A 225,980-nucleotide genomic window follows, 5' to 3' on the forward strand; every position below is an offset into this window, starting at 1 on the left:
GCCGGTGCCATGCCATGGGCGCGCAATGACAATTGCGCATTGGATGGAAACACCACCAGCCCACTCGTCTCACTCAGTTCATTGTGCGGATAGAACGTCAAAAGCGCGTTCAGCACCACCAGCGCCCGGTCGGAAATCCCGATCAGCGCCCTTGCCTCGCACAATGCACGAAACAGTTTCCATTTGTCGACCGAAGCCTCTGGATCGACCTCCATCGCGCCGGCCTGCGTTGCCAGCATGCCAAGCGACAGCGATCGCCGCCCAAAGGGCGTCGTGAATGCATTCCCCGACTGCATCGTCCTCTACCTTTCAATAGGCAAAAGATCTCCGCTCGCCCAAACGACGCCAATTACTCTTGACACTGATTCCCGGAAATGCGATTCTCAAGCTACCACACTGTGAGAAGGGCTTCCGCGACGGCAACGTTCGGGAGCTTTTTTCTTTTGCGGTGTCTAGTCTCCTGTTTCCTTCTGGAATTCTTCAAACAAAGTCAGCAGCTTGCGCTCAACGAAAGCGCCAAATTGCGAACCAATCCGTTTGTCGAATGCTATACTAAGTGCCGCATCGGTTTCCTTGATCTTCGCCGGAGATGTCCCATCTGGCGCAGTCCAAGCCGTTACCCGCGGCTTATCTTTGGTAATTTTCATGAGATCGAAGATGATTTGGAAGCGTGCATCGCTTTTCGCAGCAAGAAAATCCGCATCATCGATGTGTTTCAGCGCTCGCGCGCGCTTCGATTTATCTTCGAGCATGTCGGCGATCTCAGCCCAGCGCTGTCGCCCGAACGCAGGTGCTGGGCCAATCGCTTCAATCAAGGGCGATGGGATACGCTTAACAAGAGCGATCATGCGCGACAATGCCGCCTTATCAACGCCGAGCGATGACATGATCGTCTCACGGTTAAAGCCCTTGGTCTCCAGCTTTGCAGCGAAATAGCAGCGCTCGACAAACGACAGATCAGTGCGTGAGTTGTTCTCTTGGCCTTGCGAAACAATCAGCTGCTCGTCGGTAAGGTCACGTACAACTGCCTTGACCTTGCCGCCGATCTCTTTAACGGCCGCCAAGCGCCTATGCCCATAGGCAACCTGAAACCGCCCTTCCCTTTCAGGATGCGGACGCACCAGAATGGGAACCTGTTGTCCATGTTCGCGGATCTGTACAATCAGGCCTGATTGATCATCGGCATCAACACCGAGACGATCAACAACGAAAGAAGCGTCCACAAGGGAAGGGTCAAGCTCAATGATCGCCTGCCCTTCTGCAAGGCGCTTTTCAATTTCGTCAGCCCGCTGTGCCTTGGCGGAAATACCATCGAGCGACTGCGATATGGCCCCTACAGGGCTTGCAGGCCGCAAAGGGCGGTCAAGACCAAGCAGCGGCCGTCCCAGCGTTGTCCTCACGGGCGCTGCAGATTCTGCTTCGTCGCTTTCAGGCGTCATTTCAAACAGGTTTTTACGTGCCATGGGTTATTTCCTTCCCCACGTTCTACGGAGCAATTCTTCAATTTCACCATTAACGAGCGTCAGGCTTTCCAAAGCCCGGTCATAGGTACCGCGCGTAAACAGCGAACGGTCCACCTCATACAGAGTTTGCTTGGTCAAACCGGCATCGGAAATCGCCGTGGACTTCAACATCTCACTTTCAAGAACACGATTACCGAAAATTGACCGCATAAAGCCGGCCATCTGATTTTGCGGGCCATCATTAGGCTCGAAACGCGTAATCAAATAGCGCATCCAGTCATATTCGGTTTTGCCGCCTGCGTTTTCGACCACAGCAAGGAGATCGCTGGTCATGTGCAGGAACTGCGACATGGACATGACGTCAAGCATCTGCGGATGAACGGTGATCAGAATTGCTGTGGCCGCACAAAGCGCTGAAAGCGAAAGAAACCCCAACTGCGGTGGGCAATCCAAAATGACCACATCATAGGCAGATTCAATATCCGCAAGACATTCGCCGATACGGGAGAAAAACATCGTATCAGGTCGCTTGTCAGCAAGAACCTTTGGGGTTTCGTGCTCAAACTCCATCAATTCCAGATTGCCCGGAATGATGTGCAGGTTTGGCGTGTACGTTGCCCGAACGATTTCAGTGATATGGCGGCGCTCAGCACCATAGCGAATTGCACCGTACAACGTCTCGTTCTGATCGACATCAAGTTCCGGCTGGTGGCCAAACATGGCCGAGAGCGACGCCTGAGGATCGAGATCAATGGCAAGCACGCGATAACCGCGCAGTGCCAGATACTGGGCCAGATGCGCTGAGGTCGTGGTCTTCGCGCTACCACCCTTGAAATTCATGATCGAAATGATTTGCAGCTTTTCGCCATCCCGGCGATGCCGCACATATTTCGCAGCACTCTTGCCATTGGCGTCAAGCAGACGGCGCAGCTCCTCCAGATCATTGACAGAATAAAGCCTGCGTCCGTTCGACTGCGGTGCCGGGCCATGACCATCGGCCACGATCTGGCGCAGATACCCTTCGTGAATACCGATAAAATCGGCAGCCTCCGCGGGCGTGAACATCCGGATTGTTTTCTGCGCTGTCGGCGGAAAAATGCGCGATTGATGAGCTTGCAGCTGACGCGCCAAATCTTCAGCGTCAGATGCAATCAACGACCGCAACGTCGTTGCGGGCGCACCTGCCGAGTTCTGATCAAGCATCTCCAACCTCTCATCTGCGCATTTTCGTCCAAACTTTAAAAATATGCGCTGATTATAATATGGAGAGATTCTCTTTTAGTGGCAAACTGTTTTAGGTTAACCAACAGTTAAGTGCAATTTCGCGAAACGAGGCAGACAACAGTTGTACGCGTACAACTTAGCTGCAGTTTAGTTTAAGCGACCTTGCCCTCCTGCCTCCAATCCCAACCGCCGTGCTGAGCTTCGCGTAAGTTGTACGCGTACAACACCGAAATTTGGCAATCCACGCATTCACAAATCACATTCGTCGAACCGAATCGCCCTCTAGTGATAATATATCGACTTCCATACCATTTCACCTCCGTTACGAATGCAACGGAGGTGATGCCAGATTGACGTCGGAGGTGATGGCGCTTTACGCGGCCCGCTTAGACTGCATTGTCCCAGACCGGAGCAAGACCGTTGGGGCTGACGATGCGGCCATCGGTTCGGGCCAGAGCGTGAATTGCTTTCATATCATCCGAACTAAGAACGAAATCGAAGATAGCAAGATTCTCGGCAGCACGGGCTTCACCCACAGTCTTTGACAGGGCAATGACGCCCTCCTGCTGTACCAGCCAGCGCAGAACAATCTGAGCAACGGTCTTGCCGTTACGCACAGCGATATCACGAAGAACCGCGTCTTCAAAGACAGCGCCATCGGCCATGCCGTAATAGCCAGTGACGGACATGCCTGCCTCACGCGCTGCGGCAATCACCGATCTCTGATTGAGATAAGGATGGTACTCCACCTGATTGGTCATCAGTGGCGCATCGCTTAATGCAATGGCTTCGGCCATTAACGCCGTGCTGAAGTTACTCACGCCAATGTGACGGACTTTGCCTGCCGCCTTGACCTCGTTCAGCGCACCAATCTGCTCGGCAAGCGGCACCACGGTGTTGGGCCAATGCAATAGGAGCAGATCGACGTGATCTGTTTTCAGTTTCTTCAAGCTCTCATTGACCGAGGCGAGGAATGTATCCCGTCGATAATTCTCAACCCAGACCTTGGTCGTCAGGAAGACGTCACTGCGTGCAATACCTGACTTGACGATGCCTTCGCCGACCTCAGCTTCATTGCCATAAATCTGGGCCGTATCGACGTGGCGAAAACCAAGTTTCAAAGCGTGCGGCACCATGCGCAACACATCGGCTCCCGGCATACGAAATGTGCCAAAACCCAAAGCGGGAATGGAGGCTCCATTGGTTGTTACAAAATGCATAATATTCTCCTGTGTTATTCGGCCGCTGTCTGAAGGGCGGATGGGGATTGATTGAATTGGGGCAGGACCTCGCGCGCCAATTCGTCGATAACTTCGTTCAAAGGGCGCTGCGACGGCCGCAGCAGCAATGCCAGATGGTCGACGCCAATGGCATTGAGGTTGTGCAAATGCTCAATGAATGCGTTGCGGCCAAGCCGTGCGCCAAACCGGCGAGGTGTGGCGGGTTCGTTGGCATTCTCCGCAAGATCCAGATGGAAAGCGCTGATAAACGCACCGTCATAAATGCTGTTTGCCGCGCGGGCGGTGCGCCAATCACTCGCCTGAGCGGCAAGTCGTTCAATACCGTTCGGATAAACGAAGCGGCCGTCCATCTCATCTGCAATCCACTCCGGTGTCTGGCGTCCTTGTCCAGCAATGATCATTGGAATATTGCCACGCGGTGGCTTCGGCAGCAGATCAAGTGCGGGCTCCAGTTGTCCACGGCCAACCGGCAGGCCATTGGATTGCCACGCCGCACGCAAATAGGCGACTGCATCGCGAAAGGCATCGCCGCGGCTTTCAAAATCAAGCCCGAGCAGGGGATATTCGACCGGCCTGTCGCCAGAAGCAACACCGAGGATCAGGCGTCCGCCGGAAAGCACGTCAACGGAAGCTGCCGCCTTCGCAACCATCATTGGATGGCGCAGGGGCAGAACAACTGCCGCCGTTCCAAGGGCAACATTCCGGGTTATACCGGCGAGAAAGCCCAGATTGACGAACGGATCATAGACTGATCCAGCATCGCCGAAATTATTCGGATCAAATACCGGGACATCACGCATCCACACGGCGGAAAAACCAGAGCGATCAACCTGCTGAACGAGTTCCGGATACAGACGTAAATCGGGAACACCAAAGGGACGACCTTCGGCAATCCTTCTTGTTTCACGTTCCGGCGCCCAGTCATTATCCAGTGGCAATTCTATGCCGAGCGTGATTGTGCCTGGCTTTCGAATAAGATCGAGGGACGAATACTGCTTTGACATGGAGTGCTACTCCCGTACTTGGATCGCGAGCGAACAGCTCTATTGACGGAGGCGCTTCCTGTGCGCCCTGTTGATCGACATATGGCGCAAACCCATTGCTGTTATAATGCAGTAAAATAAACTAAGGTCTGTGAATTGAATTCACATAGTCGATTGAGGTGTTTCGCATGAACAACCGGGCAGGCGAGATGGAGGTCTTCGTGGAGGCCGTAGAGCGCGGCAGTTTCACGGCTGCCGGTGAACGGCTCAACCTGTCACCATCGGCAATCAGCAAGTTGATTACACGGATCGAAGAACGTCTTGGCACACGTTTGCTGGTTCGATCGACGCGGGCGCTGCAATTGACACCGGAAGGCGAGGCGTATCACCAGCGCGCGGTTCGCATCATCGCCGAAATCGACGAAACAGAACGGCTCATGACCTCAGGTGGTGCTGCAGTTCCGCGTGGTCTCCTTCGGGTCAATTCATCGGTTGGTTTCGGCACGCGTTATATCGTCCCGCTTGTCCCGGCGTTCCTCGCACGCTATCCGGATGTGGAGCTTGATCTCTCACTGTCCGATGGCGTTATTGACATTATTGAAGAGCGCGCCGACGTTGCCATCCGCACCGGTCCCATGCGCGATTCGGGTTTGAAGGCGCGCAAACTCGGCGAGAGCCGCCGCGTTGTTGTTGCCGCTCCTGATTATCTTGCCCGGCATGGCACACCGCAGACACCCGACGAACTGGCGTGGCATAACTGCCTGACATTCAACTTTCGCCGCAGCATGGATGAGTGGGCTTTTCGCTATCCGGGCGAGGGACGTATTCGCCCGATAGCGGTAAAGGGTAATTTTAAAGCCAATAATGGTTCGAGCGTGCGGCAACTGGCAATTGCCGGGCTTGGGCTCGCACGTATTGGTCAATTCCACGTGCAAAGAGATCTCGATGCCGGCGCGCTTGTGCCGGTTCTGGAGGATTATAATCCGGAAGATATCGAATTTATCCATGCGGTCTTTGCCGGACACGAACATATGGCTGCGCGTATCCGTGCGTTCATTGACTTCCTAGTGGAAAGTAACCCCGCCGATATGACCGTATGAGATATATTATTATGTAAAATCAAATTGTTAATTGGTTAATACGAAACTAACGCTTACCCATGTGAGAGAATATTCACAACGTTTCCAAAGGGATCACGGACATAGAAGCGGCGGACACCCCACGGTTCATCAGTGATATCGTAGGGAATCTCCAACCTGGCAGCCTTTGCCCGTTGATAAACAGCATCAACATTATCCACCTCAATGGAAAGAGCGGGGAGGGGAGTGCCTGAGCCACCCTCGCTCGCCACACTTATCTCAGGTCGGGACGTGGCATCAGAAGCAAATGTCAGTATCCACCCATGATCCATGACGACCTTGAGATCAAGCAGGTCTTCATAAAACTTTCTGGCAAGCTCCGGATCATTTGCTGCGAGATTTGGCACAATGCGTCGAACAGCCATTATTTCCTCCTGTAGCCGCCAGTCTCATTCTTAGCGCCTAAGCAGGAGTTGATCCATAGCCCCAGAAAGCGGAACCCCCTCAACCTTGGAGGAGGGGAGGGGGTTCGATGATTATTCGGCCGGGGCCGGAGCGGGTTGCGCATCGGGCAGGGATGATTTCTTCTTACCCGGGTCTTTCCAAGCAATGAGCCGGTAAAACATTGGAATGAAGAAAGTCGCAATAAATGTTGCGGCAAGCATACCGCCGATAACGCCCGTACCGATGGCGTGACGGCTTGCCGAACCTGCACCGGAGCTGATCGCAAGAGGTACAACACCAAGGATGAACGCAAGCGAAGTCATGACAATCGGCCGGAAACGTAGCCGCGCCGCCTCAATGGCAGCCTCCGCAGCCGAAAAACCTTCCTGACGTTTCAGTACCGCAAACTCCACGATCAAAATCGCGTTCTTCGCCGCAAGCCCTATCAGTGTCACCATGCCAATCTGGAAGTAGACGTCATTGGTCAGCCCACGCAGCATGGTTGCAGCAAGAGCACCGAAGAGCGCAAAGGGCACCGCCATAATAACCGCGAGCGGCAAGCTCCACTTTTCATACTGTGCAGCAAGGATCAGGAACACCATGATGATGCCGAAAATCATCGCCTGCGAACCGGTGCCGCTCGTCGCCAATTCCTGGAAGGAAGAACCGGTCCACGCAATCTGGAAGCCCTCAGGCAGCGTTTCCTTGGCGACTTGCTGCATAGCCTTGATCGCATCGCCCGAAGTGTAACCCGGAGCCGGATTACCCGTCACCTTGGCAGCACTGAAGGCGTTGAACCGCTCAAGCTGATCCGGGCCGACTATACGCTTTACCGTTACAAGAGCGCTGAGCGGGATCATGCTGCCGGAATCGGCACGCACAAACACCTGCCGGAGGTCATCAGGTGTGCGGCGGAAATCCGCTTCCGACTGCAGATTGACCTGATAATTACGGCCATAGAGTGTGAAGTCATTCACATAAAGGCTACCGAAAGACGCCTGCATCGCATCGAAGACAGAATTGATGGGAACGTTGAGAGCCTTGGCCTTGTCGCGATCGAGGTCCAGCTGATACTGCGGCACGTTCGCATCGAATGTTGTTCTTACACTGGTAAGCTCAGGCCGTTTGGACGCTGCTTCCACGATTTTGTTAGTGGCATCTGTCAGCTTGGCCACATCACTGCCCGCACGGTTCTGCACATATAATTCAAAGCCGCCTGTCGTGCTCAGACCCTGAATAGGTGGTGGATTGAACGCAAGGATCATGGCGTCCTTGATCCCGGCATTCATGCCCATGATGGGACCGGCCATATTGCGGGAATCGAGTTCCGGCGTCTTGCGCTGGCTCCAATCCTTGAGGGTAAGGAAGGTTGTACCTGCATTGGACTTCTGACCACCGGAGAGAAGATCAAAACCAGCAATGGCAAAGACGTTCTCGGCGGCAGGGTGCTTGGCCAAATTCTGTGATGATTGTTCCATCGCAGCTTTGGTTCGCGTCAGCGACGCCGCGGGCGGAAGCACCGCAACGCTCAAGAGCACACCCTGATCTTCATCAGGCACCAGTGAACCCGGTATTTTGTAGAACATGTAAGCCGTGCCGCCGATCAGGAAGGCAAACAAGGTCAGGCCAATGGCCACCCGCTTGATCAGGAACCGCACGCCAGAAGTATAGCCCGATGCTATGCGCTCAAACGCCCGGTTGAACATACGGAAGGGGAGGGCCGGTTCGTGGTGGCCGGGTTTCAGAATGAGGCCGCAGAGTGCGGGTGTCAGTGATAGCGCGACAATGCCGGAGATTGTCACCGACATGGCAATCGTGACAGCAAACTGCTTGTACATTGCACCTGCAAGCCCGCCCATGAAGGAGACAGGCACGAACACGGCGCAGAGCACCAGCACGATGGCAACGACAGGACCGGTCACTTCGCTCATCGCCTTGATCGCTGCCTCACGCGGCGGCAGCTTTTCCGTCGACATGATGCGTTCGACGTTCTCCAGAACCACAATCGCGTCATCGACCACAATACCGATCGCCAGAACGAGACCGAAGAGCGTCAAGAGGTTGATCGAAAAGCCCAGGACATACATGCCTGCAAACGTGCCGATAATAGAGATCGGCACGGCAATAACGGGGATAAGTGTCGCCCGCCAGTTCTGCAGGAAGATAAAGACCACGAGAACGACGAGGATAATCGCTTCGATGAATGTCGTGACAACCTCATCGATGGATGCCTGAATGAATTTGGTCGTGTTGTAAGGGATCGAATAATCCATGCCCGTGGGGAAAGCGGCTTTCAGCTCATCCATACGGGAGCGCACAGCGTCCATGGTGTTGAGCGCATTGGCGCCCGGCTGCAGGTAGACCGCAATTGGTATGGCGGGCGTGCCGTTGAGCTTGCTGTCCACCGCATAGCTTTGCGCGCCCAACTCTACTCTGGCGACATCACCCAGCCGCAAGGTTGCTGCGTTTGGAGAGGAGCGCAGGATAATGTTCTCGAAAGCCTTGGCATCGGGCAGGCGGCCCATCGTTGTGGCGGAATAGGTGAAAGCATTCGACTGCGGATCAGGCTGATCACCGAACTTGCCAGCAGCAAACTGGGAATTCTGTTCGCGAACGGCGGTGGCGACATCCGTCGGGGTCAAATTATATTGCGCCAGCTTGTCCGGGCGCAGCCAGATACGCATGGAATAGTTCGGATTGCCGAGAACCTGCGCATCACCGACACCCGGAATACGCTTCAGATCATCGACCACGTTAAGCAGGGCATAATTGCCGATATAGGTGCGGTCAAACTGGCCACCCTCGGAATACATGGCCACGAGGCCAAGAATGGATGTAGAGCGCTTGGCAACTGTCACACCCTGACGGGTCACGTCCTGCGGCAGGGTCGATGTGGCACGCTGTACGCGGTTGTTAACGTTGATTGTCGCCTGATCGGCATTGGTGCCGAGTGCGAATGTCACCGTCAGCTGCATCTGGCCACTGGCCGAATTCGTTGACTGCATATAGAGCATGTTTTCGACGCCGTTGATCTGCTGTTCAAGCGGCGATGCAACGGTTTGCGCGATTGTTTCGGCACTGGCGCCCGGATAGTTGGCGCTGACAACCACCTGCGGCGGCGTCAACTCCGGATATTGAGCGATCGGAAGGACCCGGATCGCAACAATACCTGCCAGGACGATGATAATCGATATGACGGCCGCGAAAACCGGCCGGTCAATGAAGAAACGGTTCATTGGGTCACCAGAGCCTGTTTGACAGTATCGGTCGCTGCAACGGCCTGACCGGGCTTGACCTTGATGACACCTTCTGTGACCACACGATCACCGGCATTAAGACCGGATAAGACAATCCAGCCTTTGGCGACTTGCTGACCAAGATTGAGGGGGCGAACTTCTGCCTTGCCCTCATTGTTTACCACATAGACAAACTGGCCTTTAGGCCCCTGCATCAGCGCAGCTTCAGGGATGACAATCGTGTCATTGACAGTCACACCAGTGACCGTCGCGCGGACAAACTGCCCCGGCAGGAGACGCCGATCCGGATTGTCGATAATGGCGCGCACGCCCAGCGTACCCGTTTCCAGATCAAGGCTGCTGGAGGTAAAGTCTATTGTACCGAAATGATTATAGACAGTCCCATCGCCAAAGGAGAGCTTGACCGAAAGCTTGTTGGCTTCCAGTCCCTTGGCCTTACGCTCGTCAAGCAGACGGCGGATTTCGGCGGCTTCCGTGTCCGTGAAGGAGAAGTTGATATAAACAGGGTCGGTCTGGGTAATCGAAGTCAGCAGGCTTGAAGAGGCATCCGTGCCAATAAGACTGCCTTCCGAAACCTGCTCGCGGCTTGTCACGCCATTGATGGGCGCAGTGACCTTCGTGTATTGCAGGTTGAGTTCAGCTGTTCTCACCTGCGCTTTAGCCGCCGCAACCGCAGCAGCGTTGAGATCTCGCGTAGACATTGCCGTATCGCGGGCTGCCGTGCTCTGGACTTTCTGATCCACCAGCGTCTGGGCACGATCAGCGTCACGAACGGATTGTGCATATTGTGCCTGCGCCTGTTGCAACTGGGCCTGCACACGGGCGAGTTCTGCCTCGTAAGGAGCAGGATCGATCTCGAAGAGCAGCTCACCTGCCTTGACCTCTGAGCCCTCAACGAAATTGCGCTTCATAAGTATACCGCCGACACGGGCGCGCACCTGTACATCGCGATAGGCTGTGATGCGTGCGGCATATTGGTAGGAAAGGTCCACTTCCTCCGGATGAACGGCAACTGCCGTTACCTGCGGTGGGGGAGGGGCCTTGCCGCCAGCCTGTTGAGCATTAGCCGGCAAACTGAATGCCAGTGTCATGCTTGTAAGAACAATAAGGGGAAGGAAACGGGTGCCGAGCAAAGTCATTGGGAGGATTCGCTTGTCCGAGGAATATCTGGGCGCATGTACAAACATACATCCGTGATTGTAAATATACGAAAGCGTGATATTGTGTCCGAAAATAGACCGGACGCGATCACGTTTGGGTTATCGAACCGGCGGTACGACAAGGGCCGCGGGATCATAACTGACGGACGATGTTCCGGCTTCCCCAGGAGGGATCACCCGAGCGAAGGAGGCGTTATGCGCAGGACCAAAGCCGAGGCCGGAGAAACGCGTGAATCCATTCTGGATTCTGCGGAAGCGGTCTTTTTGGAACATGGTGTCAATCAGTCGACACTCAATCAGATTGCCGCGCATGCAGGTGTTACGCGTGGCGCTATTTATTTCCATTTCAAGGACAAGATCGAACTCTATCAGGAAGTGGTCGAGCGGGTACGGCTCCCGCAGGATGACCTGCTGACCAAGGCATTTCATTGTGAGGTCGGCAATCCTCTCGATATTGCTCTGGATGCCGGTATTTTCTGCCTTGAGAATTTCGCGGGAGATCAGCGCAAGCAGCGTGTTTTCACCATCATCACCCAGCGCTGCGAATATGTAGGCGAGATGGCTCAAGTTCTGGAACGGCTTCGCACGCTCAACGAAGAGGTCCATCAGATGCTCTTGCGTTTGACAACACTTGCCAAGAAGCGCGGAATGCTTTCAAGCGAATGGCGACCCGAAATTGCAGCACGCTCACTACAAAGTGCGATGAGTGGACTGCTGTCCGAATGGATGCGGCTTAATAAATCTTTTGATCTGGTCGCAGCCGGAACAATGACGCTGACAGCCATCGTCGACTCGTTTCGCAAGAAGGACCTTCTGGCTCAGGCACCTATCGCCAAGGCGAAAAAGCTCATGGCCGTATCGTAGTTATTCGCCGATGGTCTTATGCCGCTTCCCCAGATAAATGGGCCTCAAGCCTAGTATCCGTGGTTCATACGGGGTAAACAACGGCTCCCTTCCTGCGCTGACGGCCTGCACTGGCAATCCGTATCGCTCATCAGGGCGAATATGAAAGGATTGAACCATGGCTATCAAATTTACCGCCAAGGACCCTGCGACAAGCGAGCGTCCGGCACCAGCAAAGGCACCCAAGCCTGAGAAGGTCGAACAGAACGTGGCAGGTTCGGCTGTTGATGCCGCGACAGGCGATAGTGATCTGTTCAATGCAACGTCCAAGACGCCTGCACGCAAACGCAAGGGCAAATAAAACGCATGAATGCAGGCGAGATTTATGATTGCCAGACCTGCGGCGCCTGTTGCTGCTACTCATCGCAGTGGCCGAGATTCTCCGTCGAGGATGACGAGCAGCTTGCGCTTATTCCCGCCAAATATGTGGCCAGCGACGAAAGCGGCATGCGCTGCATCGGTGTTCGCTGCTCCGCATTAACGGGCGAGATCGGCAAGACCACAGCTTGCGGCATTTACGATGTACGCCCCGAAGTGTGCCGTTCCTGCATGCCCGGCGATCCGGAATGCCTCATGGCGCGCAAAGCGCACAATCTCCCGGCCTGACCACGAACAAGCACGGCAATTTTGATCCGGGTTCCCAGCCAGAGGGTGGGAAAACCGTTAAAATTTACTCCATTATTCCAATCAATAAGAGTTGATTTTGATGTGTTCGCATCGGTCAAAAACTTGCCTCTATTGCGTCCGTATTTCTGGCGGCCCTTCAAACTGAATAAGCTGCATTCAACGCTTTAAAACTATCCGGAGATTCATCATGCATAGAGGCAATGTCGATCGCGAACCGGAATATGTAACAGAACGGACGGAAGGACCAAAGAATCTCGGGCGGATTTACCTGTTGAGCCTGGCACTGTGCGCAGCGCTGGTTGCGACAACCGCCGTTGGATATGAGTCCGAATGGCCGGATACTTTCACAGTGACAGCGTTCACTGCAAAGGCAGAAATCAACCAGCGGGTTGATGATAAAACCCTGCTGACCTTCTGCAATAATGCTGAACGTTCTCCAGAAACGGCTCAAAAGATGTCGCTCTGGAAGAAGTTTGATATCTGATATCCAGCCCTAAAAGACCATCGCCTGACCAGATCAGGCGGTCCATTGCGGAATGTCGTCGCGTTCTCCAATGAGCGCTAGCCCATGCGCGATCGAAAGCAGCTCGCCGCCACTTTCGATTTTGTCCTGCGGAAAGCGTTCGGTGAATATGCGCCGGACCGCCGGGACAAAGGACGTACCCCCGGTCAGGAAGACCTTGTCGATATCGCCCACCGCTGTGTTGGTCTTCTCAAGAACATCGTCAAGCGCGCCTTCAATACGCGTCAGATCAGCCGCAATCCACTCTTCGAAGTCGCTGCGCTTGATCATCTTTCGACCCCCACGCCCCAATGGTTCAAAGTTGAACTCCGCCTCCTCAGCTGTAGACAGCGCCATCTTGGTTGCCGAAACGGCCTGATAGAGCGGATAGCCTTCATCGTGATCGACGAGATCAACAAAAACCTCGAGCTTCTCCGGCTCAAGGCTTGAGCGGACCAGTTTTTTCAACTCGGAAAACTCTCGTGTTGTCTTGAAGATGGAAAGCTGGTTCCAGCGGCTGAAATTGGCATAGTAGGAGGAGGGCACTTCGAGTGTCTTGTCGAAGCTCTTGAAATAACTTCCCTTGCCGATTTGCGGCGCGACAATGCTGTCGATCATCCGGGAGTCAAAATGATCCCCTGCAATGCCGACACCGGAATGACCGATTGGCGTTGCGCTGAGTTTACCGGTCTTCTTCTCAAAACGGATGAGCGAATAGTCGGTCGTGCCACCACCGAAATCCGCCACAAGAACGGTCGCATCAGCCTTGAGATTCTGGGCGAAATAAAATGCTGCGGCCACTGGTTCATACACATAGTGGATTTCAGGAAAGCCAAAACGGGTGAGCGCCTCATTATAGCGCGCGGTTGCCAGTGCCGGATCGGGATTGGCACCGGCAAAATGCACTGGCCTGCCTGTAACAATACGTTTGACATCGCCTGGCCATTCATCGCCGGCATAGGTCTTTAACCGCCGCACGAAAATTTCCATCAGATCTTCAAACGTATGGCGCTTGGCAAAAATCAAAGTACCTTGAAAGAGCGCACTTGCAGCAAATGTCTTGATGGACTGCAAAAAGCGACTTTCGCCGGGATTATCGATGAACTGGCGGATTGCCGCATGCCCCGCTTCAACCTTCAACGCCGCTGCACCGGCAACAGGGTCTTTCATGAAGGACAGCGCTGTGCGCATGCTGTCGGCCGTGCCGGTCGCATTGGTGAATGACAATGAGCGTGTCGTTGTTCCATCCGCCAATGCCAAAACCGTGTTGGTCGTGCCAAAGTCGAAACCCAGCGCCTGAGCCATTGCCGCGCTCCTTTATGCCATGAATGTCAGAAATCGGGACAGGGCCCGTCGAATGGGCACAGCGCGCCCAAATCAAGGACGCGCGTCATGACATAGCGGCGGTGGAGACGCAAGGGCACCTGCGTCTTTTACGTTGAAAATTAGTCCGGCATATCGCTGTTGGCGAATGGTGCATTATCCCGGCTGTGCGAGAGAATTTCCCGTTTGCCCACATGGTTGGACGGTCCGACCAGCCCTTCCTTTTCCATGCGTTCCACCAGCGATGCAGCTCTGTTATAGCCGATCTGCAAACGGCGCTGGATGTAGGAGGTCGAGCACTTCTTGTCCCGCATAACCACTTTAACCGCCTGGTCATAGAGTTCATTGCCATCTTCAGCCGCAACAGCGCCTTTATCGAAGACGGCTCCGCCGGTTTCGGCTTCAGGTTCTTCCTCTTCACTCTCATCGGCCGTAACCGTATCGAGATAGTCAGGACGGCCCTGTGCTTTCAGGTGCGCCACAACACGCTCGACTTCCTCGTCAGAGACGAAGGGTCCGTGTACACGGGAAATCCGCCCGCCACCTGCCATGTGCAGCATATCGCCCTGACCGAGCAGTTGTTCGGCGCCCTGTTCACCGAGAATGGTGCGGCTGTCGATCTTCGATGTCACCTGAAACGAGATGCGGGTCGGGAAGTTCGCCTTGATCGTACCGGTGATAACATCGACCGACGGGCGCTGTGTTGCCATGATCAGATGGATACCGGCAGCGCGTGCCATCTGTGCCAACCGCTGAATAGCGCCTTCAATGTCCTTGCCCGCCACCATCATCAGGTCGGCCATTTCGTCGACAATGACCACGATATAAGGCATCGGCGTCAGATCGAGAGCTTCCTGCTCATGAATGGCCTCGCCGGTTCCCTTGTCGAAGCCGGTCTGGACAGTACACATCACCGTCTCACCTTTTTCCTTGGCTTGCGCGGCACGGGCATTGAAGCCGTCAATGTTGCGCACGCCAAGTTTCGACATCTTCCGGTAGCGGTCCTCCATCTCCCGCACTGCCCATTTCAACGCCATAACGGCCTTTTTGGGGTCTGTTACGACAGGGGTCAGCAGGTGCGGAATGCCATCATAAATCGACAGTTCCAGCATTTTTGGATCGACCATGATCAAGCGGCATTCTTCCGGTGTCAGCCGGTAGAGCAGCGAGAGGATCATCGTGTTGATGGCGACAGACTTGCCCGAACCGGTTGTACCGGCCACCAGCAGATGAGGCATTTTCGCAAGCTCGGCAATCACAGGTTCACCGCCAATGGTCTTACCAAGGCAAAGCGCCAGCTTGAGTTTGGTGCTCGTGAAATCCGCTGATGCGATCATCTCGCGGAAATATACGGTTTCGCGGATCGCGTTCGGCAATTCGATACCAATGACATTGCGTCCTGGTACTACCGCAACACGAGCCGACAAGGCAGACATGGAACGGGCGATATCGTCAGCAAGGCCAATGACACGCGAAGACTTGATCCCGGGTGCGGGCTCGAATTCATAAAGTGTGACCACTGGGCCGGGGCGCACATGAATAATCTCGCCGCGTATGCCAAAATCCTCCAGCACACTCTCCAGAAGCCCGGCATTCTGTTCCAGCGCTTCCTGCGTTATGACCACTTCCGTACGTTCTGCCGGTTCCTGCAACAGGGACAGCGGCGGGCGTTCATAGGTTTCGCCATAGGACTGGACCGGTAGCGGTGTGAGACGTGCGGGAACGATAGCGGGCTGTTCCTGACGAACCGTTACCTGAAGGCGCGACGGCTTCTCTTCGACCGCTACTGCAAGCTGCGGAGCTGGTGCAGTTTCCACAACAGCCGCAACCACTGGTTCCGGTGCTACGATGATCGGTTCTACAATCACCGCTTTTTCAACAACGGGTTCTGGCTGATGCAATGGCACAGCAGGCTCAACAACCTTCGGCGCGACCGGAACAATGGGGGCGACAGGCAATGGCATGGGCGTTGCAGGCACCGCCATTGCGGCGTCTGGTTGATGCGACTGGCGCAGTTCGACCACGCGGAACAGGGCTGTGATGGCATCTGGCGCAATTTTGCGCACGGCCTGCGATGCGGACGCAGCGGGGATCGGGGCAACACCGCCGGAAAATTCCATCGATTCCCAGAATGCAAAATCCGAGAGATAGTCAAGTGGTCCGGATTTGTGCGGCACGGACTGCGCGCCAGCCACCTGCAGGCTGGGCCGGCTCTCGCGAACGATCGGAGCATGGGTCACTACGGGTGTGGCATAGCTTGCAGGAAATGCCGGCCCGCGAAGCAGGCTAGCCTCAATTGGGGCAGGGGCCTTCTCGACAGCGACATTTGGCGTGACGGTCTTCTTTTCAGGCGAGACATTCGCAGATGCACGCGCTGGCTCCATTGGCGTTTTTGGCGCGGCAATGGATTTGTCTGTCTTAACGGCAGGCATAGGTGCCGCCTTAACAGCAGGCAGCGTGTTTTCTGCTCCGTTGCGATGCTTGTTCAAGACTGCATCCGGTGTGCGCGTGAACCGTACATTGGCAGAGAGCGAGAACATCCGCTTGGAAATAGGTGCAGACGGGTCCGTATCAGGTTCAAGGGTAACGGCCGCCCGCATCGGGGCCCGCGTTACTGCACTTGGCGTGGCCAAAGCAGGCGCTTCAACGGAGCGTCTTGTCGATACCGGCTCGTAAGGTGAAGGCGCCGTAGCGCGCGCGCTGGGAGCAGCTTGGCGTTGAACCGGTGCCGGTGCTGGTTCCGGCACGTAGGGTTTTGCGGCCACAGGTGCTGGTACAGACGCAGGCGATTCGTTCACATCGCCATACTCGTCTACGTAATCATCTGACTTCATTGAGAAATTTGTTCTTGGAATACGCATGATACCTGCAAGCGAAGCGATTGGATGTTGCTCGTAAACTTGCCTTATCGAATAGAAAATGAAGGTTAATAAGTTGCTACTGATGGCTGCAAACACTCTCCCTCTTGCCACATCTTGACAGCGGATTTCTTCAACTCGCTCGACACAGGCTGATTGTTGGAACCATCACTTCAACAAGCCTGCACAATTTCTGCACGAAACTGCTGAAATTCTCCTCCGCCGCAACACAGGCCGTCCTTTGTTCGCAAGCACAAAGTCCGCATGCAAACGCCCTCAGAACCCATTCATCACATCAAATACTCTTTGCCTTCCCGGCTTCTCTCCGATGGGTGGTGGCTTGTCGATCCGCCAACACCACTCACTGGCGCTACAATCCTCCCGTTCAGAGCCCCATCCAATCCGCCGGTTAACCACAGCGATGCCAAGGGTCACAAAACATGATCACATCCAGAACACTCCAACCGAGTTTTCCAACGCGAATGGGACTTGCCCTTTTCCTGACCGCCGCGGCTGATTTTCTGCTTTTTGACCAATATGTCGGGGTGTCGCTGCTGATTCTGGCCGTGCTGCTTGCAACTGCAATCATTATCGCCAACCCAGCGCCAGCAAAGGGCGGGGCGTTGGCAATCAAACTTGCGCTGCTGATCATCGGGCTTGCTCCCCTCCTGGAGGACATCACCGGGCTTTCTATTTCCATCGCCATAATCTCACTCGGCCTTTTTGCACTGGCCACGGCAAAACGCTTGCGTACAGGCGTGGCTTCTATCGCCCGGCAGGTGGCAATATTTCTGCTTGTTGCACCTATCAGGTTCATCAGGGATTTCATTCGCTGGCGAACTGTCATCCGGCGTGTTGGCAAGCGTGCAATCCGCTTTGCCAGTATTGCCGTCTGGTTGATGCCGCTCATTCTGGCAGGGGTTTTCATTACCTTGTTTGGCATTGCCAACCCGGTGATCGAGCACTGGCTATCCCTCATTGATTTCTGGGCAATCTTTGACATCATCGGCATATGGCGCAGCCTGTTCTGGCTGCTGTTCATTGCCGGAGGCTGGGCATTCCTGCGCCCACGCCTACAGATCCGGCGCACGCGAAATGAGCGCAAATCGCTGGTCAATCCCTTGGCGTCCGTACCATCGATGAAGATGGATGGCACGAATATCGAGGACATTGTCTTTGGCAAGGGAGCAATTCTGCGCGCGCTCCTGCTCTTCAACGCATTGTTTGCAATTCAGACAGCGCTCGATGCCACCTATCTGTGGGGCGGCGCTGCTTTGCCCGATGGTGTGACCTATGCCAGCTATGCCCATAGCGGTGCATATCCGCTGATTGCAACGGCATTGCTCGCTGCCGGATTTGTCCTTGTGGCCATGCGACCGGGCAGTGCGACATCGGCGGACCGCCGCATCCGTGCGCTGGTCTATCTGTGGACAGCCCAGAATGTTGTACTTGTCATCTCATCTATCCTGCGTCTTGATCTTTATGTCAGCATCTACTCGCTAACCTATTGGCGTATGGCCGCATTCATCTGGATGCTTCTGGTGGCCGCCGGGCTTGTGTTGATCATGGTTCGCATTGCACTTGGAAAATCGAATGAATGGCTGTTTGCCGCCAATCTTCTGACGCTTTCTGCGACACTTTATGTGTGCTGCTTTATCAATTTCGCGGCTTTAATTGCCGGGTATAACGTAAAACACAGTCGGGCGATGAATGGAGGAGAGTTCAATGTCGATATCACCTACCTCACATTGCTCGGCCCGGACACTATTCCGGCTATGGATAGCATGATCGCGGCAATACCTCCTGCAGAAGTGCAAACGGCGCGTGTGCTGGAAGAGGAACGGCAGGGGCTCGTCAGACAACAACGCCGGTATTTCGAGAACTGGCGTGCCTGGACCTTTCGCGGATGGCGTCTTTCCCGCTATCTAGAGGCGAATCCCACGTCACCCTCACGACCGGATTTCGTGCCGGGTGAACACTGAAAGACGAACCTATGGCGCAACGCATTCTTGTGGCAGATGACGACCCGCATATTCGCGAAGTGATCTGCTTTGCGTTGGAAAAAGCCGGTATGATAACGGATGTCGCGGCAGATGGTATTGCCGCGCTGCGCATGGCCCAGCAGAAGGCTCCTGATCTTCTGGTGCTGGATATTGGTATGCCGGAGATGGACGGGCTCGACGTCTGCCGTGAGCTACGCAAGACATCGAATGTCCCGATCCTGTTTCTCTCGGCCCGTGATGAAGAGATTGATCGCATACTCGGGCTGGAGATGGGCGGCGATGACTATGTGACAAAGCCGTTCAGCCCGCGTGAACTGGTTGCGCGGGTCAATGTCATTCTGCGACGGGCCCGCCCAGCTGCCACCGAAATCGGACCGGACCCAAAACCCTTGATCCATGGTCTTCTGACACTTGATCCTGCCCGGCATTCCGTAAACTTTTCCGGGCATGACCTTGATTTCACCTCGATCGAATTCGCCATGATCAAAAGCTTGCTGAATAAACCGGCCCATGTGTTAAGCCGCGACCAGATCATGGGTGCCAGTCGCGCGGTCAATATTCATGTTTCCGATCGAACGGTGGACAGCCATATCCGCAATATTCGTGCCAAATTTGCCGCTGCAGGCTGCGCGGACGCCATTGAAACGGTTCACGGAGTTGGCTTCCGGCTTGGCCGGTGCGGCCTATGAGTGAGAAATGGCGACCACGACTTGGACTGGTGGTACTCGTCATCCTGATGACAGTCATGGTCCTGCCCTTTGTCGGCCTGTTCTTTTTTCGCCTCTATGAAAACCAGCTCATCCGGCAAACGGAGGCTGAGCTTATCGCGCAGGGAGCCGCTATCGCAGCAATCTATGCCCGTGAAGTACGCGATGCTGATATTCCCCGTGAAAAGCTTGGCGCAATGCCTGCTCCTGCGGCTGGAAGCAGCGTGGACGAACGCTACCACCCCATCGAGCCACGCCTCGACCTTGCTATTGATCCCGTTCTGCCGCGCAGACCGGATTCTGTTCCAGCTGCGGTTGATCCCGTCTTCGTTGCAATCGGCGCGCGCCTTACGGGAATTCTGACCGATACCCAGACAATCACACTTGCCGGTTTCCGGCTGCTTGATCCTTCCGGAGTCGTCATTGCCGGAAGCGGCGAAACCGGCAAGTCACTCGCGGGTATTGAGGAGGTGCGTACAGCACTGACCGGCACCTATGCCAGTGCATTGCGCACGCGTGTTCTGGATTCGCCGGTTCCGCCAATCTACTCGGTCAGCCGGGGCACGCGCGTGCGCGTCTTTGCAGCAATCCCCGTCATTGTTGGGGATCGCGTTGCGGGCGTTGTTTACGCGTCCAGAACTCCCAATAACATTGTCAAACACCTCTACAGCGAACGCGGCAAGGTGATACTGGCCGCTCTTACCATATTGGGCGTCACGCTGAGTATCGCCTTTGTCTTTATCCGAACCATCAGCCGGCCAATCTACGAGTTGATCGACCGGACAGCGCGAATTTCCGCCGGTGACAGAAATGCTATTGGACCACTGCACCATCATGGCACGCGTGAAATGGCCGAGCTTTCAAATGCATTTCTTGATATGGCGCACAAGCTGCAGGCCCGGTCAGACACAATACGAACATTTGCCACCCATGTTTCGCATGAACTCAAATCGCCTCTGACTGCAATCCAAGGTGCAGCTGAACTGCTTCGTGATGCCGGAGATGAGATGGGACAGGAAAAGCGGGTCCGGTTTTACAGCAATATCATTGCCGATACGGACAGGTTGAACCGTCTGGTCCGCCGATTGATCGAACTCGCCCGGGCCGAGAGCATGCATTTAACCGGCGAAACAACCTCGCTTGGTGAAGTGGTTGAAATGCTTGTTCCGGACAGGCGAATACCAGTTGAGATTGATGCTGGCGCAGACATCCGCTTTCGCATGTCTGCCGAGAACGCGGCTATCATCCTTTCCAATCTGGCCGATAATTCCGCGCGCCATGGCGCCACGCGCTTTACGCTCAATGCAGTGGCGGGGCCAGAGGTTGTAACCCTTACGGCGAGTGATGATGGCAAGGGGATTTCACCCGGCAACAAGGGCCGTATCTTCGAACCTTTCTTTACCACACGGCGCGAAAGCGGTGGTACCGGTCTCGGACTTGGTATTGCCGCAGCATTGGTCAGGGGTCATGACGGCACGATCGAGCTGCAGGGCACCACCGCGGGGGCCTGTTTTGCAATCAGGCTCCCCGCAGCATAGTGGTTCTGCCCAAAAGGCTCTAGGCGACCTCTTCAGCAATAAGTTTTCCAAGCCGGGAAATACCCGTTTCAATTGCTTCCTTATTGGGCAGGGAGAAATTGAGCCGGATGGTGTTCTTACCCGTGCCATCGGCAAAGAATGCAAAGCCGGGAACAAACGCCACCCGTACTTTCTGCAACGCCTTGGCGAGGAGGGCTGCACCGTCCATACCTTCAGGCAAAGTTACCCAGACGAACATGCCGCCCTCAGGCTTTGTCCATGTCACACCTTCAGGCATGAAGCGGGCAAGGGCATCCAGCATATAATCCCGGCGTTTGCGGTAACTGTCGCGAACCTTCTCCACCTGTTTGTCGAATGACCGCTCAGCCACATGATGGATCGCCATCTGATTGATGGTCGGACTGTGAAGATCAGCGGCCTGTTTGATCAGGACCAGCTTGGCAACCACCGGCTTTGCGGCGCATATCCAGCCAACACGCAAACCGGGTGTAAGTGTCTTGGAGAAACTGCCGGAATAGATGACCCGAGTGCTGTCAATATTTCCTTCCCGTTCGCAGTCAAGAGCAAGCATTGAAGGGACAGGTTCGCCGTCAAAGCGCAATGCCTGATAGGCAGCATCCTCAATCAGCGGTATGTCGAGTTCGTGCGCCAGTTCAATCAATCGGATGCGGCCATCACGGCTGACCGTTTCGCCTGTCGGGTTGCAGAAATCAGCTGTGAGATAGGCGAGCCTGATATCACCGCCAGCAGCCTTTGCACCGTCGCGATAGGCAGCGGGCGTCATGTTTCCCTGCTCAGGGTGGAGACGGTCATAGCGCGGCTCGTAAGCGTTGAACGCCTGCAGCGCGCCGAGATAGGTGGGCCATGTCGTCAGAACAGTGTCACCGGGCGATATGAACAGCTTGCCGAGATAATCGAGAGCCTGCTGCGAGCCTGTCGTGATGACAATATTGTCGATGCTGCAGGGCACACCGATTGACGCCATATGCGTGACCAGCCATTCGCGCAGCGGGCGATAGCCTTCACTCACCGAGTACTGCAGAGCAATGTCCGCATTCTTGCTGATGATCGCGTCGTAGGCTTCTTTGATCGCTTCCTTGGGGAAGAGGGCAGGGTCCGGAATACCGCCAGCAAAGGATATGATATCGGGCTGATCAAGCAGCTTCAGCAGTTCACGTATCTCGGACGCACGCATGTTTTTTGTACGCGTAGCGTAGAGAGCATCCCAATCGCCCATGTCTTCCTCCCGGCTGTTGTTAAGCCATAGCAACGCAAAACACCCGATATGTCAACAATACTGACATATCGGGTGTTGCTATTTTCAGATGGGTTGATTGCGCCGTCAGATGAACAAACGGAAAATTACATGGGTGGAACCACACCTTTGGTGCCGACCACAACACGGCTTGTGGAAATGGCGCCATCCGCCGCTTTCTCGCCGGGTACAAACACAACAGCGCCGGGGGTCAGATCCGCCGTTGTTGCGGGGGCGAAGGTAACGATTGGCGTGCCATCGGCAATGGAGATTTTCTTATCCTTGCCCTGATATTTGACCGTAACCGTGCGCCCATCAACCGATTTCACGGCGTCAGCCACCGTGGCGTTTGTCATCGAGCTGTTCGGCTTCAGATCCCACGAATAGCTTCCTTCGCCTGTGCCTTTCATGGCCGCAGGGAAGATCAGAACTTCGAGCGCACCATCGCCGCCATCGGCTTTGGGAAGCGACGCAATACCGACGAAGTCGCCGGGCTTGATATCATCAACTGATGCCTTGACGACGCCCGCCACCTGCCAGCCGGATTTAAGCGCGACTCTGGTCGTCGCACCTTCTCTGGTCTTCACGGTCAGTGTTGTCGCATCAATGCTGCTGACCGTTCCGCGCACTCTCACACGTTGATCAGCGGATGTTTGCGCCTGCGCCGGCAGTGTCGCCATCGCGGCACCAAGCGCCAATAGCATCGCTACGGATATCCGATCCAAACCATACTTCAAGTGCATGTTCCTGCTCCTTTGTTGATCCGACGACCAGTGAAATCAATGAGTGAGACACGGCATACCGTCGCGTGCCAACCTCTGTGCTGGAACGCTTTACCGGGGAAAGAATAGTGCTTGAAACTCCACCGTATCGTCAAAACGTCCGCTGGCTGTCGGGCCTTATGACTATCGGATAGGCCAGAGACGCACCAATCAAGTTCAAGTGAGGCGAGAGTGACCTGGCGTCATTCAGCCGGAGCCTTGGCTACGCCCTTCGTATGGCCGCTGATGTCTGATCCTGCTGACCGCGAAAAGCGTAGATTCCAGATTGTCGCCGTCAATGAGATCGCTGTCACAACGAGGAAAGCCGCGGAGAAATCACCAAGTTCGGGCGTTGCGTGGCTTCTGACCAGCATCGACCCGGATAGCGCCAAAGCACCGACACAGATGCCAAGCGACAGCATGAGCTGCTGGAACGTTGTGTAGAAACTGGTCGCCGAACTCATGCGTTCGCGTCCGATTTCGTCATAGGCGACGGTGTTATAGGCTGTGAACTGGAACGACATGAAAAATCCGCAGCACATCAATATGCCGAAGATCAGGGGCAGGGGCCAATCCGGACGGAACGCGGCACAAAGCGCATAGCCGAATGTCGCGACCAGACCATTGACGATGAGGCCCGAGCGAAACCCAACCCGCCTGAGAATCTTCGGCGCAACTACCTTCATCAACATTGAGCCCACCGCTGTTGCCACAACAATACCGCCAGCGCGCGCTGCAGAAAGGCCAAAGCCCAATTGCAGCATGAGTGGCAGCAGGAATGGCTGTGCGCCCTGGGTTATGCGCGTGAGCGAACCTGCAATCACTGATGTATTGAAACTGCTGATACGCATAAGCGAGAAGTCGAGAATGGGGGAGGGATGGCGCTTGGCATGTGCCAGATAACCAACGCCAAATACAACACCGATGACAACAAGCAGCGCGGCCTGTTCACTTTCACCGGGGCGACTGGCCATTTCGAAGCCGAAAAGGAACGATCCAAGTGAAATACCCGACAGCAGGAAGCCGAGGAAATCGAAGCGGCCACCGGATTCGCCTTTCACATTAGCAATGAAACGCGAAACGAGGATAAATCCAATGCAGCCGATTGGCACGTTGATATAGAAAATCCAGCGCCAGTCGAAATAAGTGACGATCAATCCGCCAACCGGCGGCCCGAGAATTGGACCGACGAGCGCGGGTATCAGCAACCAGGATGTCGCCGAGACAAAATCCTTGCGTGCGACGCTGCGCAGAAGCACGAGACGGCCAACTGGCAACATCATGGCACCGCCAAGTCCCTGAACAATGCGCGCACCAACGAGAAAACGCAAATCCGGTGCCTGCGCACAAAGAATCGAACCGAAGACAAAAACGGCTATGGCGGCGCTGAAAACTGTCCGTGATCCGAACCGGTCGGCGATCTTGCCACTCGCCGGAATAAAGATGGCAAGACTAAGCAGATATGAGGTTAGAGCGAGGCTCATCGATTGCGGCTGCACGCCGAAATCGCGGGCCATGGTCGGCAATGCCGTTGCAAGCACCGTTGCATCGAGCTGTTCCATAAACATGGCACTGGCGATAATGAGCGCGATGATGCGGAAATTCGGACCTGTCTTCTGGATTTCAGGCGCTGGGGTCGTAATCGGCAGAGCCTGCGGGCTCTGGCAAGTTTGGTCCGACATGGTCGGGGTCGCTCTCAATAGCGCGTACATATCAGAAAGAGAATGTCGCGGATTTGCAAACGGCAGTCAGCCGTGGGGAAACGACCACCGATATAAACCTGAGATTATACGATATCCATATACAATCTCGTGATTCATTGTACCTGATACAAAATAATTGCCGTGAAGGCCGATGTTACCCTTTGCCAATCCGCTTGGTCATATTGAAACCGGTGAGACGAAATCCGGTGGATTCATAAACATGTTTGGCCCGTTCGTTATCTGCGGCCACGCGCAGACGCAGGTGTTGAATACCCATCTCGTCCAATACGTCCTGAAGCGCGTTCAGGGTAGCCTTGCCATAACCTTTGTTCTGAAAATGGGGAAAGATATAAATATCATTGATGAAGGCCGAGCTTGATACGGGGTCAGCGCGAAACCAGAGATAACCGACAACCTGTTCATCGCCATCTTGAACATCAAGAATACAGACCAGCGTCTGGCCTTCTGTTTCCGGGCCATTTGGCAAGTCTTCTGCAATCTCGCGCTTGGCTTGAGCAATTGCCTCATCGCTCGAAAGACCATAATTCGACGAAATCTCGGCCGCATAGTCAGGGATAAAATAGCCAAGATAGTAAGCTTCAAACTCAGTTTTGAGCATTGGTCTGAATCTGATCATGATTGCTATCACCTATATATCGCGGCCTTCGATTGGCTGCCGCTATGGCTATGCGTGTTATCGCCAAACAAAGGGAATATCCAGTGCAACGCATCGCTTTCATTGCGCAAAGAGTATGCATCCCCCTGAAAACAAAGAGGGTTTAGTATCTGTTGCAGTTGAAAATAGAATGTGCCCCGGCTACACACAAAGATCGCATAAGATAGCTTATGGAACTGCGTGTGATGTCAGCGGATGGCAGTTTATCGCTGCGATGTAACCATCAAACAATTGACATCTGCACGTTCAAGGAGTTGAACTGCGTTGCGCAAGCCGCAATTATCAATAGCCCCTTGCCGCCGCCAGATTTTGATCCCACAGAATATATTGCTCGCCCGATGGTCTTCATCGACCCGTCGACAACTGTCCCAGCGAGTGGAAAGCCAGAACAGATAAAATGTCTCAATCAGTTGAACGTTCAAAGCGTCCGTTGATTATTGCCTCCATCGTGCTGGCAACTTTCATGGTCGCCATCGAAGCCACGATTGTTGCCACAGCCATGCCAAGGATTGTCGGACAGCTTGGCGGCTTTACCTATTACAGCTGGGTTTTCTCGGCGTTCCTTTTGGCGCAATCGACGACAACCGTCATCTACGGCAAACTGTCTGATATTTTTGGCCGCAAACCAATTCTGATCGGCGGTATTGTCATTTTCCTCATCGGCTCTGCGCTGGCAGGTTTCGCCTGGTCCATGACGTCACTGATCGCATTCCGATTGTTGCAGGGTCTTGGCGCGGGAGCGATCCAGCCGGTGACAATGACCATTGTCGGTGATCTCTATAGGCTTGAGGAACGGGCCAAGGTCCAAGGCGTGCTTGCCAGTGTCTGGGCCATCTCCGCCGTGACCGGCCCGCTCGCTGGCGGTCTGATTGTCGATCATGTTTCCTGGGCATGGATTTTCTGGATCAACCTGCCTATCGGCCTGTTTACCATTATCGGCTTTACCCTTTTCCTGCATGAGAAAATCGAACCGCGCAAAGCCAGGATCGACTATCTGGGCACGATCCTGTTTACAATTTCCATTGTCTCGCTTCTGATCATCCTGACCGAAACAGATGCTGATCTGTGGATACTTGCATCCCTCGGTGCCCTGTTTATCGCCTCTGGCGTCCTCTTCTTCATGCAGGAACGCCGGGCACCGGAACCGATCATTTCCATTGCGCTTTGGAGCCGCAGGCTTATTGCAACCAGCAATGTCGCAACGCTTCTGGCCGGTATGGCGCTGATCGGTCTGACGACCATTCTGCCAATTTATGTGCAAGGTGTGCTCGGTCGCTCGCCTCTCGTCGCCGGGTTTACGCTGACCATGCTGATCGTTGGTTGGCCTCTGGCGGTCATGCTGTCTATCCGCCTTTTCCGCGCATTTGGAATCCGCACAACCTTGCGCGCGGGCAGCTTCATGTTCCCGATCGGGGCGTCCTTTCTTCTGTTTCTGACACCGGAAAGCAGCCCTGTTTATGCGGGCTTCGGCGCATTCCTCATGGGGTTCGGCATGGGTCTCGTCAGCGTGACCAGCGTTGTGCTCGTGCAAGAGAGCGTCGAATGGTCCATGCGCGGCAGTGCTACGGCTTCCATCATTTTTGCCCGTAGTCTCGGCAATACGCTGGGGGCTACCACGCTCGGCGCCATATTGAACATCGGCATCGCTCACTTTGGCAGCGGCGATCTTGCTGACCGGTTGCATCAGATAATCAATCAACCGACGGGCCTTTCAAGCCTATCGACCGATCCTGCAATCCGCTTTGTGTTTCACTCCGCTCTGCATTGGAGTTTTTGGGGCGTGTTCATCGTCGCATTGCTCACCTGCATAACGACGTGGCTCATCCCGGTATCGCGCGAGGCCGGAGGCAAACCACCAACTCAGACGGAAATGCAGGAAGCGATGACGTCCTGACGGCACACGGATTGCCCGTTTATTCGGGCAATCCAGCTTTGCGCAAGGCATTGAGATAGCGTTCGAGATGTTCGGGCGTTTTCCAGGGAACGCCGATGCGCGTTGTCGTAATGCTGGTTTCGGGAGCAACGCTTAACAGGCCATCCAAAGCAGCACGCGTTGCATTGGCATCCCCCATCTCTCCCAGTGCCGCCAGAAGAACCCGGTGGCCGGTCGGGAAGTTATAATTCATGTGTAGGGCTTTGCGCGCCCACTCCGCCGCGGCGTCATAATGTCCGTCGGCGAATTCTGCCATGCCGAAAAACGCAAAGGTCCAGTAGTTGGCCGGGTCCCGCGGGCTCAGCCTAATGGCCATTTTCAGGGTTTCCCGCGCGCTCTCAATTTCTCCGGCAAGCGCATAATAACCGCCGCCCCACATCCGCGCGAATGCCAGATTGGGATTGAGATCAATGGCTGTTTCCAGACAGCGGCGTGCATCGTCGAAACGGCGCATGAAGAGCGCTACTGAACCAAGTATGGTGTGGGCCTCGGCATCCCGGTCATCCAGTTCGACGGCCAGCCTTGCCATGTCCTGCGCTTCGGCCATGGCTGCCTGCGGGTTGGGGCTCCAAGCATAAAGCACATCGACAATCTTGCACATGGCGTAGACGACCCGTGCCCTTGCCTGGTTCGGATCAATGGCAATTGCCTTCAGCACAAAGTCCTTGGCAGCGGCGCTGTCTTCCTTTGTCCAGCGCCAGGCGTGCCAGTCGGCCCGCATCATATAATCCCAGGCATTCAGGTTTGCCGGGTCTTTACGCCGCGCACGCTTCATCTCCGCGCCGATGAGTTCCGGTGTAACAACACCCACAATGCTTGCAGTGATATCGTCCTGAACCGCAAAGACATCGTCCATCTGCCGGTCAAATTGCTCGGCCCAGATATGATTGCCGGTTGCCGCATCGATCAGCTGCGCGGTGATGCGTACACGAGAGCCACTGCGCCGGACACTACCCTCCAGCACGTAGCGCACACCGAGTTCCCCGGCGACCTGCTTTATGTCGACGGCCCCGCCCCTATATGTGAACGAAGAATTGCGGGCGATGACGAAGAAGGCCTGATTGCGTGCCAGACCGGTGATAATGTCTTCGGCAATTCCGTCGGCGAAATATTCCTGATCCTTATCCGCGCTCATATCCTGAAACGGCAGCACCGCGATGGCCGGTTTGGCAACATCTTCCACCGGTGGTGCGTTGGAGGCGGCCCGCTTAACACCAGCCATGATCTCAAGCACAACCCGGTAAACGCGGATGCGCTTCTTGATGTTCTTGACCTGCCGTTCGCCGAGGTCTTCAAAGGTAAAGGCCACTTTGCCAGCAACCTGCTCGAACACATTGGCAGTGATCGATATTCCGCCCGGTTCGGCCAAGGCTTCCATTCGAGCGGCGATGTTGACGCCGTCGCCAAAGATATCGTCACCATCAATGACAATATCGCCTATGTTGATGCCCGCCCGGTATTGAATGCGCTGATCTTTTGGAGCACTCACTTCAGCCTCCGCCACCCCGCGCTGAATGAGAACAGCACTCTCGACTGCATCAACGACACTGCCAAATTCAACCAGCAGTCCGTCCCCCGTCGTCTTGACGATACGGCCATTGTGTTCGCGCAAAACAGGATCAATCAATTGCTGGCGATGCAGGCGTAGCCGGGCAATTGTGGCCGCCTCATCCGTCTCCATATGACTGGAATAGCTGACCATATCGATTGCCAGAATAGCAACGAGTTTGCGTGCAACGCGGTCGGTGGCCAACATTATTCCCCGTTTGAATGGCTCTGCACCTGACTTTACGAGTCTATCGGGCTCAAGTCCATTTGAAACCGCTTTCAGTCGTCAGATGCGCGCCATTCGATGCACATCACTTTGCCTTGGCAAGACGCTTCAGCGCACCGCGCCCCATAAAGCCCGCAGTGAAATATGTAATGATAAATGCAAGCACGAGACTACCAGCCAGAATAATCGCCACAAAAGAAGCATCGATCCTCCCCAGCCCAACCCCACTGGTCACAGTGTCAAGATTGAGGGAACCGGTCGCGATGTAACTCATAAGCAGCAATGTTGCGACGTTTATGACAATAGTGATGATTGCCGCGCCGAGTGAAAACCGTAATTTTTCGCCTGATGTCATCACACGGCCTGTTGTTCTTGTGAACAGATCAAAAGCCGGGGCAAGCGCAACCACGAGAGTGATGATTCCCATAGAGCTGGGTATGTCGAACTTCAGCACCGTAGTGACCACCTGAACGAAGATGACGCATAATACAAATGCGATTATGAACCGAACAAAGATCGGGGCAAGACTGGTCTGAACGGGAGAAGAACTCATTTAGCGTGTCTCACATTTGGAGCGGGATAATCGGATCAGGAGCCGAGATTGGCTTTATTTAACCGCCCTTTGTCAAGCGGGCTGTTTTTGCGGCAGTTTCGCAGGCGGGCGCGAATTGCGTGCGGTCGTTCCGATAGAGACATATCAGAAAATAGTCCTTGCCTCCGGCAATCGTTGCAATGATGCGCCTTGTCCTCATTGTTTTCGAAGTACCAAAAACCATTGCCTCGTCAAAGGTCATGTCAACGGCAAGTCGACCAAACATTTGCGTTGGTTTCCTGGAAACAAAATGGGTCTTTCTGTCGGTCAGATCAGACACATATTGCGCGGCATAGGCCTCCATCGTCTGTTCGGTGACAGTTTTGACGGCGCGGATATTCATGGAATACATCTCAATCAGAACGTCGCCATTTTCCGGCGTCGAAGCCGTTACGCCCATGGGATCGCCGGTTCCGTCAGCGAACATGGTGCTTATTCCGAAATTTCCCGGATACTTGTAACTATAGGAGCCATCGCGCGCGTGAAACTCCTTGAGGTTTTCGGCCGATGCGCCTGAAGCGGTCATCATGATGATCAGTCCGGAACAGCCCAAAGCCCGCAAAAATGTCAAACCCGGCATAGAATCCCCCTCAATCTGCGCCTGATATCTATTTCAGCTGTGTTCCGAATTTATGTCAAACCACAATACTGATGTATCAATCAGATCGCCGCAATCGCATCATTTCGTCGAATGCTTGAGTAATCGGGAAAACCTGTTTCCAGCTTGGGATGGCCGCGAACGGCGTCCATCCCTTATGCGCTATCGCTCAGGGCGCCATCAGCCCAGAGTTGAATTGAAAGCACCGCCGTCAAGCAGCAGGTTCTGGCCAACGATGAAGCCTGAATATTGACTGCACAGGAAAGCTGCAGCCGCGCCAAACTCTTCCTTCGTGCCGAAGCGGCCCGTGGGATTGGCGGCATGCGCTTCGGCGCGGGCCTGTTCAATGGAAATGCCCCTGGTTTCCGATGTCTTTTCCAAAAACCCCTTGATCCGGTCGGTCTCGTGCGAACCGGGCAACAGATTGTTGATGATCACGCCATGACGGGCGACCTGCCGGGCGGTTCCGGCCACAAAACCGGTCAGCCCGCTGCGTGCCGCATTGGACAGGCCAAGCTGCGCAATGGGCGCTTTCACTGAACCGGAGGTGATATTAACGACGCGGCCCCATTTGCGCTCGATCATGCCGGGAAGGATGGCGTTCATCAGATAGATTGGCGTCAGCATATTGGCATTGACTGCCTTCAGCCATTCTCCCTCATGCCAGTCAGACCAGAGGCCAGCTGGCGGACCACCCGCATTGTTGACCAGAATATCGGGCTGCGGTTCAGCAGCCAGTAGTTCCTTGCGGCCCTCTTCCGTTGTCACATCAGCAGCAACGATCTGAACCTTGACGCCATAGGTCTCGGCAATCTCTTTCGCCGTCTGGCGCAGCACCGCTTCCGTGCGTGCATTGAGCGTCAGATCAACGCCTGCTTCTGCCAGTTTTTCCGCAACGCCGCGCCCGAGGCCCTTTGAACTCGCACAGATAATTGCCCGCTTGCCTCTGATTCCCAAATCCATTTTGTCCTCACCTGTCCTTCGTTCCGTCAAGCGGTCTGCCGCGCAAGCACGGCAACATTGTCGCAAAGACGGTCTATTTCCTGTCCTGTATTCAGATAGCTGACCGACGCACGCGCAATTTCGTTTAGTCCACGCGCGGTCATATCAAGCGGCGTGTAAGGTATCCCATTTGCCGCAATTGTAATCCGCTTTTCCGCAAGCTTGCTGCGAATAAGCTGTGGTGCCATGCCTTCCAAAGTGAAGGATACAAGACCGGATTTTTCCGTACCAAGGTCCTGAACCGTCACGCCGGGAATGGCGCTGAGCTGATTGCGCAATTGCCCGGAAAGGCTGACAATCCGCTCGCGGATCGCGGATACGCCGAGGCTCCGTGCCTGCTTCAATGCCGCGCCCAACCCGAGAAGCAGGGCAATCGGCTTTTCGCTGGTCTCGAAACGCTGGGCATCCATCCGCACATTTGGCCCGTCTTCGCCCCATAATGAGGAGAGCACATCAAGATAGGCGGGTTCCAGCCTATCCTGAAAATCCTTCCTCACATAGAGAATGGCAGCACCGCGCGGGCCACGCAGATATTTACGGCCCGAGCCCTTGAGCATATCGCAGCCAATGGCGGCCACATCCACCGGAAGCTGGCCGAGCGTCTGTGCAGCATCGATGAAATAAGGGATGCCCGCGGACCGAGTCACCCGTCCGATAGCCGCTGCATCGTTAATGAGCCCGCCATTGGCAGGAAGCCACGTCAAGGCGACAAGCCGCACGCGATCATCGATCATTGTTGCAAGCGCCGCTGCATCAACACTGCCATCTTCATTGGTCGGGATGATCTCGATCCGCGCACCAGCTCTGTTGGCTGCCGCCTGCATGGTCGAAAGATTGCCGCCCCATTCCTGACGGCCAACGAGAATGCGATCTCCTGCTTTTAGTGGCGGCAACGCGGCGAAGGTCACACCCCATGCCGCCGAACCGCTGCTGGAGAAGGCGATTTCCTGGGGCGTTGCGCCAATGAGACCAGCCGCATCCGCCCTCGCTTCGTCAATCAGACCTGCGGCGTTGGCAGCAGCCTCCATCGGCCCGTACAGCGATTCACGCTGCAAGTGCTCTGTTATCGCCGCAAGTGTACTGTTCGACGGCAGTGACGAGCCGGAATGGTTGAAATGTGTGCTGATGGCACAACCCGGCGTTTCCGAGCGCAGCTGTTCAATGTCGAGTGCTTCCGCCATCATCAATCCTCCAGCTCGACAAGCGCATCAACCTCAACGGCAACACCGCGTGGCAAGGAACTGACGCCGACAGCCGCCCGGCTGTGGCGGCCAGCATCGCCAAATACGGCGACCATCAAATCCGATGCGCCATTGGCCACTTGCGGATGCTGTGTAAAATCGGGGGTTGCGGCCATAAAAACGCCGAGCCTGACGATACGGCGTATGGCTGCAATCGTACCGTCAGTCGCAGCAGCGATCTGGGACAGCACGTTGATCGCTGCGATTTCCGCTGCTCTACGCCCTTCTTCCGGGGAAACTGCCGCACCGACAACACCAAGCACGGCGTTGTCATCATTAATCCGGCTGATCTGGCCCGAGATGCTGAGCAGATTGCCCGCGCGGACGACAGATACATAATTTGCAACTGGTGCGGATGCGACCGGCAATTTGTGGCCAAGGCTTGCAAGTTTCTCTGCTATTGTGACTGACATTATCATCTCCGACTGAATTTAGACGCATCATCTGCGGTGCGCACAGGCGGGTCCAATTCAAATCACCGGGATTACCGATCGATCTGGCTAATGTCTTGAAATCTCGATATCGTGGCGATCAACCCAATTTTGTTCTCGAAAGCACGGGACCCCAATGCGTTCTTCCTCAACTTTGCCGCCATTGCAGGCACTCCGGGCCTTTGAAGCTGTCGCCCGGCTGATGAGTTTTCGAAGAGCAGGTGAGGAATTGCTCATCACACAAAGCGCCGTCAGCCATCACATCCGCCAGCTGGAAGAATTTCTCGGCCTGCCACTGTTTATCCGCAAGGCGCGCAGCATCGCCCTGACCCCGGAAGGCACTGATTATCTTGCCCGCACGACCGACGCCTTTCGTCTTATCGCGACGGCCACATCTGATCTGCGCAGCAAGAGCAAGCGCAATGTGATCCGGATCAGCCTGCTGCCTTCGTTCGCGGCAAACTGGCTGGTGTCGCGACTGCATAAATTTCAGTCCCGACACCCCAATATCGACCTTGAACTCGACCCGACCCTACGCACCGCTGATGTCGCGGGCGGCGAGGTTGACATTGCCATTCGTTATGGCGACGGCAACTGGACCGGGGTAAATTCCCGTTTGCTGATGGCTGAACAGCTCAGCCCGGTTGTCAGTCCCGCATTGCTTCAAACGGGTCCCGCAATTGCAGCGCTGCAGGACTTGTTGCGGCACACGCTGCTATTCGCAAAAAAGCCCGTTGACTGGCAGGTGTGGGCTGATGCGGTGGGCCTGGACTTGTCTCACGCACGCACCATCCAATTGACCGATTACAACATCACCCTGCAGGCGGCACTTGATGGTCAGGGCATTGCCATTGGCCGCATGCTGCTTATCCATGATCACTTGCGGACCGGGCGTCTGGTGCAACCATTTCCCCAGACAATCACTTCTATTAGAACCGCCCATTGGCTGGTAACGCCCAAGGACAGCAAAATCGGACCAGCAACGCAAGCGTTCATTGATTGGCTGATCGAAGAAACCAAAGCAGCTTCGGTAGAGAGAAATGGAGAGGTCAGAAATGCCATATGAACTCTATTATTGGGACGGAATACAGGGACGCGGCGAGTATGTCAGGCTGGCGCTGGAAGAAGCCGGTGCTGACTATATCGACATCACCCGCGAGTCCGGTAGCGGACGCGGCACAGCAGCGATGATGACAATGCTCAAAAGCTTTGGTGGTTTGCACACACCATTCGCGCCGCCCTTTCTGAAGGACGGCGATCTGGTTATCTCGCATGTGGCCAATATTCTTTTTTATCTCGGGCCAAAACTCGGACTGGTGCCAGAAGATGACGGGCTGCGCTATGTCGCCAATGGCCTGCAACTGACGATCACGGATTTTGTCTGCGAAGTGCATGATACGCACCATCCCATCGCAACCGAGCTTTACTACGAAGATCAGAAGGAAGCAGCAAAGGCACGCGCCACCAGTTTCATTGACCATCGCATCCCGAAATATCTCGGCTATTTTGAACGTGTCCTGTCCAGCGGAGATCAAAAGCACAGCGTTGGTGACAAGCTGAGCTATGTCGATCTTTCGTTGTTTCAGGTGATCGAGGGACTGCGATATGCTTTTCCGCGCGCAACCCAAACGCTGGGTCGTGATTACCCCTTACTCGTGGCCTTGCATGATCGGGTTCAGCAGCGACCCAATATTGCCCGTTATCTCGCGTCGCCTCGGCGTATTCCATTCAACGAAGACGGCATTTTCCGCCATTATCCTGAGCTTGATCAGGACGCGGCATAAAGCCCGTTGAGAACCACGACGTGTTTGCCCGCGGAACAAAGCTGTTTGGCTTTATTGTTGTCATGAAACGTTTCATGGCCCAAGGCGATCCGTCTGGCCTCACGCCGTGCGAGTTGCAAGACAGCTGGCGACACATTTTTGTCGTGAAAGATGACATCAGCCATTTGCAGCTGACGCATGGCTCGGAGCGTTAAAAACTCCGGGTCATCGCTTTCAACAGGAATGACAGTTAACGTTCCGGTTTTCCCGCTGCTGTCGTTGGCGATCTCCCCTGCCCTTGCCACCAGTCCAATGCTTTCATCAGGCGCCGCATCAGCCTCAAACGTCCGATTGACGAAATGCTCCCAGAACTGCCGTCTCTGGCGACCCGGTTGGAGCACATCGGCGATATGACTGCGCAACTGCTTTGCCAGTTGCGCCCACGCCGCGAGTGACACGGGCAGGATCGTTTCAATACGCCGCCGTATTGCCTGCCCTAGGATAGGCGCTGCACCATCGGTCGATATGCCGATCACAACAGGCGAGCGATTGACGATGGAGCCAAACTGAAACTGGCAGAATGCGGGCTGGTCGATGACATTGCACGGCACACCCGATTTCACCGCCGCATCACGGAATTGATGGGCTTCCTGCTCGGTTGCCGCATCGGCAACAGCTATTGCCGCGCCGCGCAAATCGGTCTTCAACCAGGTGCGCGGGTGATGAATGCAGGTTCCAGCCGCCACCAGCGCCGACATTTCTTCGCTCATTGCACCGGTGTAAACATGCACACTGGCACCTGCAGCGGCCAGTAATTCGGCTTTCCAGGCAGCCGCCGCCGTACCACCGGCAACAACACAGCGCTTGCCCTGAAGGTTGAAAAACACTGGCAGGACTACCAGTTCCCCGATGCTTCCGGGGCTCGGACTATTCTGCGGCCTGGACAAGATTTGCATCAACAATCCCCCTGATCTCGGCGCGGCAGGAGCCGCAATTGGTGCCAGCTTTCAAAGCCTCTCCGATGGCTGCAACGCTGTGGCAGCCACTGCGTGCCGCGCTGGCAATCTCATTCCGCCCAACGGAAAAACACGAGCAGACAATCGCCCCCTTGTCGGGCATATCCTTACCGGGGCGTCCTGCCAGAAGCTGGAAGCGGTTCTGCGCTAGGGCAAAACTTTGCAACAGTTGTTCGCTGGCCCAGCTGCGTGAAACCGCGACGGGTTCGCGCGCTATATAGAGCGCACCGATCAACCCATCATCGGTGAAAACAGCCATACGATGCTGCCCGTTCTTCTCGTCGTGATAGCGCAGCAACGGCATGCCTTCGCCAGCACCGAAAAGCGCCTCGGCGAATGTGGACCAGTCATCCAAATCCTCAAGGCCAGCCAATTCCAGCCGGTAGCCATCAATGGTTTTGGCGAGTGCCCAATAATCCGCAGCAATGGCCGGGGGTTTGTTGCGCAGGACCGCGAAACCATACCACCCGGCAGCAAACGGCTGAACATCAACCCTTGCCATCTTCAGTGCGGGCTGCCCGGAGACGGGATCGGTGCGTGATGTCACCAGCGTATCGACGCGCGCGCTGCCGGAAAACTGGTTGGTCCAATGCATGGGCACGAAAACATTGCCGCGCGCCTGCCGGTCAGTAAGAAGTGCCCGCACGATGATTTCGCCATGGCCATTGTGCAGCTTGACGAGGCTCGCATCGGCAATCCCCTTCTGCGCCGCATCAAGCGGATGAATTTCCGCGAAAGGTTCAGCGAAATGGGCTGACAGACGCGCACTTTTTCCGGTGCGTGTCATCGTGTGCCAGTGATCGCGGACGCGTCCGCTGTTCAACGTAAAAAGCCCATCCTGGTGAAACGTTTCATCCGGATGAACTGCAATGAACCGCGCCCGGCCATCGCCCGTATAGAACCTGCCATCGGCAAAAAAGCGCCCGTCCGAGGCTACACTCCCCCGCCCCTGCGGCCATTGAAAGGCTTTAAGGCTTGCATACTCCTTCACTGATATGGTTGCGTGCGCGGCAATATCGAAATCGCGGCTTCCATTATTGTCTGTGCCCGAAAGAGCAGCATGTTCCGCAAAAATCTGCGCCGGGTTTTGGTAGGGAAAGCCATTGGCAAACCCCATGCGCTTAGCCACTTCCGTGATAATCCACCAATCCGGCCTTGCCTCGCCGGGTGTAGACAGAAACGGTCGCTGCCTGCTGATCCGTCGCTCGGAATTGGTAACCGTTCCGTCCTTCTCGCCCCATCCGGCGGCGGGAAGCAGAACATGCGCGTAAGCCGTTGTGTCCGTTGCAACGTTAATATCGGAGACAACGACAAACGGGCAGGCTTTCAGTGCGTTCGCCACACCATCCGCTTCCGGCATGGAATCAACAGGATTGGTCGCCATGATCCACAGGGCTTTGATCCGGCCATCACCAACTGCCTTGAACAGGTCGACTGCCTTCAGGCCCGGCTTCTTCGCTATATCAGGCGAGGCCCAGAAATTTTGCACCAGTTGCCGGTGTCCGGCATTCTCGATCTGCATGTGGCTGGCCAGCATATTGGCAAGCCCACCCACTTCGCGTCCGCCCATGGCATTGGGTTGGCCCGTTACGGAAAATGGCCCCATGCCCGGGCGGCCAATGCGGCCTGTTGCCAGATGGCAATTGATGATCGCGTTGACCTTATCCGTGCCCGACGCCGACTGGTTGACACCTTGGCTATAGACGGTCACGCATCGCTCGGTTTTTGCAAACAGTTCATAAAAGGCTGACAGAATGTCCTGATCTATTCCCGTTTGTCTGGAGACAATTTCCAGATTGTATGGACTGGCAACCGCCAATGCCGCGTCAAAACCCGCTGTGTGCCTGTGAATATAGCTTTGGTCCAACGCGCCTTGAACAGCCAGAAACCCGAGCAGACCTGTGAATAGCGCCATATCCCCATCCGGCCGTATCTGCAGATGCATATCGGCGATATCCGCGGTCATGGTGCGGCGCGGATCGATAAGAACAATGCGCATTTCCGGGCGCGCAGCCTTGGCTGCCGCAATGCGCTGATAAAGCACCGGATGACACCAGGCGAGGTTTGAGCCCGTCAGAACAATGAGATCGGCCAGTTCCAGATCCTCATAGGTCCCCGGAACCGTATCGGAGCCGAAGGCCCTGATATGCCCAGCCACCGATGACGACATGCAAAGCCGCGAGTTCGTATCGATATTGGCTGAGCCGATGAAACCTTTCATCAGCTTGTTGGCAACGTAATAATCTTCGGTCAGAAGCTGGCCGGAAACATAGAAGGCAACACTGTCAGGGCCATGTTCGGCGATGGCCGCACGAAAACGATCAGCGACGAGATCAAGCGCACTGTCCCAGCTTGCAGGCACGCCTGATATTTTCGGCTCAAGCAACCGGCCATCCAAATGAACCGTTTCACCGAGCGCCGACCCTTTCGAACAAAGCCGTCCGAAATTGGCAGGATGCTCCGGATCGCCAGCAATGCCAACCGTTCCATCTTCCTTGGGCGTTGCGAGCACGCCGCAGCCCACGCCGCAATAGGGACAGGTGGTGCGGACGGTAACCGGAGAAAGCGGCTGATGCTCCATGCCGGTCTATTCTGCCGCCACAGCGGCAAGTTCAAGCAAAGCCATAATCCGCTCGCCATCCAGCCTGACAGCAATGGTTTTCACACTGCCCTCATCCGCTCCAAGGGCTTTACCCGTCTCCAGTGAAATGACCCAATTGTGCAGCGGGCATGTCACCGCCGCGCCATGGACGATGCCCTGACTGAGCGGCCCGCCCTTGTGCGGGCAGTGATCATCAATGGCAAAAATCTGGTCTTCCATAGTCCGGAAAACGGCGATCTTGCCATCGGGCGTATTCACACAGCGGGCACCACGGCGCGGAATGTCGTTGATGGTTCCAATCTCAACCCAGTTCATCATTTCACTCCGCTGCCTGTTGATAGCTGACACTGGCCATGGGCTGGAACTCGTGCTTGTCGACGCCCGAAACCCGTTCGGACCACGGGTCGACCTGCGCAAATTTCTGGCTGAAAACAAAGCGCTCGAAATAGCCGCGGCGTTTGGTGTCGTCCTGCATGATCTGGCGGCGGATTTCGTCAAGACCGACACGCTTGGCCCATTTGTAAATGCGTTCGAGATAACGACCTTGCTCGCGGTACATCTGCGTCAAAGCGACGACATGCTCCAGTGCTTCATCCTCCGTCCTGACCAGACCCAGCACCTCGGTGCCCTTGATGTCGAGACCGGCAGCCCCGGCAAAATGAATCTCATAACCGGAATCCACACAGATAATCCCGACATCCTTGCAGGTGGCTTCGGCGCAATTACGCGGACAGCCGGAAACCGCCATCTTGACCTTGGCCGGGGTCCACGAGCCCCACATGAATTTCTCAATGCGAATGCCAAGGCCGGTCGAATCCTGCGTTCCGAAACGGCACCAGTCGGTTCCGACACAGGTTTTTACGGTGCGCAGACCCTTGGCATAGGCCTGCCCTGAGACAAATCCTGCCTTTCCAAGGTCGGCCCAGACAGCGGGAAGGTCTTCCTTTTTGATCCCGAGCATATCGATGCGCTGGCCGCCGGTGACTTTCACCGCCGGTATTTCAAACTTGTCGACCACATCGGCAATCGCCCGCAATTCCCTAGAGTTGGTCACTCCACCCCACATGCGCGGTACGACAGAATAAGTTCCGTCCTTCTGGATATTGGCGTGAACCCGCTCATTGATGAAGCGGGACTGATAATCATCCGCATATTCATCCGGCCAGTCGGCAACGAGGTAGTAGTTCAATGCCGGGCGGCATTTGGCGCAGCCGCAGGAGGTTTTCCATTCCAGTTCCTGCATGACAGCCGGAATGGATTTGAGCTTCTTCGCCTTGATCAACCGCCTGACATCATCATGGCCGAGGTCCGTGCAACTGCACATGGGCGTGACAGCGGAAGGGTTGTAAGCATCGCCAAGTGTGATCGACAGAAGCTGTTCGACAAGTCCCGTACAGCTGCCGCAGGAAGCGGACGCCTTGGTATGCGCCCGCACGTCATCGAGAGAAGTTAAACCCTTGCCTGAAATGGCACCCGTGATTTTGCCTTTGCATATGCCGTTGCAGCCGCAGATTTCCGCATCATCTGGCAAGGCTGCAACGGCCGCCATAGGGTCCAGCGGGGACCCTCCCTGATAGGACTGGCCGAAGATAAGCGTATCGCGCATTTCAGAAATATCGGTGCGCTTCTTGGTGAGGTCATGAAACCACGCACCATCTGAGGTTTCGCCGTAAAGCACCGTGCCGATGATGCGGTCATCCTTGAGCACAAGCCGCTTATAGACACCTGCCGCCGCATCTCGCAGGACAATTTCCTGTCTATCATCGCCCTCGCCGAGATCACCAACCGAAAACAGGTTTATGCCTGTGACCTTCAGCTTGGTTGGCGTCTCGCTATGAACGAACTTTGCATCGGCATCGCCCGCCAATTGTGCCGACACCACCCGCGCCATTTCATAGAGTGGCGCAACAAGCCCGTAGCATTGCCCGCCAACCTCGGCGCATTCGCCGATGGAAAACACATCAGGGTCGGAGGTGCGCATACCACCGTCAACAATGATGCCGCGATTGGTGTCGAGCCCCGCCTCCTTGGCAAGCATACCGTTGGGGCGAATGCCCGCCGCCATCACCACCAGATCAGCTGGCAGTGTCGTACCATCGGCAAGGAGAACACCTTCCACCTTGTTCTGGCCAATGATCTCCTTGGTGCTGGCTTTGGTCATCACCCGGATACCGCGCTGCTCCACCGCCTGTTCAAGCAGATATCCCGCCGCCGGATCAAGCTGCCGCTCCATCAGCGTTGGCATGATGTGCAGAACCGTTACATCCATGCCGCGCGATTTGAGACCCGCTGCAGCTTCGAGGCCAAGCAGGCCGCCGCCAATCACCACCGCCCTTGCGCGCGACTGGGCGGCAAGCAGCATGGCGTTGACATCATCAAGGTCGCGATAGGTCAAAACACCCGGAAGATTATTGCCGGGAACAGGCAGGACGAACGGCACGGAACCCGTTGCGATCAGCAGCTTGTCATAAGTCTCGGTCGTTCCGGCATCCGATGTTACGGTCTTGGCTGTGAGGTCAATCCCGACAATCTTGTGCCCCTTATAGAGCGTGATGCCGTGCTTGATGTACCAGCCATCGCCGTGGATGATGATTTCCTCAAATTCCTTCTCGCCTGAAAGCACGGGCGAGAGCATGATCCGGTCATAATTGACGCGCGGTTCCGCGTTGAAAATCGTCACATCATAGGCATCGGGTGCCATTTCGAAGAGATGTTCAAGCGCCCTGCCCGGTGCCATGCCGTTGCCGATGACAACGAGTTTCTGCTTTTTCGTTGCTGCTTCCATCTTATGCGGCCTCCACAAGGCGGTGACGTTCGTAAAGGAACTTCAGCACGGAGGAACGGCAGCGGATGTAAGTGGCATCCGAGGCCAGTTCGATACGGCGGCGCGGACGCACCAGCGGCACATCGAGGATTTCGCCTATCTTGGCTGACGGTCCGTTGGTCATCATGACAATACGGTCGGAGAGCAGCACCGCTTCATCCACATCGTGGGTAATCATCAGCACCGTATTGGCAAGTTCCGTGTGGATCTGCATCACCTGATCCTGCAGATGCGCGCGGGTCAGGGCGTCAAGCGCACCGAACGGCTCGTCAAGCAGAAGCACTTTCGGCTCCATGGCCAGCGCCCGGGCAATGCCGACCCGCTGTTTCATGCCGCCGGAAACCTCTGATGGACGCTTATCCTTCGCATGCACCATCTGCACCAGTTCGAGATTGCGCATAGTCCATTCATGACGTTCCGTCCGGCTCTTTGTGGATGAAAAGACCTTGTCGACGGCGAGCTTGACGTTTTCATAGACTGTCAGCCAAGGCAGCAGTGAATGGTTCTGGAACACCACCGCACGGTCGGGTCCGGGCGTGTCGACAACATTGCCTTCGAGAAACACCACGCCGCGTGTTGCCCTGGTGAGCCCGGCAACAATGTTGAGCAGGGTGGATTTTCCACAACCGGAGTGACCGATGATCGAGATGAACTCGCCCTTTTCCACATTAAGGGAAACCTGATTCAAAACTTGCGTGCTGGCACCGCCACGGCTGAACACCATGTCGATCTGTTCCAGTGAGAGATAGGGTTTCGACATTTTTGCTTCCTCAAGCGCTTGCGGTGTTGCGGGTGACAGTCTTGGCGATGAAGGCGATGGCGCGATCGAGCAGGTAGCCGACAATGCCGACATAGATCAGGGCGAGAATGATGTCGCTGATGCGCGACGAGTTCCATGCGTCCCAGATGAAGAAGCCGATCCCGACACCGCCGATCAGCATTTCCGCCGCCACAATGGCGAGCCATGACAGGCCGATACCGATGCGCAGACCGGTGAAAATATAGGGGGCCGCAGCCGGGATCATGATCTTGGTGAAATATTCAAACTGGTTGAGACGCAACACTCGCGCAACATTCTGATAATCCTGCGGAATATTGCGGATGCCGACAGCCGTGTTGATGATGATTGGCCAGATGGCCGTTATGAAAATCACAAAGATGGCCGACGGATTACCGTCCTTGAAAGCTGCCAATGATAGGGGAAGCCAAGCCAGTGGTGGCACCGTGCGCAACACCTGAAAGATAGGGTCAAGCCCGCGCATGGCCCATTCGCTCTGCCCGACAAGTGTTCCAAGCGCGATACCGGCAACTGCTGCAAGGCAATAGCCGAGAGCCACGCGCTTCAGGCTGGCAAGAATGTGCCAGAACAGCCCCTGATCGACACCCTGCCCGACATGGAACGGATGGGCGATCAGTTCCCACGTTTCCGATACCACCTTGGTGGGTGGCGGAACACTTGAGGTCGGCGAGGAGCAGAGGATTTCCCACAGCACCAACAGAAACACCAGTGTGATCAGCGGCGGCAACACATGTGCCACCAGTGAGGAAAGCCATTGCGGAATGCGACGGGTCGCAGCTGTTTTCGGTGGAACAGAGAGTGTCATGATCTTGGCCACCACAGGCTTTTCCTTGGACACGGGCTTTTCATTCGAACGGATGGGGACGGGGCTGGCTGTCATGCCGGTTTCCTCAAGCAAAACGTTTAATGTCTAGGCTGGCGAGATAGGTCTGCGGATTGTCCGGATTGAATACCTTGCCGTCGAAGAAGGTTTCCGGACCGCGCGACGTGGAAGCGGGTATATCGGCGGCGGCAACCCCGAGTTCCTTGGCGGCTTCACGCCAGATATCTTCGCGGTTCACCTTGCCGACGAGCGCAGCAATATCCGTATCCGGGGCAAATTTGCCCCAGCGGATATTCTCGGTCAGGAACCATTTTTCGTGGCTCTGGAACGGATAGGAAGTGTGGTCGCGCCAGAATTTCATCAGATGCGGGCTGGCCGTCTCGACGCGGCCTCCACCGAAATCATAATCGCCCTTCAATCGCCCGGCGATATCGGTTGTCGGTACATTGAACCATGCACGTTTGCCAACGATTGCAGCCAGTTCATCCTTGTTGGCTATATCGTCAGCCCATTGCTGGGCTTCCATCACGGCCATCAGGAGTGCCTTGGTGGCATTGGGGTTTTTCTCCACCCAGTCCGCACGCATGGCGAAAGATTTCTCCGGGTGTTTGGCCCATATCTCAGCGGTATTGGCAGCGGTATAGCCGATGCCCTGATTGACGAGCTGCGCATTCCACGGCTCGCCAACACAGAAACAATCCATGGTGCCAACCTTCATGTTGGCAACCATCTGGGGTGGCGGCACAACGATGGTTTCCACGTCCTTATCAGGATCAATGCCACCGGCGGCGAGCCAATAGCGAATCCACAGATCATGCGTACCGCCGGGGAAAGTCATCGCCGCCTTAGCCGCATTGCCTTCCGCCTTCTTCTTGGCAAATGCTTCCTTCAGCACGCCGGAATTCACCCCGGCCTTCAAACCTGCATAGGCCGAGCCAACCGAGATACCCTGCGCATCGAGATTAAGCCGCGCGAGGATGACCATCGGCAGAGGCTGGTTGTTCTGCGTGACCTTGCCGGTGCTGATCAGGTAAGGCATCGGCGTCAATATATGCGCACCATCAATGCCATTGCCTGCGGAACCAAGCACCAGATTATCGCGCGTCGTGCCCCATGAAGCCTGTTTGACAACCTCGACATCGGGCATGCCATGCTTGGCGAAAAGGCCCTTCTCCTTGGCCACGATCAGCGGGGACGCATCGGTGAGCGCGATAAAGCCCAAAGTTGCCTTGGTTGTCTCGGGTCCGGCGCTGGCCGCATAGGCACCGGAGGGAAGCGCAGCTTTGGCCGCGGCCAGCAGCGCCAGAGTGCCCCCTGCCCGCAAAAGCGTGCGCCTTGGCATGCCTGTCGAGAATGTCACCTTCATCACAAATCCCCTTTGCAGCGCTGCTTTTCCGTGCAGCTTGAGCCATAAAAAAACGCCGCTGGATGAAGTGCATTCTCCCCAGTCTGGTGAATGAACTTGCCCAAGCGACGTCTGTGTCTTTGAAAGCATCCGATGTCGATGCTCGCGGTTCCTGTCCTCGTTGACGGAACACTTTTATAAAAGCAATAAGCGTGCCAATTGTTGAGAAAATTTATAAGCTATTGTTATTATTAATATTTATCCGCAAACAACGGACTTTCATATTTGGATCGCACAAAGATTACCGCAGTTGAAATGTGCAGATGCACTCATGATTGCGCTTATTTATTGTGCAGAGCACAAATTTTGCGCATCAGACTTCATCCTCCCCTGCGACGAGCGTTTCAAGATTATGAACCTGAAAACCCTTGAGATAGTCAGGGATATTTTGCGGATCAAATATCGCCCCGTCGATAAACCCATCAGCGCGATGGCCGCCTTCCACACGCATATCCTCAACGGGAATATCCGAACGAGGTCCGAGTGCATTGCGATAGAGATCGGGGCGGAAAGCGGTCGCCACCTTCACCTGCCTTTCCGGGGTATGCGCTACCTGTCCCCACCGGATCATCTGGCTGAATATCCATTGCGCCTGACTGACCCAAGGAAAGTTCGCCGCATTCCGATGAAACGAGAAATAGTCAGGCACTGTTCGCTCATGCCCGTCGGGGTCGGTTGTGAACTGGCCGAGCAACACCCGGTGCAGAATGTCTTCCGATGTGTCGATATAACGGGGCTCTGACAGAACCTGCGCAAGCTCGCGGCGATTATCAGGCACTTCGCACCATGCCGCCGCACGGTCGAGTGCAACGATCAATCGTGCCAATGTTTCCGGGTTGCTGTCAGCCCATTCCGGACGCACACCGATAACCTTTTCCGGGCTCGACGGCCAGATATCCTCCTTGACGGCGACAATCCGTCCGACTTCGCGGGCAACAGCCACCATATTCCACGGCGCACCAACGCAGAAACCATCGATGGCTCCAGCCGACAGGGCATCCGAAGTCATGGGCGGTGGCACAACCACCAGTTTCACGTCGCGGTCCGGATGAATGCCACCCGCCGCCAGCCAATAGCGCAGCTCGTAATTATGAGACGAAAATGGATAGGTGGTGCCCAGCACCGGCAGCGGCTCGCCCCGCACCCTGATATCGTCAATGACAAGCTTCAGCGCTTCGGCATTGGCAAGCGCGCCCTCATCACCGGCAAGATCAGCCAGCGCCTGCATGCGGCGATAGAGATTGACCGAAAGGGTGATGGCATTGCCACCTCGGCCAAGGGTGAATGGCGTAATGACAGGCGAAGGATTCGACCCCAGACCAAGGGTAGATGCAACGGGCATTGGCGCGAGCATATGCGCGACATCAAACTGCCGGAAGGCCAGCCGATCGCGGATATTGGCCCAGGACACGTCCTTCACCAGTTCGAGCTGGATGCCTTCGCGCGCGGCAAAACCGAATTCGGCAGCGGCAATGAGAACAGAGGCATCGACAAGCGGAATAAAACCGGCCCTGACCACACGGACGCCTTCACTGCGCATCGCCGACGGCGCTGCCAATCCGCCACCCATGCCCTGGCCATTGCTCGTCCCGATAAAACTCACGGCCAACCTCTCTTCCTAGCTTCCAAGCATCGCCGCCGTCATGACGACGCTTTGTGCGATATCGGAAAGCTTCTTCTTCTCGTTCATGGCTGTCTGCCGCAGCAGCGAATAAGCCTCGTCCTCAGATATTTTGCGCGATTTCATCAAAATACCCTTGGCACGCTCGATGATCTTGCGCTCTTCCAGCGCCGTTTTTGCCTCGGCCAACTCCTGCTGCAGACGGCTGAATGCCTTGAAACGGCTCACCGCCATATCGAGAATGGGTTTGACGCGTTCTTTCTTCAGACCATCAACCACGTAAGCGGAAACACCGGCATCGACAGCCGCCTCGATTGAGGAACTGTCGGAACTATCGACAAACATGGCAATAGGTTTGCGCACCGAGCGGCTAAGCTGGAAAAGATGCTCCAGCATATCCCGGTTGGGCGTCTCGATATCAATGACAATCACATCGGGCTGAATCTGCTCGATCTGGCGCGCAAGACCGGCAATATCATGCAGAACCACCACGCGGTCATGGCCTGCCTCCCGCAATCCCTCTTCAATAATTGAAGCGCGGATACGGTTCTCATCAAAGACCATGATCGATAGCGAAGCGGACATGCCTTAATTTTGCGCATGCACTCAAATTGTGCAATGCTACATTAAGACACATAGCCAAAAGTAGTAGGCAAGGCCGTTTCGGTTGCGAAACGGCCTTCTATTATCAGGCTTTAAAAGCGGTTCTTGGCAATTCGGAGAGGACTTCCGCCCTATTGCCACGGATGATTACGATCTCTTCCAATCGGAGGCCAAATTTGCCGCTGAGATAAATGCCCGGTTCAATCGAGAATACGTGCCCATCTTCGAGAATGGCCTCGGAGGTTGCGGTGATGTAGGGCGGCTCGTGGATATCGATGCCCATGCCATGCCCGGTACGGTGCAGGAAGAATTCGCCGTAACCGGCTTCGGTGATGACATCGCGTGCTGCCTTGTCGACTTCCTTGGCAGCCACACCGGGTTTGGCCGCAGCGATGGCCGCTTCAACGGCACGATCGAGCACCGCATGCACCTTGTCGAAATCCTCCGGTGTATCGCCGCAGATGGCAACCCGGGTCATATCACTGGGATAGCCATCGCTGCGCCCGCCAATATCGATCAGCACGGCTTCATTGGCTTTCAACTTGCGCTCACCGGTATGATGATGCGGGAATGCGCCATTCTCACCGAAGCAGACACTGGTGAACTCAGGCCTGGCATTGTTGGCCTTGTAGAAATCCCTGACCACGCCAGCGATTTCCTGCTCGGTAACACCCGGTTTCAATGCCGCAAAAGCCGCGCGCATCGCGCCATCATTGATAAGCGCATTCGCCTTGAGAGCCGCATACTCCGCCTCATCCTTGCGGGCGCGCAGATAACCGACAGTGTCATTGAGAAAGGTCCGCTTGGCACCCGGCAATGCATCGATGACAAGCAGCGCAAAATCCGCACGCATCGTTTCATCAAGGGCAATCTTGATGCCGGGCTTCGTCGCACCCGCATCTTTCAGCAGGGCAGCAAGCGCCGCATCCGGACCTTCACCATCGGTCCATGGATAGAATGGCAGATCCGTATGCTGACGCGAACTATCCGCATTGAGCGCAGGCATTAACAGCCCGGCATGGTCGTTGCTGACAATCAGCAGCACCGGCCGTTCATCACCATGCGGCGAGAGCCCGGCAAGCCAGACCATATGTGAGGAAGGACCGACGACGACAAGATCGGTTCCGGTTTCAGCCATGCGTTCGCGCAGGCGCGTCATCCGAAGTTCAGACATTTTTCTATTCCCGTTGATATGGACATTGGATATGGGCCGCCCGGCAATCCGGGCGACCCTGAAACCGTTTTGCTTAGTTCTTCTTTACGAGGCGGTAGAACACGAAATCCGAGGTTGCGCCATTGACGTAGCCTGACACGTTCTTGGCGAGCGCTACCTGTGTTGCTGCCTGGAACATCACGATAATGGGTGATTTCTCCTGCACTTTTTTCTGCAGATCAACATACATCTGGTTGCGCTTCGACGGGTCTGCCTCCGCACGCGCGGCCTTGGTTTCAGCATTGAGTTCCGCCGGAACCGCCCAGCCATTGCGCCATGTGGTTGTCGACTGGTAATTGCCGTCGGAATTATCCTCGTTGAAGGCAAATGCCTTGGCGTTTGAGTCAGGGTCCATGAAGTCAGGGCCCCAATAGAGCAGCATGGCCTCGTGGGTACGGGCACGGTATTTTGTGATGACCTGACTGCCCGTGCCGGGAATGATGTTGAAGTTGATCCCGGCTTCGGCAAAACCCGCCTGCAGCGACTGCGCCATATCGGTGAACGGTGTTGAATTGATCACATCAAGCGTGACATTAATAGGGGTTTTCACACCGGCATCGGCGAGGATTTTCTTCGCTTTGGCGGGATCATAGGTATAGGGCGTCTCATCGAGCGATCCGGGGAAACCCGCTGGCCAGAACGCCTGATGCACCTGCATCTGTCCTTTAAGGAACGAGTCAGTCATCCCCTTGTAGTTGACAAGGTAACGCGCCGCTTCCCAGACGGCAGGATTGGTCAGCGCCTCATCCTTCTGGTTGAAGCTAAGGAAATGCACGGCAGCCTGTGGATAGGTCTCGACGTTGACTGTGCCCTTGGTCGAAAGGCTGGCGACCTGATCCGGTGTCAGGTTCTTGGCGATGTCTACATCACCAGACTCAAGCAGCAATTGCTGGGTCGCGGCTTCAGCCACATGGCGGATAATGACCGACTTCATTGCCGGTGCGCCGCCATAATAATTGGGATTGCCTGTAAGGTTGATGATCTCCGCCGGACGGAATGCTTTCAAGACAAACGGCCCTGTACCGGCGGAATTCGACTTCAGCCATGTATTGCCCATATCGCCATTGGCTTCATTGGCCTTCACCGTCACTGCATCGATGACAGAGGCGGGACGCGCAGCAAGAACGTTGAGCACGAAGGCGGAAGAGAAATCGCCATCATATTTGACAACGACCGTATTGCCGGATGCGGTGACCATCTTGTCGAAATTATCAGCAGTCCAGCCAAGCTGCGCCAGAATGAAGGCTGGCGCCTTGTTCAGCGTAATGACGCGCTTCCAGGAATAGACCACATCATCAGCCCGCAGCGGATTGCCCGAGGTGAATTTCACCCCGTCCCGCAGGGTAAAGGTGATGGTCTTGGCGGCATCATCCACCTTCCATTCCGTCGCCAGACCCGGTGCCAGCGTCTTCACATCAGGCGCATCATACTGCACCAGACGGTCATAGGTCTGAGTTACATATTCGCCCGAGGTGAACTCATAGGCTTCAGCTGGATCGATACTGACAATATCGTCGATGTTCTGGGCCACAACCAGTGCATTGCCGGGGGTTGCAGCATGGGCGGTAAGAGGCGCCGATGCGGATATAATGGAAGCGGCAAACAGCGCCGCCTTGAACAGTTTCATTCTTCATTCTCCTCTGGATTGTTATTGTTATTGGGTTGTCTTGTGAGAGCGGTCTTTAAAGACGGGTCCGGAATATGGGCAATGTTCCTGTCCACAGAAGCCGCGCCGTTTTGCCTGAATCATTCCACCACGCATGAGGCCGGTTGCCGCGAAAATGCAGGCTGTCACCGGTCGAAAGCACCACTTCTTCATCATCAAGCTGATGGGTAATGACACCTTCAAGCACGTAGAGGATTTCTTCGCCCTCATGGCTGACCGTTTCGGAGCGGTAGCCCGCCGGTATATGCATGATCACAGATGAAAGAATGTTCCCGGCAAAATCCGTAGCGATCTGCTCGTAAACAATGGAGGAACCGTCGACCGAATACTTCTGCCGCTCACCCTGACGTGTCAGCGCGTCTTCCACATTCGGGGTGGCAATAAAATAATCCATCCCGACATTAAGGCTGCGCGAAATCTGTGCGAGCGTTCCCAGCGACGGTGTGGCATGATCGCGTTCAACCTGGCTGAGATATCCAACTGAAATGCCTGCGGCATCGCAGATTTCCTGCAATGTCAGCTGCAATTGACGCCGCCTTGCGCGGATCATAGCCCCGATCTTGGGCTGCTTGTCAGTGTTGCGGACCTCGGATGACATGGGCGATTCCACTCTTAGTAAAATTTCTTTGATCTAAGCAAAAATTTTTGTATGGTCCAAGCAGAATCTTCGGCAGGCTCAGGCAAAGTGCATCCGCACCCCTGAATTTTAGACCGGGATCGACGGGAACAGTCGACACGAATGGGCCAACCCAGGTGTCAAGAATGGGAAGGCGCAGGATTTGGCATTCGAATCCGAAACACTGGCAGATATTGCCACCAAGACGGTCAAGCGACCAGGCTTTCGCAAGAGCCGGAGTGCGCGCCTGATCTTCGGGCTGGGCGGCTTCATCATCTCCGTGCTCATCACGTTCCTCGGATTGTTGGCCATCACCTTCTTCATTGGCCGCGTTGTCCCCATTGATCCCGTCTTGGCTGTGGTCGGCGACCGCGCCCCGCGTGCGGTCTATGAAGCGGCACGGATACAGATGGGGCTCGACCAGCCAGCTCTCGTGCAGTTCATCCACTATGTCGGCTCGGTGCTTTCGGGCGATCTCGGCACATCCGTGTCAACGGGCAAACCCGTTCTTGATGATCTGAAGCGGGTGTTTCCGGCGACGCTTGAAATGGCCACACTGGGCATCATCATCGGCGTGCTGCTCGGCGTTCCCATGGGTGTCTATGCTGCGAGCCGCCGGGGCAGTCTTGTTGATCAGATCATCCGCGTGGTCGGACTGCTGGGCTATGCGGTTCCCGCATTCTGGCTTGGCCTCGTCGGGCTTGCGGTTTTCTATGCCCGCCTGAAATGGGTTGCAGGACCCGGCCGCCTCGATATTTTCTATGATGGGCTGGTCGATCCGGTCACGGGCATCGTGCTGATCGACAGCCTGCTGGCAGGTGAAACCGAGATTTTCTTCAATGCGCTCTGGCATCTGGCCTTGCCAGCTTCTGTGCTTGGCTTTTTCAGCCTTGCCTATATTGCGCGCATGACGCGCTCCTTCATGCTCGACCAGCTGTCGCAGGAATATGTGACCACTGCCCGCGTCAAAGGCGTGTCGGAACGGCTGGTGATCTGGCGCCATGCATTCAGGCCTATTCTGGTTCCGCTGATCACCGTCATCGGCCTTTCCTATGCGGGGCTCCTGGAGGGTTCGGTCATGATCGAGACGATCTTTTCCTGGCCGGGTATTGGCAATTATCTGACCGTGGCGCTGCTCAATGCGGATATGTCCGCCGTGCTTGGTGCAACGCTCGTCATCGGCGCAGTCTTCATCGGCATCAACAAGATTTCCGACGTGCTCTACCGCGTCCTTGATCCCCGCGCGCGTTAGGAGGCATCGATGGCAAATGTACATAGCTGGCTGATCGACGACAGCCCCGCCTCGCGGATGCAGGCCCGTCTTGGCCGCCTTTACCGGATATGCGGTGCGCTCTCGCGCAATCCACTGGCGGCTGTCGGTGCGATCATCATTCTCACGCTGATCCTCACGGCAATATTCGCGCCGCTGATCGCAACCCATGATCCGCTGAAGCAGGATCTGGCGCAACGTCTGCTGCCGCCAGGTGGTATCAACTGGATGGGCACGGACGAACTTGGCCGGGATATCTGGTCCCGTGTGGTCTACGGCTCACGCATCACCCTTGTCATCGTCGTGCTGGTGGCCGTTCTTGCCGCGCCCGCCGGGCTAATCATTGGCGCAGTCGCCGGATATTTCGGCGGCTGGATTGATCGCATCCTGATGGGTATCACCGATATTTTCCTGTCCATGCCCAAACTCATTCTGGCACTGGCCCTTGTGGCGGCGCTTGGACCCGGCATCGAAAACGCCATTATTGCCATCGCCATTACCTCATGGCCCGGCTATGCCCGCATTGCCCGGGCGGAAACGCTGACCTTCAAGAATTCAGAATTTATCGCCGCTATCCGCCTGCAAGGCGCTTCCTCGCTGCGGGTTATTCTCGGCCATGTGCTGCCGCTGTGTACCTCGTCAATGATCGTGCGCGTCACGCTTGATATGGCCGGTATTATTCTGACCGCCGCAGGCCTTGGCTTCATCGGCCTTGGTGCCCAGCCACCCCTGCCCGAATGGGGCGCAATGATTGCGCGTGGCCGCTCCTTCATTCTGGATCAGTGGTGGGTGGCGACCATGCCGGGCTTTGCCATCATCATTGTCAGCCTCGGTTTTTGCTTTCTCGGCGATGGTTTGCGCGATGTCCTTGATCCCAAAAGCGGAGAACAGCATTGAGTACTCCCCTGCTTGAGATCGACAATCTGCGCGTCACCTTTCCAACGCCGAAAGGCCCGATTGATGTGGTGCGCGGTATCTCCTTCACCCTTGGCCGCGAGCGGCTCGGCATTGTCGGCGAAAGCGGATCAGGCAAATCGATGACTGGCCGCGCCATCCTCAAACTCATCCGCGCACCCGGCAGGGTCAGCGCCGACACATTCCGCTTTGACGGTATCGATCTGAACACCCAGTCTGAGAAGGCGATGCGCAGTATCCGCGGCGCGCGCATCTCCATGGTGATGCAGGACCCGAAATTCTCGCTCAACCCTGTTATGACAGTCGGTGAGCAGATTGCCGAAGCCCTGCAAACTCACAAGCGTCTGCCACGCCGGGAAACCCAACAGCGGGTGCTTTCCATGCTGGAGGCGGTCCGCATCGCCGATCCGGAACGTGTCGCCACGCTCTATCCGCATGAAATATCCGGCGGCATGGGCCAGCGCGTTATGATCGCAATGATGCTGATCCCGGAGCCTGATCTGCTGATTGCCGATGAACCGACCTCCGCGCTTGATGTTTCGGTGCAGGCGCAGGTGCTTGATATCATTGATGAACAGGTCAAGCGCAAAGGCATGGGGCTGATCTTCATCAGCCATGACCTCAACCTTGTTTCGAGTTATTGCGACCGTATTCTGGTGATGAATACCGGCAAAATCGTTGAGGAATGCAAGGCGGGTGAGCTACGCAGCGCCACGCATCCTTATACGCGTGGGCTGATTGCGGCCATTCCCAGACTGGACGAAACCCGCGACGAACTGCCCGTTCTCGACCGCAATGCATGGGTGGCCCAATGATCGCACTTGCATTGAATAATCTCGACATTTCCTATGGCGAGACGCAGATCACCCACAATATCAGCCTCGATATCAGGGAGGGCGAAAGCTTTGCTTTGGTCGGTGAAAGCGGCTCGGGTAAATCAACGGTTCTCAAAGCCGTTGCCGGTCTTGCGCCGCAATGGACGGGATCAATCACCGCCTTCGGCCAGCCGCGCAGCCATGGCATTGATCAGCATTTTGCCAGGCATTGCCAGATGGTGTTTCAGGACCCCTATGGTTCCCTGCATCCGCGCAAGACCGTTGATGCCATCTTAAGCGAGCCGCTGGCGATCCATGGTATCGGCAGTCAGAACAGCCGTGTTGAGGATATTCTTATCGCCGTTGGGCTCGACCGGAAATTCCGCTTCCGCTATCCGCATCAGCTGTCAGGCGGCCAGCGTCAGCGCGTTGCCATTGCCCGTGCCCTGATGCTTGAACCCAAGCTATTGCTGCTGGATGAGCCAACGTCGGCGCTTGATGTTTCAGTGCAGGCGGAAATTCTCAATCTGCTCAAACGCCTTCGCCGCGAACAGAACCTCACCTTCCTCATGGTGACGCACAACCTGCCCGTCGTATCGTTTCTCTGCGACCGGTTGGCTGTCATGCGCCATGGGCGGATTGTCGAAATAGCCGACGTGGCTGAACTGAAGCGCGGTGCGCTGAAAGAAACCTACTCGCGTGAACTGATGGAAATCAGTGTCGCACATACGGGTTGAAAAACGATCAAGGATCAGGAAATGACACAGGAAGACATAGCAACGGCTTTGGCCGAATTTGACGCTGATATCGCCAATGACACAAGCGCCGACGGCCCATGGCACGCATTGCAGGTGCTGTCGCAAAAGATCATTGGCGCCAAACTGTTCACCATCATGACCGTCGACATGAAGAATGAACTGGCGCGCCGCGAATACACTTCTGATGCCAAGAGCTACCCGGTATCCGGCACCAAGCCGATCCACTATGACCGCTGGTTCGATACGGTACACAAGGACCGCCAGTCCTTCGTTGCCAATACCATTGCCGATATTGCGACGGTGTTTTCAGATCATGAAACAATCTGGGCGCTCGGTTGCGGTTCTGTGATCAATATTCCCGTGGTCATTGCGGGCGAACTGCTCGGCACCGTCAATTGCCTCGATGTCGAGCATCACTATACACCCGAGCGCGTGGAGCTTTCCAAGCTGCTGGCAATCCCCGCCAAGCTGGCATTCCTTGCTGCCAGCAAGGCAGCGTAAAGCCACATATTCCTGCTCGTTCTATGAGCGGGCAGGAATGACCGCCGTTGCCTCGATCTCAACCAAAGCGCGGTCCTCAAGCAGGGCAACAACCTGCACCAGTGTCATCGCTGGAAAATGTCGTCCGAAAACCCGGCGATAGGCTTCGCCCAGCCGCTTCTGCTCGGCCACATAGGTCTTTTTGTCAGTGATGAACCATGTCAGCCGCACAAGATCGGTCGTCTGCGCACCGGCGCTTGCAAGCACATCGACAATATTGCGCATGGCCTGTTCAGCCTGTTCAACAAAATCATCGGTCTCAAAAATCTGGTCCTTGGTCCAACCGATCTGCCCGCCGACAAAGATAACCTTGCCTTCGGCTGCCATGCCGTTTGCATAACCCTTTGCTGCTGGCCAGCCCTGCGGATGTATGATCTCTGCCATTCCGGTTTCCTACCTGATTTCTTTCTGGAATACGTCCTGTGCCTGACGCTGTTACTGATATGCCTTGCGCAACTGGAAGCGCTGGATTTTCCCGGTGGCCGTCTTGGGCAGCGCATCGAGAAACTTGATTGAGCGTGGATATTTGTAGGGCGCTATGACCTGTTTGACATGATCCTGCAACCGCTTGACCGTTTCATCCGTCGCTGCCACATCGGCCCGCAGAACCACATGCGCCTGAACAATCTGGCCACGGGTTTCATCGGGCGCACCGATAACAGCGCATTCGCTGACATCAGGATGCGCGAGCAATGCCGCTTCCACTTCCGGCCCGGCAATATTGTAGCCAGCCGAGATGATCATATCGTCGGAGCGGGCAGCAAAATGGAAATAGCCATCCTCGTCCTGAAAGAATGAATCGCCGGTGAGGTTCCAGCCATCGCGCACATAATTCTTCTGGCGCTTGTCGGCGAGATAGCGGCAGCCGATCGGCCCGCGCACCGCAAGCCGGCCAATTTCGCCGCACGGCACTTCTTTCATCTCCTCATCGACAATCACAGCCTGATATCCGCTAACAGGTTTGCCGGTTTTACCCGGCCCTGAATCCTCCAGCCGGTTACTGATAAAGATATGCAGCATTTCCGTTGCGCCGATGCCGTCAAGCAGCGGCTTGCCGGTCTTCTGCATCCACGCTTCATAGATGGGCGCTGGCAATGTCTCACCCGCCGAAACCGCGATGCGAAGGGATGAAAGGTCAGCACCCTCATTCATCGCCTGCAACATGACGCGGTAAGCGGTCGGTGCGGTAAAGCTGATCGTTGCCTTATAGGTCTCGATAATATCGATCATTTTGGGCGGCGTTGCCTGTTCGAGCAAAGTGGCTGCAGCACCAAAGCGCAGGGGGAAAATCGCAAGACCACCCAGACCAAAGGTGAAGGCCAGCGGCGGGGAACCGACGAAAATATCATCCGGGCGAACACCCAGCACTTCCTTGGCATAGCCATCGGCAATGATCAGCAGATCGCGGTGAAAATGCATCGTTGCCTTGGGCTCACCCGTGGTGCCTGAGGTAAAGCCCAGCAACGCAACGTCATCGCGGCCGGTTTTAACAGCTTCAAAACGAACGGATTTGTCGAGCGCAATCCGGTCCAGTTCCGCCTCGTGATTGGCGGTTCCGTCAAAACCGACGACTTTTTTCAGAAACTTGCTGGATTTGGCACAGCTTTCCATATCTTCAAGCAGGCGCGTATCGCACAGCGCCAACGAGATTTCGGCCTTATCGACGATCTGGGTAAGTTCCCCCACCCGCAGCATCGGCATTGTGTTGACGACGACAGCGCCGACCTTGGTTGCGGCCAGCCAGCAGGCGACCATAGCCGGGTTGTTGGCGGAGCGGATAAGCACGCGATTACCCGGCTCAACACCATAATTTTCAACGAGCGCATGGGCGATGCGGTTGGTCCAGTCGGTCAGTTCCTTATAGGTCCGGCGGCGGCCATTGCCGATCAGCGCCGTGTTGTCGCCGAAGCCCTTGGCGACCATGGCATCCGTCAGTTCCACGGCGGCATTCAGCCATTCCGGGTACTGGAAATTTTCCATCAGCAGTTCAGGCCATTCCTCAAATGGAGGAAGATTATCGCGGGTAAAGTGATCCGTGTGCGCCGATGGTCCCAACATTCTCTTTATCCCCTTGCAAGTTCATGCCTTGCGATGATTATTTTTTGAACGTCCGACGCACCTTCATAGATGCGCAATGCCCTGATTTCCCGGTAAAGGCGCTCGACAACGCTGCCTTTGCGAACACCATCGCCACCGTGAATCTGAACAGCCTTGTCGATCACGCTTTGCGCGCGGTCGGTGGCATAAAGCTTGGCCATGGCGGCTTCCCGGCTGACCCGTTCGGCGCCGCTGTCCTTGAGCCACGCCGCCCGGTAGACGAGCAGCGCCGCCGCATCGATATCAACGGCCATATCGGCGATATGCCCCTGCACCATTTGCAGGTCGGACATCGGCGCACCGAAGAGATGACGACCATTGGCACGGCTGACCGCTTCATCCAATGCACGGCGGGCAAAGCCAAGAGCTGCCGCAGCAACAGTGGACCGGAAAACATCAAGCACCGACATGGCAATACGGAAGCCCTGACCCGGTGCGCCGATCAAAGCGGAGGCTGGTATCCGGCAATTGTCAAAGACAAGCCGCGCCAGCGGATGCGGTGCGATCACTTCGAGACGCTCGGCAATGATCAGCCCCGGCGTGTCGGCAGGTACGATAAAGGCCGAAATGCCCTTGGCAGCATCCGCCTCGCCGGTACGGGCAAAGACCGTATAGACATCGGCAATCCCGCCATTGGAAATCCATGTCTTCTCGCCATTGAGCACAAAATCGTCACCGTCGCGCACTGCCGACAATTCCAGATTGGCCACATCGGAGCCGGATTGAGGCTCGCTAAGCGCGAAGGCGGAGAGCGCTTTACCAGAGCGGGTTTTCGTTAGCCAGAATTGCTTTTGCTCATCTGTGCCGAACAGGGAGAGCGCGCCGGTGCCAAGCCCCTGCATGGCAAAGGCGAAATCGGCCAGCCCATCATGCCGCGCCAATGTCTCGCGAATGATGCAAAGGCTGCGCACGTCGAGCTTACCCATGGCATCAGGATCAACCGCCGTATGCCAGAGCAGCCCGGCTTCTCCAAGCTTTGCGACAAGACTTCGACAGGCGTCATCGGTGTTCTCGTGATCAATATGGCCCGTATTGGCAACCGCCCATGCTTCCACCACATCGGCGAGCTGGCGATGCACATCCTCGAAAAACGGCCATGACAGAAAGCTGCGATCAATCATCTCAATCGCCCTTGAAGACTGGGGTCTGATGCGCGACGAAGGCGTCATAGGCCCGCTGGAAATCCTGCGTCTGCATGCAAAGCGCCTGAGCCTGCGCTTCCGCCTCGATAGCCTGATCGATGGACATGGACCATTCCTGATTGAGCATGGTCTTGGTCATCATATGGCCAAATGCCGGGCCGTCGGCGAGGCGTTTTGCCAGTTTGAAGGCTTCCTCATCCAGCGTTTGCGCATCAACAATCCGGTTGTAAAAACCCCAGCGCTCGCCTTCTTCGGCGGACATGCTGCGTCCGGTGTAAAGCAGGTCGGCAGCCCGGCCCTGCCCGATAATGCGCGGCAGGATCGCACAGGCACCCATATCGCAGCCAGCAAGGCCAACACGGGTAAACAGAAACGCGGTTTTGGCGACAGGTGTGGCAAGGCGCAGGTCTGATGCCATGGCAATGATCGCCCCCGCACCCACACAGACACCATCGACGGCGGCAATAACAGGCTTGCCGCAATGCATGATCGCCTTGACCAGATCACCGGTCATCCGGGTGAACTCCAAAAGGCTTTTCATGTCCATCTTCAGAAGCGGGCCAATAATGTCATGGACATCGCCGCCGGAGCAGAAATTGCCGCCATTGGAGCCGAAAACCACCGCCTTGATGTCATCCGCATAGACAAGCGCACGAAAACAGTCGCGCAGTTCCGCATAGCTGTCGAAAGTCAGCGGGTTCTTGCGCTCCGGGCGATCAAGCGAAATGACTGCAATACCATCGGTCACGCTCCATTTAAAATGGGTGGCCTTGTAATTTGCCATCTCACGCATCGTGTTCCTCCCCGCTATGCAAGCCCTGCGCATGTTCGATTGTATCCAGCGTAGCGAGAAGTCCGGCTGTCACATCCACCGGAAGGCTGCCGAAAATCTCGTTGATCCAGAGTTCATGCGCTGCCGCCATTTTGGCAAACTCATCCCTGCCCCGCTGCGTTAGCCGCACCAGCATGGCGCGTTTGTCGCCAGCAACGGGCACCCGCAGCACAGCGCCATCCGAGACAAGCCGTTCGATAATGCCCGTGACATTGCCGTTTGAGACTCTCAGCGCCGAAGAAAGCTCGCTCATCTTCAGCCCTTCTTCGAACCGGTAGAGCGCGGCCATAACGTCGAAACGCGGCAAGGTCGTATCGAACTCAACCCGCAAGTTCTCGCGGACAACCGCTTCGACATGCTTGGTGGCTTTCAGCATTTTCAGCCAGACGCGCAGGCTCTGCTTCACCTGTTCAGGTTCTGTTTTGCGGGAGGCGGAAGGATTGTTCTTGCTGCTCATACTTCGCCTCCTGAAATGGATATGGCCTGTCCGGTGATCGAGCCGGAATGCGCACCGCACAGCCAGAGCACCGTCTGCGCAATCTCCTGCGGCTGGATCAGCCGTTTCTGCGGATTGGATGCCACAAGTGCGGCGACTGCCTCATCGCGGCTCTTGCCGGTCTTTTGCATGATGGTCTCGATAGACCGCTCCAGCATGGGCGTTTCGGTGAACCCCGGACAAACAGCGTTGACCGTAATACCGGTTTTCGCCAGTTCCAGCGCCAATGATTGAACAAGCCCGATAACACCATGCTTGGCCGCGGCATAAGCAGCCACATAGGGATAGCCCTTCAAACCAGCCGTCGAGGCTATGGCAATCAGCCGCCCATTATTTTTCGTCAGCATGGCAGAGAGCGCATGCTGGAAGGTCAGGAAAACACCGGTCAGATTGAGATCAATCTGGCTTTGCCATGTTTTCAGATCCAGCTTCTGGAAGGGTGTGCTTGTTGCCGAACCCGCATTGGCAATCGCAATATCGAGTGAACCTGTTTCGCTCTGGATACGCTCAAACAGGAGCCGGGAGGATTTCTCGTCGGTTACATCCACAGCGAAGGGAATGATCTGTTTTGATTGCACGGCTATTTCATTGAGCGCTTCGATGCGACGGCCCGCAATCACAACCCGTGCGCCCTCACCCGCCAGTGCAAGCGCTATGGCTGCTCCGACGCCCGAACCGCCACCCGTGACCAATGCAATCTTACCTGCGAGCGACTGTTCCATTTAAGCGCCCTCAATGGGAGCGATGACTTCAGCGCGCTCCGCCAGACGGTAGATTTGATCACGTCCGGGATAATAGGGTTTTGGCCAGCTCACGCCCTTATCACCCAGCGCCACCGCCGCATGTAAAGTCCAATAGGGATCAGCCAGATGCGGGCGGGCAAGACAGACAAGATCGGCACGTCCGGCGAGCAGGATCGAGTTGGCATGATCGGGTTCGTAAATATTGCCGACAGCCATGGTCGCCATGCCCGTTTCGTTGCGGATGCGGTCCGAAAACGGGGTCTGGAACATGCGGCCATAGACGGGCTTGGCATCGACTGATGTCTGGCCCGCCGAGACATCGCATATATCGACACCGGCCTCTTGCAACATGCGCGCGATCTCAACGGCATCCTGCGGTGTGATGCCTTTATCCCCCATCCAGTCATTGGCGGAAATGCGCATCGAAATGGGCTTTGCCGATGGCCAGACGAGACGAACCGCCCGGAAAATTTCGAGGGGATAGCGCATGCGGTTTTCCAGCGAACCGCCATATTCATCCGTGCGATTGTTCATCACGGGGGTAATGAACGACGAGAGCAAATAACCATGCGCCGCATGGATTTCCAGCATGTCAAAACCGGCTCTCTCAGCCATTTCAGCGGAGGCAACAAACTGGTCACGCACACGATCCATGTCGGCGCGGGTCATTGCCGTGGGTGTCTGATTGTCGGGAGACCAAGCCAGATCAGACGCGGAAAGCACCGGCCAGTTGCCGTCGGGCAAAGGCACATCCGTTCCCTCCCAGCCGACGCGTGTCGATCCCTTCGCGCCGGAATGGCCAAGCTGGCAGCTGATTTTCGCCTCGGTTTCCGCGTGGACAAAATCGACAATCCGCTTCCATGCCTGTTCATGTTCGGGCGCATACATGCCGGTGCAACCGGGGGTGATCCGCCCCTCCGGGCTGACACAGGTCATCTCAATGGTTACGAGGCCAGCGCCGCCCTTGGCGCGCTCGCCATAATGTACGAGGTGCCAGTCGGTGGGCGTGCCATCAACGGCCTTGTACTGCGCCATTGGCGAGACGACGATGCGGTTTGTCAGTGTCATGTCGCGCAGTTTGAACGGCGCAAACATTGGCGCGCGGCGCATTCCCTTTTTTGCGCCGGCCTTTTCCTGAAACCAGCCTTCCGCGCTTCCCAGCCAGTCGCGGTCACGCAGGCGCAAATTCTCGTGACTGATGCGCTGCGAACGGGTGAGCAGTGAATAGTTGAACTGCACCGGATCAAGCTCGAAATAGCGCTCGACCTCCTCGAACCACTCAAGCGAATTGCGCGCGGCCGATTGCAGACGCAGCACCTGCAAGCGCCGCTCATCCTCATATTTGGCGAAGGCGTCCGCAATGGATTTTTCCGCATGGAGATAGTTGGCAAGGGCAATCGCACTTTCCAGCGCCAGTTTTGTGCCCGAACCAATGGAGAAATGCGCCGTGGCTGCCGCATCGCCCAGCAACACCACATTGTCAAAAGACCATTTTTCACACAGAACGCGCGGAAAACTGATCCACGCGGAGCCGCGAATGTGATTGGCATTGGTCATCAACGCATGACCACCAAGATATTTGGCAAAAATCCGCTCGCAGACTACAATCGACTCCTGCTGGTTCATGCTGCCAAAGCCGAACTTGTCCCATGTCTCCTGACTGCACTCGACAATGAACGTCGCCGTATCGCCGTCAAACTGATAGGCATGCGCCCAGACCCAGCCGTGCTCGGTTTCCTCGAAAATAAAGGTGAACGCGTTGTCGAACTTCTGGTGTGTACCAAGCCAGACAAATTTGCATTTGCGCGTATCAACCTCAGGCTTGAAATGTTCAGCGAAAACCGCACGGGTGCGCGAGTTCAGGCCATCGGCAGCAACGACCAGATCATAGGTCTTCGCCAGCGCCGGGATATCTTCAACAGGTGTTTCGAACTGCAGGTTTACACCGAGTTCACGGGCACGATCCTGCAGAAGCATCAGCAGTTTCTTGCGCCCGATACCGCAAAAGCCGTGTCCGGTTGAAACGGTTTCGGTCTGCTTGAAGTGAACCGCGATATCATCCCAATAGGCAAAGTGTGCGCGGATCGCATCAGCACTCACCGGGTCGTTGGCGGCAAGGTTGGCCAATGTCTCGCTTGAAAGCACGACGCCCCAGCCGAATGTGTCATCAGGCTTGTTACGCTCGATCACGGTGATGTCGTGGCTGGGATCGCGCAGCTTCATGCTGATCGCGAAATAGAGACCGGCGGGTCCTCCTCCAAGGCAAGCGATCTTCATCAGGCATACTCCCGTTAAACCCTACTCATCGTGTCACCGCATCAAAATAATTTCAAGCATGAAATTTCAAGCTTGAATAATTTTCAATTTATGGGGATAGTCAGGTCAAGCAGAGCAAACTGCAGGGGGGATGCGATATGGAAAACTATATCCAAACCGAGGTGAAGGATGGTTATGCCATCCTGACACTGACGCGCCCCGATGCACGCAATGCGCTCAACACCAGTATGCTCAAGCAATTGGCCGAGAGCCTCCAGCGCTTTGATCGCGATCCAGAGATTCGCACGATCATTCTGACGGGCGCCGATGGCAATTTCGCTTCCGGCGCCGATATTGGCGAGATTGCCGACAAGACGGCCGTCGACGGCGTACACGATCTGAGGCTGCATTCATGGGAAGCCATCGCAAGGGTGCGCAAACCGCTGATTGCAGCTGTCGAAGGCTATTGTCTTGGTGGCGGCTTTGAACTGGCGCAGCGTTGCGATCTGATCGTAACCGCCGACAATGCAACATTCGGACAACCGGAAATCCGGCTTGGCCTTATTCCGGGAGCGGGTGGGATTCAGCGGCTAACATCTCTCCTGGGGAAATCCCGTGCCATGCGCCTGCTGCTAACCGGCGAAACGATCAACGGCGCGGAGGCTTTCGAATGGGGTATAGCATCCCACAAGACCACGCCGGGAATATGCCTTGCAACCGCCGAAGAGATTGCGGCAAAACTTGCCAAAGGTGCAACGCTTGCCCAGCAATTCGTCAAGCAGGCGGTGTTGACAGCCACCGAAGACCACAACGCTTTGGCATTGGAGCGTCGATCCTTCGAACTCCTGCTTTCCACCGATGACAAGGCCGAGGGCATCGCCGCATTCCGTGCCAAACGCCAAGCTGACTTCAGGGGGCGCTAATGGCTCATCCGGTCAACATCATTGGCATTGTCGGTGCTGGCACCATGGGCCGGGGTATCGCCCATCTGATCGCACGATCCGGCATAAAAACAATTCTGCATGATATGCAGGAGGGCATGGCTGCAAAAGCCAAAGCCACGATCCTTGCCGAGATTGACCAGCGTATTGCGCGCGGTAAATCGACAGAAGGCGAGCGCGATGCGTGCGCCGGGAATATCATCATCGCCGAAACATTGAATGATCTGGCGTCTGCACAATTGGTTGTCGAAGCCATCATCGAGACGCTGGAAGCCAAGGCTGTGCTGTTTCAATCATTGGAAGCGATCTGCACCCCGGATTGTCTGCTCGCCACCAACACATCCTCACTTTCCGTCGAAGCAATCGCGCGCTCCATCCGGCATCCCCAACGGTTTGCCGGACTGCACTTTTTCAATCCCGCTCCGCTGATGAAACTGGTCGAAGTTATAGCCGGTTCACAGACCGAAACAGGCGTCACAACGAAACTATCCGGGCTGGTTGTGGCGCTCGGGAAGACGCCGGTCGAGGTGCGCGACAGTCCGGGGTTTCTGGTCAATCGTTGTGCCCGTCCCTTTTATGGCGAAGCGCTTCAACTGCTTGAAGACGGCGTTGCCGACGCCATAACCATCGATGCCTGTCTTAAATCATCAGGTGGTTTTCCTCTCGGGCCATTCGAGCTGATTGACCTTGTCGGTACTGATATCAACCTTGCCGCAACGAAATCCGTGTGGGAAGGGTTTGAGCGGTCTCCACGCTTCAAGCCTTCGCCGCTTCTCGAAGACATGAAGGCCGAGGGCAGACTAGGCCGCAAAACCGGCAGCGGGTTCTTCACTTATCCCCGGCAGGACAATGTTCATTCTGTTGATAGCCACATATCGACTGTTGAAGCGTTGAAACGGCAGTTGGAGACGCGCACCGGCGTTGCCGTTCATCTGAGCGATGGCCGCACTGCACATGAGCTTGGTGCAGCGAACCACCAACCCACCATGGTGCTGGACCGGCAGATCGGCAATTGGCGCGGTCCCGTGACGCTTGCCTTCGCGCAACATGAGCTGAGAGACGCCGATATTCAGTCCATAGCGCTGCAAGCCAAGGCGCTCGGTGTCGAACTGCATGAAATTGCGGATGCACCGGGGCTCATCTTCCTGCGCGTGGCAGCCATGCTGATCAATGAAGCCGCTTTTGCATTTGATCAGGGGTTGGCCACGACAACGGGAATTGATACCGCACTGAAACTCGGCCTCAATTTTCGGCATGGCCCGCATGAAATGCTGGATACGCTTGGTTTACCCGCTGTTAGCAATACGCTTGAGCGATGCGGTCAAATCCATCCTTCTGGCCGATACGATCCGTGTCCGGCTCTAACCCGTTTTGTGGAGGAAAAGACAATACAGAATTAGAGCACGCAACACTTGCATCGAAGATCAATTTGCAATTGAGATGAACCATAAAAATAAGGGGAACGACGCAATGAAGAGAATAGCAGCAGCGGCATTGGTGGCAGGTCTGGCTTTTTCCGGTCAGGCCATGGCTGAACCCGTAAAGATCGGCATGATCACCACGCTATCGGGCGGTGGCGCGGGACTTGGCATCGATATCCGTGATGGCTTCCTGCTTGCCATCAAGGAGTCTGGCAACAAGGATATCAAGGTCATCGTGGAGGACGATGCGCAGAAGCCGGAGCTTGCCGTGCAGATCGCCGACAAGATGGTCCAGAGCGAAAAGGTTGATATTCTCACAGGTATTGTCTGGTCTAATCTTGCCATGGCTGTCGTGCCCGGTGTTGTCGGTCAGGGCACGTTCTATCTGTCCACCAATGCGGGTCCCTCGGCGCTTGCCGGGGAAAAATGCAACCCCAATTACTTTAACGTTGCCTATCAGAACGACAATCTGCATGAGGCGATGGGCAATTATGCCAATACAGCCAACTACAAAAAAACCTTCATTCTCGCTCCTAACTATCCAGCGGGCACAGATGCACTCACCGGATTCAAGCGCTTTTACAAGGGCGCATTGGCTGGCGAGCTTTACACCAAGGTCGGTCAAACAGACTATGCCACCGAAATCGCGCAAATCCGCGCCTCCGGTGCTGACAGCGTCTATTTCTTCCTGCCCGGCGGCATGGGCATTGCCTTCATGAAGCAGTATTCGCAATCAGGCATTTCTACGCCTGTCATGGGCCCCGGCTTCTCCTTCGATCAGGATGTGCTTGGAGCCATCGGCGATGCAGCGCTCGGCGTAAAAAACTCGTCACATTGGTCAAAAGACCTCGATAATGCAGCCAACAAGAAATATGTCGCAGCCTTCAAAGCTGAATATAAGCGTCTGCCATCGCTCTATGCGACACAGGGCTATGACACCGCCAACCTGATCCTGTCGGCAGTCGCCAAGGCGAGCGTCAAGGACAAGGATGCGTTCCGCGCTGCCCTCAAGGAAGCCAAGTTCGATTCCGTGCGCGGCAAGTTCAAGTTCGGCAACAATAACCATCCGATTCAGGACATCTATGTGCGTGAAGTGATCAAGGAAGACGGCGTTCTGACCAACAAGATCGTCGCCACCAGCTTCACCGATCATCAGGATGCCTATGCAGCCAGCTGCAAGATGTAGGCAATGCAACACCCGTGCGCGGATGAAAAGTCCGCGCACATTTTTGCCTGTTATCTATGGATTGGATGAAACTTGTCGTCGGCTCTCCTCATTGAACAAGCCCTGAACGGCCTGCAGTTCGGCATCATGCTGTTTCTGATGGCCGCCGGATTGACGTTGATTTTCGGCGTCATGGGTGTGATCAACCTCGCCCATGGCTCTCTCTATATGGTCGGTGCTTTCGCCTGCGCTGCCGTGGCGGCCTATACAGGCTCGTTCTGGCTCGGTCTGGTGGCTAGTCTCATTGCCGCGGCCGCGGCCGGTGCCATTGTCGAGGTCACTGTGATCCGACGCCTCTACAACCGCGATCATCTGGATCAGGTGCTGGCCACCTTCGCACTGATCCTGATCTTTTCGGAGGGAACCCGCTGGATTTTCGGCTCCTTTCCGCTCTATCTCGACATACCAAAAGTGTTGCAGGGCGCAATCAGCCTGCCGGGCGGCGCGCAGTATCAACTCTACCGGCTCGCCATCATTGGCGCGGGCCTTGTGGTTGCGGCAGGGCTTTATCTGCTGATTGCAAAAACGCGATTGGGCATGCGCATCCGTGCTGGCGAATCCGACCGCGAAATGATCGGCGCACTGGGCGTTGATATTGCCTCGCTCAACACCATCGTTTTTGCGCTTGGCGCGGCGCTCGCAGGGCTTGCCGGAGCACTCGTCGGCGCGCTGCAATCGGTGCAGGTGGGCATGGGTGAACCGGTGCTCATCCTCGCCTTTGTCGTTATCGTCATCGGCGGTATCGGCTCCATCAAAGGTGCCCTTGCCGGTGCCATTCTTGTTGGCGTCGTCGATACGATGGGCCGCTTTCTCCTGCCGCAACTGTTCACCTTGTTCATGGAGCCCTCGCAGGCGGCAACCGCGGGCGCTGCTGTCGCTTCCATGCTGATCTACATCGTCATGGCCTTCATCCTCGCAGTGAGGCCAAAGGGCCTCTTTGCGGTCAATGCGTGAGGGGTGAAATGGTCAATCGCGAACGTCTTGTGAATATTGTTCTTGCCCTGATTTTACCCGTACTGGCCTTGGTGGCCTCCGGCATGGGCGAGCCCTTCTACATTACCCTTGCCACCCGTATTGCCATTCTCGCCCTTGCCGCTGTGGGATTGAACCTCGCACTTGGTCTGGGCGGCCTTGTCTCGTTCGGCCATGCAGCCTTTTTCGGCATTGGCGGTTATATGGCCGGCATATTCGCCACCCACGCATTCAACCAGACGCCGCTTCTCTCCTCGCCCCTTGTCATCATGGCAACAAATCAGATGCCGGTTATCTGGATTGTCAGTGCCATTATTGCCGGTCTGGTTGCTTTTCTCATCGGCCTGATCAGCCTGCGCACATCGGGCGTCTATTTCATCATGATCACCCTCGCCTTTGCCCAGATGATCTATTATTTCGCCATTTCCTGGCCCGCCTATGGCGGCGAGGATGGGCTGTCGATCACGATACGCAATGGCTTTCCCGGCGTGAACACACTTGCTCCGCTCAACTTTTTCCTGATTGCCTATGCCCTGCTCCTGCTCGCGCTGTTCGCCTTTGCGCGTCTGAGGGATTCCCGCTTCGGTGCAGCCCTGCAGGCAACACGGCAAAACGAGGTGCGCGTCGCGTCTATCGGCATCCGGCCACTGCGCATCCGGCTGGTCGCCTTCATTCTATCGGGGATGATCACTGCCATCGCGGGAGCCCTTTTTGCCGATCTCAACCGCTTCGTCGGCCCATCCATGCTGTCGTGGAGCATGTCCGGTGAATTGATCGTGCTGATCATATTGGGAGGCACTGGCCGTCTCTTGGGCCCCGTTGCCGGAGCCATCCTGTTTGTTCTGTTCGAATTTGCCCTTGGCGGGCTGACCGAGCATTGGCAACTCTTCCTTGGCCTTATTCTTCTTGCCGTTGTCCTGTTCGGGCGCGGCGGTCTTGTTGGTCTTCTCGCCGGGAAGGTGCGTCATGGCTGAACCCATCCTGAGCATCCGCAATCTCTGCAAGTCCTTCGGCGCGCTGAAGGCAACCGATGATGTCAGCCTTGACCTTTACCCCGGCGAAATTCACGCGCTGATCGGGCCGAACGGCGCGGGTAAATCCACGCTCATTCATCAGATCGCCGGGACGTTGAAACACAATAGCGGTGCGATCCATTTCATGGGCCATGATGTCTCGGCGCTGGATGTTTCACAGCGCGCGCAGCGGGGGCTTGGCCGGACATTCCAGATATCGTCACTGACACCGGAGTTCTCGGCACTGCGCAATGTCATGCTGGCGGTTCAGGCCAATCAGGGTTCAAGCTTCCGCTTCTGGAAGCCCGTTATGGTCGATGGACAGCTGAAAGAAAAAGCACACGAAATGCTTAAACGTGTCGGGCTGTCGGACAGGGCGGAGATACCCAGCGCCGAGCTTTCCCATGGGGAACGCCGCCAGCTCGAAATTGCCATTGCGCTGGCGCTCGATCCCAAAGCCTTTCTGCTTGATGAACCCATGGCGGGTATGGGCCCGGAAGGCTCAAAACGGCTGACGGCATTTCTCGATACGCTCCGGCATGAAGCACCGATCCTTCTGATCGAACATGACATGGATGCGGTCTTTGCCCTGGCCGATCGTATTTCGGTGCTTGTCTATGGCCGCATCATCGCAACCGGCTCTGTCGATGAAATCCGCCAGAATCCGCTTGTGCGCGAAGCCTATCTCGGGGAGAGCGTCTGATGCTGCTGGAACTTGCCAAGGTCGAAACATTCTATGGCGCATCGCAGGCGCTCTTCGGTGTTGATCTTGCACTGGCAGAAGGGGAAGTCGTCGCGCTTATGGGCCGCAATGGGATGGGTAAAACCACCACCATTCGCTCGATCTTCGGTCTCTCACCCCTACGCCATGGCACGATACGCTTTGCAGGCGGTAACATCTCGGCGGCAAAGCCCTATCGCATTGCCCGGCTCGGTCTCGGGCTTGTGCCGGAAGGACGCCGCTGCTTTCCCAATCTGACCGTCGCGGAAAATCTGCTGGCTTCGGCGCGCAGCGGCTTCTGGACGATCAAGGAAGTAAATGCGCTCTTCCCCCGCCTTGCGGAACGCTCCAGCCAATATGCCAACTCCCTTTCGGGTGGTGAGCAGCAGATGCTCGCGGTCGGGCGCGCACTGATGACGAACCCCAGACTGATTGTTCTCGATGAGGCAACCGAGGGGCTGGCACCGGTTATCCGGCAGGAAATCTGGAAGGCCATCGCCGCGCTGAAACAACAGGGCCAGTCCATTCTGGTTGTTGATAAAACCCTGTCGGAACTCTTGCCGGTGGCTGACCGCTGCGTGATCCTCGAAAGGGGGCGCAATGTCTGGAACGGCCTGCCGAAAGAATTAACCAGTGAGATTCAGGACCGCTATCTCGGTGTGTGACGGCATCTCAAGCAGCTAGCCGTCACACATCATTTTCTATGAGCGGCCTTTCCAGCCGAGAAGCCGCATGGCATTGGCTGTTACCAGAACGGTTGCGCCCGTATCGGCAAGGATCGCTGGCCACAGACCGGTCAGGCCAATGATGGTCGTCACCAGAAACACCGCCTTCAGCCCAAGCGCGACAGTGATGTTCTGGCGGATATTGCTCATCACCGTCTTCGACAGATCAATCATATTGGCAACATCGATCACCCGGCCATGCAGAATGGCCGCATCGGCGGTTTCAAGCGCCACATCGGTGCCGCCGCCCATAGCGATGCCGATATCGGCTGCGGCAAGCGCCGGTGCATCGTTGATACCGTCGCCAACCTTGGCAACAGTCAGGCCGGAGCGCTGCATCTCGCCAACAATCCGCTGCTTGTCCTGCGGCAGCAATTCGGCTCTTGGCTCGATACCAAGCTTCGAGGCAATGGCTTCGGCGGTGCGGCTATTATCGCCTGTGAGCATCACGGCGCGAATGCCCTGCTCTTTCAGCACAGCAAGTCCGCGCTCCGCATCGGCACGCGGCTCATCGCGCATGGCCAGCAGACCGGCCAGCTTGCCCGCAACAACCACAACAGAAACGGTCTTGCCCTGATCATTCAGCTTTTCAATTGAAGCTGTCTGTTCAGCATTGAGCGGCGTGGCTGCGGCAACGGATTGTGGCGACCCAAGAAATACCGACTTGCCGGAAACCGTGCCTTCAACGCCCTTACCCGATACCGCCTTGGCTGATGTTGCGGGCAGAACTGCAACCCCATCGGCCTTGGCCCGGTCAAGAATGGCCATGGCAAGCGGATGGCTGGAACCGGTTTCGAGCGCAGCGGCCATCGACAGGATTTCCTGCTCGGGCATGCCGAATGAAACGATATCCGTGACCACAGGTTTGCCTTCGGTCAAAGTACCCGTCTTGTCGAAGGCGACAGCCGTGACTTTTCTGAAAGTTTCAAGCACAGCGCCGCCCTTCATCAGCAGGCCGCGCCGAGCACCGGCGGAAAGGCCTGCGGCAATGGCAGCGGGCGTCGAAATAACCAGTGCGCAGGGGCAACCGATCAACAGAATGGCGAGACCCTTATAGACCCACTCACTCCAGATACCGCCCATGAACAATGGCGGGATGACAGCGACAAGCGCCGCAACAACCATGATGGCAGGTGTGTAATAACGCGAAAAACCGTCAATGAACCGCTCGGTTGGAGCCTTGCTTTCCTGTGCCTCTTCAACCAGACGAATGACTCGGGCAATCGTATTGTCGCTCGACGTCGCTGTTACACTGATCCGCAGGACACCATCAGTATTGATCGTACCGGCGAAAACTGCGTCGCCAACATTTTTGCGCTTGGGTGTACTTTCGCCTGTCACCGGCGCTTCATCGATTTCGCTTGTGCCTTCGGTGATCTCGCCATCGGCGGGAATACGATCACCCGGACGGACAAGGATGATGTCGCCGACAGCCAGGCTATCGGCAGGTACTGACGTGGTGTTGCCGCCTCGCTCCACCAGTGCAGTTTTCGGGACAAGATCAGCCAGACCCTGAATGCTTGCACGGGCGCGGCCAGCCGCGACACCTTCAAGCAATTCGCCAATCAGAAACAGGAACACAACGGCAGCAGCTTCTTCACCCGCGCCGATAAACACAGCACCAATCGCCGCGATGGTCATCAGCATTTCGATGGAGAATGGTGTGCCCGATCGAGCGGCCATGATCGCCCGGCGGGCGATGGGAATAAGCCCGACAAACATAGCGACGACAAAAGCCCAGTTGGCAATGTCAGGATAAAGCTTGCCAATGCCATAGGCCGCAACGAGCGCCAATCCGCTGATAATGGTCAAAAAGCCCTTGCGGCTCTGCCACCAGCGGCTTGGTTTTGAACTTTGCGCCGGCGCGGCGGCAGCAGCGACCACAGGAGCATTTGCTTTTGCGTGGTCATGCCCTGAGTGATCGTGTCCGGCATGGTCGTGATCATGATCATCATGATCTGCGTGGTCATGTCCTTCGTGGGAATGGCCTGCGTGATTGTGATTGGCATGATCATGACCGCTGCATGTGGGAGCGGCAGCCGGTGCTGCGCTTTTGGCCGTCAGCGGCGAAACCTTGTAGCCAAGACCACCCACCTTTTTCTGGAGAACGGTCAGATCCGCCGTTTCATCATGTTTGACGGTCATTGTCCCGGCAGTGACCGAGACGGAAATGTCAGATACTCCCGGCAAGCGGCGCACGGCCGTATCGATCTTGGCCGCACAGCTGGCACAGTCCATGCCCTCAACCCGGAAGCGGGTTTGCGTTGGCGCTGCTGTCATGATTCAACCTCTCTTGACTCTGTTGACGGCAACGCTACATGCTCTAGTGACTAGAGGAGCAAGCGAAATGTTGAAAGAAATTTCAATCGGTGAAGCGGCCAAGCGCAGCGGCGTTAAAGTGCCGACAATCCGATACTATGAACAGATCGGCCTGCTGGCCGCCCCGGCCCGCACGGATGGCAACCGCAGACATTATGAAGACACGGATATTCGCAGGCTGGCATTCATTCGCCATGCGCGGGAACTGGGTTTTGAGATCGACTCCATCCGCACCCTGCTGCATTTGCAGGACGACCCCAACCAGCCCTGCGAAACGGCAGACGGTATCGCCAATGCACGGCTCATTGAGGTTGAGCAGCGTATCCGCAGCCTGAATGCACTGAAAGCCGAGCTGGAATTGATGGTTGAAGGATGCAGGCATGGCCGCGTCGGCGAATGCCGCGTGATCGAAATTCTGGCCGATCATGGCAAGTGCGTCCATCCGCACCACTGAGATTGCGGTCTGTTTGACCGCAATCTCGATTGCATCAGGGATTAAATGACCAGCAAGGGCGTCTTGCTGGGAACGCGATCATAGAGATCCATCACATCCTGATTGAACATGCGAACACAGCCCGATGAAGCGGATTTGCCGATGGAGTTCCAGTCGGGTGAGCCGTGAATGCGGTAAAGCGTATCGACGCCGCCCTGGAAGATGTAAAGCGCACGCGAACCAAGCGGGTTGTTGACACCCGGTGGCATGCCCTGCCGCCATTTTTCCAGCTTCGGATCACGGGAGATCATCGCGGATGGCGGTGTCCAGGTCGGCCATTTGCGTTTCCACTGAACGATGGCACGGCCCTTCCAGGAATAACCCTGACGACCAAGCCCAACGCCATAGCGCATGGCCTTGCCATTTTTCAGGACCAGATAAAGAAACTTGTCGACCGTGTTGATAACGATTGTGCCGGGCTTCTCGCCTGTCGGATCATCCACGATCTGCCGCAGGAATTTCTCATTGACTCTGGCAAAGGGAATGGCGGGCAGTTTGTAGCCATCCTCTTCAACCGCACGGTACATGCTGACGTAATCGGGCTTTGCCGGTTCAACGGGCGCTGTCACCGGTGGCTGTTCCGGCACGGGAGGCGTTTGGACGTCGGCGACTTCTAGGGACTGTTTGGGCAATTGGGCACAGGCCGCAACCGCGGAAACGGCAGCAAGCGACAGCCCGGTCAGGAATGACCGGCGCGAAACAAGGGATGACATTCTGTATGCTTTCAAACGTTGGGATAGGCAGGGCGGGACAGGCGGTCGTGACTACCGGTTTGCTGTTCCTTTTAGATCAGATCGCGGCAATCTTGTGTCAAAAACAAGGCAGACCGCAACGCCTGCAACACTGTTGCAATATAATCACAGCATATATCGCACTGTAACCTTACGTGATTCAGTTACATATACGAGCCGCCATCTAGTCCTTGGTGCTGCCTTCCCATGTCCCATGGGAAATACCCTTCTGCTTTTCCATATGGGTGATAACCGCATCGATTTCAGCGGGGTCAATGGCCGTGCTCACCAGCGTGGCGACGATCTCCACTGTCTCCTCGTCGCCCTGATCCAAAATTTCCACATCACTGACGGGATAATCCGCATCCTCCAGTTTTTCGACCAGAAGATCACGCATGGCAGGCATGGCCGCGCGGGTTGATATCAGCTTGACCTCATAGGTCGCCTCCGCCGCCTGCTCGCTGATCGGGATGCGGTTGATAACATTGACAAGCGGGCGCAGCAGGGTGTTTCCGGCCAGCACAAACACGGTCAGCAATGCCGCCTCTGCAAGCATATCCGTACCCGCACAGGCACCCACTGCCGCCGAACACCAAAGTGTCGCCGCCGTGTTGAGGCCGCGCACATTCATGCCCTCTTTCATGATCACGCCGGCACCGAGAAAACCGATGCCTGATACCACATAGGAAATGACCCTCACCGCTTCCGTGGTTCCGGCAATGCGCTGTGCCAGATCAACGAAAGCTGCAGCGCCGATTGCCACAAGCACATTGGTGCGCAGACCGGCGGTGCGCTGCCGGTATTGTCGTTCCGCACCAATCAGTGTGCCGAAGATGAAAGCGGCGACAAAGCTGATCGTCGTGTCGAGAAAGGGATAGAGATCGAATGTCTGTATGAATTTCATTTTAGCACCGTGGCTGGCTGGTTATCCCAAACTACCATTTCTCCGGTTAACAATGATGACAGCCTTACCCCATCTGCAGGGCAGATAAGGTGCTGGCCGTCATGGCAAAGCAGGCCCTTTGGCACAACGTGTCGCCCTCCGGGCTATCAGCACAATAATCGGCATCGCCTTGGGACCGCCGCTCTGTCACACGCGCAGTCACAACCGGTATGTTCTGCGCGCGTGCCTGCTGCACCAGTTCCTGCAAATGCCTGCCACCGGGAAAGGCCAGCAGAGCATCCGGTCTGCTATCCTCAAGCATGAACCGGTTGCGTTTTGCATCGGCCTGTTTGCCCAACAGGGACCAGTTGGCCGGATAGCGAACAATATGAACATCATTCTGCCGGGCCCAATCCTCGGCGGTCGAGCCGAGCGCGGGCAAACCGCCATGGATCAGAACCGTCACGGGATATTCCAAGTGGATGCGATTGAGTTCGCTGAGGATGACGGCAGCATCGTCAAAATGCCGCCCGCCTGAGATCAAAAGGCGCATGATTGTGCTCCTTGCCTGTCTTGTATTGAAAACCAGCTACCAGCGCGCGCGGCGCAAAATGCGGATAGCTGCATGATTGCAGGACGATGACCATTGGATCAGACGCCAGCTGTGCTTGCGGCTGATCAACCCCCAACGGTAGAGCCGTACTGCCACCCAGAATAGTCCCTGAGCTATGATGACCAGCAACCAGCAGACCCAGCGCAGGACCTGATCCTTCAGCCAGGAGCGCCGCGGTTGCGGGCGGCGGGATGCCGGACGGGACCGGCGTTTTGGCAGGCCGTCCCATGGGCCTCGGGGTGTGATTCCGGCGTGAAAATGCAGGGTGGAAACGTTCGTGACCATATCAGATCTCCTCTGACGTCAATTGTCCAAGCCGCGCGTTCAGCGGCATCTGGAATGGGAGGATGCGGGCGGCATGGGCCGCCCGCTGGTTGAGGTTTAGAACCACTGGCCAAAACGGCGGATATAGACAGTCTTCATGGTCTGGGCGACGACGCAGTAGCTGAACAATGTTGCCGCCAGCCATGGGAAGTAGCTCCATGGCAAAGGCTGCAATCCGACCAAGGTGCCGAGTGGGGAGAAGGGAACATAAATTCCAAGCCCCATGACAAGCATCGACATCAGGAGAACCGGCAGGGCAGCCGTGCTCTGGATGAAGGGGATCTTCTGCGTGCGCAGCATGTGTACAACAAGCGTCTGCGACAACAGGCCCTCAATGAACCAGCCGGATTGGAACAGCGACTGATGTTCCGGTGCATTTGCCGCAAAAACATACCACATCAGGGCATAGGTCGTGATGTCGAAGATCGATGAGGTTGGACCGATCCAGAGCATGAAACGGCCGATGTTCTTCGCATCCCACTTGCGTGGCTTGCTCAAGAATTCCTTGTCCATCTTGTCCCATGGCAAGGCCAGTTGCGAGATGTCGTACATCAGGTTCTGGATGAGCAGGTGGATCGCCAGCATTGGCAGGAACGGGATGAACGCACTGGCCACAAGCACCGAGAACACATTGCCGAAATTCGAGCTGGCGGTCATGTTCAGATACTTCATGATGTTGCCGAAGGTCTCACGGCCCTTGATGACGCCTTCTTCCAGAACCATCAGGCTCTTTTCCAGAAGGATGATATCGGCCGATTCCTTGGCGATATCCGCGCCGCTATCCACCGAAATGCCCACATCCGCATCGCGCAAAGCCGGTGCATCATTGATACCATCACCGAGAAAGCCAACCGTATGACCATTGGCCTGCAAGGCTTTGAGCACCCGCGATTTCTGTAGCGGTGTCAGCTTGGCAAAGACGACCCGCTCTTCCACCAGAAGGCGCAGGGCATTGTCGTCAAGCTTTTCAATTTCGCGGCCAAGCACCGGCACACCAGCCTCAAGCCCGACCTCGCGGCAGATCTTGACACTGACAACCTCATTGTCACCGGTCAGAAGTTTGACCGAGACACCATGCTCGGCAAGCGCAGCAATGGCTGGACCTGCGGTTTCCTTCGGCGGATCGAGGAAGGTCAGGAAACCTTCGACAATCAGCTCACTCTCATCGCCGATGCCATATTGAGCCTTGGTATCCCCGGCTGGAATTTCCCGGGTAGCGACCACCAGAACGCGAAAGCCATCTTCATTATAGGAACGGGCGATAGCAGTCAGTGCCTTCCGGCTTGGCTCATCCAGCACACGCACATCCTTGCCGTCACGCATCCGCGTTGCAATGGTCAGCATTTCTTCCACTGCACCCTTGCAGACCAGCAGATGCTCACCGGCGACACCCTCGACCATCACGGACAGGCGGCGACGAATGAAATCGAACGGCAGTTCGTCAACTTTGCGATAGAAGGCTGCGGACCGCATGGCGTCTGACGATGCATCGGTAAAGCGCAGGACAGCCTGATCCATCAGGTTTTTCACACCGCTCTGGTGGTGGCTGTTAAGCCATGCCAGACGCAGGACATTCTCGTCACGCTTGCCATGGATATCAACATGATGCTCCAGAATGATCTTATCCTGGGTCAGTGTTCCCGTCTTGTCTGTGCAAAGAATGTCCATGGCGCCAAAGTTCTGGATGGCATTCAGACGCTTGACCACGACCTTGCGCCGGGCCATGGCAACGGCACCCTTGGCAAGGTTGGACGAGACGATCATCGGCAGCATTTCCGGTGTCAGACCGACAGCGACCGCAAGTGCGAACAGCAGGGCTTCCACCCAGTCACCCTTGGCAACACCGTTGATGAGAAACACCACCGGCACCATCACCATCATGAACCGGATAAGCAGCCAGCTGACGCTGTTGATGCCCCGGTCAAATGCGGTCTGCGCACGCGAGCCGACAATGGATTTAGCGAGTGATCCGAAATAGGTGCGCGACCCGGTTGCCACCACAACCGCCGTAGCGGTACCACTGACCACATTGGTGCCCATGAAGCAGATATTGGGTACATCAAGCATATCAGCCTGATCCGAGACAACGCCCAGCGCCGACTTTTCGGCAATCGCGCCCAGTGTGTCGTACTTTTCGACGGGAATGGCTTCACCCGTCAAAACGGCCTGACTGACATAGAGATCGCGGGATTCAATCAGACGCACATCAGCCGGAATCATGTCACCGGCAGACAGGCGCACGACATCACCCGCCACGAGTTCGCGCATCGGGATTTCAAACACTTCGCCTTCCATCGTCACACGATGACGCCGAAGCACGGTTGCCGTGGTCCGCACCATGGCTTTCAGGGATTCAGCCGCCTTGCCGGAACGGTATTCCTGCACAAAGCGCATGATGCCACTGGCCAGCACCATGACCATGATGATGATAACCTTGGTTGGATCCGGAGCATCGCCGCTCTGCATGGGCAGCCAGCAATCGGTGAAGGCGCTGATGGCTGCCAGCACAATCAGCACCATGATGAAAGGATTGTTGAAAGCAGTCAGAAGCTGGATCAGCGCATGCGGGCGGCGATCATGGGCGACCTCATTTGCACCATCCTTGGTCAGACGCTCCGCTGCGTCGCGGATTGTCAGACCATCACGGTGGCTTCGGACATTGGCAAGGGTGCTATCGATATCATTCTGTGCTTCCCGCACAGCGCGCATCGAAAGCTTGCGGCTATCTTTCTTCTCCGCATTCAACGCGGAATTTTTGAGAATAACGTTCATTTTCTGGTCTCCTGCCGCGACATGCGACAGCGACACCAGCTCCGGATCACCTGAATTTCAGGCGCAGAGAATCGTGCCGAGCCGTCACATTCACGGTCGGTTTTGTTACATTCGATTTTGGGGATAGCCCGCCGCGCTTGCCTGTCATCGGCAGCGCAGCGGGCCTACTAGGATAATCGTCCATGGGATACTCCTTCATTGGCATCAGCCCAAAAATTCGGACACGATGCTTGAGGAAAAAACGCGATCAGATCATGCGACCAGACTGATACACTGCCAGAACCATCCCCAGCTTCTCAACTTGGGATAGAGTCTCTGCGGGCGGTTCATTGTCAGCATGCCAATGCATTTCAAGCCGGCCATTGACCGGATTGACGCGCCAGTCTGCGTGCAGATTGGCAAAAAGGGGCTGTTTTTCAGCAATAGCGGCAACAATATTCCGCTGGATGCCGAGACGCCCACGTGTGCGATTGGTGAAGGCGCGAACGCCCGGAAGAGTTGCGAACGTGATGTTCATGGCTCACCTCATTGACCGGAAGCGATCCGGCCTGGGTGAGCGACGGTGGAGCCTTAAGCCCTAACGTTGCTCATCCGGTGTACCGGATCGAGTCCTGCTCGTTAGTTGTTTCAAGCGCCCGCGCCACCGTATCAACGGCAGTCAGGGCGCAGCTAGATTTGCTGTCCATCGTCTTCTTTGTGATTTTGAAAAATGACTCGGGTAACCCGAGCAAAACCCCGATACGCCTGCCTTGACGGAGTGTCAACCACAAAGGTGATCCGTCCGATCAATTGTACGGGAAACTGATTTACCAATCCCCGGTTGTATCTACTTGCTGGAGAGATTGTCGCTTTCGCGGTAAACTGGACAAATGAGGTTAGCTTATGGGACTGCTCCATGCTAATCCCTCCCAAACACTGTTCCTCAAGCCGAAACGGCTTTTGTCTTCATCCTCGCGTGCCAAAATGATCAAACGTTTTTTTGCCTATTACGCACCCTATAAGGGGCTCTTCGCGCTGGACTTTTCCTGCGCTGTCTTTTCGGGTCTGCTGGAACTTGGTTTTCCCATGGCTGTGCGTGCCTTTATCGATGTGCTGCTGCCCAGTGAAAACTGGACCTACATTCTGCTGGCCGCGATGGGGCTTTTGGCCGTTTATCTGCTCAACACCGGTATTACCGCCATTGTTGTTTATTGGGGCCACAAGCTTGGCATCAACATCGAAACCGAGATGCGCCGCAAGAGCTTTGACCATCTGCAAAAGCTTTCCTTCCGTTTCTATGACAATAACAAGACCGGGCACCTCGTTGCCCGCGTGACCAAGGATCTGGAAGAGATCGGCGAAGTAGCCCATCACGGGCCGGAAGATCTGTTCATCGCTGTCATGACCTTCATCGGCGCTTTCCTGCTGATGTTCTACGTCAACCCGCATCTGGCATTTCTGACATTGGCGATTGTGCCGTTCGTGGCATGGGTTGCCAGCCGTTATGGCGGGCGGATGACCCGCAACTGGCAAAGCCTTTACCGCCGCGTTGGTGATTTCAACGTCCGTATCGAAGAGAACGTCGGTGGCATGCGTGTCGTTCAGGCCTTTGCCAATGAGGATCACGAGCGCGATCTTTTTGCCCATGACAATGCCCGCTACCGGGAAACCAAGCTCAGCGCCTACCGCATCATGGCGGCAAGCACCTCGCTGAACTATATGAGCATGCGCCTGATCCAGCTGATCGTCATGATCGCGGGCAGCTACTTCGTCATTACGGGAAGTCTTTCCAGCGGCGGCTTTGTCAGTTTCCTCCTGTTGGTGACTGTGTTCATTCGCCCCATCGAAAAGATCAACTCCGTCATCGAGACCTATCCGAAGGGTATTGCCGGTTTCAAACGCTATACCGAGCTGTTGGATACCGAGCCGGATATTGCGGACCGGCCAAATGCAACCGATGCGAGCGGGCTTCAGGGCAATATTCGCTACGACAAGGTGAGTTTCGGCTATACGTCAGATCGAACTGCCTTGAGCAATATCGACCTTGAAATCAGGGCTGGTGAGACGGTTGCTTTCGTCGGCTCTTCCGGGGCGGGAAAGACGACGCTGTGCTCATTGCTTCCACGTTTTTACGAGGTGGTATCAGGTGCCATCACCATTGATGGTGTTGATATTCGCGACATGACCCTTGCCTCGTTGCGCAGCCAGATCGGCGTCGTCCAGCAGGATGTTTTTCTGTTCGGCGGCTCTATCCGCGAGAACATCGCCTATGGCCGTCTTGATGCTTCAGACGAAGACATTGTTCTGGCTGCGCGGCGTGCCCGTCTGGACGAGATGATTGCAGGTTTGCCTGCGGGGCTTGAAACCATCGTGGGTGAACGCGGCGTCAAACTCTCGGGCGGTCAGAAACAGCGGCTGGCCATTGCCCGCATGTTCCTGAAGAACCCGCCCATCCTCATACTTGATGAGGCAACTTCGGCTTTGGATACGCAGACCGAGCGGGAAATTCAGGCATCGCTTGCTGAACTTGCCGAAGGCCGCACAACACTGGTCATCGCCCACAGGCTGGCAACCATCCGCAATGCGGATCGTATCGTTGTGGTTGATGACGCCCAAATCCTTGAACAGGGCAGCCATACCGAACTGCTGGCAGCTGGCGGCGCATATAAGCGCCTCTATCAGGTCCAGTTCGGTGACGCCGGTGCTGAAATCATCCTTGACCGGTTTACCAAAAAATCCTGATCCTGATTGTATGGGGCTGTGAGCTTTACAGCGCCGATCAGAAAAGTATGCTCCTATGACAGAGCAATTTCGTTTATCCGGGAACACCCCCGGATAAACGAAATTTGCTCGAGAGCTTTGGGAGGAGCGATTAATGATCAGGGAAAGCTACGTTCACGGTGCCAGCAATCAGCCGTTGATTGGCGAGACGATCGGACGGCACTTTGACCACATTGCCGGGCGGTTTCCCGATCGCCCCGCGCTTGTGGTGCGGCATCAGGACGTGCGCCTCACCTATTCCGAACTGCGCCAACGCGTTGATGCGCTGGCCGCAGGTTTCATTGCGCTTGGGCTTCAACCCGGTGAGCGCATCGGCATCTGGTCGCCGAACAATGTTGAATGGGTCCTGACCCAGTTTGCCACCGCCAAAGCAGGTCTTATCCTCGTCAACATCAATCCTGCCTATCGCTCCCATGAGCTTGAATATGCCGTCAACAAGGTCGGCTGTTCCGCGCTCATTCTGTCTCCCGCACTTAAAACCAGCAATTATCTTGATATATTGCGCGAAATCGCCCCTGAAGTAGCAAGCTGCGCGCCCTGCGCACTCAAGTCGAGGAAATTGCCAACACTGCACACCGTTATCCGTCTTGGCACCGAGAAAACGCCGGGAATGCTGAATTTCGCCGATGTCGAAGAGGCGGCAACCCCTCAAGCCACAGAACAGCTCGCAGCGCTCGCTTCCGTGCTGCAATTTGATGATCCGATCAACATCCAGTTCACCAGCGGCACCACAGGCAGCCCCAAAGGCGCGACGCTGACCCATCACAATATTCTCAACAATGGTTTCTTCATCGGCGAGGCCATGCGCCTTACGGAGATCGACCGTTTGTGCATTCCCGTGCCGTTTTACCACTGCTTTGGCATGGTTCTAGGCAATCTCGCCTGCCTCACCCATGGTTCCTGCATGGTCATCCCCAGCGAGGCGTTTGATCCGCTGGCGGTCCTGCAAACCGTGGAGGCGGAAAAGTGTACCGGACTGCATGGCGTGCCAACCATGTTCATCGCCATATTGGGCCATGCGGATTTCAAGTCATTTGATCTCAGCAGCCTGCGCACCGGCATCATGGCGGGTTCGCCCTGCCCCATCGAAGTCATGCGCAAGGTCATTCAGGAAATGCACCAGAGCGAGATCACCATCGCCTACGGCATGACGGAAACCAGCCCTGTCAGCTTCCAGAGTTCGACAACCGACCCGCTGGAGCGGCGGGTGTCCACGGTTGGGCGCATTCATCCGCATGTTGAGGTGAAAATCATCGATGCCGACGGCGTCATTGTTGCGCCCGGAATTACCGGAGAATTGCTCACACGCGGTTATAGCGTCATGCGGGGCTATTGGGGTGACGAGGTTAATACAGCGGCAACCATTGATGCAGCGCGGTGGATGCATACGGGCGATCTCGCAACCATTGATGCGGAGGGCTATTGCAACATAGTCGGGCGCATCAAGGATCTGGTCATCCGTGGCGGCGAGAACATCTATCCGCGCGAGATCGAGGAATTTCTCTATACCCACCCTGATATTGCCGATGTGCAGGTGTTCGGTATCCCTGATAGCAAATATGGCGAATGCCTCTGCGCCTGGATCAAGGTGCGTCCCGACGCCAATCTCGGCGAACACGAAGTCATCCAGTTTTGTAAAGGCAAAATCGCCCACTACAAGGTCCCGGCACATATCCGTTTTGTCGAGGTCTTTCCGATGACAGTCACCGGCAAGATCCAGAAATTCATCATGCGGCAGGCCATGATTGATGAACTGAACCTGCAGGAAGCGAAAACCGCCTGAGCGGTTTCGCCTTCTATTCCGCCGCGTGCGGTACTGTCGGCGCACGACCTTTATTGAAGAGCTTGCGCCAGAGGTTTACTGAGCCACGCGACATGTCTTCCATATAGAGGAAGATCACGGGCGTGATGAACAGCGTCAGGATTTGCGAGGCAAAGAGGCCGCCGACAACGGCCACGCCAAGCGGCTGACGCAGTTCTGAACTCGCACCCGCGCCGATGGCAATCGGCAGCGTACCCATCAACGCCGCGAGCGTCGTCATCATGATCGGGCGGAACCGGACAAGACAGGCTTCGCGGATCGCATCATGCGGGCTATCGCCTGCCCTTTGCCGGACAAGGGCAAAGTCGACCATCATGATCGCGTTCTTCTTCACGATGCCGATCAGCATCAGCATACCGATAATCGCGATCACGCTGAGATCAAAGCCGAACAGCTCCAACGTCGCGAGCGCACCAGCAGCAGCCGCTGGCAGACCTGTCAGAATGGTCAGCGGATGGATAAAACTCTCATAGAGAATACCGAGCACGATATAGATGGTCAGGATAGCCGCACCGATCAGCAACCCCTGATTGGACAGCGCTTGCTGGAACACTTTTGCCGTGCCGGTGAAGGTTGAGCCAATCGAATCCGGAACATTGAGTTCCGCCTTGATCTTGTTGATCTCTTCCACCGCCCTGCCAAGCGCCACGCCCTGCGGGAGGTTGAAGGAAATCGTCACCGCGGGCAGCTGGCTCAACTGGCTGACCGCAAGCAGCCCGGCGCGCCGCTCCACATGGGCGAAGGCGGAAAGCGGGATAAGCTTGTTCGTCGTGGTCGAGCGTATCTGCATCTGGTCGAGCTTGTCGGTCGTCCACGGAATGGACGGGTCCAACTCCAGAATGACCTCATAGCTGTCACCGGTGGAAAAGATCGTCGAAGCCTGATTGGTGCCAAAGGCGTAATAGAGCGAATTGCGCAACTGCGTCGAGGTGATACCCAACAGCCGCGCCTTGTCGGCATCAATGACCAGATTGGCCTGCAACGCATTGTTCTGCAGGTCGCTGGTCACATCGGCAAAATATTGCCTGTCCTGTTGCAGCGCCAGAAGGAACTTTTGCGACCATGGATAGAGATCGTCGGCATTGATGCCCTGCAGGACGAACTGGTACTGCGCGCGCGACGACGTGCTGCCGATGCGCAGGTTCTGGATGGCGATGGGATAGCTGTTGATACCCGGAACCTTGGCCAGCGACTGGCGCAAATCCGTTAGCAGCGGATCAAGCGCCAGGCGCTGCGATTTCGGTTTCAGCTCAACGAAGAAACTGCCCTGATTGAGGCTGGAAGAATTGAACCCGCCACCAATCGTTGACGCCACATGCGCCACATAAGGCTTGCTCATCAGAACATCGGCAACCTGTTTCTGTAGAGCCACCATGGCGTCAAACGAGATGTCCTGCCGCGCTTCGGTCGAGATGGAAAGCTGGCCGATATCTTCGGTGGGCAAGAAGCCTTTGTCGATGGAGGAGAACAGGTAAAGCGTCGCGACAACAGTCAAAAGGAAGACACCGAGAACAACGACGCGGAAGCGCAGGCAGATATCAAGCATGCGCCTGTAGGCGTCGAGAACCGCATCGAAAACCCGTTCGGTGAAGGGTTTTTTCCCCGCCTTCTCATGTGGAATGGCTGGCATGTGGCTGCACAGCATCGGCGTCAATGTCAGGGATATCAGCGCCGAGGCGACAATCGCCACGGTGACGACAACGGCAAACTCATTGAAGATGCGCCCCACCACGCCGCCCATCAGCAGGACAGGGATAAACACCGCAACAAGCGATGCAGTAATGGAGACGATGGTAAAGCCGATCTCCTCGCTGCCCTTGAGCGCGGCTTCACGTGGCGACATGCCGTCCTCGATATGCCGGGATATGTTTTCCAGCATGACGATGGCGTCGTCCACGACGAGCCCCACCGACAGCGTCAGGCCAAGCAGGGAGATATTGTCGATGGAAAAGCCAAAGACATACATCACACCCAGCGTCGCAATCAGCGACAACGGTACAGCGACCGTCGGAATAAGCGTCGCTGCAATGCGGCGCAGGAACACGAAGATTACCATGACGACAAGTCCGATGATCAGAACGAGCGTAAACTGCACGTCAGACACCGCCTGCCGGATGGAGGTCGAGCGATCATTGAGCACATTGAGTTTGGTGGATGCGCCAAGCTCTTCGGCAAATTTTGGCAGCATGGTGCGGACCCGGTCCACCACGTCAACCGTATTGGCACCGGGCTGGCGGAAAACGGCGAGCACAAGCGCCTTCTTGCCATCGTAACGGCTTTCGGTCTGCGTGTTCGCTACGGAATCCACCACGCGCGCCACATCGCCCAGACGAACCGGCTTGCCATTGGGAGAGGCAATCAGGATCTGCCTGAACGTATCGGCATTCTTCGATTGCGTATCGGCTTCAATGGCCATCTGCTGGGTTGGGCTCGTCAGTGTTCCCACTGGCGCAATCGAATTGTTGTCGGCGACAGCATTGGTCAGTTCATCGATACCAATACCGCGCGCCGTCATGGCATTGGGATCAACCTCGATACGCACGGCAAACTGCTTGGCACCGAACACCTGCACTTCGCCCACCCCATCCACGGTTGAAAGTGATGGCGAGATCACCTGCTCGGCATAGTCATCAAGCTTGGACAGTTGCACCGTGTCGCTCTGCAACGCGATCAACAGGATTGGAGCGTCGGCGGGGTTGGTCTTGCGGTAGCTCGGCGGCGTTGTCATGTTCGCCGGCAATTGCCTCAATGTGCGCGCGATAGCCGCCTCGACGTCGGCTGCCGCCTGATCGATGTTCCGGTCAAGCTCAAATTCAATGGTAACGCGGGTCTGTCCCTGCGTACTCGTCGCGCTGATGGTCGAAACCGAGGGTATCGTGGCAAATTGTTTGATCAGCGGCGTTGCCACCGCATTGGCCATCGTATCGGGCGCCGCGCCCGGCAATTGAGCAGAAACCGATACAACAGGAAAATCCACCTGCGGCAATGCCGCCACGGGCAGAAACTGGTAAGCAAAAAGCCCCGATGCCGCCAGCGCAACGGAAAGAAGGATTGTTGCAATGGGACGGCGAATGAAGATTGCGGATATGTTCATTGAACCGTATCCGTCTTGATCGGGTCAGTCACTTCATTGGCAGAAAGCGCGGGAACGGAACTGTCAGAATCCGCCACGGTTTCAATGACACTCGACCCATCCTGCAGGTGCAATTGACCGTTGATGACCACATGATCGCCTGATTTCAATCCCGCCGTGGTCACGGCGGTATCGCCGACCGTTTCCACCACGGTAACAGCCTGTTTAACGACCTTCTTGTCAGCGCCCACAACAAAGGCAAATGTCCCATCATTGCCCTGTTGGATCGCTATCAGCGGAACAGTCACAGCATCCTTGTGCGTGCCGATTTCCACTGTTGCAGTCACGTATTGACCGGGCCAGAGCGCGCCATTGTCATTGGCCACATCGGCTTTCAGGACGATGGTGCCGGAGGCCGTGTCAACACTGGAATCAACGAAATTAAGCGGCCCCGACGCCACAACATTCTTGCTGCCGGGGACCTTGATAAGGACGTTGAGAGGACGTTCCTTCATCGCATCGCGCAACACAGGCAGATCGCTTTCTGCGACCGTGAACGACACGCGCAGCGGCGCCATGCGGGTGATGGTCAAAAGGCCGCTGCCGGTGTCAGCCATGCGTACAAGATTGCCGACGGATGTATTGACCACGCCGACACGCCCATCAATCGGTGCCTTGATGGTCATATAGGAAAGCTGGACCTGATCCGCCTCGATCTGCGCCTGATCCATGGCGATTGATGCCTTCAACGCATTGACAGCAGCAAGCGCCTGATAGGCCTGCTGCTGTGTATCGATTTTCCGGTTTGACAGGGCTTGAGCGGCAATAAGGTCCTGATTGGCTGAATCAAGATTGGCCTGATCCTTGGCCAAAGCCGCCTTGTCCTTGTCGATCGTCGCTCGGATTGTCCGGTCATCAAGCTGAAAAAGCACGTCACCAGCTTTGACCATCTGGCCGTCCTTGACGCTCGTTACCATCACCACACCATCGGCTTGCGGACGGATAACAACCGTATCAATCGGCTCGATATTGCCGACAACAGTCTTTGAAATGGGCACATCTTCGGTCTTTGCCGTGGCGGCCACAATGGAAGGAACGGCGGCAGACCGCCCCTTGCCCGAGCTTTTGGCTGCCGTTGCCGTGGCAACCGTCGTTGGGCCTTTTCCGGCTGGTGGCGCATTCAGGTGCGGGTAGAGAAACATATAGCCGAGCCCGGCCAACACAACGAACGCGATCAAAAGACCCAGACGTTTCACTGCACACTACCTCCAGGGCATAGCCCTTAGCCAAACAACTTGTTGGCTGTGGAGTTTCTCACCTTCCCGGTGTGTTGTCGAATGACCATTTTGTCATGTTTCTGCGGCGCAACCATGCGGCTTTTGCTGCCATTTCCCGAGCATTGCAGAGAACAGGGGCTGGGCTATCGGACCGGGATTCTGGACGCCGTTTCATGACCCTCCTTTGGGGGCGATCATGAGGCCCATTGTTACCATTCAATCAAATGCAATCAGCACTTGAAGCCGACCAAGTAATGAGCGTACTCCTATCGTGAGAACGAGGGGGATTGCGATGCTGAAATACCTGAACATTCTGTTGGCAATCCGGATCGTCCTTCTTTGCCTGTGGGCGGCGGTCATTGGCGCTTTCAGCACTGGCGCCGACGCGCAAACCGCGGGTGAAACCACAACTGTCGTTCTGCAGCGCGGTCAAAGCGAAGCCGACATAAACAGCATCCTCAAAGCTGCCTATGCGAGCGGACGCAATGTCGTGGTGCGCTGGGAAGACCCTACACCCGCAGCAGCACCGACACCGGCAAAAGCAACGGCTGCCCCTGCCGCCAAACCTCCCATGGCAACCCCGCTTGATCAGGCAGAGGAACTTGCCGGAAACGTGCTGGATTCATTCACCACCGGGCTTTCGGTCGGAGTTGATGGCATCGGCCACATAGCCGAACTGCCCTTCATGATGGATAAGGGCATGCAGACCCAGGGCGATGATTGGGGCCACGTCACGCTCGTTACTCTGGCTGCCCTGCTCGCTGCGGGTATAGCAGGCTGGATCGTGTTCCGGCTTGGCACCGCCCTTATCGTACGCCCAATCAGCGAGGATGCCGATCTTGTTCACCGCGCACGCGGATCATTTGCCCGCACACTTCGCGACATCGCCGCCATCTGCGCCTTTATTGCCGTCGGACACATCATCATCAATATGCCGACTGCCGGTTCTCAAATGGCCTCTCACCTCACCGTGAGCCTGCTGCACGCCGCCGCGCTCACCCTCGTTTATGCCGCCGTTGGCCGGTTGTTCCTGTCACCGGGTGATGATTACGCACGATTGCTGCCCATCAACAACCCGCGATGGCATTTCCGCATGCTTGTCGCCTATGGTTTCATCGGGGCGCTGATCGGTCAGCTCGTCCGTCTGTCGATCGAAAGCGGCGTCAGCCGCAGTGTCACCGAAGGCTGGTTCCTGATCGCCGCAACGGTCGTGACCCTTTTGAAACTCTGGTGGTTCATCGGCGGACGCAAGGATATCTCAGCCGTGTTTGCCGGACCGGCACCGAACATGACCCGGCAGGTGATTGCGACCGCGCTTCCGGCATTTCTGTCTCTTACCGCCATCCTGATCTGGGTGGTTGGCTGTATGGCCGCCAGTTCTCCCCAACGCGCCCATTGGGGCGAGGCAGCGGGCGCGACGCAGGTTATCGTCCTGTTGATCCCGATCTTTGCATTGGGCCTGCATGCGCTGATCGCGGCCATGCACAGGCGGCATCACAATGAAAACCATCTTCCGCCACTGGTGCAGGCCTTTATCGCAGCAATCCAGACATTGGTAACAGGCGGTATCTGGCTGCTTGGCCTCTACATCATCATCCGTTTGTGGACCACTTATCTTGACGACACGGGCTATGGCTTGATTCTGTCGATCATCCGGGGACTGCTCCGGGTCAGTGTCGCCATTGTTGTCGGCTGGGCGATCTGGAGTTTCCTGCGCCACTATTTTAGCGCGCTTTCGCCCTCAGCGCGCCCTCTCCTGCCCGGTCAGGAAGAGACGGACGGCCCCGCACCAACCGCTGCGGGCCGCCTGTCGACAATCCTGCCGCTGGTTCGCGACCTCGCCTTTGGCGCTATTGTTGCAATTACCGCACTGGTGGTGCTGTCCTCGCTCGGCATGGATATCGGGCCGTTGCTCGCTGGTTTCGGTGTGCTTGGCCTTGCCATTTCCTTCGGCTCGCAAACCCTGGTGAAGGATGTCGTATCAGGCATTTTCTTCATTGCCGATGATGCTTTCCGCACCGGCGAATATATTGATACGGGCAAGCTCAAGGGAACGGTGGAACGGATCACGCTGCGTTCGCTGCAACTGCGGCATCAGAATGGGCCGGTTCATACCATCCCCTTCGGACAGATACAGTCCGTGACAAATTACAGCCGTGACTGGAGCACGATCAAATTCGAGCTGCGCTTCGACCGCGATACCGATCCGGAAAAGATCCGCAAGACCGTCAAGAAGGTCGGACAGGAAATGCTTGAGGATGCGGAATTTGGCAGCGAGTTCCTCGTGCCGCTGAAATTTCAGGGCATTCAGGATATCACCGAAAATTCAATGGTCGTGCGGCTGAAATTCACGGCAAAGCCGGGCAATCCGTCATTGATCCAGCGTGAATCCATGAAGCGGCTTCTGGTGGCATTCAGGGAAGCCGGGCTGATGCTTGCATCCAACGCGGTGACGGTTCGCTCGGGTACGAATGATGCAGTGGGTGCAGGTGCAGCAACGCAGATCGCGATTGAAAAAGCTGCCGAGCAGGCCGCAACACAGGCGGCGGCCAAAACAGGTTAATGACCGGGCGTATCATCATCCGTTTCGGTCTCTCCGGCCTCGCGGTCAAATGCCTTTTGCCAGGCGATGATCGTATCGACACGTTCACTATTGCCCTGCGACCGGGCAAAGGCGAGCTGCTGGCGCAAGCCAACTCTTAATGTCGAGCGCTCCAGCCGTGTGGCGGGCTTTTCAAACGAAGCGCACGATGCGTTGTCATTGAGAGCGGCAATCAACCGCTTCTTCAGCTCAACCGCTTCGACGGGAGCATAGGCTGCAAACATGCGCTCGAAATGCATATAGAGCGACCAGTCAAAAGGCTTGTCCTCGCCCAATTGCCCGATCACCGGATTGCCCGGATGCAGAAAGGCGCAGGGCATCAGATGATCGGGAATCGGCGTATTGGCGGAATGCGTGCGCCCTGTTCTGAGCAGTTTCGGCAGAACGTGGGTGTGCGGCCCTTCCGGAGAGACACCGCCCGTATCAGGTCCGCCGATCTTCTGGTAAACCTCGACCCGCCCGATATTGGTCAGGGCAACCCGGTGCGGATGTGCGCGCAGAATGGAGTGCATGACAGGATTATCCGGTTCGAACAGCGAATGGCCCTCATAAGCCCGCAGTTCCGCCAGAAGTTTCGGATCGCTCGTGCGTATGCAGAAATCGCACTGCGGCAGCGATAGGCCCATGTCGAACAGGATACCCATCCGATCAATACCGCGAATAGCATCATCGTCAGGCCCAAGCTCTGTCAACACTGGCCGGGACGTGCGCTGGGCCAGCACTGTGGGCAAACAGAGCGCTACCGCCTGTGTCCAGCGATGCGGGCGCGGGCTTGGAACTTCATAGGCGACGGGAACAAGAGAGCCGATCTGCTTGCGCTCAAGGTGGATGGCCCCGCGCCGCGTTGCCCGGGTGATACCCAGAGCGTCGGCGATGATCGGCTGCTCGCCCTTGTCCTGATGAAATTCCGCGATGGCGCCGAACGTTCCCATGCTCCAACCGGACTGCCAGAGAGCCATATGTTTTGTGAGGAGCACACGCAGCTGTTCCATCACCGTTTCCCTGTTACGCCATGTGATTTGTCGACGAGAACCGTGGGCTGAACGATCAATCCCTGTTCCGTCGATTCAAGATAGGTTTCGACCCCGTAAATGTTGCGCATGTGATCAGCTGTCAGCACATCGGCGGGAAGACCATCAGCAACGATCTTCCCTTCGTGAATAAGGACAAGCCGGGTACACCAGCGCGCGGCAAGACCAAGATCATGCAGTGAGACGACAACGGCGGAGCCCTTGTGCGCAATATCAGCCAATGATTGCATCAGGCCGATCTGATGTGCTGGATCAAGCCCGGCGGTCGGTTCATCCGCAAGCAGCAAGGGTGCGTCCTGAGCCAAAGCACGGGCAATCAGCACCCGTGCCCGCTCGCCGCCTGATAGTTCCAGTGCCGAACGATGACGGAATGCCGTGACTTCCGTGCGTTCCATCGCGCTTTCAACCAGTGCGATATTGTTTGGCACGGGCCTTGAGAACCCGCTGAGGTAAGGCGTGCGACCGAGTGAGACGAGATGTTCCACCGAGATGGCCCAACTGATCTCCCGCTCCTGCGGCAGATAGGCGACGTGTTTTGCCCGTTCCTTCAGGCTCAATTGCCCTGCGGAGGTTCCGGCGATCTGGATTTCGCCCACCGAAGGGACAAGTCCAAGAATGCTTTTGAGCAAGGTCGACTTCCCCGCCCCATTCGGACCGATCAGCCCGATGAATTCGCCCTTGCCGACAGCAAGTGACACATCATGCAAAACAGGTCTGGACCCGAGCGATACCTGGAGATGCGAGAGATTGAGAATATTCATAGCATTGTCCTCCTTGTACGAAAGACAAGCCAGAGGAAGAACGGCGCGCCGATGATGGCGGTGAGTACGCCAAGCTTCAGATCACGGCCCGGCGCGATCAGGCGCACGAGAATATCCGCGGCCAGCAGCATCGACGCGCCTCCAAGCGCACTCGCCGGAAGCAGGCGCGAAGGCCGCGCACCGACCAGAGGGCGCAGGATATGCGGAACGATAAGGCCGACAAAACCGATAGCGCCCGCAACCGCCGTGGCTGCCCCCACGGAAGCAGCTGTGCCAAGAATGGCGAATAGCTGGACCCGTTTGATATTGATGCCCATGCTGGCTGCCGCGTCCGGACCCAGCGTCAACGCGTCGAGCGACCGGCCCAGACTGAACAGAAGCACCCAGCCGACAAGAATGAACGGTGCCGCCAGCTGCACATGCAGCATGGAACGGTCCGTGAGCGACCCCAGCATCCAGTAGACTATCTCCATGGCCGCAAAGGGATTGGGCGAAAGGTTCAGTGCCAGCGTGGTCATGGCCCCGGCAAAACTCGACACGGCAATGCCGGCCAGAATGATGGTCAGCGTACTGCCGCCGCGTCCGGCCAATGCCTGTACGAGCAGCACCGCAAGAACAGCGCCTGCCAGCGCCATCAGCGGCAGGGCAAGCGGAAAGGCGAGCGACAGGCCGGTATAGATGGCAATCACCGCACCCAGCGATGCCGATGCACTCACACCGAGAAGCCCCGGTTCAGCCAGCGGATTGCGCAGATATCCCTGCAGCACCGCGCCTGACAATCCCAGCGTTGCGCCGATCATCAGGCCAAGCAAGGCACGCGGTAGCCTTATTTCCCGCATGACCAGCACAATCGCATCACCCTGCCCCGTCAGCAGTGCGCGGATACTGTCAGCAGTGCCAAGCGCCGCCGGCCCAATGAGCAGTGACAGAACAAACATGAGGCACGTCAACAGTACGAGGCCAGTGATCAGAAGGCGGAAATGATCTTTCATTTGTTACCCGCCCGCCCTGCCGCATCCGACAACAATTTGACTGCCTCCGCCGTGAACGGCGCACCGCAGATCCAGTACTTGTCAGGGATATCGATGAGATTTTTCCCTGACAATGCAGCGCGAAACGCCGGGTGAACCTGCGCCTCATAGGCAAGGGATGGTGCGGCATAGGCATTATGGGCGACAATCAGGTCGGGCTTTGCCATGACAAGCTGCTCCAGCGACAGTTTTTGCGTGCCCTCCAAGCCAAGCTTCTCACCAAGATTGATCAGTCCGGCACGGTTGACCACTTCACCGGCCAAGGTGCCGCGACCCGAAGTGAACTGGTTTGCGTAATAAAGCGCGACTGTCGGCGCACCGGCCTGTCTGCCCGGCACACTTGCCAAGGTTGCGTCCATCTCGCGCACAAGTTCCTCAGCCCTTGCCTCCCGCCCCAGAAGCGCGCCCATCCGCCTGATATTGACGCGAATATCGTCAAAGGAAGATTCCGGCTGAAACTCTTCAACCCGAAATCCAAGCCGCTTGAGAATGTCGACGGTCGCCCTTGTCGTATATGTGCCGCTGAGGATCAGGTCCGGCTTCATCAGGAAAATTTCCTCGGCCTGACCATGGTTGGTTACAAACGACGCCGCCTCTTTGGCCAGCACCGAACCCGTTTCGTCCTTGGCAAGATGCGAGACTGAATAAAGCTGTCCCTCACCCGCCAGAAGCATGGCCAATTGGTCGGTGCAAAGGTTCATGGAGACAACCCGCTTCGGCGCTTCGGCGGCGATTGCAGACGGACAGCCAGACAGTGCGATTGCCGTTGCCAGCCTCGCCACCCCTAGCGCCCATCTGCATTGCCTCAACATAATCAGAAGCTTCCCTTCAACCCGACAAAGGCGGTACGGCCCGGTGTGTTGAAACCAAAAACCTCCTGATAATCTTCATCGACCAGGTTCTCGATCCGCGCATAGGCTTCCATCTTGTCACTGAACTTATAGCTGCCACCAATCGTGACCAGCGTATAGTCCTTGAGCACAACACGCGTGGGGAGAGGCGGTGTAAAAGCCGTATCTTCCATCTTTCCGTTGAAGGTTACTTCGCTGAAGACGCGGGCGCGATCTTCAAGGAATGTGTAGGCGGCATTCAGCGAGCCCGAATGTCTTGGCCGCCTTATTTCGATCTGACCATCGGGGTCTTTTGCATCCGTATAGGTGTAGGTCGCCGTCGTGGTGAAACCACTGGTCAAGTTGAGCGTCGCCGCAACTTCCACACCCTGACGCTTGCTGCGCCCATCCTGATTAACAGGCGTATAGCGGAAATCAGGTGTTGCAATGCTGGTAATCTCATCGGTCAGGTTCTGGCGGAAATAGGTCACGTCAACCACCAGCTGCTCATCGAAAAAGCTCTGCTCGACACCGAAATCCCAGCCAAGGCTCTTTTCCGGTCGCAGGTTTGGATTGCCCTTGTAGGTTGAGGGAATATAGCCGAACTGATCGTAGAATGTCGGATTGGTAACGCCTGTACCAACGGAGCTATGCAGTCTCGTTCCCCAGTCCGGAATTTTCCATGCCGCACCGAAACTATAGGTCGATGCATCCTTGAACCGGTCATTGTCATCGTGGCGCGCGGCGGCGTTCAGATAAAGCTGGTCGAAAAACTCGCCCCTGTATTCCCCGACAAACGAATGCATGGTCCGGTCGTGTTTCTCGAACTGCGACGCGTCAAAATATGGGCTGTTAAAATCCGCCTTGGCAGGCCTCTGCTGGAAAGTCTCGCGCTCACCCTGATACCCCGCCGTAATCTGATGCCTGGCGTCGGCAAAGGCTGGCGTATCGAACTTGTAGGTGGCCTGATAGGAACCATTCAGCCGGTTGCCCTCATTGCCGGAGATATATTCGTCGTGCTTGAGATTGTCGCGCAATGTGTTGGTGTCGCTGATCCGCGCTTTTTGAGTCAGGGCACCATCCAGCGATGTCCAGGTAATGCCGAGCGAGCCCAGCAATTCCTTGGTCGTGGTCTGGTCGTCACCATCAACGACAAGCCCCTGAAACGGTGTGCCATAACCGCCATCGGGATCGAGATCGCTGCGGCGGTTGACGTAACGGAATGTACCATCGACAACCACATCGGGCGTTATATCGACCTTGAACTTGCCATTGATGGAGCCGTTCTTGTCGCCGTCCTTTTCTGAACCGAAATTCGAGATGTTGAAACCCTTGTTCTGGCGATAGGTGCCGGAGAGGGCAAAATCATAATTATCGGCGCCGCCCTGCAGCAGCACATTGCCTAGCCAAGTGCCATCTGTGCCCGCTTCCGAGCGTCCGCTGATCTTGAAACCGTCCCGGGTGCCGCCCTTGGTGATGATGTTGACCACACCGGCCAATGCGTTCGAGCCCCAGAAGGCGCTTTGCGGCCCGCGCAGAATTTCGATGTGATCGACATCTGTAACCGGCAAGCCGCCAAAGTCGAATTCGCCATTGCCGGTTTCGCTGGCTTCAACGCCGTCAATCATGACAAGAAGGTGGTTGGCTTCTGCGCCGCGTACCCTCACCTGTGTCAGGCCGCCATAGGAGCCGCCACGCGAAACGGCAAAGCCCGGCACCTGCCGTAACGCATCGGCAACGTAGCGTGTCTGGTTCTGTACCAGCTGCTCGCCTGTGATAACCGTATAGGCCCGCCCGGATTTTTCCGCATCAATGCGTGACTCGCCAAGATTGATATAAATCGGAGCAAGGACAATCGTCCCGTCTCCGTCGGTTGCCGGTTCCTGCGCAATGGCGACCCCGCTCAACAGACCAATGATTGCCCCTGCAAATCCCGTTTGCCTTAACATGATGCCCCCACAGCATGGGAAACGGCTGGCGTTTCCCCGATTACGTCTGAACCGCGGGCTGGATGGGCAGCAAGGGGATTGTAACAATCAACCTGCAATCGCTCCGGCACACGGCAACACTTTTTCAAATGTCACCGCGACGAGCGACCGCGCCTGAACACACCCCGTGTTCGAGCTGGGTGACCGGAACGGGCAGGTCTCCTGACTTCCGGATCACTGCATGTCCCCCGCCTTCCCAATCACGCAAAAGCGCTTTCAGTGGCACTATGGAGGACCGCTCACCGGTTACAGTTGCGGGGGCAGCCACGGATTAGGCCCCTTCTTGGGTCATCCTCACCGTGTTCCCTTTTCATCCGCTTTTGATCGCGGAACCAATTCCATATTCTGGATAGCAACCTCGTCTTGAACGGTCAACAATCACAGGGGGCCTAAATTGTTGACATTGCCCCTTCCACGAAAGAGAAAAATTTAATCTATAAAAATGCCTGAATCTGTACACACGATCTGCGAACATTTCGGCCTTAGCCAAATTCTTCCAATATATTGCTCACAAAAGGTATTTTCGCCGCGATCGAGGGTTATGCAGCGTCTGCTAATTTGCTGATCTGCCTTGCAAAATCAGCCATTGCATATTAATCGCTGCCGATTACATAAGGTTTGCTGGCATTACCAGGCGCGCATTTTCGCCGATGAACCAGTTGAATGATGCCAGTTGAATAATGAATGGAGCAACGCCCGGCTCGTTCATTTGTTGATATCAGTATCGAACGAGAGAACCCGGGATGACTGCATTTTCGCCAGTAGCTGCAACAGCGGCAACCGTTCTTGAGCCAGACGACGTTTCGGCGCCGGTTGCCTTTCCTATTCCTGATAATGTGTATGCGGAAACAGTGACCGAGGTTCGCCATTATACCGACCGCCTGTTCCGCTTCCGCATCACCCGTCCCGCGAGCTTCCGGTTCCGTTCGGGCGAGTTTGTCATGATCGGCCTGCCCAATGCGGAAAAGCCTGTTTATCGCGCCTATTCCATCGCCAGCCCATCTTGGGATGAGGAAATCGAGTTCTTTTCGATCAAGGTTGAAAATGGCCCGCTGACCGAGCATCTGCAGAAGATCAAACGCGGCGATACGGTCCTTCTGCGCAAGAAGTCGACGGGCACGCTCGTTCTCGATGCACTGCTGCCGGGAAAGCGCCTCTATATGCTGTCGACAGGAACAGGTGTTGCACCCTTCGCCAGCCTGATCCGTGACCCTGAGACCTATGAGAAGTTCGAAGAAGTCATTCTGGTGCAGACCTGCCGCGACGTCGCCGAACTCAAATACATCACCGAAATGGTGGAAGGCATCAAGGATGATCCGCTGATCGGCGAATTTGCCGCCGACAGCCTGCGGCTCTACACCACGACCACGCGCGAAAATTTTACCCATATGGGCCGCGTTACCGATCTGATGACAAGCGGCAAGCTGTTCAGTGATCTCGGCCTGCCGCCGCTCAATCCGGAAACCGATCGCGGCATGATCTGTGGTTCGATGCACATGATCCACGATACGAAGGCTATTCTGGAATCCTTTGGTCTCGAAGAAGGCGCGAACAACAAGCCGTCGACCTATGTCGTGGAGCGGGCCTTCGTCGGCTAAACCGTTCCCCTATATCCAGATTTGAATCATGTGCCCGGTCTTCACAGACCGGGCATTTTTGTTTTGAGCATTTTTGTCACCGATTTGTGACACCGGGCCTCTTCTAAAAGATGAGTCCACATGCTATATGTATCGTTGTTATAAGCATCCTTACGAGTTTTAAAGCCCCACATCATGGATAACATGCCCACTCTTGGCTTTCTGCTGCATGAGGTTGCGCGGTTGTTGCGCAAACGATTTGAACAGCGTGCAAAGCACATTGGCCTGACCCGCTCCCAGTGGCAGACCCTTGCATACCTCGCAAAGAACGAGGGCATCCATCAGGCTGGATTGGCCGAAATTCTCGAGATAGAGCCGATCACGCTGGTGCGTATTCTGGACAAGCTGCAGGAACGCAACCTGATCGAACGGCGCCGGCATCCCACTGACCGCCGGATATGGCTGCTTTATCTGCGTGACGAAGCGCGGCCACATGTCGATGACATGCGCGTTATCGGCGAAATCACCCGTTCCGAGGCGCTGGCCAATGTGCCCGCCGAAGACCGGGAGCATCTGCTTCGAACTCTAACCCTTATGAAGTCCAATTTGATCGATGCCTGTCAGACACCGGTCGATGACAGGAAGAAACACCATGGCTGACGGCTCACCAACCTCCCGCATTCCCGCCAATTCTGACGAGGCTGTTCTCGAAAAGACCGACGCAAACAGCGAGGCGCCTGTTGCAGCGCGCGTCAACGAGCCCGTGCCCTTGCCGGATATCACCCCGCCCAAGACACGCCGCAACCGCACACGGCAGATTCTCTTCACCGCTCTTCCCATCGCCCTTATCGTCGGCGGCTATTTCTACGTCACGGGCGGACAGGTCATGTCCACGGATAATGCCTATGTACAGGCGGATATGGTCGGCGTATCGACCGATATCTCCGGCCTTGTCAGCTCGGTTGACGTGCATGACAACGAAATCGTCAAGCAGGGCCAGATTCTGTTCCGCATCAATCCGGATGTTTACCGCATCGCCCTTGAAGGCGCTCAGGCACAGCTAGGCACGGTGCGCAACCAGATCCTCAACCTGCAGGCAAGCTACAAACAGACCTTGGCCGAGATTGCGCAGGCGGAGTCAGATATTCCTTTTTATCAGAAGACCCTGCAACGGCAGGCGGATTTGACCAACACAGCCGCCGTGTCCAAGGCAACCTATGATCAGGCCAAGCATGATCTGGATGCCGCACAGCAGAAGGTCGATGTCGCCAAGGCGCAGGCCGCAACCACATTGGCCCAATTGGGTAACGACGTTGACCAGCCGGTTGAGCAGAACCCATCCTATCTGGCCGCGAAAGCCACAGTTGATAAAGCCCAGCATGATTTTGATGCAACCACTGTGCGCGCGCCGTTTGATGGTGTCGTGACCAATGTCAGCGCGCTGCAGGTTGGCGCCTATCTTCAGGCATCGCAGGCGGGCTTCAGCCTCGTTTCGACAACCCATATGTGGGTCGCTGCCAGCCCCAAGGAAACTGAACTCACCTATGTGAAGCCCGGCCAGCCAGTGACCGTGACTGTCGATACCTATCCCGGTGTTGAATGGAAAGGCACGGTCGCCAGCATCAGCCCCGCTTCCGGCTCCAGCTTCTCGCTGCTCCCCGCACAGAATACAACTGGCAATTGGGTGAAGGTTGTGCAGCGCATTCCCATGCTTGTCGACATTACGGATTTATCAGGAAAGCCGCCCCTGCGCATGGGCATGAGTGTTACCGCCGAGGTCAATACCGACCATGCGCGCGGCCTGCCGCACTTCCTGCAGTCTCTCTTTGGCAGCAAGGATCATGTCTAACTCCGTCGCACTGCCGGGCGTCGCGCCCGTAGCCAATCGCGGCGCGATAACGGCCTGTGTCATTCTCGCCGTCATCATGCAGGCGCTCGACACAACGATTGCCAATGTGGCGCTGCCCTATATTCAGGGCAGTGTTGCGGCGAGTGCCGATCAGATCAACTGGGTTCTGACCTCCTATATCGTCGCCGCGGCGATCATGACGCCGCCCTCAGGCTTCCTCGCCGCCCGGTTCGGGCGCAAGCGCGTGCTGCTGACGGCCATTGCCGGGTTCGTGGTTGCTTCGGTGCTGTGCGGCATTGCCCAGTCGCTGCCGCAGATCGTGGCGTTCCGCCTTTTGCAGGGCCTGTTCGGCGCTTCGCTCGTGCCCCTGTCGCAGGGTATTCTGCTCGATATCTATTCCGTCGAGGAACGCGGTTCGGCCATGGCGCTGTTCGGTGTTTCCGTCATGGTCGGCCCCGTGCTTGGACCTGTCATTGGCGGCTGGCTGACCGACAATATCAGCTGGCGCTGGGTGTTTTACATCAACGTCCCGATCGGCCTTCTGGCGTTTGTCGGCATTTCAGCCTTTGTCACCGAAACGGGCCGCGAGCTTAAAGCCAAGCTCGACTGGTTCGGCTTCGGCACGCTCAGTCTTTCCATTGCCGCCTTGCAGCTTTTTCTCGACCGCGGCGAGCAACTTGACTGGTTCTCATCGGGCGAAATCCAGCTGGAAGCACTGGTCTGCGTTTGCGCATTCTATCTGTTCCTCAGCCACACATTTACGGCGCAGCGTTCCTTTGTGAACCCGCGCCTGTTCCTCGACAGAAACTTTGCCGTCAGCATGTTCTTCATCTTCATCGTCGGCGTGACTTATCTGGCCTCGCTCGCCCTGATGACCCCTTACCTGCAAACCCTGATGGGTTATCCCGTCACAACAGCCGGTATTGTCATGGGACCGCGCGGCGTCGGCACGATGGTGTGCATGTTCATCGTGGGCCGTCTCATCGGCAAGGTTGATACGCGGCTGCTGCTGGTGCTTGGCCTCGGGCTCACCGCATGGGCCATGTATGACATGACCGGCTGGACCCCTGACGTATCGCAATGGACCATTGTTTCGGTGGGCTTCATTCAGGGTGCAGGGCTCGGCTTCCTGTTCGTACCCTTGACGACGATTGCCTTTGCCACGCTGCCAGCCAGTATGCGCGGCGAAGGCACCGGCCTATACAATCTCTCGCGCAATATCGGCTCCAGCGTCGGCATTTCCATTGTCACGGCGCTCATCACGGAGAATGTGCAGAGCAACCACGCCTCGATTGCCGCCTATGTGACGCCGTTCAACCACGCCTTCAATGCGCCCGTCGTGATGCAGCATCTCGACCCGCTGAAGGCAGCGGGCCGCGCATCGCTTGACGGGATTATCACCCTGCAGGCAACAATCATTGCCTATATGGATGATTTCAAGCTGCTGATGCTGATGTCACTCGCGGCTATCCCGCTTGTGTTCCTGTTGCGCAAACCCGCGCCAAGCGCAGCGCCGCCGGAACACGCGGTGATGGAATAGCAGTCGCAGGCATCAACGACGCGGCCAGCGAGTGCAGGCAGTTCGCCAGCATGAAAATTGGCCGCGACGAACATGAGCAGGGTCAGCATCGGCGCCTAACTCTCGGAGGATCAGGCAATCTCTTCGGTCAAATGAGATACCGTGTTTTGACGCTGCCGCGCATACTCCATCGTGTTCACAGGAGCCTTTCAAGGTCCCTGTTTATTCGATGAACAAAGACGAGGTATGAAGATGAATATTTATCGCAACTATATTGCCTGGCGCAATGCGCGCCGCACCATTGCCGAACTCAACAGCCTGCCAATGGATCAACTGGTTGATCTGGGTATCGACCCGTTGATCCATACCCTCGACATTCCCGTTCGGTCTTATTCGGGTGGTCAAAGGGAGAGAGGCTGATCTGTCCGCAAGGCAGGCACCCAACAGACAAAGCGGTCGGTGGCCGCTTCCATTCGTCTGATTTAAAGTGAAAAGCCGTCTGATTTTAATTGCGTGACGCGATGCAGGCAAAGGAACGGCGCTTCAACTCGGAACAGGCGGCGCTTGCGGCCTGCGCATCGCTGAACCCGCCGAACCGGACACGATAAAGCTGCGCACCGCGCTTTGATGCCGGTTCAATATAGCCCTTGGCACCCGGCAGGATCGCATGGACGAGTTTATCGGCCCTGCCAAGCAGCCGGTTGGCATCGGCACGGGTATCAACTGCGCCAATCTGAATATTCCACTGGGCTGGCGTCTTCAAAGGTTCCAGTCCGCCGTCACCCTGCTCAATCTTCGATTCATCAATCAGTTCGGCAATACCGGGTTTACGCTGTGCAACCACGGCTGATCTGTCTGCAGCGCGCGGAACCGGGATTGCCGACGCAACAACCGGATTTGTTTCAGCGACGGCATTGCCAGCGACAAGATCGCGGCTCCGCTTCGCGCCATCGCTTGCCATCGGCATGTACTGATCCAGAAGCTGTGCCATCCGGTCATCGCGCGAACGGCCAGTTTTGCCGCCAAGAACAACGCCGACAATGTGCCGGTTCCTGTCGGTGAATGACGAGACCAGATTGAAACCAGCCGCATCCGTATAGCCTGTTTTGATACCGTCAACCCCGGCATAGCGGTACATCAGATTATTGTGGCCATTGATCTGCTTGCCGCGAAAAACAAAGGAGCGTTGGGAGAAAAGGCCATATTCTTTCGGAAAATCCCGCATCACAGCCACGCCCAACGTCGCCATGTCCCGTGCCGTTGTCGACTGGCCTTTCTCGGTTAGCCCCGATGCATTGCGGAAAACCGTGTTCCTGAGGCCAAGCTGTCGCCCGCGCATGGTCATCTGCTGGGCAAAGCGCGCTTCCGTTCCGCCAAGGTGTTCGCCCATGGCAGACGCTGCATCATTGGCGGAAAGGATAATCATGCCGTTGACAGCTTCACGCACGCTCAGCGTATCCCCGGCCCGCATCCACAGCTTTGCCGGAACTTTGCGCGCGGCATTCGCCGATACGGCAATCCTGTCATCCCAATGCAGCCTGCCCTTCCTGATCGCCTCGAATGTCAGGTAAAGCGTCATCATCTTTGCCAGCGAGGCAGGCCCATGCGGCGTGTTTGCATTGCCCTCGCCCAGTACTTTTCCGGTGGAAACATCAAGAACAAACCAGGGCTGCTCGGCAGCCTGCGCGACCACTGGAAGCCCGACAGCCAGACAGGCGATGCCTGCAACCAGAAGTCTCAAACGGCTCAACAGGCTTTGATAAGCGAGACCAAGCGGCATTGCGGAATCTCCGGTTCAAAAAGACGGATGAAGGGTGCAGACCAGCTGACCGGGCACGCGCTCAGACTATGGAGACCGAGGTTGATAAGGTGTAAATATTTATGGTGAACAATGCAATTGTTCACCGCTTTTATGGGCTGCAAGCGCGCCCGCCGTTTCTGTCAAATACCTCCCGCAACCGCAGATACGTTCATTGAACTGTCACCAGCCTGAAACGCTGACGTCACAGACCAGGCCTATGAAGGCTCAACGCCAGATCGTTCGAGCGGCTTGGCTTCGCACAGCTATGCACATAACCGACGTCCGATTTTCAGATGCCCCGTATTTGATTTTATGAAAGAGATATCCCGTGAAGATCATCCAGATTACCGACACGCACCTCAGCCCCGGCAAGGAACACTTCAATCCGAATTGGGCGCCACTGGCGCAATGGGTGACAGACCAGAAACCGGATCTGATTATCCATACGGGGGACCTTTCCATCGATGGCGCGGATATTGAGGACGACCTTGCCTTTTCCGTCAGGTTGCTCAACGAGCTTACCGCTCCGGTTCTGAGCCTGCCCGGCAATCACGATATCGGCCACATGCCCGCAAGCCCCCAACCTGTTAACGCGACACGGATTGACCGCTGGCGCGAAATGGTCGGACCCGACCGCTGGTTTCATGATGTGGATGGTTGGCGGCTGGTGGGCCTCAACAGCCTCATTCTGGGCAATGATAGTCTGGAGGAGGCAGCGCAATTTGACTGGCTTGAAGATGTGCTCGACGAAGCAGCGGACCGCCGCATTGCCGTCTTCGCGCACAAGCCGCTTTTTGTTGATACTGCCGATGAAGGCGAGACTGGCTATTGGAGCGTCCGTCCTGCCCCGCGCAAGAAGCTTCTGGCGCTTTTTGCGGAATATGATGTGGCTCTGCATGCCAGCGGACATCTGCATTGCGCATGGCAAGGCGCGCACAATGGCACCAGCCTTGTCTGGGCACCGGCCTCTTCCTTCACCGTCGGGGATATGGTGCCGGATATGCCCGGCAAGCGCATTCTCGGTGCAGCGATCCATACACTGACCGATACGGTTAAAACCGAGATTGTCGAAATTGATACCTTGTCCCGCTTTGTCCTCGATGACGTTATCGAAGAGGTCTATCCGCGTGCGCCTAAAGCACCGGAGAGTGCCGCATGAGCGCGTTTGCCCTGAGAAATATCTCCAAATCCTATGGCTCCAACAGCATTCTTGACGATGTCAGCATTGAAGCCGAGGACGGTGAATTCATAGCACTGGTCGGGCCATCAGGCTGCGGCAAGAGCACCTTGCTGCGCATTGCCGCCGGTCTTGATCACGGCGATACCGGCAGCATCTGGATGGGGGAGCGCGAGATTACGGCGGAGCATCCTGCCGACCGCAACGTGTCGATGGTCTTCCAGTCCTATGCCCTCTACCCGCATTTGACCGCAGAACAGAACATTGCGGTGCCGCTGGCCATGCGCAAGCTTTCCACCCTGCAGCGGATGCCGTTTCTTGGTCGCTTCATGGCGGGCCGCGCGGCAACGCAAGCTGCCATCAAACAACAGGTATTGACCACAGCCACCAGCCTCAAGATTGATCATCTGCTTGATCGGAAGCCCGGACAGATGTCCGGCGGGCAGCGGCAGCGTGTGGCGCTGGCACGGGCGCTTGTGCGCCAGCCCGGCGTCTTCCTGATGGATGAGCCGCTTTCCAATCTTGACGCCAATCTGCGGGTGCATACACGCGCCGAGATCGTCGACCTGCATCGGCGCACCGGCGTTCCAACCATTTACGTTACCCATGATCAGTCCGAAGCGCTCAGCATGGCTGACCGGGTTGCGGTCATGATGGGTGGCAAGGTGCTGCAGTTTGCTTCGCCTGCGCAAATCTATGACGATCCACGCCATATCGAAGTGGCAAAATTCGTTGGCAGTCCGCGTATCAACATCATCAACGCCGTTACATCTGAAAATGGCAGGGTGTTTTTCGGCGGTAAGTCCATGATCGAAGGGGTTACGGGCCCAGTGGGAACTGCGATTCGGCTTGGGATCAGGCCGGAGCGCATCAGGCTCAAACCGCAAAGTGCAGAGGGTATCGCCGCTACGGTTTCGCGGCTGGAGTTCCTTGGCTCGGAAGTGCTGGTCACAACGGATGTATTGGGCACCGAGGATGGTATTGTCGTCAAGGCCGCACCTGCCGATGTCGCGCACCTTGCTGGCGGGTCGCCGGTTATGCTGCAGGTTGACAAGGATGCCTGTCTTGTCTTCGGCGACGATGGCTTGCGCGTTCCGCTGCGCAATCCGGTGAGGGTTGCCGTCGATGCGTGAGATAGCTGTCGACGCCAACCTTCCCCGCCCCACGGCAAGACAGGCCGCCATCCGTGCTGCAAAACGCGAGGAGCGCGTGGCATGGCAGCTGGCGGCTCCGGCAATCATTCTTATCTTCGCCCTGATATTGCTGCCGACACTTGCTGTCTTTGTTTTCAGCCTGACAAATTACGAGCTGGGCTATGATGACTTCCAATTTATCGGGCTCAACAATTACATCGAGCTTTTCAGTGACCGGACGTTTCTGATTTCGCTCAAGAACACCGCTGTCTATACGGCCATTGTCACACCCTTTTCCGTGTTCATCGGCCTTGGCGTGGCCCTGCTGATCGAGAGTGAAACACGCGGGCGGGCCTTTTTCCGTACCGTCTATTTCCTCCCCGTCGCTTCCCTGCTGGTCGCCATGGCCACCGTGTTTCAATATCTGCTGCATCCGACCATCGGCCCCGTGAATGCCATGTTGTCAATGCTCGGTATTGCCGGTCCAAACTGGCTTGGCAGCAGCAGTACGGTACTCATCAGCCTGGCGATCATCGGTATCTGGCAGTCGGTCGGATTCAACATGGTGCTGTTTCTGGCGGGCCTCACGGCAATCCCCCGTGAGCTTTACGCCGCCTCGGAAGTTGATGGCGCCAAGAGCAGCTGGGAGCGCTTTCGCCTTGTCACATGGCCCATGCTCGGACCGACAACCCTGTTCGTCACAACAATCAGTGTGATCAATGCGGTGAAGGTGTTCGAGACCGTCAAGACCTTGACCGAAGGCGGCCCGAACAAAGCGTCGGAAGTCCTCCTCTGGACCATCTATCAGGAGGGATTTGTCTATCTGCGCGTCGGCTATGCCTCCGCCATGACCGTGATCTTCCTCGCCTTCCTCATCGTCCTGATGCTCATCCAGTACCGTGTTCTCGACAAGAAGGTGCATTACACATGAGTAGCACCGCACTCCTTTCCATGCGCAATCTGCGCCTTGGCATCCTGTCGGCGGGAGCACTCGTCTTCCTTGCCCCCTATATCTGGATGATCTCCACCGCCGCCAAATCCCGCGAAGAAATATTCTCTTCGACGCTGACATTGCTGCCGCAGCACTGGGCGCTGTGGGAAAATCTCGCCAAGGCCTTCACCCGGGTTCCGATGGGCCTGCTTCTGTGGAATGGATTGGTCGTGTGTGGCCTGATCTTCTTCTTTCAGGTGGTCATCGCCATTCCCTGCGCCTATGCCATGGCAAAGCTACGGTTCCGTGCTGCGCAAACCATGATGACCCTTGTCATGCTCGGGCTGCTCATCCCCATTCATGCAACCGCCCTGCCTATTTACGTTGCGTTGAACAAGGTCGGCATGCTGAACAGCTATTTTGCCCTGTCGGCGCCGTTCTTCATCTCGGTCTTCGGTATCTTCCTGTTCCTGCAATTCTTCCGCTCCATGCCGGATGATCTGATTGCCGCTGCCCGTCTCGATGGCATGTCGGAACTCGCCATCGTCAACAGGGTAATTGTTCCCAACGCATGGCCCGCAGTCACAGCCTTTGCGATCTTCTCGTTGGTTGCCCACTGGAACGATCTGTTCTGGCCGCTCATCGTCATCACCGGCACCGAACGCGCAACCCCGCCTCTCGGGCTGCTGTTCTTCCGCGCGGCGGAAGCGGGCGACGATTACGGGGCGCTGATGGCCGCAACCCTCATCATCACCCTGCCGCTCGTCGCAGCTTTCCTGCTGGCACAGCGGCGTTTCATCGAAGGCATAACCCTCACCGGCCTCAAAGGCTGACTGTTCCCAAGACCAGGAGATAATAATGAGCTTCTTCCGAAAGACGATTGCGGCAGCCGCAATCGCCACCGCGTTCTGTGCTCCCGCTTTGGCGGAGACGACCCTGAACGTACACTACCCAATGCCGGGTTTCTTCAAGGATGTGATGGACGTCATCTCCAAGAAGTTCATGGAAGAAAACCCTGATATCAAGATCAGCTTCGTCAGCCCATCGGCCACCTATGAAGAGGGCATCCAGACGATCCTGCGCCAGGCCGGTACCGCTGAAATGCCTGACGTCACCTTCATCGGTCTCAATCGTCTGCGCATGATTGCCGAGCGCGGGGTCAATATCGACATGAAGCCGCTGATCGCCAAGGAGGCTGATATGGCCGCTCAGGGTTTCAGCGACAATATCCTGCGCCTTGCCCAGGTTGGCGATCAGCAGGTCGGCCTCGCCTTCGCCACCTCCAATCCGATCATGTATTACAATGCCGATCTTATCCGGCAGGCCGGCGGCAATCCGGACCAGCCACCAAAGACATGGGATGAAGTGATTGCACTCGGCGCCAAGGTCAAAGCACTTGGCAATGGCAATGAGGGTATCGACTTCCGCTGGCAGGGCGACGACTGGATGTTCTCGGCGCTGCTTTTCGGTGCCGGTGGTACGATGCTTTCACCTGACGAGAAGAAGGTCGCATTCAATGGTCCGGAAGGCATTGCCGCCTTCAATCTCGTAAGCCGTCTGGTCAAGGAAGGTGGCATGCCTGTTTTGACCAAGCAGGCGGGCGAACAGGCCTTTGTTGCCGGTAAGGTGGGCTTCGCTTTCCAGACAACGGGCGCACTGCGCAACACCATCAAGAATGTCGGCAGCAAGTTTGATATGCGCACCGGACCATTGCCGCTGCTCAACCCGGAAAAAGGCCATCTGCCAACCGGTGGCAACGCTGTCGTGGTCCTCACCAAGGATGCAGCCAAGCAGCAGGCCGCATGGAAATTTGCCAAGTTTGCCGCCGGACCCTTTGGCGCATCGGTTGTGGTTCCCGGCACCGGTTATGTTCCCAACAATGAGCTTGCCGCAAAGTCACCGGAATATCTTGGCGATTTCTACAAGCAGAACCCGCTGTTTCAGGCTGGCCTCAACCAGATGAACCGGATGATCCCCTGGTATGCGTTCCCCGGTACAAACGGCGTGAAGGTAACGCAGACCATTGTCGACAATCTGTCGCGTGTTGTCGAACAGTCGGCCACACCGGAAGAAGCCCTGAACAACGCCGCTGACGAAGTTCAGAAGCTCCTGCCGCGCCGCTGAGCATTGTACAATTCTTATCCGTTGTCCCGCCAAACCAGCGGGACAACGAATACCCACCCTGCCCAACATGAAATGCCGTATAACGGTTTTGCAATGGTTTGAGACTATGACCATCAAGGACAACCACCGGTTGGAGATATGTGACACAGACATATGCTCGCGCCGATCTATCAATCCTTGCTGGACCGACCATCGATGCCACCAACAGATTCCGGCTACAAGACGGAAAAGCGTATTCAGGAACGCAAGCGCACACGCCTGCGCTCGGGAAAGCTTGCGACGCTTGACGGCCAGTTTCTGACCGAATGCCATTTCCATAATATCGCCGGTGGCGGGGCACGGATCAGAACCGTTGGGCCTTGCACGGTCCCTAACCGGTTCTGGCTGTTTGACGATCAGCATCGCGGCGCACTGATGACTGAAATCGTCTGGCACAAGGACGGGGATTACGGCGTGCGCTTCATCGAGGATACAAATGTGACGCCGCTAAGCGCGGCTGTGCTGAGCGCGCTCGCCGGAAAATACTATTCGCTCTGATTGATCATGGCGCGGGTGGCGTCTGGCGCGGCAGGCCCTTCGTGTTCTGGTCGCGGATTTCCTTGGCCGTTATGTAGTTGAATTGCTCGACAAGCAGGTCGCGCACCAGAGGTTCCGGGAATTTCGCGTTAACGCCGTCAATCACTGATTGCTTGACGCTGGCAAATTCAACCTTCTGCACATTTTTCACATCGGAAAAGTGGCCGTAGAACTGGCGGAACACTTCATCATTGATAAACGGTCCGACCGGCACCGTTACAGAGGCTTTCACGCGGCTGTCCAGCGTATAGCCGAGCTGCACAACGATATAGCCTTCCACCGTGCCGTCGAGAATAATCGGGACGCTGAAGACATCCGTCTTGCCGAAATCGAGCATGTCCTTGCTCTGGGATGAGATGGCCGCCGTCGCCGAATTCTGCCATACGGCAAAATACAGCGATCCCAGCGCAACGCCGCATATCCACAGACCGATCAGGACAATGCGGATCATGCGCCCTGCCCGTTCCTCATTTGCTGGGCCGTATAGGTGCCATCGGCTTCCTGCGTTTCAAGCGCATCGCGGATGAGGCCGGTCAGCTCCGTCACGGCGCGCAGATGCAGCTTGATGGCATCACAATTGCGATCCAGCTTCTGCCGCAGCGCATCAAGCATAGGCTGAAGTGACTTCAACGCCGGTATCCCCGCCGTTTTCGCGGCTTTATTCATCGCCTTGTTGAAGTCGCGCAGGCCACGGCTCTTGTGCGAATTGATCTCGGCAAGATCAATCGTTTCACCATCAAGCAGCAACTGGGTTTCGCGCTCAACCACTTCTTCCAGACGCTTGATCGCAAAGAGAACGGGCTCAAGCGCAGGCTCAATCTGCTCGGCTTCAAGCGGAGCGTGCTCGATCACCGCGCCATGCTCTTCATTGTCGTTGACTACATCCATATTCATTTCCTCCAATCCTGGCGGCCTCAGCCCTGTCTGATATCTTCAACAGGTTTCGTCGTTTTCAATTGCTTGTGAATGAGTTGCCGTTCGATCTGGTACAAAATGACATTTGAGTCCTGTTTTTGAGTGAGACTTTGATTGCCTGATACAGCGGGCGTTTCACTCGCTGCCTCGTTTTTCGCTTTCTTGGCGCTCTGCTGTTCCAGCATCTTCGCCACACCAATACCACCGGCATCGGCCATCTTCTTGGCCACTGCCTCTGACATCATCGATTTCCAGTAATCCCCGGCAATGCCCTGACCGAACACGGCCTGATTGTCGCCTGTAAACATGGACTCGACAAAGGATTGCAGCATGAATGATTCAAACTTCTTGTAGGCGGCATTCTGCTTGTCGGTTGCATGTGTGCTGCCAATGGAAACCGTTGGAGTACCCGCCTGTTGTATCGATGCAAATGTCTCGCGCGAAAGCCGCGTCTGGGCTTCGACACGCGCAGCGGCAAGGCTGCGAAGTTTTTCGACAGAAGCCTGCAAGGTTGCCGGATCTGCTGCATTGGCAACATCCAGCACCAGATCAGAAGGTGGATTAATGGCCATCAGTCATTGTCCCATCGTGTTTCATGCTTTCCACCTTACCTGCCCAAACTTACGGGAGGCTTGTGCCGCCAGCGATTGTATGGATGACATATTCCTGGATTTCGTCAGCCGCAGCGATTCGCTCCATATCCTGTTCCAGCTGACGAAGACGATCGCGCAATATATCCAGCGTGCGTGAAACCATCAGCAGATCGCGCTTTTCAAAGGTCATCCGTTCGGACAGATCAGCCTGTTTTGCCTTGTTGGTTTCAAGCCGCTTCATAATGAGATCGGCGGGAACGATACCCCCGCCATTTTCGAAGCGATCATTCTGCATTTTGAAGAGAGCCACGTTTTCCGCGTCAATCGCCAGAAATTGTGCCGTCAGCCGCGAAAGCTCCATCTCATGCCGGGCCTTGGTCAGGCCCTGCAGTTTGATCATTGCCTGAAGCGAGGTGCGCGATCCTGATCCGCTGGCCATGTCAAAAGTTCCTGAGATAGCTGCCGGTCTCGCTGGTAAAGAACCGGAGCAGATCGGGCATAGTGAAATAGAGAAGCATCAAACCGCCCGCGAGCACGAACGGCATGGAGATGAAATAGACAGGGATTGTCGGGGTCAGCTTGTTGATGAGGCCAACGGCAATGTTCACGACAACCGCAAAGACAATGAAGGGTGCCGCAATGCGAATGGTGCTGAAGAAGGCTTTGGACAGTGTATCGGTCAGATTGACCATGGCGGTTGCTGGCTGGAAAACCCCATCAACAGGGATAGCCGAATAGGATGAGAGCAAGGCACGCAGCACTTCAAGATGCAGGTCCATGACGAAGAACATCAGCAGGGCCGAGAAAGTAACGATGGTGGCAATCGCCGCCTGCGGTTCTTCGGATTCAATACCCGCCCCCGGAGCGCCGGAATAGCCTGTCGCCATGGCAATGGTGTTGGCCATGAACTGCAGAGCCCAGAAATACATGCGTGCCAGTATGCCGATCAGCGCGCCGACAATGGCTTCGATGACGATGATGCGCATCAGCACGAGCGGTGCGGCATTGGCCGCGGGTGTTACCTGCTTGAGCACGAGCGGCACGACCATCAGTGAACAGGCGAGAGCGAGAAAAAGCCTGACCTGCAACGGAATGCGCGGGCTGGAAATACCGGGCATAATCAGCAGGCACGCCCCGACGCGGGCAAAGACCAGAAAGGCGGCGATCACCATGTCGCTGAGCGCCAGATTCTGCAGCATCAATCAAAGCCTCACGAGATCGTTCCGAGCGAACGCACTTCGACGCCGCGGGCAATCTCCACATGGGACAACACGGAAAGCGTGGCAAACAGCCTTTCGATGATCATGCGGATATAGGGCCGCGCTTCCGGCGATGCGACGAGCACGAAACGTTCCCCCGCATCCAGATGTTTGCGGATTGCCGTGCTGGCTTCGGTGCCAAACTGTTCAAGCAGACGCGGGTCAATATCAAATTCGATGATATCACCCTTGGCATCGCGCTTGAGGCTCTGATGGAAAACCATGTCCCAGCGATTGCCAAGACGCAGGACGCTGAGCACGCCATTATCCGCAAGGTCCCCGCAAATCTGCTGTGACATGCGCATGCGGACGTGCTCCACGATCATTTCCGAACGGCGGATATGCGGCGCGACTTCGGCAATGGCTTCAAGAATGAGATTGAGATTGCGGATGGAAACCCGCTCCGACAATAGCAGCTTGAGCACCGCCTGCAGGCCCGAATAGGAAAGATGGGCGGGGCAGATATCGTCAAGCAGCTTGCGATATTCAGGGCCGAGCCTGTCCAGCAGCGCGCGCATATCCTTATAGGACAGAAGCTGCGCCAGATTGTTGCGGACGATCTCGCTGAGGTGCGTGAGCATCACGGAAAGATTGTCGACGGTCATGTAATTGTCGCGCTTAAGGTCAGCGGCAAAGGTTTCCGGCACCGAATAGGCCTTCATGCCAAAGGCGGGCTCCCTCACCTCTTCACCCGGAATTTCGGGGATCGGGCGATCACCGGGAATAACCATGATTTCGCCGACGCGCAGTTCCTGCGAGACAACAACAGTGCCATGGATCTTGATGCGATAGACCTTTGGCGGAATGAGAAAATCATCCGTGACCTTGATCTCCGGCACGACAAAGCCATACTCCGTGGCAAACTTCTTGCGCATCTTGTTGACACGGTGCGCAAGTTCCAGCTGCGAGGCCATCAGGCGTGTCGACAGCTGCTTGCCCAGACAAAGCTCAATCTGTGCCGTTTCGAGTGAAGCGCGGACAGAGTTGCGGTCCTCGTCCTCTGCCGCTTTCTTTTTCTGGGCATCATCGGCCAATGCGGCTGCTGCCACGCGTGCAAGTTTGCGCGGAACCGAAATGCCGATGGCAACAAGGCCGAGCGCGAGAATGAAGAATGGAAAGGCGGGCAGACCGGGCAGGACGCCAAGCACGAACAGCAGCAGCGCCGCCACGAATAACGCCTTTGGATAGGCTCCGAGCTGGCCGAAAACAGCCTTGTCAGTGGAGCCGCGTGTGCCGCCTTTGGAAACAAGCAGGCCCGCGGCAAGCGATACGATCAGCGCCGGAATCTGCGTAACCAGACCATCACCAACCGAAAGTTTGGTGAAGACGTCAGCCGCCTGACCCACTTCCATGCCGTGGCGGGTAACGCCGATGATGATACCGCCGAAAATATTGACGGCGGTGATGATAAGACCGGCAATCGCATCGCCGCGCACGAACTTTGACGCACCATCCATCGATCCGAAGAAGGCGCTTTCTTCCTCCAGTTCGCGGCGGCGATGCTGCGCCTCTTTCTCGTCAATCAAGCCGGATGACAGGTCCGCATCAATCGCCATCTGCTTGCCGGGAATGGCATCAAGCGTAAAACGTGCGCCAACTTCCGCGATACGCGTTGCGCCCTTGGTGATGACGAGAAAGTTGACGATGATCAGGATGGCAAAGACCACAAGACCGATGACGAAATCACCGCCCATGACGAACTGGGAAAAGCCGTGAATAACCTGCCCCGCCGCCGCATAGCCCTCATCACCATGGGTGAGGATGACGCGGGTTGTCGCGATGTTGAGCGACAGGCGCATCATGGTGGCAATCAGCAGAACCGTCGGAAAGGCCGAGAAATCGAGCGGGCGCTGAATCCACAGCGACACCATGAGGATGAGAACTGACAGCGCGATGGAAAATGCGAGGCCAATATCAAGAACAACCGGCGATACGGGCAGGAAGAGCACGGTCAGGATAACGACGATGCCGAGCGCCAGCCCGACATCACTGCCGGTCAGATAACCCTTGTCTCCCAGTTTTTTGACGGCGGCCTGTTGCACGGCATTCTCCTATGATCGTTGGAGCATAGGGAGCGAAGCTTACGCGAAGCCAAAGCGGGGATGTTGTCCGTGCTTTGCAAAACTGGATTTGCGTGGTTCGTGGTTCGACAAGCTCACCATGAGGGAGAGTGTGGATGCAGGGAGTCAAGTTCTGCAGAATTGTCGATGTGCATTGCAATCCTCAGCCTCCCTCATCCTGAGCCTGTCGAAGGGCGCAACAATGGATTTGCAGCCAACCAGATTGTACTTCCCCGTTGCCACACCCGCTTTCGCGTCTGGCCATTGAAAAAGTGGGAAAGACGGGCGGTCCATCGGGAGCGCTGAAGTCTTTGGTTGGTGTTGCGGTGTTTACGATCCCTCGGACCACCCGCCCCGGCGATTTGTGTTCCCGTTCTTCACCGGTTTCCTGGCTGTCAGGCTCAGTACCGGCATAAGAGCGGAACCTCTCCGGTCTGCGGGACTACCACCCGCAAACAGAAGCGCCGGTCCTTTCCTGACTTCGAATAGTTTCCGGAAGCATTCCCGCCGGAAAGGACCCCATCAGAATAAGCGACGTTGGAGAAACGTGGATAAGTTGGCGGTGTTTTTTTGAGAATGGTGGTTTGGGTGGCGCGTGCTCACCCCACTCTGCCCGACAGGGCAGAGGGGGGTAATTCCTTTACCGCAATGCGAAAGCTCAAAAACCCTTTTCAATGCGTGAATAAGTCAGCAGTGTAAGCGTATTGATCTGCGAGCCGACAAAGGGCGCCGTCAGTGCAAGCACAGCGAGGATCACAATGATCTTCGGCACGAAGGTCAATGTTACTTCCTGAATTTGCGTCAGGGCCTGAAACAGCGCGATACAGACGCCTGCCAGCATGGCAGCGCCGACCGCCGGGCCGGAAGCGACAATCACCGTCCAGATCGCCTGGTTGATGATGTCGAGTGCATCGGCCTCATTCATGATTGGCTGCTGGCGATCAACTGATGACGATGCCGGCGGTAACAGGCAATTCGGCACCGCCCTTCAGCTTGGCAATCATGCCATCGCTGTAGATCTTGACCGATTCCACCACGCCGGTGACTTTGCCATCGGCGCTCGTGACGGTTCTGCCGATAATGCCGTCAGCCTGCGACAGCGAAGAGCTTGCCAGAATCTGATCCAGTTTCTTGTTCATCAATGTCGACTGTTCAACATTGGAGAACTGCGCCAGCTGCGCCACATATTGCGTGCCGTCCATGGGCTGGGTCGGGTCCTGATTCTTCATCTGCGCGACGAGCAGTTTGAGAAAGGATTGATAGTCGACACTCGGGCCGCCCGCTTTGGACGTGTCCGGTGTGTTGCCGGTTGATGATCCGACGGGAGGAGTAGTGGTCATGCGATTGCCTCCGGCCTGTTTGGCTGGTCCGAATGGGTGGGATGGATGGTGTCCAGATCGCCGGACAGAATTTGCGCTTCCAGCGGATAGAGCGAACGTATGGCCTTGAGTGCCTCAAACACCCGGTCATTACAGACGATCTCATCGATCAGCTTCAGTTCCTTCAGCATCAGCTGGTTTTCAAACGTTGCCAGCAGATTTCCCAGCATACGCTTGAAGGCGATGTTTGCTTCATGCCTGATCAGCGGATTGATCAGCATGATCTGCGCCGCATAATAGAGCTGACGCAGCGGCGTTGTCGTTTCACTTGCCTGCAGCACATGACTTTCGAGCAGGAAAGTAACGTCATTGAGAAACTCGAGGGAGACTTTTCGGTCCGCACTCAGAATAGCGCCGTTGATATAGACCTTTTCACCGGCACGCAGGGTAATTTTCATGATGTCAGATCCCGTCACGAATGGTTCTGGTGATCTCGATGATGCCATCATAATCGACCGAACTGCCCTGCCGGATAGCTTCAAGCTCCTTCAGAATGTAAATACCGATCGAAATTAACGAGGCACGCAATTGCTGCGGCAGGCCATTTTCGGGACTGCCGAGATCCTCAATCACAATCACCCAGAGCCGGGAGGTAAAATGCACCGCCTCAATGGCTTTGAAGGAATATTCGCCCTCGTCGCGCGCTTCCTCCAGCATCAGGATCGACTGGTCGAACAGCGAGCGTTCGCGCTCCTTGGCGCTCTCTGCGCCGTCGTCCATAATGTCGTTGTATCGGGCCTGGTACATGTGTCTTTCCGGTATCGACGGGAACGGGCGCGCGAGCCGCGCACGTTGCGATTATTTCAGATAGTTGAGCAGGCTCAGGCTCTGCAACTTGACAGTCAGGGCGTAGGACGCCTCGATCTGGGTTGTCAGCGCGGTCACACGGTTGGCCGCCTCGTAAGGGTCAACGGCTTCAAGATCGAGAACCGAACTGTTGAGGACCTTGATCTGCACGGTCAAACGGTCCGTTGCATCCTTGGTCCGGGCCTGCGCATCGCCAAGGAAGGACTGGGCGCTCGTCAGCGATGAGACGCTTTGGCTCGTTGTGGAAATCGCCTTGTCCATGACAGCATCAAAAGCACCCTGACTCAAACCGATATTTCCAAGTTCGGCCACCATGGTGTAACTCATGGCCAATTGCCGGAAGCCGGCATTGTTGGCGCTGACGGACGTCTCGGCCAGTTCCGTCGGTGCAATCCGGCTCTTGACCAGCGTATCGGACGCCGACGACCAATTATTGGACCACGAACCCGCGCTGAACTGTGCCGTCATGGTCGTGTCGAGAAAGCTCTTCATCTGATCGGCGGTGATATTCTTGACCTGCGGATCGGTCATTGGGAAACCGAACTGGGTCTGAAAAGCAGTCTGGATCGCCGCCCGCGCTGGATTACCGGCGGCATAGTAGTCATCCATCGGCTGCACATCGGTATTCACACCGGCAAAAACATACTCGCCATTATAGTTGGTATTGGCGAGGCCTGTTGTTGTCTGCAAGCCGCTCTTCGCCTTATCGGCCGCAACTGAATGACCATCAGCCGAACCGCGCAGGGCTGTGACGGTGCCCAGAAAATCCGTCGCATTCTTGACGAGATTGCCAAGGGCATTCTGCGAGGTCGTCATGCGCTGGCCAATGAGATTGTTGGTCTCGGTAAGGACTGTCAGCCGGTCATATTCCTTGCGCAGTGAAATCGACTGGCCGGTGCGGCTGCCAAGCGCAAGGCCCGTATCGGAGACAAAGCCTGTCGTGGCCTCTTCCTTTGCCTTGATAAGATCCGCCTGTGCTTTCGCCAGAATGTTGCGGGTCGAATTGGCCAGCATGTAGGATGAAATGGACTGGGTCTTCATCGCTATTTCACCGCGTTCAAGAGTTCGTTCAACATGGCATCCACGGCGGACAAAATGCGCGCCGATGCCTGATAGGAATGTTCAAGTTCGAGCATCGATTGCATCTCGACATCGATATTCACGCCGGATGCATTGGAAATGGCGTCCTCTGCACGCGATGCCAGCACGCCATTATAGGTGTTGGTTTCGGTGACAGATTTGCGTTTGGTTTCAAGCGAGCTGATCGAGGCGGCGGAATAATCCAGAAGGCTTTTCTGCCCGCTTATGCCCGCATTGGCGTCGTAAGTGCGCGGCGCGTTGATGGCCCCGATCAATCCCTGCAGACGGGCGGAGTAGCCAGCCGATCCACCGGTGTTCTGCACATAATCCGGGTTGGCGGGATTGGTGCCGCCATCGCGCAGCAGCGTCGGGCTGCCGCCTTCCGACAGGATATAGGCGGAGGAAACCTTGATGGTTCCGGCAATACCTGGTGAAATCGTGCCATCCGCAGGCATCGCCGGCGCACCGGAATAGGTGAAGAGGCCTGGAACATTCGGCAGTGTCGGCGGGTTTTTCTGATCCTTCTCGGCGAACATGCTGACAAGGCTGCGCGCCACTTCATCAAGCTGGTTCTGATAGGCAGGTGCCGTCTGATCGCGCAATTGCAACAGACCGCTCAAACGGCCCGTTCCGAATGGCTGCTGGAATGTATCATGCGATAGCGGCACGCCATCCACATAGACCTGATTGCCCGTTGTACCCGCTGCGAAAGCACTCGTCGGTGTGAAGCTGACCTTGCGCGGCGATCCTTCGAACAGGGTTACACCGGACTCGGCAAAAATGACCAGATCATTGTCGCCGCGCACCATCGTCGTGATGCCGATCTCGCCGGAGATTTCCTTCAGCAAACCATCACGCTGGTCGAGATAATCCGATACGTCAGCGCCGGAGCGGGTTCCGTTGACCACCTTGTTATTGATCGCCTCGAACGTCGCCAGCAACGAATTGATATTCTTGACGGAATCATTGATGTCGCCATCGGCATCCAGCCGCAGCTTCTGGATCTCGTTCGAACCCTTGTTCAGGGCATTGGCGAGATTGACGGCTTTGGAAACAGCCGCTTCACCCACGGAGTTATTGCCGGGCTGCGATGCATATTGCTGCAGCGAGTCTCGCAGGTCGCCCAGCAGAGCGCTTGGGGAACCGGATGCATTGTTGGCGGAATAGATGCCCGACAAGCGGTCGAGGCCGCTCTTCATCGTACTGGACGTTCCCAGCTGGCTGTTGGTCTCGATATATTTGGACAGAAGCGCGTCATCGGCCGAGCGGCGAACCGACAGATAGGTTGATCCATTGGGACCACTGACGACTGAACCAATGCGACGCGTAAAATTAGGGTCGTTGGCACCCGCAATATTGCGGGATACCAACGCTGTCTGTTTCGACGTCGTCGTCAGAGCACTCTGAGCGGTAAGGAGTGCCGAAGTTAATGACATGCCTTAGGTCCAATCACCATTTGGAGTATTACCTTTTCAGATTCACCAGCACGTCCATCAAATCCGCACCGGTCTGGAAGACCTTGGAATTGGCCGTGTAGCTTCTTTGCGCTTCAATCATCTCAGTCAGTTCCTGCGCGATGTCCGCGTTGGATTCCTCCAGCGCGCCCGAAGTCAGCGTGCCGAAGCTGCCCTTGCCGGGCTTGCCAAACTGAACATCACCGGATTCCGCGCTGGTCGAATAAACATTGCCCGACAGAACCAGAAGCTTGTCGGGACTTGGAACATCCGCCAGTGCGATCTGATAGATGGCGCGCTGCGCGCCGTTCTTGTAGCGGGCAACGACTGTGCCGTCGGCAGCAATATCAACATTGTCGATAGGGCTCGGCGTGCTGCCGTCAATCTTCGCTTCGATCGGCGTAAAGTCACCCGCAAGCTGCTTGGTCGCGGACAGATCAATCTCAAGCAACTGACCATTGGGAATCTGAACCGAAAGCGACTTGTCGGTGGATGTCAGCTTTCCGGTCACACCATCGAAATTGTAGGTTTCAGTCTTCATTGCAGGCTTGGAATAAGGAAAGCCTCCACTGGCTGATGCATCGGCCTTGTTGTAAACGGTCGCTTCCCAGGTGGCGTTCTTGGTGGCCGGATCTTCGCCCGTCTTGGTAAAGTAGACGTCGAGAACCACCAGATTGCCGAGATTGTCGAAACTCTGCAGCGACGTCTTGGCTGTGTATTTTGCTGTTCCAGCCGTGTTGGCCGCCGCATTTGACGGCAGGTCTGCCGCCGCAATAACGGCTGAACCGGCAGGAAGATTTGCGGTGAATGTCCCCTTGCGGCTTGGATCGGCAACGAGGTCATTCTGCTTGATATTGATCTTCTCCAGACCCTGATAGCCATTGATAACAGCATTCGTCTGGCCATTCACAATCGGATTGCCCATCAGGTAGTACCCGGCGGCATTGACAAGATTGCCCTGCGCATCGGGAACGAAGGAGCCGGCGCGTGTCAGATACGGTGTGCCATTTCTATCATTAACGACGAAGAAACCGTTGCCCTTGAGCGCAAGGTCGGTCGAAGATGTGGTGAAGCGCAGCGAACCGTCGTCAGAAATATGATGGCGAACGACCGTTTCCACGCCGCCGGAATTATAGGCGCCGCCGGAGCTTGGCAGAACCAGCGAAGCAAACTGCGTGCTTGCCCGCTTGTAGCCTGTGGTGCTGGAATTCGCGATATTGTCGGATACAGTCGACAGACGGTTGGCCTGGGCATTCATGCCCGATACACCCGTCCGCATCATTCCATAGAGGCTCATTTCCGTCTCCTTGCGCCATGATTCCGTTCAGGATCGTAACCCTGCGATGCTTGCGTGAACCTGACGCTTTGAATGCTTTGTGAGATCTTTATCGGGCCCGCCCCGCCAGCAGCGGAGCGGTTCAGCGCGTCAATCGAGATTGATGCAGTAGCCAAGGAAACGCTTGGAATCGATGGGATCGTGACCAAGCTGTTCCCGCAGCTTCTTGCGAAGCTTGCTGATGTGGCTCTCGACAACACTTTCCTCGACTTCGCTGTCGAAAATGCCGTAGATCGCGCTAAAAATTTGCGCCTTGTTCAGACGGCGGCCACGATTGGCAATAAGGTATTCCAGAATGCGGCGCTCGCGGCGCGGCAGCGAGAATTCAACACCATTAACCTGCGGATCGCGGCCATCGGAAAAGACGCGGATGGGACCCACCTGCGTGCCGACATCGCCATTGCCGTAACGGCGGCGGATGGCATTGATACGAGCCAGAATTTCGCGCACATGCATTGGCTTGCGGACCACATCGTCGACACCCGCCTGGAACAGTTCAAGCGTGTGTTCAAGCGACTGCGTGTCGTTGACGGCGATAACCGGTGCCGAGCAGCGCTCACGAATCTTGTGGGGAAACTGGCTGCGGTTGGCACATTCCCCTATGAGAAACGCTTCCACTGCCATAATATCGCTCTGCTGGACGGTAGAAACCCAGTCGCCGAAATCATCGGGAGCGAACCCTGTTGTTGTTATGCCCTCACGGGCGAACCACGCAGAATACCCACTCGTCACCAGACTTCGTTCGTCGACGACTACAATCACGACCCCACCTTCCGAATCAGTAAAAACCCCACTGAACACACACGTAGCGGGGTGAGTGACTCGCCGACAATCCCCAACAAATTGGCCGCAATTTATTGGGAGTCTGAAATAGTGATTTCGGGTGGGGAATGGGCATCGAGCGGAGGTACGACTCGCACGCTCAAATGTTTACCGGCTACATCTTAACCAAAGATGACCAAGCTAACAAATTCACGTTTTATTACTGATCATTAACGCCTTCACTTATCGCAAAACATTCGCGCTTTTTGTGTCCAGTTTCCGAAGCCGGAAGCCACCATATTTTCCATTACCCGGCAAACATATTGCTTCTGTGCCGGGTCGTTGTTGGGGCCTGCATGATAGCGTGCTACGGCCATGGTCCAGTTGCCCTCCCGCGCCCGGAGTTGTTTGAGAAAACGCGCCGCATAATCCACGTTGCTTGCAGGGTCCAGCATTGCGCCCACGGAAGGGAATGCGCTGGCGTGAAAGTAGTGATTGATCTGCATGCACCCGAGATCAATCAGCTTGGCGCCCTGCCCCTGCGCTTCGTTAAATTTTGCTAGAGCAGCCGCCGCTGACGGCATGAAAACCGCCTTGCCTTCGATGTTCATGGCATAGGGTTGCAGCGACTCCTTTCGCCCGGTTTCGGTCAGTCCAACGGCATAGAGAATGCCGATCGGGATGTTATATTTGCTCGATGCACGGTGCATTTCCCGTTCGCAAAGATTGTCGGCGCGAACGGCCTGCGCGGCAAACAGGCCGCTACACAACCAAGCCGCGAGAAAGAGTGCGATCCGGCGTGATTTTTGCAGTCCTGTCATCACGCTCATCGGCTCTGCTGTCTCCAAAATGCTGTTGGCCGGAAGAGCGGTCGCCCTGCATCCCCTGTGAGCCGGAATTGGCTTGGCCACCGGCTCTGCCGCCCGTCTGCTGGTCCTGCCCTGTCGTGCTTTGCTGGCTCGACTGGGTATTGGCTACAAGGCTGCTGCGATCGACAACAGAGATGGTAACTGCCGATGTATCATCAGCAACCCCTGCCCTCTGCAACGCCTTGCCAAGGGCTTCGTGATCCCTCGCAAGATGCTCTGCCGCCGCCTTGCTCTCCGCCATGAGCTGGATATGCATGCCCTCTCCGGTCAGGCGCAGGCGTGCAGTAACCGTGCCGAGTTCGATTGGCTGCAACTGGATCACAAGCGTTCTTGCAGCGCCCGTGCTGTGATCCGAGATGATCTGGACATCGGCAATGGGCTGGCGGTTCTGTGGTACTGGTGCAGCAGTGGCGGGAGCGGCGGTGTTGAGGCGGGTCTCAACAGGTGGCGCAGGTGACGCTGCCGACGGCGTATTATTGATCACTGGCGGCGCGACCTGTTCAGCCGCTTGCTTTGCATTGGTGCGGGACTTGGGCGCACCAGTATCAGTGGATTCAGCCTCGACTGAGGCAGGCTGTGGAATATCTGGTTTGACAGGTTCCGCCTTCGTCTCGGCATTTGCCGCGACCTTTGCATCAGGTTTTTGGAGAGCATCTGTCGACGCCTTCCTGTCGGTCTCTGGCAGGGTGTTGACTGGTTGCTCGTCAATACTTCCCTTGGATTCCTCAAGATCATCTTCAATCAGCTTCGGATCAACATCCAGCACCCGAACGGATTTGGCCTGATGCGGTGCCTGCTCACTGTCTGCCGGTTTCTGTCTGTCCAAAAGCTGTTCAAGAGCGAGAATGGACTGGCCGAACAGTGCCTGTACCGATGGCCCGGCATTTGCCTGTTCCTTATCCTTTTTCGTCTCTGGTCCATCGCTGATTTCAGAAACATCATCATCGGTGATCGCGGCACCAGCCTCCGTTGGCAAGCGCAGCGGTTTTGCCGCCAGCATGGATTTGAAATCAGGCGCATCGTCCTTGCCCTTGGCATTCTTTTTATCAGGAAGGCGATGCCCCTTGCCGGTATCCCCGACAATAGCGTCTTGCAGCGATCTGAGAGGCATATCAGGTCCGATGGTCATTTCTTGGCCTTCCCTAGAAGCGCGTCTATGGCGTCGAGTTTCTTGCGTGTCTCATCGATCATCGGATCAATCGTTACCTCAGACTTCGGCGTATCGACCTTCACCTTTATATCCGTCGTCGCAGCGCCCGCTTTCACGACGCTCTTCTGCGGTGTTTCCCCCGGTACGACGGAAGGCTGCTCCAAAATCCGACCGCCCATGGCCGTTGCTGCTTCCAGGAGCTTCAGATCGCGTTCATGCAGCCGGTCTTTCGGCAATTCGGACAACATTTTGACGGCATCCGTGGTCTTGTCGGTGCCAACATTGCTGATGCCAAGATAAAGCTGAGCCTGTGTATCGTCAGTCTTGATTGACTGCGCCAAGGCCTTGGCTTTCTCCGACATGAAGCGGGCGCGCGGCATATCACCAACAACAATCGCACCGCGCGCGATACGCAGATAAAACGGCAGGCGAGCGCCGGTCCACGCCAACGAAGCTATTTCTTCGATCTCGTCATTGCTGATCTTGCCCTTGAGCACCATGACCGCATCGACCAGTTGCCGGAAGAAATCCTCCGAATAGGGCGACAGGGCAAAACGCTGCAGATAGTTGCGTGCGAGCAGCTTCACCTTTTCCTTGTCACCAAGATTGGCCGCCATCATCAAGCCGCGCCGGAGCGCCGCTTCCTCAAGCAAAGTGCCCGGTGCGGTGAGCCGAATAAAGTCAAGACGCTTCAGGGCTGTCGGTGCATCAATGGCCGCAAGCTGGGCCGCCGTAACAAGCGAGATCGACGCAACGAGTTCGCTCGGTATATCCGGCGGCAACTCGCCGCTGAAGTTATCGACAATGCCAAGAGGATTGCCATCCGCATAAGCAAGCGAACCGGCGACAAGCTTGGGGCTGATACTATCAAGTTTCGTGGTTGTGAGGATATTGCGAACAACCTGCGGATTACCGCCATTGAGGAGATAGATCAGGATGGCATAGGCATTGGCAGGCTTCTGCCACACATCAGGACTGGCCGCTTCAAGCTGCCCGGCAATATGGCCCAGAACCCGGTTGAGCATGGGAAGGGCTTCCGGCTTTCCCGAGGCAACCTGATCCTGCAGCATGCGCATCGAGCGCACCAGCAGATAGGGTTCCGGCGATGGCATATCGGCATGGGCAATGCCAAGCGGCAAGCCCATAAATCCGATCAGCAGCCATCGCAAACGAAAGCCCTTCATCATCTCTTGGCCGTTTTCAGAAAGATATCGATACGCCGGTTCTGCGCCGCATAGGGATCAGCAGGAACTTTGGGATCGCGATCCGCATAACCTTCCACACGCAGGATGCGCTTGGCATCAAGTCCGCCTCGCGTCAGCATGTAATAGGCCATATGGGCGCGTGCCGATGACAGGCGCCAATTGTCATAGCTATCGCTCTTGAAAGGACGCGCATCCGTGTGGCCGCTGATGATGACTTCACCCTTGCGGGTGGCGATGATCTTGCCAATCTGATCCAGCACCTGCACGACGCGCTTGTCGGGCTTTGCCGATCCGATGGCAAACATGCCGTAATCAACCTTGTCAGTCAGCTGGATCATCACGCCCTCGTCAGTGGGAACCACCGTAATGTCAGGCGTCTTTTCATCAGCCGCAGCACCCGTCTTCTGGGAAATCTCTGCCGCAAGTTCGCGCGCTGATGCAACCTGCGCCGCATCTGGTTGTTGATCGCCCTTTGCCGGAGTAACGGCGACGGCGGTTTCAACAGGCTTGGCTGACGCGTTTTCAACCTTCTGCTGTTCCGCCTGCTGCTTGGCATTTGCAGCATCGGGTGTCTTTGACTCAGCGGGTCCCTGTTGTGCCTCGGCCTTGGCTTCAATGCCTGCCACACGCTTTTCCAGCTGCTCCTGTGAAGGCGGCGGGACGGCGGGACTGTCGGTCAGCGGGAAAAGATCGTCTTCCACATGGGTTGACCAATAGTTTGGGTTGAAAGGATCGCGATAGGCATCTCCGCCCTCGGCACCCGTCGATGGGCCTGCTGCACTTGAACCGCCTTCACCCTTGGCAGACCGGTTCTGCAAGACACCGGAATCCGTGGCAATCTCCGCAAGGACGGCATAGGGGTCTTTGAAAATCTGCCGCTCTTCCGTCTCCGGTTTGGATTGCTGATCCTTTTCGTTGCGGGCGCTCTTCGTTTCCGCATCGGTGGAATTGGGCCGCTCGAAACGTACCTTGCCTTCCTGATTGTCGGTGGCTTCGATGCCCTTGGGCCTTGCCTGCCTGTCCATCAGTTTGACCGGATTGAAATAGCTCGCCACCGCCGCCTTTGTTTCTTCGTTGGCCGCATTGATGAGCCACATAACCAGAAAGAAAGCCATCATCGCGGTCATGAAATCCGCATAGGCAATCTTCCAGACACCACCATGGTGGCTGTCTTCACCATCATTGCGGCCACGCCGAACGATAATGATTTCACGGCGGGTTTCCGGATCAATATTCATCGGGTTGTATCCTTCACCGCATCAATCAGACGGCCCAGCCGCGTCTCCACAACCACATCATCGAGCTTCATCGACAGTTCCGATTGGTCGGACTGCGTGACGGAGAACCGCATCAAATCGATACCGGGCCGATTGCGCAGCGGATCGATCAGATGTGCCGGGCCTGATATGTCAATCATCACCCCTTCAAGCCCCTTGGTCAGGCGCTCGATTTCGGTTGTGAAGCCGGTGATCGCACGTTCACGCAAATTCTTTTCAACCAGTGGTGCAAGTACAGTTGCAAGATTGCTGGAGAGCTGCGCCGACACAGCCGTAAGCCCCTCTTCCAGCTGTTCGAACATGCGGTCGCCGATGCGCTGCATGAACTCGGCTTCCGCCGCCGCCAATTGCTCCAGAAAATCGCGCTCCAGCCGCAACTTTTCAGCCTCAAAGAGCACGGAGGCTTCGGACTGACCCTCGGCGCGGCCAAGTTCGAAGGTTTCCTTGATTTTCAGCTCGATATTGATGAGTTCGACAACATCCTCAGGCGCAGCATCGCCATCAAACAGTTCGGCGCGTTCGCGCGTGGCTGCCGCAAAGACGGTAATCCGTTCATCCGGCACATGTTTCGGCGTGAAATCTGTAAGCACGCTGGCGATAGATCGTGCCATATCAAGCTGCCTCGTGAACCCACTGTTTCAGGATCGCCGCGACACGCTCTTCATCCATCTCGATCATCTGTTCCAAACGGTTCTGCGCCGGAACGCGCATGCGCCGCCGAAGCTCGCTCAGATCGTCATAGGGCAAGCTCTGGTCCGAATTGGTTGCCAAGGTCGGCTGCGGGCGTGACGTTGCGGTGAAGTCAGGCACGGCAACATCCGTACCCGCGACCAATTGCAACGCATCCTGAGGCTTGGCCATTTCACGCATCAGCGGGCGCACGCCAAACCACAGGATCAGACCGACAGCAACGATCAGCGCCGCCGCATTGACGAAGCTGCCCGCCTGCCGGAAAATCGTCTCCGATAGCGGCGTGGCGGCTGGTTGCAACTGCTCATCGGTTGCTTCCATGAAGTTCAGCGCGGTCACGGTGATGACATCCCCACGCTTCTGGTCAAGACCAGCGGCGGTTGCCACCAGCTCGGTGATCTTGGCGATCTGCTGTTCGACGAACTTGTCAGGCACGGGCGTTACGCCTGCCGTGGCCAACAGGCGGGCCTGATCGATGACAACGGCAATCGACAGGCGCTTGATCTGGTAACTATCGCTGACGGTCGAAATCGTCTTGGAATTGACCTCGTAATTGGTCAGTTCCTCACGCTTGTCGGTTTTTTCGGTGGAGCTATCACCGTTCTTGCTCTGGATTTCTTCCTGCGGAATATTCTGTTCGACACCCGTGGCATTATCGCTCTTTGAGTTCTTCGAATCGCCACTCTCACGCACAACACGCACAGAACGTTCTACGCGCGATTCCGGATCGAAGACGGTCTCATTTGTCTGGCGCTTATCCGTATCAAGCGCCACCTGAACGCTGGTCTGGAAATGACCAATGCCCAGATAGGGCGCAAGTGCTTTGCGGATATTGTCATCGACGGAAGACGACACATTCTGTTCCAGCGTTGCCGACATGACTGCACCGGCATTGGAGCCATCATCCTTCGATGCGAGCAGGCGGCCATTCGTATCAAGCACGGTAACTTCGGATGGTGTGAGCTGCGGAACGGCAGCGGCGACTAGCTGGCGGATGGACTGTGCCGATTCCATCGAGAACCCGCCTTCGGTGCGGATCACTACGGAAGCGGACGGCGCCTGATCGCCACGGCGGAAACTGCCCTTCTCGGGAAGAACGATATGAACACGCGCTGCCTTGATGCCACGGATTGCCTGAATGGTCCGGGAAATCTCGCCTTCCAAGGCGCGCACCCGGGTGATTTCCTGCATGAACGAGGTCAAACCGAGCGAACCCATATTATCAAAAAGCTCGTAGCCGGCATTGTTGCTGGTGGGCAGACCTTTCTCAGCCAGATACATACGGGCCTGATCCGCCTTGCCGAAAGGCACAAGCACTGACGTTCCGTCAGACTTCACATCAAACGGTATACCTGCTTCACCCAGCGCCATGCCCATGCGGTTCACATCATCGCGGCTGAGGCCGACATAGAGCGTCTCATATTGCGGGCGATTGAGATAAATACTGGAAATAAGAATCGCGCTGAACAGTGTAATGCCGATAATGGCGAGCCCGACGAGCCGCCTTGCACCCAGCTTCTTCATGGCGTCCAGAAACTGCCCGAAAGACTGTCTGATATTCTTTTCCATTAATGCCCACCACGCTTGCGTCATCCGACCATAGAGGTCGAAGCTTGCGCGAAGTTAGCCCCAATGAAAAAGGCCACGCACGAGGCGTGGCCCAAGTCAGAATTGATCCCGAAGGATCGTCACCCTTAGCCGCGGAACAGCTGCTGGATGCTCTGGTTGCTTGCATTGGCAATCGACAGCGCCTGAACGCCGAGCTGCTGCTGAACCTGCAGAGCCGACAGACGAGCCGATTCCTTGTTCATGTCAGCATCGACGAGCGAGCCGATACCGCGATCAACGGCGTCGGACAGGGCACTGATGAAGGACTTCTGTGTGTCGATACGGCTCTTGGCGGCACCGAGCTGCGAAGCACCGGAAGCAAGGCCCTTAACAGCAGCTTCAACACCAGTCAGGATATCGTCGAGCGCCTTGTTGTCGATGGTCGCACCGGAAACGTCGATCGTCAGGATCGAAGTCTGAGTGGTGGTTGCACCGGTTGCAGCTGGCGTTACGGCGAATTCCTTATCGAGAATGCCGGTCTTGCCTGTTGCAAGCGTATCGATCAGGCGGGTGTTCTTCAGAGCAACGTCGATCGATCCGGTTGTAACTGCACCGGTAGTCGCATTGCGGTTGTACGAAGCAACGACGCTGAAGTTTGCAGTTGCAGGAACAGCATCATTGGTTGAGTCAGTGCTGAGAAGGTTGGAGCCGGCGTAAGAAGCGCCTGCATTTTCCTTCAGGGCGCTGATCGCAGCATTGATCGCTTCCTGGTTCTTCTTGCGGTCGTCGACGCTGGCGTTCTTGGAAGACAGGACCAGGTTCTTGATCGTGTTGACCGAGTCAATTGCCTTGTTCAAGGCAGCATAGGCGGTATCAACCTTGCCGCTGCCGAGACCGAGAGCGTCCTGAATAACGGAGTTTGCACCATTGTCTGAGCGCATGGTTGTAGCAATCGACCAATAAGCGGCGTTGTCAGAAGCTTCGGAAATCTTCAGGCCCGTAGCAATACGGTTCTGTGTAGTAGCAAGATTCTTGTTGGTAACAGACAGAGTCTGGAGTGCAGTCATTGCTGACGCATTGGTAAGAATGCTGGACATGGAAAGCCCCTATAAAAAGATACATGTGATGGGGACATGTCGGATTAAAACCGACTTAACAGAGCGGCATGATGCCTGTAACCGAAGCGGTCACCTGTTATGGACGTTAGGACTACGACGTAAGTGTTACAGTTTCAATAACGTTCAGGATTAATTTTTTCTGCATGGTTACGAAAACGAGCGTATCAGGCTGCCAACCAGAATATTCCAGCCATCGATCAGCACGAAAAACAGAATTTTGAACGGCAAGGACAGCACTGTCGGCGGCAACATCATCATACCCATGGACATGGTGAGCGTGGCAACGATCAGATCAATCACCAGAAATGGCAGAACGATCAGAAAGCCGATTTCGAAGCCGCGGCGCAATTCGGAAATCATGAATGCCGGAACGAGGATACGCATATCGACGGCCTCATTGGCCTTGGTGCGGAAAGATTCGTCCGCCAAGTCTTCGAACAGCCGCAAATCCTTGTCACGCACCTGCCGCAGCATGAATTCGCGGAACGGCGTGGTGATCTCGCGAATGGCCACGTCTTGCGTGATCTGGTTGTTGACCAGCGGCTGCACACCATTTTGCCATGCCCGGTCAAACACCGGAGCCATGACGTAGAACGTCATGAACAATGCAAGGCTGATCATGACAAGATTGGCAGGCGTTGTCTGCAAACCGAGGCCCGCGCGTAACATGGAAAAGGCAATGGCAAAGCGGGTAAAGCTTGTCGCCATGATCAGAATGCCGGGCGCAATGGAAAGCACCGTCAGCACTGCCAGCATCTGGATGATCTGGCCACTGGTGGAAGCGCTGCCCTGCGGGATCAACCCATCGAGGAGCGAAGGTGTTTGTGCCATGGCGGTTCCGCCAAGAACAAGCAGCAGCAAGGGCGTCAGCAGACGTCGTTTCATTCCATCACCAATGCCCAGATATAGACTTTCTCGACCTTGCCCTCGGAGCGCATGCGCGCCCTCTCCTGCAGATCCATACGCAGATATTCAAGCCCAGCCGCCCCGCGCAATTGCATGAGGTTTACGGTTCGCAGGAACGCCATGAAATCACCGGCAATCGTGGCTGCAAGTTCGTCGGAGACTTTCTCGCCGGGTTTTGCCACAACGCCTGCTTCCAGCCTGATCCAGACATCCTGCGGGATTTTCACGTTGGTGAGGATCGGCTTGAGCGCAACGACAGTGCCGGATGGCATGTCTGCGGATGCGGGACGGGATTTGTCGCCAGATGCAGCGCTTTGCCCTGTAGGTACGTTCAGCCCCAGCTGTGAGCCAAGAAACCAGCCACCAGCCGCCGCGATCAGGGTCAGCACCACCACCGCAGCAATCAGCGCCATGCTGGACGGTGCTTTTGGTTGGGGTGTTGTGTCTTCGGCGAGCGTGCTCATATCATTCAGATCGGCGACACGGTGTCGAGGACCTGCTGGCCCCAGGCGGGTTGTTGTGTTTCACTCTGACGGCCACGACCGCCATAGGAGATGCGCGCTTCGGCAATCTTCTCGTAAGAAATGACGTTGTCGCCTGAAATGTCGCGCGGGCGCACGACACCAGCGACATTCAGCACACGCAGCTCGTAATTGACGCGCACTTCCTGTGAACCCCGGATCACCAGATTGCCGTTCGGCAGAATATTGGTGACGATAGCCGCGACCTTCAGCACGATCTTCTCGGACCGTTCGATCTTGCCTTCTCCCTTGGTGCGGCTATCGGATTTAAGGTTGAGATCGCCACCAATATTGCCCGCCTCGAACCCGCTGCCGTTGATATCAGCCTTGCCGCCAATATCTGACGAAGCCACGCGGGAGCGGCTGTTCTTATTGTCAAACTTGGCTTCTTCGTTGATCGCGATGCTAACAGTGAGCACGTCACCCGGATTGGTGGCGCGTGGGTCGCGGAAGAAGCCGGCCGCACGATCCTGCCACAGGGAATAGCGTTTTGGCTGCGGCTGGGTTGGGTAGTAGGACGGATCGGCCACGCTGAATGTCTGGCCAACGCCAGCACCCACCGGCGACATTTGTGGTGCGCGGTTCAAATCGCGAAAATTGTCGGCACATCCTGAAAGGATGACAACACTGACGATGGCAAGCAGGGATGCCGCTTTTTTCATTGCGCGGTTCTTTCTTTATTTGTGACCACACGCGATCCAACGATCACACGGGCAAGCCGGGAGGATTTTTCCGGCGGCATTTCATTCAGGATAACGCTGGAGACGCGGGGATTGAGCTTCAACAACAACGCGGCGGCGGCTTCATCGCCCATCATTGCCATTTGCGCGGCAGCAGCATCCGGACGCATTTTGGAAATGATGCCAACAAGTGAATCCTCGGCCTTGTCGATGAATTCATCACGGCGTTTCAGCCAGACCTCATATTCCTTGCGCTTGGCTTCCAGTTCCTGAATACGGCTGTCAATATCTGTCCGCAACTGTTCCAGCTCGCGGGTCTGCATGGCATAGCGCGCATCTGCAGCCTTGTCGGTTATATTGGTGCAATAGCGGTCGATTTCCTGCCCGGTCTCATCCTTGGGCGCTGTATCCTGCGCCCAGCCGAAGGACGGGACCGCAAGAAGTGCCAAGGCAAGGATACCGATTTTCACGCCTGTGCTCATTGGACCACCAGCTCCGCGTGCAATGCGCCCGCTGTCTTGATGCCCTGAAGAATGGCGATGATACCCTGCGGCTTTACGCCGATCTGATTGAGACCTTTGACGAGGCTCTCAAGATCGGTACCGCCAAGCACACCAATCTTCGATGTCTGCTGCACCTGAATATCTGTGTTGGGTTCAACCGCCGTCACACCATCGCTAAAGGGTTCCGGCTGCACAACGGTCGGCGTCTCGGTGACGCGGACGGACAGGCTGCCGTGACTGATGGCAACACGCGATATCCGCACTTTCTCGCCGATGACCACCGTTCCGGTGCGCTCATCGACAACAACGCGGGCAACTTCATCAGTTGGAACAGGCAGACCTTCAATTTCAGCCAGAAAGCGGGCCGCTGTCATGTTCTTCGGCTTGCGCAGGCGGATGGACTTTGCGTCACGCTCCTTGGCAACCGGCTGGTTGTAGCGCCGTTTGGCAAAGGCGTTAATCGTATCGGTAATGCGAACAACAGTTGTAAAATCCGGCTGGCGCAACTCGACGACGAGTTCGCCCTCCTGACCAAAATTGCCGGAAACTTCCTTTTCAACCAGAGCACCATTGGGAATACGCCCGCTGGTTGGAACGCCCTGCGTAACTTTTGCCGCATCACCCGAAGCGGTAAACCCTGAAACAATCATATTGCCCTGCGCCGCCGCATAGACCTGCCCGTCAGCACCAGCCAATGGTGTCATCACGAGCGTGCCACCCGACAGCGATGTCGCATCGCCAAGCGAGGACACTGTCACGTCAATACGCGAACCGCGCCCGGCAAAGGGCGGCAGGTTGGCAGTGACAATAACGGCTGCAATATTCTTGGCGCGCGAAGCACCAGCGGGCGGACTGATGCCGAGATTATCCAGCATGGCACGCATCGATTGCTCGGTGAATGGAGCGTTGCGCAGACTGTCGCCTGAGCCATTCAGCCCGATAACGAGACCGTAACCGACAAGCTGGTTTTCGCGCACGCCCTGAATGGCGGCGATATCCTTGAGCCGGGCGATAGCGCCACCATCACCGAGTGGCGAGGCCGGCCCACCCCAGCGTCCCTCATCCACCTCTTTCTGCCAGGCGGCCTGCGCCTGTCCAACGGTCTTGTAACCCTTGTCTTTGGGAGAGGATTCGCCCGCGTGGAGCGCGGACGTTACAAAGAAGGCAAGCAGGGCTATCGCGAAACGCCTGATCATTGCATGCCCACCTGAATGCGTCCATCGGCAAGGATGGTGCCCGATACGGTGATACCGCTGTCGAGATTGCGCACCTTGATGAAATCGCCAACACGGCCAGCCTCAAGCGGTGTCCCGCGCGCTGTGATCACCAGCGCACCCGTATCATAGACCAGCACCGCAGGAACGCCGCGCTGGACCATATCCGGCTCATTGACCGCGGTCAGAAGGATTGGTTGGCCCGGTAGCAATGTCCGGCGCGATATTTTGCCGACGAGCTGGTCTGACGAAAGGACATATTGAGCTGCCGCACTGGCACGGATGGTAAAATACTTTTCGGTCAAACCGGCATTGCCGATGGTCTGACCCGGATAGATGATCTGCGATGGCACCAGAAACGCGATGCGTTCGGCGCGGGCGGCAACGGAAAAGACCAGCGCGCACAGGCAAAGTGCCAGCACGCGGATGGTCCAGTTTCCAATGATCTTTGCCGCCGTCATCATTATCCTCAGCGCAGGTTCTTCGATACGACAGACGCCATTTCATCGGCCGCCTGAATGACTTTTGAATTCATCTCATAGGCACGCTGGGCCGTGATCAGGTCGGTGATCTCCTTGACCGGATCGACATTGGAGTTTTCCAGATAGGCCTGCTTCAGCGTGGCAAAACCGGGATCACCGGGCACGCCGACAACGGGATCGCCCGACGCATCGGTCTGCTTGTAGAGATTGTCGCCGAGCGGTTCGAGACCAGCCTCATTGGCAAAATTGGCAATAGTCAGCTGACCCAGATTAACAGGTGGCGTCTGGTCGGAAAGTTTTGCGAAAACCTGACCGGACTCGCTGATCGTGACTTGAAGGGCATCGGTTGGCACGACAATATTGGGCTCTACAAGATTGCCGTTCAGCGTCACCAGCTGACCCGTTGCATTGGTATTGAACGCACCGGCGCGGGTATAGAGTATTTCCCCGGCGGTGTTCTGAATCTGGAACCAGCCGCGTCCCTTCAGTGCCACGTCAAACGGATTGCCCGTCTGGTTGAGGCCGCCCTGAAGATGCAGGTTGCGAACAGCCGATGTCTGCACACCAAGCCCGACCATCGCGCCTTCGGGGATAATGTTCTGGTTGGCCATATTGGGCACACCGGCACTGCGCTCGGTCTGATACAGCAAATCCGAGAATTCAGCCTTTGCGCGCTTGAACCCGGTTGTGTTGATATTGGCGATGTTGTTGGCAATCACTTCCAGATTGAGCTGCTGGGCATTCATGCCTGTCGCCGCGATGGTGAGCGCTTTCATTCTGTTTCCTTAAATCGGCATACGGCTGATTTCGAGATAGGCCTGGACGATCTTGTCGCGGATGGCGATGGCCGTCTGGAGCGATTTTTCGGCGTCCATGACCGCATTGACCACATCGCGCGTCGGCACGTCGCCAGTCATGCTCTTCAGCGAAACCGCCTCGGCATTTTGCAGCTTGCCGCTAAGCTGCGACAGGACATTGTCGAAGGAAGGCTGGCCGGTTGCTGCCGCAGGCGAAGATGCGCCCGGCGTGGATGTCTGGTTGACGGTTTCCGACAACTTGGAAAGAGCGTTGCGGGTGGAAACACTGAGAAGCTGGTCTATCATCAGGAATTCCTTAGGAGATCGACGGTCATGGCAATCAGCTCGCGTGCTTGCTTGACGACCTGGAGATTGGCTTCATAGGAGCGGTTGGCTTCACGCATATCAGCCATTTCAACAACCATGTTGACGTTGGGATATTTGACCATGCCCTTGGCATCGGCCGCCGGATGGCTTGGATCATATTCTTCGGTAAAGGCTGATACGTCGTGGCCGACCTCGGCAATGCGCACCGTTTCGACGCCGCTGCTGCGATCAAGCTCGGTGGCAAAGGATACGGTCTTGCGGCGAAAGGGATCGCTGCCAGCCGTTTTACCTGTTGATTGGGCATTGGCCAGATTCTCGGAAACAATGCGCAGACGCGTCGATTGAGCGTTAAGACCGGATGCGGCGACTTTGAGAGCGGCCTGTAATGGATCGGACATCTATTCAGTCCCTCACTTGACCGCCGACAGCATCATGCGGTGAAAAGCTTTCACGATGCTGGTGTTGAGGGCAAATTCTCGGTTGATCTCGCCTGATTTAACCATTTCGCCTTCAAGGCTGACGGTATTCTTCGAATGGTTCTGCTCGGTCACATCATCCTTGCGCAGGGCAGTCGCAGCGATACCGGATGCATTGATTTCGAGGTGTTTGGAGTTGGTCGCTGACATGGTCAGCTGGGTCTGTTCCAGCACATCCTTGAATGGCTCGACATCGCGCGCCTTGAAGCCCGGCGTATTGGCATTGGCGACGTTGCCAGCAACAGCAGCCTGCCGAACGGACAGCCACTCAGCCTGACGTGATGCCAATTCGAACAGATGAATCCCCTGCATGTCCCTGCCTCTCGCGCCCAACCAATCAACTGATGCCAATCTAGGTGGTCAATCTTGCGTGAGACTTGCGGCGTGGTCAGATCGGGAACTTCTGACCGCGCCATGAGCCATTTGCTCAATTCGTGCGGCTGATCACTTCACCGTCGGATGTCTTGATCTGCCACGACCCTGATGACGTGCCCCGTTCAATGGCTACAAGCGTGCTTCCGTCCGGCAGAGGCGATCCTTTTTCAACAAACCAGTACCCGGTATTGTCTTCGATCATCACCAGACCGCCCACCACTTCGCGCACCAGAAACACCGGTTTATCCGGAAAAGGTTGTTTGCTGGCAGCCTTGATCCCGGCAAGCCGGTCGCCTGTCAAAGCGGATGTGGTCGCGGTGATCATCGGATCAAGCGCACCATCTCTTGTCTTGGACAGCGAAGCCTCGGTGCCATTGTTCTTGCGCACGACCTTCTGGTTTGTCCGGTCAAGCGGATCGCGAACAGTTTTGCCGGTTGGTTCAGGCTTCGGACGCGCTTCCAGAATATCGTAATACATGACAAACGGCAGAATGGCGCAGATGGTGGCAAGGACAAAGCCCGCACCCTTGATATAGCCGTCGAAGCGCTTGTCGCGCTGGCGCGGCTGCACTTCCGCCGCGTCATTTGCCGGCGATGCATCTACAGGTTTTTGTTTTGTCATGCCCCCTCCTTTGGCCGTAGCGCTGCGGCGAGATCACTATAGGAATCCATCGAAAGCGGCGTGGCCGGTGTTTGCTGCATAGCGTCGTAAATGCGTGGAACCAGATTGACGGCCTGATCAAGCAGGGGATCGCTTCCCGCCTGATAGGCACCGATCATGCGCAAATCGCGGGTCTCCTCGTAACGGGCAATCAGTCCGCGTAAACTCGTGACGAGCTTTGCCTGTTCGGGCGACCAGTTGTGCTGGGCCAAACGCGAAATGGAGCCGAGAATGTCCATAGCTGGGAATCGCCCCTGCGCAGCAATGGAGCGGTCGAGCACAATGTGCCCGTCCAGCGTGCCGCGAATGGCATCGGATACCGGATCATTGTGATCATCGCCATCAACAAGAACGGCATAGATACCGGTGATTGTCCCGCCATTGGATGATCCGGGACCCGCACGCTCGAGCAGGCGCGGCAACTGACTGAACACGCTGGGTGGATAGCCGCGCGAAACCGGTGGTTCGCCCGCTGCAATGGCGATTTCCCGCGCCGCATGGGCAAAGCGCGTGATGGAATCAACGATAAGAAGAACATTGTCGCCGCGATCGCGGAAATATTCGGCAATTGCCGTTGCGGTGTTGGGTGCGAGCCGCCGCATCATCGGGCTTTCATCGCCTGTCGATACAACGGTGATGGTCTTGCCAAGCTTGCCAGCCATCGTGTCTTCAAGCATGTCGCGCACTTCGCGGCCGCGCTCTCCGGTCAAAGCCAGCACAACGGTGTCAAAATCCGTCGCCTTGGTCATCATGGCAAGCAGCGTGGATTTACCAACGCCTGACCCCGCAAAGACGCCCATGCGCTGGCCAAAACACATGGGCGCAAACACATCAACGACATTCACGCCGGTGCGCAGACCTGTTTCAACGCGGCTGCGGTTCATCGCAAGCGGCGCAGCGCAATCGACGGGTTTGGGGTCGTCGCCTGATGTCAGCAACCCCTTGTCATCAAGTGGAAGGCCAAGCGCGTTGATAACCCTGCCCTTCCAATCGGGCGCGGGGGCAATACGGAATGGACCTTCCGGGAAAACCGGCGTGCCAAGCGACGGCATGATCCGGTCATTGAAAGGCTTGACGAGAACCTGTGCCTGCCCGATCCGCACCACCTCTGCGGGGTACAATTGATTATCGCTGCGGATAGTGACCATATCCCCGAGCTGGGCGCGTTCGGAAATACCGCGCACACCGATGGCCGAACGTGAGACCTCGTTGACATAGCCCCCAATGGCAACCGGAGCCGGAGATGTGACGACCTGCGAAACAAGCCGGGCCAGCGCCTCGAGACTTCCCGTCCCGCTGCTCATTGTCGGCAAGGCTGTTTCAAGGTCCTGCATGTCTATCCGGCCCGCTCAGGCATCAGCTCTTTGATCCGAGCGTCTTGATGGCTTCGGAGAAAGTACCCTCATTGCCACGCAGCAACGCATCCACCCGCTCGAAGGCGCGGGTAACACTCATCAGCCGGGTCATTTCGCCAATTGCATCGACGTTCGACCCCTCAATGGCACCCTGAATGACACCCGCATGGGGATTGTCGAGAACAGGCTGGGCTGCAACACTTGGAATAACTGCGGAATTGTCAAAATAGGTCAGTTTGGCATTGGGGTTGATGGTGAACAGGCCGATCGAACCGAGCTGCCTCTTGTTCTGATAAACTGCGCCATCGGCGGCAATCTCCGGCGGACCGCCATTCGGGTCGATCACCAGCGGCTGCCCACCCGCATCAAGAATGGGATAACCCTTGACGGACAGAAGCTCGCCTGTTGTTGACATCTGCATGCGCCCGTCGCGGGTATAGACCTGTCCGGCTGGCGTTTGCATGGAAAACCAGACATCGCCCTTTGCCGCCATATCAAGCGGATTGCCGGTCTGGGTTATCGGGCCAGCTTCAGTCTTGATGTAACTCTGGCCAGCTGAAACGAAGCTTGAATCCTCGGCGGCCTTCGAGACCATGGTTTCAAATTTCATGCCCGTGGCGCGAAAACCCGGTGTCGACATATTGGCGACATTATGGGCCAGCGCATCAAGGCGGCGTTCCAGCGATATCTGCGATGACAGGCCGACATAGATCGAGTTTTCCATCAGCGGCCGCCAAGCTTGAACGATTGCAGGGTTGTCAGAATGCTCTGCGAGATGCCGACCGTCATATCACCTCCAATAAGCATGGACGGGATACTGGTTGCCGTCGAAGGATTGTTCATTTCATACATGGCGGTAAAACGGGTGAGGAATTTCTCAAGTTTCGCCGGGTCTTTCAGCGATTTCAGATCAAGCTTGTCCTCAACCATCTTGGCCTGCCGGTCGATGTCCATATTGGACGTTTGCGCCGGTATGGAGAACGTTGTCTGGAAAACCTTCAGCAGCGCCTTATCGCCAAGGATTTCATAGGCATTGGTGATACCAGGGGCTTTCCGCGCAAAATACAGTGCAAGCCGCACGCCCTCATTGTCCTGGCCCGCTTCCTTCTCCAAAGTCTGACGCGCATATTTGTCTGTCACCGGCTTGAGCACAGCCGGTTGGCTCGTTGCCTTGTCGCCAAGCTTGGCGAAATTAAAGGTCGTCGCAAACTCGAGATAGCGTTTGTCAGTCAGCTTGCTGGCAAAACTGTCCTTGCCGGTACCTTCAGTCAGAACTTTGCGAATAAAAGCCTTGGCGAAGTTCATGTCCTCAAGGCCCATGGCTTTCATGGCATATTTATACAGACGATCATCCTTCATAAAATCGTCGATGGTTTTCACCTTGCCGATATTCTTCAGATAATAATCCGTATCACGCTGAACCGCCGGCTCCTTGGCCACGCGCGTCAGCGAACGCGTCAAATCTGACGAGATCAATTTGTAGCTGGTCATGGTATTGATCATTGCACCGGCACTCCCAAAGCTTCTCCGTTATCTGTGCCAAATCAAGCTTGCCTGAAGCTGTCCGTCTGTTTCTGATCAATCGTGAACCTGTCACCGCCTGCAAGGTTCACGCAAGCCGGACTTGGTAGTGCTGCATTGCTGGCAATATTTGCAGGAGAGTGCTTTGGGTATCCTTGTTGGACTTGTAGTAACGATGGGGTGTCTCCTTGGCGGTTTCATTGCCATGGGCGGACATGTCAGCGTCCTCATGCAGCCGTGGGAATTCGTCATTATCGGCGGTTCCGCACTCGGTACTTTCCTCGTTGCCAATCCGTTTTCGGCGGTCAAGGACACGGGCCGCGCCTGTATGGAAGCCTTCACCAACAAGGTGCCGAAACAACGCGACTATCTCGATGTGCTCGGTGTTCTCTATGCACTGATGCGTGAGCTGCGCGCCAAATCGCGCAATGAGGTGGAAGTTCACATCGACAATCCCAATGAATCATTGATCTTTCAGGCCTTTCCAAGCGTCCTTAAAAACCACGACCTTACCCAGTTCATTTGCGATTACTGCCGCCTGATCATCATCGGCAATGCGCGCTCGCATGAAATCGAAGCGCTGATGGACGAGGAAATCCACACGATTTCCCGTGACAAGCTCAAGCCCTATCACGCTATGGTCAGCATTTCCGAAGCCCTCCCTGCCCTCGGTATCGTTGCGGCTGTGCTCGGCGTGATCAAGGCCATGGGCGCGCTGAATGAATCCCCCGAAGTGCTGGGCCATCTGATTGGTGCTGCATTGGTTGGCACCTTTGCCGGTATCTTTCTTTCCTATGGCGTGGTCGGGCCGATTGCCACCAAGATCAAGACGACGCGCGAAAAACAGAACCGTCTCTATATGATCGTCAAACAGACGCTGCTCGCTTATATGAATGGTGCATTGCCGCAGATCGCACTTGAATATGGCCGCAAGACAATTTCGGCCTATGATCGCCCATCCATCGATGTGGTCGAGCAGGAAACGATCTCCACCGTCCCGCTACAGCAAGCGGCATAGGCTGAATTATGGACGTCGAAGCAGAACAGAAAAGACCTGATGTGCTGGCGGAAAGCATCCTGCGCGCTGCGGGCATGTCAGTTGACGATCTTAAATCGCTTGAGACTGTCTTCCGCGATCTCGCGACGACCTTTGCCGGCAAAATAGCCAGCCAGACGGATGTGGCCATTTCGGCTGAGTTCGTGCGCATGGAGTCCATTGAGAAGGATGCCATATCAAGCACATTGCTGCGCTCGGGCCTGATCGGAACCGTGCAGGTTGTCAAATGGGGATCGCGGCTGCTGTTTGCCGCAGATCGCGCTTTCGTCGATTGCGGCATCGATGCGTTGTTCGGCTCCGGCGCAAGCCAGGATAACCCGCCGCACCGGCCAATGACATCTGTTGATCTCGGTGTAGCCCGGCAAATCTTCTCCGATGTAACCTCATCGCTGGATCATATGTTTTCAAGCGGCGGTGAAGCGCTGTTCCAGATCGCCGAGTTGACGGAAGCGGCGCATTTTTCGACCGCAACGGTCAACGATACGCGCATGATCTGCTGCACCATGCTGCTCAAGGTGGGCTGCCATAGCGGTCAGATCATCATCATGATGCCACGTTCAAGCTTCCGCCCCATGCAGGATGCGATTGCGCGGATGCTGCAACAACCTGCACACCATTCCGACCCCACATGGGCGAAGAAGCTGCGTCTTGAAGTTAGCCGGGCGCATATCGACATCGAAGCCTTCATCCAGCAGGGCTCAATGACGCTTGAACAGATTGCCCTGTTGAAACCCGGCCAGATCCTGCAACTGCCCAAAGACGCGATCAATCAGGTGCGTCTGCGCAGTGGCAAACAGGCGCTTTACAAATGCCGTCTGGGCAAAACCGGCACTGCATTCACCGTGCGTATTACTGATCCGATCAATGAAGAAGAGGACCTGCTCGATGAGCTTGCTGCTGGCTAATCTCATTTCTGCTGCCCTGATAGCAACGGGGCTTGCGGTCTTCTTCGTGGCTTTGCGCAAGGCCAACCGTTTGACGGCGATGAGCCACGCCATGGCGCAGCAGGTGGCGGGCTCGGCCAGGAGCCTCGAGCAGGCGCTGCTCTTCCTGCAGAATGAGCGCGAAACCTGCCGTGACGAAAGCGTTCGTCTTGAAGCCAAGCTCAAGGATTCTGATCGTGCCCGTTCGGAGATGACCCGCGCCATTCATCTGGTCGAGCGGGTCAAGAACGACTTCAAGAACAATGTGCATCCTTTTCCAACTCCGGAAGCCATCCAGCGGACAGCTACTCCTGCATCTGTTGCTCAGCCAGCACCAGCGGCTCCCGCCGAAGCGCGCAGCGAACCGGCCGCACCAGCAAAAACCCTGCCTGTTTTCGTCAATCGCATTGTTCGCAGTGCTGATGTGGCAAATGCCGTCCTTTAACCCCGTTTGAACCGGATTCACCCATGACCATTTCCGACAAGAATTCCATTGAAGACGAGCTTAACGAGGCAATTGAAGATCTCAAGCGCGATGAACCGCAGCCGAACCGCAAGCCTGCAGGATCAAAGCCCAATATCGATCTCATCATGGGCATCCCCGTTGATGTACAGGTTGTTCTCGGCAGCACATCCATGCCTGTGGCCAATCTGATGAAACTCGGCCGGGGTGCAGTCGTCACGCTCGACAAGCAGATCGGCGATCCGGTTGATATCGTCGTCAACGGACGGGTGATTGCCCGCGGTGAAGTGATCGTGCTTGAAGATGACTCGTCACGCTTCGGTGTCAGCCTGACCGAAGTGATCGGCAGCGGCAGCTGAAACACATAATTTTCGCCTTCCCTTTTAAAGCATGAGAAGCCAGACCGCATGAGCGATCAAGATACACCACAGAGCGAAAGCGCCATTCAGGACCTCTCCGGCCCGGAAAAGGTGGCAGCATTGCTTGTGGCAATCGGGCGGCCTTCCGCATCGCGGCTTCTCAAGCATTTCAATGCAGATGATCTGCGCTCGCTTGCCGGTCATGCACGCAAGCTCGAGCCGATTACACCGGGTGATTTTGAAGAACTGGTCAAGGAATTCGAAAACGCCTTTGCCGATGGTGCCCCCGTCTCCGAAGCCGGAATGCGCTTCGAAGGGCTGTTGCGCGAGACACTTTCAGCCGAAGAGGCCAGCGCCGTCATCGAGAACCGCCGTCCCGAATTGCTGACACAGGAATCAGTTTGGGACGTTCTCCCCCGCGTTTCTCTCGATGTCCTGCAGACTTACCTGTCAACGCAGCACCCGCAGGTCACAGCCTATGTCATTTCACGGCTTCCCTCCGACATTGCCGCACGGCTGCTGATCAGTTTTGGCCCGCAGGAACGCGGGGCAATCATCCAGCGTACCCTGCATATCCGCAAGGTTGGCCCGTCGACAATCGCCATGCTCGAAGCTGTCCTGCAGCGCGAAATCACTGGCAAGGAAAATGCAGGCTCGGAAAAGAGCCATCACGGCACCATTGCCAATATCATCAACCAGCTCGAAAAGTCGGAGATCGACGAATTGCTGGCGGGCCTCACCGAACTTGGCGCGGAGGACCTTGCCAAGATCAAGGCCAAGCTCTTTACGTTCGAAGATATCATCCGCATCTCGCAGCGCGCGCGTCTCATCCTGTTTGATGAAATCCAGACGGATGTCGTCACCTCTGCATTGCATGGCTGTGAACCGCGTCTACAGGAACTGATCCTCCAGTCGCTCTCGACGCGTGGTCGCCGCATGGTTGAGACCGAATTGTCCAGCCAGACGAATATCAATGCCAATACAGTCACCGAAGCGCGCCGCTCCATCGCCCGCACGGCCATTGCCCTTGCTGAACGCGGCGATATCAAGCTTGAACCGCAAGAACCCGAAACATGATCCAAGGGTTCTGCTAGACCATGTCAGACGATACTGACAAAGAGAGCAAAACCGAGGAAGCAACTGAGAAGAAAATCAGTGATGCGGTCGAGAAGGGCAATCTTCCCGTATCGCGCGAGGCGCCGATCCTTGCTTCCATCGTCGCCTTCATCGTCATCATGGTCTTCGTTGCCGTTCCAAGCGGCTCTAAACTGGTTTCGTTCCTCTCGGCACTTCTCGACAAACCGGAAGAATGGCGGCTGAACAGCGCGCAGGATGCCCGGCAGTTGTTCAGCATTGTCGGCATGGCTGTTGGCGCTGCCCTGCTTCCCGTCTTCATCATCATTCCCACAGCTGGCATTCTCGCATCGGTTTTGCAGAATGCACCGCGACTGGTCTTTGACCGTATCCAGCCGCAGTTCTCCCGCGTTTCCATTGTAAAGGGCTGGTCACGCATTTTCGGTGCTGCCGGGCGGGTGGAGTTTCTGAAATCAGTCTTCAAATTTGCGGCAGCCAGCATCATCGTTTTCATGATGTTCTTTCGCAGCAGCCATTTCTTTGTCGATACCATCATCACCGAACCAAGCCAGTTGCCGGAACTTATCCGCTCCAATATCACCCACCTTCTGGCTTCGGTGACTATTGCCGTCACCGCGCTTGCAGCCTTCGACCTTGCCTGGTCGCGCATTCACTGGCGTAGCGAGCTGCGCATGACCAAGCAGGAAATCAAGGACGAGCACAAACAGGCCGAAGGTGATCCGCTGCTCAAAGCGCGGCTGCGGTCACTCGGTCGCGACCGGGCGCGCCAGCGTATGATTGCATCGGTTCCAACAGCCACGCTGATCGTCGCAAATCCGACACACTTCTCCATTGCTCTGCGCTACAGTCCGGCGAAAGATCCAGCCCCTATTGTTGTCGCCAAGGGGCAGGATCTGATTGCTTTGAAGATCAGGGAGATTGCCGAAGCCAATGACATACCGGTTTTCGAGAATGTGCAACTAGCGCGTGCATTGTACAAGCAAGTACAAGTCAACAATGCAATTGCGCCAGAATTTTACAAAGCGGTGGCAGAATTGATCCAGTTTGTTAATGTACGACGTAAATAAAAATTCGTTTCCAATCGGATAAGCAGCAGATGAAGAGAACGCAATATTCGGTTGCCCGGGTCGAAATTATTACAAGACATCTGACTGAGGTCATTGATGACCTTCGTCTTGTCGATGTTGCTGACTATATTGCCTTCATACGATGCGAGCTGTTCGGCAACATTGCTGACATTGTCAATTCGGCGACGGAGCTGACATTCTATCCGGATACGCTGACATTCGGTCTTGGCGGAGAATATGCGCTGGACTGGGATGCGCCACCGCGCGTGATGCTCGACCTTGAATTCAGCAATATGGGGGTCAATGCCTACTTCCGGCTGACACTGTCTTCCGAAAGTGCTGATATCGACCTGCACCATGTGCGATTTGCCGAAACGGGCCATACCCCTGCACAGAACACGGCATTGCTGGCCCAAGCATTTGAAAACGCGCGCCTGCCGCAGCTATCGGCGTCTGCACAGGCCTAGAACACGCTTTACAGATAGGCTTTGGCAACAGTCGGTATGTCAATGACACCCAAAGCGAGTGCCGTTGCCACGGTCGATGTCCTGTTGGAACAACCAAGCTTGTTCTTGGCGTTCTGCAGATAGGTTACCACCGTCCAACGCGCGATATTAAGGATCTCACCGATCTCTCCATCGGTTTTGCCGTTTGCCGCCCAGAACAGACAGTCAATCTCGCGCTTGGTCAAAAGATTGGAGATGATCGCCGCCAGCGAGGGATTGCGTGTGCCGTGCAGCGCATTGTGAATGCGCGCCGATGCGGCAGCCAACTGCTTGCGCTTTCGGTCGATGAATGAGGCCTGCTCTGCCTCTTCCACGTCAAAGGTCAGGAGCGTGATCCCGCGAAACCCGAAAGCATTTGTTGAACAGATGGCCAGATGGAGATTGCCCAGCCCGCGCCGCTCGGCATCCTTGAAATAGCGCCTTACAGGCAGTGGCAAGGTTGTATCGGCAGTCAGGTTGCGGATTGTACCCGGTGCATCGGCGCGCGGCTGAAACAGGCTCATACCCTGCATGATAGGATCGATCTTGAGAAAGTCCTTGGCAAAATAGCGCAGCAGCCAGCTGATCGGATAGGTCATGAGAAGCGGTACATTCTCATCAACCACATCACTGCCGGGCCGTGACTCGGGATGACCGACATGGGTAATATAGCGGCAGCCTATCTGCTGCTTGACCTCAAGAAGCATCGCAAGCGTGTCCGTCGCGACTGCGTCCTTGAACAAACCTTTTTGGAAATCGGGAAAATGAGCCAGTTCGAGCGACATCGGATACAAGTCATTCCTCTTTGCCTGCAGATCGCTGGCTTCCGCAACGGTATTTTTCTGGTTTTCAGATAGCTTATAATTACAGCGAATTAAACAGCGTGTTCATGCTCGCACGAGACTGACGGACAGACAAGACGATGAACAATTGTATTTGCACTTTTTCACATATTTGCTGAAAAAAACAATTTTTAGTTGTCCAATGGAGACGCAATCCTACCTGCAATCTGTGATTGTTGACGTTAACAGCAACAAATTGCGCCCTAAACACCTGTGTTCAAGTAAATTAATTCAAATTTCGGTCATTTTACCTCAGAAACCGGTCACACCCGTGAGTCGCGGAAATGGCTCGGCATGCGAACACAACCTGCACGCGCATGACCTGTAATGTGCGCATTCCTGTGAGGCTTGCTCACTCTCCCGTCGCCTCAATCAGGGCAATGTGCTAATTCCATTGCATGGGCGCCATTTCAAACGACAGCTTCTTCGACACACTTCCGGTCTTCATTGAATTCGAAGGCGTCGCGGATGCGAATAATTATAAGCCGCTTCCGGATGACTGGCTGCTGGCCGTGGCAGATATTGTCGGCTCGACCAAGGCCATTGAAGAAGGGCGCTACAAGGCGGTGAACATGGCGGGCGCCAGTGTCATCTCTGCCCTGCTCAATGCGCTGGGCAAAAGGGATTACCCCTTTGTTTTCGGGGGCGATGGCGCGCTGGTGGCAATTCCCGCTTCCGCCGCCGGGCAGGCACGTCAGGCCCTCGCTTCTGTTCAGGCCTGGGTGAAGGATGATCTGCAGCTGAGTTTGCGCACGGCGCTCGTACCCATGACCGACATCAAAGCACAGGGGCTTGAGGTGCGCGTCGCGCGCTTCAGCGCCAGTGCGGATGTCTTCTATGCCATGTTTACAGGGGGTGGCAGCAGCTGGGCGGAAGCGCAAATGAAAGCCGGCAAATATGCGGTTGAAGCGGCCCCATCCGGCGCTCGTCCTGATCTGACTGGCCTCTCCTGCCGCTGGAACCCCATTCAGGCGCGCAATGGCGAAATCCTGTCGATCATTGCCATTCCGGGTGATGCGGGCGCAACCGCGCCATTCCAGCGTCTTGTGGCAGAAATCATCGCCATTGCTGCGGAACAAAGCCGTGGTTCCCATCCGTTGCCGGAAGAAGGACCACCCATTGCGTTCAATACAAGCGGTCTTGAAACCGAAGCACGCGCCACGGCGCCTAAGGGAAAGCGTTTCCTGCGCAAGATTGCGATCCTCGCCCAGATTGCCCTGACCGTAAGCCTTGACCGGCTTGGCCTGACATTCGGGAATTTTGATCCAAGACAATATAAGCGCGACGTGGCGCAGAATTCGGATTTCCGTAAATTCGACGATGGCCTGAAAATGACCATCGATATTGATGCTGCAAGATTGCAGCGCATTGAAACGCTTCTGGAGCGCGCCGCGCAATCGGGCATTGCACGTTTTGGCCTGCACAAGCAGGATTCCGCATTGATGACCTGTTTTGTGCCGACGCCCATGTCACGCAACCATGTGCATTTCATCGACGGCGCATCGGGCGGCTATGCCATGGCCGCAAGCAACCTCAAGGCAAAGCTCTCCTGACGTTCAACGACGTTATTTGGCTCAGGACTTCACAATATGCTCGGCGCTTAGTCCGAGCTTGGCAAAAATATTGCGGGTGTCGACAATCAGCTGTGACCATTTGGCCAGCGCCGCATAGTCGACGCCGTCATGATCAGTTGAAACCAGAATGGCATCGTAGGATTTCACCGTCTTCTCATCCAGCGGCACGGAGGCAAGGCCCTTAAGCGCCATATATTCGCGGGTTGAGGGTATCTCGGCAACGAAGGGATCATGATAATCCGCATGGCCGCCGCGTTCCTCGATGATCTCGATCAGCCGCAGCGACGGGCTTTCGCGGATATCAGGCACATTCTTCTTATAGGCAAGCCCAAGCACCAGCACGCGTGAGCGGCTGAGCGCCTTGCCAAGCCGGATATCCAGCGCCTCGGCAAGCTTGCCCACCACATAGCGCGGCATGGCCGAATTGATCTCGCCCGCAAGCTCGATAAAGCGGGTCGGCAGCTCATATTCCCGTGATTTCCATGTGAGATAAAACGGGTCAATCGGGATACAGTGGCCGCCAAGGCCGGGTCCCGGATAAAATGGCATATAGCCAAACGGTTTTGTCTTTGCCGCTTCGATCACTTCCCAGATATCAATGCCCATCGCCGCGTAAACGGTCTTCAACTCGTTCACCAGCGCGATATTGACGGCGCGGAAAATGTTCTCCGTCAGCTTCACCGCTTCCGCGGTTGCATTGGAGGAAACGGGCACAACGGTTTTAACCGCAGCGCCGTAGAATGCCTGCATCAACAGACTGGCTTCCTCACCATCACCGGCGACGATTTTCGGGATGGTCGAGGTCTGAAAATCGCGATTGCCGGGGTCTTCCCGCTCAGGCGAAAAGCCCAGAAAGAAATCCACACCTGACTTGAGACCGGTCTTTTCCAGAATGGTTTTGACCACATCATCGGTCGTGCCGGGATAGGTTGTCGATTCAAGCACAATCAACTGGCCCGGCCGCAATGTCCTGGCGATGGCGTGTGACGTTGTCTCAACGAAAGACAAATCAGGATCGCGATGCTTGGTCAGCGGTGTCGGCACGCAGATGATGATCACATCACAACCGGCAAGCTGCGAAAAATCGGTTGTCGAGCGAAACCTGTTCTTTGATGTTTCCGCGCCAAGAGCCGCATCCGAAACCGCTTCAATATAGGAACGGCCCGCATCCAGAGCGGTGATTTTATTCGGATCAATGTCAAAGCCCGTCACGGAAAACCCGCTATGGGCAAGGGTGATTGCCAAGGGCAGCCCGACATAGCCAAGCCCGATCACACCCGCATGGGCGCCGCGCGCATTGATCTTGCTGGAAAGGTCGGTGAACGGAGAGGAGGAAACGGCCAAGGCGATCTCTTCTTTGCGGGAGTTGTGGGCACATGGGAGGCCCGGAATTCTTGCCGTTTAGATGGCGGCTATGCACGCGGCTGTCAAGCAAGGGGCGGCGCGCCTTGCCTGTCACAAACAGTTGATGGCGCTGAAATCCGTGCCACACCACTGCTGACAGGAGGTTGTCAGGAGAGCCCCCTTTATCCGTGAATTATCCCGTCCTTCTCTATTGTTTCAGATACGTGACATGCCCATTTCTATGGGAGAACGAGAATCAATATTGATAAAGGACCACCCGCCAGTCACCGTTTGAGCCGCACCGGACAGGCAATTGGGGCTGGAGCCTCTGCTGTCGGCGTTGACACCAATGCCCGGTTCGCTCATCCTGTTCCCGTATCTGCTTGTTTTGGGTATGATTTTCCTACCCGGTCGATTGCGGAACAGTGTCTGGAAGCTGGGCGTGGTCCGCAAGGACAGGGACGAGTGATGAGCACGCAAACTGACGTATCCGCCATACTTCTCGAAAAAGTCGCTGACTGGCTCACACGTTCTTCTCTTGCCGGCGAGAATCTTGAGACAATTGTACGAGGGTTTTGTGAACGCATCGCCGCAGCTGGTCTGCCGATCGCACGCGTCCATCTGACATTCTCGATGCTGCATCCGCTCTATGATGCGCTCGGCTTTACCTGGCAGCGTTCAAGCGGCCTTGTGGTGGAAGGTTACAGGCACACGCCGGGCGAAAAGCCGGAGCGCTTCTTGCTGAGCCCCTATTACTATCTTCTGTGCAATAATCTTGAGCATGTGCGCCGCCGCCTCGATGCCGATAGCCCCAATGAGTTTCCGATATTTGAAGAGCTGAAGAAGGAAGGCATAACTGACTATCTCGCCTTTGTGCAGCCGTTCAGCGGCGAGTCGGCACAGGGCATGATGGGCTCGTGGTCGACGGATAGCAGCGCCGGTTTCAGCGAAAGCATGATTGGCGCTCTACTGAAACTGCAAAATCATTTGGCTGTTGCGGCCAAAATGGCGGTTCTCGGCAAGCTTGCCGATAATATGCTGTCGACCTATCTGGGCGGCAATGCGGGCAAGCGCGTCCTCAACGGGCAGATTCGTCGCGGTGATGGCGAAACAATCCGTGCTGCCCTGGTGATGGGTGATATGCGCCAGTCGACCATGCTGGCCGAAAAAGAAGGCCGTCAGGCCTATATCGACACCCTCAACCATTTCTTTGACGCGATTGCCGCGCCATTCAACCGTGGCGGCGGTGAAATCCTTAGTTTCATGGGCGATGGTTTCCTTGCCGTTTATCCCTGCGGGCGGCACAAGGACCCATCCAAGGTTGCCTGTCAGGCCGCGCTGTCAGCTGTCTTCAAGGCACAGACCCGTGTGGCAGAGCTTAACCGCGAACGGCGCAAGGATGGTCTTAGCGATATTCGCTATGGCATTGGCCTGCATGTGGGCAATGTCATGTTCGGCAATGTTGGCCTGAAAGACCGCCTGACCTTTTCCGCCTTCGGATCTGCGGTCAACGAAGTCCAGCGGCTGCAGGGCCTGACCAAGAAATATTCGCGTGAAGTTGTCGCCAGCCAGGCATTTGCCACCTATTGCGGCGGTGAATGGACGACATTGGGTGAAGAAAAACTGCGCGGCGTCGGGCAAAAAGTCACTGTTCTTCTACCGAAACAATCGGCTACAGTCGTTCCCGAGGATGCATTCGACGAAGTAGCCTATGATGGGCTGTCAGAGGCAGAACAGGTCATGCTGTTGCATCGCGACGCGAAGATTCAGGATCAGAGGCCCCTTCTGGAGAAGTTCATGCAATGAAGCGAAAGACCGTCCTGATGGCTGCCCTGGTTGCGAGTGTGAACCTATCATCCCATGCCAGCGCAGAGCCAAAGAGCGATGTGCTCGTGGACGGCTTTGACGGCAAGGATTTTTCGCCGACAGGCGGGCTCTATTATCGCAAGAATTTTGAGCAGAGTGCAGGGACGGTCGAATTTCAATCGGAAGTGACACGAAATGGCGGCGGCGCGCTGAAGCTCAGCGTCAAACCCTTATGCCCGGGTACAAAGCACAATTGCAGCGAGCGCGCGGAAATCTGGGAAAAGACCGACAAGCGCGTGCCTTACAATCAGGGTGTCTGGTACGGTTTTGCGGTCAAATTTGCCGATCCCATACCGACAGATGATCACCGCTATCTCATTGCCCAATGGAAGCGTGAAATCGGCCCGAAGGCCGTTGGGGATTTCAGCCCTTTTCTGGCCCTGCGCCTCAACAAGGGCAAATTGTTTGCCACCATCGAGACCAATTATATTGCACCGGCAAAGGCACAGGGCACGACACCTGTCAAAGCCTGCGGCGACGGGCAGACGCCGGTCTGGTTGCGCCCTGACACCAATCAGATGCGCGCACTGGTGGCCGCAGATTCAAACTGGACCCCGCAGGATGGCAAGCAGTTCAACACCTGCACCAATGCCATCACGCTGACGGATCGCGGCAATAAACTGCCTACACCCGATTCAGGCTGGATCGATTTTGCCATCTATACCAAGCCCGGGCCTGATGGGTCCGGCCATGTCGAGATATTTGCCAACAACAAATGGATTGTGACGATCAAGGGCCATATTGGCCATGCCGACAAGGGACTCGGCAAGAATCAGTATTTCAAGTTCGGCCCCTATCGCGCCGCAGACGACAAGGAATGGGCACTCTATTACGATGATTTCCGCCGCTCGCCCCGGTGTGAAGATGTGATGGATGCGCAGTTCTGCCCGGTTTTGTAAGCCACGGGCGACGCAAAAATATCCCTGAAATATTAGTGCGATGTCATCTATGTGTGACCTGGAGCCTTTCAAGGTCTCTTGGGCAGAATGATTCTATTTAAGCAGGAAAGGCTCTAACTAGACTCACTGTTTGTCGTGCGATAGTCTGGCCTGAATGGGCGACAATAAAAACGCTTTGGGGAATAAAAAACTGGCATGACGTCGGGGTCTGATCTTTTACGAATCGAGAATCTCGGCATATCGTTTTCGATGCTGGGTGGGCGTATGCATGTCGTGAAGGGCGCAAATCTGCGCATCCTTCCGGGCAAAGTGACCGCGCTGGTGGGTGAATCCGGTTCGGGAAAATCTGTCATCAGCCAATCGGTTATGGGTATCCTGCCCAATACGGCCGCTGTGACGGGTAAAATCCTGTTCACTGATCCGGTTGACGGCAAAACCACGGATATTTTACAGCTGGAGCGCGATGGCCCTGAGATAAGAGCCCTGCGCGGCAGCCGTATGGCCAAGATATTTCAGGAGCCTATGACCTCGCTGTCGCCGCTGCACACGGTTGGCAATCAGATCAGCGAAGTTCTGGCAATTCATACGCAGGCGACCAAATCCGAGCGCCGTACGCAGACCGAGGAAATGCTTGGACTGGTCGGGTTTTCCAATCCGAAGCGCACCTATGATATGTACCCGTTTGAGTTGTCAGGCGGTATGCGCCAGCGCGCGATGATTGCGATGGCTCTGATCTGCCGCCCTGCCCTGCTCATTGCGGATGAGCCGACAACAGCGCTTGATGTGACCATTCAGGCGCAGATTCTCGAATTGCTGCGCAATCTCCAGCACAAGCTTAACATGGCCATGCTGCTGATCACCCATGATCTGGGCGTGGTTGCCAATATGGCCGACGAGGTCGTTGTCATCTATCACGGCGAGATCATGGAAGCTGGGCCCGTTGACGCGATCTTCCGTAACCCGCAGCACACCTATCTCAAGGGTCTCATGGCGGCTATTCCGCATTTTGATATGAAACCCGGCGAACGTCTGAAGGCGCTGCGCGAGGTTCCTGTCAATTCCGGCGCCCTGTGGGGCAAGAAAAAGCAAGAGGAAGCCGCCCCCGAGGTGCTTCTCTCAGTGCGCAATCTCGTAAAAACCTACGGAATTCGAAAATCCGGGCTTTTCGGCAAGCAGGATCAAACCCGTATCCGAGCTGTCGATGGTGTGAGTTTCGATATCCGGCGCGGCGAATGCCTTGGCCTTGTCGGCGAAAGCGGTTCAGGCAAGACGACAGTCAGCAAGATATTGATGCGGGCCATCACCCCCGACAGTGGTTCCGTCACTTTTGACGATGGCAAAGGCAAGCTCGATGTTCTCGCAGCACAGGGGCCAAAGCTTCTGGAATTGCGCACCAAAATTCAGATGGTTTTCCAAGATCCGGTTTCATCGCTGTCACCGCGCATGACGGTCCAGAACATTCTGAGCGAGCCGCTGGAAATTCACGGACGCGGTGACAAGACCTCCCGCCTTGAGAAAGTGCGCGCGCTGATGCAGGCCATTGGTCTGGACCAGCGATACCTTAACCGTTATCCGCACAGTTTCTCCGGCGGGCAACGCCAGCGTATCGGCATTGCGCGGGCTCTGGCACTCGGACCGAAATTGCTCATCTGCGACGAGCCTGTCTCGGCGCTCGACGTTTCGGTTCAGGCGCAGATTCTCAATCTTCTGAAAGATTTGCAGAAGGAGCTGGGCCTGACATATCTGTTCATTTCCCATAACCTTGCGGTTGTTGACTATATGGCGGATCGCATCGCCGTTATGTGTGCTGGGCGGATCGTTGAAATAGCACCGCGCGAAATCATCCTGCGTGATCCTGTTCATCCCTATACAAAGGCGCTTCTGGCAGCGATACCCTTCCCGGATCTCGACCGCCCGCTCGATTTCAAGACACTCAGAGCCAGCGGCGCGTCGGATCAGCGGCTTTGGGGGCCCCAATTCTCCAGCGGAGAGGAAGAGGACCCGCTCTCACCAGCCGATCTTGGCAATGGCCATCTGGTGCTGGCACGGCGCAATGTTGACGTTAAGGAACTACGCTCTTGGTAACGCGGCGGACTGTATTGGGCGCACTTGCCTCTGCGATGGTTCCGATCACGGCCAAAGCGGCTGATCGCGAGCGCGAACCGGAATTTCTGGAAGATCGGCTGCGTGCCACAAGCCTGCCTCCGCTTGTTCAGCGCATACCAAAGCGGCCAAGGATCATCAATCTGAAAGCGATGGGGCGCGTACCCGGACAATATGGCGGCACGCTGCGTACCATTATCGGTAGCCAGAAAGATATCCGGTTCATGACCATTTACGGCTATGCACGGCTGGTGGGATATGATGAAAATCTCGTCCTGCAACCGGATGTGCTGGAGTCATTCCAATCGGAAAACGATACCGTTTTCACGTTCACTATCCGTGATGGTCACAAATGGTCAGATGGGTCGCCGCTGACAGCTGACGATTTCAGCTATTGGTGGAACGACGTTCTCCTGAATGCCGACCTGACGCCCGGCGGCGGTGCTCTGGAATTGCGCATTGATGGCAAGCTGCCACGCTTCGAAGTTCTCGATCCATTGACGGTGCGCTATTCGTGGGAGTCTCCTAATCCCTTTTTTCTGCCAAGCCTTGCTGCCCCGCAAGCGCTGGCCATTGTGGGCCCTTCGGTCTACCTGAAGAAATTCCACAAGGATTATCAGGACAAATTCCGGCTAGCCGCACTGATGAAGGAAAACCGCGTCAAGAAGTGGGCTGATCTTCACATCAAGATGGCGCGGCAATACCGCCCTGAGAATCCGGAATTGCCGGTGCTCGATCCCTGGCGGAACATGACAGCGCCACCCGCTGAACAGTTCGTTTTCGAGCGCAACCCATTCTTCCATCGCGTTGACGAAAATGGCCGGCAATTGCCCTATGTTGATCGCTTCATCCTGAATGTCAGTTCATCGACAATCATTCCTGCGAAAACCGGTGCGGGTGAAAGCGATCTGCAGGCCACCGGTGTTGATTTTGCAGATTACACCTTCCTCAAGGACGCGGAAAAACGTTATCCGGTTAAAGTTGATCTATGGAAAATGATCCGTGGCTCACGCGTTGCCATATTTCCTAATCTGAACTGCCTCGATGATGGTTGGCGCACGATGTTTCGCGATGTGCGATTCCGCCGTGCGCTTTCTCTGGCAATCGACAGGCATGAGATCAATATGGCCGTATTCTACGGTCTGGGAACACCGAGCGCAGACACGGTGCTTCCGGAAAGCCCGCTTTACAAACCGGAATATGCAAAAGCCTGGATTGATTTCGATCCTGACAAAGCCAATGCGCTGCTCGACGAAGTGGGTATGCAAAACCGTAACGATGACGGCATCCGTCTTTTACCCGATGGTCGCCCTGCGGAAATCACCGTCGAGACGCCGGGCGAGAGCACGCTTGATACGGATGTGCTTGAACTTGTAACCGACCATTGGCGCAAAATAGGACTGGCGCTTTATACCCGCACCTCCCAGCGCGATATTTTTCGCAGCCGTGCTCAGGGCGGCCGTATCATGATGTCAATCGGGCTTGGTATTCCCAATGGCGTGGCGACGGCCGACATGAACCCGGGACAATTGGCTCCAACGGCGGATGACCAGTACCAGTGGCCCGTATGGGGCAGGCATTACCTCTCCGTCGGACAGAATGGACAGGCACCCGATCTGCCCGAAGCACAGGAGCTTCTCGACCTGCAACACAGCTGGCGTAAATCAGCCCATATGCCTGAAAGAACTGAGATATGGCACAAAATGCTGTCGATCTATACGGATCAGGTGTTTTCCATAGGTCTGGTCAATGGGACATTGCAACCCGTCCTGCGCTCCTCCCGCCTGCAAAACGTTCCAGACAAGGGGCTCTACGGTTTTGATCCCACCTGCTATCTCGGAATTTACATGCCTGACGCCTTCTGGCTCAGCGGGGAGAAATAGACATGCTGCGATATATTCTCTGGCGTATCGCGGCAATGATCCCGACCCTGCTGATCATTTCCGCACTGGTGTTTGTCATCATCGAACTGCCGCCGGGCAACTTCTTTGAAAGCCAGATTGCAGAAATGCAGGCCCAGGGCGAAACCGTCAATCTTCAGGATATGGAAGAACTGCGTCACCAGTACGGTTTTGACCAACCGCCGGTTCTGCGTTATTTCCACTGGCTCGGTGGCATGTTGCAGGGAGATTTTGGTTATTCTTTCGAATATCAGCTGCCGGTCAGCGATGTCGTCGGCGACCGGTTATGGCTGACCGTGCTGGTATCCTTTGTCACCATTCTCTTCACATGGCTGCTCGCCTTTCCCATCGGCATGTATTCGGCAACCCACCAATATAGCTGGAGTGATTACGGTCTGACGCTGTTCGGCCTGCTCGGCATTGCCATACCGAACTTCATGTTGGCGCTGATCCTGATGTATTTTGCCAATATCTGGTTTGGCACATCCATTGGCCACCTGATGGACCAGAAATATCTGAGCGAACCCATGAGCTGGGAAAAGGCAAGGTCCATCCTCTCCCATCTGTGGATTCCGGTCATTATCGTGGGCACGGCGGGCACAGCAGGCATGATCCGACGCTTGCGCGCCAATCTGCTCGATGAATTGCAGAAGCAATATGTCATGACCGCGAGGGCCAAGGGCCTGCACCCCTTCCGAACACTGGTCAAATACCCCTTGCGTATGGCACTGAACTTTTTCGTTGCTGATATCGGTTCGATCCTGCCCGCCATTATATCGGGCGCTGAAATCACTGCAATTGTGCTTTCATTGGAGACAACAGGACCGATGCTGATCAAGGCATTGCAAAGTCAGGATATGTATCTGGCTGGATCGTTCCTGATGTTTTTGGCGTTTCTGACCGTTATTGGCGTGCTCATATCCGATATTGCACTGGCCTTCCTTGATCCGCGTATCCGCTTGCAGGGCAGGAGCACAAAGTGACATCTCAGCTCCCCCTACCCGGCGCACCTTTGCAGCATTATGTCTCGTCAGCCCCGTTTGACCCGATGTCGGTCGAGGCTATGACTGACGCTCAGGCCAAGGTTCATCTTGCCTCGCAAACGCGGCTCATGTGGTGGAAGTTCAAACGCCACAGGCTTGCCCTCGCCTCCGGAATTTTCCTGCTCGCACTCTACGGCATCATCATCATTGCCGAGTTTCTGGCGCCCTATAACCTGCACACACGAAATGTTGATTTCATTCACTCCCCGCCACAGCGGGTCCGGCTGTTTCATGACGGAAAGTTAATTGGACCATACGTGTATGGCCGTGAAATGAAATTGGATATGGAATCGCTGAAACGCGTATACACCGACAACACAAACGATGTGCAGCCGCTGCGCTTCTTCTGCCGTGGCGATGATTACCGTTTCTGGGGCGTCGTGGCGACGAATGTTCATCTGGTCTGTCCCGCCAAAGGTGGGCAGATGTTCCTGCTGGGAACCGACCGGCTGGGACGCGATGTGCTCTCTCGTATCATCTATGGTGCGCGTATTTCGCTGACCATTGGCCTTATCGGCATAACCATCAGTTTCGTTCTAGGTATCATTATCGGCGGACTTGCAGGTTATCATGGTGGCTGGTTCGACCTGCTGGTTCAACGCGTCATCGAAGTGTTGCAATCGCTGCCTAGTCTGCCGCTCTGGATGGCACTGGCCGCCATCATGCCCGTGACGTGGAGCCCGATACTCATCTACTTTGGTATAACCATCATTCTCGGCATGCTGGATTGGACCGGTCTTGCCCGCGCTGTGCGTTCGAAGATTCTAGCACTGCGTGAAGAGGATTATGTTCTCGCTGCCCAGTTGATGGGAGCAAAAAGCGGACGTATTATCGGCCGGCACCTGGTACCTGGCTTCATGTCACATCTGATTGCCACGGCGACCATATCCATTCCGGGCATGATTCTGGGCGAGACAGCACTGAGCTTTCTTGGCCTTGGTCTTCGCCCGCCGATCACTAGTTGGGGAATTCTTTTGACTGAAGCCCGCAGTGTCAGTGTGATCGCATTCTATCCATGGCTTTTATTTCCAATGATTCCAGTCATTCTGGTTATTTTGGCGTTCAATTTTCTGGGAGATGGGTTGCGCGATGCCGCCGACCCCTACAGATAGAGGAAAGTTGACAGACCAATGAATGTGCATTCTCCCAGCCGTCCCGAATGTGCTGCGCAGGTAAGCCTGTTGCAGCAATTCGTCTCCAAGAGGTTTTGACCATGATGCGGCGTTTTGAAGATGCTCGGATCTTGATGTATAGCCATGACACGTTTGGCCTCGGCCACCTCAGACGTTGCAGGACCATTGCCCACTCGCTCGTTGAGGATTATCGCGGGCTCAACATTCTCATCATCTCCGGCGCAACCATTGCCGGGGCATTTGACTATCGCGCACGGGTTGATTTTGTGAAGGTGCCGAGTGTGATCAAGCTGCGCAACGGCGAATATACATCGCTCGCCCGCCACATCGATCTGCATGAAACGCTGAAAATGCGCCAGTCGATCATCAGGCACACCGCTGAAACGTTTCAACCGGATATTTTCATCGTCGACAAGGAACCGATGGGTCTGAAAGGCGAGGTCGAAGAGACTTTGGCCTATCTCAAGTCGCGCGGCACCACGCTTGTGCTGGGCCTGCGTGAAGTCATGGATGCGCCGCATCTGCTCGAAGCCGAGTGGAAAAAGGCCAATGTGATGCAGAAGATCGATCAGTATTACGACAATGTGTGGGTCTATGGCCCGCCGGATTTCTATGACCCTCTGGTCGATCTCGACGTGCCTGCCGGTGTGCGCAACAAGATGGAATTTGTCGGCTTTCTTCAGCGCAGCCTGTCCCATGACAAGGCCTCCGTTCATGTGCCTGAAGGTGACTACATTCTGGTGACAACGGGCGGTGGCGGTGATGGTGCCGATCTGGTCCACAATGTCATCCATGCCTATCAGCAGGACCCGACGCTGACGCATAAGGCCTTTATTGTGCTTGGGCCCTATATGCCCGCCAAGCAACGGGCCAAGCTGGTGAAAAAAGGCAGCAAAATCCCCTATATCGAAGTCATTGAATTCGATAACCGCATGGAAGAGCTGATTGCCGGGGCAAAAGCTGTGGTGGCCATGGGCGGCTACAACACCTATTGCGAGATCCTGTCATTCGATAAGCCTGCGCTGATTGTTCCGCGCATTCAGCCGCGCGAAGAGCAGTTGATCCGCGCGCAGCGTGCTTCAGAGCTTGGCCTTGTCGACATGCTTCTCCCCGAAGAGGCGGAAGATCCACTGCGGCTTGCCGATGCACTCAAGCGACTGCCGGATCGTGCCCCGCCATCCAAGAGCGGCGAAGACATGCGTCTGGAAGGCCTCGTTCATATTTCGAAGATCGTTGGCGACTGGCTGGACGAGCGCCAGCAGCAGCAACCGCTGGCCGTTGCCGAATAAAGAGAGCACTTTGCCCATACGCCGTAAAACACTGGTGGTGCTGAAGGGTTATCCACGCCTGTCGGAAACCTTTATTGCGCAGGAGCTGCTCGGACTGGAGCGTGCAGGGTTCGACCTGACGCTCATCTCCATGCGCAAGCCGACCGACAAGAAGCGGCATCCGATCCATGATGAGATCAAGGCGCGGGTGGTCTATCTGCCCGAATATCTGCACGACGAGCCACTACGGGTGCTGCGCGCGCTCTTTGCAGGCTGGTCAAAGCCAGGCTTCAAACCGCTGCTGCGCCGGTTCTGGGCTGATCTGCGCCGTGACCTGACGCGTAACCGCTTCCGCCGCCTTGGGCAGGCGCTTGTGCTTGCCCATGAATGGCCTGATGCCGGTGAATGGCTGCACGCGCATTTCATCCACACCCCTGCCTCGGTGACCGCCTATACGAGCATCATGACCGGTGTGCCATGGACCTGCTCTGCCCATGCCAAGGACATCTGGACCTCGCCGGACTGGGAACTGACGGAGAAGCTGGCCGAAGCACGCTGGAGCGTCACCTGCACGCGCAGCGGCTTTGACCATATGCGCGAGCTGACGGATCGCAAGGATGAAGTGCATCTGAGTTATCACGGCCTTGATCTGGCGCGGTTCGGCCATTTCAGCGAAGCGCGATCCAACCGGAATGGTTCGGATATCGCCGATCCCGTACAGATTTTAAGCGTTGGCCGCGCCGTGGAAAAGAAGGGCTACGATGTCCTGCTGCAGGCTTTCGCTTTGCTGCCCGCTGAACTCAGCTGGATGTTCGTGCATATTGGCGGTGGCGACCAGCTGGCGAAATTGAAGCCTCTGGCGCAAGAACTTGGCATTGCCGATCGCATCATCTGGAAAGGCGCACTTGCGCAGGAAGAAGTGCTGCAACACTATCGCAACGCCGATATATTTGCGCTGGCGTGCCGGATTGCAGCGGATGGTGATCGCGATGGTCTGCCGAACGTTCTCGTCGAAGCCTCAAGTCAAAACCTTGTCTGTATCTCCACCAACATATCAGGCGTTCCAGAATTGCTGACAGACAGGGAAAATGGTTTTGTGGTGCCACCGGAAGACCCTCAATCCCTTGCCAATGCGGTGGAGGAGGCAATTCGCCAGCCGGAACTGCGCCATCATCTGGGTAAAGCCGCCGAACAAAGAGTGCGCGAACACTTCGATCACAATTCCAGCATCCGGCAATTGACCCACCTGTTCGAAACCGAGTGGCAGAAGACCAAATGAGCGCACCACGCGTCTTCTTTTACGTTCAACATCTTCTCGGTATCGGTCATCTTGCCCGCGCCAGCCGCATTGCGTCGGCCCTGGCCGAGGACGGGTTTGAAGTGACTGTCGTTACTGGTGGATTGCCCGTATCAGGCTTTCCCGGTCCTGATATTAAATCCGTCGCCCTTCCCGCTGTTGTGGCAAGCAATGCTGGCTTCTCCGGGCTGGCCGACGAGCATGGCAAGCCTGTTGACGAGGGTTTTCTGCATCAGCGCCGTGATTTGTTGCTGCAGGCATTTCATGCAGCCCGGCCTGATATTGTCATCGTCGAAGCCTTTCCATTCGGTCGCCGCCAAATGCGCTTTGAGCTTCTGCCCTTGCTCGATACCATAGCAACCGCATCGCCCCGACCCAAACTGCTCACATCCGTGCGGGATATCCTGCAGGAACGCACCAAACCCGGTCGCGACGAGGAAACCGTAGGGCTGATCAAGGCGCATTTCGACCATGTGCTTGTGCATGGCGACCCGGATTTCGTCACCTTGCCGGAAACATTTCCGCTGGCTGCCGAAATTGCCGACAAGATCATTTACACCGGCCTGGTTGCAGCACCTGTTCCGGCTTTGCCAACGGACGTTTTCGATATTGTTGTTTCGGCTGGCGGGGGCGCCGTCGGCCTCGATCTCGTGCGCTCGGCACTTGAAGCAGCCAGAGCCTCAAGCTACCGGGGTCGTTGGTGCCTGATCACCGGGCCAAATCTGCCGGAAGAGGATTTTGTCGGTCTCTCGAACCAGACAGCTGACAATGTGACACTCGTGCGGTTTCGCAAGGATTTTCTGTCTCTGCTTCGCGGTGCAGAGCTTTCCATATCGCAAGCGGGATACAATACCGTCTGCGACGTACTCCAAGCGCAATGCCGCTCCATTCTGGTGCCCTTCACCGCAGGAGGGGAAACCGAGCAGACTGTGCGTGCAACACGCCTTGAAGAACTTGGACTGGCTGTAGCCCTGCCGGAAAGCGGTTTGAATGCCGCCGTTCTGGGTGACGCCATGGAGCTTTCACTCTCCCGGCCCAAACCCGGCAGTCACAAGCTCGACCTTAATGGCGCGAAACGCACAGCTGAGATAGTGCGGTCTCTGCTTTAAAAACGGTTTTCCATTGGAACAGAAACCGTACTCCATCGTTTCACACGATTGTGGGAGTATTCGCCATGGCGCCGCATACTTTTTGGAAGGGCTATCTGAAGTTGTCTCTGGTTACATGTCCCGTGATCATGACACCGGCAACCACAGACAATGAGAAAGTGCGCTTCCACACACTGAACCGGGCAACCGGCAATCGCGTCGTCAGCGAATACATCGATTCAGTCAGCGGAAAGACCGTTGATGATGACGATCAGGTCAAGGGGTACGAACGCGGCGAAGACGAATATATCATGCTCGAAGATGACGAGTTGCAGGCCGTTGCTCTGGAAAGCACACGCACCATCGACATCAATGTATTCGTTCCGCACGATAGTATTGAATGGATTTGGTATGATAAACCCCATTATCTCCTGCCCGATGATCCCGTCGGCGAAGAAGCTTTCTCTGTCATAAGGGATGCCATGGCGGCTACGAAGACTGTCGGGATTGCACGTCTTGTGCTCTATCGCCGGGAGCGCGCTGTCATGCTGGAAGCAAGAGACAAGGGCATTATTGTGTGGACCCTTCGCTATGGCGACGAAGTACGCAACGAAAATGAGTATTTCGGCGACATCAAAACCGCAAAACCTGAAGCAAAATCACTTGATCTCATGACCGATCTGATCAAGGAGCGCACCAAGCCTTGGGATACATCCATGCTTGGTGATCCGGTTCAGGAGCGCCTGCTGGATATTATCAGCGCGCGGAAGAAAGGCCGAAAGAAGCCCCCGAAAGCCGAAGCACAGCCCGAACGTCCAAGCAATGTGGTCAACATTATGGATGCGCTGAAGAAAAGTCTCGCCGCCGAAGGCAAGGGCTCAAAGAAGCGCTGAAGAAATCCATCACCCTTTCCTGCTTGCTGGCTTCGTCGCTGGCAGTGGCTTCGCCGCTTTGCGGAAATCCTGCCAGGGATCGCTTGCCAATGCATCTATGCGTGTCATCGCATTGCTGACAGTGAAGTAGGTAGGACCGATAGACAGATCGAGTTCATCCCAGGCAAGCGGCATGGATACAGGCGCACCCGAGCGGGCGCGGGTCGAGTAAGGCGCAACGGCTGTCGAGCCTCTTTGATTACGCAGGTAATCGATCAGGATTTTTCCCTGCCGCTTGGACTTCGTCACCGTCGCAACGTAGTGGTCCGGATCGTCGGCAGCCATGGCGTCGGCAATCGCTTTGGTGAATGCTTTGACAGTTGGCCATGTGGCCTTCGGCTGCAGCGGCGCGACCACATGCAGTCCCTTTCCGCCCGATGTCTTGACGAACGACTCCAAGCCAAACTGTTTCAGCCTGTCCCGGGTTTCCAGCGCAGCATCAATAACGGCCTGCCATCCCACATCAGGGCCCGGATCAAGATCCATGATAATCATATCGGGACGTTCCCAATCCTTGAGTGTCGAACCCCACGGATGGATTTCCAGCACAGCCGATTGAACGAGCGCCATGAGCCCATCCAGATCATTGATGCTGATCAGTGGTTCTCCTGCCTTGTCTTGCGGGTCTTTGACAAGATCGATATTCGCGTTCAAGCCTTTCCATGTGTGCTTCTGGAAAAACAGCTGGCCATCAATACCGGAAGGACCGCGTAGCAATGCCAGTGGCCTGCCTACGATAAAGGGTTCGATATAGCGCCATATCTCCGTATAGTAATCGGCAAGCCCCTCCTTCGTGACACCTGCATCCGGCCAGTAGATTCGATCGGGATGCGTGAGTTGAACCGTCCGTTTCGGTTGTTTGGGTGTGGCAGACATTTTGCGCGTTTCCCTGACGACTTCCGTTGCTACCTTGTCTTCCCGTAATCCGCGAAATGAGGCGTGGCGCAGGCTCCCGTCAGCCGTCCATCCGCGAAACTCAACTTCGGCCACAAGCTCTGGCCGGATATACCGGATGTTCCTGCTCTCGACGGCATTCAGCTTTTCAGCAAATGGACTTTCCTGAATGCGCAGCCCACTGAGTTTATGAAACAGCTCTTCCGCCGAACTTGCGGTAAAACCGGTTCCAACGCGTCCCACATGTTGGAGCTTACCCTTTGCATAGACGCCAAGAACCAGCGAGCCGATTGCCTTGCGCGACGTGGATGACGGCATGTAAGCGGCAATGACGAATTCCTGCCGTAATGAGCACTTTGATTTGATCCACGTTTTGCTCCGCCCTGACCGATGGGGCGCATCGCGTTGTTTGGATACGATACCTTCCAGCCCAAGACGACAGGAATGGGACAGGACAAGATTACCGTCCTCTTCAAAGTGATCGCTATATCGGATCAAGCCTCCGTCCGACCCGATAACCCGCTGCAAAAGCGATTTTCGTTCAATCAACGGTGCTGCTGTCAGATCATAGCCATCAAGATAAAGCAGATCGAACGCATAGAAACGAAACCGGCTGGTGTCATTCGCGCTCAGCGCTTCCTGCAAGGCAGAAAAATCCGATGCGCCGGATGCGGTTTCGACAATGAGTTCACCATCGACAAGCCCATTTCCAATCGGCAGCGCCTGAAATGCTGAAGCCAGCTCCTTGCCGAACTTTGCCGTCCAATCGAGACCGGTTCGGGTAAAAAGCTTGATCTTTCCCGCCTGTATGTGTGCCTGCAGCCTGTAACCATCAAATTTGATCTCATGTATCCACTGTTCGCCCGCAGGTGGCTTGGGTGACAGCGTTGCCAAGGTTGGCTCTATGAAGCGCGGCAGTGGCCCTTTTGTGACCCCCGTCAGCTTGGAAGGCTCCAGATCAATATCTTCACTCTTTGCAACTGGCGCTTTCGCCGATGCAGTGTTTCGCTTTTTCTTGGTGATCTTGCCCGTTTTTGACGACCAACCCGGCTCTTCCCCGGCAACGTCATCGATCACCCGGCCGGTTTTGACGGATTCCGGACGCTCCTCCAATATGTCAGGCGCGCCCGCATCGCGCGCTGCATCATCTTCGGACTTGATGAGCAGCCAATTTTCGCGCTTTTCCCGCGGTTTGCGCTGCATACGCACAAGATGCCAGAGGCCGTGGAGCTTTTCACCGTGCAGTTCGAACTCAAGATGGCCTTTTTGATATCCCTTTGCCGCATCGCCGACAGGTGTCCAGTATCCCCGGTCCCAGATTATGACCGTTCCGCCGCCATATTCACCTTTGGGAATGGTCCCCTCAAAAGCGTTGTACTCAATCGGGTGATCTTCCACATGAACGGCCAGACGCTTCTCAGTCGGGACAGGACTTGGACCCCGCGTAACAGCCCAGCTTTTCATTACGCCGTCCATCTCCAGCCGCAAGTCGTAATGCAGACGGGTGGCATCGTGCTTCTGGATGACAAAACTGTTTCCGGACTTTTTTCCCTTGGACCCCTTCGGTTCACGCGTCTTCGCAAAATCGCGCTTCTGGCGGTATGTTTCCAACACCGCCATGGATCAGCCAGCCTTCTTTTGTGTGGAGGCTGCGGGCTTCTTCACCGGTTTCTTTTTATCCCCGGCACCTGCCTTCTTGTCCTTGATGCCTGCGCTCTCGCGCAGCGCCTGCATCAGATCAACAACTTTTTCGTCACTTGCGCGTTTTGGCGCCTTGATCGTCTTGCCTTCTATTTTTGCTTTGACCAGATCCGCAAGCGCCGCCTCGTAGCGATCATCGTACTTCTCAGGATCGAAAGTGCCCTGCTTTGTACCGATGATGTGCTTGGCCAAGTCAAGCATTTCACCGCTGATTTTCATGTCTGGGATGCTGTTGAACGCGTCCTTCGCGGGACGCACTTCATAGTCGAAATTGAGCGTGGTCGCGATCAGTCCATTCGCATGCGCCTGAATGAGAACCGTGCGCATGCGCCGGAATAAAACCGTACGCGCCAAGGCTGCAGACTGCGTGGATTTCATCCCGTCGCGCAGAAGATCATACACTTCATTGCCCGACAATTCCGATGGGGACAGGTAGTAAGGCTTGTCCATATAAACATCGTCTATGGCATCGGTTTTGACAAAGGCTTCAATCGACAATGTCTTGTCACTCGTTGGAACGGCAGAAGCCACTTCATCGGGCTCCAGCACGACATAGTCGTCACTGCCTACCTCATACCCTTTGACCTGATCTTCGGACTCGACAGGTTTTCCGGTTTCACTATCGACATATTGCCTGCGGACACGGTGTCCCGTCGCCCGGTTCAACGTATGAAAGGCAATACGATCCGACGTGGAGGCGGCAGTATAAAGGGCAACCGGGCAACTAAGCTCGGCAATCTTCAGGAACCCCTTCCAATTGGCACGCGGCACAGGAATACTCCTTTACTCATGTTACAGAATGCCTTTGCAGCGATTTTGTTCCCATATGGGTATTATCTAGGCGACCAGAACGGCAGCGTACGCTTGTATGCCAGCCATCGGCTGTTCAACCGTTTCATTGCAACCGTCTGAAGATGCCCCTGCCAGCCGATCACTGCGCCCATGGCCCGATTTGCCTGCGGAGAAAGCGCATCGTGTTCGAGCGCTGCCAGAAGTTCGTAGGTGGTCTTGATGTCGTTGGCTTCCCCCAGAAGCTCCTGCAACTGCGACAATCGCTTCAGATATTTCGTCGTTGATGCCCGGCGGGAATATAGGGGCAGAAAAAACTCGGTGGCATATCGCAGCTTCTTCAAGCCCAGTCGCACTTTATGACGCTCGTCCGGGTGAAGATGGCGGAAACCCCGGCCGCGTTTACGCACCTGATGTTCGATTCTGTCCAGAACGCGCGTTGCAAATAGCCCCAGGGGCTCGGTGAGTATTTTCAGCTCTTCGCTTGAAATGTCATTTCGCCAACTTTTCTGTTCAATGCTGAGCCCGAACGACAGGAGAAAGCGATTGGTCCGGGATGCCGCAAGAACATTTCGGGCATTGTGATAGGCCTGATCGTGCGAGAATTTACATGCCGCCCGCAATGCAGACATATCGATATGCGGAATATTGGCTTCTTCAATCCCGGAAAGCGTTGACCCGATGAAAACATCCCAATTGCGGGCTGGACCAAGCGCCTGTCCGAAAAGCCTGGCTTCGGCATCAAGGCCCTCCAGAACAGGAGATTTCAAATGGTGGCAAAGGAAATGCAACGCCACACGCAGCCGGCGCAGTGCCACACGCAATTGGTGGATACCTTCCGGTTCACGTCCATCCAGAGCGGCCGACAAATTCGCAATGATCTGTTCATGGCAACTGGACAAAAGCTTGGTGATACCCTCATCAACGGTATCGCTCCGGTCAAGATTGGATGAGGGAGCTTTGACAGCCCCGGGAGTGTTACCCTGCGCCAAGGCATAGCCACGCGCGGATTTGGTCTGTGTTTCCAGACATAGGGGAACAACATCCATCAGACCGAGGCCGAACTGATACAATGAAGCCACTTTCCCCTGCTTCAACTCAAGCTCCACTTCGCAGAGAGGCAGGCTGTGAGGTCCGAACACAATATCACCCTCGTCAAGCGCCACCTCGATCTGCGTGTCCTGTTGATCAAGCATCAGGATGTGGCGTCTGACCCGAGTGACAAAGACCGGTATGAGCCCGGCTTCAGCCATGCCGTCCAATGGTCCGCCAATTTCGGCAATCGGCAATGCGGCAAGGTCAAGAGCCATGCCTGCCACAGGTACTTCCCATTCGTTGCGGTGCAAAGAACCTGATGAAGCTACCCGTTTGACCGTCTGTATATAACGGCGGCCCTCGCGACGGACACGCAGGGACAATCCGGCCCTAAACAGCTGATGATCCGGAGTATCATAATAGGTCGCCTCAAGGCGCCTGATGACACCCTTGTTGCGGGCAAACTGCCTGATGACCGATGATTGCCGAATTTCATCCAGCGCCCCCGCAGGTGCGCGCAGCTTCAGTTCAATTTCAACGGGCGTAACCGGTAGGGCGGGAACGGCATCGGTGCCGGTCCCCTCTTCAGTCCCATAAACCAAAGCTACCATCAAAAAGCCCCTGCCTTTAGCCGTTACGCGGATGCATATTAGCGGGTGCGCGTCGTCTTGGTAGAGCAGAATACCAGCAAAATGAGTTTACAAAAGAGTGACTTGCACGGGTAACGCGATGTGATGGCCTGTCATGCCCGTATTACATTGCGGTTCTAAAGCTTGGTAGAAAGGTCTCTTTGAACGATTCCAGGGCAGCACGCACCTTCCGAAAATCGAACCCGGGGCCGCCCTTCGCAACAATCTTTCAAAGGATATTTTCATGCGTCCCTCGCATTCAATCCTGTCGAGACTGCTCGGCACCGTTCTTTTAACATCTGTGGCAGTGATATCCGCGACAGCCTTTGCCGATAATTCCATCACGGTTGGCACTGCAACCCTTGTCAACAAGGGCCTGGTTGGTGTGGGGAGAATTCCAGCCAGCCAGCGCGACAAGTTCGGTGAGACCTTTGGTTCCGGCTCTGGTATGGCAATGGACCCGGCAGCTTGGAGCCGCGATGGAGCCACATACAAGGGCACGATGCTGCTTCTGCCGGATCGCGGTTATAATTCGGTCGGCACCACCGATTACCGCCCGCGCCTCAACACACTTTCCATCCAGTTTACACCGGTTGCTCCCGGAGCAACTCCCTCCGCCGACAGGCAGCAATCCGCTGTGGAGGCCAAGCTCACCGATACGATATTGCTTGTAGATGACAAGGGCGGCGATACGACGGGGCTCGATCCCGAGACCGATGTTCGCGCCGCAGCGGGAGATTTTCCTGTCCTGCCACAGGCCAGGAACGGCAAGATTGCGCTGGACAATGAAGCCATCATCCGGCTGGCGGATGGCTCCATGTTTATCAGCGACGAATATGGGCCAAACATCTATCGTTTTTCGGCGGATGGCCGCCTGCTTTCCGCGACCCAGCCTCCAGCAGCCCTTGTACCCATACGCAACGGCAAGCCAAATTTCGCCTCTAACAATCCGGGCCCCGGTGCGAAGGCCCCCGAACCTAAAGATCCTGATATCGGACGCCAGAACAATCAGGGCCTTGAAGGCATGGCCCTGACACCGGATGGCAAGTTTCTGATTGCCGTTCTTCAATCAGCAACCAGACAGGATGGCGGCGATTCCAGCTCGACACGTCAGAACACGCGTGCGCTTGTCTATGACGCAGCTGATCCGTCTCATCTCAAACTGGTGCATGAATATGTCGTGCCGCTCCCGGTTTTCACCAATGCGAAGGGCAAGAAAGCTGTTGCTGCGCAAAGCGAGATCGTGGCGCTATCCGACAAGACATTTCTGATGCTGGCGCGTGATAGTGGCAATGGCTACGGCATGGAAGGCGACACCTCGCTCTATCGCAATATCACCCTAGTCGATACATCGGCAGCCACTGACATTGCCGGCAGCGCTTTCGACGCCGACAAGGCTGTAGCGCCGAAGGGTGTTCTTGATCCATCAGTGACAGCGGCAACTTTGACACCTTTTATCGATATCAATGACAGCGCATCTCTGGCACGTTTTGGCCTGCACAACGGCGCACCGAATGACCGGAACAATCTGTCTGAGAAATGGGAAGCCATGGCGCTGGTCAGCGTTCTTGATCCCAAACTTCCGGATGATTATTTCCTGTTCGTCGCCAACGACAATGATTTCCTGACACAGGACGGATTTCAGGTGGGTGCAAGCTATAAGGGTGACGGCGGCGCCGATGTCGACACGATGTTTCAGGTCTTTCAGGTAACTCTGCCAGGTCTGTCCAAGTAGGACTATCTGACAAACAGCGGGTGCGCGTGCCGCATCCGCTGTTACCGGCGTCTTCAGATGTTATTCGTGTTATATGATCCGCTGATATGACTGCAATGGAACACACCGATGCTCCGACTGATGCTTCTCCGTCATGCCAAATCAGACTGGCCAGATGGAATTGATGACCATGACCGTCCGCTTGCGGGACGCGGAAGGCATGCGAGTCCGTTGATGACGGAATATATGGCGCAGGAAGGGCTGCGGCCTGATCTTGCCATTGTTTCCACCGCCCGCCGAACAATGGAAACGTGGAAACTGGTACGTCCTGCCTTCGCGCGTGAGATTGACTGGCGCGAGGAGGCCCGTATTTACGAGGCTCCTGCCCGCGTCATTGTGGATATTGTCAGATCAACGGAACCTGCGATCCGATCCCTGCTGATAGTCGGCCATAATCCGGGACTGCACGACGTCGCCCTTCAACTCATCGGCAATGGCAAGGAGGCCGATCTTGCCCGACTCCGGCTGAAATATCCAACCGCAGGTCTTGTCGTAATCGACTTCAAAGCGAAAAGCTGGTCAGACCTGGCTGAGAAGACCGGACAACTCGATCGATTTGTGACACCGAAGATGATCGCAGTTATTTAAGGCAACTTTCTAAAACCCCAGATTGTATGGGGTATTCTATTCGTCAGAATAGACGTGCCAGATCCATCATTTCGACTTTAACCAGTTGATTATGACAATAATTTTTCGAATATGTGACGGTACCATTCATTTCAAATCGCGATTGGACGTCCGTATGCGCCTTAGAGAGCTTCAGGAAATCAGGTACGAAGAAGAAACAGCCAATCTCAAGTTTTCAGGGCTCAATCCTTTCAACGAACCAAAGAGCGTCAACATTTCCATCGACAATCCTGAGGCGTTTCTTAATGCCATCAAAACTGCAATAGCAGAACGCGAAGGCAAGCCGGTCAAATTTGGCAAGGGCAAATAGGCTGCCGAACACCCCGGTGTGAAAAGAAATTGGTGCAGGCAAGATAATGCTTGCCTCCTCATCACTTATTCCGTTCATTCTCTGTAGGAACTATCCCGAGGCAGCGCACGCATAGCATCGTGTCCCCCCAGTGTTGAACCAAAGGTGATCTCATGCACGAATCGATCTGGAACAGTTTTCACAATGGTCCGGTGCTCCTGTGACTGAACCCGCCATAGCCCCTGCCCCACCCGTCACTCTGGTCATCTTTGGCGCAACCGGCGACCTGACGCGGCGGCTACTCGTTCCCACTATCCTCAACATGACGCAAAGCGGTCTGGTCAATGACAGCCTGCAAATCCTCGGCATCGGCCTTGATCCGGGTGATGACGAAATGTTGCGGGCCAAGCTTGAGGCGTTTCTGGCGACCGCGAATATCAAAGCGAACTATAGTGACGAGACATGGCAGCAGTTACGGTCCCGCATTTTCTACCTGCAGGGCGACTTTACACAGGAAGCCATCTACACCCAGATTGCCAACCGGCTCGGAGAACAGGCGGGGCGCAATGCAGCCTACTACCTCGCTGTACCGCCACTGTTCTTCGGCGATATCGTCGACAAACTGGCCGATAATGGTCTTCTAAAAGAAGACGGCTCCTTCCGTCGACTCGTTATTGAAAAGCCTTTTGGAACCGATCTCGCCTCCGCCAAGGCACTCAATGCCCGGATATTGAATCGGGTTCCCGAAAGCCAGGTCTATCGCGTCGACCATTTTCTTGGGAAAGAGACCGTCCAGAACATCATGACGGCCCGCTTTGCCAACATGATGATCGAATCCATCTGGAGCAATAATTTTATCGACCATGTTCAGATAACAGCAGCGGAACTTGTCGATGTTGGCACGCGCGGCAAGTTCTACGATGCCACAGGCGCGCTCAGGGATATGGTTCCCAACCACCTGTTCCAGCTTCTGGCCATGGTTGCCATGGAGGCGCCCAACAGTTTCGACGCTGAAGCCATCCGCGACGAAAAGGGCAAGGTGCTGAAAGCCCTACGGATTTATTCACCCGAAGAAGCGGAACAGAATTCAGCGCGCGGAGCCTATACGGCGGGTGTCTCCAATGGAAACACCATACCGGCTTATACGGATATTGCCGATGTTGCCCACGACAGTGCCACAGAGACTTTCGTTGCGCTGAAGCTCCACATCGATACCTGGCGCTGGGCAGGTGTTCCGTTTTATCTGAGGACAGGAAAGGCCATGACCGCCCGCGACACGGAAATTATTGTTACTTTCCGTCAGGTCCCCTTTGCTCAATTCAAGGGAATGGCTCCTCAACGCCTTACACCAAACCGCCTCATCATTCAGGTACAGCCGGACGAAGGTCTGCATATCGAGATATCGATCAAATCCCCCGGTCTTTCCGTGGAACCCATGCCGATATCGCTTGATTTCAACTATGCGGACTTCTTTGATATCGGCAAGCTGACAGGCTATGAATCGCTGCTCTACGATCTCTTCGATGGCGACCAGACGCTGTTTCAGCGCGCCGACAGCATTGAAGCGGGATGGGCGGCGGTGCAGCCCTTTCTCGATCTTTGGTCGAAATCGAAAGAGAGACCGGATACATATCCGGCGGGGAGCATGGGCCCACAATCGGCCGATGCGCTCATTGAGCGCGATGGGCGCAAATGGCACCAGCCGGATGTGGCGCACAGGGTGAAAGCCAAGGTCTCTTAAAAGACCTGACATAAAATCGAGAGGGACGGATATGACTGAAACATTCGTAATTGCACAGGGTGGCGGTCCGACAGCAGTCATAAACCAGACACTGGCCGGTGCGGTGCTTGAAGTGCGCAAGCGCTATCCGGGTGCCCGCGTGCTTGGCGCACGCCATGGCGTGCAGGGCATTCGTGATGGCAATTTCGTTGAACTCTCGGCTCTATCGGACCAGCAACTGCATCTCATCGCCGGAACACCCAGCGCCGCCCTGGGCAGTACGCGTGACAAGCCGGACGCCGCTTATTGTGAAGTAATCCTGAAAAGCCTGCGTCAAGTCGGGGCCACCGCGTTCATCAATATCGGAGGCAATGATACTGCCGGTACACAGCAAATCCTGGTTGAAGCCGCCAACAATGACATCGCCTTCGTCCATGCACCCAAGACGATCGACAATGATCTCGTCGAAAGCGACCACACGCCCGGTTTTATCTCCGCTGCGGAATTCATTGCCGGTGCTTTTGTCAGCGTTGATCTCGATTTTCGCGCCCTGCCCGGCATTTATGTGGGGATTGTCATGGGAAGGCATGCGGGCTTCCTGACCACCGCCGCAGCCGCATGGCAGCGGGATGATAGCAGTGCGCCCCACCTCGTCTATGTGCCGGAGCGGGCCTTTTCGGCAAAGCGGTTCATTGAGGACGTGCGTGAAGCCCAAAGCCGTCACGGACGATGCATCGTGGCCATGTCCGAAGGTGTCACCAGTGAAGATGGCCGTGCCGTGGTGGAAAACCTTGTTCCCGCTGACCGGCTCGAACGCGACGCCCACGGCAATATCCGGCTTTCGGGTGGCGAGTTGGGTATGGCCATCGAGCAGCTTCTCCGGGAAGGCTTGCCCGGCGCCCGGGCGCGCGTGGATACGTTCGGCTATCTGCCGCGCGGCAACATCAGCACCATCAATACGACAGACGCCAGAGAAGCCTTTGAAGCGGGCGCATTTGCGGTTGAGGCGGCAGCGCGCGGTGGCGGATCAGTCGCCTTGCAATACGCCAATGGAGCCACAAATCCGCAACTGGTTCCCCTCGCCAATGTCGCCGGAAAAACGCAACATTTGCCGGATAATTTTCTCCTTGATGACACCAACCAGATTTCGGCCGCGTGCCATGCTTATTTCGAGCGGTTGCTGCCCAAGCGTTTCACACTTGCCGAGCCGCTATAGCAGTCGCAGTACAATTCATATTGCAGGGTTGTAGCCTGAATATTGTGGTCTGTTTGAGCTTTGATGACTGTCTGCCCCGGCTCTGCAACAAATCGCTTGCGCTGGAACAGACTCCTCTCTATAAGTGAGTATGTACTCACTCAAGGAATTATGCAGTGGCTCGTCCGCTTAGCGAAGACAAACGAAACGCCATTCTTGTAGCAGCGACTGAAAGCATCGCTGTCCTTGGCACAGGTGCATCCACGGCAAAGATCGCCAAGGATGCCGGCGTTGCAGAGGGTTCGCTGTTTACATATTTCCCCAGCAAGGACGAGTTGCTGAACCAGCTTTACCTCGATATCAAATCGGATTTGCGCGCTGCAATTACGACTGGCTACCCTGTGAAGGCGAGCTTGAAGGAGCGCTGCGAACATTTGTGGAGCCGCTCGCTTGACTGGGCAGCGGCCAACCCCGCCAAACGCAAGACGATGCGGCAGCTCGGTATTTCAAACCGTATAACCGAGCAAAGCAAGAAGACAGGTTCGGAAGCCTTTCGCGATATCACTGCAATGCTGGAAGAAGGTTTTACAACGGGTGCCCTGAGACAACAGCCCACCGGGTTCATAGGCGGAATTATGGAATCGCTGTCGGAAATGACGCTCGATTTCATCGCCCGCGATCCCAAGAATGCAAGCACATACAAGAAATCCGGTTTCGACGCTTTCTGGGGCGCAATCTCCGCCAATTAAGCGCGTTTAAATTTAACACTTAAATGAGTGCTTATTCACTCATTATTATGGAAAGGCAATGAAATGTCAAAAGTCTGGTTGATTACAGGAAGTGCCAATGGTCTTGGGCGATCAATCGCCGAGGCTGTCCTTAACTCTGGGGCAAGCCTCGTTGCTACCGCCCGCAACACGGCCACTCTGGGAGACCTCAAAGAGCGTTTTGGTGACAGGATATTGATTGTGCCGCTTGATGTGACGGATGCAGATGCAGCGCATGATGCCGTCAAACAGGCGGTCGATACATTTGGCCGGCTGGATGTCCTCGTGAACAATGCCGGATACGGGCAGGTCAGCCCTTTCGAACAGACAGATGAACGGGACTTCTACGCACAGATCGACACCAATTTCTTCGGCGTGGTGAACCTGATACGGGCCGCACTGCCGGTGATGCGCGGCCAGCGTTCCGGCCACATCATCAATATTTCCTCGGTAGGCGGACGCACCGGTACGCCGGGTCTGAGTGCCTATCAATCGGCAAAATGGGCCGTTGGTGGTCTGACGGAAGTGCTCGCGCAGGAAGTTGCCCCCTTTGGCGTCAAGGTCATTGCCGTTGAGCCGGGCGGCATGCGCACCAACTGGGGCTCGACGGCAAGGAACAACATTCCCGCCTTATTGCCCGAATACGAGGCAAGTGTTGGTGCGCTGACGAAGATCCTGCGGGCCTTTGTCGGCAATGAGGTGGGTGATCCCGAGAAGATATCCCAGGTGATTGTCGACCTTGCTGAACAGGAAACGCTGCCCGCCCACCTGTTGCTTGGCAATGACGCCCTCTACGTATTCAACGAAGCGGAAGCGCGGCGCACCAAGGCGGCAGCTGAATGGGAACACGTATCGCGCTCAACCGATTTTGATGACAGCAATCTGGACGCTCTGAAAGCCTTGAGATCTTAACCCGAAATCTTTGGCACTGTCCGCAAAATCGATGATTTTACGGACAGCTGACCATGTGGAGATGAAATGACAAATACAGGCACTTGGGCTGACTTCGCTTACTTCTTCCGGACATGGCTTTCTGATCCGTTGCGGGTAGCAGCCGTTGCCCCATCAGGCAAAGCGCTGGCCCGGATCATGACCCAGGAAATCAGGCCGAAAAACGGTCCGGTGCTGGAGCTTGGGCCCGGCACAGGCGCATTCACCAGAGCACTTCTGGAGAAGGGTATCGAGGAGAGCGATCTGACGCTCGTCGAATTCGGCTCGGAATTCCGGGAAATCCTCGAAAAGCGGTTCCCTCAATCCAGAGTTCTGTTGATGGATGCGGCAGAACTTGCACAGAACGGGATTTTTGAGGGTGCGCCTGTATCAGCCGTTGTAAGCGGACTGCCCCTACTCTCGATGCCTGCGCAGAAAGTGACCGATATTCTCGCAGGCGCGTTTCATTATCTGCGCGAAGACGGAGCCTTTTATCAGTTCACCTATGGTCCGCGATGCCCTGTCCCGCAGCGTGTCCTCGATCGTCTTGATCTCAACGCAACGCATATCGGACGTGCCGTCTGTAATCTGCCGCCAGCGGCGGTCTACAGGATCACCCGCCGTTGACCAACCGGAGAACCATCTGCTGAATGTTGCCGCCTTCACCCATTTCGACGCGATCAAAGTCCCGGCCTTTCTGACGCTGTGCGAGAGATAGTTCAGAAAGGCGTTTGGTCATTTCGACCCTGATTTTGCGGCAATCGGGATCATCGGGGACAGACAGACCGATGGTGGCCGCTTCAATGGCCTTGACCATGTCTTTGATGGTAACACCATGCACGGCTTCATGGGTCTGGACACCGGCGATAAAGGTTTCCCAATTTGCCTGAATCGGCGCGGGAAGCCGCTCGGCAGGTTTTGGCAAGGTGTAGGTGATGATGAGTTTTGGCTTGGCAGAAACGAGTGTACAGGCGTTACCCTGCCTTTCGTATTTCCGCTGCCATGTGAGTTTGAAATTGGTATGGGCAATGACGCGGGTCGAGCCGCCAATCAACGGACCCCGCTGGCCGATCGAAGCATAGAGTTCGGCACCAGATTTCCCTGTGATGGCATAGGTTTCCACCTTCTCGACAGCCTGCCACTCAGCTTGGGCAGACAGCGGCACAATGACGACACAAGCCGCAAACAATCCAATTCGAAACGCTGTTTTCACCCCGAAATTCCCCTCGCGTTCTCCCGTTGAGCCGGAGAACGCGTTATTTTTATCTCACGAAGGCAGGCGGCGCATAATGTAAAGCGCCGCACTTTTCTGCTTTGAGGATCAGATTAGGATGCAGTTGCCTTATCCCTTACAGGCAATGTCCAGTTCGGCCTGACAAAATGACAGGTGTAGCCATTGGGATAACGCTCCAGATAATCCTGATGCTCTGGTTCCGCTTCCCAGAAATCACCAACCGGGGCAAGCTCGGTCACAACCTTGCCGGGCCACAGGCCAGACGCATCAACATCGGCAATCGTATCTTCGGCAACCTGCTTTTGCTCGTCGCTCGTGTAGAAAATGGCTGAGCGATAGCTCAATCCCAGATCATTACCCTGACGATTGAGCGTTGAGGGATCATGAATCTGGAAGAAGAATTCCAGAATCTTCCGATAGCTGATGCGGTCAGGATCAAAAATGATCTCGATGGCTTCCGCATGGGTACCATGATTGCGATAGGTGGCATTTGGTACATCACCACCGGAATACCCGACGCGGGTGGATATCACTCCCTCATAGCGCCGGATCAAATCCTGCATGCCCCAGAAGCAACCGCCAGCCAGAACTGCGCGTTCTTGTGCCATTCAGATATCCTCCACCTGGTTCAGATAAGCGCCATAGCCCTCGGCTTCCATCTCATCACGATGAACAAACCGGAGCGAGGCCGAATTGATGCAATAACGCAGACCGCCGCGATCCTGCGGACCATCGGGGAATACATGTCCGAGATGGCTGTCGCCGTGATTTGAGCGCACTTCAATGCGCACCATACCATAGCTGTCGTCGCGCAACTCATTCACATAGGCAGGTTCGATCGGCTTGGTGAAACTCGGCCAGCCACATCCCGATTCAAACTTGTCTGAAGACGCAAACAGCGGCTCGCCCGACACGATATCGACGTAGATGCCGGGCTCTTTATTGTCCAGATACTCACCCGTTCCCGGGCGTTCGGTGCCATTTTGCTGTGTAACGCGAAACTGTTCGGGAGACAGTTTGGAGATGGTGTCAGAATTCTTTTCGTATTTGTTCATTTTCTCTCTTCCATCAGGCGATGCATCGATTTGCCGGGGTTTGAGCGCCAAGACTTATCAATCAACAATGTATCTTGCTGAAAGTGAAGCTTACTCCGGGTCTCATCCGGCAGATGAATAAAGGTGTGCCCTATATTTGTGTGCTGCGCCGCCTTTTATCAAGGCTGTTATCAACATGTATTACCTGTTGAGCTGGAGCAATCGACGCATCAACCGCGCGCGCTACCCCGTTCATGGGTGAACCACCGGATGCCGCCGACAACCGCCAGCGCAATCAGTGGCCATGGTGCCCAGAGCGTTCCTTCCCACGAAAGAACATTGATGCTGGCAAGCACAAGGCCAATCAGGGTCAGCATTGCAATAAAGCGGTCAATCCGCGTGGTTGTTCGTATCCAGATAAGGGCCGCAATAATGGCAATGCCAAGAATAGGCCATGCTGCCCAGAAATCACCTTCCCAGGAGAGCATATTTATAGCGGCAATGCCGGCAGCTACTGCGCCCAATATGCCAAAGCTCTTCCTATGCGATGGGTCCCTCATTGAGCTGATCTCGGTGCGGGCACTGCCAACATGATGATACCCCTGCGGCTGTGCCTGCTCTGGGGATGTCAGCCGTACAGGCGTTACTGCGTCTTCGCCAATGCGGACGGAATAGCTTGAAATACCGCCTTCGATATTCTTGAGTGAAAGCTGCCCAAGATACTCGAAGCCAACGGTCATCTTGTTGCGAACCTGCTCGTAGACCGTGCTGGATATTACAATGCCGCCAGCGGACGCCGACGCCTGCAGCCGGGCGGCGACATTGACGCCATCGCCATAAATGTCGTCTCCTTCCACAATGACATCACCAAGGTTGATGCCAATACGAAAAAGCATGCGGGCCTCATTCGGGCGCTTGGCATTGTGCCCTGAAAGATCGTTCTGAACATCGACGGCCGCGCGCACCGCCTCGACAACACTGGAGAATTCAGCAATGAGCCCATCGCCCCACGTGTTGATGACCCGGCCATCATGGGCTTCAATCAACCGCTTCATAAAGTCACGATATTGCTTGAGCGTGTCGAGCGTGGCCTCTTCATTTGCCTGCATCAAACGCGTGTAGTCCTGAACATCCGCCGAAAAGATCGTGGTCAGCTTGCGACGTGTTTCAGACATGGCGTTGTCTCCCTATCTCAACCTGTGCAACTTCGTATGACGAACGCAATCGCGGCACTTTAGCGCCACACGCATGAATCTGAAATAGCCCCGTGTAAAATCGATCAGGTCCGGCGGTCTAACGGGTGGCCCAATAAATTTGGCGGGAGCCCGCTATCGCAGACTCCCGCCATTAAAAACCATACCGACTTACCAATCGCAGAGGCTAAGCAGCCGCAAAGGGCGGCCTGCCTGTGTCCGCTGGATTTAACCCTGCGGAAGCACCAGACGTGTCTCTACGCGGCGATTTTCCGGAGAGAAAGGATCGCTCACGCTTGGATGACGCTTGCCAAAGCCTTCTGCCTTCAGACGCTCCGGAGAAACACCGAGCTGGCTGAGATACGCAGAAACAGACTCCGCCCGGCGCATCGACAATGTGTCATTGTATTTGTCCGTACCGGTTGCATCCGTGTGACCCTCAACCTGGAACGTCGCCACCTGAAGGCGCTGATCGTTGAGTGCCTTGGCAAACTCGCCAAGAGTCTGCTTTGCTTCTTCCGTCAAACGATCGGAATTCAGCTCGAATGTAACCTTCATGTTCAACGGCGAAGCAGCGGGGTTCACAATCTTCTTCGCACATTCCTGATCCGTCCCGACGCAAATTGCGCGCGACTTACCAAGATCCGCCGTGTTGACGAAATGTTTGACAATATCTTCCGATTTGTAGGCCGGACCAGCCATTGCGGGCGAAGCAACGCCAATCAAAATGGCCGCAGAAAGAGAAAAAAGCTGGCGCATGATGTAACCTCTTCGAGAACGGTAAGTTAAGTTTAGATTAAATTAACCAATGGCCAATTTCAAGCTCAGACCATTACGTAAAAAACATCACACACATGCTTGTATTCAATGCCGGGCTGACCGGCAGAATGAAGGAAGAAGCGAAGCGGACACAGGTCCGCTCCGCTTTCTCGTGTCTGTCTTTACGCAGCGCGCGTTGTGGCGAGATCGTAAGAAGCAATCATTGGCGACTGCGGGCTCTGGTTTGCATCGTATGGTGTGTACTTCACTTCCAGCTTGGTGAAGTTCAGACGCACGGTTTCAACCGGACGATCACCATTGGAATCGATCGAATAGTTGGCGATCAACGTGTTGGTGAGCTTGTATTCGATATAGGTCTGGCCGGGATTGCCCGTTGTAACCAGATGAATGGTTGCAAGCTTTCCTGCGCTGCCGGAAACGGCTTCCTGAAACAGCTTTGTTGAAGAAGAATCACTGACCTTGGTCAGGACAACTTCGCTGATCGTTGGTTCAGATGCTTCGCGGTTCGCTGCCGAACCAGCCGAAGTGCTCATTCTACGGCCCACGTTAAAATGAATGGCTTCGATGTCCATCCACTGTTTATGCGTTTCCTGGGTCGCATCACCCTTGATTCCGTCAATCTGCAAGTAAATCGGCATTGTCTAAGCTCCTTGAGTCAGTAGGACTTGCGGGATATACCCTCTCTCTGGAATTGCCCAAGTAGAATACGGGCAACATATTCACCCCCTACCATCCTTTTGTGACGGATGTTCAGGCGGATCCTGCAATAGTTTCACCGGGTCAATGGAAACAAGAAACCCCCCGGCATCATCTGTATCTACATGTACAACTTCCGGATGTAAATTCTCCAGTGTCAATTCCAATATATTGCGAGAAAGTTTTGGAAGCAACTCACGTGATATTGTTGATTCAATCGCTCTCGCACCAGTTTCCACGGCCTTGGAACGCGCAATAAGCGCCTCTGTGGCTTTGTCGGAGATGGAAAGCTCTGCCTTGTAAGAATCACGCAAGCGTTTGCGGACCTTGTTGATCTGCAACTTCGCAATCATGGCGAGAACTTTGTCATCCAGAGGCTTGTACGGCACGATTGTTACCCGGCCAAGGAATGCCGGCTTGAACTGCCCAAGTAACTCAGGCTGCAACATATCAACCAAAGCCTGGCCTTCCGGCATCGTATCGGGATCAGCGGCAAGAGCTGTCAAAGTATTCGTGCCTGTATTGGCTGTCATCAGGATGGTCGTATTCTTGAAATCGATGTCCCGTCCTTCGCCATCCTTCAACATACCCTTGTCGAAGACCTGATAGAAAATATCCTGAACGCCGGGATGTGCCTTGTCGATCTCATCGAGAAGCAGCACGCCATATGGCCGCTTGCGCACGGCTTCGGTGAGTATACCGCCCTCTCCATAACCCACATAACCGGGCGGCGAGCCAAGAAGAAGCGAAACTTTATGCTCTTCCTTGAACTCCGACATGTTGATGATCGTCAGATTCTGATCCCCGCCGTAAAGCATCGTGGCAAGCGCGAGAGCCGTTTCAGTTTTACCAACGCCTGACGTTCCGACCATCAGGAAGACACCTGGCGGGCGCCTGTCATCGCCAAGATTGGCGCGCGCAGTGATCATTGCATCCGAAATGAGGGCAATAGCCTGATCCTGCCCGACGACGCGCTCCTGAAGGCGCGCTTCAAGGGTCTGCACAGCTTCAACAAGGCTGCGCACAAGGCGCCCCACGGGAATGCCAGTCCAACGGGCAGTCACTGCGGCAACCGTTTCGCGATCAACCACGCGATGGATCAGCGGTGACTCTCCCTGCAGCAAGCGCAGTTCCTTCTCCAGCAACCCAAGCTTTGGCCTGTTTCCCGGCTCGTCAAAGGCATCTTCAACCTTGTCGGCGACATCAACGAGAGACTTCTCCTGCTCAAGCCGCGTGGTAAACGTCTTGGCTGTTGCCTCCAGCGTCGCAAGCTGGGTCTCAATCTCCACGAGACGTTCACGACCGGTGGTTGTTTCCGGTTCAAGCTCTAGCCGCTGCTTCTCGAGATTAAGCAGATCAATCGCCCGATTTGCATCCTCGATCTGGGCTGGCACGGTGGCGCGCGAGATCGAGACCGCCGCGGACGCCGTATCGATCAAACTAACTGCTTTATCAGGCAACTGCCGTCCCTGAATATAACGCATGGACAGCGAAACAGCCGCCCTTATCGCCTCATCACGGATTTTGACCTGATGGTGCTTTTCAAGCGCAGGCACGAGACTGCGGACCATACGCACAGCCGTCTCTTCGTCAGGCTCATCGACCTTGACGACCTGAAACCGGCGGGTCAGCGCCGCATCGCGCTCAAAATACTTCTTGTATTCTGCCCATGTGGTTGCCGCGACAGTGCGAAGCTCGCCGCGTGCCAGAGCAGGCTTCAACAGGTTGGCAGCATCGCCCTGTCCTGCCTGACCGCCCGCACCAACCAGACTATGTGCCTCATCGATAAAGAGAATCACGGGAACAGGCGAGGACTTGACCTCTTCGATAACGCCCTTCAACCGGCGCTCAAACTCACCTTTGACACCGGCGCCCGCTTGCAGGAGACCGAGATCAAGCGTCAGCAATCGAATATCACGCAGCATTTCCGGAACATTGCCAGCAACCACCTCAAGGGCGAATGCCTCGACGATTGCTGTCTTGCCGACACCTGCTTCGCCAACGAGAATGGGATTATTCTGCCTGCGGCGAACCAGAATATCGATCAACTGGCGCAATTCCGCCTCTCGGCCAACAACCGCATCAATTTCGCCGTTACGGGCCTGTTCCGTCAGATCAATGGTGAAGGCTGACAGGAACTCTTCATCTCCGCCACGCGCCTGCGCCGCGTCCGCTGACTGGGCCCTTGGTGCCACCGGCTGCTCTGCACCGCGCTCTTCCATCTGGCGTTCCAGCTCGCCAAGCCTGATATCTCGGGCCGATGGCAGGGAATTGATGGTCGTGGCACGCAAAGTGCTGTCGGACAGTAATGTGTGGAGAAGATCGAGTATGCCGATGCTGGTCCGTCCGCTCTGCAGCGATGCGGCAATCCAGGCCTCACGAATAACGTCAATAATGCTGGTGGAAATGGCAGGGGCAGCGGTGTTGTCTCGCGGATATCGCCCGAGAGCACGATGAGCCTCGGCTTCCAACGATGCCAGATCGCCTCCGCTGCGCTGAACAACCTCGCGAAAACGATCGCTCTTGTCATTCAAGGCAAGCAGCCAATGTTCGATCTCGACATTGGAATGATTATTCCTCACCGCAATAGCAACGGCCTCTTCCAGCCCGACAACCATATCGCCGTCGAGCTTTTGAACCAGCCGCCTCAGATCCAGTTTTGGCATGAATTACAACCCTGCTCCCGCTTTCGTCGCATGCACAATAGAAAAATCCACAGCAGGAAATCAATCGCCAAAGCGCGATAACTGGAAATGCCAACCATGAAATAACAATGCCCCACGATATATGACATATCCATATCACTAGTGCATTATTGTTCGCACATCGGCACTATGGGCCTTTGAAACCAGTGGCGATAGCTGTCATATGCCAATGTTCCATTTGACATATTCTTCCCTTAAGGTCCAAAACGACGTTACAGAGTTTGTGTATTTGGGTTTTGCGAATGAATAACTATGAAATTCTCGGCGTGGCGTTCGCAGGAGACAATCCTTGCGGAGTTAACTTAAGAACTGACAGTACACTTGTCTCTGTCTATCAAGCCATCCGGGATGCCCGCTCAACAGCCCGCTCCGAAGACAGGACAATCGAAAACCCCGCCATCATCAGTCAGGATGATGAGCGCAATGTGAGAAACGCTGCACCCTTTGTCCATAAGCCGTCGAGCCAATGGCGCAACGTCCATGATCTCTCTTTCGAAGCTTTATCCCTGCATACGAAAGATATAGAAGTATTCTCGTGGCTCATGGAAGCTGCTGTACGCGTCGAAGGGATCAATGCTGTCGCCGAAATACTTGTTGCATTCGATAGGGTGCTCAAGGAGCATTTCGGCCAGATCCATTCGATTGATGATGAAGATATAGCGGACAAACTCGCCCCGTTGACCGGCCTCAACGGCAGTCAGGATGACGGAACGCTTGTGCGCCCGCTGCGGCTGGTTTCACTGCTTCCAAACGAGAGTTACGGCAGGCTCAGCCTTTGGGCATATGATCAGGCATTCCGCGATCTTTCGGGTCCCGATTGGGGCGAATTCCGCGACGCGCTGGAACATGTGGATGTGCATGGCTTCAGCCGCAACAAGAACGATGTGCTGCGCTCGCTCGCAGCTCTGGCCTCGATTGATGAATTTCTGACGCAGGAAAGCGGCAGCAATGTCGGCGCATTCTCCGTTTCCAGGATACAGTCGGTTCTGGACTCTATCAGTGGAGCTTATCACGAGATGGAAAAGTTCATCACGCAAGCGATCCCAAGTACGCCTGCGGTTCCAGAGATCACCGATTCCGCGCAGCCGGCCAAATCCGGCGTACAAGCACAAGCTCCTGTCGCTGTCGGCGTCATTCAAAACCGCGAACAGGCTTTCGATCAGCTCTTGCAGATTGCTTCGTTCTTCCGCACGAGCGAGCCAAATTCAGCCATTCCGCTTGCCTTGGAGACACTCGTTCGCCGAGGACGGATGGACTTTCTGCGCCTTCTGGAGGAACTTATCCCCCAAGATGACCTGCGTCGCGATGTTCTTCTGCGCGCTGGCATAGACGCCAATCAAAGACGAGAAGGAAATTGATTGGTTAAGCTGTCAAAGTATAAGCCGCATCCATTGGTTGAGAAAATAGTTGCTAACTCGAAATGGTTTGCAATAATCCCCCCACTTCTTAAGAAGCACACATAGGCAGGAGGCATCAATTGGCCAGCGTTCACGACAAACTCGAAAGAGTCCGCAAGCCGAGGGTACACATCAAGTACGAAGTTGAAACTGAAGGTGCCGTTGTCGAAAAGGAACTGCCTTTCGTTGTTGGCGTTCTTGGCGACTTCTCCGGTAATCCTTCGGAGCCGCTGAAACCATTCGGCGAGCGCAAATTCGTTCAGATCGATCGCGATAATTTCGACGATGTGATGCGCCGCATGACCCCGGGGCTGAATATCCGCGTGGAAAATACCATCGAAGGCACAGGCCGGGAGATGCCGATTTCCCTCAAGTTCGAAAAACTTGACGATTTTGAGCCCGCTTCCATTGTCGATCAGGTACCCGCGCTCAAATCCTTGCTGGATGCGCGCAACCAGCTGCGCGATCTTCTGACCAAGGCTGACCGTTCGGAAAACCTGGAAGTTCTGCTTGAACGCATTCTGCAGAACCAGGCAGATCTGAAAAAACTTGCTGCAGAGCTGGACGAACGTAAGCCTGACAGCGAAAAAGGGGCGAAATAAATGGCGACCTCCAAGAGCGCACCGCAAGGGACGACAACGACCGTTGTAACGGAGAGCCTGCTTGACGAAGCGATCTCCGCAACCAAGCAGACGTCCGCAGATCGCACGGAGCAATTGCTGCGTACCCTGACGAGCGAAGCTTTGAAGGGTACGGTTTCCTACAACCGCAATCTTTCTGTTACGATCAACAACGCGATCAAAAAGATCGACGAACTGCTGTCAACGCAGGTCGCCGAGATCATGCATAATGAGGCTTTTCGCAAACTTGAAGGCAGCTGGCGCGGCTTGCGCTATCTCGTCTACAACAGCGAAACCAGTGCAAATCTCAAGATCCGCGTATTGAACGCCAGCAAGCGTGATCTGTCCCGTGATCTGTCGAAGGCAGTTGAATTCGATCAGAGCAAGATCTTCAAAACCATCTACGAAAGTGAATTCGGCATTGCCGGTGGTGAGCCGTTTGGCGCGCTCATTGGCGATTATGAGTTTGGCAATTCGTTTGAAGATATCGAAACACTGCAGAACATGAGTTCTGTTGCTGCGGCGGCATTTGCTCCGTTCATTGCGGCGGCTGGCCCGACACTTTTTGGCTTCGACGATTTCACGGAGCTGTCCAAGCCACGCGATCTGGAAAAGATTTTCCAGACCAAGGAATATATCAAGTGGCGGTCATTCCGCGAGAGCAGCGATTCCCGCTTCGTCACCTTGACGATGCCGCGTGTTCTTACGCGCATGCCTTACGGTCCGGCAACCTTGACCATTGATGAATTCGATTTCAACGAAGCCATCAAGTTCGGTGACAATGCGATGGACCACGGCAGCTATTGCTGGTCCAACGCCTCCTATATCCTTGGCTCACGCCTTACCGATGCTTTTGCCAAGAATGGCTGGTGTACAGCTATCCGCGGCGCGGAAAATGGCGGCAAGGTCGAATCCCTGCCAGTTCATGTATTCCAAAGCGATGACGGCGACACGGACACAAAATGCCCGACTGAAATCGGCATTACCGACCGCCGTGACGCTGAACTCGGGAAGCTGGGCTTCCTGCCGCTTTGCCATTACAAGAACACTGATTATGCCGTGTTCTTCGGTGCGCAGACGACACACAAGCCTGCAAAGTATGATCGTCCGGAAGCCACGGAAAATGCTGCGATTTCGGCGCGTCTGCCTTACATGATGGCAACATCCCGGTTTGCGCATTATCTGAAGGTGATTGGCCGTGACAAGATCGGTTCCTTCATGGAAGCGGAAGATTGCCAGGCATGGCTCAATCGCTGGATCAACAACTACGTGAATGCGAACGACGATGCCGGCCCGGAAAATCGTGCGGCCTACCCGCTGCGCGATGCCCGTGTTGAGGTCAAACCTGTTGCCGGCAGCCCCGGCTCTTACGAAGCAATCGCATGGCTTCGTCCATGGCTGCAGATGGAAGAGCTGACAACATCGTTGCGCATGGTCGCGCGCATCCCGAAGGCGCGCAACTAAGCAACATTCCGGCGCACACATTCGGCGCCGGGAACCATGGCATTGAATGAATCGGCCGCCTTGCACAAACGGTGTACAGGCGGTCTTTCTTCCCGCGCATTTGGAAGAATTCAGGAGTGATGATTTCGTGATATCCGAGAGTCTGACACCGGATTCAAAACGATATGAGACTCGTCAACCATTTTCGGATGCCGCCGCGCCGGTTGCGACCGCTACACCTGATATTCGTTTTCAGATTGACAGCCTGATTGATGCCATCGATCAAACTTTGACCGCGCAGGTCAATCGGATTATCCACCACCCCGAATTTCAACGACTGGAAGCGCTTTGGCGCAACCTCTACCAATTGATCCAGCAGCCAATCGGTACAAGCCCGGTGCAAATCCGCATTTTTTCCGCAAAATGGAAAGAACTTGCCCGCGATATCGAGCGGGCCGCTGATTTTGATCAAAGCCGTCTGTTCGAGCTGATCTATTCACAGGAATTCGACATGCCGGGCGGCCAGCCTTACGGCCTTCTGATCGGAGATTATACGATTGCCGCAGGCATCAATCCAACAACCGGCACTGACGATATCGCCATTATCGAAGGCATTTCCAGTGTCGCGGCTGCAGCGTTTTCTCCATTCATTTGTGCAGCTGATCCATCGCTTCTCGAAATTGAGAGCTTTGCCGATCTCGACCGCCTGCCTGATCTCTCCTTCCTGCTCAAACCGCAACGATCCGCCCGCTGGAATAGGCTGCGCAACGCATCCGACACGCGATTTCTGGGGCTGACATTGCCCCGGATTTTGGTGCGCCGGCCTTATCGGACCAATGATATTACGCGTAAGGATGGGTTTTTCTTTCGCGAGGAGATCGATCCGAAAGGCAATAATCTGCTCTGGGGCAATTCATCCTTTGCCTTCGCCTCATTGGTCCTGAGAGAATATGCCTCGTCGGGCTGGTTTGCCGATCTGCGGGGTGTGCGGGAAGACGAGCTTAATGGCGGTCTGGTGGATTCGCTGCCCTACATTTCGTTTCCCACCGACAAGCATGATTTTGCCGCCCAGCCGCCGATCGAGCAGCGCCTCAATGCCGAGCAGGAGCAGATATTAAGTGAAGCTGGCTTCGTGCCGCTTGCCACCGTACCCTACACGCCGCATCTGGTGTTCAATTCCAATCAATCCGTCCACAAGGCGGCAAGATATGAATCCGAAATTGCCAACCGCAATGCGCGCATAGCTTCCATGTTGCAATATGTGCTGTGTGCCTGCCGTTTCGCCCATTATCTGAAGATGATCATGCGCGAAAACGTCGGCCAGATTGCAACATCCAACAGTTTGCGCGACACGCTTGAGAAATGGCTGTTTACCTATTGTATTGGCAACGACGATGCCGACAGTGTCGTCAAGGCGCGGCATCCGTTGCGATCAGCCTCCGTTGAAGTCCGGGAAATACCGGGGCGCCCGGGTGTTTACGGCTGCGTGATGCGGCTTCAACCGCATTTTCAGCTCGACGACGTAACAGCAAGTTTCCAGCTTCTCGCCGATATGAACAGCAAATCTGACCAGTCCAGCAAGGGTAAAGTGCAATGACGAACGCAACAGGAAGCGTTTCCAATCTCATCGAGTCCGGCGACCTTCAAGGCGCGATAAACGTGGCGCTGTCGATCGCCAAAATACGGCCGACGGATGATGCTGCCCGGCGTCTTCTCATTGATCTTCTGATCGTGAGCGGCGACTTTGAACGCGCCGACAAGCAAGCGGACATTCTTTCAAAAACGATTCCTGATTTGGCCATGGGGCTGGCCCTTCTGCGTGGTCGCCTGCGCGCATCCGATGCACGAGCCGCCTGGTTTGAAACCGGTGCTGTACCAGCTTTCCCCGATGGCCCAAGCGAGCATGATCAGCTGGCAATGAAGAATGCACTGGTTCTTGAAAAAAGCGTAACGGGAACAAATGGCGAGGCCACAACCCCCTTTCCTGAAAATGTCATACACGGTTCGGTCAAAATCGATGGCCGCACCGCAACGTCTTTCCGGGACCTCGATGATCGCATTCCGCATGCCATCGAAATTCTCAATACGAACGGCACCTATATGTGGATCGATTTCAACCGGATCAACCGGATCGAATTTCAGCCGGTTCAGAGCGTACGCGATCTGACGTGGCGCCAGGCGTTGTTGACCCTTCGCGATGACTCTCAGTCCGAAGTTATCATGCCAGCGACGTATTTCTCACGCGATGTCAGCGATGCGATGAAGCTTGGACGGGAAACCGACTGGGTGGAAGCCGGTGGCGGCCTGTTTGCGGGCAAGGGTCAGAAGTGCCTGCTTGTTGATGATGATGTCATTGGACTGCTTGATATCATGTCGATCGAATTCATTCCTGAGCCGGCGAACTAGAATATGGCCGTAAGCAGCAGGATATCCTTTGAATCTGTTCTTGATCGGCTTATGGATCATGACCCTGACATGACGGTCGATCAGCCTTTGACGCCGCGTGAACAGATCAACCGGGTGCGGGAGAATATCCGCCGGGATATCGAAGCGCTGCTGAATGCCCAGCAATGGCCCCGCAGCATCGAAAAAGAATTCGAAGAGCTGCAGACCAGCCTTCTGCGTTTTGGTACACCGGGATTCCACGGGCTTATGCTGGCAACGACCCAGCAACGTCTGCATCTTGCCGAAGCGATCAGAAAAGTCATCGTGGCTTTTGATCCGCGATTGGCGCGGGTGCGTGTCGGTCTCGGCAAGAGCCGCGGCGATCAGGATCGGGTTCTCGATTTGCGCATAGAGGCGGAGATGCTGCTTCCCGACGGTGTAGAAGCCATTGTTTTCGACACGTCGCTTGATCCAGCCACACGGCATTTCCTGATTGGCGGCGCACATCATGGCTAACCGCTTTCTCAATTGGTACAATAGTGAGCTTGGTTCCCTGCGCAAACGCGCAGCGAGGTTTGCGCAGCAGCATCCAAAGGTGGCCGGACGTCTTCGTCTCACACCCGAGGCTGTTGACGATCCGCATGTGGAACGCCTCATTCAGGGATTTGCCTATACGGCTGCCCGTATCCGGCAGAAGATTGATGATGACTTTCCGGAACTGACCGAAACGCTGCTTGAGGCCCTGTATCCGCATTATCTGGCGCAGATACCTTCAATGTCGATCCTGAAATTTGACCCTTCCGCTCAGCAGGACGAGTCGATCGTTCTGCCGCGCGCGATGGTGGTCGACTCTGAACCGGTTCGGGGGGATACCTGCCGCTTTTCCACGACACAGGAACTGACGCTGAGCCCTGTCGCAATAACGGATTGCAAACTTGCGCAACCGCCATATGTTGCGCCGCCCGTGCAGGATCTGTCTCCGATGTCGTGCCTGTCAATCAGCGTAGCGACAACGGGACCGGTCGATAGCGTTGCAAGCCTTGATCTGGACCGGCTGACATTCTTTATTCGGGCGCCTTTTGCGACAGGGGCCGCGCTTTATGAACTGTTGTTCAACCACACTATAGGGATAGCAGTTGGACGACACCGCGAAGACAAGGCAGCCTTGCGCCTTTCTCCCAACGCTTTGAAGCCAATCAGCTTTGATTACGACAAGCGGATGCTTCCTTATTCCAAACGAAGCTTTCCGGGTTTCCGATTGCTCGCCGAATTCTTCGCCCTGCCTGAGAAATTCCTGTTTTTCGAGCTGAGTGGATTAAAGTCGTTTCTAGGCAGTATACCGGGGAAAGAGTTTCACCTCTTTTTCTACCTCGATACATCGGCAAATACGCTTGTTAATGCGGTGGATTCGACGAGTTTTGATCTGCACTGCTCACCCGTGATAAATCTGTTCGAGCAGCGTGCTGAGCCGATTTCTGTCAACCATATGCTTGACGAATATGATGTACTGCCCGATGCCCGCTACAATTCAACCCGCGAGATATACGCCATTGAGCGCGTTGATATTTCGGACCAGAAGGGCCAGCGCAAGGAGGTTCCCCCCTTCTTCGGACGCAAGAAACAAACCAATGAAAGCCGGGCGGACATATTCTGGCAATACAAACGCGACATTGGCGAGGACAATAAGTCATTCAAGGCAAAGCTGCGGTTTGTCGATATGAATCTCAACCCGGCTATGCCGGAGGATCATCTCGTCGCCTCCGTCGATACATTATGTATCAACCGTGGTTTGCCCGAGCTTCTGCCATTTGGCGGCGGACAACCCTATTTCAAGACGCAGGCAACAATCAGCGAAATCGGCAAGATCAATTGCCTCCTCCCCCCGACGCATACGCACCGGTTTGAGTCAGAGGGCGAATCCTACTGGAAACTCATATCGCACCTATCGCTCAACCATCTTCCGCTTACCAGCGGTGATCCGGAAATCCTGAAGAGTATGCTGCGGCTCTATGATTTCAGGCATGCCCCTGAAATGCGCTCGATGATCGAGGCGATATCCTCTGTGACCAGCCAGAAGGCAACCGCACGCCTGAAGGACGGAACGATTGCCAGCGGCGTCGACGTGACCATCGAATTCAACGAAGCCCTGATGGATCGCGGTGTCGCCTATCTTTTCGGATCAGTCCTGTCACACTTTTTCGGGCTCTACGCGTCAATCAACACATTTGCGCGACTGACAGTGCGGCTCACTGGTCTTGCATTGCCTGTTGTTCGCTTCCCGGCTCGCACAGCCGATGAGGTGCTGTTGTGACAGACGCGCAACCGGGATCTCTCCTTGATCGGCTGAAAGCAGATCCACATCTTTTTGACCCAGATGCGGCGCATCTGCTTCTCGAATTGGCGGGCGAGAAAGCCACGTCCACGATCTCACTGACATCCCACGCAACCCATAATCATGCCGCAACGGCACTTTCGGGCGCTGAGAGCCGGGGCGAAACGGTAAGTATTCATGCAAACTACATCGGACTGGTTGGTCCGGTAGCAGCATTGCCATCGGTTTATACGGACAGGGCCCTTGATGAGAAGCGCCGACGCAGTTCGAGCTATTTCGATTTTCTCGAGGTTTTTACGGCCGAGCTGCGCGGCATGTTCTTTGCCAGCTCGAGAAAATACCGGCTATCCAGCCTGATCCAGCTCTTTGGCATCGGTCCGAAGAACAAGGTTACACGAAGCATTTATTCGCTTCTGGGGCTTGCAGCGCCAAAGCTGATCGAAGGGCTGAAGATCGAACCGGAAGTACCGCTGTATTTCTCCGGTTTCTTTGCCAATCAGCGGCGAACAGCTGTCAATCTCCGACTTATGCTGTCCGAATTCCTTGGTTACGAAGTCGCTGTTCATCAATTTCAAAAGCGTTGGCTTGCAGTTGACCCTTCTGAACAAACACAGTTAGGCAGCAACAGCAGGGATAATGCCCTGCTGGGCATCACTGCGATCGCTGGTTCTTCCTATGCGGATCGCAGAAGTGCGATCCGGATTTCCATTGGTCCGTTGCGATACGGCGAATATCTCTCGCTCATGCCAGCCCGGAAGAAGTTTGCCGAATTGACTGAATTGGTGCGCCTGTACTGCGGCCCCTCCCTGTCATTCGAAATTCAGCTTATTCTGGCCAAAGAGGATATTCCCGAGGCACGCTTGCAAGACGGATCACCGGTTGGACGGCTTGGATGGGATTTGTGGGTCAGACAGGCTCCCGCCGCCAAGGACAGCGCAGATGCGGTGTTCGACCCCGATAAGACCCTCCAGGCATCAGCCTGATACGGCTCATCCCTGCTGGCGGAAATATTTCACAGTTACAGCAGGCTTTCCGGATTGTTGTTGCAGCTTCGCCGCGAGCCCCTTGAAGGTGTCTTTGCCACCGATCAAGTCGAGCTTCTCATCGGATTGAATCGCAATGAGCATATAGGGAACCGAGATATCTTTCTGCGGCGCAGCGAGATTGAGATTGATGACCGTACTGTCTCCGCGACGCGTTGTGTTGATTGTATCAACAGTACCGTCCTGGCGCACGAGAAGCACCTGAACGTTTTTCTGCTCGATTCCGCCAAGAGTTGCGGCCAATGCATCATTAGGTCCCAGAACCTCGTTTTTAAGGACGAAGGCCGCTTTGCCCGTATTAACTGGCGCGGCAGCCAGAAATGCCAGGGCATCACATTGTGCATCGGCAATCTGCCGCACATTGATTGTCGGCTCGTAACCAAACTTGCTGATGAAAGCGCGCTCCATTTCGACGAATGGCCCCACTCTCTGTGCAAAACCTTCAATATTTATTGTTCGAGGTGCGGCAATTGTGCCGTGGGCAAAGAAGCAGGGGCCGCCGGCAAACTGTTTTATCCAGTCCGCCTCCGTAATAGCGAGCTGCGGCTGGGAGCCACCGCTGCTTTGAGCTGGTTCGTCATGCTTTTGCTGCTCACCGGACGCCAAGGTTTCTGGCTTTTGCCCCGCTTCAGGAAGCGTGTTAACCGGTTTTTCATTGCCCGCACTCTTTATATCCGGCTTGGCTTCCACTGTAGCGGCTGGCGGTTTTTCCGTTGCGGTTCCAATTGGAGCTTCCGGCTCTTTTATGGGTTTAGCCTGATCGGCTTGTGGTTCCGGTTTAGGTTTGACGCTGTTTGGATCGGCATCAAGCTTGAATTCGGATTTGCCTGACGGCGTTGCAGGCTTGCTCGTCTTTTGCGCCGATAAATAGGCTTTGATTTTCTCCTGATTGACATAGCCGTACCAGCCTGCACCACCCACGGCGACCAGCAGGCAAGCAAGAACAACCCATTTACCGGAGGTCCCTTTGGTACCAGATTGGCCGGATGGTGTTTGTCCGCGTCCGTCTCTCAACGATGCTGATATCTGCGAGCGCCGTGAGTAATTATCTTTTGTTGCCGGAATCATCGGTCGCAACGCGTCGATAATTTCGTCCTTCTTGGGTCTGAGCGCAGGACTTGGCTGCAACATACGCTGAATGATGGACCGTGCTGCCGGGTGGATTGTCGAAAGGTCCGGAACCGATTGACGTTTTCTGACCACATCGGCATGTGTGCCGCTCATATCGAGCGGGGTGCCACGAAGGGCCGCGGCAAAGACCAGTCCAAGACTGTAGATATCGCTTGGCTCGTGTACATCGCCGCCGAACAATCCCAGCTGCTCGGGCGAAACGTAATTGTACTTTCCAGCAAAGCTCCCCGCCAGAAGCGTGCGGTCTCCGCCAATGCCGAGCCTGGCGATGCCAAAATCGATGAGTTTGGCACCCTCGACATTGCCGCCGGACAAAATGATGTTGTCGCAGGAGATATCGCGGTGAATGACGCCGCGTTCGTGGGCAACCTTGAGGCCCGAGGTGATGCGACTGATCAGCTTTGCAGCTTCAGCCAAGCTCAAGGGCCGATCCCTTATGCGCTCATAAAGGGATGGTCCCTCCACCAGTTCCATCGTGAGATAGGCGGTATTGGAAAGCCGATCAATCGAGAAAACGTGATAGCGAACAATTGCATCATGCCCCAGAGAATTGAGAATAGAGGCTTCCTGCTTGAAGAGTGAAATAACCTGCTCGTCACTGGCAAGGTGCGGCAGAATAACCTTGATAGCGACCTCGTCGAGTGTCTGGATGTTATGGCCCTTATAGACCTCCGACATACCACCAACGGCGAGAAGTTCTGTCACCTCGTAGATATCGTTCAGCCGCGTCCCGGGCTTGATGCTTCCGGATTTTTGACCGGATTCGGTTTGTTCACGCATTATGGCCGACCATCATGGGCTGGGGCTACACGATAATTGACAACCACCACCGTAACATTGTCGCTCCCTCCCCGTTCGAGCGCACTGTTTATCAGTGAATTACATGCGGTTTCGGGCTCCTGCGACAGGATGATGTCCTGAATTTCCAACGCGGAGAGATGCGCAGTGAGGCCGTCGCTGCAAAGGATGAATGTATCTCCATCCTTCAATTCACCGCTGAGCAAATCAAGATGAGGAAGCTCGCGAACACCTATGGCATGCAGAATGACATTCTTGCGTTTGAAACTAGCCGCCGCCGCTGGATCAAGCGTACCATCGTCGATCATCTGTTGTACTTCCGTATGATCCTTGGAGATCTGGGTCATCCGGTTGCCGCGATTAAGATAAAGACGGCTGTCACCCGACCATACGACTGAAAAATGCTGACCCGTAACAAGCAGTGCAACCAGCGTCGATCCCATGACACCCAGTCCATGCTCGCGTGCCAGATTGCGGATATCCTGATTGACGCCAAAAATGTGATCGTGAAAATCCTGAACTTTTGCCTCGTGGACTGCATGATGCCCGACGCGTCCAGCCGCTTGCACAATCATTGACGCCGCAACATCGCCGTGTGAGTGGCCACCCATACCGTCAGCAACAAGCCATACCCCATTTAGCGGCTTTGAAAGAAAGCGATCTTCATTGACCGGCCGCACGCGACCCGTATGGGACATGGCATGGGAATCAAACCACCCGGCTGAATCCTTTGCTTTGGTCTTGTTGCGCGTTGGAATGGTCATGTCTCTCGCTTGATAGCAGGTCATGGGTTAAAGGGCATTCTACCAATAATTTTCTTCTAGGGCCGGTCAGTCAGAAACAAGGTCCAGTTATCAGAGGATTGGGTATCAACTTCCTTGAATACGCCTCGCAAATGATTGCGCTGCCAGCAAGCGTCTTTACCGGTAATCTGAAACTTTTTCGTATCAACACACAGAGTAACGGCGCCGTCCAGAATAGGCCTGCCCTGAACATCAATGGCATGAACATAGATATACCGGTTCGAAAGTTTTGACTTTATGACATCCGCGCAGCGATTGGCGGCTATGGCCCACCAGCCTTCTGTCCGCATATCGCCGCCCACCTGCTCGCCGATTGCAACATTTGCGACATCGGCAGTCTGGTTGCACACGGTGAAAGCCGCTTGCGCAGCTCTGGGGGCTGCGAGTAACAATGGGGCAGCCAAAAATACAACAAACCAACTCGTCATTCCGAGATTGAAACGATGTATTCCTTTGCTCCTGCCGCAACCACCGTATCGAATTTGGTCTATCATCAAAAAAGATCCGCATCCAAATCGCTATACTCTTGGTATCCAACACTTTATTTGAATAGTCTATGGCCAGACAACAAATGCCGGAGAAGCGGATGCGACTTGTGCTGAGGTTGGAGAATCGTTCCCTGCATGGAGACGATATAATTCCGGAGTTCATAGCAGACCAGCGCTCCTTCATCATCGGTCGTTCGGAAGATGCGGACTGGTCCCTGCCCGACAGAAGCCGTTTCGTTTCGACGAAACATTGTCAGATCTTTTTCGACGAAAATGAGTATTGGGTAGAAGATCTGTCGGCGAACGGCCTTTTGGTCAATGGCGACGAGTTGCAGAAGGGTGCGCGGCGCATCCTGTTAGCGGGTGATCTTGTTGAAATCGGAGCCTACCAGCTCCGCGTATTTTTTGAGCAATCACGGCCTTCCGAGCCATTACTCACGGCAGAACAAACCGTCTTTATTCCCAGGGGCGCTGAAAGCCCGCTGCGTGAGATGGAAGATCGAACCATGTTCCTTGGAGCGGTGCAAAGCCCACCGACACAGCCAGCCCATCCAGCTCAGGCCGTTCGTGAGCCTCCAGCACCCGTTAAACCGCGACCATCCACCGGGCCCTCCCATTCGCGCGAACGGTTTATCGAACATTTCGCCATTGGAGCAGGAATTGATCCCGATGTGCTCGCTGGCCGCCATGATGACGAATTTGCCGAACAATTGGGCCAGATCTTCCGGGCTGTGGTACCCGGCCTCACCCAGTTGCTCACCGCTCGCGCCCAAATGCGGGCCTTGATCCGCAGCACCAAGCAGACCGTTCTGAAATCCGACGGCAACAATGCGCTGAAGTTCATCCCCGAAACGTCGGCCGCACTGGCCGCTTTGTTTGCAGCAAATAAACGCGAATATCTGGATGCAACAGCTAGTTTCAGCGAGGCCGTTGACGATCTCAAACAGCATGAACAGGCGGTGTTCCAGGCCATGCAAACCGCGCTCTTCCGTTTGCTGAACGAGCTTTCACCCGATGCAATCGAAGCATCAGGGAAAAGCTCGTTTCTCTCGGGGAAAGGTGCCCGTTGGACCCGTTATGTCGACGCTTGGAACGAACGGAACGAGCCTTACGAGAATGGCATTCTTGATGTTTTCCTGCATTATTTCGGCGAGGCCTATGACGAGAAAATCGGCAAACAGAGGGTAACAGACTGAATAGTGAATGCCATCTCAGCCTTGCAGTTTGGCAAGCATCTCATTAATGCCTGCACTATAGGAACGGAAGCGCGATGCCTTGATCCGCGCTTCCCGATAAACTGGCGAAGCCTGTGCGCCTCCCTGACCAGACATCTTCCGGTTGGACCACTCAACAATCCATCCGGCGGTCTTGCCATAAAGGAATGGGTTGGCACCGAAAACGGATGTATCCAACAGGGAACTAAGCTGCGTGTCGGGTGAGGCTGATAGCACCGATACGGCGCCGCCGCCGCCAAGAAAGTGAGCAAGATAGAGATTGCCCGCAGTACCGGCAATGCCTGAGGCTTTCAGCGTTGCTTCGTTCTCATTGGCGAGGTTCATCACCATTTCCGTTGCCAGAGTCGGGTCCGACTTCAAGGCCAATAGCTCACTCACGCTCATTTTCGAAACAAGGTCCGCCCTGTAGGAACTCATCATGCGCAACCAGGTGCTGTTGATGAACTGCCCCAGACCGCTGGCGGATGATAATGGGTTAGCAGCGTTGGGATTGCCGCCGCTTTCCACATGAATAATCCGCTGCACGAGTTTTTCCGCTTCGCCATCCAGACCGATTTCGCTGTAGCCATAGCCCAGCGGGTCTACAAGCCCGCCATTTGCCATCAACTCAAAATGCAGATGCGGCCCGGTGCTAAGGCCTGTCGAGCCCACAAATCCAATGGTCTGCCCTGCTTTGACAGCCTTGCCAACGGCAATGCCGTTCGCAAACCCCTGAAGATGCGCATAGTGCGTTTCCCGGTTTCCCGCATGGCTGATCTTGATGAAATTGCCAAAGTTTCCGTTGGCACCGGCAAAACTTATTGTGCCGTCAAACGATGCGTAAACCGGTGTCCCCGCAGGTGCCGACCAATCCACCCCTTCGTGGAACTTGACCGATCCGAGGATGGGATGAACGCGTGGACCAAAGCCCGAGCGGAAAACGCCCTTGACCGGCAGGATGAAACCTTCAGCACCTCCCAATCCGGATGTGGTATCGCCCTCGGTCATGCAGGCGTAATCGCCACCGCGTTCCGGGCGCATCAGATAGCATTCCAGATTTTCGCCACCGCGTCGAACCGAAACATACAAAACACGCCCGCTCTCGCTGGCCTTGTCACGCGGCGTTTCGGAATAAAGCAAGGATACTTTGTCCTCTGGAGAAATGAATTTCCCCAGATCATAGAGCCGTGACATCCGCATGATAGTCTCAGTGATGACATTGATAGGAATATCATTGCGGATACCGGCACTATAGATGCCGTCCATAATGCGGAAGTTTTGATCGAGCTTCGATCCTTCACCACTATTGGTCAGATCATTCCAGCTTTCACCCTTCCAGGGATCGTCGATCTTCACATAGTTGCCGTCATCGGCACGGGCTAGACTCCCGATCAACCCTTCGCTGCCATAAAGCGATATCTGAACCGGCGCCGTTGCTCCATTCAGTGGATCAACGAGCGCCGTTCGCCAGACCGCAAGATAACCGGGACGAAGCACCTGAATATTCAGCGATCTCGCGACCGCCTCGGCGACGCGCGCTGTTTCGGCCTGCGTTGTGTGCCCATCCGCAAGAACGTCCTTCACATTGCGTTCCGCAAGGACCTTGATTACGAACTGCTGATTCTGCGGTGGGCGCTTCTTCTCACTGATAATGTCGACGCTGTTGGAACTGCCCGGCGATGAAGCACTAATCTGGGCTGTCTCACTGGGTGATACGCCGCCCTCCCACCCGGCATCCGATGACGCGGTATCGCTTGAAGGTACTGGTTGTCCGGGAGCTTGCGGCACGACTGGCGGTGTCGTCGATATCTCGGGCGCGGATTGCATAAGAGCAAAATCCTGCGGGGTGGCGGGTAGCGCCGTCATCAGTCTTACGGAACTCGACAGCATTGTGTCCGATACAAAATAGACCGAACCGTCGATTTCAGAACCGCTATTGTTCTTCTGAAAGCGTATTTCGCTTTTATGTGGCCTTGGTTTTTCATTGTTCACAGACTGAAGCAGAAGCGCATCACGCCGATCATCTGTCGCCGACAATTCAAACTCGCCATCCTTGCCGGGCTGCTGAACTTCACCTTCGGGGATAACCAAAGTCTCGTTTGTCAGGTCATCGGGCATACCAAGAAACTTTGGCAGGTAAAGAAACGCTCCAATGGCCATCCCGGTGAAAGCGACAAGAGCAAGCCCTTGCCATATGCGGCGCCTGTTGCGACGCTGCCGCGCCAGTTTCTTGGCGCGCTTGAAATCCTGACTTAGCGTATGGAGTTCTTCTCCACGCATGGATCAACAACAAACAGAACAGGATACCCGATATGCGGGCCGGGCTCCCCGATCTTTGATGTCGAGTTCAAACATCAGCGATAGACACCACCAATAAGACTTCCACGCAGGCTTTTCTTAGGAGGAGCGGCAGGTTCAACAGGTTTAAAAACGCGCTGCGGCTCCGGATCAGAATCCGCCACGACACGAGGTGCGCGTGGTTTGACCGGAACCCTCGGGCCCGGTTTTGTCGGAGCAACGGCCTGACGCGGCGGCTCGTAGACACAGACGGCCGACGGTTCGCGCTTCACGTTTTCATAGAGAATCTGAGTAGGGCCCGTATCGGTTGTCTTCATCTTTTTGGTTGCCCAATAGCGCTGCGCTGCTTCGCGCGAGCTTCCGCCCCACACGCCATCAGGATCAGACGTGTAGCAGCCTACCCGTTGCAATTCGTTCTGAAGCGTAAAAACAAAATCTTCCTGACCGAAGATTTCAACGGGTGCCTCCGGCATAATGATGATGGGATTCATACCGGTCTGCGGATTGATAGCGGACGGATATCCGGGATCAGGTGCGAGATTAGCTGCAGGGCCCCGTGTCGCATCTCCCAAATCGGTCCGGCGCGTCAATCCCTGATCAGTCTGCGAGCCTGACTGATCCAGTGCTGCGACCTGCTGCTGACCTTCACCTTTGACGCCGCCTGACGGCTCCGAAAAATAGAACTGCTGCTGCAGCGAAGACTGTTCCCAGGGAATTTGTTTATCAAGCGTGGCCACCTTCACATCATTTCGAACCTTGATCATAAGATCGGAAATGCTGAGGCCGGGTGTCTTGATGTGATCAACCAGCGCCTTGGTAAAAGGGCTGTATGAACTTTTGCCATCGTAGCTGATGTTGCCGGGCTGGGTGGCAAAAGCCACATACACACCTGCACCAGCGGTAACCTGAGCCAGACCGGCATTCACCGATCCACCATCGGGAAGAGGATTGTTGCGGCATGCATCAAGGAAAACAAGCGTCTGGCGCGTGCGCTGTTGGATTTCACCAATCACTTTGTCCAAGCTGATTGTTTCATCCAAAATCCGGGATCTGTCATTCAGACGTGCATCAACGGGCACCAGATAGTTGACGCCATTCAATTGGAACCCGTGGCCGGAGAAATACACAAGCGCGACATCCGCCGTTTCGGCCTGCGTCTTGAATTCATTGAATATCCGGTCAAATTCATCGCGCGTCGTGTCGTTTGCGGGAAAAACATCAAACCCCTCATCGCGCAATGCGGCAGAGATTGCCTGAGAATCATTGGCCGGATTGACCAGTTTCTCGACATATTGATAGTTTGTATTACCGACAACCAGCGCAATGCGCTTGTGCCCGCTAACCGCGATTATCTCTGCGCGCGCAATCTGCGTAACGAAAAGAAACGCAAGGCAAGCCAAAACCACACGCAAAGCGTGCGGAAAAAAACTGCGTGGGGTTGGCGCATAAGGCGTCAATCGACTATCTCTTCAGCTCATTGGGCTTGACCGGACGGGCTTTGTCCAGCTTACTCCGGTTGCTGATCTGATCACTTGCAGATCGTTCTGGATACGCAAAAATAGCCTATTTCCTGCTATACTTGCAACTATGTTGTGTTGGAAACTAAAATTGCAAGGCTTCAATATTTGCTAGTGATCGGGCAAATAGAGCGAATACTGTGATGGCTACCTGCAGGAATAAACCATGCGAATTGAACTTCAAGCCCTGAGCAATCCCAACGATACGTCATTCAGCGGTTCAATGGTGGTTCAGGATGCGCGATTTACCATCGGTCGGGGCGAAAATTGCAGCTGGGTAATCAAGGACAGCCGCCGCGTCGTCTCCAAACATCATTGTACGCTGGAGCAGCGCGACGATGGCGTTTTTTTGATCGATAAAAGCACCAACGGAGTCAGTGTTGGCGGTATTGCTGTCGATCGCCAGTACGGACAGCGGCTTTCGGATGGCGACACCATTGAAATCGCCGATTATCGTTTTCGCATAGCAATCCAGAAGGCCGGGGCGGTTCGGACCCAACAACAGACCAACAGCGCGGATCTTCTATCCGGGCCGAGCCTGACGTCTATCCTGTCTGATATTGCGCCCGGCGGCGTTAGTGCCACGAGTAAACTCCCCGGCGAAAGTCACGACGAACTTTTTGATGGTCCGGCAAAACCAACATCGCGCGAAGCGCTTGGCGCGGTCGACATAGGGTGGGATGGCCCTCCCGTTACCGAAGTCGACATTGTCAAACCATATCGTACAAGCCGTCCATCCGCACTCGCGGATCGAATCGAACAGACGCCAACAGCCAATTCGCTGTTTGATCTGCCGGTTGTTCGCCCGATCCTTCCCGATAACTGGGACAGTGATGATGAGGAGCCTCTTTCCGCCTCACCCGTAACGCCTACGGCGTCGTATACTGCGCCTCAGCAACAATTCGTGCCCGCTCCTGTCGAGAAGCCGGTTTATGCGGTTCAAATCGAACCACAACCGATACCCTATTCCGATTCCAGACTTGTGACCGCATTTCTTGAAGGTGCCGGGCTCGACACAACCTCCTTGCCGGATATCGACCAGGAGCAGCTCATGAGAAAAGCTGGTGCAGCGCTGAAGATTGCGTTTGTTGAGCTTTATGAAATGCATGTGGGGAAAAACGCCTCGGCTGCACGTCTGGAGCTGGAAGGCATTGTCGGGGAAACGCCATGGATTTTCTCATTGGCTGGACAAAAGAATGATCAGTTGATGGACGGCATTATCGAGTTTATCGGTGAAGCGGAGCCCGCCGATATGAAGCTCATCGAGCGGGATTTCCAATCGATCATCAATTATCAGACCGCCCTTTCCGCTGCTGTTCTCGACTTTATTGGCGAGGTACAACAGGCCATCGATCCCGCGGCGCTTTCCACCAAAGCAAAGGCAAAAGCCATTCCAGCACTGCGCAAGGCCGCGCTCTGGGATGAATTTCTGGCGTCTTCCACACTTTTTGAGGGCCAGCAGTCTGGCAAGCCAAAGCCAGCCCTGATGAAACTTCTGCGTAAGTTCTTTCCCCAACCGTGAATCTTCACGATCAAGATTACGTTGACGTGATGCTGTGTTATCTGCAAGTTACAGCAGGTTCACAACCTTGGATTGGGCAAATGTCCAACTATAGAGCATTGGGAGATTAGTATGCGTTTTGAAGCGCTTGAGGCACTCGCAAATTTCCGTAGTCACTCGATGTTTCAACGCCGTGTTTTTCAGGCAGCAACCATAGGGATGGGCCTATTTCTGGCAGCCTGCACATCCACCCCCGAAGCAAGTGGGCCTAAATATCAGGACCCCATTTCGACGACCGTCTCGGCCAGCGCAACCGCAAATCCTTCTCCGTCGGGATCGCCTACTCCGACAGCCGTTGAGATTTTCGTTTTGAAATCACCCGGACGCTTTCAATCCATGGATTACTTCCAGCTGAAGGGCGGCAGCGCACTTGGAGATGATCTGGTTGAACGCAAGACGGTCTCGGTGCGGCCGGGTCAGTCGACGGAACTGACTGTCAATCCGGGCACTGAGGGTGCATATGTTGGGGTAATTGCCGGGTTCCGTGATATCGAGAACGCGCGCTGGCGTGCGCTGACGCCGATTTCCGGCTCCAGCCGACTGACTGTTTCGGTTGGCAAGCTCTCCGTCAGCGCGTCCGCAGGCCATTAACCAGTACGGTGTTTATCGATGGAACATGACAATCGCGTCGTCTGGTCGGAAGGCATGTTCCTTCGGGTACAGCATTTTCAACAGCAGGACCGCTGGACTGAAAGGCTTGTCAAATCGGTCGTTCGTGAACTCGTCAAATTCCCCTGGGGTATTTCGCGCATCACGATCAATGAGCAGCTTCTCGGCAATGGAATGTTCGCGCTGTCGAGCGTGCGCGGCGTCATGCCCGATGGAAGCGTGTTCGAAGCGCCCGGCCCCGTAGACCTTCCCCCGGCATTGAGACTGGAGGAAGGCACGAAGAATGTTTTCGTCTATCTTTGCCTGCCGATGCAACAACCGGGACTTGCTGAAATTGGCGGTGAAACCGCCCCCGGACGCAGTGTCCGTTATGCGCGCCAGAAATATGAGGTGCAGGACACCAATGAGGGCAGCTCCATTGCGGCGCTTCTGGACGTCGGTCGTTTTCGTTTGAGTTTTCTTTTGTCCGATGAAGAACTGGCTGGATACGACCGTATCGCTGTCGCACGGATCGTCGAGGTCCGGCAGGATCAATCGGTTGTGCTTGACGACACCTTTATCGCACCATCGATCAATTGCGCAGCGCAGCTTCAGCTTGAGAATATCGTTACCGAGCTTCTGGGCATTATGTCCCACAGGGCGGAAGCAATCGCCGACCGCATGGGCGATCCATCAATCCGCGGGACCGCTGAAGTCTCGGATTTCCAGTTTCTTCAGGTGCTTAACCGAAACGAGGCAGTCTTTCGCCACCATCGCGAGAATTTGAGTTCCCTGCATCCCGAAACACTCTATGTGCTGTGCGCACAGCTTGCAGGTGAGCTTTCAACATTCACCAAAGAGCGGCGTCGCGGATCGGTGTTTCCGGGATACCGCCATCTCGACCTGCACGGTTCATTTGATCCGGTTTTGTTTGATCTACGTGAATCGCTTTCCTCTGTTCTGGAACGGTCTGCAATCGAAATTCCTCTCGACGAGCGTAAGCATGGCGTGCGGGTCGGTACGATCACCGATCGCAGTCTTCTGGTCGGCAGTGGCTTCGTATTGGCGGTGCGTTGTGACATGCCATCGGAGGCTCTGCGCAGCACCCTGCCCCGGCAGATCAAGGTCGGCCCGGTTGAACGGATCGCAGAACTCGTCAATGTCGCCCTGCCGGGTATAGCGGTTCGCCCGCTGCCGGTTGCACCGCGTCAATTGCCTTATCGTCCCGGAACAAGCTATTTCGAACTCGACCGTGATGGCGCCTTGTGGAAGCAACTCAGCACGTCCGGCGCTATCGCCATGCATCTTGCCGGTGATTTTCCGGCCATTGAATTTGAACTCTGGGCAATAAAGTCGTGATGCCATGAGCGACGATAAATTCTGGCGCAGTGAGCCGACGATCATCAAACCCAAGCCGGGCGGTGAGCGTGGACGCGCGGCACAGGCTGGCTCTAGCGATGCTGACGGCAACGAAACAACGACACTCCAGTCAGCGCTGCGCGAAGGCGGCGTCGATACAATTGATACCAGCCCGAAAGGGTTGCCATTTCTTGTCGCCGCCGCTCGCCCGCAACTCAACTTGCTTTACCACCTTCGCGGACTTCATGCAGAGCCCGATGCCGAACAGCTTCGCACGGCCGTGATCGACGAAATGCGGGCTTACGAGCGTAAGGTCGCAAATGCCAATGTGGACACACAACATGCCCGCGTGGCGCACTACGCTCTCTGCGCGACCATTGATGACGTCGTTCTGAGCACACGCTGGGGCGGCGCCAGCAATTGGGCGAGCAACAGTATTGTCTCGACATTTCACCGCGACGTTCAGGGCGGTGAGCGCTTTTTCGAGCTGCTTGAGCATTTTCACAAGGACCCGGGTCGCAACCGCGATATCCTGCTGTTGCTCTATCTTTGCCTATCTCTTGGTTTCAAAGGCAGGCTGCGCGTCAGTGCCCGCGGCGCTCTCGAACTCTCTCAGATAAGGGATAGTCTCTATCGTACGCTCCAGTCATCCATGGGTGACATTGAACGGGAAGTGTCGCCGCATTGGCGTGGTATCAATGCGCGTTTCTCCAAGGCGCGGTTCAAGAACCTTTATCCGGCATTGCTGGGAATGCTCGTTCTTCTTTGCGCCTTCGGCTATGTGGGCATCCTGCGCCTTCTCAATACGGAGTCGGACGGCATTATGATTGCGATGGCCGCCGCTCCGCCGCAAGGCAATCCATCAATCAAGGTTGAGCAACCCGCACCGCAACCGGTCGAACAGGTGGACAGGCTGCGCGACTTCCTCACGTTCCTCCAGCCGGAAGTGGATCGCGGCCTGTTAACCACAGCGCGAGACGGAAATCGCGTGCTTGTGCGGTTCCGCAACACCGGTTTCTTCGCGTCGGCAAGCGCGGACGTCAACCCGCAATTCCAGGGCCTGATTGATCGGATTGGCCGCGCCATCGCTGACGAAAAATTCTCTGCGCTTGTTGTAGGTCATACCGATAATCGTCCGATCCGCGGGGTACGCTTTCCATCGAACTATGATCTATCCCGGGCTCGCGCCCAATCGGTAGCCACCATTATCGGCAATTACGTGCCTGATAACCAGATTCGTTTCGAGGGGCGCGGCGAATCCGAACCCATAGACACCAACGACACGGAAGAGGGCCAGACCGCGAACAGGCGAACAGAGATTATCGTCACCGCAAATCCGCGGTCTGAAAAAGACACGACAACCGGCGCAGGCAATCAACAGTGAATATCCTCAACTGGATCTATACGATCCGCTCCTACATTGAGAGCTATCTGGGCTTCCTGAAGGGCGGCCGGTTCTGGTCATTGATCTGGGTCGTCGCTATCGCCGTGATGATCTGGTTCTATGGCGACAGCATCGCCTTTGGCAAATGGCGTCCGCTTGAGTCGCAGTACAACCGCATCATCGCAATCGGTGTGGTTGTTCTTGTCTGGCTAATCTATGCAATTGTTTCGGCGGTCCGCCGCCGTCGTGCCGAAGCTGCAATGATCGACGCGGTGGCCGAGGATGGCACCGATTCCGAAACAGAGGCAAAAGAAGAAGTCGCACTGCTCAGGCAGCGTCTGAAGGACGCGCTCCTGCGCTTGAAGTCGATTAGCAAAAAGCGGTTCGGCTATATCTATGATTTTCCCTGGTATATGATCATCGGCGCGCCTGGCTCCGGCAAAACAACTGCTCTCGTCAATTCCGGACTGTCGTTCCCCTTCGCTGAAGAGATGGACGAACACAGCATTCGTGGCGTCGGCGGTACCCGCAGTTGCGACTGGTGGTTTACCGATGAAGCCGTTTTGATCGACACGGCGGGCCGCTACACGACGCAGGACAGTGACGTTACTGTCGACAGCACCGCGTGGCAGAGTTTCCTTGGCCTGCTCAAACGGCACCGACCTTTGAAGCCGATCAATGGCGTGCTGGTGACCATCAGTATGGAAGACATACTGACCCAGAGCGCTCAGGCCCGCTTCAAGGAAATCAGAATCATCAAGCAGCGCCTGCGTGATCTGGAAGACAATCTGAAGGTGAGGCTGCCCGTCTATCTGATCTTCACCAAGGTGGACATGCTTGCCGGTTTCGGCGAATTTTTCGACAACTTCAACAAGTTCGATCGTGAACAGGTTCTCGGTGTTACGTTCCCTCTCGGTGTCAGCCAGTCAAAAGGCAAGATTGCCGAGGCTTTTTCCGGCGAGGTCGATCTTCTTCTCGAACGCATGCACCGCATACTCCTCGAGCGCATGCAGCAGGAACCTGATGATCTCCGACGCAGCAGCGTGTTCAGATTCCCCGCACAATTTGCGTCAATCAAGAGCGTTCTCGTCGAGCAAATCGGCGAGCTTACCGCAAGTTCAAAACTGGTCAGCGCGCCACTTCTGCGCGGCGTCTATTTCGTCTCAGCCACACAGACCGGCGCTGTCTATGACAAGGTCGGGCGTTCGACATCCGAACGTTTCTCGTTTTTGCAGGAACCCAACACGACTGGCACAGTCTCGCAGAAGGCATTCTTCCTGTCGCGATTGTTCAATGAAGTGGTGTTTGGCGAAGCCAATCTTGTTACCACCGATATCAAGGTGCAGCGCCGCAAGCGCATCATGTCCACCATATTCTATCTTGTGCCATTGATCATTGCCGGCGGGCTTTTTGCAGGCTGGTCCCATGCCTATTTCACCAATCAGAGCACGATGAGCGCGGTCAATGAACGTATCGCCTCCTATAACCGCGAAGCCACCTCGATTGCCATCGAGGACATCACAACCGATGATCTGAACCGGATACTCTCGCCGCTCAACACATTGCGCAGTGCCATTACCGACGACATTGCCGGTAAAAGCCGCTGGTATCACTTTGGCACGGATCAGGAAGCCAAGCTGAGTGAAAGCATGCAGGCGACCTATGCCCGGGCGCTGAACGGTTTTCTTCTCCCTCGCCTGCTTGTCCACCTGCAGAACCGGATGAATGATCCCCAGATCACGACCGGACAGCTTTATGATACGCTTAAGCTCTATGCGATGCTTGGTGGTCTTGGACCGCTGGACGAGCAGTTTGCCGCGCAAACCTTAAAGGCAAACTTCGATGCTTCCTTGCCCGGAGCGGGGCGCGCGCAGGCGCGGGAAAGCCTGCTTGCACACAGCCGTGCGCTCCTGTCCCGGCCATTGATTACGGTGAGCCTTGATGACAATCTCATCAAGAAGGCACGCGCAAAAATCAATGCCATTCCGCGCTCGCAGCAACTCTTCGAACTGCTGCTTACCTCTCCGGATGCCATGGCATTACCGGAGTGGCGACCTATAGACAAAGCGGGATCGGGTGCGGAACTCCTGTTTGCCCGCGAGAGCGGTACAGACCTTCGCCAAGGCATACCGGGAGTTTTCACCCGGGACGGCTATTTCAACTATTTCCTGCCTCGCCTGGCCCAGATGTCGGAACAGTTTGCACAGGAGGGCTGGGTCATCGGTGAAGACAAGGCGCAGGCGGAATCCAGCGATAATCTGAAGACCGATGTTCTGCGCATATACTTCAACGCCAATCGCCAACGATGGGCCGCGCTGCTGAATGACATGGGCATACGTCCAGCTCCTGATCTCATCCAGGCTGCCGACATTGTCCGAATCCTGGCGTCGGCTGATAATCCACTGCGGACCTTTGCAACTGCCGTAGCCGAGGCTACCAATCTGGACCCCCAGCAGTTCTCCGCGCCAGCGGCGGCCGCCAAACCCACCCAAAAGGAAGGCGAAGTGGACGAGGCGCAACGCAAGGCAGCCGAGGAACTGGCGAAGGCGAATGCAGAGCGCGTTCAATCCATGCAGGCTTTGACTGATGGCTTTGAGACCACAATGCTTGACCCTTATGCCGCGCTGCGCAAATCCCTGCAGCCTCCGGAAGGGCAGAAGTCCCAGTTTACCGATCTTTCGCCCGTTCTTGAGGAATTGTCGCTGCAACTTAGCCGCGCTGCCACCAATGCGGGTGAGGTCAACACGATTTTTGGTGTCGAAAGCAAGCTGGTATCAGCCAATCAGATGCTGGTGACACAGGCACAGCGTTTGCCCGAGCCGGTCAGCCGTTGGATCGGACGTCTTGCCACCGACATCGCCCGGTTGTCTGCAACGGGAGCACGACGGTCCATTTCTGATTTGTGGCAAAGCAACAGCGGACGCTTCTGCAAGCTCGCCATTGCAGGACGGTATCCATTCGACCCGAATGCCAATAATGACGTTGCCATCAATGACTTTATCCGGATGTTTAGCCCGTCTGGTGATTTTGCAACGTTCTTCCAGTTTCAGCTCAAGCCATTTGTCGATGTTTCGCAAACGCCGTGGCGTCTGGTCGGTATGAATGGCGCTGAAGCGATTGCGAGCGACGCCCTCGTACAGTTTGAGAATGCCCAAACCATTCAGACGGCTTTTTTCTCAAAAGGCGGCAACGACCTTAGCCTTGATCTTGATATCACACCCAATGATCTCGACAGCAATTCGACCTCTGTAGCGCTCGATATCAACGGGGAAGCGATCAATTATGATCACGGACCAGTCCAGACCAAATCATTCAAATGGCCTGGCCAAGGCAATCGTTCCGCCCGCATCGCCTTCAATCCACCAGGCCCAAATTCAAGCGTCAGCAAGACGGGACCTTGGGCGATGTTCCGGCTGTTCGACCTTGCCCAGAAAAAAGTATCGAGTGAGGATCAGTTTACTGCCTCGTTCCGCATGGGCAGCCGTACCGCAAGCTTTGACGTTCGGGTTGGTTCCGTGCTCAATCCGTTCGCTTTGAAGGCACTGCGCTCGTTCCGCTGCCCTGAAGGGCTTTAAGGCATGAAGCAGCAGGATAGCATCCGTGACCGTTGGGCATATGACCGGAAGGGATGAACCCGATGCAAGCAAGAGATACGGTTCTGGCCGGTTATTTCGGCAAGGTGCCGTCCAAAGGGGACTTCATCAGCCGGCGGCTTGACCGGGATGTCCGCTTGCAACTTGATCAATGGCTGCAACCCGCGCTTCAATCGAGTCGCGAGATGTTGGCGGATGAGTGGATGGACCTCTATCTCAACGCTCCGATCTGGCGTTTCTACCTTGAAGCCAGCATTTGCGGCCCTTACCCCGTTGTCGGCATGATGATCCCGAGCGTTGACAAGGCCGGGCGCTATTTCCCTTTTCTTGTTGCCGCTCAGATACCGGACTTTCCCCTTTCTGTTGTGTCCATTGCTCGCGCCGATGAATGGCTGCACTCGCTGGAAGACGTTTTGCTGAGTGTTCTGGAAGACGAATTTGATATCGATTATTTTGATCATCAACTGGCAAAGAAAGCGTTTGATCTTGAGGTTCTCCCTGGAAACCTGAACCCACTGGGTGAACCGTCAGCGGACACGGGAGCCTTTGCGCCCTTGGCGGCGGCTTTGGCTGACAGAAAATCAAAACCGCAATCGGTGTGGTGGACATCGGGGTCGGACCGCCGCAAGCCGGGTATGTCTTTATACCCCGGTTGGCCTGCTGTGACGGCTTTCGCATCGTTCTTCAAGGACGACACGGCATCATCTGCTTTCAATGATGAATTTGCCCGGGCACGGCAAAGCGGCCAGTCCCTGCATAATAACGGCATGTTTTCCGAAGCCCAAACCGTTGGAAATATTTCTGTAGCTGGTCGCTCCCATCGTGGCACGCTTGCCGAGCAAAACACGGAGAGTTTTGTCTTCAAACTGGATAAGGGTCTCATATCCGTCGCTGACGGCACATTTGGCCTGAGCCGCAGCGCTACCATTTCGCGCTTTCTGCTCGCCTCGCTCGACAGCATCCCTTTGCCCGACAATGTCGAAGATGCACTTGAGCTTTTGGCGGAGCGCCTTGAAGGAGCCAAGCGCGCCTTGACGGAGCGCCTCGACATTGCCGTTGCGGGGCTTGCATTACAGGCTGGTTCGCTAAGCCTTGTCTTTCGTCAGAACAGGTTCGGCCTGCTTGTACAGGGAAACGTACATTGCCTCTTGCTGCGGGATGGTAAGTTTACGGAACTGACGGACACCGCTCTTAGCAAACGCTCCAGCTCGACACTCAAACTGCAATTGCGTGCAACATCGGTCATGATCACAGGCGACCTTGAGCCCGGAGACCGCTTTCTTCTCATGACAGCAAATATTGCGCAGGCGGTGCTCGAAAACAGTGTTGCAAGCTTTTTCAGCACCAATCGAGTTGAGGCTATCATTGACAGGCTCGTTGACGACAGCCTGATCAACGGCGCCGAAGATAATCTTACGGTTGTCGCCATGGCTGTCGATTAGAGTATCACATGGACCACCGAGTTATAAGAACCGGATCATTTGCACGTCACATGCGCTTGCTAGCCAGCCGCTATCGCAAGCAAGCCCATCCTTGAAAAGGTCTCGTGAAGGCGCGGATCAATTTCCATATACGCCCTGAGGACAAGATTGAGCTTTTTCGCGACCAAAGGCACTTTACTGGCCATATCCTTCATGCGCGCGGGATCAGAAAAAATGACCTCCGCATAGGTATTGAAATCATTCTCCGCCGTTGTCGCCCCGTAAGCCGACAAGAAGCCTGTTTCTATGGGTGGATTAGCGCCCTGACCGCGCGAAACCTGATCAGCCGCATCGGTCTCAAATCGCCAATCGGCTGGCTCCTGTGCCTTGAAAGCAGCCTGAAGCGGCGAATTTCGCAACCACACGAATGAGCTTGTCTCGTGATGGACATCGAGTTCGGCGGTAAGCTGGCGCGATTCATCAGGAAGATTGCGCGGCGATGCGACGAATATCCAGTCCTGGCCATAGGTACCGCCGACCTCCGCACCGTTGATAACAATCTTTCCGGCAATAAAAATCGCCTTGATAATCCGGCCAAGGCACTTTTCCGGATAGGCGTCAAAAGCCTTGGCAATGCCTTTCAATGACGCAGTGACCATAGCGCGATCAACGGGTTCAAAGGCAACACCCTCTATCTGCGCATCGGCAGCAACATAGGGAGGCATAAAAAAGGTCTTGGGATCACCAAAACCAATGGTCAATCCCTGCTGCTCGCCAAGCTTGCGTGCAAGACCTTCAAGATCATCATTCTCGCTGCCGGTCGGCCGGTTGAGCAGATAGAACCCACCACCCGCCATCGCCAAAGCGGCGACCAGAACGACACGGCGCGAGAGTCTCAATGCGCAAGCTCAAAGGAGTTGCGCATCACAAAGCTGGCGGGTGCCACGGCTGGAAGCACGGCTGTTGCTCGGGAAAACCCAGCCAGACCACGCGTAAATAAAGCAGCGGCGGCGGCAAATGAAGCTGGATCATCGGCGACGCCTGCGCCAGCTGTAAAGAAATCCTCTACAACCGTGGCCACGACAATCACCCCGGCTGCAGTGATCAGACCAACTCCCACCACTTTCCCCCAGTTCGTGCCGGATTCGGGTCGGGCCTGTGGAACCGGTGAGGGCAATGGCAACATGCGCGGTGAAGGTCCCGTCGGCGGCTGGGGCTTCGGTGTGACGAGGATGACAAACTTGACATCAACAGCGGTGTAGAGAAAGCCATTGATGCGGCCGGTAAGTTTCGGCAGCCTCAGTTCAAAGCGCAATTTGGGCACTGGATTGAGCGGGCTCAATTCAAAACCAACCGCCGTGGCGACAGTCGATACACCGGGTGAATTGCTCTGGCTGACAAGCATCGAGCGCACAGTGCATTCATTTTTCTTCGGGTCAAAAATGAAACGGTTATCACTGACGAGTTCACCGAAAGCGTGATGCATCGTGGATGTCATCTTGAGTTCGCTTTTCTGATCACTGATGTTGTAACTAAGCGCCGCATTTGAGCTGGCCATCAGAAAAACATCGCCTGTCAGCTGGAACTCAACCGTCGCAGTTGGCGTCTCAAGCGTTTGTTGCTGTTTCAATGTATATTTGAGAGCCGCCGGCAGTTTGATATCTTTCAACGTACTCTTCAGATTTCCGCCATCTGCCGATGAGGGCGTAGCTGGTGATGGAGTGGTCGGTGATGAATGCCTTGGGCTCTTGGGCGTTGGAACAGGCGGCGTTGATGGTAATACCGGATGTGCAGGCGCGGTTCGCGTGTCAGCAGTCCGCACAGGTCGTTGGCTTGGCAGAACCGGAATAAGAATGGTGCGCCCGGCATGAATGAGATCAGGATCAGGTATACCATGACCGGTACTGCGAACCACTTCACGTCGGTTGTTATAACGCCAGATCCGCGGCCACTGCCCACCGCCACCTAACTGGTCGCGAGCAATAGACCACAATGTATCACCAGATTTAATTACGTATCGCGTGCCGATCATCTGCGTTCCCCCCGCCTTTTGAAGGCTGAAAAAGACTTGCCGTCCGGAGTAAAGAAGTCAACATGTTTTGACTACAAAGCTGTGACACTTCGGGAGAGTTGCAAACTAATTCTGACTTGGACAGGAGAGTGCTTCTTTTTGGATATACTCTGATTGCCACGCGCCATCTTGAAAAGATGGCATTCTGCGCACTATGATTTCCGGCTGGCCGAATGAAGAGGCGTTCATGACCAAAATGACTATTATCACGATAATCGGAGTAGCATTTTTGGTTGCCGCCGCAATATCAACGGGAATGACGCTCCGTTTCATCAGGTCCAGTATCGTGGTCCCCGCCGATGTCGTGGCGCTCAATGCAGGCGGAAGTCATCCGCAGATTGCCTTCGTCACCCGAAATGGGGAGCAGATTTCCTACCCGCAGGGCGGACTGGTTTTCGGCGCGAAAGTCGGAGATCATGTGGAGGTCCGCTATCTCGCAGATAGCCCCAAGCAAAGTGCCACGCTCAATCAATTTGGCGCGATCTGGTCATTGACCATTCTGCTTGCCGGTCTGGGCGTGGGGTTTGTCTTTACCGGTTTGTCGAACCTGCTGTCCTGACAATCCTATAAACGAGCGGGCGGTCGCCACGATAGCCGAGCGTATGGCAGCGTTGCGCATCACCCGAGCATGCAAACGATACTGATCCACCATCTCAGGCGTTATTGATAGTGCAGCATTCCCGTGGCCGCGAACTGGTATATTATCCGAGACTTTATCGCACTCAGCCCCCTCACTCGTCGCGTCCGCTGCGCTCACAAAACGATCCGGCAGCGGAGCGGGCTCTTTCATCTGGCACCAGCCGTCTGCCCGGTGGATTGAGTTACCTTCGCTCGGCGAACGAACCGCTGTTCGGTGACTTCGCTGCCCCATTGCAGACCTACATATTCCTCTTCAAGTTCGAAACCAAACGCCTCATAAAGCCGCCGTGCTGCATCCAATCCCTTGAACGTCCAGAGCTGGATTTCGGCAAATCCTTCCCGGTCACAAAAGGAAACTGCTTCACCAAGCAATCGGCGTCCTACACCGCTGCCGCGTCGTCCATCTTCCACGATGAACCATCGCAAATGCGCACAATCGCCTCCAAGGTCTTCGCCGTCGATTGCAACAGTACCGACGATATTGCCTGCCTCAATTGCGGTCCATAATTGGTTAGACGATCTATCGAGACGCCCGGAAAATTCTGCCAATCCGGAAGCAACCTTGCTTTCGAAGAATTGCCCGAAGCCGACCGTGCGCGCGTAATATCGCCCGTGCATTTCGGCGGCACGGCCAATCACGCCCGGACGATAGCCGGTCTCAATGGTGATCGGATGCGCCTCCAATGACTTGACACCCGTCCGACTGGATTCCAGCGCAGTGGCATAGAATGCAAGTCCATCCCTTACTGTCGCATGGCTATCGGGCGACAGATTGCTCAGGGCAGCATTGACTTGCTCTTGCGCGAAAGTGTCGATCGCCGCCAAAGTCTGCTGCCCTTTCGCGGTGAGCGACAAAGGTTTTATGCGGCTGTCAGCACCACTTACGCTTTCCATCAGCTCGCCTGCATCAACGAGTTTGCGCACGAGCCGGCTTACACTGGACTTTTCCAGATTGAGAACGTCACTCAGTTCGCCAGATGTCAACGAACCCCTGCCGCCAATTTCAATCAACGTATGGACAGCGGAAGCGGAGAACTCAGTTCCAGCAAGAGTGGGCTTCATGAAACCGAGTTCGCGCACGAGCCTGCGCGATGCATCACGGATGGGTGTAACAGTGTCATCAAGCTTGGTCATTCAAGGTAAACCCAGATAGTTGTATCATACAACAATATGGACCTGCATTGACGTTTTGACAACAGCTTGACGAGAATTTTCTCAACAACCGATGCAGTGAATTGAAAACAGTCAGCCGCGCCTGCGCCATGCCTGCGTTCGGACAAGCACTGTCCGTGACAGGCTTGCGTGAACAAGGCGCGCCAGAAGATTTGTGTAGAAGATCATCATGCCCATAGCCGCCGCGGGCGCGATGTCCCCGGCGTCATCCATATTCAGCACGGCAACGGAAGCGAGCGCCGTATCCGCCGAATAGATGAAAACCACTGCAGAAACCGTCGTCATCGCGTTGACGAAGAGGTAGATCGAAATGTCGAGAATAGCTGGAAGACAAACCGGCACCGTCACACGCGCAAATAATTTGTAGAAGGGCTGCTTCAGGGATGCGGCAACAGATTCAAACTCCTGATCGATCTGTTTGAGCGCGGTCAAAGCCGTGAGGTGTCCAACGGTATAGAAGTGCGTGATGGTACAAACGACCAGAATGGCCATGGTGCCGTAAATTGAATGGAGCGGATTGGCCGGGTTGTTGAAGAAGAAGATATAGGCAAGACCGAGAACGAGACCCGGCACGGCCATCGGCAACATCGCCAGAAAATGAAACAGAGCCCTGCCCTTCTGGAAGCCTTCGGTCTTTTCCACCATATAGGCGCCGGTGAAAACGATGATCGTGCCGAATATGGCTGTCAAAGCTGCCAGTTGGATCGAGTTTTTGTATGAACCCCATCCGCCGCCATCCATATGATTGAAGGCGAAATTCTTCAGGCTGAGGCTGAGATCATAGGGCCAGAATTTCACCAGCGCCGCCATTTGGCAGACCAGCATGATACCGATGATGAAAGCCGCCACAAGGCTACACCATGCAAGGCACAGCATATCGAACCGACGGTTCGGTTTAGGCTCGTAGGGCACGGAACGGGCGGAAAGCAATGCCACCTGTTTCTTTTGCACCAGCCGGTCAACCACAAAAGCTGCGAGCGCCGGCACGAGCAGGATCACCGAGACAACCGCACCCATTTCAAAGTTCTGCTGGCCGATGACCTGTTTGTAGATATCGACGGCAAGTACATTGTATTGACCACCGATTACTTTCGGCAGGCCAAAGTCGGTAATGACAAGCGTAAAGACCACAAATGCCGCCGAAATCAGCCCGTAGCGAGCGCCGGGTACGGTGACAACCCAGAAAGTGCGCCAACGGCTGGCGCGCAAGGATGCAGCCGCCTCGTAATGACGCTGATCGGAAATGGCGAGCGCTGTCGAAATAATGATCAATGCATGGGGGAAAGTAAAAAATACCGAACCGACGATGATCCCGAGCGGTCCATAGATCGATGCGCCGAAGAGCACGTCCCGGATCATCCCCTGATTGCCGAAGAGGTAGATCAGCGCAATGCCGGGCAAGAGCGATGGCACGAGAATGGGAGCCATGGCGATCATGCGGAATGTGCCTTTGAATCGCATACAACTCCGGCTGATCGCATAGGCAAAACCGAAGGCAATCGAGACGGTCAGAACAGTGCTGATAACAGCGATGAACAGCGAATTCTCGATTGAGCGGAACAGTGACGGCGTCGAGAAATAGCTGACATAATTATCAAGCCCTGTAGACGCTGTTGACCGCAGCATGACACGGCGGAACATGTTGGAATCCACCTCCTGCCATGCGGTGCCACGATGCATGTCCGACCCGATCAGATAGACCGTATCATCGGTGGTTCCGCGTATCCGGTATTTGACGGGACTGCGAAAACTGAACTCGGGAAAGAAACTCGTAGCCGCCAGCCTGCCATCGGCATTGGTTGCAAGCTTGTCTTTGGGGACCACCAACAACCGGTCGTTAAGCGCGGCGGCGCTGACCGTTTCGCCAAATTGCCCGGAGGGACTGCTGACCTGAAATTCGTACGTATTCAAATCAAAGCTATATGTCGAAAAGGATTTTGACAGCATCACATAGAGCGGCGCAGCCAGTGACACGATCAGATAAAGCGAGATGACGACCATGAGACCGCGCTTGATAATATCGTCCCGGTCGAGCCGTTGCCGCGGCAACCGATCTGATGGCATCATCGTCTCAGTGACCGCTGCCATGATAGCCTCCCTGCGGAAAAACCAGAAGACGGTCAGCCGGTAGTTCCACAGTCAACGCACCACCTTCTGTCAGGCCTAGGCGGCGCGTCGCATTGATCGAGAAATCGGCAATGAGCACTTCATTGCCGAGCTTTTCGCCGCGCAGGCGGGTGCGCCAGAAAGATCCGAGAAACTCCATCTCGCCGATCACGACATCGAGCACGTTGCGCGTATCGACGGACTTGGAACCTATTTCATGCGGGATCACATCTTCAGGACGAATAGCGGCAATAACCGCTTCGCCAGAGCCAAAACTGTGCGCAGCACAGCGCAGTTCACCCGTACCGAACACCACACTGCTTTCACCTGTCACGCGGGCTTGCAGCTTGTTGGTTTCCCCGATGAAATCGGCAACGAACAGGGTCCGGGGGTGCCGGTAGATCTCCGTGGGAGTGCCGACCTGCTCGATGACACCATGGTTCATGACGACGATACGATCAGCCATGGACAGCGCTTCTTCCTGATCATGCGTCACCATAATGGTCGTCACACCAAGCTTGCGCTGCAATTCCTTGATTTCATGGCGCAGATGCACCCGCACTTTTGCGTCGAGCGCTGACAGCGGTTCATCGAGCAGCAACAGGCCGGGCGAGATCGCAATCGCCCGGGCAAGCGCGATACGCTGCTGCTGGCCACCGGAAAGTTGCGAGGGATATTTGTCGGCCTGATCGGAGAGCCCGACGAGCGCCAGCAGCTCTTTCACGCGTGCATCGATCTCGGCGCGTGGTCGCTTGGTATTCTCAAGCCCGAAAGCAATGTTTCTGGCAATCGTCAGATTGGGGAACAGTGCATAGGACTGAAAGACGATACCATAATCACGCTTGGAGGGAGGCAAGGTTGAAATATCCCTGCCACCCTGACGAAGCGTGCCGCTGCTTTGCAGATCAAGCCCGGCAATGGCCCGCAGCAACGTAGTTTTTCCGCAGCCGGATGGTCCGAGGAAGCAGACGAACTCGCCCTGATTGATATCGAGAGAGACATCCTTCAATGCATGGAACGCGCCAAATGCTTTCCACAAATTCGTGATCTGCAGATAGGCCGGGTCGCTCGCTGATGGCATTGCATGCACCTCAGTGGGCATTGCCGCAGAACGAGCAGGAATTTCGTGTCTCATCGGGGCACCTCGCAAGGGAGTGGTGAAAGGCACCGCCGAGGCGGTGCCCGGTTCAATTGCCGACCGCCTTAGCTCTTTGGTTCCGATTTGGAATCGTACCGTGTATTCCATTCCTTGAGGATGGCATTGCGATGGGACGCCGCCCACTCGAAATCATTCTTGATCATCTTGGACGCAACATCGGCGGGCAGATTCTCCACCTGCTTTGCAACACCCGGCATGGCCACGACGGCATAGCCGACATTGTACATCTCATTGGCCTTTTTGCTGATCGACCAGTCCAGTAAAACTTTTGCCGCATCGATCTTGGACGTTCCGGCCATGATCGCAGCGGCCTCCGCTTCCCAGCCCGACCCCTCTTCGGGGAAAATAATATCAATGGGAGCACCGGCTGATTTGGCTTTGGCGCCGGGGAATTCGAAGGAGACCCCGATCACTGTCTCGCCAGCGCCAGCCATCTTGCAGGGTTTGGAACCGGAATGGGTGTAGCTGGAAATGTTCTGATGCAAGCCATCCATAAAGGACCAGGCGTCTTTCTCACCGAACATCTGCATCCATGCCGAGACATCAAGGAAGCCGGTGCCTGAAGAGGCCGGGTTTGGCATGACAATATGGCCCTTATATTCGGGCTTCGTCAGGTCCTTCCAGCTTTTCGGCGGCGTCAGTCCAAGCTTCTTGGCCTCGACGGTGTTGTAGCAAAGCGCCGCGACATAGGCATCCATACCAACCCAGCTCGGTGGCGTGGAACTGTCCACGAACTTCGGATCGAGCTTCTCGACACCAGCAGGTGCGTAAGGCTCCAGCATCCCCTCACCCTTCAGCAGAAGCAGCGACGATGCGGCAACGCCCCAGACCACATCGGCCTGAGGATTGTTCTTCTCCGCAAGCAGCTTCGCCGTCATGACACCGGTGGAATCGCGTACCCAGTTGATCTTGATATCCGGGTGATCAGCGTTGAACGTATCCGCATAGCGCTGTAGGTCAACAGCTTCAAAGGCGGTATAGACGGTCAGCTGCGTCTCGGCATAGGCAGCCGATGAAAATAGCGTAAAGGCAAAGGCGGCCAGCGCCGCGGCTTTGTGCGTGTTCATGATTTTGGTTCCCATCTTTTGAGGTCGGCTTATGCGCTTTTTGCTTGGGAAAGGTCCGCTGCCGCCAATTGAGAACGCCTCAGCTTACGGTCATGCGCCCGGTCCATACTGCAATAGTGGGGAACGGCAATCGATAAGTAAAATCTATTTATCTTATATTATCATTGGAAAAGTCGATGATGTGACGAAAATGATTTTTCCTCGAAATGCCCGTTCAATATGAGAAAAGGGAGCCTAGAGGCTCCCTTTTTCAACCAGTGTGATCCGTTCGCTCAGGACCAGGGAAGTGAATAGGTTTTCACATTCGTGTAGCTCTTCATGGCTTCGGAAACGCCCTCCTTATAGCCATTGCCGGAATCCTTGATCCCGCCGAAGGGCGACATTTCGATCCGGTAACCAGGTACTTCCCATATATTGACCGTGCCAACCTGAAGACCGGCAATATATTTCTGCATACGGCGGAAATCATTGGTGCAGAGACCGGAGGAAAGGCCAAATGCGGTGGAATTGGAAAGCGCAATCAAAGCATCGTCATCATCAGGCGCCCGGATGATCGGAATGATCGGCCCGAAGGTCTCTTCCATGACCAGTTCCGATGCGTGCGGTACGCGATCGACAACAATGGGCGGCAACAGCGCGCCATGACGACCGGGATTGTAAAGAATATCAGCCCCCTGCTCCGCAGCCATATGCACACGAGCTTCGAACAGGGTGGCGGCCTTTTCGTGAACCACGGTGCCAAGATCGGTTGAGCGGTCCATCGGATCGCCAAACCGCAGTCTCTTGGCCCGCTCTAGCACCAACGGCACGAAACGGTCAGCCACTTTTTCCTGACAGAGAATGCGTTTGACCGCCGTGCAGCGCTGTCCGGAATTCTTGGTTGCCCCGGCAACCGCCAGATCAGCCGCCTTGGCCAGATCATCGTCATTCAAATCATTGAGAATGATCAGGGGATCATTGCCGCCAAGTTCAAGCACGGCGCGCTTGTAACCGGCCGTATTGGCAATCATTTTGCCGACGGGCACACCGCCGGTGAAGGTGATAAGCTCGATGTTCGGATTGGTGATCATTTCCATGCCGATATCCGCAGGCCAGCCGGTGACAACCGACAACATCTCGGGCGGAAGACCGGCTTCATAAAGAATATCAGCCAGCACCAGCGCCGTCATTGGTGTCAGTTCCGTCGGTTTGCAGACGACGCAATTGTTGGTCGCGATGGCAGGTGCAATCTTGTGCGACACCATATTGAGCGGATGGTTGAAAGGCGTGATCGCCGAGATCGCCTTCAGCGGTTCGCGCATGGTGAAAATCTTGCGTGCCTTGCCATGCGGGGTCAGATCACAGGAGAAAATCTGGCCATCATCCTGAATGCACATCTGCGCTGACAGGGTGAACACGTCATAGGCGCGGCCTACTTCATAAAGGGAATCCACTTTGGAAATGCCAAGTTCCAGCGTAATCAGATCGGCAATCTCTTCCCGGCGGCTGGCAAGCGCTTCGGCTGTACGGAACAATATCTGCTGACGCTCGTAGCGCGTCAGCTTCGGCTTGTAATTCGCTGCAATCTCGAAAGCCTGCCGCGCGTGTTCCGTGCGGCCTGCCGGAACTGTCCCCACCACCGCATTGGTGTAGGGGTAGTGGACGTCGATCACATCATCCGCGTCGACTTTCCGTCCCGCGATACGCATCGGCTCGTGACGTACCCTGAATTCCGCTTCTGCCTTGACCATGATCGTGTTCTCCGCCGCCTAAACCAAGGACGCGGCCATCGCCGCATAATGGAAGGCATCAAAATTACGCAGTTCCGGCGCAATGGGCAGATCAGGCAGTTTCCTGTTGACGATAAACGGCACGACCTGCTCCGTCAGCCCGCCATGCGAGCGCAATGGCTCATTGAGCGCAGCCAGATCATGCCGGTGTTCGCTGGTGCCAAGTGTCTTGTTTTCCGTCGAAAGGAAAACGATGTCGCCAATGCGATCATTCGGCAGTTCGAAGCGCTCGCAGGCGGCGGCGTTGTCCAGAACCACGTCGATCCCTTCAATTTTCGCCAGCCGCGCCATGATATCGGCCTGATCCGCACCCTCAGGCAGATAGGCAGTGGCGAAGGAACCGAGCGCGCCGTGATGGACGACATAGGGGTCAGTGATCGGCAGGATAACCCGGGCCGCGTCCTTGCCCAGCCACTCATCGAGCAGGTCCTGAACGTAGATCACATCAGGCGATCCATCGGCCTTGTGCTTGGGCTTCATGCCATGATCGGCGGTGACAACAATAGCTGCCCCCAACGCATCAAGCTCTGCCAGATATTTGTCGAACATTTCATAGAAGGCATTGGCTTCAGGAACACCCGGCGCATATTTGTGCTGCACATAATCAGTTGTGGTGAGGTACATCACATCAGGCTTGAACGTCTCAAGCAGCTTGACACCGGCAGCAAAGACAAACTCTGACAGTTCAGCCGAATAGACTTCCGGCACCGGCCTGCCCAACCAAGCGGATGCGTTGTCGATACCGTGCTCTGCTTTGGTTGATGTGTCCGATTTTTCCGAGGAGAAGCAGATTGCGCGGTTATCATCGAATGACAGACCATGGCCAAGCAATGCGCGCAGCTTGTCTTTCGCCGTCACCACCGCGACGCGAGCACCAGCATCGTAATAGGCTTTGAAAATGGTCGGCGCGCGCAGGAAGCGCGGATCGTTCATCATCACTTCCTTACCGGTTTCGCGCTCATAGAGATAGTTGCCGCAAATGCCGTGGACTGCTGGCGGGCGTCCTGTCGCAATCGACATATTGTTGGGATTGGTGAAGCTTGGAATGACACTATGCGCCATGCGCACCGTGCCTTTTTCCTTGATCTTCACCAGAGCAGGCATCAGGCCAGCCTTGATTGCCTCATCGAGATAGGCTGGCTCGCAGCCGTCAAGGCAGATTGCAATAGCTGTCACGCGCGGCCAGGCATAGTTGCGGCCATTGACGCTGACATTGACAGGAGACATCTGGTTCATCGGGGGTATTCCTTGTTTATGGAGCGGCTCAAGCCGCAAGTTTGGCGCGTTCAGCGATGGCAGCAGCGGGAGGTGCGGCAGTATCGACACCCATCTCGCGCAGGGATTCTCCGGCGGCCTTGACCACGCGGCGCATGACATGCTCGTCCATGCGGCCAATGCAGCCGACACGGAAACTGTCAACCACGGTCAATTTGCCGGGATAGATGATGAAACCCTTGTCCTTCATCAGCCCATAGAAGCGGTCGAATGCAAAGTTCGGATGAGCAGGGTTGAAGAAAGTGACGATGATGGGCGAAAGCCAGTGGTCCTTGAGCAGCGTTTCAAACCCAAGTTCACGCATTCCGGCGACCATGACATCGCGGTTATGGGCATAGCGGCCACCGCGTCCGGCTACACCGCCTTCGATTTCGTGCTGGCGCAGCGCGACAAGGAATGCAGCAACCACATGGGTTGGCGGCGTATAGCGCCACTGCCCCGTTTTGTTGAGATGCGCCCACTGGGCATGCACATCGAGGCTGAGCGAATGGCTGCGACCCTTGGCAGCTTCCAGCTCGCTTTTGCGTGCAATGATGAAACCAAAACCCGGAACGCCTTCAATGCATTTATTGGCCGATGACACCATGGCTTCATAACGGATTTCGTTTACATCCAACGATATGGCGCCGAAGGCACTCATCGAGTCGATCAGCAATTTGCGACCCTTGGCATAAACCGCTTCCGAGATTTCATGCACCGGATTGAGAATGCCTGAACTTGTCTCGCAATGGACAATGATGACGTGGGTAATCGCCGGATCAGCATCCAGCGCAGCGGCAACTTCGGCGCCGCGTGGCGGCATATAATCGCCCTTGTCGATAACGGAATGGGCTCTGCCGAGATAGTCAAGCGTCTGCGCAATGCGCTGGCCATAGGCGCCATTCACAAGAACCAGTGTCTTGCTGTCACGCGGCAGAAGGCTGCCCAGCATCGCCTCTACGGCAAAGGTGCCGCTGCCCTGCATCGGCACACAGTCGAATTCGTCCTTTGTATCACCTGTCAGGGAGAGGAGGTGGCGACGAAGCTCGGCAGTCATAGCGCGGAAATCGCCATCCCATGAACCCCAGTCGCGCAGCATCGCTTCCTTGACCGCATAGGACGTAGTGAGAGGACCGGGTGTCAGGAGATAGGGTTCGCCAAGCGCTGGTTCATCGAATGGCGCTGTCGCAATCTGGTTTCCGGCCAACATTGTCATTTCCTCCTGACTGGCATGATCTGCTCTTGCCCGCCATTTCACACGCGTGCGATATATATGTAAAATCGTTATTTTGTATTGATCTATAAGCTGAGACGATACACTCTATATCAGTTCGGCAACCCAGATATGACAAGGCAGGCCGTCAAAGGAGATATTCATGCGCTATGTCCAGCTTCGCGCATTTCATCATGTGGCGGTGTGCGGCGGCTTTTCACGCGCTGCAGAAATGCTTTTCCTGACCCAGCCCGCCATCTCGGATCAGGTCCGCAAGCTGGAAGAAGAATATGATATTCTGCTGTTCAACCGTCACAAGAAGCAGGTCACTCTGACGGAAGCCGGACAGCGGCTCCTTGAAATAACCCACCGCATGTTCGATACCGAACAACAGGCTCTGGAACTGCTTTCGGAATCCCGTGCATTGCGTGCGGGAACCCTTCGCATTGTCGCCGATGCGGCGCACCATCTCCTGCATATTCTGGGGACGTTCCGCGAAAAATATCCGGGCATTCAGGTCTCTGTACGCGCTGGCAATACGGAAACTGTTATCAGCAGTCTCTACAGCTATGAGGCTGATATCGGCGTTCTCGGCGAAATTCCAACCGGGCGCGATTTCGAGATACTGAAACTCAATTCCACCCCTATCGTTGCCTTCGTTTCCAATGAGCACCCGCTGGCAACAGCACAATCCCTGACCTTGGAAGAATTGACACGCCTGCCGCTGGTCATGCGCGAACGCGGTTCGAAGACACGGCAAAAGCTGCAGGATCATGCGGCAAGTCAGGGCTTTGAACTCAGGTCGGCAATTGAAGCGGAAGGCCGCGAAGCTGTCCGTGAAATCGTCGCTTCGGGTGCCGGTGTTGGTTTCGTCTCATCCGCAGAATTCGGTCAGGATACAAGACTTGTGCAAATTCCGATTGCCGGTCCCGAAGTGCTTATGGACGAAGCGCTGATCTGCCTGCGCGAGCGAAGCGCAGGCAAACTCGTGCGGGTGTTTCTGGACATCGCAAAATCAATGGCACCGGCAGCTTAGGCTGCCGCCTGTACCTTGATTGTATCGGCCTTCACACGGTCCGACTTTGGATCATACGGACTGCGCAAATGGGCGGTTGCCGGATAAAGCGCGCCAGCGAGATCGATCGCGAATTCGCCGCTTTCGATGAATTCCTTGCTCACCCCTTCTGCATTCTCAATCAGCGCCAGCGCGACCGAGCGGCCAAGGGTGTGCCCATAGGCTGCCGAGCGCACCTCACCCACCGGCTTGCCATTGCGCAGGATCAGTTCACCGCCCCACAGCATCGGCTCGCCATCATCAACGGTGAACTGCACAATCTTGCGATGCGGCACACCTGTTTGCTTCGCTTTCACGAGAGCTTCCCTGCCGATAAACGCACTCGATTTACCGAACGAAACCGCAAATGCCAGACCCGCTTCGAAAGGGTTGATATCGGGGGTAAGCTCGCGGCTCCAGGCGCGGAACCCTTTTTCAAGGCGCAGCGCTTCCAGCGCATAATATCCGGCATCGATAAGACCGAGATCGCACCCCGCTTCGTGCAAGGTCTCATAGACACCGACGGCGAATTCTGTCGGGACAATCAGTTCCCAGCCGAGTTCCCCCACATAGGTCATACGGTTGGCATAGGCCGTGGCATAGCCAATATCGATCTCGCGGATCGTTGCGAATGGAAAACCCTCATTCGACAAATCCGCCGAAGTAACCTTGCTCAGAATGTCACGCGTGTTGGGACCCATCAGCGCGAGAACGGAATAGGCTGACGTCACATCGGTCAGCGAAACATGCCAATCAGCGGGCGTATTCTTACGTATCCAGTCGGCATCATGCACGGCCTGCGCGGAACCTGTCACAATCAGGAACCGGTCGGCGGCAAGCCGCATGACGGTCAGATCGGTTTCATATCCGCCGCGCTCATTGAGCATACCGGTATAGACAGAGCGGCCAATGTCCACGTCCACATCCGCAGCGCAGAGACGGTTGAGCAATGTGCATGCGTCCTGCCCCTGTATGAGCAGTTTTGCAAAGGATGTCTGGTCAAAAAGCGCTGCGGTTTCGCGTGTTGCCTTCATCTCGCGCTTCACCGCATCGTGCCAGTTCTGCCGACCGAAGGCGTATTGCGTTTCGGGCTTTTCACCTGCTGCGGCGAACCAGTTGGCGCGCTCCCAGCCCATCTTCGAACCGAAACACGCACCCTTGGCGGCAAGCCGATCATAGAGCGGCGAGCACCGGAATGGTCGCGCGGTATCCAATTCGCGGTTCGGCCACGGCATGGCATAGTGCAGGCCAAGCGTTTCCTTCACACGGTCATGCAGCCAGCGCGGATTGTTGTTGAAGGAAGCAAAGCGCCTGATATCGACGGGCCAAAGATCCATCGTTGGTGCGCCAGTGACGATCCACTCGGCAAGCGCCTTGCCCGCACCGCCCGCACTGGCGATACCCATGGAATTGAACCCCGCCCCGACAAAGAAGTTCTTCAGCTCAGGTGCCTCGCCCAGAATGAAATTATTATCAGGCGTGAAGCTTTCAGGACCATTGTAAAACTTGCGCACTTCCGCATGTTCGAGCTGCGGAACGCGAATGAGCGCATTCTGCATCAATATCTCGAACTGATCCCAATCGTCAGGCAGAAGTGCAAACTCAAAGTTCTCCGGGATACCGTTCATCCCCCATGGCTTGGCCTCCGGCTCGAAACCGCCCATGACAAGACCACCCACTTCTTCCTTGAAATAGATATAGCCATCAGGGTCACGCAAAACGGGAAGATCGGGATGAACACCCTCGATCTTTCCGGTCACGATATACATATGCTCTGCCGAATGCAGCGGGACCGATACGCCGCACATCAATCCGACTTGTCTTGCCCATTGCCCCGCACAATTGACGACAATTTCGGCTGCTATATTCCCTTGGTCGGTTTCCACACCGCAGGCCACACCGTTTTTGACGGTAACACCCGTCACCTTGACGCGTTCGATCACGCGGGCACCGCGATTGCGGGCACCCTTGGCCAGCGATTGCGTCAGATCAGTTGGATTGGCTTTGCCATCTCCCGGCAGCCAGACCGCCCCGACGAGATCATCAGATGCCATAACGGGCCAGATATTCGCAGCCTCTTCAGGCGAGATCACATCGACATCGACCCCCTGCGCACGCGCCGACGCCGCTGTCCGCTTCAGCACCGTCATGCGGTCCTGTGTTCGGGCAACAGCAAGAGAGCCACAATTCTTCCAGCCTGTCGCCAGACCGGTTTCAGCTTCAAGTTCGCTGTAAAGCTTGGTCGAGTATTTGATCAACCCGGTCATATTGGCATGGCTGCGAAGCTGCCCCACAAGGCCCGCCGCGTGCCATGTCGTACCGCCGCTGAGTTGCCCCTGCTCCAGCAAAACAACGTCGGTCCAGCCGAGCTTCGTCAGATGATAAGCGACGGAGCAACCGATGATGCCCCCTCCGACAATGACCACGCGCGCCTGTGTTGGAAAAGCTTTTGCCATAACGATCCATCCATCCGTAAGAGATGGTCGCCACCATAATCGGCAGCTTGCAACAAATCAACAATAAATATCACATTATGCAACATTTAATCCGCAGGAATTATTACGCCCAAGCCCTTTAGCGAGAGAACATTGGCCAGAATATCGCTGGGATTCCGATCCGTAATGATCCCTGTGGCATCCTGCGAGTTTGGTATTTTAAGCGGCGTCGAGCGGCCAAATTTGGAACCGTCGATGACGAAGTAACTCGCTTGCGCCATTGAAATCATCCGGGATCGCAACAAAGAGCCCGCTTTTGTAAAATCGGTAATGTCGCCTTCAGATGTAACGGCGCCCGCACCCAGAAATGCCACATCAATCCGGAAGGCCTCTGCAGCCTGTACAACATCCATGCCAGACGCAGCTTCCTCCTCAGGATTGATTTCGCCGCCCAGCACATGTGTCCGCACATTTGGCAAATGACAGGTGAAAAGAGCGATGGCCAAACTGGAGGTACAGATTGTCACGTTCTGACGAGACGCAGCCAATGCATGCGCTATAGCCAAAGTGGTCGTTCCTGAGTCGAGAAAAATAACCATCCCCTCCTCAACCATATCTGCCGCAAGCTTCCCGATAACGGCCTTGCCCTGCGCATTTTCGCGAGAACGCTCGCTTAATCCGGGTTCTACCGCATCCGATCGCGCAGCCCCGCCGTGAATAAGTTCGAACAGCCCTTTATCGGCAAGCACTTTCAGATCGCGGCGGATGGTTTCGCGCGAGACGTCAAAAAACCTCGCCAATTCCGCAATGCTTACGGAACCGTCAGCTGCGACGCGCTTGAGGATTTCATCATGCCGACGAGGAGCAAGAGCCCGCGCCGCTGGGGTGGTTGATTCAGACATGCGCTCAATGTGTCTGAGCGTGGCCAATGTTGCAAGATGTTGCATCGAACACATCGACTAAAATGGCGGTAAGATGCCCCTCACGGTAATCAGCTGTCTTGCACACTCCAAATTATCAACGAATGGCAAGTTCCGTTTCAGCGTCGAACAGATGAACATTGTTTGGCGAGATATAGAGGATGATCTCGCTGTCTTTTCCAACCCTAGCCGCGATAGGTAAAAATCGCACCATTGGAAAACTCAAAGATCGCGGCCGACGACGCGCCCCCACTGTACCATTGGCCTTGAAATAGCCGCACAGCATGGTCATATGTGTATCAAGCCGATGAAAATATCTCGGCTGTCTTTGAAGCTCCCTGATGAGCTCGCGTTTTTCCCCATGAGAATGACACCATTTGCTGTGGCTGAATCTGCGGCTTGTTATGGCAGTTTCCAAAAGACCTATTTTAACAGAACCGCTGCGCGACTTTATCGCGGCAGCCATGGACCAATATGCAAGAAATGATTCAAACGAAGGCCGCAATCTTGCGGCCTGTGCCAATACACTTGATTAGCAACGATCAATCCGAAGGCAAAATTGCCAAACGCCGGGAAGTTACCACTTCAGGGCTCACGCGCGAGGAACTGCGCCAGATTGTAGCTGATCAAATCGATTGACCGGATTCCGGATTTATAAATCGAACAGGAGAGAGCCGCTTATGGCTCCAAAACAACAATGAATATGAACCAGACAAAATCAAACACGTCGCGTACGCGATCGACACAAATCCTTAAGAACTCTGCGACCTCGCAACCTGCAAATTACCAAAAGGCACAGCTGAATTACGAGCGCTACCTCACGCAAGCACGCGCAGCAGCACTTGTTGGCAATCAGGTCGACGCAGAAAACTACTATCAGCATGCTGAACACTATTTCCGTTCAATCCATGCAGACAGCAACTAGAACAGCTGGTAAGCAAAACAACCACTGACAGATCGCGCTGTATAGCAGCCCCATAATAAATTCATAAACTAGGTGGAACTACGGATTTTCAAACCGTGAGAGCTTGATAAAGTGGCACATGAAGATTTGATCTTCATGTAGTGCTCCTTTCTCAATGACCTATAGATTTAAGTTATTCAAACACCGGTCTGCTCCCAGACCGGTGTTTTTTATTGTCGACTTCAGATTGATCGATACACGGCGAGTTTCATTGCCATCAGCCACATAACCGGTAACCGCTGCGGTGCAATCTCAACAGCTGCGCATTGGCTCCTCAGTTTGACTAAATTCTTGGAAATTTATCGCAAAGCAAGAATATTTTTGAGTTTAGCAATAGCTAATATTCACTACACGAACTTCATTGACGCTGAGTTACTCCGTAATCTAGGGAAATAAAAGTATTAATTGCATATCGCAATCGGGGGAACTTATGAGAAAGATAGTATTTATCAGCTGCATCGCTTTGATGCTGGCTGGGTGTCAGACTGCCCAGGAATCAGCCGTCGAAGCAAAAAACACATGCGACGCAGCAGGGCTAAAGCCCGGTTCAAAGGCACATCGTCGCTGCGTTACAGCAAGCTATGACCAGAACCGCCGTCAGTCCAACGAAGCGGGCAACGCAGCCGCTCTTGGCGCTGCCGTCGGTGTTCTGGGCGGCGTAGCGCTTGGAGCCGCTGTCGAGCGAAACAATTATCCGGGATATTATCGGCGTTGCGGCCCTTGGGGGTGCTATTACTGAGAACGAATAGTTTGAAAACCGGGTGCAACCCCCATCATTCAGTCAATCCGGATGATGGGGTTGTACTTGCCGGGTGATTTCGGCACAGCACATTCTGTGCGGGATTAAAAAGTAAAATCCCGCACATTGTCATCACAACCTTTTTTACTTTAAATCTATACGCAATTCCCAGAAAACCATTTTTCGAAAATCAAGATCAATATAAAGGGTCACCGGTTCTTATGGAAAGGAACGCCACTTTGGTAAACATACCCGCCAAATTCCACGGGTTGTTTCAGCGTTACAAACGGAAAGAACAGGACACCGAACGCGCACAGGCTGTCGTTCGGCTTATCATCATCCCATTTTTTGTCAGTTATCTTGTGTATGCTGGACTATCTCAGGAGTTCTCCCCCCAGTTCAGGGCGATATACGTATCCTATTGGGTGTATTATGTGATTTCATCGGCAATCCTGTTCTTGTGCATCGTTGCCTGGCCGGGGACGTACTTACTGCGCCGCATTTTTTCAATGTCGCATGACTATCTGGCGATGACATTTGCAATGTCCGCAGGCGGCGAGACCGCCCTACCGGTATATGCCATATTGTTATGGGTTACTGTTGGCAACGGGTTGCGGTATGGGCCACGCTATCTGATAGCGGCGACGGCGGTTGCGCTGGTTGCTTTGGCAGCCACCACCTATTTCAACAGTTTCTGGCGCAGTGAACCCTATGTTGTCGTCACCCTTGTGATGACCGCCATTCTGGTTCCCGCCTATGTTTATATTCTGCTCACGCGTGTCCACAAGGCCTACAATGCAGCGCTGGAAGCCAACCTTGCCAAGTCGCGGTTTCTGGCACAGGCAAGCCATGATCTGCGCCAGCCCATCCACGCCATCAGTCT

General features: G+C 55.5%; 201 protein-coding genes, 1 pseudogene and 1 riboswitch. Of the genes and pseudogenes, 84 read left to right on the forward strand and 118 right to left on the reverse strand.

What is annotated here, in order from left to right; translation table 11 throughout:
• The 5 genes from FHW17_RS21120 to FHW17_RS21140 all read right to left on the reverse strand — a co-directional run.
• Positions 1-296, reverse strand: a 296-nt coding sequence (locus FHW17_RS21120) for a helix-turn-helix domain-containing protein (protein WP_281410761.1), incomplete at its 3' end; no start/stop codon positions are given.
• 156 nt (positions 297-452) lie between these two features.
• On the reverse strand, positions 453-1,463 hold the full coding sequence (repB, locus tag FHW17_RS21125; protein WP_112525658.1) for a plasmid partitioning protein RepB: 1,011 nt from the start codon (positions 1,461-1,463) through the stop codon (positions 453-455).
• Positions 1,464-1,466: 3 nt separating this feature from the next.
• Complete coding sequence (gene repA / locus FHW17_RS21130; RefSeq protein WP_182510762.1) at positions 1,467-2,666, reverse strand: plasmid partitioning protein RepA; 1,200 nt, start codon at positions 2,664-2,666, stop codon at positions 1,467-1,469.
• A gap of 407 nt (positions 2,667-3,073) precedes the next feature.
• Complete coding sequence (locus FHW17_RS21135) at positions 3,074-3,907, reverse strand: aldo/keto reductase (protein ID WP_182510763.1); 834 nt, start codon at positions 3,905-3,907, stop codon at positions 3,074-3,076.
• A gap of 14 nt (positions 3,908-3,921) precedes the next feature.
• Positions 3,922-4,932: an LLM class oxidoreductase gene (locus FHW17_RS21140; RefSeq protein ID WP_112525652.1), complete on the reverse strand. Its 1,011-nt coding sequence runs from the start codon at positions 4,930-4,932 to the stop codon at positions 3,922-3,924.
• Positions 4,933-5,099: 167 nt separating this feature from the next.
• On the opposite strand from FHW17_RS21140, the gene FHW17_RS21145 reads away from it, so the two are divergent.
• On the forward strand, positions 5,100-6,011 hold the full coding sequence (locus FHW17_RS21145; RefSeq protein WP_182510764.1) for a LysR family transcriptional regulator: 912 nt from the start codon (positions 5,100-5,102) through the stop codon (positions 6,009-6,011).
• A 53-nt stretch (positions 6,012-6,064) separates the two neighbouring features.
• Here the strand turns inward: FHW17_RS21145 and FHW17_RS21150 are convergent, their stop codons facing one another.
• From FHW17_RS21150 to FHW17_RS21160, 3 genes are all read right to left on the reverse strand, one after another.
• Positions 6,065-6,415 carry a VOC family protein gene (locus FHW17_RS21150; protein ID WP_182510765.1) on the reverse strand — a complete coding sequence of 117 codons (351 nt, stop codon included), beginning with the start codon at positions 6,413-6,415 and terminating at the stop codon, positions 6,065-6,067.
• Between the two features lie 111 nt (positions 6,416-6,526).
• Positions 6,527-9,670 carry an efflux RND transporter permease subunit gene (locus tag FHW17_RS21155; protein ID WP_182510766.1) on the reverse strand — a complete coding sequence of 1,048 codons (3,144 nt, stop codon included), beginning with the start codon at positions 9,668-9,670 and terminating at the stop codon, positions 6,527-6,529.
• Complete coding sequence (locus tag FHW17_RS21160; RefSeq protein WP_113096807.1) at positions 9,667-10,782, reverse strand: efflux RND transporter periplasmic adaptor subunit; 1,116 nt, start codon at positions 10,780-10,782, stop codon at positions 9,667-9,669. Before FHW17_RS21160 ends, FHW17_RS21155 begins: the two co-directional genes overlap by 4 nt.
• A gap of 264 nt (positions 10,783-11,046) precedes the next feature.
• Between FHW17_RS21160 and FHW17_RS21165 the strand changes: the two genes are divergently transcribed.
• From FHW17_RS21165 to FHW17_RS21180, 4 genes are all read left to right on the forward strand, one after another.
• On the forward strand, positions 11,047-11,715 hold the full coding sequence (locus tag FHW17_RS21165) for a TetR family transcriptional regulator (protein ID WP_112525644.1): 669 nt from the start codon (positions 11,047-11,049) through the stop codon (positions 11,713-11,715).
• A gap of 157 nt (positions 11,716-11,872) precedes the next feature.
• Positions 11,873-12,055, forward strand: coding sequence for a hypothetical protein (locus FHW17_RS21170; RefSeq protein WP_182510767.1), 183 nt, complete (start codon positions 11,873-11,875; stop codon positions 12,053-12,055).
• Between the two features lie 5 nt (positions 12,056-12,060).
• On the forward strand, positions 12,061-12,360 hold the full coding sequence (locus tag FHW17_RS21175) for a YkgJ family cysteine cluster protein (RefSeq protein WP_182510768.1): 300 nt from the start codon (positions 12,061-12,063) through the stop codon (positions 12,358-12,360).
• 208 nt (positions 12,361-12,568) lie between these two features.
• Complete coding sequence (locus FHW17_RS21180) at positions 12,569-12,865, forward strand: hypothetical protein (RefSeq protein ID WP_112525638.1); 297 nt, start codon at positions 12,569-12,571, stop codon at positions 12,863-12,865.
• A 33-nt stretch (positions 12,866-12,898) separates the two neighbouring features.
• Here the strand turns inward: FHW17_RS21180 and FHW17_RS21185 are convergent, their stop codons facing one another.
• Positions 12,899-14,188, reverse strand: coding sequence for an Hsp70 family protein (locus FHW17_RS21185; protein WP_112525636.1), 1,290 nt, complete (start codon positions 14,186-14,188; stop codon positions 12,899-12,901).
• A 140-nt stretch (positions 14,189-14,328) separates the two neighbouring features.
• Positions 14,329-17,040, reverse strand: coding sequence for a DNA translocase FtsK (locus FHW17_RS21190; protein ID WP_246706971.1), 2,712 nt, complete (start codon positions 17,038-17,040; stop codon positions 14,329-14,331).
• Positions 17,041-17,504: 464 nt separating this feature from the next.
• On the opposite strand from FHW17_RS21190, the gene FHW17_RS21195 reads away from it, so the two are divergent.
• Genes FHW17_RS21195 through FHW17_RS21205 form a run of 3 tightly spaced genes read left to right on the forward strand, consistent with a single transcriptional unit; the run spans position 17,505 to position 21,312 of the window.
• Positions 17,505-19,046: a DUF4173 domain-containing protein gene (locus tag FHW17_RS21195; protein WP_182510769.1), complete on the forward strand. Its 1,542-nt coding sequence runs from the start codon at positions 17,505-17,507 to the stop codon at positions 19,044-19,046.
• 11 nt (positions 19,047-19,057) lie between these two features.
• Positions 19,058-19,756 (forward strand): response regulator transcription factor, encoded by a 699-nt coding sequence (locus FHW17_RS21200; RefSeq protein WP_182510770.1) that lies wholly within the window; start codon positions 19,058-19,060, stop codon positions 19,754-19,756.
• On the forward strand, positions 19,753-21,312 hold the full coding sequence (locus FHW17_RS21205; protein ID WP_246706973.1) for a HAMP domain-containing sensor histidine kinase: 1,560 nt from the start codon (positions 19,753-19,755) through the stop codon (positions 21,310-21,312). Before FHW17_RS21200 ends, FHW17_RS21205 begins: the two co-directional genes overlap by 4 nt.
• Before the next feature lie 19 nt (positions 21,313-21,331).
• On the opposite strand, the gene FHW17_RS21210 is transcribed toward FHW17_RS21205, so the two are convergent.
• From FHW17_RS21210 to FHW17_RS21225, 4 genes are all read right to left on the reverse strand, one after another.
• Positions 21,332-22,549, reverse strand: coding sequence for a PLP-dependent aminotransferase family protein (locus FHW17_RS21210; protein ID WP_182510771.1), 1,218 nt, complete (start codon positions 22,547-22,549; stop codon positions 21,332-21,334).
• 125 nt (positions 22,550-22,674) lie between these two features.
• The gene (locus FHW17_RS21215) at positions 22,675-23,247 is read right to left on the reverse strand and encodes a hypothetical protein (RefSeq protein ID WP_246706975.1); all 573 of its coding nucleotides are present in this window, start codon (positions 23,245-23,247) and stop codon (positions 22,675-22,677) included.
• A 284-nt stretch (positions 23,248-23,531) separates the two neighbouring features.
• Entirely contained in the window at positions 23,532-25,010 is a 1,479-nt protein-coding gene (locus FHW17_RS21220; protein WP_112525620.1) for an MFS transporter, read from the reverse strand.
• A 175-nt stretch (positions 25,011-25,185) separates the two neighbouring features.
• Positions 25,186-25,668, reverse strand: a complete 483-nt coding sequence (locus tag FHW17_RS21225; RefSeq protein WP_182510772.1) for a GNAT family N-acetyltransferase — start codon at positions 25,666-25,668, stop codon at positions 25,186-25,188.
• Between the two features lie 436 nt (positions 25,669-26,104).
• On the opposite strand from FHW17_RS21225, the gene FHW17_RS21230 reads away from it, so the two are divergent.
• Positions 26,105-27,601, forward strand: a complete 1,497-nt coding sequence (locus FHW17_RS21230) for an MDR family MFS transporter (RefSeq protein WP_113096779.1) — start codon at positions 26,105-26,107, stop codon at positions 27,599-27,601.
• A gap of 19 nt (positions 27,602-27,620) precedes the next feature.
• Here the strand turns inward: FHW17_RS21230 and FHW17_RS21235 are convergent, their stop codons facing one another.
• The 6 genes from FHW17_RS21235 to FHW17_RS21260 all read right to left on the reverse strand — a co-directional run bounded on the left by FHW17_RS21235 (position 27,621) and on the right by FHW17_RS21260 (position 33,260).
• On the reverse strand, positions 27,621-29,396 hold the full coding sequence (locus tag FHW17_RS21235) for an adenylate/guanylate cyclase domain-containing protein (RefSeq protein ID WP_182510773.1): 1,776 nt from the start codon (positions 29,394-29,396) through the stop codon (positions 27,621-27,623).
• A gap of 103 nt (positions 29,397-29,499) precedes the next feature.
• Complete coding sequence (locus FHW17_RS21240) at positions 29,500-29,967, reverse strand: ABZJ_00895 family protein (protein ID WP_182510774.1); 468 nt, start codon at positions 29,965-29,967, stop codon at positions 29,500-29,502.
• Positions 29,968-30,025: 58 nt separating this feature from the next.
• The gene (locus tag FHW17_RS21245) at positions 30,026-30,586 is read right to left on the reverse strand and encodes a hypothetical protein (RefSeq protein WP_182510775.1); all 561 of its coding nucleotides are present in this window, start codon (positions 30,584-30,586) and stop codon (positions 30,026-30,028) included.
• 198 nt (positions 30,587-30,784) lie between these two features.
• On the reverse strand, positions 30,785-31,567 hold the full coding sequence (locus FHW17_RS21250; protein ID WP_182510776.1) for an SDR family oxidoreductase: 783 nt from the start codon (positions 31,565-31,567) through the stop codon (positions 30,785-30,787).
• Positions 31,568-31,593: 26 nt separating this feature from the next.
• Complete coding sequence (locus FHW17_RS21255) at positions 31,594-32,790, reverse strand: aminotransferase class V-fold PLP-dependent enzyme (RefSeq protein WP_246706974.1); 1,197 nt, start codon at positions 32,788-32,790, stop codon at positions 31,594-31,596.
• Entirely contained in the window at positions 32,790-33,260 is a 471-nt protein-coding gene (locus FHW17_RS21260; RefSeq protein WP_182510777.1) for a RidA family protein, read from the reverse strand. The genes FHW17_RS21255 and FHW17_RS21260 overlap by 1 nt, the downstream gene beginning before the upstream one ends.
• A 154-nt stretch (positions 33,261-33,414) precedes the next feature.
• Between FHW17_RS21260 and gcvA the strand changes: the two genes are divergently transcribed.
• On the forward strand, positions 33,415-34,344 hold the full coding sequence (gcvA, locus tag FHW17_RS21265; protein WP_112525603.1) for a transcriptional regulator GcvA: 930 nt from the start codon (positions 33,415-33,417) through the stop codon (positions 34,342-34,344).
• On the forward strand, positions 34,334-35,062 hold the full coding sequence (locus tag FHW17_RS21270; protein ID WP_112525601.1) for a glutathione S-transferase: 729 nt from the start codon (positions 34,334-34,336) through the stop codon (positions 35,060-35,062). The genes gcvA and FHW17_RS21270 overlap by 11 nt, the downstream gene beginning before the upstream one ends.
• Here FHW17_RS21270 and FHW17_RS21275 read toward each other — a convergent pair.
• From FHW17_RS21275 to FHW17_RS21330, 12 genes are all read right to left on the reverse strand, one after another.
• The gene (locus tag FHW17_RS21275; RefSeq protein WP_182510778.1) at positions 35,047-35,997 is read right to left on the reverse strand and encodes an NAD(P)-dependent oxidoreductase; all 951 of its coding nucleotides are present in this window, start codon (positions 35,995-35,997) and stop codon (positions 35,047-35,049) included. The genes FHW17_RS21270 and FHW17_RS21275 overlap by 16 nt on opposite strands.
• Entirely contained in the window at positions 35,969-38,638 is a 2,670-nt protein-coding gene (locus FHW17_RS21280) for a nitrate reductase (protein ID WP_182510779.1), read from the reverse strand. Before FHW17_RS21280 ends, FHW17_RS21275 begins: the two co-directional genes overlap by 29 nt.
• A gap of 6 nt (positions 38,639-38,644) precedes the next feature.
• The gene (nirD, locus tag FHW17_RS21285; RefSeq protein ID WP_112525679.1) at positions 38,645-38,974 is read right to left on the reverse strand and encodes a nitrite reductase small subunit NirD; all 330 of its coding nucleotides are present in this window, start codon (positions 38,972-38,974) and stop codon (positions 38,645-38,647) included.
• A gap of 4 nt (positions 38,975-38,978) precedes the next feature.
• Positions 38,979-41,444 carry a nitrite reductase large subunit NirB gene (nirB, locus tag FHW17_RS21290; RefSeq protein WP_112525595.1) on the reverse strand — a complete coding sequence of 822 codons (2,466 nt, stop codon included), beginning with the start codon at positions 41,442-41,444 and terminating at the stop codon, positions 38,979-38,981.
• Position 41,445: 1 nt separating this feature from the next.
• Entirely contained in the window at positions 41,446-42,243 is a 798-nt protein-coding gene (locus tag FHW17_RS21295; protein WP_112525593.1) for an ABC transporter ATP-binding protein, read from the reverse strand.
• 10 nt (positions 42,244-42,253) lie between these two features.
• Positions 42,254-43,087, reverse strand: a complete 834-nt coding sequence (gene ntrB / locus FHW17_RS21300; protein WP_112525677.1) for a nitrate ABC transporter permease — start codon at positions 43,085-43,087, stop codon at positions 42,254-42,256.
• A gap of 85 nt (positions 43,088-43,172) precedes the next feature.
• Positions 43,173-44,471: a CmpA/NrtA family ABC transporter substrate-binding protein gene (locus tag FHW17_RS21305; protein WP_112525591.1), complete on the reverse strand. Its 1,299-nt coding sequence runs from the start codon at positions 44,469-44,471 to the stop codon at positions 43,173-43,175.
• A 352-nt stretch (positions 44,472-44,823) separates the two neighbouring features.
• Positions 44,824-46,080, reverse strand: coding sequence for a CmpA/NrtA family ABC transporter substrate-binding protein (locus FHW17_RS21310; protein ID WP_182510840.1), 1,257 nt, complete (start codon positions 46,078-46,080; stop codon positions 44,824-44,826).
• Between the two features lie 48 nt (positions 46,081-46,128).
• A complete protein-coding gene (locus tag FHW17_RS21315; protein WP_112525589.1) occupies positions 46,129-46,716 on the reverse strand; it encodes an ANTAR domain-containing response regulator in 588 nt (195 codons plus the stop codon).
• A 103-nt stretch (positions 46,717-46,819) separates the two neighbouring features.
• Positions 46,820-47,908 (reverse strand): Xaa-Pro peptidase family protein, encoded by a 1,089-nt coding sequence (locus FHW17_RS21320; protein ID WP_112525587.1) that lies wholly within the window; start codon positions 47,906-47,908, stop codon positions 46,820-46,822.
• A gap of 73 nt (positions 47,909-47,981) precedes the next feature.
• Positions 47,982-49,574, reverse strand: a complete 1,593-nt coding sequence (locus FHW17_RS21325; protein ID WP_112525585.1) for an ABC transporter substrate-binding protein — start codon at positions 49,572-49,574, stop codon at positions 47,982-47,984.
• A gap of 55 nt (positions 49,575-49,629) precedes the next feature.
• The gene (locus FHW17_RS21330; protein ID WP_112525583.1) at positions 49,630-50,211 is read right to left on the reverse strand and encodes an XRE family transcriptional regulator; all 582 of its coding nucleotides are present in this window, start codon (positions 50,209-50,211) and stop codon (positions 49,630-49,632) included.
• A 265-nt stretch (positions 50,212-50,476) separates the two neighbouring features.
• Between FHW17_RS21330 and FHW17_RS21335 the strand changes: the two genes are divergently transcribed.
• The 5 genes from FHW17_RS21335 to FHW17_RS21355 are packed head-to-tail and all read left to right on the forward strand — an operon-like array spanning position 50,477 to position 54,488.
• A complete protein-coding gene (locus FHW17_RS21335; RefSeq protein WP_348643771.1) occupies positions 50,477-51,481 on the forward strand; it encodes an ABC transporter permease in 1,005 nt (334 codons plus the stop codon).
• A gap of 9 nt (positions 51,482-51,490) precedes the next feature.
• On the forward strand, positions 51,491-52,396 hold the full coding sequence (locus FHW17_RS21340; protein ID WP_112525579.1) for an ABC transporter permease: 906 nt from the start codon (positions 51,491-51,493) through the stop codon (positions 52,394-52,396).
• Positions 52,393-53,229: an ABC transporter ATP-binding protein gene (locus FHW17_RS21345; protein ID WP_112525576.1), complete on the forward strand. Its 837-nt coding sequence runs from the start codon at positions 52,393-52,395 to the stop codon at positions 53,227-53,229. Before FHW17_RS21340 ends, FHW17_RS21345 begins: the two co-directional genes overlap by 4 nt.
• A complete protein-coding gene (locus tag FHW17_RS21350; protein WP_112525574.1) occupies positions 53,226-53,966 on the forward strand; it encodes an ABC transporter ATP-binding protein in 741 nt (246 codons plus the stop codon). Before FHW17_RS21345 ends, FHW17_RS21350 begins: the two co-directional genes overlap by 4 nt.
• A gap of 21 nt (positions 53,967-53,987) precedes the next feature.
• The gene (locus tag FHW17_RS21355; protein ID WP_112525572.1) at positions 53,988-54,488 is read left to right on the forward strand and encodes a GAF domain-containing protein; all 501 of its coding nucleotides are present in this window, start codon (positions 53,988-53,990) and stop codon (positions 54,486-54,488) included.
• Between the two features lie 21 nt (positions 54,489-54,509).
• Here the strand turns inward: FHW17_RS21355 and FHW17_RS21360 are convergent, their stop codons facing one another.
• Genes FHW17_RS21360 through FHW17_RS21390 form a run of 7 tightly spaced genes read right to left on the reverse strand, consistent with a single transcriptional unit; the run spans position 54,510 to position 62,114 of the window.
• Positions 54,510-54,911 (reverse strand): RidA family protein, encoded by a 402-nt coding sequence (locus FHW17_RS21360; RefSeq protein WP_112525570.1) that lies wholly within the window; start codon positions 54,909-54,911, stop codon positions 54,510-54,512.
• A gap of 51 nt (positions 54,912-54,962) precedes the next feature.
• Positions 54,963-56,585, reverse strand: a complete 1,623-nt coding sequence (locus FHW17_RS21365; RefSeq protein ID WP_112525568.1) for an AMP-binding protein — start codon at positions 56,583-56,585, stop codon at positions 54,963-54,965.
• 5 nt (positions 56,586-56,590) lie between these two features.
• On the reverse strand, positions 56,591-57,745 hold the full coding sequence (locus FHW17_RS21370; protein WP_182510780.1) for an acyl-CoA dehydrogenase family protein: 1,155 nt from the start codon (positions 57,743-57,745) through the stop codon (positions 56,591-56,593).
• Position 57,746: 1 nt separating this feature from the next.
• Positions 57,747-58,559, reverse strand: coding sequence for an enoyl-CoA hydratase family protein (locus tag FHW17_RS21375; RefSeq protein ID WP_112525564.1), 813 nt, complete (start codon positions 58,557-58,559; stop codon positions 57,747-57,749).
• Complete coding sequence (locus tag FHW17_RS21380; protein ID WP_112525562.1) at positions 58,552-59,055, reverse strand: MarR family transcriptional regulator; 504 nt, start codon at positions 59,053-59,055, stop codon at positions 58,552-58,554. Before FHW17_RS21380 ends, FHW17_RS21375 begins: the two co-directional genes overlap by 8 nt.
• Entirely contained in the window at positions 59,052-59,816 is a 765-nt protein-coding gene (locus FHW17_RS21385) for an SDR family NAD(P)-dependent oxidoreductase (protein ID WP_112525560.1), read from the reverse strand. The genes FHW17_RS21380 and FHW17_RS21385 overlap by 4 nt, the downstream gene beginning before the upstream one ends.
• Positions 59,817-62,114, reverse strand: coding sequence for a bifunctional salicylyl-CoA 5-hydroxylase/oxidoreductase (locus tag FHW17_RS21390; RefSeq protein WP_112525558.1), 2,298 nt, complete (start codon positions 62,112-62,114; stop codon positions 59,817-59,819).
• A 137-nt stretch (positions 62,115-62,251) separates the two neighbouring features.
• Between FHW17_RS21390 and FHW17_RS21395 the strand changes: the two genes are divergently transcribed.
• From FHW17_RS21395 to FHW17_RS21425, 7 genes are all read left to right on the forward strand, one after another.
• On the forward strand, positions 62,252-63,016 hold the full coding sequence (locus FHW17_RS21395; protein WP_112525556.1) for an enoyl-CoA hydratase-related protein: 765 nt from the start codon (positions 62,252-62,254) through the stop codon (positions 63,014-63,016).
• Complete coding sequence (locus FHW17_RS21400; protein ID WP_182510781.1) at positions 63,016-64,434, forward strand: 3-hydroxyacyl-CoA dehydrogenase NAD-binding domain-containing protein; 1,419 nt, start codon at positions 63,016-63,018, stop codon at positions 64,432-64,434. The genes FHW17_RS21395 and FHW17_RS21400 overlap by 1 nt, the downstream gene beginning before the upstream one ends.
• A gap of 70 nt (positions 64,435-64,504) precedes the next feature.
• Positions 64,505-65,641, forward strand: coding sequence for an ABC transporter substrate-binding protein (locus FHW17_RS21405; RefSeq protein ID WP_182510782.1), 1,137 nt, complete (start codon positions 64,505-64,507; stop codon positions 65,639-65,641).
• Between the two features lie 72 nt (positions 65,642-65,713).
• The gene (locus FHW17_RS21410) at positions 65,714-66,634 is read left to right on the forward strand and encodes a branched-chain amino acid ABC transporter permease (protein ID WP_112525550.1); all 921 of its coding nucleotides are present in this window, start codon (positions 65,714-65,716) and stop codon (positions 66,632-66,634) included.
• Positions 66,635-66,642: 8 nt separating this feature from the next.
• The gene (locus FHW17_RS21415; protein ID WP_112525548.1) at positions 66,643-67,626 is read left to right on the forward strand and encodes a branched-chain amino acid ABC transporter permease; all 984 of its coding nucleotides are present in this window, start codon (positions 66,643-66,645) and stop codon (positions 67,624-67,626) included.
• Positions 67,619-68,368: an ABC transporter ATP-binding protein gene (locus FHW17_RS21420; protein ID WP_182510783.1), complete on the forward strand. Its 750-nt coding sequence runs from the start codon at positions 67,619-67,621 to the stop codon at positions 68,366-68,368. Before FHW17_RS21415 ends, FHW17_RS21420 begins: the two co-directional genes overlap by 8 nt.
• Positions 68,365-69,051: an ABC transporter ATP-binding protein gene (locus FHW17_RS21425; RefSeq protein WP_182510842.1), complete on the forward strand. Its 687-nt coding sequence runs from the start codon at positions 68,365-68,367 to the stop codon at positions 69,049-69,051. Before FHW17_RS21420 ends, FHW17_RS21425 begins: the two co-directional genes overlap by 4 nt.
• A gap of 36 nt (positions 69,052-69,087) precedes the next feature.
• Here the strand turns inward: FHW17_RS21425 and FHW17_RS21430 are convergent, their stop codons facing one another.
• A complete protein-coding gene (locus FHW17_RS21430) occupies positions 69,088-71,391 on the reverse strand; it encodes a heavy metal translocating P-type ATPase (RefSeq protein ID WP_182510784.1) in 2,304 nt (767 codons plus the stop codon).
• 70 nt (positions 71,392-71,461) lie between these two features.
• Between FHW17_RS21430 and FHW17_RS21435 the strand changes: the two genes are divergently transcribed.
• Positions 71,462-71,884, forward strand: coding sequence for a helix-turn-helix domain-containing protein (locus FHW17_RS21435; protein WP_112525671.1), 423 nt, complete (start codon positions 71,462-71,464; stop codon positions 71,882-71,884).
• A 41-nt stretch (positions 71,885-71,925) separates the two neighbouring features.
• On the opposite strand, the gene FHW17_RS21440 is transcribed toward FHW17_RS21435, so the two are convergent.
• The 6 genes from FHW17_RS21440 to FHW17_RS21465 all read right to left on the reverse strand — a co-directional run bounded on the left by FHW17_RS21440 (position 71,926) and on the right by FHW17_RS21465 (position 77,763).
• Positions 71,926-72,636: a L,D-transpeptidase gene (locus tag FHW17_RS21440; RefSeq protein ID WP_182510785.1), complete on the reverse strand. Its 711-nt coding sequence runs from the start codon at positions 72,634-72,636 to the stop codon at positions 71,926-71,928.
• A gap of 202 nt (positions 72,637-72,838) precedes the next feature.
• Positions 72,839-73,558, reverse strand: a complete 720-nt coding sequence (locus tag FHW17_RS21445; RefSeq protein WP_182510786.1) for an MgtC/SapB family protein — start codon at positions 73,556-73,558, stop codon at positions 72,839-72,841.
• Between the two features lie 64 nt (positions 73,559-73,622).
• Positions 73,623-74,090: a DUF2493 domain-containing protein gene (locus FHW17_RS21450; protein WP_182510787.1), complete on the reverse strand. Its 468-nt coding sequence runs from the start codon at positions 74,088-74,090 to the stop codon at positions 73,623-73,625.
• Between the two features lie 36 nt (positions 74,091-74,126).
• Entirely contained in the window at positions 74,127-74,435 is a 309-nt protein-coding gene (locus FHW17_RS21455) for a hypothetical protein (RefSeq protein ID WP_182510788.1), read from the reverse strand.
• Positions 74,436-74,531: 96 nt separating this feature from the next.
• Complete coding sequence (gene mgtA, locus FHW17_RS21460) at positions 74,532-77,246, reverse strand: magnesium-translocating P-type ATPase (RefSeq protein ID WP_182510789.1); 2,715 nt, start codon at positions 77,244-77,246, stop codon at positions 74,532-74,534.
• A 247-nt stretch (positions 77,247-77,493) separates the two neighbouring features.
• A complete protein-coding gene (locus FHW17_RS21465; protein WP_112525532.1) occupies positions 77,494-77,763 on the reverse strand; it encodes a hypothetical protein in 270 nt (89 codons plus the stop codon).
• Positions 77,764-78,209: 446 nt separating this feature from the next.
• Between FHW17_RS21465 and FHW17_RS21470 the strand changes: the two genes are divergently transcribed.
• Together FHW17_RS21470 and FHW17_RS21475 are read left to right on the forward strand one after the other, a co-directional pair.
• Positions 78,210-79,967 carry an ABC transporter ATP-binding protein gene (locus FHW17_RS21470; protein WP_112525669.1) on the forward strand — a complete coding sequence of 586 codons (1,758 nt, stop codon included), beginning with the start codon at positions 78,210-78,212 and terminating at the stop codon, positions 79,965-79,967.
• 133 nt (positions 79,968-80,100) lie between these two features.
• Positions 80,101-81,789: an AMP-binding protein gene (locus tag FHW17_RS21475; protein ID WP_182510790.1), complete on the forward strand. Its 1,689-nt coding sequence runs from the start codon at positions 80,101-80,103 to the stop codon at positions 81,787-81,789.
• A gap of 13 nt (positions 81,790-81,802) precedes the next feature.
• On the opposite strand, the gene FHW17_RS21480 is transcribed toward FHW17_RS21475, so the two are convergent.
• Together FHW17_RS21480 and FHW17_RS21485 are read right to left on the reverse strand one after the other, a co-directional pair.
• The gene (locus tag FHW17_RS21480) at positions 81,803-84,922 is read right to left on the reverse strand and encodes an efflux RND transporter permease subunit (RefSeq protein WP_182510791.1); all 3,120 of its coding nucleotides are present in this window, start codon (positions 84,920-84,922) and stop codon (positions 81,803-81,805) included.
• Positions 84,919-86,157 (reverse strand): efflux RND transporter periplasmic adaptor subunit, encoded by a 1,239-nt coding sequence (locus FHW17_RS21485; protein ID WP_182510792.1) that lies wholly within the window; start codon positions 86,155-86,157, stop codon positions 84,919-84,921. Before FHW17_RS21485 ends, FHW17_RS21480 begins: the two co-directional genes overlap by 4 nt.
• Positions 86,158-86,470: 313 nt before the next feature.
• Here FHW17_RS21485 and FHW17_RS21490 point away from each other — a divergent pair, with 313 nt between their 5' ends.
• Positions 86,471-88,741, forward strand: a complete 2,271-nt coding sequence (locus FHW17_RS21490) for a mechanosensitive ion channel domain-containing protein (protein WP_182510793.1) — start codon at positions 86,471-86,473, stop codon at positions 88,739-88,741.
• On the opposite strand, the gene FHW17_RS21495 is transcribed toward FHW17_RS21490, so the two are convergent.
• From FHW17_RS21495 to FHW17_RS21515, 5 genes are read right to left on the reverse strand one after another with little or no spacing between them, the layout of a single operon-like run.
• Positions 88,738-89,772, reverse strand: a complete 1,035-nt coding sequence (locus FHW17_RS21495; RefSeq protein WP_182510794.1) for a hypothetical protein — start codon at positions 89,770-89,772, stop codon at positions 88,738-88,740. The two genes, FHW17_RS21490 and FHW17_RS21495, sit on opposite strands and share 4 nt — an antisense overlap.
• Positions 89,772-90,572: an ABC transporter ATP-binding protein gene (locus tag FHW17_RS21500; RefSeq protein WP_182510795.1), complete on the reverse strand. Its 801-nt coding sequence runs from the start codon at positions 90,570-90,572 to the stop codon at positions 89,772-89,774. The genes FHW17_RS21495 and FHW17_RS21500 overlap by 1 nt, the downstream gene beginning before the upstream one ends.
• Entirely contained in the window at positions 90,569-91,564 is a 996-nt protein-coding gene (locus FHW17_RS21505; RefSeq protein WP_182510796.1) for an iron ABC transporter permease, read from the reverse strand. The genes FHW17_RS21500 and FHW17_RS21505 overlap by 4 nt, the downstream gene beginning before the upstream one ends.
• Positions 91,561-92,385, reverse strand: a complete 825-nt coding sequence (locus tag FHW17_RS21510) for an ABC transporter substrate-binding protein (protein ID WP_348643768.1) — start codon at positions 92,383-92,385, stop codon at positions 91,561-91,563. The genes FHW17_RS21505 and FHW17_RS21510 overlap by 4 nt, the downstream gene beginning before the upstream one ends.
• Positions 92,386-92,417: 32 nt before the next feature.
• Complete coding sequence (locus FHW17_RS21515) at positions 92,418-94,382, reverse strand: TonB-dependent receptor (RefSeq protein WP_182510797.1); 1,965 nt, start codon at positions 94,380-94,382, stop codon at positions 92,418-92,420.
• 173 nt (positions 94,383-94,555) lie between these two features.
• A riboswitch (cobalamin riboswitch) is annotated at positions 94,556-94,773 on the reverse strand.
• A 391-nt stretch (positions 94,774-95,164) separates the two neighbouring features.
• Here FHW17_RS21515 and FHW17_RS21520 point away from each other — a divergent pair.
• The 5 genes from FHW17_RS21520 to FHW17_RS21540 all read left to right on the forward strand — a co-directional run bounded on the left by FHW17_RS21520 (position 95,165) and on the right by FHW17_RS21540 (position 99,786).
• Positions 95,165-96,019, forward strand: coding sequence for a ferredoxin--NADP reductase (locus FHW17_RS21520; protein WP_182510798.1), 855 nt, complete (start codon positions 95,165-95,167; stop codon positions 96,017-96,019).
• Between the two features lie 174 nt (positions 96,020-96,193).
• Positions 96,194-96,658 (forward strand): MarR family transcriptional regulator, encoded by a 465-nt coding sequence (locus FHW17_RS21525; protein ID WP_112525509.1) that lies wholly within the window; start codon positions 96,194-96,196, stop codon positions 96,656-96,658.
• Positions 96,651-97,847, forward strand: coding sequence for an HlyD family secretion protein (locus tag FHW17_RS21530; protein WP_112525507.1), 1,197 nt, complete (start codon positions 96,651-96,653; stop codon positions 97,845-97,847). Before FHW17_RS21525 ends, FHW17_RS21530 begins: the two co-directional genes overlap by 8 nt.
• The gene (locus FHW17_RS21535) at positions 97,840-99,387 is read left to right on the forward strand and encodes an MDR family MFS transporter (RefSeq protein WP_112525505.1); all 1,548 of its coding nucleotides are present in this window, start codon (positions 97,840-97,842) and stop codon (positions 99,385-99,387) included. Before FHW17_RS21530 ends, FHW17_RS21535 begins: the two co-directional genes overlap by 8 nt.
• 231 nt (positions 99,388-99,618) lie before the next feature.
• Positions 99,619-99,786 carry a DUF1127 domain-containing protein gene (locus FHW17_RS21540; RefSeq protein ID WP_112525666.1) on the forward strand — a complete coding sequence of 56 codons (168 nt, stop codon included), beginning with the start codon at positions 99,619-99,621 and terminating at the stop codon, positions 99,784-99,786.
• A gap of 85 nt (positions 99,787-99,871) precedes the next feature.
• Here FHW17_RS21540 and FHW17_RS21545 read toward each other — a convergent pair whose 3' ends face one another.
• Positions 99,872-101,146 (reverse strand): D-alanyl-D-alanine carboxypeptidase, encoded by a 1,275-nt coding sequence (locus tag FHW17_RS21545; RefSeq protein ID WP_182510799.1) that lies wholly within the window; start codon positions 101,144-101,146, stop codon positions 99,872-99,874.
• 349 nt (positions 101,147-101,495) lie between these two features.
• Between FHW17_RS21545 and FHW17_RS21550 the strand changes: the two genes are divergently transcribed.
• The 6 genes from FHW17_RS21550 (at position 101,496) to FHW17_RS21575 (ending at position 107,069) form a co-directional block, all read left to right on the forward strand.
• Positions 101,496-102,326 (forward strand): metallophosphoesterase, encoded by an 831-nt coding sequence (locus tag FHW17_RS21550; RefSeq protein ID WP_112525501.1) that lies wholly within the window; start codon positions 101,496-101,498, stop codon positions 102,324-102,326.
• Positions 102,323-103,477: an ABC transporter ATP-binding protein gene (locus FHW17_RS21555; RefSeq protein ID WP_182510800.1), complete on the forward strand. Its 1,155-nt coding sequence runs from the start codon at positions 102,323-102,325 to the stop codon at positions 103,475-103,477. Before FHW17_RS21550 ends, FHW17_RS21555 begins: the two co-directional genes overlap by 4 nt.
• Complete coding sequence (locus tag FHW17_RS21560) at positions 103,470-104,408, forward strand: sugar ABC transporter permease (protein ID WP_112525497.1); 939 nt, start codon at positions 103,470-103,472, stop codon at positions 104,406-104,408. Before FHW17_RS21555 ends, FHW17_RS21560 begins: the two co-directional genes overlap by 8 nt.
• The gene (locus tag FHW17_RS21565; protein ID WP_182510801.1) at positions 104,405-105,241 is read left to right on the forward strand and encodes a carbohydrate ABC transporter permease; all 837 of its coding nucleotides are present in this window, start codon (positions 104,405-104,407) and stop codon (positions 105,239-105,241) included. The genes FHW17_RS21560 and FHW17_RS21565 overlap by 4 nt, the downstream gene beginning before the upstream one ends.
• A 25-nt stretch (positions 105,242-105,266) precedes the next feature.
• Positions 105,267-106,532, forward strand: a complete 1,266-nt coding sequence (locus tag FHW17_RS21570) for an ABC transporter substrate-binding protein (RefSeq protein WP_182510802.1) — start codon at positions 105,267-105,269, stop codon at positions 106,530-106,532.
• 195 nt (positions 106,533-106,727) lie between these two features.
• Complete coding sequence (locus FHW17_RS21575; RefSeq protein WP_113096800.1) at positions 106,728-107,069, forward strand: PilZ domain-containing protein; 342 nt, start codon at positions 106,728-106,730, stop codon at positions 107,067-107,069.
• A gap of 4 nt (positions 107,070-107,073) precedes the next feature.
• On the opposite strand, the gene FHW17_RS21580 is transcribed toward FHW17_RS21575, so the two are convergent.
• From FHW17_RS21580 to FHW17_RS21750, 35 genes are all read right to left on the reverse strand, one after another.
• Positions 107,074-107,559, reverse strand: a complete 486-nt coding sequence (locus tag FHW17_RS21580; RefSeq protein WP_182510803.1) for a hypothetical protein — start codon at positions 107,557-107,559, stop codon at positions 107,074-107,076.
• A complete protein-coding gene (locus tag FHW17_RS21585; RefSeq protein WP_348643769.1) occupies positions 107,556-108,002 on the reverse strand; it encodes a flagellar protein FlgN in 447 nt (148 codons plus the stop codon). Before FHW17_RS21585 ends, FHW17_RS21580 begins: the two co-directional genes overlap by 4 nt.
• A gap of 20 nt (positions 108,003-108,022) precedes the next feature.
• Positions 108,023-108,595: a rod-binding protein gene (locus FHW17_RS21590; RefSeq protein ID WP_182510804.1), complete on the reverse strand. Its 573-nt coding sequence runs from the start codon at positions 108,593-108,595 to the stop codon at positions 108,023-108,025.
• Between the two features lie 49 nt (positions 108,596-108,644).
• Complete coding sequence (locus FHW17_RS21595) at positions 108,645-109,055, reverse strand: hypothetical protein (protein ID WP_182510805.1); 411 nt, start codon at positions 109,053-109,055, stop codon at positions 108,645-108,647.
• Position 109,056: 1 nt separating this feature from the next.
• Positions 109,057-109,818, reverse strand: a complete 762-nt coding sequence (gene fliR, locus FHW17_RS21600) for a flagellar biosynthetic protein FliR (protein ID WP_112525486.1) — start codon at positions 109,816-109,818, stop codon at positions 109,057-109,059.
• A gap of 8 nt (positions 109,819-109,826) precedes the next feature.
• Positions 109,827-111,917, reverse strand: coding sequence for a flagellar biosynthesis protein FlhA (flhA, locus tag FHW17_RS21605; RefSeq protein WP_182510806.1), 2,091 nt, complete (start codon positions 111,915-111,917; stop codon positions 109,827-109,829).
• Positions 111,918-112,593: 676 nt separating this feature from the next.
• Positions 112,594-112,860, reverse strand: a complete 267-nt coding sequence (locus FHW17_RS21610) for a flagellar biosynthetic protein FliQ (protein ID WP_091885068.1) — start codon at positions 112,858-112,860, stop codon at positions 112,594-112,596.
• 16 nt (positions 112,861-112,876) lie between these two features.
• Positions 112,877-113,275 carry a flagellar hook assembly protein FlgD gene (gene flgD / locus FHW17_RS21615; protein ID WP_112525480.1) on the reverse strand — a complete coding sequence of 133 codons (399 nt, stop codon included), beginning with the start codon at positions 113,273-113,275 and terminating at the stop codon, positions 112,877-112,879.
• Positions 113,272-113,712 (reverse strand): flagellar biosynthesis repressor FlbT, encoded by a 441-nt coding sequence (flbT, locus tag FHW17_RS21620; protein ID WP_182510807.1) that lies wholly within the window; start codon positions 113,710-113,712, stop codon positions 113,272-113,274. The genes flgD and flbT overlap by 4 nt, the downstream gene beginning before the upstream one ends.
• Positions 113,713-113,716: 4 nt before the next feature.
• Positions 113,717-114,061, reverse strand: a complete 345-nt coding sequence (gene flaF, locus FHW17_RS21625; RefSeq protein WP_091885075.1) for a flagellar biosynthesis regulator FlaF — start codon at positions 114,059-114,061, stop codon at positions 113,717-113,719.
• Positions 114,062-114,112: 51 nt separating this feature from the next.
• A complete protein-coding gene (locus FHW17_RS21630; RefSeq protein ID WP_182510808.1) occupies positions 114,113-115,162 on the reverse strand; it encodes a flagellar hook-associated family protein in 1,050 nt (349 codons plus the stop codon).
• A gap of 2 nt (positions 115,163-115,164) precedes the next feature.
• Positions 115,165-116,637: a flagellar hook-associated protein FlgK gene (gene flgK, locus FHW17_RS21635; RefSeq protein WP_182510809.1), complete on the reverse strand. Its 1,473-nt coding sequence runs from the start codon at positions 116,635-116,637 to the stop codon at positions 115,165-115,167.
• Between the two features lie 28 nt (positions 116,638-116,665).
• Positions 116,666-117,952, reverse strand: coding sequence for a flagellar hook protein FlgE (locus tag FHW17_RS21640; protein ID WP_112525472.1), 1,287 nt, complete (start codon positions 117,950-117,952; stop codon positions 116,666-116,668).
• Between the two features lie 129 nt (positions 117,953-118,081).
• Positions 118,082-118,753, reverse strand: a complete 672-nt coding sequence (locus tag FHW17_RS21645) for a response regulator transcription factor (protein ID WP_112525470.1) — start codon at positions 118,751-118,753, stop codon at positions 118,082-118,084.
• Positions 118,754-118,992: 239 nt separating this feature from the next.
• A complete protein-coding gene (locus tag FHW17_RS21650; protein WP_246706979.1) occupies positions 118,993-119,463 on the reverse strand; it encodes a transglycosylase SLT domain-containing protein in 471 nt (156 codons plus the stop codon).
• Between the two features lie 52 nt (positions 119,464-119,515).
• Entirely contained in the window at positions 119,516-120,751 is a 1,236-nt protein-coding gene (locus FHW17_RS21655) for a flagellar hook-length control protein FliK (RefSeq protein ID WP_112525467.1), read from the reverse strand.
• The gene (locus FHW17_RS21660; protein WP_112525465.1) at positions 120,748-121,959 is read right to left on the reverse strand and encodes a chemotaxis protein MotC; all 1,212 of its coding nucleotides are present in this window, start codon (positions 121,957-121,959) and stop codon (positions 120,748-120,750) included. Before FHW17_RS21660 ends, FHW17_RS21655 begins: the two co-directional genes overlap by 4 nt.
• On the reverse strand, positions 121,956-123,215 hold the full coding sequence (locus FHW17_RS21665) for a MotB family protein (RefSeq protein WP_112525463.1): 1,260 nt from the start codon (positions 123,213-123,215) through the stop codon (positions 121,956-121,958). Before FHW17_RS21665 ends, FHW17_RS21660 begins: the two co-directional genes overlap by 4 nt.
• On the reverse strand, positions 123,212-123,865 hold the full coding sequence (locus FHW17_RS21670; RefSeq protein WP_112525461.1) for a hypothetical protein: 654 nt from the start codon (positions 123,863-123,865) through the stop codon (positions 123,212-123,214). Before FHW17_RS21670 ends, FHW17_RS21665 begins: the two co-directional genes overlap by 4 nt.
• 1 nt (position 123,866) lies before the next feature.
• Positions 123,867-125,513 (reverse strand): flagellar basal-body MS-ring/collar protein FliF, encoded by a 1,647-nt coding sequence (gene fliF / locus FHW17_RS21675; protein WP_112525459.1) that lies wholly within the window; start codon positions 125,511-125,513, stop codon positions 123,867-123,869.
• A gap of 125 nt (positions 125,514-125,638) precedes the next feature.
• Positions 125,639-126,589, reverse strand: a complete 951-nt coding sequence (locus tag FHW17_RS21680; RefSeq protein ID WP_091885104.1) for a flagellin — start codon at positions 126,587-126,589, stop codon at positions 125,639-125,641.
• Positions 126,590-126,757: 168 nt separating this feature from the next.
• Positions 126,758-127,495: a flagellar type III secretion system pore protein FliP gene (fliP, locus tag FHW17_RS21685; RefSeq protein ID WP_091885106.1), complete on the reverse strand. Its 738-nt coding sequence runs from the start codon at positions 127,493-127,495 to the stop codon at positions 126,758-126,760.
• Positions 127,492-127,980 carry a flagellar basal body-associated FliL family protein gene (locus tag FHW17_RS21690; protein ID WP_182510810.1) on the reverse strand — a complete coding sequence of 163 codons (489 nt, stop codon included), beginning with the start codon at positions 127,978-127,980 and terminating at the stop codon, positions 127,492-127,494. The genes fliP and FHW17_RS21690 overlap by 4 nt, the downstream gene beginning before the upstream one ends.
• A 5-nt stretch (positions 127,981-127,985) precedes the next feature.
• Positions 127,986-128,699, reverse strand: a complete 714-nt coding sequence (gene flgH / locus FHW17_RS21695; RefSeq protein WP_182510811.1) for a flagellar basal body L-ring protein FlgH — start codon at positions 128,697-128,699, stop codon at positions 127,986-127,988.
• Positions 128,696-129,199, reverse strand: a complete 504-nt coding sequence (locus FHW17_RS21700) for a MotE family protein (RefSeq protein WP_112525453.1) — start codon at positions 129,197-129,199, stop codon at positions 128,696-128,698. Before FHW17_RS21700 ends, flgH begins: the two co-directional genes overlap by 4 nt.
• Complete coding sequence (locus tag FHW17_RS21705; RefSeq protein WP_227988541.1) at positions 129,196-130,287, reverse strand: flagellar basal body P-ring protein FlgI; 1,092 nt, start codon at positions 130,285-130,287, stop codon at positions 129,196-129,198. The genes FHW17_RS21700 and FHW17_RS21705 overlap by 4 nt, the downstream gene beginning before the upstream one ends.
• A 125-nt stretch (positions 130,288-130,412) precedes the next feature.
• A complete protein-coding gene (gene flgA, locus FHW17_RS21710) occupies positions 130,413-130,898 on the reverse strand; it encodes a flagellar basal body P-ring formation chaperone FlgA (RefSeq protein ID WP_348643770.1) in 486 nt (161 codons plus the stop codon).
• A 5-nt stretch (positions 130,899-130,903) separates the two neighbouring features.
• Positions 130,904-131,692, reverse strand: a complete 789-nt coding sequence (gene flgG, locus FHW17_RS21715) for a flagellar basal-body rod protein FlgG (RefSeq protein ID WP_112525447.1) — start codon at positions 131,690-131,692, stop codon at positions 130,904-130,906.
• Positions 131,693-131,701: 9 nt separating this feature from the next.
• Positions 131,702-132,019: a flagellar hook-basal body complex protein FliE gene (locus FHW17_RS21720; RefSeq protein ID WP_113096721.1), complete on the reverse strand. Its 318-nt coding sequence runs from the start codon at positions 132,017-132,019 to the stop codon at positions 131,702-131,704.
• Positions 132,019-132,438, reverse strand: coding sequence for a flagellar basal body rod protein FlgC (gene flgC / locus FHW17_RS21725; protein ID WP_112525443.1), 420 nt, complete (start codon positions 132,436-132,438; stop codon positions 132,019-132,021). The genes FHW17_RS21720 and flgC overlap by 1 nt, the downstream gene beginning before the upstream one ends.
• 12 nt (positions 132,439-132,450) lie before the next feature.
• Entirely contained in the window at positions 132,451-132,828 is a 378-nt protein-coding gene (gene flgB / locus FHW17_RS21730) for a flagellar basal body rod protein FlgB (RefSeq protein WP_182510812.1), read from the reverse strand.
• A gap of 115 nt (positions 132,829-132,943) precedes the next feature.
• On the reverse strand, positions 132,944-133,513 hold the full coding sequence (locus tag FHW17_RS21735) for a hypothetical protein (protein WP_182510813.1): 570 nt from the start codon (positions 133,511-133,513) through the stop codon (positions 132,944-132,946).
• Entirely contained in the window at positions 133,510-134,856 is a 1,347-nt protein-coding gene (fliI, locus tag FHW17_RS21740) for a flagellar protein export ATPase FliI (RefSeq protein WP_227988542.1), read from the reverse strand. The genes FHW17_RS21735 and fliI overlap by 4 nt, the downstream gene beginning before the upstream one ends.
• Positions 134,857-134,908: 52 nt before the next feature.
• The gene (flgF, locus tag FHW17_RS21745; RefSeq protein WP_112525437.1) at positions 134,909-135,634 is read right to left on the reverse strand and encodes a flagellar basal-body rod protein FlgF; all 726 of its coding nucleotides are present in this window, start codon (positions 135,632-135,634) and stop codon (positions 134,909-134,911) included.
• On the reverse strand, positions 135,631-136,410 hold the full coding sequence (locus FHW17_RS21750; protein ID WP_112525435.1) for a DUF1217 domain-containing protein: 780 nt from the start codon (positions 136,408-136,410) through the stop codon (positions 135,631-135,633). Before FHW17_RS21750 ends, flgF begins: the two co-directional genes overlap by 4 nt.
• A gap of 163 nt (positions 136,411-136,573) precedes the next feature.
• Here FHW17_RS21750 and motA point away from each other — a divergent pair, with 163 nt between their 5' ends.
• The 7 genes from motA to FHW17_RS21785 are packed head-to-tail and all read left to right on the forward strand — an operon-like array spanning position 136,574 to position 141,859.
• Entirely contained in the window at positions 136,574-137,446 is an 873-nt protein-coding gene (gene motA / locus FHW17_RS21755; protein ID WP_091885139.1) for a flagellar motor stator protein MotA, read from the forward strand.
• An 8-nt stretch (positions 137,447-137,454) separates the two neighbouring features.
• Positions 137,455-138,390 carry a FliM/FliN family flagellar motor switch protein gene (locus FHW17_RS21760; RefSeq protein ID WP_182510815.1) on the forward strand — a complete coding sequence of 312 codons (936 nt, stop codon included), beginning with the start codon at positions 137,455-137,457 and terminating at the stop codon, positions 138,388-138,390.
• Positions 138,371-138,853, forward strand: a complete 483-nt coding sequence (locus tag FHW17_RS21765) for a hypothetical protein (protein ID WP_182510816.1) — start codon at positions 138,371-138,373, stop codon at positions 138,851-138,853. The genes FHW17_RS21760 and FHW17_RS21765 overlap by 20 nt, the downstream gene beginning before the upstream one ends.
• A 23-nt stretch (positions 138,854-138,876) precedes the next feature.
• Positions 138,877-139,230 carry a flagellar motor switch protein FliN gene (gene fliN, locus FHW17_RS21770; protein ID WP_091885144.1) on the forward strand — a complete coding sequence of 118 codons (354 nt, stop codon included), beginning with the start codon at positions 138,877-138,879 and terminating at the stop codon, positions 139,228-139,230.
• Between the two features lie 48 nt (positions 139,231-139,278).
• A complete protein-coding gene (locus tag FHW17_RS21775; RefSeq protein ID WP_112525429.1) occupies positions 139,279-140,307 on the forward strand; it encodes a flagellar motor switch protein FliG in 1,029 nt (342 codons plus the stop codon).
• Between the two features lie 20 nt (positions 140,308-140,327).
• Positions 140,328-141,392, forward strand: a complete 1,065-nt coding sequence (locus FHW17_RS21780) for an EscU/YscU/HrcU family type III secretion system export apparatus switch protein (protein WP_182510817.1) — start codon at positions 140,328-140,330, stop codon at positions 141,390-141,392.
• Positions 141,393-141,421: 29 nt separating this feature from the next.
• On the forward strand, positions 141,422-141,859 hold the full coding sequence (locus tag FHW17_RS21785) for a hypothetical protein (protein WP_113096719.1): 438 nt from the start codon (positions 141,422-141,424) through the stop codon (positions 141,857-141,859).
• A gap of 8 nt (positions 141,860-141,867) precedes the next feature.
• On the opposite strand, the gene FHW17_RS21790 is transcribed toward FHW17_RS21785, so the two are convergent.
• Positions 141,868-142,662: a LuxR C-terminal-related transcriptional regulator gene (locus tag FHW17_RS21790; RefSeq protein ID WP_112525423.1), complete on the reverse strand. Its 795-nt coding sequence runs from the start codon at positions 142,660-142,662 to the stop codon at positions 141,868-141,870.
• A 455-nt stretch (positions 142,663-143,117) separates the two neighbouring features.
• Here FHW17_RS21790 and FHW17_RS21795 point away from each other — a divergent pair, with 455 nt between their 5' ends.
• A complete protein-coding gene (locus FHW17_RS21795) occupies positions 143,118-144,272 on the forward strand; it encodes a DUF3095 domain-containing protein (protein ID WP_182510818.1) in 1,155 nt (384 codons plus the stop codon).
• 21 nt (positions 144,273-144,293) lie between these two features.
• Here FHW17_RS21795 and FHW17_RS21800 read toward each other — a convergent pair whose 3' ends face one another.
• The gene (locus FHW17_RS21800) at positions 144,294-145,637 is read right to left on the reverse strand and encodes a nucleotide sugar dehydrogenase (RefSeq protein WP_182510819.1); all 1,344 of its coding nucleotides are present in this window, start codon (positions 145,635-145,637) and stop codon (positions 144,294-144,296) included.
• A 468-nt stretch (positions 145,638-146,105) separates the two neighbouring features.
• Here FHW17_RS21800 and FHW17_RS21805 point away from each other — a divergent pair, with 468 nt between their 5' ends.
• The 10 genes from FHW17_RS21805 (at position 146,106) to FHW17_RS21850 (ending at position 159,128) form a co-directional block, all read left to right on the forward strand.
• Positions 146,106-147,443, forward strand: a complete 1,338-nt coding sequence (locus FHW17_RS21805; protein WP_182510820.1) for an adenylate/guanylate cyclase domain-containing protein — start codon at positions 146,106-146,108, stop codon at positions 147,441-147,443.
• Positions 147,440-148,402 carry a polysaccharide lyase gene (locus tag FHW17_RS21810; RefSeq protein WP_112525415.1) on the forward strand — a complete coding sequence of 321 codons (963 nt, stop codon included), beginning with the start codon at positions 147,440-147,442 and terminating at the stop codon, positions 148,400-148,402. The genes FHW17_RS21805 and FHW17_RS21810 overlap by 4 nt, the downstream gene beginning before the upstream one ends.
• A gap of 195 nt (positions 148,403-148,597) precedes the next feature.
• On the forward strand, positions 148,598-150,487 hold the full coding sequence (locus FHW17_RS21815) for an ABC transporter ATP-binding protein (RefSeq protein WP_182510821.1): 1,890 nt from the start codon (positions 148,598-148,600) through the stop codon (positions 150,485-150,487).
• 35 nt (positions 150,488-150,522) lie between these two features.
• Complete coding sequence (locus tag FHW17_RS21820) at positions 150,523-152,388, forward strand: ABC transporter substrate-binding protein (RefSeq protein ID WP_182510843.1); 1,866 nt, start codon at positions 150,523-150,525, stop codon at positions 152,386-152,388.
• A gap of 2 nt (positions 152,389-152,390) precedes the next feature.
• Positions 152,391-153,389, forward strand: coding sequence for an ABC transporter permease (locus FHW17_RS21825; protein ID WP_112525409.1), 999 nt, complete (start codon positions 152,391-152,393; stop codon positions 153,387-153,389).
• On the forward strand, positions 153,386-154,561 hold the full coding sequence (locus tag FHW17_RS21830) for an ABC transporter permease (RefSeq protein ID WP_112525407.1): 1,176 nt from the start codon (positions 153,386-153,388) through the stop codon (positions 154,559-154,561). The genes FHW17_RS21825 and FHW17_RS21830 overlap by 4 nt, the downstream gene beginning before the upstream one ends.
• 101 nt (positions 154,562-154,662) lie before the next feature.
• Complete coding sequence (locus FHW17_RS21835) at positions 154,663-155,871, forward strand: glycosyltransferase family protein (protein WP_112525405.1); 1,209 nt, start codon at positions 154,663-154,665, stop codon at positions 155,869-155,871.
• 10 nt (positions 155,872-155,881) lie between these two features.
• On the forward strand, positions 155,882-157,129 hold the full coding sequence (locus tag FHW17_RS21840; RefSeq protein ID WP_182510822.1) for a glycosyltransferase family 4 protein: 1,248 nt from the start codon (positions 155,882-155,884) through the stop codon (positions 157,127-157,129).
• Positions 157,126-158,256 carry a glycosyltransferase gene (locus FHW17_RS21845; protein WP_182510823.1) on the forward strand — a complete coding sequence of 377 codons (1,131 nt, stop codon included), beginning with the start codon at positions 157,126-157,128 and terminating at the stop codon, positions 158,254-158,256. Before FHW17_RS21840 ends, FHW17_RS21845 begins: the two co-directional genes overlap by 4 nt.
• A 65-nt stretch (positions 158,257-158,321) precedes the next feature.
• Positions 158,322-159,128, forward strand: coding sequence for a Ku protein (locus FHW17_RS21850; protein WP_182510824.1), 807 nt, complete (start codon positions 158,322-158,324; stop codon positions 159,126-159,128).
• Positions 159,129-159,137: 9 nt separating this feature from the next.
• Here FHW17_RS21850 and ligD read toward each other — a convergent pair whose 3' ends face one another.
• The 3 genes from ligD to FHW17_RS21865 are packed head-to-tail and all read right to left on the reverse strand — an operon-like array spanning position 159,138 to position 164,197.
• Complete coding sequence (ligD, locus tag FHW17_RS21855; protein ID WP_182510825.1) at positions 159,138-161,681, reverse strand: DNA ligase D; 2,544 nt, start codon at positions 161,679-161,681, stop codon at positions 159,138-159,140.
• 3 nt (positions 161,682-161,684) lie between these two features.
• Entirely contained in the window at positions 161,685-162,539 is an 855-nt protein-coding gene (locus tag FHW17_RS21860; protein ID WP_182510844.1) for a Ku protein, read from the reverse strand.
• Between the two features lie 56 nt (positions 162,540-162,595).
• Complete coding sequence (locus FHW17_RS21865) at positions 162,596-164,197, reverse strand: CYTH and CHAD domain-containing protein (RefSeq protein ID WP_182510826.1); 1,602 nt, start codon at positions 164,195-164,197, stop codon at positions 162,596-162,598.
• Between the two features lie 262 nt (positions 164,198-164,459).
• Between FHW17_RS21865 and FHW17_RS21870 the strand changes: the two genes are divergently transcribed.
• The 8 genes from FHW17_RS21870 (at position 164,460) to FHW17_RS21905 (ending at position 172,144) form a co-directional block, all read left to right on the forward strand.
• The gene (locus FHW17_RS21870; RefSeq protein ID WP_112525391.1) at positions 164,460-165,950 is read left to right on the forward strand and encodes an esterase-like activity of phytase family protein; all 1,491 of its coding nucleotides are present in this window, start codon (positions 164,460-164,462) and stop codon (positions 165,948-165,950) included.
• A gap of 108 nt (positions 165,951-166,058) precedes the next feature.
• Positions 166,059-166,577, forward strand: coding sequence for a histidine phosphatase family protein (locus tag FHW17_RS21875; RefSeq protein ID WP_182510827.1), 519 nt, complete (start codon positions 166,059-166,061; stop codon positions 166,575-166,577).
• A 154-nt stretch (positions 166,578-166,731) separates the two neighbouring features.
• Positions 166,732-166,926: a hypothetical protein gene (locus tag FHW17_RS21880; protein WP_112525387.1), complete on the forward strand. Its 195-nt coding sequence runs from the start codon at positions 166,732-166,734 to the stop codon at positions 166,924-166,926.
• A 199-nt stretch (positions 166,927-167,125) separates the two neighbouring features.
• Entirely contained in the window at positions 167,126-168,646 is a 1,521-nt protein-coding gene (gene zwf, locus FHW17_RS21885; RefSeq protein WP_112525385.1) for a glucose-6-phosphate dehydrogenase, read from the forward strand.
• A 31-nt stretch (positions 168,647-168,677) separates the two neighbouring features.
• Positions 168,678-169,841 (forward strand): diphosphate--fructose-6-phosphate 1-phosphotransferase, encoded by a 1,164-nt coding sequence (locus FHW17_RS21890; RefSeq protein WP_112525383.1) that lies wholly within the window; start codon positions 168,678-168,680, stop codon positions 169,839-169,841.
• 155 nt (positions 169,842-169,996) lie between these two features.
• Positions 169,997-170,569: a TetR/AcrR family transcriptional regulator gene (locus FHW17_RS21895; RefSeq protein WP_112525381.1), complete on the forward strand. Its 573-nt coding sequence runs from the start codon at positions 169,997-169,999 to the stop codon at positions 170,567-170,569.
• A 63-nt stretch (positions 170,570-170,632) separates the two neighbouring features.
• Positions 170,633-171,499, forward strand: a complete 867-nt coding sequence (locus tag FHW17_RS21900) for an oxidoreductase (protein ID WP_182510828.1) — start codon at positions 170,633-170,635, stop codon at positions 171,497-171,499.
• Positions 171,500-171,565: 66 nt separating this feature from the next.
• Entirely contained in the window at positions 171,566-172,144 is a 579-nt protein-coding gene (locus tag FHW17_RS21905; protein ID WP_182510829.1) for a methyltransferase domain-containing protein, read from the forward strand.
• On the opposite strand, the gene FHW17_RS21910 is transcribed toward FHW17_RS21905, so the two are convergent.
• The 7 genes from FHW17_RS21910 to tssH form a co-directional block, all read right to left on the reverse strand.
• Entirely contained in the window at positions 172,131-172,730 is a 600-nt protein-coding gene (locus FHW17_RS21910; protein WP_112525375.1) for a DUF922 domain-containing Zn-dependent protease, read from the reverse strand. The genes FHW17_RS21905 and FHW17_RS21910 overlap by 14 nt on opposite strands.
• Positions 172,731-172,843: 113 nt before the next feature.
• Positions 172,844-173,359: a peptide-methionine (S)-S-oxide reductase MsrA gene (msrA, locus tag FHW17_RS21915; protein WP_112525373.1), complete on the reverse strand. Its 516-nt coding sequence runs from the start codon at positions 173,357-173,359 to the stop codon at positions 172,844-172,846.
• Positions 173,360-173,806, reverse strand: coding sequence for a peptide-methionine (R)-S-oxide reductase MsrB (gene msrB / locus FHW17_RS21920; RefSeq protein ID WP_112525371.1), 447 nt, complete (start codon positions 173,804-173,806; stop codon positions 173,360-173,362).
• 209 nt (positions 173,807-174,015) lie between these two features.
• Positions 174,016-174,960: an adenylate/guanylate cyclase domain-containing protein gene (locus FHW17_RS21925; RefSeq protein WP_112525369.1), complete on the reverse strand. Its 945-nt coding sequence runs from the start codon at positions 174,958-174,960 to the stop codon at positions 174,016-174,018.
• A 246-nt stretch (positions 174,961-175,206) separates the two neighbouring features.
• On the reverse strand, positions 175,207-175,737 hold the full coding sequence (locus FHW17_RS21930) for an OmpA family protein (protein ID WP_112525367.1): 531 nt from the start codon (positions 175,735-175,737) through the stop codon (positions 175,207-175,209).
• A gap of 182 nt (positions 175,738-175,919) precedes the next feature.
• On the reverse strand, positions 175,920-176,396 hold the full coding sequence (locus tag FHW17_RS21935) for a type VI secretion system tube protein Hcp (protein WP_113262909.1): 477 nt from the start codon (positions 176,394-176,396) through the stop codon (positions 175,920-175,922).
• Between the two features lie 81 nt (positions 176,397-176,477).
• Complete coding sequence (tssH, locus tag FHW17_RS21940; RefSeq protein WP_112530577.1) at positions 176,478-179,120, reverse strand: type VI secretion system ATPase TssH; 2,643 nt, start codon at positions 179,118-179,120, stop codon at positions 176,478-176,480.
• A 281-nt stretch (positions 179,121-179,401) separates the two neighbouring features.
• Between tssH and FHW17_RS21945 the strand changes: the two genes are divergently transcribed.
• From FHW17_RS21945 to tssG, 8 genes are all read left to right on the forward strand, one after another.
• Positions 179,402-180,517: a type VI secretion system ImpA family N-terminal domain-containing protein gene (locus tag FHW17_RS21945; RefSeq protein ID WP_112530574.1), complete on the forward strand. Its 1,116-nt coding sequence runs from the start codon at positions 179,402-179,404 to the stop codon at positions 180,515-180,517.
• Between the two features lie 119 nt (positions 180,518-180,636).
• Positions 180,637-181,158, forward strand: a complete 522-nt coding sequence (gene tssB / locus FHW17_RS21950) for a type VI secretion system contractile sheath small subunit (protein WP_091886554.1) — start codon at positions 180,637-180,639, stop codon at positions 181,156-181,158.
• Complete coding sequence (tssC, locus tag FHW17_RS21955; RefSeq protein WP_091886552.1) at positions 181,159-182,640, forward strand: type VI secretion system contractile sheath large subunit; 1,482 nt, start codon at positions 181,159-181,161, stop codon at positions 182,638-182,640.
• 127 nt (positions 182,641-182,767) lie between these two features.
• The gene (tssC, locus tag FHW17_RS21960) at positions 182,768-184,216 is read left to right on the forward strand and encodes a type VI secretion system contractile sheath large subunit (RefSeq protein WP_112530581.1); all 1,449 of its coding nucleotides are present in this window, start codon (positions 182,768-182,770) and stop codon (positions 184,214-184,216) included.
• Positions 184,213-185,025, forward strand: a complete 813-nt coding sequence (locus tag FHW17_RS21965) for a type VI secretion system accessory protein TagJ (protein ID WP_112530572.1) — start codon at positions 184,213-184,215, stop codon at positions 185,023-185,025. Before tssC (FHW17_RS21960) ends, FHW17_RS21965 begins: the two co-directional genes overlap by 4 nt.
• 3 nt (positions 185,026-185,028) lie before the next feature.
• Entirely contained in the window at positions 185,029-185,520 is a 492-nt protein-coding gene (gene tssE, locus FHW17_RS21970) for a type VI secretion system baseplate subunit TssE (RefSeq protein WP_091886546.1), read from the forward strand.
• Positions 185,513-187,315 carry a type VI secretion system baseplate subunit TssF gene (gene tssF / locus FHW17_RS21975; protein ID WP_112530570.1) on the forward strand — a complete coding sequence of 601 codons (1,803 nt, stop codon included), beginning with the start codon at positions 185,513-185,515 and terminating at the stop codon, positions 187,313-187,315. Before tssE ends, tssF begins: the two co-directional genes overlap by 8 nt.
• Positions 187,312-188,319 (forward strand): type VI secretion system baseplate subunit TssG, encoded by a 1,008-nt coding sequence (gene tssG / locus FHW17_RS21980; protein WP_112530568.1) that lies wholly within the window; start codon positions 187,312-187,314, stop codon positions 188,317-188,319. The genes tssF and tssG overlap by 4 nt, the downstream gene beginning before the upstream one ends.
• Positions 188,320-188,325: 6 nt before the next feature.
• Here the strand turns inward: tssG and FHW17_RS21985 are convergent, their stop codons facing one another.
• From FHW17_RS21985 to FHW17_RS21995, 3 genes are read right to left on the reverse strand one after another with little or no spacing between them, the layout of a single operon-like run.
• Positions 188,326-190,290, reverse strand: coding sequence for a serine/threonine-protein kinase (locus FHW17_RS21985; RefSeq protein ID WP_112530566.1), 1,965 nt, complete (start codon positions 190,288-190,290; stop codon positions 188,326-188,328).
• Positions 190,290-191,072: a protein phosphatase 2C domain-containing protein gene (locus tag FHW17_RS21990; protein ID WP_162700282.1), complete on the reverse strand. Its 783-nt coding sequence runs from the start codon at positions 191,070-191,072 to the stop codon at positions 190,290-190,292. Before FHW17_RS21990 ends, FHW17_RS21985 begins: the two co-directional genes overlap by 1 nt.
• A 56-nt stretch (positions 191,073-191,128) precedes the next feature.
• A complete protein-coding gene (locus FHW17_RS21995; RefSeq protein WP_227988483.1) occupies positions 191,129-191,503 on the reverse strand; it encodes a DUF1036 domain-containing protein in 375 nt (124 codons plus the stop codon).
• Positions 191,504-191,697: 194 nt separating this feature from the next.
• Between FHW17_RS21995 and tagH the strand changes: the two genes are divergently transcribed.
• Complete coding sequence (gene tagH / locus FHW17_RS22000) at positions 191,698-192,795, forward strand: type VI secretion system-associated FHA domain protein TagH (protein WP_162700281.1); 1,098 nt, start codon at positions 191,698-191,700, stop codon at positions 192,793-192,795.
• Between the two features lie 15 nt (positions 192,796-192,810).
• Here the strand turns inward: tagH and FHW17_RS22005 are convergent, their stop codons facing one another.
• Positions 192,811-195,093 carry a peptidoglycan DD-metalloendopeptidase family protein gene (locus FHW17_RS22005; RefSeq protein ID WP_112530557.1) on the reverse strand — a complete coding sequence of 761 codons (2,283 nt, stop codon included), beginning with the start codon at positions 195,091-195,093 and terminating at the stop codon, positions 192,811-192,813.
• Between the two features lie 74 nt (positions 195,094-195,167).
• Positions 195,168-196,568, reverse strand: a complete 1,401-nt coding sequence (locus FHW17_RS22010; protein ID WP_113097515.1) for a caspase domain-containing protein — start codon at positions 196,566-196,568, stop codon at positions 195,168-195,170.
• A gap of 226 nt (positions 196,569-196,794) precedes the next feature.
• Here FHW17_RS22010 and FHW17_RS22015 point away from each other — a divergent pair, with 226 nt between their 5' ends.
• The 6 genes from FHW17_RS22015 to tagF all read left to right on the forward strand — a co-directional run bounded on the left by FHW17_RS22015 (position 196,795) and on the right by tagF (position 206,555).
• Entirely contained in the window at positions 196,795-198,150 is a 1,356-nt protein-coding gene (locus FHW17_RS22015; protein WP_182510830.1) for an FHA domain-containing protein, read from the forward strand.
• Positions 198,151-198,261: 111 nt separating this feature from the next.
• Complete coding sequence (gene tssJ, locus FHW17_RS22020) at positions 198,262-198,780, forward strand: type VI secretion system lipoprotein TssJ (RefSeq protein WP_182510831.1); 519 nt, start codon at positions 198,262-198,264, stop codon at positions 198,778-198,780.
• An 18-nt stretch (positions 198,781-198,798) separates the two neighbouring features.
• Positions 198,799-200,136 (forward strand): type VI secretion system baseplate subunit TssK, encoded by a 1,338-nt coding sequence (tssK, locus tag FHW17_RS22025; RefSeq protein WP_112530549.1) that lies wholly within the window; start codon positions 198,799-198,801, stop codon positions 200,134-200,136.
• A gap of 4 nt (positions 200,137-200,140) precedes the next feature.
• Positions 200,141-201,520 (forward strand): type VI secretion system protein TssL, long form, encoded by a 1,380-nt coding sequence (tssL, locus tag FHW17_RS22030; RefSeq protein ID WP_112530547.1) that lies wholly within the window; start codon positions 200,141-200,143, stop codon positions 201,518-201,520.
• The gene (tssM, locus tag FHW17_RS22035) at positions 201,517-205,095 is read left to right on the forward strand and encodes a type VI secretion system membrane subunit TssM (RefSeq protein ID WP_112530545.1); all 3,579 of its coding nucleotides are present in this window, start codon (positions 201,517-201,519) and stop codon (positions 205,093-205,095) included. Before tssL ends, tssM begins: the two co-directional genes overlap by 4 nt.
• Positions 205,096-205,157: 62 nt before the next feature.
• Positions 205,158-206,555, forward strand: a complete 1,398-nt coding sequence (tagF, locus tag FHW17_RS22040; protein WP_162700280.1) for a type VI secretion system-associated protein TagF — start codon at positions 205,158-205,160, stop codon at positions 206,553-206,555.
• 59 nt (positions 206,556-206,614) lie between these two features.
• On the opposite strand, the gene FHW17_RS22045 is transcribed toward tagF, so the two are convergent.
• Both FHW17_RS22045 and FHW17_RS22050 read right to left on the reverse strand, forming a co-directional pair.
• Entirely contained in the window at positions 206,615-207,433 is an 819-nt protein-coding gene (locus tag FHW17_RS22045) for a hypothetical protein (protein ID WP_182510832.1), read from the reverse strand.
• Positions 207,430-208,566: a LysM domain-containing protein gene (locus FHW17_RS22050; protein WP_182510833.1), complete on the reverse strand. Its 1,137-nt coding sequence runs from the start codon at positions 208,564-208,566 to the stop codon at positions 207,430-207,432. Before FHW17_RS22050 ends, FHW17_RS22045 begins: the two co-directional genes overlap by 4 nt.
• A gap of 226 nt (positions 208,567-208,792) precedes the next feature.
• Between FHW17_RS22050 and FHW17_RS22055 the strand changes: the two genes are divergently transcribed.
• A complete protein-coding gene (locus FHW17_RS22055; RefSeq protein ID WP_182510834.1) occupies positions 208,793-209,164 on the forward strand; it encodes a DUF3592 domain-containing protein in 372 nt (123 codons plus the stop codon).
• 227 nt (positions 209,165-209,391) lie between these two features.
• On the opposite strand, the gene FHW17_RS22060 is transcribed toward FHW17_RS22055, so the two are convergent.
• The 7 genes from FHW17_RS22060 to FHW17_RS22090 form a co-directional block, all read right to left on the reverse strand.
• The gene (locus FHW17_RS22060) at positions 209,392-210,378 is read right to left on the reverse strand and encodes a helix-turn-helix domain-containing GNAT family N-acetyltransferase (protein WP_182510835.1); all 987 of its coding nucleotides are present in this window, start codon (positions 210,376-210,378) and stop codon (positions 209,392-209,394) included.
• 111 nt (positions 210,379-210,489) lie between these two features.
• Positions 210,490-212,505, reverse strand: a complete 2,016-nt coding sequence (locus FHW17_RS22065) for a putative 2-aminoethylphosphonate ABC transporter permease subunit (protein WP_182510836.1) — start codon at positions 212,503-212,505, stop codon at positions 210,490-210,492.
• The gene (locus FHW17_RS22070) at positions 212,489-213,604 is read right to left on the reverse strand and encodes a putative 2-aminoethylphosphonate ABC transporter ATP-binding protein (protein ID WP_112530530.1); all 1,116 of its coding nucleotides are present in this window, start codon (positions 213,602-213,604) and stop codon (positions 212,489-212,491) included. Before FHW17_RS22070 ends, FHW17_RS22065 begins: the two co-directional genes overlap by 17 nt.
• A gap of 122 nt (positions 213,605-213,726) precedes the next feature.
• Positions 213,727-214,749: a putative 2-aminoethylphosphonate ABC transporter substrate-binding protein gene (locus FHW17_RS22075; protein WP_091886570.1), complete on the reverse strand. Its 1,023-nt coding sequence runs from the start codon at positions 214,747-214,749 to the stop codon at positions 213,727-213,729.
• Positions 214,750-215,021: 272 nt separating this feature from the next.
• Positions 215,022-216,479 (reverse strand): phosphonoacetaldehyde dehydrogenase, encoded by a 1,458-nt coding sequence (gene phnY, locus FHW17_RS22080; protein ID WP_112530528.1) that lies wholly within the window; start codon positions 216,477-216,479, stop codon positions 215,022-215,024.
• Between the two features lie 18 nt (positions 216,480-216,497).
• Positions 216,498-217,754, reverse strand: coding sequence for a phosphonoacetate hydrolase (gene phnA, locus FHW17_RS22085; protein ID WP_112530526.1), 1,257 nt, complete (start codon positions 217,752-217,754; stop codon positions 216,498-216,500).
• Between the two features lie 28 nt (positions 217,755-217,782).
• Positions 217,783-218,982, reverse strand: a complete 1,200-nt coding sequence (locus FHW17_RS22090) for a 2-aminoethylphosphonate--pyruvate transaminase (protein WP_112530524.1) — start codon at positions 218,980-218,982, stop codon at positions 217,783-217,785.
• Between the two features lie 166 nt (positions 218,983-219,148).
• Here FHW17_RS22090 and FHW17_RS22095 point away from each other — a divergent pair, with 166 nt between their 5' ends.
• The gene (locus FHW17_RS22095; protein WP_112530521.1) at positions 219,149-220,021 is read left to right on the forward strand and encodes a LysR substrate-binding domain-containing protein; all 873 of its coding nucleotides are present in this window, start codon (positions 219,149-219,151) and stop codon (positions 220,019-220,021) included.
• Here the strand turns inward: FHW17_RS22095 and FHW17_RS22100 are convergent.
• From FHW17_RS22100 to FHW17_RS22110, 3 genes are all read right to left on the reverse strand, one after another.
• Positions 220,018-222,495, reverse strand: coding sequence for an FAD-dependent oxidoreductase (locus tag FHW17_RS22100; protein ID WP_113097502.1), 2,478 nt, complete (start codon positions 222,493-222,495; stop codon positions 220,018-220,020). The genes FHW17_RS22095 and FHW17_RS22100 overlap by 4 nt on opposite strands.
• Positions 222,496-222,581: 86 nt before the next feature.
• Entirely contained in the window at positions 222,582-223,376 is a 795-nt protein-coding gene (locus FHW17_RS22105) for a DeoR/GlpR family DNA-binding transcription regulator (protein WP_112530579.1), read from the reverse strand.
• Positions 223,377-223,491: 115 nt separating this feature from the next.
• The gene (locus FHW17_RS22110) at positions 223,492-223,860 is read right to left on the reverse strand and encodes a hypothetical protein (RefSeq protein WP_162700278.1); all 369 of its coding nucleotides are present in this window, start codon (positions 223,858-223,860) and stop codon (positions 223,492-223,494) included.
• Positions 223,861-224,097: 237 nt separating this feature from the next.
• Between FHW17_RS22110 and FHW17_RS22115 the strand changes: the two genes are divergently transcribed.
• The 3 genes and pseudogenes from FHW17_RS22115 to FHW17_RS25275 form a co-directional block, all read left to right on the forward strand.
• Positions 224,098-224,319 (forward strand): DUF4167 domain-containing protein, encoded by a 222-nt coding sequence (locus FHW17_RS22115; protein WP_227988499.1) that lies wholly within the window; start codon positions 224,098-224,100, stop codon positions 224,317-224,319.
• A gap of 469 nt (positions 224,320-224,788) precedes the next feature.
• Positions 224,789-225,097, forward strand: a complete 309-nt coding sequence (locus FHW17_RS22120) for a membrane lipoprotein lipid attachment site-containing protein (RefSeq protein WP_182510837.1) — start codon at positions 224,789-224,791, stop codon at positions 225,095-225,097.
• A gap of 221 nt (positions 225,098-225,318) precedes the next feature.
• Positions 225,319-225,980 (forward strand): annotated as a pseudogene (locus tag FHW17_RS25275) (hybrid sensor histidine kinase/response regulator); the annotation flags it as partial.

Source organism: Phyllobacterium sp. P30BS-XVII, assembly GCF_014138335.1.
GTDB lineage: Bacteria > Pseudomonadota > Alphaproteobacteria > Rhizobiales > Rhizobiaceae > Phyllobacterium > Phyllobacterium meliloti.

Bases quoted from the DNA above. Each gene is read 5' to 3' on its own strand.
- FHW17_RS21400 (WP_182510781.1), top strand. From the start codon at position 63,016: ATGGCTCATCCGGTCAACATCATTGGCATTGTCGGTGCTGGCACCATG.
- tagF (WP_162700280.1), top strand. From the start codon at position 205,158: ATGCAAGCAAGAGATACGGTTCTGGCCGGTTATTTCGGCAAGGTGCCG.
- FHW17_RS21325 (WP_112525585.1), bottom strand. From the start codon at position 49,574: ATGAAACTGTTCAAGGCGGCGCTGTTTGCCGCTTCCATTATATCCGCA.
- FHW17_RS21445 (WP_182510786.1), bottom strand. From the start codon at position 73,558: ATGAAATTCATACAGACATTCGATCTCTATCCCTTTCTCGACACGACG.
- tssK (WP_112530549.1), top strand. From the start codon at position 198,799: ATGGAACATGACAATCGCGTCGTCTGGTCGGAAGGCATGTTCCTTCGG.
- FHW17_RS21375 (WP_112525564.1), bottom strand. From the start codon at position 58,559: ATGCGTGAGATGGCAAATTACAAGGCCACCCATTTTAAATGGAGCGTG.
- FHW17_RS21585 (WP_348643769.1), bottom strand. From the start codon at position 108,002: ATGAATATGGATGTAGTCAACGACAATGAAGAGCATGGCGCGGTGATC.
- FHW17_RS21260 (WP_182510777.1), bottom strand. From the start codon at position 33,260: ATGTCAGTCACAATAGCAGAGAAACTTGCAAGCCTTGGCCACAAATTG.
- FHW17_RS21295 (WP_112525593.1), bottom strand. From the start codon at position 42,243: ATGTCGAAACCCTATCTCTCACTGGAACAGATCGACATGGTGTTCAGC.
- FHW17_RS22105 (WP_112530579.1), bottom strand. From the start codon at position 223,376: ATGTCTGAATCAACCACCCCAGCGGCGCGGGCTCTTGCTCCTCGTCGG.
- FHW17_RS21880 (WP_112525387.1), top strand. From the start codon at position 166,732: ATGCGCCTTAGAGAGCTTCAGGAAATCAGGTACGAAGAAGAAACAGCC.
- FHW17_RS21985 (WP_112530566.1), bottom strand. From the start codon at position 190,290: ATGCGTGAACAAACCGAATCCGGTCAAAAATCCGGAAGCATCAAGCCC.
- FHW17_RS21180 (WP_112525638.1), top strand. From the start codon at position 12,569: ATGCATAGAGGCAATGTCGATCGCGAACCGGAATATGTAACAGAACGG.
- FHW17_RS21930 (WP_112525367.1), bottom strand. From the start codon at position 175,737: ATGCGCCAGCTTTTTTCTCTTTCTGCGGCCATTTTGATTGGCGTTGCT.
- tssJ (WP_182510831.1), top strand. From the start codon at position 198,262: ATGCGTTTTGAAGCGCTTGAGGCACTCGCAAATTTCCGTAGTCACTCG.
- fliP (WP_091885106.1), bottom strand. From the start codon at position 127,495: ATGAAACGACGTCTGCTGACGCCCTTGCTGCTGCTTGTTCTTGGCGGA.
- FHW17_RS21370 (WP_182510780.1), bottom strand. From the start codon at position 57,745: ATGATTGATCGCAGCTTTCTGTCATGGCCGTTTTTCGAGGATGTGCAT.
- FHW17_RS21430 (WP_182510784.1), bottom strand. From the start codon at position 71,391: ATGACAGCAGCGCCAACGCAAACCCGCTTCCGGGTTGAGGGCATGGAC.
- FHW17_RS21590 (WP_182510804.1), bottom strand. From the start codon at position 108,595: ATGGCCATTAATCCACCTTCTGATCTGGTGCTGGATGTTGCCAATGCA.
- FHW17_RS21660 (WP_112525465.1), bottom strand. From the start codon at position 121,959: ATGATGAAGGGCTTTCGTTTGCGATGGCTGCTGATCGGATTTATGGGC.
- FHW17_RS21385 (WP_112525560.1), bottom strand. From the start codon at position 59,816: ATGGAACAGTCGCTCGCAGGTAAGATTGCATTGGTCACGGGTGGCGGT.
- FHW17_RS21825 (WP_112525409.1), top strand. From the start codon at position 152,391: ATGCTGCGATATATTCTCTGGCGTATCGCGGCAATGATCCCGACCCTG.
- FHW17_RS21255 (WP_246706974.1), bottom strand. From the start codon at position 32,790: ATGATGGCGGAAGCACTCGACATTGAACAGCTGCGCTCGGAAACGCCG.
- FHW17_RS21990 (WP_162700282.1), bottom strand. From the start codon at position 191,072: ATGACCATTCCAACGCGCAACAAGACCAAAGCAAAGGATTCAGCCGGG.
- FHW17_RS22050 (WP_182510833.1), bottom strand. From the start codon at position 208,566: ATGATCGGCACGCGATACGTAATTAAATCTGGTGATACATTGTGGTCT.
- flgH (WP_182510811.1), bottom strand. From the start codon at position 128,699: ATGAAAAAAGCGGCATCCCTGCTTGCCATCGTCAGTGTTGTCATCCTT.
- FHW17_RS21680 (WP_091885104.1), bottom strand. From the start codon at position 126,589: ATGTCCAGCATTCTTACCAATGCGTCAGCAATGACTGCACTCCAGACT.
- FHW17_RS22100 (WP_113097502.1), bottom strand. From the start codon at position 222,495: ATGGCAAAAGCTTTTCCAACACAGGCGCGCGTGGTCATTGTCGGAGGG.
- FHW17_RS21815 (WP_182510821.1), top strand. From the start codon at position 148,598: ATGACGTCGGGGTCTGATCTTTTACGAATCGAGAATCTCGGCATATCG.
- FHW17_RS21240 (WP_182510774.1), bottom strand. From the start codon at position 29,967: ATGAGTTCTTCTCCCGTTCAGACCAGTCTTGCCCCGATCTTTGTTCGG.
- tssF (WP_112530570.1), top strand. From the start codon at position 185,513: ATGGCTAACCGCTTTCTCAATTGGTACAATAGTGAGCTTGGTTCCCTG.
- FHW17_RS21405 (WP_182510782.1), top strand. From the start codon at position 64,505: ATGAAGAGAATAGCAGCAGCGGCATTGGTGGCAGGTCTGGCTTTTTCC.
- FHW17_RS21270 (WP_112525601.1), top strand. From the start codon at position 34,334: ATGCCATATGAACTCTATTATTGGGACGGAATACAGGGACGCGGCGAG.
- nirB (WP_112525595.1), bottom strand. From the start codon at position 41,444: ATGGAAGCAGCAACGAAAAAGCAGAAACTCGTTGTCATCGGCAACGGC.
- FHW17_RS21215 (WP_246706975.1), bottom strand. From the start codon at position 23,247: ATGGCGACACTGCCGGCGCAGGCGCAAACATCCGCTGATCAACGTGTG.
- FHW17_RS21835 (WP_112525405.1), top strand. From the start codon at position 154,663: ATGATGCGGCGTTTTGAAGATGCTCGGATCTTGATGTATAGCCATGAC.
- FHW17_RS21390 (WP_112525558.1), bottom strand. From the start codon at position 62,114: ATGAAGATCGCTTGCCTTGGAGGAGGACCCGCCGGTCTCTATTTCGCG.
- FHW17_RS21965 (WP_112530572.1), top strand. From the start codon at position 184,213: ATGACGAACGCAACAGGAAGCGTTTCCAATCTCATCGAGTCCGGCGAC.
- FHW17_RS21765 (WP_182510816.1), top strand. From the start codon at position 138,371: ATGAGCTTGCTGCTGGCTAATCTCATTTCTGCTGCCCTGATAGCAACG.
- phnY (WP_112530528.1), bottom strand. From the start codon at position 216,479: ATGGTCAAGGCAGAAGCGGAATTCAGGGTACGTCACGAGCCGATGCGT.
- repA (WP_182510762.1), bottom strand. From the start codon at position 2,666: ATGCTTGATCAGAACTCGGCAGGTGCGCCCGCAACGACGTTGCGGTCG.
- FHW17_RS21185 (WP_112525636.1), bottom strand. From the start codon at position 14,188: ATGGCTCAGGCGCTGGGTTTCGACTTTGGCACGACCAACACGGTTTTG.
- repB (WP_112525658.1), bottom strand. From the start codon at position 1,463: ATGGCACGTAAAAACCTGTTTGAAATGACGCCTGAAAGCGACGAAGCA.
- FHW17_RS21655 (WP_112525467.1), bottom strand. From the start codon at position 120,751: ATGACCATCGGACCTGATATGCCTCTCAGATCGCTGCAAGACGCTATT.
- flgK (WP_182510809.1), bottom strand. From the start codon at position 116,637: ATGTCATTAACTTCGGCACTCCTTACCGCTCAGAGTGCTCTGACGACG.
- FHW17_RS21505 (WP_182510796.1), bottom strand. From the start codon at position 91,564: ATGAAAGATCATTTCCGCCTTCTGATCACTGGCCTCGTACTGTTGACG.
- FHW17_RS21230 (WP_113096779.1), top strand. From the start codon at position 26,105: ATGTCTCAATCAGTTGAACGTTCAAAGCGTCCGTTGATTATTGCCTCC.
- FHW17_RS21310 (WP_182510840.1), bottom strand. From the start codon at position 46,080: ATGGGTGGCGGATTGGCAGCGCCGTCGGCGATGCGCAGTGAAGGCGTC.
- flgG (WP_112525447.1), bottom strand. From the start codon at position 131,692: ATGAAAGCGCTCACCATCGCGGCGACAGGCATGAATGCCCAGCAGCTC.
- FHW17_RS21195 (WP_182510769.1), top strand. From the start codon at position 17,505: ATGATCACATCCAGAACACTCCAACCGAGTTTTCCAACGCGAATGGGA.
- FHW17_RS21465 (WP_112525532.1), bottom strand. From the start codon at position 77,763: ATGAACATCACGTTCGCAACTCTTCCGGGCGTTCGCGCCTTCACCAAT.
- FHW17_RS21900 (WP_182510828.1), top strand. From the start codon at position 170,633: ATGTCAAAAGTCTGGTTGATTACAGGAAGTGCCAATGGTCTTGGGCGA.
- tssH (WP_112530577.1), bottom strand. From the start codon at position 179,120: ATGCCAAAACTGGATCTGAGGCGGCTGGTTCAAAAGCTCGACGGCGAT.
- fliN (WP_091885144.1), top strand. From the start codon at position 138,877: ATGACCATTTCCGACAAGAATTCCATTGAAGACGAGCTTAACGAGGCA.
- FHW17_RS22005 (WP_112530557.1), bottom strand. From the start codon at position 195,093: ATGCGTGGAGAAGAACTCCATACGCTAAGTCAGGATTTCAAGCGCGCC.
- FHW17_RS22095 (WP_112530521.1), top strand. From the start codon at position 219,149: ATGCGCTATGTCCAGCTTCGCGCATTTCATCATGTGGCGGTGTGCGGC.
- FHW17_RS21905 (WP_182510829.1), top strand. From the start codon at position 171,566: ATGACAAATACAGGCACTTGGGCTGACTTCGCTTACTTCTTCCGGACA.
- FHW17_RS21870 (WP_112525391.1), top strand. From the start codon at position 164,460: ATGCGTCCCTCGCATTCAATCCTGTCGAGACTGCTCGGCACCGTTCTT.
- FHW17_RS21210 (WP_182510771.1), bottom strand. From the start codon at position 22,549: ATGGGCGATTGGGATGCTCTCTACGCTACGCGTACAAAAAACATGCGT.
- FHW17_RS21420 (WP_182510783.1), top strand. From the start codon at position 67,619: ATGGCTGAACCCATCCTGAGCATCCGCAATCTCTGCAAGTCCTTCGGC.
- FHW17_RS22110 (WP_162700278.1), bottom strand. From the start codon at position 223,860: ATGGCTGCCGCGATAAAGTCGCGCAGCGGTTCTGTTAAAATAGGTCTT.
- FHW17_RS21650 (WP_246706979.1), bottom strand. From the start codon at position 119,463: ATGCACCGTGCATCGAGCAAATATAACATCCCGATCGGCATTCTCTAT.
- FHW17_RS21280 (WP_182510779.1), bottom strand. From the start codon at position 38,638: ATGGAGCATCAGCCGCTTTCTCCGGTTACCGTCCGCACCACCTGTCCC.
- flgB (WP_182510812.1), bottom strand. From the start codon at position 132,828: ATGCAGGGGATTCATCTGTTCGAATTGGCATCACGTCAGGCTGAGTGG.
- FHW17_RS21490 (WP_182510793.1), top strand. From the start codon at position 86,471: ATGCTGAAATACCTGAACATTCTGTTGGCAATCCGGATCGTCCTTCTT.
- flaF (WP_091885075.1), bottom strand. From the start codon at position 114,061: ATGTACCAGGCCCGATACAACGACATTATGGACGACGGCGCAGAGAGC.
- FHW17_RS21175 (WP_182510768.1), top strand. From the start codon at position 12,061: ATGAATGCAGGCGAGATTTATGATTGCCAGACCTGCGGCGCCTGTTGC.
- FHW17_RS21875 (WP_182510827.1), top strand. From the start codon at position 166,059: ATGCTCCGACTGATGCTTCTCCGTCATGCCAAATCAGACTGGCCAGAT.
- FHW17_RS21305 (WP_112525591.1), bottom strand. From the start codon at position 44,471: ATGAAGGTGACATTCTCGACAGGCATGCCAAGGCGCACGCTTTTGCGG.
- FHW17_RS21140 (WP_112525652.1), bottom strand. From the start codon at position 4,932: ATGTCAAAGCAGTATTCGTCCCTCGATCTTATTCGAAAGCCAGGCACA.
- FHW17_RS22015 (WP_182510830.1), top strand. From the start codon at position 196,795: ATGCGAATTGAACTTCAAGCCCTGAGCAATCCCAACGATACGTCATTC.
- FHW17_RS21795 (WP_182510818.1), top strand. From the start codon at position 143,118: ATGGGCGCCATTTCAAACGACAGCTTCTTCGACACACTTCCGGTCTTC.
- FHW17_RS21355 (WP_112525572.1), top strand. From the start codon at position 53,988: ATGACACAGGAAGACATAGCAACGGCTTTGGCCGAATTTGACGCTGAT.
- nirD (WP_112525679.1), bottom strand. From the start codon at position 38,974: ATGAACTGGGTTGAGATTGGAACCATCAACGACATTCCGCGCCGTGGT.
- FHW17_RS21135 (WP_182510763.1), bottom strand. From the start codon at position 3,907: ATGCATTTTGTAACAACCAATGGAGCCTCCATTCCCGCTTTGGGTTTT.
- FHW17_RS21690 (WP_182510810.1), bottom strand. From the start codon at position 127,980: ATGAGCACGCTCGCCGAAGACACAACACCCCAACCAAAAGCACCGTCC.
- FHW17_RS21750 (WP_112525435.1), bottom strand. From the start codon at position 136,410: ATGATCAATACCATGACCAGCTACAAATTGATCTCGTCAGATTTGACG.
- FHW17_RS21245 (WP_182510775.1), bottom strand. From the start codon at position 30,586: ATGCCGGGTTTGACATTTTTGCGGGCTTTGGGCTGTTCCGGACTGATC.
- FHW17_RS21850 (WP_182510824.1), top strand. From the start codon at position 158,322: ATGGCGCCGCATACTTTTTGGAAGGGCTATCTGAAGTTGTCTCTGGTT.
- FHW17_RS21535 (WP_112525505.1), top strand. From the start codon at position 97,840: ATGTCTAACTCCGTCGCACTGCCGGGCGTCGCGCCCGTAGCCAATCGC.
- FHW17_RS21395 (WP_112525556.1), top strand. From the start codon at position 62,252: ATGGAAAACTATATCCAAACCGAGGTGAAGGATGGTTATGCCATCCTG.
- FHW17_RS21475 (WP_182510790.1), top strand. From the start codon at position 80,101: ATGATCAGGGAAAGCTACGTTCACGGTGCCAGCAATCAGCCGTTGATT.
- flgD (WP_112525480.1), bottom strand. From the start codon at position 113,275: ATGACCACTACTCCTCCCGTCGGATCATCAACCGGCAACACACCGGAC.
- FHW17_RS21320 (WP_112525587.1), bottom strand. From the start codon at position 47,908: ATGTCTGAACTTCGGATGACGCGCCTGCGCGAACGCATGGCTGAAACC.
- FHW17_RS21155 (WP_182510766.1), bottom strand. From the start codon at position 9,670: ATGAACCGTTTCTTCATTGACCGGCCGGTTTTCGCGGCCGTCATATCG.
- FHW17_RS21165 (WP_112525644.1), top strand. From the start codon at position 11,047: ATGCGCAGGACCAAAGCCGAGGCCGGAGAAACGCGTGAATCCATTCTG.
- flgC (WP_112525443.1), bottom strand. From the start codon at position 132,438: ATGTCCGATCCATTACAGGCCGCTCTCAAAGTCGCCGCATCCGGTCTT.
- FHW17_RS21565 (WP_182510801.1), top strand. From the start codon at position 104,405: ATGAGTAGCACCGCACTCCTTTCCATGCGCAATCTGCGCCTTGGCATC.
- FHW17_RS21720 (WP_113096721.1), bottom strand. From the start codon at position 132,019: ATGATAGACCAGCTTCTCAGTGTTTCCACCCGCAACGCTCTTTCCAAG.
- FHW17_RS21810 (WP_112525415.1), top strand. From the start codon at position 147,440: ATGAAGCGAAAGACCGTCCTGATGGCTGCCCTGGTTGCGAGTGTGAAC.
- tssE (WP_091886546.1), top strand. From the start codon at position 185,029: ATGGCCGTAAGCAGCAGGATATCCTTTGAATCTGTTCTTGATCGGCTT.
- fliI (WP_227988542.1), bottom strand. From the start codon at position 134,856: ATGAGCAGCGGGACGGGAAGTCTCGAGGCGCTGGCCCGGCTTGTTTCG.
- FHW17_RS21865 (WP_182510826.1), bottom strand. From the start codon at position 164,197: ATGGTAGCTTTGGTTTATGGGACTGAAGAGGGGACCGGCACCGATGCC.
- msrA (WP_112525373.1), bottom strand. From the start codon at position 173,359: ATGGCACAAGAACGCGCAGTTCTGGCTGGCGGTTGCTTCTGGGGCATG.
- FHW17_RS22070 (WP_112530530.1), bottom strand. From the start codon at position 213,604: ATGCCATCAGCGAGCGACCCGGCCTATCTGCAGATCACGAATTTGTGG.
- FHW17_RS21935 (WP_113262909.1), bottom strand. From the start codon at position 176,396: ATGCCGATTTACTTGCAGATTGACGGAATCAAGGGTGATGCGACCCAG.
- FHW17_RS21250 (WP_182510776.1), bottom strand. From the start codon at position 31,567: ATGGATTTGGGAATCAGAGGCAAGCGGGCAATTATCTGTGCGAGTTCA.
- FHW17_RS21610 (WP_091885068.1), bottom strand. From the start codon at position 112,860: ATGAATGAGGCCGATGCACTCGACATCATCAACCAGGCGATCTGGACG.
- FHW17_RS21735 (WP_182510813.1), bottom strand. From the start codon at position 133,513: ATGACAAAACAAAAACCTGTAGATGCATCGCCGGCAAATGACGCGGCG.
- FHW17_RS21775 (WP_112525429.1), top strand. From the start codon at position 139,279: ATGAGCGATCAAGATACACCACAGAGCGAAAGCGCCATTCAGGACCTC.
- FHW17_RS21360 (WP_112525570.1), bottom strand. From the start codon at position 54,911: ATGGCAGAGATCATACATCCGCAGGGCTGGCCAGCAGCAAAGGGTTAT.
- flbT (WP_182510807.1), bottom strand. From the start codon at position 113,712: ATGAAAATTACCCTGCGTGCCGGTGAAAAGGTCTATATCAACGGCGCT.
- FHW17_RS21820 (WP_182510843.1), top strand. From the start codon at position 150,523: ATGGTTCCGATCACGGCCAAAGCGGCTGATCGCGAGCGCGAACCGGAA.
- mgtA (WP_182510789.1), bottom strand. From the start codon at position 77,246: ATGAACGTTATTCTCAAAAATTCCGCGTTGAATGCGGAGAAGAAAGAT.
- FHW17_RS21480 (WP_182510791.1), bottom strand. From the start codon at position 84,922: ATGAACATATCCGCAATCTTCATTCGCCGTCCCATTGCAACAATCCTT.
- FHW17_RS21780 (WP_182510817.1), top strand. From the start codon at position 140,328: ATGTCAGACGATACTGACAAAGAGAGCAAAACCGAGGAAGCAACTGAG.
- FHW17_RS21450 (WP_182510787.1), bottom strand. From the start codon at position 74,090: ATGCGCCTTTTGATCTCAGGCGGGCGGCATTTTGACGATGCTGCCGTC.
- FHW17_RS21365 (WP_112525568.1), bottom strand. From the start codon at position 56,585: ATGTTGGGACCATCGGCGCACACGGATCACTTTACCCGCGATAATCTT.
- FHW17_RS21595 (WP_182510805.1), bottom strand. From the start codon at position 109,055: ATGGCCAGCGGATCAGGATCGCGCACCTCGCTTCAGGCAATGATCAAA.
- FHW17_RS21205 (WP_246706973.1), top strand. From the start codon at position 19,753: ATGAGTGAGAAATGGCGACCACGACTTGGACTGGTGGTACTCGTCATC.
- FHW17_RS22060 (WP_182510835.1), bottom strand. From the start codon at position 210,378: ATGACCAAGCTTGATGACACTGTTACACCCATCCGTGATGCATCGCGC.
- FHW17_RS21235 (WP_182510773.1), bottom strand. From the start codon at position 29,396: ATGTTGGCCACCGACCGCGTTGCACGCAAACTCGTTGCTATTCTGGCA.
- FHW17_RS21785 (WP_113096719.1), top strand. From the start codon at position 141,422: ATGAAGAGAACGCAATATTCGGTTGCCCGGGTCGAAATTATTACAAGA.
- FHW17_RS21170 (WP_182510767.1), top strand. From the start codon at position 11,873: ATGGCTATCAAATTTACCGCCAAGGACCCTGCGACAAGCGAGCGTCCG.
- FHW17_RS21330 (WP_112525583.1), bottom strand. From the start codon at position 50,211: ATGTCATCCGAGGTCCGCAACACTGACAAGCAGCCCAAGATCGGGGCT.
- ntrB (WP_112525677.1), bottom strand. From the start codon at position 43,087: ATGACACTCTCTGTTCCACCGAAAACAGCTGCGACCCGTCGCATTCCG.
- msrB (WP_112525371.1), bottom strand. From the start codon at position 173,806: ATGAACAAATACGAAAAGAATTCTGACACCATCTCCAAACTGTCTCCC.
- FHW17_RS21495 (WP_182510794.1), bottom strand. From the start codon at position 89,772: ATGGAACAGCTGCGTGTGCTCCTCACAAAACATATGGCTCTCTGGCAG.
- FHW17_RS21890 (WP_112525383.1), top strand. From the start codon at position 168,678: ATGACTGAAACATTCGTAATTGCACAGGGTGGCGGTCCGACAGCAGTC.
- FHW17_RS21805 (WP_182510820.1), top strand. From the start codon at position 146,106: ATGAGCACGCAAACTGACGTATCCGCCATACTTCTCGAAAAAGTCGCT.
- FHW17_RS21555 (WP_182510800.1), top strand. From the start codon at position 102,323: ATGAGCGCGTTTGCCCTGAGAAATATCTCCAAATCCTATGGCTCCAAC.
- FHW17_RS21580 (WP_182510803.1), bottom strand. From the start codon at position 107,559: ATGATCCGCATTGTCCTGATCGGTCTGTGGATATGCGGCGTTGCGCTG.
- FHW17_RS21380 (WP_112525562.1), bottom strand. From the start codon at position 59,055: ATGAGCAGCAAGAACAATCCTTCCGCCTCCCGCAAAACAGAACCTGAA.
- FHW17_RS21145 (WP_182510764.1), top strand. From the start codon at position 5,100: ATGAACAACCGGGCAGGCGAGATGGAGGTCTTCGTGGAGGCCGTAGAG.
- FHW17_RS21350 (WP_112525574.1), top strand. From the start codon at position 53,226: ATGATCGCACTTGCATTGAATAATCTCGACATTTCCTATGGCGAGACG.
- gcvA (WP_112525603.1), top strand. From the start codon at position 33,415: ATGCGTTCTTCCTCAACTTTGCCGCCATTGCAGGCACTCCGGGCCTTT.
- FHW17_RS21525 (WP_112525509.1), top strand. From the start codon at position 96,194: ATGGATAACATGCCCACTCTTGGCTTTCTGCTGCATGAGGTTGCGCGG.
- FHW17_RS21220 (WP_112525620.1), bottom strand. From the start codon at position 25,010: ATGTCGGACCAAACTTGCCAGAGCCCGCAGGCTCTGCCGATTACGACC.
- FHW17_RS21470 (WP_112525669.1), top strand. From the start codon at position 78,210: ATGATCAAACGTTTTTTTGCCTATTACGCACCCTATAAGGGGCTCTTC.
- FHW17_RS21925 (WP_112525369.1), bottom strand. From the start codon at position 174,960: ATGTCTGAAACACGTCGCAAGCTGACCACGATCTTTTCGGCGGATGTT.
- FHW17_RS21570 (WP_182510802.1), top strand. From the start codon at position 105,267: ATGAGCTTCTTCCGAAAGACGATTGCGGCAGCCGCAATCGCCACCGCG.
- FHW17_RS21500 (WP_182510795.1), bottom strand. From the start codon at position 90,572: ATGAATATTCTCAATCTCTCGCATCTCCAGGTATCGCTCGGGTCCAGA.
- flgA (WP_348643770.1), bottom strand. From the start codon at position 130,898: ATGATGACGGCGGCAAAGATCATTGGAAACTGGACCATCCGCGTGCTG.
- ligD (WP_182510825.1), bottom strand. From the start codon at position 161,681: ATGGCGGTGTTGGAAACATACCGCCAGAAGCGCGATTTTGCGAAGACG.
- FHW17_RS21665 (WP_112525463.1), bottom strand. From the start codon at position 123,215: ATGAATATTGATCCGGAAACCCGCCGTGAAATCATTATCGTTCGGCGT.
- FHW17_RS21520 (WP_182510798.1), top strand. From the start codon at position 95,165: ATGACTGCATTTTCGCCAGTAGCTGCAACAGCGGCAACCGTTCTTGAG.
- FHW17_RS22065 (WP_182510836.1), bottom strand. From the start codon at position 212,505: ATGGCAGCGGTCACTGAGACGATGATGCCATCAGATCGGTTGCCGCGG.
- FHW17_RS21540 (WP_112525666.1), top strand. From the start codon at position 99,619: ATGAATATTTATCGCAACTATATTGCCTGGCGCAATGCGCGCCGCACC.
- FHW17_RS21760 (WP_182510815.1), top strand. From the start codon at position 137,455: ATGGACGTCGAAGCAGAACAGAAAAGACCTGATGTGCTGGCGGAAAGC.
- fliF (WP_112525459.1), bottom strand. From the start codon at position 125,513: ATGGAAAAGAATATCAGACAGTCTTTCGGGCAGTTTCTGGACGCCATG.
- FHW17_RS21340 (WP_112525579.1), top strand. From the start codon at position 51,491: ATGGCAAATGTACATAGCTGGCTGATCGACGACAGCCCCGCCTCGCGG.
- FHW17_RS21545 (WP_182510799.1), bottom strand. From the start codon at position 101,146: ATGCCGCTTGGTCTCGCTTATCAAAGCCTGTTGAGCCGTTTGAGACTT.
- FHW17_RS22120 (WP_182510837.1), top strand. From the start codon at position 224,789: ATGAGAAAGATAGTATTTATCAGCTGCATCGCTTTGATGCTGGCTGGG.
- FHW17_RS21640 (WP_112525472.1), bottom strand. From the start codon at position 117,952: ATGAGCCTCTATGGAATGATGCGGACGGGTGTATCGGGCATGAATGCC.
- tagH (WP_162700281.1), top strand. From the start codon at position 191,698: ATGCGACTTGTGCTGAGGTTGGAGAATCGTTCCCTGCATGGAGACGAT.
- FHW17_RS22090 (WP_112530524.1), bottom strand. From the start codon at position 218,982: ATGTTGGCCGGAAACCAGATTGCGACAGCGCCATTCGATGAACCAGCG.
- FHW17_RS21515 (WP_182510797.1), bottom strand. From the start codon at position 94,382: ATGTTAAGGCAAACGGGATTTGCAGGGGCAATCATTGGTCTGTTGAGC.
- tssL (WP_112530547.1), top strand. From the start codon at position 200,141: ATGAGCGACGATAAATTCTGGCGCAGTGAGCCGACGATCATCAAACCC.
- FHW17_RS21560 (WP_112525497.1), top strand. From the start codon at position 103,470: ATGCGTGAGATAGCTGTCGACGCCAACCTTCCCCGCCCCACGGCAAGA.
- FHW17_RS21790 (WP_112525423.1), bottom strand. From the start codon at position 142,662: ATGTCGCTCGAACTGGCTCATTTTCCCGATTTCCAAAAAGGTTTGTTC.
- FHW17_RS21455 (WP_182510788.1), bottom strand. From the start codon at position 74,435: ATGGTCACGAACGTTTCCACCCTGCATTTTCACGCCGGAATCACACCC.
- phnA (WP_112530526.1), bottom strand. From the start codon at position 217,754: ATGAACCAGATGTCTCCTGTCAATGTCAGCGTCAATGGCCGCAACTAT.
- FHW17_RS21150 (WP_182510765.1), bottom strand. From the start codon at position 6,415: ATGGCTGTTCGACGCATTGTGCCAAATCTCGCAGCAAATGATCCGGAG.
- FHW17_RS21945 (WP_112530574.1), top strand. From the start codon at position 179,402: ATGAATAACTATGAAATTCTCGGCGTGGCGTTCGCAGGAGACAATCCT.
- FHW17_RS21575 (WP_113096800.1), top strand. From the start codon at position 106,728: ATGCCACCAACAGATTCCGGCTACAAGACGGAAAAGCGTATTCAGGAA.
- FHW17_RS21190 (WP_246706971.1), bottom strand. From the start codon at position 17,040: ATGAAGTCAGATGATTACGTAGACGAGTATGGCGATGTGAACGAATCG.
- FHW17_RS21315 (WP_112525589.1), bottom strand. From the start codon at position 46,716: ATGTCCGCTTCGCTATCGATCATGGTCTTTGATGAGAACCGTATCCGC.
- FHW17_RS21670 (WP_112525461.1), bottom strand. From the start codon at position 123,865: ATGGCACGATCTATCGCCAGCGTGCTTACAGATTTCACGCCGAAACAT.
- FHW17_RS22115 (WP_227988499.1), top strand. From the start codon at position 224,098: ATGAACCAGACAAAATCAAACACGTCGCGTACGCGATCGACACAAATC.
- FHW17_RS21630 (WP_182510808.1), bottom strand. From the start codon at position 115,162: ATGAAGACCCAGTCCATTTCATCCTACATGCTGGCCAATTCGACCCGC.
- FHW17_RS21530 (WP_112525507.1), top strand. From the start codon at position 96,651: ATGGCTGACGGCTCACCAACCTCCCGCATTCCCGCCAATTCTGACGAG.
- FHW17_RS21440 (WP_182510785.1), bottom strand. From the start codon at position 72,636: ATGTCATCCCTTGTTTCGCGCCGGTCATTCCTGACCGGGCTGTCGCTT.
- FHW17_RS21415 (WP_112525548.1), top strand. From the start codon at position 66,643: ATGGTCAATCGCGAACGTCTTGTGAATATTGTTCTTGCCCTGATTTTA.
- FHW17_RS21160 (WP_113096807.1), bottom strand. From the start codon at position 10,782: ATGACACTGGCATTCAGTTTGCCGGCTAATGCTCAACAGGCTGGCGGC.
- FHW17_RS22075 (WP_091886570.1), bottom strand. From the start codon at position 214,749: ATGAACACGCACAAAGCCGCGGCGCTGGCCGCCTTTGCCTTTACGCTA.
- FHW17_RS21700 (WP_112525453.1), bottom strand. From the start codon at position 129,199: ATGAGCACAGGCGTGAAAATCGGTATCCTTGCCTTGGCACTTCTTGCG.
- FHW17_RS21845 (WP_182510823.1), top strand. From the start codon at position 157,126: ATGAGCGCACCACGCGTCTTCTTTTACGTTCAACATCTTCTCGGTATC.
- tssC (WP_091886552.1), top strand. From the start codon at position 181,159: ATGGCGACCTCCAAGAGCGCACCGCAAGGGACGACAACGACCGTTGTA.
- FHW17_RS21200 (WP_182510770.1), top strand. From the start codon at position 19,058: ATGGCGCAACGCATTCTTGTGGCAGATGACGACCCGCATATTCGCGAA.
- FHW17_RS21275 (WP_182510778.1), bottom strand. From the start codon at position 35,997: ATGCAAATCTTGTCCAGGCCGCAGAATAGTCCGAGCCCCGGAAGCATC.
- FHW17_RS22055 (WP_182510834.1), top strand. From the start codon at position 208,793: ATGACCAAAATGACTATTATCACGATAATCGGAGTAGCATTTTTGGTT.
- FHW17_RS21225 (WP_182510772.1), bottom strand. From the start codon at position 25,668: ATGATCAGATTCAGACCAATGCTCAAAACTGAGTTTGAAGCTTACTAT.